At 37.4% G+C, this 230,686-nt stretch carries 199 protein-coding genes, 2 tRNA genes, 3 rRNA genes and 10 pseudogenes (1 of these 214 cut by a window edge); 101 read left to right on the top strand and 113 right to left on the bottom strand.

Features of this window, described 5'->3' with window-relative positions; translation table 11 throughout:
- The 3 genes from pruA to IPP61_01690 form a co-directional block, all read right to left on the bottom strand.
- A protein-coding gene (gene pruA / locus IPP61_01700; GenBank protein MBL0323885.1) for an L-glutamate gamma-semialdehyde dehydrogenase crosses the window boundary here: on the bottom strand, positions 1-641 show its beginning. It extends 985 nt beyond the left edge of the window; only the first 641 of its 1,626 coding nucleotides appear in the window; the start codon lies at positions 639-641; the stop codon falls past the left edge of the window.
- Between the two features lie 258 nt (positions 642-899).
- On the bottom strand, positions 900-1,295 hold the full coding sequence (locus tag IPP61_01695) for a DUF393 domain-containing protein (protein MBL0323884.1): 396 nt from the start codon (positions 1,293-1,295) through the stop codon (positions 900-902).
- Complete coding sequence (locus IPP61_01690; protein ID MBL0323883.1) at positions 1,296-1,736, bottom strand: hypothetical protein; 441 nt, start codon at positions 1,734-1,736, stop codon at positions 1,296-1,298.
- 109 nt (positions 1,737-1,845) lie between these two features.
- On the opposite strand from IPP61_01690, the gene IPP61_01685 reads away from it, so the two are divergent.
- Together IPP61_01685 and argE are read left to right on the top strand one after the other, a co-directional pair.
- On the top strand, positions 1,846-3,237 hold the full coding sequence (locus IPP61_01685) for a YfcC family protein (protein MBL0323882.1): 1,392 nt from the start codon (positions 1,846-1,848) through the stop codon (positions 3,235-3,237).
- An 11-nt stretch (positions 3,238-3,248) separates the two neighbouring features.
- Complete coding sequence (gene argE, locus IPP61_01680; protein MBL0323881.1) at positions 3,249-4,409, top strand: acetylornithine deacetylase; 1,161 nt, start codon at positions 3,249-3,251, stop codon at positions 4,407-4,409.
- 44 nt (positions 4,410-4,453) lie between these two features.
- Here the strand turns inward: argE and IPP61_01675 are convergent.
- The 6 genes and pseudogenes from IPP61_01675 to IPP61_01650 form a co-directional block, all read right to left on the bottom strand.
- Positions 4,454-7,846, bottom strand: a pseudogene (locus IPP61_01675) (HEAT repeat domain-containing protein).
- 117 nt (positions 7,847-7,963) lie between these two features.
- Positions 7,964-10,878, bottom strand: a pseudogene (gene secDF / locus IPP61_01670) (protein translocase subunit SecDF).
- An 87-nt stretch (positions 10,879-10,965) separates the two neighbouring features.
- The gene (locus tag IPP61_01665; protein ID MBL0323880.1) at positions 10,966-11,310 is read right to left on the bottom strand and encodes a hypothetical protein; all 345 of its coding nucleotides are present in this window, start codon (positions 11,308-11,310) and stop codon (positions 10,966-10,968) included.
- 61 nt (positions 11,311-11,371) lie between these two features.
- Positions 11,372-11,896, bottom strand: a complete 525-nt coding sequence (locus IPP61_01660; protein ID MBL0323879.1) for a hypothetical protein — start codon at positions 11,894-11,896, stop codon at positions 11,372-11,374.
- A gap of 12 nt (positions 11,897-11,908) precedes the next feature.
- Entirely contained in the window at positions 11,909-13,105 is a 1,197-nt protein-coding gene (locus IPP61_01655) for an S-adenosylmethionine:tRNA ribosyltransferase-isomerase (protein MBL0323878.1), read from the bottom strand.
- Positions 13,106-13,606: a hypothetical protein gene (locus IPP61_01650; protein MBL0323877.1), complete on the bottom strand. Its 501-nt coding sequence runs from the start codon at positions 13,604-13,606 to the stop codon at positions 13,106-13,108.
- 190 nt (positions 13,607-13,796) lie between these two features.
- Between IPP61_01650 and IPP61_01645 the strand changes: the two genes are divergently transcribed.
- A complete protein-coding gene (locus IPP61_01645; protein ID MBL0323876.1) occupies positions 13,797-14,345 on the top strand; it encodes a cob(I)yrinic acid a,c-diamide adenosyltransferase in 549 nt (182 codons plus the stop codon).
- A gap of 1 nt (position 14,346) precedes the next feature.
- Here IPP61_01645 and IPP61_01640 read toward each other — a convergent pair whose 3' ends face one another.
- On the bottom strand, positions 14,347-14,994 hold the full coding sequence (locus IPP61_01640; protein MBL0323875.1) for a carbohydrate-binding family 9-like protein: 648 nt from the start codon (positions 14,992-14,994) through the stop codon (positions 14,347-14,349).
- 313 nt (positions 14,995-15,307) lie between these two features.
- Positions 15,308-15,940, bottom strand: coding sequence for a hypothetical protein (locus IPP61_01635; protein ID MBL0323874.1), 633 nt, complete (start codon positions 15,938-15,940; stop codon positions 15,308-15,310).
- A 236-nt stretch (positions 15,941-16,176) separates the two neighbouring features.
- Between IPP61_01635 and IPP61_01630 the strand changes: the two genes are divergently transcribed.
- The 5 genes from IPP61_01630 (at position 16,177) to IPP61_01610 (ending at position 20,533) form a co-directional block, all read left to right on the top strand.
- Positions 16,177-16,758 carry a sigma-70 family RNA polymerase sigma factor gene (locus IPP61_01630; protein ID MBL0323873.1) on the top strand — a complete coding sequence of 194 codons (582 nt, stop codon included), beginning with the start codon at positions 16,177-16,179 and terminating at the stop codon, positions 16,756-16,758.
- Complete coding sequence (locus tag IPP61_01625; protein MBL0323872.1) at positions 16,748-18,103, top strand: hypothetical protein; 1,356 nt, start codon at positions 16,748-16,750, stop codon at positions 18,101-18,103. The genes IPP61_01630 and IPP61_01625 overlap by 11 nt, the downstream gene beginning before the upstream one ends.
- A 144-nt stretch (positions 18,104-18,247) precedes the next feature.
- Positions 18,248-18,895, top strand: coding sequence for a PorT family protein (locus IPP61_01620; GenBank protein ID MBL0323871.1), 648 nt, complete (start codon positions 18,248-18,250; stop codon positions 18,893-18,895).
- A gap of 4 nt (positions 18,896-18,899) precedes the next feature.
- Positions 18,900-20,213, top strand: coding sequence for a tyrosine--tRNA ligase (locus IPP61_01615; protein MBL0323870.1), 1,314 nt, complete (start codon positions 18,900-18,902; stop codon positions 20,211-20,213).
- Positions 20,214-20,356: 143 nt separating this feature from the next.
- Positions 20,357-20,533 (top strand): MarR family transcriptional regulator, encoded by a 177-nt coding sequence (locus tag IPP61_01610; protein MBL0323869.1) that lies wholly within the window; start codon positions 20,357-20,359, stop codon positions 20,531-20,533.
- A 1-nt stretch (position 20,534) separates the two neighbouring features.
- On the opposite strand, the gene IPP61_01605 is transcribed toward IPP61_01610, so the two are convergent.
- The 7 genes from IPP61_01605 to IPP61_01575 form a co-directional block, all read right to left on the bottom strand.
- Entirely contained in the window at positions 20,535-21,326 is a 792-nt protein-coding gene (locus IPP61_01605; protein MBL0323868.1) for an AAA family ATPase, read from the bottom strand.
- 1 nt (position 21,327) lies between these two features.
- On the bottom strand, positions 21,328-23,256 hold the full coding sequence (locus tag IPP61_01600) for a 1-deoxy-D-xylulose-5-phosphate synthase (GenBank protein ID MBL0323867.1): 1,929 nt from the start codon (positions 23,254-23,256) through the stop codon (positions 21,328-21,330).
- A gap of 63 nt (positions 23,257-23,319) precedes the next feature.
- Complete coding sequence (locus tag IPP61_01595; protein ID MBL0323866.1) at positions 23,320-24,228, bottom strand: rhomboid family intramembrane serine protease; 909 nt, start codon at positions 24,226-24,228, stop codon at positions 23,320-23,322.
- Positions 24,229-24,261: 33 nt separating this feature from the next.
- The gene (locus tag IPP61_01590) at positions 24,262-24,921 is read right to left on the bottom strand and encodes a rhomboid family intramembrane serine protease (protein ID MBL0323865.1); all 660 of its coding nucleotides are present in this window, start codon (positions 24,919-24,921) and stop codon (positions 24,262-24,264) included.
- Positions 24,922-24,969: 48 nt separating this feature from the next.
- Positions 24,970-26,799: a DNA mismatch repair endonuclease MutL gene (gene mutL, locus IPP61_01585; protein ID MBL0323864.1), complete on the bottom strand. Its 1,830-nt coding sequence runs from the start codon at positions 26,797-26,799 to the stop codon at positions 24,970-24,972.
- Positions 26,800-26,915: 116 nt separating this feature from the next.
- Positions 26,916-27,377, bottom strand: a complete 462-nt coding sequence (locus tag IPP61_01580) for a hypothetical protein (GenBank protein MBL0323863.1) — start codon at positions 27,375-27,377, stop codon at positions 26,916-26,918.
- A 76-nt stretch (positions 27,378-27,453) separates the two neighbouring features.
- Positions 27,454-28,809, bottom strand: a complete 1,356-nt coding sequence (locus IPP61_01575; GenBank protein MBL0323862.1) for an outer membrane protein assembly factor — start codon at positions 28,807-28,809, stop codon at positions 27,454-27,456.
- Positions 28,810-29,025: 216 nt separating this feature from the next.
- Here IPP61_01575 and IPP61_01570 point away from each other — a divergent pair, with 216 nt between their 5' ends.
- Both IPP61_01570 and IPP61_01565 read left to right on the top strand, forming a co-directional pair.
- Positions 29,026-30,363, top strand: a complete 1,338-nt coding sequence (locus IPP61_01570) for an MFS transporter (GenBank protein ID MBL0323861.1) — start codon at positions 29,026-29,028, stop codon at positions 30,361-30,363.
- A gap of 75 nt (positions 30,364-30,438) precedes the next feature.
- Positions 30,439-31,023, top strand: coding sequence for a Uma2 family endonuclease (locus IPP61_01565; GenBank protein MBL0323860.1), 585 nt, complete (start codon positions 30,439-30,441; stop codon positions 31,021-31,023).
- Positions 31,024-31,116: 93 nt separating this feature from the next.
- On the opposite strand, the gene sppA is transcribed toward IPP61_01565, so the two are convergent.
- Positions 31,117-32,883 (bottom strand): signal peptide peptidase SppA, encoded by a 1,767-nt coding sequence (sppA, locus tag IPP61_01560; GenBank protein MBL0323859.1) that lies wholly within the window; start codon positions 32,881-32,883, stop codon positions 31,117-31,119.
- A gap of 188 nt (positions 32,884-33,071) precedes the next feature.
- Here sppA and IPP61_01555 point away from each other — a divergent pair, with 188 nt between their 5' ends.
- Entirely contained in the window at positions 33,072-33,581 is a 510-nt protein-coding gene (locus tag IPP61_01555) for a DUF1905 domain-containing protein (protein MBL0323858.1), read from the top strand.
- A gap of 76 nt (positions 33,582-33,657) precedes the next feature.
- Here IPP61_01555 and IPP61_01550 read toward each other — a convergent pair whose 3' ends face one another.
- Positions 33,658-34,116 carry a RecX family transcriptional regulator gene (locus IPP61_01550; protein MBL0323857.1) on the bottom strand — a complete coding sequence of 153 codons (459 nt, stop codon included), beginning with the start codon at positions 34,114-34,116 and terminating at the stop codon, positions 33,658-33,660.
- A 93-nt stretch (positions 34,117-34,209) separates the two neighbouring features.
- Between IPP61_01550 and IPP61_01545 the strand changes: the two genes are divergently transcribed.
- From IPP61_01545 to IPP61_01535, 3 genes are all read left to right on the top strand, one after another.
- Positions 34,210-34,959: an SDR family oxidoreductase gene (locus IPP61_01545; GenBank protein MBL0323856.1), complete on the top strand. Its 750-nt coding sequence runs from the start codon at positions 34,210-34,212 to the stop codon at positions 34,957-34,959.
- Positions 34,960-35,033: 74 nt separating this feature from the next.
- Positions 35,034-35,282 (top strand): hypothetical protein, encoded by a 249-nt coding sequence (locus tag IPP61_01540; GenBank protein ID MBL0323855.1) that lies wholly within the window; start codon positions 35,034-35,036, stop codon positions 35,280-35,282.
- The gene (locus IPP61_01535; GenBank protein ID MBL0323854.1) at positions 35,279-35,692 is read left to right on the top strand and encodes a PIN domain-containing protein; all 414 of its coding nucleotides are present in this window, start codon (positions 35,279-35,281) and stop codon (positions 35,690-35,692) included. Before IPP61_01540 ends, IPP61_01535 begins: the two co-directional genes overlap by 4 nt.
- 11 nt (positions 35,693-35,703) lie before the next feature.
- Here IPP61_01535 and IPP61_01530 read toward each other — a convergent pair.
- Positions 35,704-36,767 (bottom strand): annotated as a pseudogene (locus tag IPP61_01530) (M20 family metallo-hydrolase).
- 132 nt (positions 36,768-36,899) lie between these two features.
- On the opposite strand from IPP61_01530, the gene IPP61_01525 reads away from it, so the two are divergent.
- Positions 36,900-37,286 carry a hypothetical protein gene (locus IPP61_01525; GenBank protein MBL0323853.1) on the top strand — a complete coding sequence of 129 codons (387 nt, stop codon included), beginning with the start codon at positions 36,900-36,902 and terminating at the stop codon, positions 37,284-37,286.
- A gap of 128 nt (positions 37,287-37,414) precedes the next feature.
- Here the strand turns inward: IPP61_01525 and IPP61_01520 are convergent, their stop codons facing one another.
- The 4 genes from IPP61_01520 to IPP61_01505 form a co-directional block, all read right to left on the bottom strand.
- Positions 37,415-38,041 carry a hemolysin III family protein gene (locus IPP61_01520; GenBank protein ID MBL0323852.1) on the bottom strand — a complete coding sequence of 209 codons (627 nt, stop codon included), beginning with the start codon at positions 38,039-38,041 and terminating at the stop codon, positions 37,415-37,417.
- Position 38,042: 1 nt separating this feature from the next.
- Positions 38,043-38,825, bottom strand: a complete 783-nt coding sequence (argB, locus tag IPP61_01515) for an acetylglutamate kinase (protein ID MBL0323851.1) — start codon at positions 38,823-38,825, stop codon at positions 38,043-38,045.
- 45 nt (positions 38,826-38,870) lie between these two features.
- Positions 38,871-40,247, bottom strand: coding sequence for a hypothetical protein (locus tag IPP61_01510; GenBank protein MBL0323850.1), 1,377 nt, complete (start codon positions 40,245-40,247; stop codon positions 38,871-38,873).
- An 80-nt stretch (positions 40,248-40,327) separates the two neighbouring features.
- Entirely contained in the window at positions 40,328-41,374 is a 1,047-nt protein-coding gene (locus tag IPP61_01505) for a hypothetical protein (protein MBL0323849.1), read from the bottom strand.
- Between the two features lie 417 nt (positions 41,375-41,791).
- On the opposite strand from IPP61_01505, the gene IPP61_01500 reads away from it, so the two are divergent.
- Positions 41,792-42,556: an alpha/beta fold hydrolase gene (locus IPP61_01500; GenBank protein MBL0323848.1), complete on the top strand. Its 765-nt coding sequence runs from the start codon at positions 41,792-41,794 to the stop codon at positions 42,554-42,556.
- A gap of 4 nt (positions 42,557-42,560) precedes the next feature.
- Entirely contained in the window at positions 42,561-42,980 is a 420-nt protein-coding gene (locus IPP61_01495; GenBank protein MBL0323847.1) for a YjbQ family protein, read from the top strand.
- A gap of 6 nt (positions 42,981-42,986) precedes the next feature.
- Here the strand turns inward: IPP61_01495 and IPP61_01490 are convergent, their stop codons facing one another.
- Positions 42,987-45,152 carry a penicillin acylase family protein gene (locus tag IPP61_01490; protein MBL0323846.1) on the bottom strand — a complete coding sequence of 722 codons (2,166 nt, stop codon included), beginning with the start codon at positions 45,150-45,152 and terminating at the stop codon, positions 42,987-42,989.
- 110 nt (positions 45,153-45,262) lie between these two features.
- The gene (locus tag IPP61_01485) at positions 45,263-45,976 is read right to left on the bottom strand and encodes a tryptophan-rich sensory protein (GenBank protein MBL0323845.1); all 714 of its coding nucleotides are present in this window, start codon (positions 45,974-45,976) and stop codon (positions 45,263-45,265) included.
- 295 nt (positions 45,977-46,271) lie between these two features.
- On the opposite strand from IPP61_01485, the gene IPP61_01480 reads away from it, so the two are divergent.
- The 7 genes and pseudogenes from IPP61_01480 to IPP61_01450 all read left to right on the top strand — a co-directional run bounded on the left by IPP61_01480 (position 46,272) and on the right by IPP61_01450 (position 52,745).
- Entirely contained in the window at positions 46,272-46,757 is a 486-nt protein-coding gene (locus IPP61_01480; GenBank protein MBL0323844.1) for a DinB family protein, read from the top strand.
- 187 nt (positions 46,758-46,944) lie between these two features.
- Positions 46,945-47,796, top strand: coding sequence for a hypothetical protein (locus IPP61_01475; GenBank protein MBL0323843.1), 852 nt, complete (start codon positions 46,945-46,947; stop codon positions 47,794-47,796).
- Between the two features lie 20 nt (positions 47,797-47,816).
- On the top strand, positions 47,817-48,212 hold the full coding sequence (locus IPP61_01470; GenBank protein MBL0323842.1) for a malate:quinone oxidoreductase: 396 nt from the start codon (positions 47,817-47,819) through the stop codon (positions 48,210-48,212).
- Positions 48,213-48,267: 55 nt separating this feature from the next.
- Positions 48,268-48,477, top strand: coding sequence for an alginate lyase family protein (locus IPP61_01465; protein ID MBL0323841.1), 210 nt, complete (start codon positions 48,268-48,270; stop codon positions 48,475-48,477).
- Positions 48,478-49,064: 587 nt separating this feature from the next.
- Complete coding sequence (locus tag IPP61_01460; GenBank protein MBL0323840.1) at positions 49,065-50,261, top strand: hypothetical protein; 1,197 nt, start codon at positions 49,065-49,067, stop codon at positions 50,259-50,261.
- A gap of 306 nt (positions 50,262-50,567) precedes the next feature.
- Positions 50,568-51,892, top strand: a pseudogene (locus tag IPP61_01455) (proprotein convertase P-domain-containing protein).
- A 142-nt stretch (positions 51,893-52,034) separates the two neighbouring features.
- On the top strand, positions 52,035-52,745 hold the full coding sequence (locus IPP61_01450; GenBank protein ID MBL0323839.1) for a hypothetical protein: 711 nt from the start codon (positions 52,035-52,037) through the stop codon (positions 52,743-52,745).
- On the opposite strand, the gene IPP61_01445 is transcribed toward IPP61_01450, so the two are convergent.
- Complete coding sequence (locus tag IPP61_01445; GenBank protein ID MBL0323838.1) at positions 52,644-53,987, bottom strand: penicillin acylase family protein; 1,344 nt, start codon at positions 53,985-53,987, stop codon at positions 52,644-52,646. The genes IPP61_01450 and IPP61_01445 overlap by 102 nt on opposite strands.
- A 110-nt stretch (positions 53,988-54,097) precedes the next feature.
- Complete coding sequence (locus tag IPP61_01440) at positions 54,098-54,811, bottom strand: tryptophan-rich sensory protein (protein MBL0323837.1); 714 nt, start codon at positions 54,809-54,811, stop codon at positions 54,098-54,100.
- A gap of 295 nt (positions 54,812-55,106) precedes the next feature.
- On the opposite strand from IPP61_01440, the gene IPP61_01435 reads away from it, so the two are divergent.
- From IPP61_01435 to IPP61_01370, 14 genes and pseudogenes are all read left to right on the top strand, one after another.
- Positions 55,107-55,592 (top strand): DinB family protein, encoded by a 486-nt coding sequence (locus tag IPP61_01435; GenBank protein ID MBL0323836.1) that lies wholly within the window; start codon positions 55,107-55,109, stop codon positions 55,590-55,592.
- Between the two features lie 47 nt (positions 55,593-55,639).
- Positions 55,640-57,127 (top strand): malate dehydrogenase (quinone), encoded by a 1,488-nt coding sequence (gene mqo, locus IPP61_01430; GenBank protein ID MBL0323835.1) that lies wholly within the window; start codon positions 55,640-55,642, stop codon positions 57,125-57,127.
- A 55-nt stretch (positions 57,128-57,182) separates the two neighbouring features.
- Positions 57,183-57,392, top strand: coding sequence for an alginate lyase family protein (locus IPP61_01425; protein MBL0323834.1), 210 nt, complete (start codon positions 57,183-57,185; stop codon positions 57,390-57,392).
- A gap of 452 nt (positions 57,393-57,844) precedes the next feature.
- Positions 57,845-57,964 (top strand): lasso RiPP family leader peptide-containing protein, encoded by a 120-nt coding sequence (locus IPP61_01420; protein MBL0323833.1) that lies wholly within the window; start codon positions 57,845-57,847, stop codon positions 57,962-57,964.
- 13 nt (positions 57,965-57,977) lie between these two features.
- Positions 57,978-59,321: a hypothetical protein gene (locus IPP61_01415; GenBank protein ID MBL0323832.1), complete on the top strand. Its 1,344-nt coding sequence runs from the start codon at positions 57,978-57,980 to the stop codon at positions 59,319-59,321.
- Positions 59,322-59,482: 161 nt separating this feature from the next.
- A pseudogene (locus IPP61_01410) lies at positions 59,483-60,806 on the top strand (proprotein convertase P-domain-containing protein).
- Positions 60,807-60,948: 142 nt separating this feature from the next.
- Positions 60,949-61,122 carry a hypothetical protein gene (locus IPP61_01405; GenBank protein ID MBL0323831.1) on the top strand — a complete coding sequence of 58 codons (174 nt, stop codon included), beginning with the start codon at positions 60,949-60,951 and terminating at the stop codon, positions 61,120-61,122.
- A complete protein-coding gene (locus IPP61_01400) occupies positions 61,119-61,979 on the top strand; it encodes a hypothetical protein (GenBank protein MBL0323830.1) in 861 nt (286 codons plus the stop codon). Before IPP61_01405 ends, IPP61_01400 begins: the two co-directional genes overlap by 4 nt.
- 1,236 nt (positions 61,980-63,215) lie before the next feature.
- A 16S ribosomal RNA gene (locus tag IPP61_01395) occupies positions 63,216-64,717 on the top strand.
- Positions 64,718-64,860: 143 nt separating this feature from the next.
- Positions 64,861-64,934 (top strand) — tRNA-Ile (locus tag IPP61_01390).
- Between the two features lie 170 nt (positions 64,935-65,104).
- Positions 65,105-67,917: ribosomal RNA gene (locus tag IPP61_01385) — 23S ribosomal RNA — on the top strand.
- A 270-nt stretch (positions 67,918-68,187) separates the two neighbouring features.
- Positions 68,188-68,299, top strand: a 5S ribosomal RNA gene (rrf, locus tag IPP61_01380).
- The 16S, 23S and 5S rRNA genes sit together here with 1 tRNA gene alongside, the layout of an rRNA operon.
- A 220-nt stretch (positions 68,300-68,519) precedes the next feature.
- Complete coding sequence (locus IPP61_01375) at positions 68,520-68,864, top strand: transposase (protein MBL0323829.1); 345 nt, start codon at positions 68,520-68,522, stop codon at positions 68,862-68,864.
- Positions 68,865-68,871: 7 nt separating this feature from the next.
- The gene (locus IPP61_01370; GenBank protein ID MBL0323828.1) at positions 68,872-69,840 is read left to right on the top strand and encodes a transposase; all 969 of its coding nucleotides are present in this window, start codon (positions 68,872-68,874) and stop codon (positions 69,838-69,840) included.
- Between the two features lie 143 nt (positions 69,841-69,983).
- On the opposite strand, the gene IPP61_01365 is transcribed toward IPP61_01370, so the two are convergent.
- The 15 genes from IPP61_01365 to IPP61_01295 all read right to left on the bottom strand — a co-directional run bounded on the left by IPP61_01365 (position 69,984) and on the right by IPP61_01295 (position 84,000).
- Positions 69,984-71,912, bottom strand: a complete 1,929-nt coding sequence (locus tag IPP61_01365) for a hypothetical protein (GenBank protein ID MBL0323827.1) — start codon at positions 71,910-71,912, stop codon at positions 69,984-69,986.
- Between the two features lie 289 nt (positions 71,913-72,201).
- Complete coding sequence (locus tag IPP61_01360; GenBank protein MBL0323826.1) at positions 72,202-72,732, bottom strand: hypothetical protein; 531 nt, start codon at positions 72,730-72,732, stop codon at positions 72,202-72,204.
- Positions 72,695-72,964, bottom strand: a complete 270-nt coding sequence (locus IPP61_01355; GenBank protein ID MBL0323825.1) for a hypothetical protein — start codon at positions 72,962-72,964, stop codon at positions 72,695-72,697. The genes IPP61_01360 and IPP61_01355 overlap by 38 nt, the downstream gene beginning before the upstream one ends.
- Positions 72,965-72,974: 10 nt before the next feature.
- The gene (locus IPP61_01350) at positions 72,975-73,493 is read right to left on the bottom strand and encodes a hypothetical protein (protein MBL0323824.1); all 519 of its coding nucleotides are present in this window, start codon (positions 73,491-73,493) and stop codon (positions 72,975-72,977) included.
- Positions 73,494-73,640: 147 nt separating this feature from the next.
- Complete coding sequence (locus tag IPP61_01345) at positions 73,641-74,204, bottom strand: transposase (GenBank protein MBL0323823.1); 564 nt, start codon at positions 74,202-74,204, stop codon at positions 73,641-73,643.
- A gap of 272 nt (positions 74,205-74,476) precedes the next feature.
- Positions 74,477-74,878, bottom strand: a complete 402-nt coding sequence (locus IPP61_01340; protein MBL0323822.1) for a hypothetical protein — start codon at positions 74,876-74,878, stop codon at positions 74,477-74,479.
- On the bottom strand, positions 74,862-76,268 hold the full coding sequence (locus IPP61_01335) for a hypothetical protein (protein MBL0323821.1): 1,407 nt from the start codon (positions 76,266-76,268) through the stop codon (positions 74,862-74,864). The genes IPP61_01340 and IPP61_01335 overlap by 17 nt, the downstream gene beginning before the upstream one ends.
- Positions 76,240-76,749 carry a hypothetical protein gene (locus tag IPP61_01330; protein MBL0323820.1) on the bottom strand — a complete coding sequence of 170 codons (510 nt, stop codon included), beginning with the start codon at positions 76,747-76,749 and terminating at the stop codon, positions 76,240-76,242. The genes IPP61_01335 and IPP61_01330 overlap by 29 nt, the downstream gene beginning before the upstream one ends.
- Positions 76,750-77,112: 363 nt before the next feature.
- Entirely contained in the window at positions 77,113-77,946 is an 834-nt protein-coding gene (locus IPP61_01325) for a hypothetical protein (protein ID MBL0323819.1), read from the bottom strand.
- Positions 77,947-78,001: 55 nt separating this feature from the next.
- A complete protein-coding gene (locus IPP61_01320; GenBank protein MBL0323818.1) occupies positions 78,002-78,664 on the bottom strand; it encodes a DUF2306 domain-containing protein in 663 nt (220 codons plus the stop codon).
- An 18-nt stretch (positions 78,665-78,682) separates the two neighbouring features.
- A complete protein-coding gene (proB, locus tag IPP61_01315) occupies positions 78,683-79,717 on the bottom strand; it encodes a glutamate 5-kinase (GenBank protein MBL0323817.1) in 1,035 nt (344 codons plus the stop codon).
- Between the two features lie 10 nt (positions 79,718-79,727).
- Positions 79,728-80,294, bottom strand: coding sequence for a hypothetical protein (locus IPP61_01310; GenBank protein ID MBL0323816.1), 567 nt, complete (start codon positions 80,292-80,294; stop codon positions 79,728-79,730).
- 1 nt (position 80,295) lies between these two features.
- A complete protein-coding gene (locus IPP61_01305) occupies positions 80,296-81,384 on the bottom strand; it encodes an NADH-quinone oxidoreductase subunit H (protein ID MBL0323815.1) in 1,089 nt (362 codons plus the stop codon).
- 2 nt (positions 81,385-81,386) lie between these two features.
- Entirely contained in the window at positions 81,387-82,829 is a 1,443-nt protein-coding gene (gene asnS, locus IPP61_01300) for an asparagine--tRNA ligase (GenBank protein MBL0323814.1), read from the bottom strand.
- 139 nt (positions 82,830-82,968) lie between these two features.
- Complete coding sequence (locus tag IPP61_01295) at positions 82,969-84,000, bottom strand: DUF4056 domain-containing protein (GenBank protein MBL0323813.1); 1,032 nt, start codon at positions 83,998-84,000, stop codon at positions 82,969-82,971.
- Between the two features lie 122 nt (positions 84,001-84,122).
- On the opposite strand from IPP61_01295, the gene IPP61_01290 reads away from it, so the two are divergent.
- Positions 84,123-85,079 carry a threonine/serine dehydratase gene (locus IPP61_01290; GenBank protein MBL0323812.1) on the top strand — a complete coding sequence of 319 codons (957 nt, stop codon included), beginning with the start codon at positions 84,123-84,125 and terminating at the stop codon, positions 85,077-85,079.
- 8 nt (positions 85,080-85,087) lie between these two features.
- Positions 85,088-85,318, top strand: a complete 231-nt coding sequence (locus IPP61_01285; protein MBL0323811.1) for a hypothetical protein — start codon at positions 85,088-85,090, stop codon at positions 85,316-85,318.
- A gap of 54 nt (positions 85,319-85,372) precedes the next feature.
- On the opposite strand, the gene IPP61_01280 is transcribed toward IPP61_01285, so the two are convergent.
- From IPP61_01280 to IPP61_01255, 6 genes are all read right to left on the bottom strand, one after another.
- A complete protein-coding gene (locus IPP61_01280; protein ID MBL0323810.1) occupies positions 85,373-85,579 on the bottom strand; it encodes a PspC domain-containing protein in 207 nt (68 codons plus the stop codon).
- Between the two features lie 239 nt (positions 85,580-85,818).
- Positions 85,819-86,196 (bottom strand): hypothetical protein, encoded by a 378-nt coding sequence (locus IPP61_01275; GenBank protein MBL0323809.1) that lies wholly within the window; start codon positions 86,194-86,196, stop codon positions 85,819-85,821.
- A gap of 71 nt (positions 86,197-86,267) precedes the next feature.
- Positions 86,268-88,685, bottom strand: coding sequence for an endonuclease MutS2 (locus IPP61_01270; protein MBL0323808.1), 2,418 nt, complete (start codon positions 88,683-88,685; stop codon positions 86,268-86,270).
- A gap of 105 nt (positions 88,686-88,790) precedes the next feature.
- Positions 88,791-89,111, bottom strand: coding sequence for a heavy metal-binding domain-containing protein (locus IPP61_01265; protein ID MBL0323807.1), 321 nt, complete (start codon positions 89,109-89,111; stop codon positions 88,791-88,793).
- Between the two features lie 102 nt (positions 89,112-89,213).
- Positions 89,214-90,122 (bottom strand): DUF58 domain-containing protein, encoded by a 909-nt coding sequence (locus tag IPP61_01260; protein MBL0323806.1) that lies wholly within the window; start codon positions 90,120-90,122, stop codon positions 89,214-89,216.
- Positions 90,122-90,640, bottom strand: a complete 519-nt coding sequence (locus IPP61_01255; protein ID MBL0323805.1) for a septal ring lytic transglycosylase RlpA family protein — start codon at positions 90,638-90,640, stop codon at positions 90,122-90,124. Before IPP61_01255 ends, IPP61_01260 begins: the two co-directional genes overlap by 1 nt.
- A gap of 200 nt (positions 90,641-90,840) precedes the next feature.
- Here IPP61_01255 and IPP61_01250 point away from each other — a divergent pair, with 200 nt between their 5' ends.
- On the top strand, positions 90,841-91,185 hold the full coding sequence (locus tag IPP61_01250; GenBank protein ID MBL0323804.1) for a DUF3276 family protein: 345 nt from the start codon (positions 90,841-90,843) through the stop codon (positions 91,183-91,185).
- Here the strand turns inward: IPP61_01250 and IPP61_01245 are convergent.
- The 7 genes and pseudogenes from IPP61_01245 to IPP61_01215 form a co-directional block, all read right to left on the bottom strand.
- Entirely contained in the window at positions 91,175-91,825 is a 651-nt protein-coding gene (locus IPP61_01245; GenBank protein ID MBL0323803.1) for an oxidoreductase, read from the bottom strand. The two genes, IPP61_01250 and IPP61_01245, sit on opposite strands and share 11 nt — an antisense overlap.
- Before the next feature lie 5 nt (positions 91,826-91,830).
- A pseudogene (locus IPP61_01240) lies at positions 91,831-93,353 on the bottom strand (GH3 auxin-responsive promoter family protein).
- 101 nt (positions 93,354-93,454) lie between these two features.
- Positions 93,455-95,524, bottom strand: a complete 2,070-nt coding sequence (locus IPP61_01235) for a TonB-dependent receptor plug domain-containing protein (GenBank protein ID MBL0323802.1) — start codon at positions 95,522-95,524, stop codon at positions 93,455-93,457.
- Positions 95,500-96,147 (bottom strand): gluconate 2-dehydrogenase subunit 3 family protein, encoded by a 648-nt coding sequence (locus IPP61_01230; protein ID MBL0323801.1) that lies wholly within the window; start codon positions 96,145-96,147, stop codon positions 95,500-95,502. The genes IPP61_01235 and IPP61_01230 overlap by 25 nt, the downstream gene beginning before the upstream one ends.
- A 72-nt stretch (positions 96,148-96,219) precedes the next feature.
- Complete coding sequence (locus IPP61_01225; protein ID MBL0323800.1) at positions 96,220-97,959, bottom strand: GMC family oxidoreductase; 1,740 nt, start codon at positions 97,957-97,959, stop codon at positions 96,220-96,222.
- A gap of 188 nt (positions 97,960-98,147) precedes the next feature.
- Positions 98,148-98,315 (bottom strand): hypothetical protein, encoded by a 168-nt coding sequence (locus IPP61_01220; protein MBL0323799.1) that lies wholly within the window; start codon positions 98,313-98,315, stop codon positions 98,148-98,150.
- 283 nt (positions 98,316-98,598) lie between these two features.
- Complete coding sequence (locus IPP61_01215) at positions 98,599-99,048, bottom strand: hypothetical protein (GenBank protein ID MBL0323798.1); 450 nt, start codon at positions 99,046-99,048, stop codon at positions 98,599-98,601.
- A 343-nt stretch (positions 99,049-99,391) separates the two neighbouring features.
- Here IPP61_01215 and IPP61_01210 point away from each other — a divergent pair, with 343 nt between their 5' ends.
- Together IPP61_01210 and IPP61_01205 are read left to right on the top strand one after the other, a co-directional pair.
- Positions 99,392-99,694, top strand: a complete 303-nt coding sequence (locus IPP61_01210) for a hypothetical protein (protein MBL0323797.1) — start codon at positions 99,392-99,394, stop codon at positions 99,692-99,694.
- 38 nt (positions 99,695-99,732) lie between these two features.
- Positions 99,733-100,425: a hypothetical protein gene (locus IPP61_01205; GenBank protein MBL0323796.1), complete on the top strand. Its 693-nt coding sequence runs from the start codon at positions 99,733-99,735 to the stop codon at positions 100,423-100,425.
- A gap of 61 nt (positions 100,426-100,486) precedes the next feature.
- Here the strand turns inward: IPP61_01205 and katG are convergent, their stop codons facing one another.
- Positions 100,487-102,715 (bottom strand): catalase/peroxidase HPI, encoded by a 2,229-nt coding sequence (katG, locus tag IPP61_01200; GenBank protein MBL0323795.1) that lies wholly within the window; start codon positions 102,713-102,715, stop codon positions 100,487-100,489.
- 421 nt (positions 102,716-103,136) lie between these two features.
- Here katG and IPP61_01195 point away from each other — a divergent pair, with 421 nt between their 5' ends.
- From IPP61_01195 to IPP61_01170, 6 genes are all read left to right on the top strand, one after another.
- Positions 103,137-104,084, top strand: a complete 948-nt coding sequence (locus IPP61_01195; protein ID MBL0323794.1) for a glycoside hydrolase — start codon at positions 103,137-103,139, stop codon at positions 104,082-104,084.
- Between the two features lie 108 nt (positions 104,085-104,192).
- Positions 104,193-105,794, top strand: a complete 1,602-nt coding sequence (locus IPP61_01190; GenBank protein MBL0323793.1) for a histidine kinase — start codon at positions 104,193-104,195, stop codon at positions 105,792-105,794.
- A gap of 506 nt (positions 105,795-106,300) precedes the next feature.
- Positions 106,301-106,990 (top strand): response regulator transcription factor, encoded by a 690-nt coding sequence (locus IPP61_01185; GenBank protein ID MBL0323792.1) that lies wholly within the window; start codon positions 106,301-106,303, stop codon positions 106,988-106,990.
- 192 nt (positions 106,991-107,182) lie between these two features.
- Positions 107,183-107,491 carry a helix-turn-helix domain-containing protein gene (locus tag IPP61_01180; GenBank protein ID MBL0323791.1) on the top strand — a complete coding sequence of 103 codons (309 nt, stop codon included), beginning with the start codon at positions 107,183-107,185 and terminating at the stop codon, positions 107,489-107,491.
- A 139-nt stretch (positions 107,492-107,630) separates the two neighbouring features.
- Positions 107,631-108,389, top strand: a complete 759-nt coding sequence (locus IPP61_01175) for a DDE-type integrase/transposase/recombinase (GenBank protein ID MBL0323790.1) — start codon at positions 107,631-107,633, stop codon at positions 108,387-108,389.
- Between the two features lie 52 nt (positions 108,390-108,441).
- A complete protein-coding gene (locus tag IPP61_01170; protein MBL0323789.1) occupies positions 108,442-109,269 on the top strand; it encodes a hypothetical protein in 828 nt (275 codons plus the stop codon).
- A 50-nt stretch (positions 109,270-109,319) separates the two neighbouring features.
- Here IPP61_01170 and IPP61_01165 read toward each other — a convergent pair whose 3' ends face one another.
- The 9 genes from IPP61_01165 to IPP61_01125 all read right to left on the bottom strand — a co-directional run bounded on the left by IPP61_01165 (position 109,320) and on the right by IPP61_01125 (position 115,334).
- A complete protein-coding gene (locus tag IPP61_01165) occupies positions 109,320-111,449 on the bottom strand; it encodes a S9 family peptidase (GenBank protein MBL0323788.1) in 2,130 nt (709 codons plus the stop codon).
- A gap of 152 nt (positions 111,450-111,601) precedes the next feature.
- Complete coding sequence (locus tag IPP61_01160; GenBank protein ID MBL0323787.1) at positions 111,602-112,186, bottom strand: TIGR00730 family Rossman fold protein; 585 nt, start codon at positions 112,184-112,186, stop codon at positions 111,602-111,604.
- 105 nt (positions 112,187-112,291) lie between these two features.
- Positions 112,292-112,720, bottom strand: a complete 429-nt coding sequence (locus IPP61_01155; GenBank protein MBL0323786.1) for an Hsp20/alpha crystallin family protein — start codon at positions 112,718-112,720, stop codon at positions 112,292-112,294.
- Between the two features lie 106 nt (positions 112,721-112,826).
- Positions 112,827-113,009 (bottom strand): hypothetical protein, encoded by a 183-nt coding sequence (locus IPP61_01150; protein MBL0323785.1) that lies wholly within the window; start codon positions 113,007-113,009, stop codon positions 112,827-112,829.
- Positions 113,010-113,026: 17 nt separating this feature from the next.
- Positions 113,027-113,254, bottom strand: coding sequence for a hypothetical protein (locus IPP61_01145; protein ID MBL0323784.1), 228 nt, complete (start codon positions 113,252-113,254; stop codon positions 113,027-113,029).
- A gap of 159 nt (positions 113,255-113,413) precedes the next feature.
- Positions 113,414-113,734, bottom strand: coding sequence for a hypothetical protein (locus tag IPP61_01140; protein MBL0323783.1), 321 nt, complete (start codon positions 113,732-113,734; stop codon positions 113,414-113,416).
- Positions 113,735-113,736: 2 nt separating this feature from the next.
- Positions 113,737-114,288: an RNA polymerase sigma factor gene (locus tag IPP61_01135; protein ID MBL0323782.1), complete on the bottom strand. Its 552-nt coding sequence runs from the start codon at positions 114,286-114,288 to the stop codon at positions 113,737-113,739.
- Between the two features lie 287 nt (positions 114,289-114,575).
- Complete coding sequence (locus tag IPP61_01130; GenBank protein ID MBL0323781.1) at positions 114,576-114,734, bottom strand: lmo0937 family membrane protein; 159 nt, start codon at positions 114,732-114,734, stop codon at positions 114,576-114,578.
- Positions 114,735-114,824: 90 nt separating this feature from the next.
- Entirely contained in the window at positions 114,825-115,334 is a 510-nt protein-coding gene (locus tag IPP61_01125) for a hypothetical protein (GenBank protein MBL0323780.1), read from the bottom strand.
- A gap of 415 nt (positions 115,335-115,749) precedes the next feature.
- On the opposite strand from IPP61_01125, the gene IPP61_01120 reads away from it, so the two are divergent.
- The 5 genes from IPP61_01120 (at position 115,750) to IPP61_01100 (ending at position 121,582) form a co-directional block, all read left to right on the top strand.
- Positions 115,750-116,337 (top strand): hypothetical protein, encoded by a 588-nt coding sequence (locus tag IPP61_01120; GenBank protein ID MBL0323779.1) that lies wholly within the window; start codon positions 115,750-115,752, stop codon positions 116,335-116,337.
- A 240-nt stretch (positions 116,338-116,577) separates the two neighbouring features.
- Positions 116,578-117,453, top strand: coding sequence for a cupin-like domain-containing protein (locus IPP61_01115; GenBank protein MBL0323778.1), 876 nt, complete (start codon positions 116,578-116,580; stop codon positions 117,451-117,453).
- A gap of 51 nt (positions 117,454-117,504) precedes the next feature.
- On the top strand, positions 117,505-118,071 hold the full coding sequence (locus tag IPP61_01110) for an NAD(P)H-dependent oxidoreductase (protein MBL0323777.1): 567 nt from the start codon (positions 117,505-117,507) through the stop codon (positions 118,069-118,071).
- Between the two features lie 83 nt (positions 118,072-118,154).
- On the top strand, positions 118,155-118,340 hold the full coding sequence (locus tag IPP61_01105; GenBank protein MBL0323776.1) for a hypothetical protein: 186 nt from the start codon (positions 118,155-118,157) through the stop codon (positions 118,338-118,340).
- Between the two features lie 521 nt (positions 118,341-118,861).
- Positions 118,862-121,582, top strand: coding sequence for a CHAT domain-containing protein (locus IPP61_01100; GenBank protein MBL0323775.1), 2,721 nt, complete (start codon positions 118,862-118,864; stop codon positions 121,580-121,582).
- Here the strand turns inward: IPP61_01100 and IPP61_01095 are convergent.
- Both IPP61_01095 and IPP61_01090 read right to left on the bottom strand, forming a co-directional pair.
- Entirely contained in the window at positions 121,565-122,188 is a 624-nt protein-coding gene (locus tag IPP61_01095) for a hypothetical protein (protein ID MBL0323774.1), read from the bottom strand. The genes IPP61_01100 and IPP61_01095 overlap by 18 nt on opposite strands.
- Positions 122,185-122,760, bottom strand: coding sequence for a sigma-70 family RNA polymerase sigma factor (locus IPP61_01090; protein MBL0323773.1), 576 nt, complete (start codon positions 122,758-122,760; stop codon positions 122,185-122,187). Before IPP61_01090 ends, IPP61_01095 begins: the two co-directional genes overlap by 4 nt.
- Before the next feature lie 473 nt (positions 122,761-123,233).
- Between IPP61_01090 and IPP61_01085 the strand changes: the two genes are divergently transcribed.
- Entirely contained in the window at positions 123,234-123,539 is a 306-nt protein-coding gene (locus IPP61_01085) for a LytTR family transcriptional regulator (protein ID MBL0323772.1), read from the top strand.
- A gap of 55 nt (positions 123,540-123,594) precedes the next feature.
- On the opposite strand, the gene IPP61_01080 is transcribed toward IPP61_01085, so the two are convergent.
- Positions 123,595-123,666: transfer RNA gene (locus IPP61_01080), tRNA-Arg, on the bottom strand.
- Positions 123,667-123,790: 124 nt separating this feature from the next.
- Between IPP61_01080 and IPP61_01075 the strand changes: the two genes are divergently transcribed.
- Positions 123,791-124,234, top strand: coding sequence for a hypothetical protein (locus IPP61_01075; GenBank protein MBL0323771.1), 444 nt, complete (start codon positions 123,791-123,793; stop codon positions 124,232-124,234).
- 55 nt (positions 124,235-124,289) lie between these two features.
- Here IPP61_01075 and IPP61_01070 read toward each other — a convergent pair whose 3' ends face one another.
- Entirely contained in the window at positions 124,290-124,805 is a 516-nt protein-coding gene (locus IPP61_01070) for an acyl-CoA thioesterase (protein MBL0323770.1), read from the bottom strand.
- 124 nt (positions 124,806-124,929) lie between these two features.
- On the opposite strand from IPP61_01070, the gene IPP61_01065 reads away from it, so the two are divergent.
- The 6 genes from IPP61_01065 (at position 124,930) to IPP61_01040 (ending at position 130,748) form a co-directional block, all read left to right on the top strand.
- On the top strand, positions 124,930-125,613 hold the full coding sequence (locus tag IPP61_01065; GenBank protein MBL0323769.1) for a DUF1361 domain-containing protein: 684 nt from the start codon (positions 124,930-124,932) through the stop codon (positions 125,611-125,613).
- Entirely contained in the window at positions 125,582-125,944 is a 363-nt protein-coding gene (locus tag IPP61_01060; GenBank protein ID MBL0323768.1) for a diacylglycerol kinase family protein, read from the top strand. Before IPP61_01065 ends, IPP61_01060 begins: the two co-directional genes overlap by 32 nt.
- A complete protein-coding gene (locus IPP61_01055; protein MBL0323767.1) occupies positions 125,941-126,570 on the top strand; it encodes a hypothetical protein in 630 nt (209 codons plus the stop codon). Before IPP61_01060 ends, IPP61_01055 begins: the two co-directional genes overlap by 4 nt.
- On the top strand, positions 126,567-126,857 hold the full coding sequence (locus IPP61_01050) for a transcriptional regulator (GenBank protein ID MBL0323766.1): 291 nt from the start codon (positions 126,567-126,569) through the stop codon (positions 126,855-126,857). The genes IPP61_01055 and IPP61_01050 overlap by 4 nt, the downstream gene beginning before the upstream one ends.
- A 73-nt stretch (positions 126,858-126,930) precedes the next feature.
- The gene (locus tag IPP61_01045) at positions 126,931-128,103 is read left to right on the top strand and encodes a phosphoribosylformylglycinamidine cyclo-ligase (protein ID MBL0323765.1); all 1,173 of its coding nucleotides are present in this window, start codon (positions 126,931-126,933) and stop codon (positions 128,101-128,103) included.
- Positions 128,104-128,246: 143 nt separating this feature from the next.
- Entirely contained in the window at positions 128,247-130,748 is a 2,502-nt protein-coding gene (locus IPP61_01040) for a glycoside hydrolase (protein MBL0323764.1), read from the top strand.
- Positions 130,749-130,797: 49 nt separating this feature from the next.
- On the opposite strand, the pseudogene IPP61_01035 reads toward IPP61_01040, so the two are convergent.
- Positions 130,798-131,643: pseudogene (locus IPP61_01035) on the bottom strand (sigma-54-dependent Fis family transcriptional regulator).
- A 260-nt stretch (positions 131,644-131,903) separates the two neighbouring features.
- On the opposite strand from IPP61_01035, the pseudogene IPP61_01030 reads away from it, so the two are divergent.
- A pseudogene (locus IPP61_01030) lies at positions 131,904-133,263 on the top strand (IS110 family transposase).
- Between the two features lie 32 nt (positions 133,264-133,295).
- On the opposite strand, the pseudogene IPP61_01025 reads toward IPP61_01030, so the two are convergent.
- A pseudogene (locus IPP61_01025) lies at positions 133,296-133,619 on the bottom strand (response regulator).
- A gap of 575 nt (positions 133,620-134,194) precedes the next feature.
- On the opposite strand from IPP61_01025, the gene IPP61_01020 reads away from it, so the two are divergent.
- The 6 genes from IPP61_01020 to holB all read left to right on the top strand — a co-directional run bounded on the left by IPP61_01020 (position 134,195) and on the right by holB (position 141,844).
- Complete coding sequence (locus IPP61_01020; protein ID MBL0323763.1) at positions 134,195-134,992, top strand: hypothetical protein; 798 nt, start codon at positions 134,195-134,197, stop codon at positions 134,990-134,992.
- 234 nt (positions 134,993-135,226) lie between these two features.
- Positions 135,227-136,564 (top strand): DUF937 domain-containing protein, encoded by a 1,338-nt coding sequence (locus tag IPP61_01015; GenBank protein MBL0323762.1) that lies wholly within the window; start codon positions 135,227-135,229, stop codon positions 136,562-136,564.
- 39 nt (positions 136,565-136,603) lie between these two features.
- Positions 136,604-137,746 (top strand): aminotransferase class I/II-fold pyridoxal phosphate-dependent enzyme, encoded by a 1,143-nt coding sequence (locus tag IPP61_01010; protein MBL0323761.1) that lies wholly within the window; start codon positions 136,604-136,606, stop codon positions 137,744-137,746.
- Between the two features lie 166 nt (positions 137,747-137,912).
- Positions 137,913-139,496, top strand: coding sequence for a S8 family peptidase (locus IPP61_01005; GenBank protein ID MBL0323760.1), 1,584 nt, complete (start codon positions 137,913-137,915; stop codon positions 139,494-139,496).
- Positions 139,497-139,560: 64 nt separating this feature from the next.
- Positions 139,561-140,739, top strand: coding sequence for a glucose-1-phosphate thymidylyltransferase (locus IPP61_01000; GenBank protein ID MBL0323759.1), 1,179 nt, complete (start codon positions 139,561-139,563; stop codon positions 140,737-140,739).
- 4 nt (positions 140,740-140,743) lie between these two features.
- Positions 140,744-141,844: a DNA polymerase III subunit delta' gene (holB, locus tag IPP61_00995; protein MBL0323758.1), complete on the top strand. Its 1,101-nt coding sequence runs from the start codon at positions 140,744-140,746 to the stop codon at positions 141,842-141,844.
- A gap of 58 nt (positions 141,845-141,902) precedes the next feature.
- On the opposite strand, the gene IPP61_00990 is transcribed toward holB, so the two are convergent.
- From IPP61_00990 to IPP61_00950, 9 genes are all read right to left on the bottom strand, one after another.
- The gene (locus IPP61_00990) at positions 141,903-142,481 is read right to left on the bottom strand and encodes an OmpH family outer membrane protein (GenBank protein MBL0323757.1); all 579 of its coding nucleotides are present in this window, start codon (positions 142,479-142,481) and stop codon (positions 141,903-141,905) included.
- A 28-nt stretch (positions 142,482-142,509) separates the two neighbouring features.
- Positions 142,510-143,028, bottom strand: a complete 519-nt coding sequence (locus IPP61_00985; protein ID MBL0323756.1) for an OmpH family outer membrane protein — start codon at positions 143,026-143,028, stop codon at positions 142,510-142,512.
- A gap of 119 nt (positions 143,029-143,147) precedes the next feature.
- Positions 143,148-145,754, bottom strand: coding sequence for an outer membrane protein assembly factor BamA (bamA, locus tag IPP61_00980; GenBank protein MBL0323755.1), 2,607 nt, complete (start codon positions 145,752-145,754; stop codon positions 143,148-143,150).
- Entirely contained in the window at positions 145,751-146,503 is a 753-nt protein-coding gene (locus IPP61_00975) for an isoprenyl transferase (protein MBL0323754.1), read from the bottom strand. Before IPP61_00975 ends, bamA begins: the two co-directional genes overlap by 4 nt.
- 112 nt (positions 146,504-146,615) lie before the next feature.
- Entirely contained in the window at positions 146,616-147,365 is a 750-nt protein-coding gene (locus IPP61_00970) for a hypothetical protein (protein ID MBL0323753.1), read from the bottom strand.
- An 84-nt stretch (positions 147,366-147,449) separates the two neighbouring features.
- Entirely contained in the window at positions 147,450-148,505 is a 1,056-nt protein-coding gene (locus IPP61_00965) for a hypothetical protein (GenBank protein ID MBL0323752.1), read from the bottom strand.
- 66 nt (positions 148,506-148,571) lie between these two features.
- Positions 148,572-149,459: an NAD kinase gene (locus IPP61_00960; GenBank protein MBL0323751.1), complete on the bottom strand. Its 888-nt coding sequence runs from the start codon at positions 149,457-149,459 to the stop codon at positions 148,572-148,574.
- 67 nt (positions 149,460-149,526) lie between these two features.
- Positions 149,527-150,180, bottom strand: a complete 654-nt coding sequence (locus IPP61_00955; protein ID MBL0323750.1) for a CBS domain-containing protein — start codon at positions 150,178-150,180, stop codon at positions 149,527-149,529.
- 193 nt (positions 150,181-150,373) lie between these two features.
- Positions 150,374-151,108: a 1-acyl-sn-glycerol-3-phosphate acyltransferase gene (locus IPP61_00950; GenBank protein ID MBL0323749.1), complete on the bottom strand. Its 735-nt coding sequence runs from the start codon at positions 151,106-151,108 to the stop codon at positions 150,374-150,376.
- Between the two features lie 130 nt (positions 151,109-151,238).
- Between IPP61_00950 and IPP61_00945 the strand changes: the two genes are divergently transcribed.
- The 3 genes from IPP61_00945 (at position 151,239) to IPP61_00935 (ending at position 153,779) form a co-directional block, all read left to right on the top strand.
- Positions 151,239-152,222 carry an acyl-ACP desaturase gene (locus IPP61_00945; protein ID MBL0323748.1) on the top strand — a complete coding sequence of 328 codons (984 nt, stop codon included), beginning with the start codon at positions 151,239-151,241 and terminating at the stop codon, positions 152,220-152,222.
- A gap of 79 nt (positions 152,223-152,301) precedes the next feature.
- Positions 152,302-153,411 (top strand): hypothetical protein, encoded by a 1,110-nt coding sequence (locus IPP61_00940; GenBank protein ID MBL0323747.1) that lies wholly within the window; start codon positions 152,302-152,304, stop codon positions 153,409-153,411.
- On the top strand, positions 153,408-153,779 hold the full coding sequence (locus IPP61_00935) for a VanZ family protein (protein MBL0323746.1): 372 nt from the start codon (positions 153,408-153,410) through the stop codon (positions 153,777-153,779). Before IPP61_00940 ends, IPP61_00935 begins: the two co-directional genes overlap by 4 nt.
- 67 nt (positions 153,780-153,846) lie before the next feature.
- On the opposite strand, the gene aspS is transcribed toward IPP61_00935, so the two are convergent.
- The 3 genes from aspS to IPP61_00920 form a co-directional block, all read right to left on the bottom strand.
- A complete protein-coding gene (gene aspS, locus IPP61_00930) occupies positions 153,847-155,595 on the bottom strand; it encodes an aspartate--tRNA ligase (protein MBL0323745.1) in 1,749 nt (582 codons plus the stop codon).
- 67 nt (positions 155,596-155,662) lie between these two features.
- Positions 155,663-155,890 carry a PspC domain-containing protein gene (locus tag IPP61_00925; GenBank protein MBL0323744.1) on the bottom strand — a complete coding sequence of 76 codons (228 nt, stop codon included), beginning with the start codon at positions 155,888-155,890 and terminating at the stop codon, positions 155,663-155,665.
- A gap of 156 nt (positions 155,891-156,046) precedes the next feature.
- Positions 156,047-156,460, bottom strand: a complete 414-nt coding sequence (locus tag IPP61_00920) for a hypothetical protein (protein MBL0323743.1) — start codon at positions 156,458-156,460, stop codon at positions 156,047-156,049.
- A 214-nt stretch (positions 156,461-156,674) separates the two neighbouring features.
- Here IPP61_00920 and IPP61_00915 point away from each other — a divergent pair, with 214 nt between their 5' ends.
- From IPP61_00915 to IPP61_00880, 8 genes and pseudogenes are all read left to right on the top strand, one after another.
- The gene (locus tag IPP61_00915) at positions 156,675-157,391 is read left to right on the top strand and encodes a pirin family protein (protein ID MBL0323742.1); all 717 of its coding nucleotides are present in this window, start codon (positions 156,675-156,677) and stop codon (positions 157,389-157,391) included.
- Between the two features lie 78 nt (positions 157,392-157,469).
- Positions 157,470-158,261: a pirin family protein gene (locus IPP61_00910; GenBank protein ID MBL0323741.1), complete on the top strand. Its 792-nt coding sequence runs from the start codon at positions 157,470-157,472 to the stop codon at positions 158,259-158,261.
- A gap of 182 nt (positions 158,262-158,443) precedes the next feature.
- A complete protein-coding gene (locus IPP61_00905) occupies positions 158,444-160,069 on the top strand; it encodes an amidohydrolase (GenBank protein MBL0323740.1) in 1,626 nt (541 codons plus the stop codon).
- A gap of 104 nt (positions 160,070-160,173) precedes the next feature.
- Positions 160,174-160,998: a trypsin-like peptidase domain-containing protein gene (locus IPP61_00900; protein ID MBL0323739.1), complete on the top strand. Its 825-nt coding sequence runs from the start codon at positions 160,174-160,176 to the stop codon at positions 160,996-160,998.
- Positions 160,999-161,153: 155 nt separating this feature from the next.
- Positions 161,154-162,413 (top strand): HAMP domain-containing histidine kinase, encoded by a 1,260-nt coding sequence (locus IPP61_00895; GenBank protein ID MBL0323738.1) that lies wholly within the window; start codon positions 161,154-161,156, stop codon positions 162,411-162,413.
- A 5-nt stretch (positions 162,414-162,418) separates the two neighbouring features.
- A pseudogene (locus tag IPP61_00890) lies at positions 162,419-163,098 on the top strand (response regulator transcription factor).
- A 127-nt stretch (positions 163,099-163,225) separates the two neighbouring features.
- A complete protein-coding gene (locus tag IPP61_00885) occupies positions 163,226-163,870 on the top strand; it encodes a DUF4395 domain-containing protein (protein ID MBL0323737.1) in 645 nt (214 codons plus the stop codon).
- Positions 163,871-163,919: 49 nt separating this feature from the next.
- Positions 163,920-165,149 carry a serine hydrolase gene (locus IPP61_00880; protein MBL0323736.1) on the top strand — a complete coding sequence of 410 codons (1,230 nt, stop codon included), beginning with the start codon at positions 163,920-163,922 and terminating at the stop codon, positions 165,147-165,149.
- Between the two features lie 112 nt (positions 165,150-165,261).
- On the opposite strand, the gene htpG is transcribed toward IPP61_00880, so the two are convergent.
- Positions 165,262-167,064, bottom strand: a complete 1,803-nt coding sequence (gene htpG / locus IPP61_00875; protein MBL0323735.1) for a molecular chaperone HtpG — start codon at positions 167,062-167,064, stop codon at positions 165,262-165,264.
- Positions 167,065-167,405: 341 nt separating this feature from the next.
- On the opposite strand from htpG, the gene raiA reads away from it, so the two are divergent.
- A complete protein-coding gene (gene raiA / locus IPP61_00870) occupies positions 167,406-167,765 on the top strand; it encodes a ribosome-associated translation inhibitor RaiA (protein MBL0323734.1) in 360 nt (119 codons plus the stop codon).
- Positions 167,766-167,783: 18 nt separating this feature from the next.
- Here raiA and tsaB read toward each other — a convergent pair whose 3' ends face one another.
- Entirely contained in the window at positions 167,784-168,464 is a 681-nt protein-coding gene (gene tsaB / locus IPP61_00865; protein ID MBL0323733.1) for a tRNA (adenosine(37)-N6)-threonylcarbamoyltransferase complex dimerization subunit type 1 TsaB, read from the bottom strand.
- Positions 168,465-170,126, bottom strand: coding sequence for a S41 family peptidase (locus IPP61_00860; protein MBL0323732.1), 1,662 nt, complete (start codon positions 170,124-170,126; stop codon positions 168,465-168,467).
- Between the two features lie 66 nt (positions 170,127-170,192).
- Between IPP61_00860 and IPP61_00855 the strand changes: the two genes are divergently transcribed.
- Positions 170,193-170,567: a hypothetical protein gene (locus IPP61_00855; GenBank protein MBL0323731.1), complete on the top strand. Its 375-nt coding sequence runs from the start codon at positions 170,193-170,195 to the stop codon at positions 170,565-170,567.
- Here IPP61_00855 and rnpA read toward each other — a convergent pair.
- On the bottom strand, positions 170,521-170,931 hold the full coding sequence (gene rnpA / locus IPP61_00850; GenBank protein MBL0323730.1) for a ribonuclease P protein component: 411 nt from the start codon (positions 170,929-170,931) through the stop codon (positions 170,521-170,523). The two genes, IPP61_00855 and rnpA, sit on opposite strands and share 47 nt — an antisense overlap.
- A gap of 65 nt (positions 170,932-170,996) precedes the next feature.
- Entirely contained in the window at positions 170,997-171,152 is a 156-nt protein-coding gene (gene rpmH / locus IPP61_00845) for a 50S ribosomal protein L34 (protein MBL0323729.1), read from the bottom strand.
- Between the two features lie 86 nt (positions 171,153-171,238).
- Here rpmH and IPP61_00840 point away from each other — a divergent pair, with 86 nt between their 5' ends.
- The 4 genes from IPP61_00840 (at position 171,239) to glmS (ending at position 177,237) form a co-directional block, all read left to right on the top strand.
- Complete coding sequence (locus IPP61_00840; protein MBL0323728.1) at positions 171,239-172,654, top strand: M61 family metallopeptidase; 1,416 nt, start codon at positions 171,239-171,241, stop codon at positions 172,652-172,654.
- 223 nt (positions 172,655-172,877) lie between these two features.
- A complete protein-coding gene (locus IPP61_00835; GenBank protein ID MBL0323727.1) occupies positions 172,878-173,687 on the top strand; it encodes a glycogen/starch synthase in 810 nt (269 codons plus the stop codon).
- 7 nt (positions 173,688-173,694) lie between these two features.
- Positions 173,695-175,035, top strand: coding sequence for a DUF4270 family protein (locus IPP61_00830; protein MBL0323726.1), 1,341 nt, complete (start codon positions 173,695-173,697; stop codon positions 175,033-175,035).
- Between the two features lie 363 nt (positions 175,036-175,398).
- The gene (gene glmS / locus IPP61_00825; protein ID MBL0323725.1) at positions 175,399-177,237 is read left to right on the top strand and encodes a glutamine--fructose-6-phosphate transaminase (isomerizing); all 1,839 of its coding nucleotides are present in this window, start codon (positions 175,399-175,401) and stop codon (positions 177,235-177,237) included.
- A 48-nt stretch (positions 177,238-177,285) separates the two neighbouring features.
- On the opposite strand, the gene IPP61_00820 is transcribed toward glmS, so the two are convergent.
- Positions 177,286-177,903: a M23 family metallopeptidase gene (locus tag IPP61_00820; protein ID MBL0323724.1), complete on the bottom strand. Its 618-nt coding sequence runs from the start codon at positions 177,901-177,903 to the stop codon at positions 177,286-177,288.
- A gap of 69 nt (positions 177,904-177,972) precedes the next feature.
- Here IPP61_00820 and IPP61_00815 point away from each other — a divergent pair, with 69 nt between their 5' ends.
- Complete coding sequence (locus IPP61_00815) at positions 177,973-178,809, top strand: pantoate--beta-alanine ligase (protein ID MBL0323723.1); 837 nt, start codon at positions 177,973-177,975, stop codon at positions 178,807-178,809.
- A 102-nt stretch (positions 178,810-178,911) separates the two neighbouring features.
- Positions 178,912-179,250 carry a bacillithiol system redox-active protein YtxJ gene (gene ytxJ / locus IPP61_00810; protein MBL0323722.1) on the top strand — a complete coding sequence of 113 codons (339 nt, stop codon included), beginning with the start codon at positions 178,912-178,914 and terminating at the stop codon, positions 179,248-179,250.
- Here ytxJ and IPP61_00805 read toward each other — a convergent pair.
- On the bottom strand, positions 179,247-179,870 hold the full coding sequence (locus IPP61_00805; protein ID MBL0323721.1) for a 4'-phosphopantetheinyl transferase superfamily protein: 624 nt from the start codon (positions 179,868-179,870) through the stop codon (positions 179,247-179,249). The two genes, ytxJ and IPP61_00805, sit on opposite strands and share 4 nt — an antisense overlap.
- A gap of 47 nt (positions 179,871-179,917) precedes the next feature.
- Here IPP61_00805 and IPP61_00800 point away from each other — a divergent pair, with 47 nt between their 5' ends.
- The 7 genes from IPP61_00800 (at position 179,918) to IPP61_00770 (ending at position 186,283) form a co-directional block, all read left to right on the top strand.
- The gene (locus IPP61_00800; protein ID MBL0323720.1) at positions 179,918-180,310 is read left to right on the top strand and encodes a hypothetical protein; all 393 of its coding nucleotides are present in this window, start codon (positions 179,918-179,920) and stop codon (positions 180,308-180,310) included.
- A 38-nt stretch (positions 180,311-180,348) separates the two neighbouring features.
- Entirely contained in the window at positions 180,349-180,822 is a 474-nt protein-coding gene (locus IPP61_00795; protein ID MBL0323719.1) for a hypothetical protein, read from the top strand.
- 134 nt (positions 180,823-180,956) lie between these two features.
- Positions 180,957-182,180 carry a DivIVA domain-containing protein gene (locus IPP61_00790; GenBank protein MBL0323718.1) on the top strand — a complete coding sequence of 408 codons (1,224 nt, stop codon included), beginning with the start codon at positions 180,957-180,959 and terminating at the stop codon, positions 182,178-182,180.
- A 5-nt stretch (positions 182,181-182,185) separates the two neighbouring features.
- Positions 182,186-182,542, top strand: coding sequence for a dihydroneopterin aldolase (folB, locus tag IPP61_00785; protein ID MBL0323717.1), 357 nt, complete (start codon positions 182,186-182,188; stop codon positions 182,540-182,542).
- A 90-nt stretch (positions 182,543-182,632) separates the two neighbouring features.
- Entirely contained in the window at positions 182,633-183,739 is a 1,107-nt protein-coding gene (locus tag IPP61_00780) for an MFS transporter (protein MBL0323716.1), read from the top strand.
- Between the two features lie 216 nt (positions 183,740-183,955).
- On the top strand, positions 183,956-184,837 hold the full coding sequence (folD, locus tag IPP61_00775) for a bifunctional methylenetetrahydrofolate dehydrogenase/methenyltetrahydrofolate cyclohydrolase FolD (GenBank protein MBL0323715.1): 882 nt from the start codon (positions 183,956-183,958) through the stop codon (positions 184,835-184,837).
- Between the two features lie 21 nt (positions 184,838-184,858).
- Entirely contained in the window at positions 184,859-186,283 is a 1,425-nt protein-coding gene (locus tag IPP61_00770) for an alanine:cation symporter family protein (protein ID MBL0323714.1), read from the top strand.
- Positions 186,284-186,337: 54 nt separating this feature from the next.
- Here IPP61_00770 and IPP61_00765 read toward each other — a convergent pair whose 3' ends face one another.
- Both IPP61_00765 and IPP61_00760 read right to left on the bottom strand, forming a co-directional pair.
- Positions 186,338-187,903, bottom strand: a complete 1,566-nt coding sequence (locus IPP61_00765; protein MBL0323713.1) for a hypothetical protein — start codon at positions 187,901-187,903, stop codon at positions 186,338-186,340.
- A 44-nt stretch (positions 187,904-187,947) separates the two neighbouring features.
- A complete protein-coding gene (locus IPP61_00760; GenBank protein MBL0323712.1) occupies positions 187,948-189,381 on the bottom strand; it encodes a TonB-dependent receptor in 1,434 nt (477 codons plus the stop codon).
- Between the two features lie 225 nt (positions 189,382-189,606).
- Between IPP61_00760 and IPP61_00755 the strand changes: the two genes are divergently transcribed.
- Positions 189,607-193,074, top strand: a complete 3,468-nt coding sequence (locus IPP61_00755) for a M4 family metallopeptidase (protein ID MBL0323711.1) — start codon at positions 189,607-189,609, stop codon at positions 193,072-193,074.
- An 84-nt stretch (positions 193,075-193,158) separates the two neighbouring features.
- Here IPP61_00755 and IPP61_00750 read toward each other — a convergent pair whose 3' ends face one another.
- The 12 genes from IPP61_00750 to IPP61_00695 form a co-directional block, all read right to left on the bottom strand.
- Positions 193,159-193,752, bottom strand: a complete 594-nt coding sequence (locus IPP61_00750) for an HD domain-containing protein (GenBank protein MBL0323710.1) — start codon at positions 193,750-193,752, stop codon at positions 193,159-193,161.
- 281 nt (positions 193,753-194,033) lie between these two features.
- Positions 194,034-194,375: a protein tyrosine phosphatase gene (locus tag IPP61_00745; protein ID MBL0323709.1), complete on the bottom strand. Its 342-nt coding sequence runs from the start codon at positions 194,373-194,375 to the stop codon at positions 194,034-194,036.
- A 238-nt stretch (positions 194,376-194,613) separates the two neighbouring features.
- Positions 194,614-197,145 carry a glycoside hydrolase family 9 protein gene (locus tag IPP61_00740; protein MBL0323708.1) on the bottom strand — a complete coding sequence of 844 codons (2,532 nt, stop codon included), beginning with the start codon at positions 197,143-197,145 and terminating at the stop codon, positions 194,614-194,616.
- A 357-nt stretch (positions 197,146-197,502) separates the two neighbouring features.
- Positions 197,503-198,246, bottom strand: coding sequence for a hypothetical protein (locus tag IPP61_00735; GenBank protein ID MBL0323707.1), 744 nt, complete (start codon positions 198,244-198,246; stop codon positions 197,503-197,505).
- A gap of 42 nt (positions 198,247-198,288) precedes the next feature.
- Positions 198,289-198,591 carry a type II toxin-antitoxin system VapC family toxin gene (locus IPP61_00730; GenBank protein MBL0323706.1) on the bottom strand — a complete coding sequence of 101 codons (303 nt, stop codon included), beginning with the start codon at positions 198,589-198,591 and terminating at the stop codon, positions 198,289-198,291.
- A gap of 79 nt (positions 198,592-198,670) precedes the next feature.
- Positions 198,671-198,874 carry a DUF2281 domain-containing protein gene (locus IPP61_00725; protein MBL0323705.1) on the bottom strand — a complete coding sequence of 68 codons (204 nt, stop codon included), beginning with the start codon at positions 198,872-198,874 and terminating at the stop codon, positions 198,671-198,673.
- Between the two features lie 158 nt (positions 198,875-199,032).
- Positions 199,033-200,382: a hypothetical protein gene (locus IPP61_00720; protein MBL0323704.1), complete on the bottom strand. Its 1,350-nt coding sequence runs from the start codon at positions 200,380-200,382 to the stop codon at positions 199,033-199,035.
- 291 nt (positions 200,383-200,673) lie between these two features.
- Complete coding sequence (locus IPP61_00715; GenBank protein ID MBL0323703.1) at positions 200,674-201,771, bottom strand: TlpA family protein disulfide reductase; 1,098 nt, start codon at positions 201,769-201,771, stop codon at positions 200,674-200,676.
- Positions 201,772-202,229: 458 nt separating this feature from the next.
- Positions 202,230-202,658 carry a GNAT family N-acetyltransferase gene (locus IPP61_00710; protein MBL0323702.1) on the bottom strand — a complete coding sequence of 143 codons (429 nt, stop codon included), beginning with the start codon at positions 202,656-202,658 and terminating at the stop codon, positions 202,230-202,232.
- A gap of 2 nt (positions 202,659-202,660) precedes the next feature.
- The gene (locus IPP61_00705; GenBank protein MBL0323701.1) at positions 202,661-204,415 is read right to left on the bottom strand and encodes a DUF885 domain-containing protein; all 1,755 of its coding nucleotides are present in this window, start codon (positions 204,413-204,415) and stop codon (positions 202,661-202,663) included.
- 230 nt (positions 204,416-204,645) lie between these two features.
- Positions 204,646-205,089 (bottom strand): nuclear transport factor 2 family protein, encoded by a 444-nt coding sequence (locus tag IPP61_00700; GenBank protein MBL0323700.1) that lies wholly within the window; start codon positions 205,087-205,089, stop codon positions 204,646-204,648.
- Between the two features lie 70 nt (positions 205,090-205,159).
- The gene (locus IPP61_00695; protein MBL0323699.1) at positions 205,160-205,891 is read right to left on the bottom strand and encodes a DUF2490 domain-containing protein; all 732 of its coding nucleotides are present in this window, start codon (positions 205,889-205,891) and stop codon (positions 205,160-205,162) included.
- Between the two features lie 115 nt (positions 205,892-206,006).
- On the opposite strand from IPP61_00695, the gene IPP61_00690 reads away from it, so the two are divergent.
- Positions 206,007-206,612 carry a Crp/Fnr family transcriptional regulator gene (locus IPP61_00690; protein MBL0323698.1) on the top strand — a complete coding sequence of 202 codons (606 nt, stop codon included), beginning with the start codon at positions 206,007-206,009 and terminating at the stop codon, positions 206,610-206,612.
- Between the two features lie 156 nt (positions 206,613-206,768).
- Positions 206,769-206,972 carry a DUF2892 domain-containing protein gene (locus tag IPP61_00685; GenBank protein MBL0323697.1) on the top strand — a complete coding sequence of 68 codons (204 nt, stop codon included), beginning with the start codon at positions 206,769-206,771 and terminating at the stop codon, positions 206,970-206,972.
- Between the two features lie 48 nt (positions 206,973-207,020).
- On the opposite strand, the gene IPP61_00680 is transcribed toward IPP61_00685, so the two are convergent.
- The gene (locus IPP61_00680) at positions 207,021-208,691 is read right to left on the bottom strand and encodes a formate--tetrahydrofolate ligase (protein ID MBL0323696.1); all 1,671 of its coding nucleotides are present in this window, start codon (positions 208,689-208,691) and stop codon (positions 207,021-207,023) included.
- A gap of 354 nt (positions 208,692-209,045) precedes the next feature.
- Here IPP61_00680 and IPP61_00675 point away from each other — a divergent pair, with 354 nt between their 5' ends.
- Positions 209,046-209,510, top strand: a complete 465-nt coding sequence (locus IPP61_00675; protein MBL0323695.1) for a type II toxin-antitoxin system VapC family toxin — start codon at positions 209,046-209,048, stop codon at positions 209,508-209,510.
- The gene (locus IPP61_00670) at positions 209,497-209,649 is read left to right on the top strand and encodes a hypothetical protein (protein ID MBL0323694.1); all 153 of its coding nucleotides are present in this window, start codon (positions 209,497-209,499) and stop codon (positions 209,647-209,649) included. Before IPP61_00675 ends, IPP61_00670 begins: the two co-directional genes overlap by 14 nt.
- 93 nt (positions 209,650-209,742) lie before the next feature.
- Here IPP61_00670 and IPP61_00665 read toward each other — a convergent pair whose 3' ends face one another.
- Positions 209,743-211,869, bottom strand: coding sequence for a S46 family peptidase (locus IPP61_00665; GenBank protein ID MBL0323693.1), 2,127 nt, complete (start codon positions 211,867-211,869; stop codon positions 209,743-209,745).
- Positions 211,870-212,228: 359 nt separating this feature from the next.
- Between IPP61_00665 and IPP61_00660 the strand changes: the two genes are divergently transcribed.
- Positions 212,229-213,128 (top strand): hypothetical protein, encoded by a 900-nt coding sequence (locus IPP61_00660; protein ID MBL0323692.1) that lies wholly within the window; start codon positions 212,229-212,231, stop codon positions 213,126-213,128.
- 82 nt (positions 213,129-213,210) lie between these two features.
- On the opposite strand, the gene IPP61_00655 is transcribed toward IPP61_00660, so the two are convergent.
- The 5 genes from IPP61_00655 to IPP61_00635 form a co-directional block, all read right to left on the bottom strand.
- On the bottom strand, positions 213,211-220,971 hold the full coding sequence (locus IPP61_00655) for a hypothetical protein (protein MBL0323691.1): 7,761 nt from the start codon (positions 220,969-220,971) through the stop codon (positions 213,211-213,213).
- Positions 220,972-225,981: 5,010 nt separating this feature from the next.
- Entirely contained in the window at positions 225,982-227,451 is a 1,470-nt protein-coding gene (locus tag IPP61_00650) for a hypothetical protein (protein ID MBL0323690.1), read from the bottom strand.
- Between the two features lie 97 nt (positions 227,452-227,548).
- Positions 227,549-227,695 (bottom strand): hypothetical protein, encoded by a 147-nt coding sequence (locus tag IPP61_00645; protein MBL0323689.1) that lies wholly within the window; start codon positions 227,693-227,695, stop codon positions 227,549-227,551.
- A 146-nt stretch (positions 227,696-227,841) separates the two neighbouring features.
- A complete protein-coding gene (locus IPP61_00640) occupies positions 227,842-229,224 on the bottom strand; it encodes an MATE family efflux transporter (GenBank protein ID MBL0323688.1) in 1,383 nt (460 codons plus the stop codon).
- Positions 229,225-229,752: 528 nt separating this feature from the next.
- Positions 229,753-230,550 carry a PKD domain-containing protein gene (locus IPP61_00635; protein ID MBL0323687.1) on the bottom strand — a complete coding sequence of 266 codons (798 nt, stop codon included), beginning with the start codon at positions 230,548-230,550 and terminating at the stop codon, positions 229,753-229,755.
- Between the last annotated feature and the right edge of the window lie 136 nt (positions 230,551-230,686).

The following is a 230,686-nucleotide window of genomic DNA, read 5'->3' as shown; positions in this document are numbered from 1 at the left end:
GCAGGCTTCCAAACCACAACATTGCCCATCAAAGCAGCACTTGAGGGTAAATTGCCGGCGATGGCCGTGAAATTGAACGGAGTTAAAGCAAAAACAAAACCTTCCAAAGGGCGATATTCCATTTTATTCCAAACGCCTTTTGAAGACTGTGGCTGCTCATGCATGATTTCCTCATAAAAAGCTACATTAAATCTCAAAAAGTCAATAAGTTCACAAGCCGAGTCTATTTCAGCTTGAAAAGCATTTTTTGATTGGCCCAACATGGTTGCTGCATTGATTTTTGCTCTGTAAGGTCCCGCCAATAAATCAGCGGCTTTCAGGAATATTGCAGCCCTCTCATTCCAAGGGAGAATTGACCATGCTTTTCTGGCATCCAGAGCAGCGTTTATTGCCGCGTTTACATGGCTGGCATCACCTTCTGACGCATAACCCAGAATATGTTTGTGGTCATGTGGAGGTGAAAGTTTCGTTTTTTTATCGGTAAAAACCTTTTCAGAACCAATATACATCGGTACTTCCAAAGTTATTGACCTCAGTTCTTCAATAGCTTTTTGTAATGATTTTTTTTCGGGACTACCCGGAGCATAATTTAAAACCGGCTCGTTTTGTGGTAGCGGTACATTATAAATTGCATTATGCATTTTTTACTTGCTTTTTATTGATGAAATATGCTGCAAGTTCGGTAAAATCAAGCGAATGGACAAAAATGAAATCAAATAAAATAAAAGTGGAAAGCAAGGGAATTCAATTTTAAAAAAATAGTTTTCATGACTATAATTTCATTAAAATTAGTTTCAATGACATTAGTAAAATTAAATTAGATTTATTCACCAAAATGAAAATTTTAATGGTTGGTTAAATCAGCTAAATGAACAGAGTGAATTTTATAGTATTTGGATTTAGGATAAGAATAACCATTTAAGTTTATCGGCAGGGAGGGGGCATTCCTCTTTCTTACCAAAAATAATGTATCTGTTTTTTGCGATGAAATCATAGATGCCATCATTGATTTTTTTAGGTAAAAATTTAAAAGGAATTAGGAAATTTATTCGGCTCAATTGTCTGGTAATTCTAAAAACTGCTTCTGATTTTTGATATATTATATTGTCTACAAGAAGAATTATTGTATCTGGATTAGTCGTGTCTATTCCGAATGGTTCAAGAGTGTGTTTTGCAAATTCAGATTGAAGAGAAGAAAAACGAAAATGGCGTTTGCGATCTAGTTTGATAATGAACCTCACGGTGCCATTACATAGATTACAAACGCCATCAAAAAATATGACCGGATGGTTCATTTAAAAACTAAAAAGTTTATCGAAAGGTAATCTGCTTAAAATCAAGACTAAAGCCAGTCCGTAAAAAATAAATGACACCTTAAATTTACGGCCATTACCTAAAGCCTTTTTCGATTTAGCATTTCCAATTGTAGCCAATACAACAGCTATGATATTGGTAAAAGGATGTTCTATGATTGCTTTTCTGGCGGCACTGTCTTTCATGGCACTACCCATATCTGAAAATGCATGCTGAGCAACTGGAGAAACTACCAACAAAATCAATCCCAACAATAACATGGAGTGAGTGGCTATAAGTGCAAATGAATTGATTTTACGGTGCTTATCTTCAAATGCTTTTTCCGAATTTGAGCCTAAAATGCCATTGAGAGTAGCCCATGCAAGCAAAATCAAGGCAATAAATGCAACATAATGATGAAGAGTTAGAATTAATGAGTACATAATTTGGGGTTTAAATTTTAAATATTCTCTTTTATAACATTCCAACCAATGCTTTTGGTTTTAATTTGCAACAAAATAAACATCAACCAACCAAATAATCTAAGTATTAATGAATAAAAAATGGTACGAGTACATTCCGCATCCGGTGGTGATGCTCTTCGGAATGATAGTCTTGGGGTATATTCTTACGCTTTTGGTGCCTTCAGGTGAGTTTGAGAGGCTTATGGTTGATGGGAAAGGGAAAGTGATACCGGGTACTTTTCATGAGGTGGAAAAACCTCAGTTAAATCCCACTGCTATTTTTTATGCCATGCCTCAGGGGTTCAAAGCGGCAATTGAAGTGATTTATATTATCATTTCGAGTGGTATCATGTTTGGGTTCATGAATGCAAGCGGAGCTGTTGAAAATGCTGTGGGGACATTTGTGAGGAAGCTTGGTCATAATCGCCAAACATTACTTATTGTTTTGATGACTTTTATATATGGCATGTTGGGCGTTTTTATTGGTTATGAAAACAATATCGCAATGATACCCATTGCAACTGTGCTTAGTCTCGCCATAGGTGGTGATTTGGTTTTAGCCACAGGAATCGCAATCGGTGGGGTTACTGTAGGTTTTGGTTTGTCTCCATTTAACCCTTATACCGTAGGTACCGCTCACAAAATAGCCGAGTTGCCGCTTTTTTCAGGTGCAGTTTTACGGTCTGTACTTTGCTTTTTAGGATTGAGCATTATGGCCTGGTATAATGTAAGATATTTCAACAAAACGATAGAAAATCCTTCGAAAAGCTTGGCTTACGGTATCAAAACAGACGGAATCAGCCTCTCCAAACCAATTTCAGATTTCAAAATGAAATCCAAAGATTATTGGATAGTGGCTTTATTTTTTGTGATGCTATCGGTAATGATTTTTGGGGTTTTTGAATTGAAATGGTATCTCAACGAAATCTCCGGTCTGTTCCTGATGTTCTCTTTGGTTTTGGTTTTCTTTTTGCAAAAAAATAATATCGAAATTGGCGAATTGATCCTCGATTCCGTTTCAAAAGTTACGCCCGGGGCATTTATGGTTGGTTTTGCGGCTACAATTCGCATCATTCTTGAGCAAGGAAAAGTGAGCGACACCATCACCAATGCCCTGGCAGAATTGCTTCAGGGTTTACCCACCTATCTTTCTGCTTTAGGAATGGTCGCTACCCAAAGTTTCATGAATTTTGTAATTCCAAGTGGCTCGGGCCAGGCTTTGGCTACTTTACCAATTCTGATACCTTTAGGCGAGATGCTTCATTTGACCAAGCAAACTGTGGTATTGGCATTCCAGGTAGCTGACGGAGTTTCTAATCTTATCAATCCCACCTTTGGCGGTCTTATTGCCATGATTGCCCTGTGCAGAGTGCCTTTTGAGCGGTGGCTTCGATTTATTGCCCCGGTGGTAGGGATTCTTCTGGTTTTGGTCATTATTTTTGTCTGGATTTCGGTGTATATTCATTATGGTCCGGCCTAATTTTTTTATTTATGTTATTAGAAAAAACAAAAGAAATCCTCAGTAATCTGGTGAGTTTTGAGGTATTGGGAAGTCAGAGCAATTTAAGTATTGCCGATTTTATTGGTGATTATTTGAAAAGCAAAGGGGTTGATTTTCAATTTGTTGAAAACGAAGAAAAAGATAAAAAACTCATTCATTGCCGCATCGGACCGGCAATAGATGGCGGCGTGATACTTTCAGCACATACTGACGTAGTACCGGTAAAAGGCCAGGACTGGCACACCGAACCATTTGTTTTGACCGAAAAAGACGGAAAGCTTTATGCCCGTGGTTCTTGTGACATGAAAGGTTTTATTGCTTGTTGCCTGGCGAGTATAGAGACTTTTCAAAAGGCAAATTTGCAAAAACCCATCTACTTTGCTTTTTCTTACGATGAAGAAGTAGGCTGCCTTCAAGGCTACAATATGGCCCTGGCGGTTAAGGATTTTTATAAAGAAAGACCAAAATTTGCAATCATTGGTGAGGCTACCATGATGAGTCCTGTGGTTGGACAAAAAGGTATTTGTGTATTAAAAACCACCGTTCATGGCTCGGCAGGGCACAGTAGTCGTATCAAACAGGAGGTGAGTGCCATACATGTGGCGGCTAAACTGGTAGTTTGGCTCGAAAACAAAATGAACGAGCTGGTAGAGCGTGGCGAAACCGACGACCGGTTTACACCCAACCATACCTCTATTCATGTAGGACAGTTTAATGGCGGCATTGCTCCCAATGTCATATCGGATAAATGTACTTTTTATTGGGATATCAGGATAATCCCCAAAAGCAGTCTGGAAAATATCCTCAATGAATTTGATGCTTATTGCAAGGAATTGGAGAAAGAATTGCAGACTCGTTTTGCCGGTGCAAAAATTATTACTTCAGAAGACCACCCACCAGTGCCGCCACTAGATACCCCGGAACATCTTGACATAGTACCCCTAATTCAGAAAATATCCGGGAACACCGAATTAAAAACTGTTGCCTATGCTGCTGAGGCTGGACAATTTGCACTTGCAGGCTTTGAGTCAGTGATTTGTGGCCCGGGAGATATCGCCCAGGCACACCGGGCCAACGAGTTTTTGTCCATCGACCAAATGCAAAAATGTTTGGAAATGATGGAAAAACTGGCGGGAGAGATGGGCAAATAAGGCTGTTTAAACAAAAAAGGCGACTTCTTTGAGCCGCCTTTTAATTATTTCAAACTACTTAAAAACTCCACCAAATCCCGTATTTCACGTTTTGAAAGGATATCGCCCATCGGTGGCATACTGGAAGGTACATTTTCTCTTTTCGCTATTCTCGCGGTTTGTACTTTTGTAGGTTCGGCATCAGAAGTAGCAATAACGAGTTCATTATCAGTTTCTGACATCAATGTACCCATCACTTCGTTGCCATCTTTAAGGGTGACAATTACTTGTCCAAAGCCTGGTTAAATTCGGGCACTTGGGTTAATTAATGCTTCCAACAAAGTTTCTCTTTTGAGTTTTGAACCAATTTTATCCAAAGCAGGTCCAACCGCACCACCTGTTCCAGGCTCTATGGCATGGCACCTAACACATTGGGCAGTAGAATTTGAATTGAATATCCGGCGACCTTCCCAGGCATTTCCCCCCAATAGAGATACTTTGAATTCTTCAAACCAGTTGTCTTCTTTTTTTGTGGCATTGAGTTTCGAAATCAATTTTTCTGAGTTTGAATTTTTTACAGCCTCTGTCAGATCAAGTAATAGTTCCTGATTTAGATTTCCTGCTGCATGTTGTTCAATCAAAGTTTCAAGAATTTTTTCAGTTTTATTGAAAGATATTTTTGACAAAACACCCAGAAGTCTTTGTTTTTCTCTTAATGAGCCTTTTTCAAAAATAGGCTTTACAATTTCATTGAATGTGTTTACATCGGATTGGATATTATCAAGTGCCCCGATAGCCGCAGCTCTTACATCAGATTTTTCATCCTGAAGTCCTTTTTTTACCAAATCTTCCAATTTGCCGTATTTTAAGTTGTTTAAGCTTTCAATTACAGCAATTTTAACTTTTGGATCTGGTGTATTATCAAATAATTGAGCCAGTTTTTCCGAAAATTCAACCATTTTCAAATTACTTAAAAGCGAGGCCACAGCAATTTTGGTTTCGGGATTATCGGAAGAAAGATAAATGTCAACATGCGGTTTTAAGATTGATTTAACCCACTCCAAATCTCTTTTAACCACTCCACGATATCTCCCATCAACACGGTCAAGTGGTGAGGGTTCAGCCCAGGTACCAAGTGCAGCGATGGCTTCGGCACGCATTTCATCACTGATATCATTTCTTTTTGAAAAAGCGATCAATGCTTCAAGTGACTTTTGATCCCCAAGCCTCAAGGCGACGTTGATAACCCTACGCATCAAAGGTTCTCCTTTAAAAGTCGGATGTTTTAATATTTCTACCAAAGCTTCAAACGCTCCCGGAATCGAAAGGTCATCGTTAATAGCCCTGGCTGCCTCGGTCACGATGTATTCATCAGAATCTTTAAGGAAAGCGACAATTTTTGGACTTCTCAATTTTCTTAATACCAAAACACCTGCAGTTCTTAAAGCTTTGCTTGTACTGCTCGCGAGAGCGGCAGCATCATCTTCTGCACCAATTCTTGAAAGAGCCAAAACAGCCGAATGACGCAGGTATAAATCCTCGTCATTATTTTCTTCCAACATTTTTATCAGACCTTTTACTGCTTCTTTCGATTCTATCCTTCCTAAAGCTTCAGCTGCATAAAACTTAATTCTCTGATTTTCATTTCTAAGCTGACCAATAAGTTTTGAGGCCGAAGGAACATATTTTACATCTCCGAGGGTTTTTGCTGCCTGAGCCACCAGTTCTTCATCATTTGAATCCAGAACAGGCATCAAATTTTCAGCAATTGCTTTATCATTTCGGGCCAACATCCCAATTCCCCATATTGCATGCACTTTGGCCAATTGATTTTTAGACTCATTCAGAGTTTTTTTGAAAATGGCCAACCCTCTAGCTCCCCGATTTACCAGTTCAAACTGTGCCTTTTGCCTCACACGCATATCATCGTAAGTGAGCAAATCAAAAAGCATCAAATCGGTCTGTAAAGGATATTTTAACTGTAGATAGGATTGTGTTTTTTGTCTTTCAATACTTAAATCCTCATTACTTACGTCTAATTTCCAAACTCTACCACGATTTTTTGTATCCCAGCCGTTTAGCCAATCGGCAACATAAAGTGCTCCGTCAGGGCCAAATTTAATACCGGTAGGTAAGATTCCACTTACTACATCTTTTTCTCCATCCAATATAAATGAAGCACCCTTGTTTTTTAACCCAAAAGACCAAATGTGAGAAGAGGAAGGACTACCCACAAATTCAACTAAAAAGAATTTATTTAGCCAATCCTTACCCAATGCAGTTCCAGGATTGTATTGCATACCGGTCGGACCATTGTGATAGTTCATGATTGGAGGCAAAATATAGGCCGCCTGCCCCTCCCAGCGAGGCACAGAAAGTTTTTCGTCCATCCAAACTTTATATTTGTTGTTTTTTGGATCGGTATATTTTCCGTATTGCCAGTTACATCTCCAGCCTGCATCCAAACCTTCGACTACATGCATAAGTCTTTCACTTTCGCCAGGATGGTCACCGTCATTATCAGAAGTTATAATATTGCCATAATGATCAAATACAAATTCATGAGTGTTTCGTAAACCATGTGCAAAAACCTCAAAATCAGTACCATCAGGGTTACTTCTCACGATTACTCCTTCATTGGGGTATTCATGCTTTTTCCCATCGACCGAGGTAAGGTTGGCTCCAATATCACCAATTCCCCAATAAATTCTACCATCGGGGCCTTCAATTGCTCCACTCATTCCATGCCCCCCGAAGCCGATATGAACCGCATAGCCGTGGCTAATGGATGTTTTTTTATCCATAAATCCGTCACCATTTGTGTCCTGTATTCTCCACATGTCAGGTCCTGTGGCTACAAACATATCTTTTTCTCTCACCAACAAAGCACCCGCAATATCTGTGTTCTCCTCATTGGGACCCAGCCAAATTCTGCTTGACTTATCAGCTAGTCCATCGCCATTTTGGTCTTCCAATTTCCATATTTCATCTTGTTCTACTGTCAAATCCTTCCAGTCGTGGCTTCCATCCAGGTTGAGATCTTCCAACCAATTGTTGGTCTCGCTTTTTTCAGGTGCAAAATACTCCCTTAAAAATTTCCTTCGGTCTTCTGAGGTTTGCCATGAAATAGTGGAAGGAACCCAGTGCTGAAAACCTCTGATGTCAAATTCAGAATGTTTTTGACGGTTGGTTCTGGTCAAATAAACTACCCCATTAACATCCACATCCAGGGCAATTGGGTCAGGAGCCAGGCTGTCAGAAGCCCAAAGGCTCATTTTTAGTCCATCTGCCAGTTTTGCAGGTACTTTATCTCTTACTTCGCGAGCATAAGCCAATGGATCAGGTTGATTTTCATGAAAAATCAGAATTTCATTTTTTTTCGAAGTTTTTACACATGATACTACCAGAAGAAAGGTAAAAGCCGCAAAGGCCAACCTTGAGATTAGATTTATTCTCATTTATTTAGGGTTGATATTCCTGACAAAAATATAGTTTTTGTTTGCTTTTTAATAAAATAATATAAAAAAAAGACCGGAATTACTTCCGGTCTTTACTGAAATATCGAATCAAAAAATTTATACTGCCGGTTTTGCTGAATAAGCTTCTCCCTCTTTTTCTAATCTGTTTTGCATAGCATCAACCACAATTGGTGCTGCAATAAACAATGAAGAGTAAGTACCTACAATTACCCCGATAAACATCGCAAAGATAAATCCTCTGATACTTTCTCCACCAAAAATCAATAATATCAACAACACAATCAAAGTTGCCACACCGGTTACGGCAGTACGACTTAGAGTACTGTTAAGAGCATTGTTAATGGTGGTTTCGATGGGTTCTTTATGAGAGCCTTTTTCACGAAGATACTCTCTGATACGGTCAAATACTACCACGGTATCATTCATAGAATAACCCATCAAAGTCAATACCGCACCCACAAAAGCCTGGTCGATATCTAATGAGAATGGAAGGATACCATTGAAAATCGAGAAAATACCCAAAATTATCAACACATCATGGAAAAGAGCCACAACCGCACCAAAACCAAATGCCACGCTTCTAAATCTAATATAAATGTAAATAAAAGTGATAATCAAAGAGTAAAGAATCGCTTTCAATGATGACCAAATAGTATCATTGGCAATGGTTGGACCTACTTTTGATGAACCAACAATTTTTCCTTTATTTTCGGTCATTCCAGCCAAAACATCAGAAAGTTTGGTTCTGATTTCAGATTCAACTTCAGGAGCAACATTATCTATTTTATAAGCAGAAGTGATTTTTACTTTGTCAAATCCACCATAAGTTTTTACTTCAACAGCAGCACCTTCAAATACTTTCTGAGCAGCTTCTCTTACTTTTTCAGTATTCACAGTTTTTCAAATTTGGCCTCATAAGTTCTACCTCCTTTGAAGTCAACACCTAATCCAAAGCCTTTGATGCCAATTGAAACAGCACCTGCGATTATGATTGCAACCGAAATTCCATAAAATACTTTTCTTTTCTTAACAAAATCAATATGAGTATCATTGAAAAGTTTTTCAGTCCAGGCAGTTCTGAAATTAATAGTTTTGCCTTTTTTAACGAAATAATCAAAAATCAATCTTGCTACAAAAACCGCACTAAACAATGAAGTGAAAATACCAATTAAAAGTGTAGTTGCAAATCCTTTTACCAAACCTGTACCGAAGATAAATAAGATGACACCGGTTATTAAGGTAGTTACATTGGAGTCAATGATTGACGGCATGGCGTTTTTGAAACCTTCTGATATTGAAACCATGAAGCTTTTTCCTGCCGCCATTTCTTCTTTTACTCTTTCAAATATTAGTACGTTGGCATCAACAGACATACCAACCGAAAGTACTAAACCTGCTATACCCGGAAGGGTCATAGTAGCACCAAAAGATGCCATAACACCTAAAACAAGTACCAAGTTAACCAAAAGGGCTACGTTTGCCACCCATCCGGCTTTGCTATAATAAACGAGTACAAAAATCAAAACAGCCAATAAACCGACCAAAGCTGAAGATACCCCGGCTCTGAAAGCTTCAGAACCAACAGATGCACCAACCTCTGCTTCTTCAATAATATTGGTTGGGGCAGGTAACTTACCCGCTTTCAGTACGTTGGCAAGGTCAAGTGCCTGCTCTACGCTGAATCCACCTGATATGCTCGAATTTCCACCAGAAATCTCCTGATTTACATTGGGAGCTGAATAAACATAATTATCAAGAATAATTGCAACTTGTTTGCCAACATTGGCACCGGTCAGTGCTTTCCATTTTCTGGCACCAAGAGCGTTCATTTGCATTGAAACATCTGGTTTTCCGGTCATTTGATCGTAATCTTGTTTCGCATTAGTGATTACGTCACCTTCCAATGGAGCATTTCCATGGTCTTTGATGGCATATACTGACACAATTTCTTCCTTTGAAGTTGTATTTTCAACCGGACTAACATCATATAAAAATGTAAGATTTGCCGGGAAAATTCCCTGAGCTTCTGGTCTTTGTAATACTTCATTTAACCTTGCCGTATCTTTTGTCCTTACTGCCAGTCCACCAGTTGGTGATCCAACAAAAATATTGGCAAGTCCTGATTGAAGAGCCGAAGAGTCATTTTTAGGTGTAGTTTTTAGAGCCGAAGCCAATGTGCTTTTTGTGGTATCACCTGCCACCTTTATGCTTGATTTCCTGGCTTTTTCTTCCAGATCAATTTTAGTCAACAATGCTGAGAAAGCTTCAAACGAAGGGTTTAACTCAGTAGGGCTATATACCTCACAAAACTCCAATTTTGCAGCTCCCGAAAGCAATTTTCTTACACGCTCTGGGTTATCAACGCCTGGTAATTCTACCTGAATACGGTTTGTACCCGGAATCTTTGAAAGGTTAGGGTTAGCCACACCAAATTTATCAACACGGGTCTGGATTACTTTGAATGAACGGTCAAAGGCACCGTCTATTTCTTCTTTTACATATCTTAATACCTCACTGTCAGATGATTGTATATTTAAAATATCTCTGTTTGAAGTATTTACAAAAATGGTTGCCAGTTTGGTATCAGGTGCCAATTTTTTAAATTCCTGAGCAAAAAGTTCCGAATAATGCTTGCTACTGGTTACAGCTGCTTTATCAGCATTGGCAAGAGCCTGGGTTACCCTGGGGTCGCGAGACGCATTGGCAAGTGCCTTAACTACACCCGTTGGTGATACTTCCAGAATCACATGCATACCACCCTGAAGGTCAAGACCTAAACCTAACTCTTGTTTTGATAGATTTTCAAGAGTAGAACCCAGAAATACAGGTTGTTTCCACAATGAATCCAGATATCTTTGTTTTTTTGATGGGTCAATTTTTCCATCTTTTCCTGTGGCGTAAGCCGCAGCATCTTTTCTGATGTCGTTTACTTTCCAGGTACGAACCAGATAGTACAAACTCAATAACACAAACGCTATCAGCAGTGCTATTATACCTCCTTTGTTTTTCATAAAAAATTAATAATAAGTCCTTTGCGAGTAAAGGTTTTTTTGGTTTAAAAAGAATTTTGTATTAAAAAAATAGAAACCCCGAAGAACTCAAGGGGCATTGGTGACTATAATGTGCTCAAAAAGAACATCAAAATATGCAAAAAGAAATTGTCTGAAAGAATGTGTAAACCGAATAGTTATTTTCTCAAATCCAAAAAGTATAGCTTCCGGAAACTTAAGATCGAAATGTTGAAAATGAAAATGATGGGATGGAACAACCGACTCCGGATTTATTTGTTGTAAAATCGTTTCCTTTTGATTGTCTTTCTTTTCAGTAGATTTGGTTTCTTTCTGAATTTTTTGCGGCAAAGCGGCCGATACAAAATGTGCCGAGAACACACTCAGTAGCAGCAATATACCTGCGATTTTATTTATCAGAAGATTTTTTCTCATATTCAGGGCACGAAGTTACGCTTTGTTTATCGAAAAAATCAAGAAATATGCCAAAAAAGTATTATTTCTGACTTGATTTTTCAGAATTGTGGTCTTTTATGAGCTTACTTTTATTTATGAATGCCAGAACCAGATGTTTTTTGCACTTTGAAAAAATCATAGTTTTTTCGGGAATTGGAAAACTAAAAACAAAGGTGCTGTCATCGATTTTCTGAAGATTATTGCCTGTAGCTTGTTGGGTTTCATAACTATATTGGTAAGCTTCAACCAATTGATTGACCAATTTATTCTTATGTGAAAATTTTCCGCTACCAAAACTCACCAGATTTACTAATGAGCCTTCCACCGAATATTCATCCTGACATTCCAGGTTAGGATTTTTTGTAAAAAATTCAGCAATTTTTTCACCTTCTTCGTTTCCCCATTCCACTATACTGGTGTCAGAAATCCGCTTGATTTTATACTCTTCCATTTTAGCTTTTACTTCAGTGGTATCAACTCTTTTTACGTTGCCACAAGATGAAATAAAAAGTATTGAGAATAAATAAAATACTGATTTTGATAAATATGTAATAATGTTTTTCATAAAAGTAATAATCTAAGGTATTAAAAAACTACTGTCTCCAAAACTCAAAAATCTATAATTGTTTTCAAGGGCTTCATTATAAATTTCTTTCCATTTTTCTTCTCCTACCAAAGCCGCTACCAGCAAAAGAAGCGTTGAGCCAGGCTGGTGAAAATTTGTAATCAGGGCATTGCAAATACGGAATTTATATCCGGGGAATATCATGATTTCTGTACTTCCCATCAGTTGTTTTGAATCTGTTTTTTCTAAATAATTCAAAATCGCCCTTAGAGCTTGTATTACAGTGATTTCCGGATGATTTTGGTAAGGAAAAAGTTTTTCAATAAAAAAATTGGCATTTTCATTTCCCAATAATTTTACCCCAAACCAATATAAACTTTCTAATGACCGCATGGAAGTGGTGCCTACCGGTATAACAAACTCATGATTTTTTAATAAGTTTTCTACGAAATCTTTCGAAAATACCATCTGCTCTTCATGCATGGGGTGTTCCAAAGCATTTTCAGACTTAACTGGCATAAATGTACCGGCTCCCACATGAAGTGTAAGGTAGCTTAAACTAATATCTTTTTTTATTAAAGATTTAAGAATATCATCACTAAAATGCAGACCAGCAGTTGGAGCTGCAACGGCACCCTTTTCTTTGGAATAAACCGTTTGGTAGTCTTCCAGGTCTTCCTCTTCGGCTTCACGATTGAGATATGGCGGGAGTGGAATGTTACCAAAATATTCAATGATTTCACTAAAAACAGCTTCTGATGACCACTCAAAACGCACCAAATTGGATTCCTTATTTGCGAGAGTTGCCTTTAAAGTCAAAGAAACTCCGTTATTTATAATATCAAGCGAAAGAGTTTCGTGTTCTTTCCATTTTTTTTTATTTCCAATTACACATTCCCATTCGCAGGAATGGCGGGCCTCCATCGAAATGGCCACCAGTGGACTTGGTAGTACAGGATGTAAAATAAAAACCTCGATTATCGCACCGGTTTGACGTTTGAAAAATAGCCGGGCTGGAATTACTTTGGTGTTGTTAAAAACCAAATGAGAATTTTTGGGTAAAACTTCAGTAATGTCTTTAAAAACCTGATGAGTTATTTTTCCCGAATTAAATACCAAAAGTTTGGAGCTATCTCTCGGTTCTGCCGGATGCTTAGCAATCTTTTCATCGGGCAAAGGATAGCTGTAATCGGCAATTCTTACTTCCATTTAGTCTTCCTGTGGGGGATTTGTAAATAAAAGTCTGACAGGTAACCAGAAAATAATGATTAGCAATAAGGCTGCACCTCCAATTATAAACCAATTGTAATTAAAATCAAGTCTTTGACTTTGGTCTGAATTGATATTGTTGATTCCTAAAACTACAAATATCAAAAACGTGTTAATAATGGCCAGGAAGGCATTGAACCAGGTGCTGATAAGGTTTTTGGTTGCTTCGGGATGATTGGCCCACGCACTTTCAGGGTTTAATGCCTTGAAATTGAGTTTAATCAACGAATTCCTCAATAAACTTACCAAAAAGTTAACAAAAAATATTAATCCGGCAGTCCAGTAAAAAAACTGTTGCTGGCTGATAAAACCGACGGGATTACCCTTGGAATCGAAATTTATAGCAATACTTTCGGGTAAATTGGCATAACAAAATAGCACAACTACGGTTAACAATAAAAAAGAACCTATTTTCCAAAACCTGAAAAATATATTAATCATAATAAAATGTATAATATTTGTAAAAAGTTTGAATCTAGATCTCTATAAATATTTTCCATGGTTCGAAAACTTAAATAATTGGAAAGGATTTTTTAGAAATCTTGAAAATAAATCTGGTACAAAACCAAACATAAAAAACTAACACAAAGGTAGGGTAGAAGGTTGAGGATAAACGTAATTATTTTTAAAAATGTCGAAAATTTATACTAAAACAGGGGATAAGGGCACAACTTCTTTAGTTGGAGGAACTCGCCTTGACAAGGACCACATTAAAATTGAAGCCTATGGAACCGTAGATGAGCTTAACTCCTGGATGGGGGTAATTGCTGATTTTGAAGAAAATAAAGACAGGAAAAATGTTCTGAAGGAAATTCAGGATCGTCTTTTTACTATTGGTGCTGACCTGGCCTCTGAGCCGGAGTTTAAAAAGAAAACATTGCCGATTTTGTATGAATCCGATGTAGAGTTGCTGGAAAAACAAATGGATGAAATGAATGATGCCATGTCACCCATCCGGCATTTTATTTTACCGGGTGGCCATCAGTTGGTTTCGTTTACGCATGTGGCAAGGACTGTTTGCCGCCGGGCCGAAAGAAAAGTAATAAGCCTTTCGAAAATTGAAGAAACAAATCCAAAAATTGTTATTTATCTCAACCGTCTTTCAGATTTTCTTTTCGTTTTATCAAGAAAAATCACCTCTGAACTCGGTATTGAGGAAGTGAAATGGACTCCTCGTTGAGTTATTTTACTGTCATCAAACCAAATCTCTTTGGACGATGAAATGCAGCATTTTGCCCGGACAAGGTAGGGCTCCAGCACACAAAATCACAAGTGGTTTCATCACAAATCCAGTCTGGGTTTTCGTGTTGAGTATTTGACCTGATTCTGTAAAAATTGATTCGGTAGTTTTCGTTTATTTCTTTGCCAATGAGCTTCCAGGGTATTTGCAGGGTGCCACTCCAACTGTTTTCAGTTTTTTGGACGGCGTGCAGAATTTTGGCTTCCTCCGGATCTACCATTTTGTTGAGTGTTTGAGTTTCAGAGCCCAAAGTCGGATTGTCAATCCAGCCAATCCACAGTGCATTGTTGGGGTTTATCTCTACTTCCAGGTATTTTTTCGGATCAGCTTCACCTTCACTGATAAACACTTCAAATACTTCCTGATTATAAAGCGGTGCATTGTGAATTTGCATTATATTTTGATTTACAAAATCATCGCCTTTACACTCAAACTTAATATTGAAGTAATCTTCTGAATACCAAACCTCTACCTCTGTTTTGAAATCCGAAATGCGACCATCTGTAGCGTACTTGAAATGAGGTTGGACTTGGGTAGTTTTTTTTTGTTTTTTTTCTAAATTAAATTTGTACTCCTCAGTTGAAATCATAGTATTTTTATTTCTTCTCAAACTATTCCTGGAATCATTAATTCCAAAGTTTGGCAAAATTAACACTATTATCAAGTTGAAAATTAAAAATTTTGTCATTAAAGTAAGAATCAGAGGCAAATATTAATTGAAACGTCGCCGAATTTCAAATATAAGTGTTTCCCTTTTTTAATTTCTTCTTTTGATATTTCAAAAATCCCATGTTCGAAAGAATTGTTTTCTAAGGCAATTCCGTTAGATGAAGAAATTTTTAATTTTTTCATTTTATTTAAAAAAGCCCCCGTGATTTTGAATTACCGGGGGCTTTTTTTTTTTATCTATGACCTTTCCCTTTTCCCTTTCCTTTTCCTCCTTTATTTGTAAATGCTGTTTCTCCTGTAAATGCAAGAGTGGCATCAAATCCTAAAAGGATATGAGTTCCATCGGCTTTTTTAATCAAAACTCCGTATTTCCCATCTGTAGTCAGGTGTGCTGCTCTGACTTCCGAACCTGCATAATTGGCGGTAATATAACCTGTAATACTTGCAGGTAAACTAGCCAAATCTATTTTCACACCGTTAAGACCTTTTCCTTTTCCTGTATGTTCAGAAAGGAAGTTCCCATTTGAATCAAACAAAAGCCCTCTGTGAGTACTGTCAGTTAAGGTAATTCTCACGGCATATTTACCTGAATCTGATACAGCTGCTTTGTCAATAGTAGAACCAGCGTAATTGGTAGTTATATATGAGGTTACGCTGGCAGGAAGTGCACTAATCTCGATTTCAGTAAGATTGTGTTTTCCATGTTTGTGCCCATTTCCATTGGTTGAACTATCGGCAGTAGCAAAAAACAAGAAATCCATGTAAGCAGAGTCGTCGTCAGCAGGATCAACAGTCGATTGGTCGCAGGAGCTTAATCCCAATGTAGCACCAAGTAAAATCAAGAACAAAAATTTTAAATTTTTCATAAAAGAAATATGTTAGTTTAAAAATTAAAAATGAAGGATTTTCCAACATAGATAAATCTCACGGCATAAGCATTTGATATTATTTTCCCTGAAAGGTTTAACTATTAACTATTACGAATGGAATTATTTTTGTGTTGCCTCAGTAGAAAAAAATATATCAGGCAACGAAAACTAATTGGCTTAACGTATAATAATATTGTAAAGAATAATTCCAGGAAACATTAAAATAAAACCTTGTGATTTTTAGAAAGAGCAAAACTTTTGACCTGATAAAGGTTTTGGAAGGGTGCAAAGCTGGGCAGGGCTCTGCTCAAAAGCAACTCTTCGAAAACTATTATGGGCTGGCCAAAAGGATATGTTTGCGGTATGCAGGCTCTTCTGACGAGGTGGACGAAATGGTGAACGATGGCTTTTTGAAAGTTTTTTCAAAAATCAGTTTTTACGATTCCTCACAATCATTTGATGCGTGGTTTCGTACGGTGGTAGTCAGAACTTGTATTGATTATTATCGAAAAAATAGCCCAAAGGTAACCTTAGTCGATATTTCGACTGGTCCCCAAATTGAGTCAGACGACCATCTGATTGAGAAACTTTCAGCAGAAGAGATTCTCGAACTCGTACAAAAGCTGCCGCCTTCGTATCGAACGGTATTCTCTTTGTTTGCTGTGGAGGGGTATTCGCATGCCGAAATCGCCGAAATGCTCCATATCAATGAGGGTACTTCCCGGTCAAATCTGGCAAAAGCCAGAATGAAATTACAGGAATGGGTAAAACAATATTTAGACGAAAACGTAAATCAAGATAATCATGTCAGATAATTTTTTTGACGATAACATCCGCAAAAAGCTGGAAACTATACAACCCGAGTATAGTGAAGCTGCCTGGAAGCGACTGCGAAGCTCGCTGCCGGTTCCCTGGTATATAAGTTTATTCAGGGACTTTGGAGGCTGGATTTTTGGTGGAATCGCCTCGGTGGCTTTTCTAACCACATTTTTCAATAATCAATCAATCAAAAAAGAAAACCAATTACTAAATGAAAAAATCTCTACTATAGAAAGTCAGTCACTCAACACTGTAAGTTTAAGGGACACAGTTTTTGTCAATAGACAAGACACGGTGTACTTGACCAAATATTTGACCCAAACAAAAATCAAATATGTGACAGTAGATGGAAACAGAGAGGTGGATTTTGAACAGAATCAGGTAGCAGATTTTCAGGGAAATAAAACAGCCAAAGAAACAAGTAAAAAATCTTTGAATAGCACCCGGTCAGTTGATAAAAATACGGAGACTCAAAACAATGTAATTAGTGGAAAAACCGCATATGATAATTTGGATGTTAAAATTCCATTGGTAATTCCGGAAAGTATAAAAAATGAAACTTCTGTCGCTGAAAATCAGGTACTTCCTAAAATGGTTTTACCTCCTGCTGAAGAAAATACATTGAAGGAGCCTAAAAAAATGGAAAATGACAATTCCGTGCCGCTTCTTGACGAACTAACTGTAGCTGACAATAAAAGACCTAAAGAAGAGAAAAAGGGAAGCAAGCTATCTGATTTTCTGAAAAATCTTAATCCTCGTTTCGGTGTAACCGCCGATTACATGGGTAGAAGTGCCAACAGCATGGGCCCGGTCGTTGAGTTCTTTCTGGGAGAAAGGTTTTCATTGGGAACAGGTCTGTTAATTACCGGGAAGAATGAATTGAAATTTGGATTACCGAGGGATTTTAATATGGATACTGGTAAAAAATTTGAAGACAGGTACGGGCAGTTTTTCGGAGAGAGGCCGGTAAAAATTGAAGATATCAAAATTGAGACACAGAGTATCAAACTGCCATTGTATTTTAATTATTATGTGCCGTTTAAATACAATCTTGACTTTGTGCTAACGACAGGCACCAAACTCAATCTTTCGACAATCGAAAATGTTAGCTATATGGGTAGCAATAACTACGGTAATAATTACATCGAGAGATTTGAAAATGAGTATAAACCGAGGGTTTTCAATAATTTACTGTATGGGATGGGTATTCAATATCGCAAAGCACGATTCGCAGGACAATTGATACCATATTTTGAGTTTCCATTTAGTCAGGGTAACGCCCTTTCACCTCCTAAAAAATTCGGAATCAATGCCTCGCTCAGGTTTAGTTTAAAGAAATAATTACCAATTTTTTTCAGAAAAAGTCCTGTCGGAATCAAATTCGGCAGGATTTTTAATAAATCCTCTTCTCTAGCCTTATTTTTTGCTAAATTTGCAGACTTTTTAGGCTTTTGAATACGTTTTCAAAAACAAAACAAAGAAATAATGTCAAAAAAATCCTTCATTCTGATAGGTCTTATTTTTATCGCAACACTGAGTCAGGCTCAGATCAAACCTCGTTTTTTTGAATTTGGGCCGAAAGCTGGGATAAATGTTACCGGCTTGGCAACCCTAGATACCATTAGTTTTGACAAAAAAATAGCATTCAACTATCAGGCGGGCGTTTTTACAAGGTTTAATATGGGTAAATTCAGTCTTCAGCCCGAATTTATTTTTCAAACCAAAGGTGGAGCCACTACCGCTGACAATATTAGCTCGAAATATGCCTACAAATATCTTTCCACACCGGTATTGCTGGGTTTTACGCCTTTAAAGGGAATTTATTTGGAATCAGGAATGGAATACTCATGGTCACTAAATACCAAATCACAAAAAGGTACTGCCAATATATATGGACCCGATGTGAAAAATGATAAAAGCTGGGTTGCAGGTGCTAGAATAAATATGCTGGATGCATTTTCACTTTTTAGCCTAAACCTCAGATATACTCACGGCCTTAAAAACCAAATGCCAGATTCAAAAAATAAAGTAACTCCATTGGACTTTAGAAACAGGGCAGTGCAAGTATCAATTACCTACACATTTTCCGAATATTGGAAATGGAAACGCAAATACGGAGTTAAGAAAAAATAATAAAATGAGTTTTATTGAAGAATTAAAGTGGCGTGGAATGCTCCATCAGACCATGCCCGGTACCGAAGAGCAACTTGAAAAAGAAATGACTTCGGCCTATATTGGTTTTGATCCCACGGCAAAATCACTGCACATTGGTAATCTGGCCACAATCATGCTTTTGGTGCATTTTCAACGGGCCGGTCACAAACCTTACGCCCTTGTAGGTGGTGCTACGGGCATGGTGGGCGACCCTTCAGGGAAATCGGCTGAAAGGCAGTTTCTGGATGAGAAAGTTTTGAGAGAAAATCAGGAAGGGATAAGGATTCAATTAGAAAAATTTCTTGAATTTGGTGACAAACCCAACGCCGCGGTTATGGTCAATAACTACGACTGGTTCAAAGAGATGGGCTTTTTGCAGTTTTTGAGAGAAGTAGGTAAGTATTTGACGGTGAACTATATGAGCTCCAAAGACTCAGTAAAAAACCGCATCACGACCGGGATTTCATATACCGAATTTACTTATCAGCTTTTACAGGGTTACGATTTTTATCATTTATACAAAAATCACGGCATCAGACTGCAAATGGGCGGCTCTGATCAGTGGGGAAATATTACAACTGGTACCGAGCTTATCAGACGCAAAGAAAACAACGACGGCTCAGATGCCGACGGTGAGGTTGAATACTCAGCTTATGCTCTTACTACACCTTTGGTGACTAAAGCCGACGGAACAAAATTTGGCAAGTCAGAAGGTGGAAATGTGTGGCTGGATCCTGACCTGACCAGTCCTTACGAATTCTATCAGTTCTGGATTAATCAGGCAGACGATGACTGTAAAAGGTTGATAAGAGTCTTTACTTTACTTTCAAAAGAAGAAATCGAAAAACTCGAAGCCGAACATGCCGGGGCACCCCATTTGAGGATTGTCCAAAAAGCCATCGCCAAAGACGTCACCACCCGTGTACATGGTGCCGATCAATATGATTTGGCAGTGAAGGCATCTGAAGTTTTATACGGAAAGGCTACATTGGAAACCCTCCAAAGCCTCGATGAAGCTACTTTCAAGAAAATCTTTGACGGTGTGCCGCAAACCACTATTTCTAAAGCTGATTTTGAAGTTGCAGGTGGAATTCTCGATATCTTATCTTCAAGCACCAATAATGAGATTTATTCGTCTAAAGGCGAAGCCAGAAGGGCACTTCAAGGAAATGCCATCAGTATCAATAAAGTAAAAATTACGGATGAAAAAATGCCCCTTGCTGATATTACGCTTTTGAATGGTAAGTTTATATTAGTAGGTAAAGGAAAGAAAAATCATATTGTGGAGGTGATTTGAACTAATTATTTATAAGAATAATAAGAATGCCCTGCCAAAAGCAGGGCATTTTCATTTTATAATAAACCAATTTTCAAAAGAGCTCTGCCGGATGTCATATTTTGGTAAATGCCGAATTTATATTTTCGTAAAAAAATAAAATTATGGATACCAAAGAAGTAGTATTTGAAACGCTGAGAAAATCTTCTGAACCCCTAAAATGTGGCCAAATAGCTGATGTGACAGGTATCGACAAAGCCATTGTTGACAAAGCCATAAAAGCACTACGAAAAGAAGAGAAAGTGGTTTCTCCCAAAAATTGCTTTTACGCTGCTGTATAGTTTACAATTCTCTCAAAAAAGCCTCCGGATTATCTAAAAATTGTCGGGTGATTTGATAATGTGCCGTTTCTCGCCAGGAAATTTCTGAAATATTACCCTCTTCAATGTTCAAAATTTGAGCTCCGGGTATGGCCATGATGATAGGGCTATGGGTGGCGATTATAAACTGGCTGTCGTTTTCTCTGATTTTTTGCATGATGAGCGAAATCAATGAAAGCTGTCTTTGTGGAGAAAGAGCGGCCTCGGGCTCATCCATGATATAAAGTCCTTTACCGGTAATTCTGCCCAGAAAAAACTTCAAAAAGCCTTCTCCATGGCTCATGGCATCCAGGTTTTCGCCATAGCGGTCAATTAATGCCTGCCTTTCTGCTTTTATATATTTTGTGGCCAAATTAAGGTCGCCACCAGTCCAGGTTTCTTCTATTTCTCTGATCTCCAGACTTAAACCTTCGATTTTTTGCTGAATATTTTTTACAAAGCCAATAAAATCTTCTGCTCTCGAGAAAAAACCCGAAGTCGATTTTTGACCATACCTTATCGAAAGCATATTTCCCAATCTCCTTGCCGGTTCCATTAGCGGGTCATCAGAAATATCCAAACCACCGGCTACAGGCACACTTGTGGCATAGGCAAGAGCCTCCAGCAGTGTAGATTTACCTGCACCGTTCTCTCCCACCAAAAAAGTGATATTGCTCTTTAGTTTTACCGTTTCGAGGTTTTTTACCAGGGGTAAATTAAAAGGAAAAGCCTCAGAATCGGGGAGATTTCTGAGGCCAAAACTTTCTATTGTCATTTTATTTCAATGCTTCTATTTCGAAAAAACTCTCCGCAGCTCTGGCTATTCCGCTGGCATCAAAGCCACATTCGGCCCACAGTTGAGGTTGCTCTCCATGTTCTACAATTCTGTCCGGAATTCCGAGCCGTTTTACATTAGCTGCATAATTGTTCTCACTCATAAACTCTAGTATTGCTGATCCAATTCCACCTTGAACACACCCGTCTTCAACAACAATCACTTTATCAAACTTTCCGAATACTTCATGAAGCATTTCTTCATCGAGTGGTTTTGCAAAACGCATATCATAGTGAGCCACACTTAAGCTATTATCCAGTTTATTTATGGCTTTTTTAGCTTCATTTCCAATAGGACCGAAAGTCAATATTGCAAGGTCATCTCCATCTTTCAATTTTTGCCCTTTACCAATCTCAATTTTTGAAAATGGCAATTTCCAGTCAGGCATCACGCCTTCACCTCTCGGGTATCTTATCGTAAAGGCTTGTTTTCCTTGTTGCACATCGTCTGACTGGGCCAAAAACATCAGGTTTCTTAGTTCTTCTTCATCAAGAGGAGATGCAATAATCATATTTGGAATACACCTCATAAAGGCAATATCATAGGCACCGTGATGAGTAGGGCCATCAGCCCCGGCAAATCCTGCACGGTCGAGGCAGAACACCACAGGTAAACATTGCAAACAAACGTCATGTACTACCTGATCATAAGCCCGCTGCATAAATGAGCTGTAAATGTTGCAAAATACAGTTAGTCCCTGAGTCGCCATACCGGCAGAAAGTGTAACCGCATGTTGCTCGGCAATACCCACGTCAAAAGCCCTGTCAGGCATGGCTTTCATCATGATATTTAGAGAAGATCCAGAGGGCATTGCAGGGGTAATTCCCACAATCTTCTCATTTTTTTCGGCCAGTTCAACTATCGTATGACCAAATACATCCTGAAACTTGGGAGGCATAGGTCTGGTATAATTCTTCTTTTTGATTTCGCCGGTTACTTTGTCAAATAGTCCCGGAGCGTGCCATTTGGTTTGGTCTTCTTCAGCCGGGCCATAACCTTTGCCTTTTACTGTAAGACAATGTAAGATTTTTGGACCCGGAATATTTTTCAGGTCATTGAGCACTTCAACCAGGTGATCCACATCATGGCCATCGATTGGGCCGAAATATCGCAAGTTAAGTGCTTCGAAGAAATTACTCTGACTTATCAAAGTGCTTTTCATGGCAGCATCAACTTTAGCCACAATTTCGCGGGCACTTTTACCGAATTTACTCATTTTTCCAAGTAAATTCCAAACTTCTTCTTTTACCTTGTTGTAGGTTTTTGAAGTGGTAATGTCAGTCAAATATTCTTTCAATGCCCCTACATTGGGGTCAATGGCCATACAGTTGTCATTAAGAATAATCAGCAAGTTGGCATCTTTTACCGAGCCTGCGTGGTTCATACCTTCGAAAGCCAAGCCCGCAGTTAGGGCACCATCTCCAATTACAGCGATATGCTGGCGGGAAAGATTACCATTGTGCAAAGAGCCCATCGCCATGCCCAGTGCAGCAGATATTGAGGTTGAGGAGTGTCCTACTCCAAAAGCATCGTATTCGCTTTCCTTTCTTTTCGGAAAACCCGAAATACCACCATAAAGCCTGTTGGTTTCAAAACGATCTTTCCTTCCGGTCAGGATCTTGTGACCATAAGCCTGATGACCTACGTCCCAAACCAACTGATCGTCGGGTGTATTGAAAACATAATGTAAAGCAACAGAAAGCTCTACAACTCCCAAACTGGCTCCAAAATGCCCGCCATGAACCGATACCATATCAATGATATACTGTCGCACCTCTTCTGAAAGCTGATGTAATTGTTCTTTTTTTAGTTTTTTTAGATCTGATGGGAAATCTATTTTTTCTAAAAGAGGGCCCTGGGTAATTAACATGACGATTGTTTTATCTTCTGATAACTAATTCTGATTTAAATTGTTTATCAGTATTAAAAATGTTTAATCTTTTTTCTGACTAGCTCTGAAAAGCCTGTCTTTTTCAGTTATGGTCAAGCTTTCGTAACCTCCTGACTTATTTATTTTATCTAACAAATAATCAATTTCTTCCTGATCAGGGTAATAATTCTGGTCATCATAAATCTGAGACCTTTGATATTCTCCCACAGGTGACTTACTATAAGTTCGTGATATTTTTTTATCGGGTTTTTGTTTGCCCATTCCTTCCATTTTCAAAATTAAACTTTCCAATGGTTGTGTAAAATTCAGGCCGGTTCTTAGAAATTTTACATAAAAATAGCCGAAAGATGCAGCTCCTAAGTGAAGAATTCCGGTTCGGTAATCTACCAAAAGAGAAATTATCAGAAATGCTATAGCAATGTGTTTTAATTTGATAAAAAATCTAAAAAACATCATTTCATATAGAGGCAACAAGCCCACTGCAGCAAATAGAACCGCATAGATTCCTGCCGATGCACCAAAGAGGTAAGGTGCTGGTTTGAAAGGTCTTATAATTTGTAAACCATAAGCAGAAATTGTATAAAGAACCGCACCTGCTATTGCTCCAGACACAAATACCAGTAATACTTTCCTTCCACCCAAAAAATCAGTAAGAATATGACCAAACCAAAATAAAGCCAAACTATTGAAAATCAGTTCAATGATATTGGAATTGGTAAACGGAAAAATAAGGATTGTCCAGGGGTGACGGAGAAAATCAACAATACTTGTACTCAGAAAGAAGTTTTTGTTAAGAAAATCAGAGTAAATTTTGTGGTCAGGCAAAAACTTAAAACTAAATGTGAGAAGCCAATGAAGGACAAATACAATAGAAAAAATCAGGATCATTTGTACGACCTGATTGTTTTGCTTTCTAAATGCATTTTTTAAATCATCAAATATCCCACCCATTGTTTTTTCAGATTGATATTTAAGAGTACGAAATTAGTAATAATTTCGTTTAGTGAAACCAAAAAACTTTAATAAAATTAAACCTGTAATCAAGCCGCCCAAATGGGCAAAATGAGCAATTCCAGTTTGAAAACCCGCTGCTCCTTGCACCAGCTCATATATTCCGTACATAGCAACAAAATATTTGGCCTTTATTGGGAACGGAAAAAACAACAACATCATTTCGACATTAGGGAAAATAAAAGCAAAAGCCATCAGTATTCCGAATATTGCCCCGGAAGCACCCACCATCGGAATTACCGCCTCCCGATAAAAAGCTTCAGAGTCAACTGCCATATTTGACATGTCATAAATATTCAATCCGGTGTTGAGTAAAGCCGCTCCAATTCCTGTAATTAAATAATAGATTATGAATTTCTTAGACCCCATATAGGTTTCGAGGGCAGGACCAAATATAAACAAACCAAACATATTACTGAACAAATGGCCTATGCTGCCATGCATAAACATATAGGTCAAAAACTGCCAAGGTTTGAAAGCGGGATTGATTAATTCGCTGGTATTTGGCAAAATCGGATTAAAAAATGCAAAATATTGGACAAAAAAATCACGGGAATAAAACTGTGCGAAAAAATATACTGCAATATTTATTATCAATAGTTTTTTGACATTTGGCGTCAATTGGTCAAACATATTATTTGAATTTTATTTTTGTTATAACAAACTTACCATCAAAATGGGTCAATTCAGTAACAAAGAGGCAAGTTTTTCTAAAGTAAGAATGCTCATTACTTGCATTCCATCAGGACTTACCGAAGGCATGGCTGTTTCAAAAAGCTGATTAATCAAACCTCCGATTTCTTCTTTTGATAGTGCTTTATGCATTTTAGAAGCATTTCTTTTGGCTAAAGTTTTAGCCAAAGCCTCTTTTTTATCTGTTTTTTGATTGTTTTCGTTGATTTTGTATTGCTCTATCAAGCTTTTGAAAAGCTCGGCTTCATCTTCTTCCAAAAACTGCGAAGGCACCCCATTGATGATGTAGGTATTTTGCCCAAATTCTTCCACATTAAACCCTATATTCCTGATCATATCGATGATTTCAAAACTAAGGGCATAGTCTATTGCTGACAAAGAGACAGTTTTAGGGAATAATATCTGCTGAGAAATACCTTTTTGCTGCGAAATTTCTTTTAAATATTTTTCATAAAATATCCTTTCATAGGCACTTTGCTGATTAATCAACAATATTCCGCTTTTTATCTGGCTAATTATAAATCTGTTGTGAATCTGAATTGCATTTACTTCGGCTTCTTTGCCGAGATTTACCGAATCCTCAATTTGGTTTATTTTACTGCTGAAAAGTACAGGTTGAGTTTCAGGGTCCCGACTATCTCCAAATCCTTCAAATAGCTTTTGCCAGTTTTCCTGATTGGGCTTTTCGTTTTGCCTGGTATCTCTACCGAAATTTTCAAAAGTACTAAGGTTGGAATCTGACCTGAAATCGTTTCTGGGCGACTGACTCCAGGGATTCAGGGCAAGATTTCCCAAATTTATATTTGCCTCAAAATCAATGCTTGGAGTAAGGTTGTAAACCCCGATAGCTTGCTTTACCGCCGATCTCAAAATGGCATAAATTGCTTTCTCGTCATCAAATTTTATCTCAGTTTTAGTGGGATGAATGTTGATGTCGATATGGCTTGGATCAATCTCAAGAAACAGGGCGTAAAAAGGGTGCGTTCCTTCACTAATAGTCGCTTCAAAAGCACTTGTTACGGCGTGATTGAGGTAAGAACTTTTTATGAATCTTTTATTTACAAAAAAATACTGGTCGCCCCGGTTTTTTTTGGCACTGGGCGGTTTACCAACGTAGCCCGATATCTTCAAATAAGGTGTATCTGCCTGGCATTGAGCCAGTTGGTCCCGATAGCTTTTGTCGAGTACGTCGGTTATTCTTTTGTTAAGTTTATTGGCCGAAAGGTTAAAAATCTCGGTGTCATTATGGAATAATTTAAATGAAACATCAGGATGAGCCAGAGCCATCCTCTGAAATTCTTCCAAGATATGCTTCATTTCCACCGGGTTGCTTTTCAGGAAGTTGCGACGGGCAGGTACATTGAAAAACAGGTTTTTGATTAGTAAATTGGTGCCTTTCGGACTCTGACCAAATTCCTGAGCTTTAATATCTGAACCTTCGATTTTGATTATGGTTGCCAGTTCGTCTTCCTCTCTTCGGGTTTTGAGTTCTACCTGGGCTACAGCCGCAATTGATGCTAAAGCTTCTCCCCTAAAACCCATGGTGCGAATATTAAACAAATCGGCCGACTCTCTGATTTTAGAGGTGGCGTGCCGCTCAAAACTCATACGGGCGTCAGTCGGCGACATCCCCATTCCATCGTCGATGACCTGAATCAGGGCCTTTCCGGCGTCTTTTACAATAAGTTGAATATTTTGGGCACCGGCATCAATGGAGTTTTCCAGAAGTTCCTTTACTACAGAAGCCGGCCGTTGAACTACTTCACCGGCTGCAATCTGGTTGGCAATAGAATCTGATAAAAGACGGATTACATCCATTGGGAAAAATTAAAAAAATCGAACCGCAAAATTGGTGATTTTTATTAGGATTTCCCAGAAGTGAGCTACCTTATAGCGGTAAATTATTTAGCAAAAATCTTGACAAATAGTTCTGTTTAGCACTCAATTGTGATAACTATGCCATTGTCAAGGGTATGAGACCGGTTTTTTAAAGAAACCGTGTGCAATCTGTCGTGATGCCAATAAAGCCCATCTCCTTCTATTACCGGAATTCCGAATTTTTCTGTAAACTGTGTTTTCATTTCATTTAAGAGCAGTTCGGAATCAGCCTGATGATTGAGATAAACATTGACTTTTATGGAGTCAAGTTTTTGATTTTTTCCAAAATACGAGATATCAATAAGTTCAAAATCATCATTTGTGCAGCTGAAAGTCATGAAATCTTCTCCTTCATCAAGAAGTTTCATTTTTTCGATTTTTCGGATGGCCTCAAAATCCTGACCTATTGTCACTCCTCTAAAATCTCCATCATTAGTGCCGATAATTTTATCGCACCATTGCGACATTTTAGATTTTTTCTTTGGATTGGTGTCTTTTTGTTGGTTAAGGGAATTCAATTTTTACTTTTTGTTATAGTTCAATGCCAAATTTACAAAAAATTAATAAATTAAAAAATAATAGTTTATGATATTTTCAAAATTCTCTGAAAATTCCGAAAAACAGCTTTTTTTCTCCCATTTGATTAATAGAATAATAAGTGCGGGCGGTAGTATTGTACCAGGTTACGTAGTCAATTCCCAAGCCGCCACCTTTCAGCAATTTGTTGGCCAAAAGTGTGTTTGAAAACTCAGGATAGTAATTTTTGACAAACCCCAGATCGTAATAAATATTTGGATATATGGCGATTGGTAAAGTTTTGAATTGTGCCATTCGGGTAAATTTTGCCAGACTCATTTCGGTTTTGACCAATTGAAACCTTATTGTATTTTTGAAGATTCCGTAATGCTGACCGTCAACTACATATAGCTCATAGCCCCTCACAAGATTATTTTCATAACCAAGCCCGCGAAGTGTGGAGTAAAGTTGCTTTTTGGGGTTGCTGATCTTTCCTCTCAGGTTTGTTTCGAAGAAAAATCTTTTGGTTAATGGTTTGAAAAATGAAACAGAAGCAAATAAATTGGCTTGAAAATAACCTGATTTTACCCATGTGCCCGAAAGTTGAGAAAAATATAGGAGTCCTTTGAGAGGATATTGCCGGTTATCTCTCAAGTCGAAACGATAGTCATAAGCAAAGCTCCAAAATGATTGTCGCAAATTGTTTTCTCCAAAATATCGGGGATTAAGTTTGGAAAGCGTATCAGAAATCTTACTGTTGCTATATGCTATGCTGAAAGAATGAAAGTGGTAAAGGGCATTTCTTAATCTGAGTTCGAAAAAACCTCCCGTGCGTTCCCGCATTCGGTTTTCGGTATTGAAAAAATCAAGCTTATCGTTCCATGTGCGATAGGCTATAGTTCTTTGTGTAGAATAAAAAACACCTGTTCTGATTCCAATCCTTTTCCGTTTGTCAATATATGGTTTACTGTAGGAAATTTCAAAATATGGAATAAAACCACCCATGGCCCTCAGTTTCAGCTGGTCGTTTCCGCCGGTAAGGTTAAAATGTTTGGCATTGATACCGTAGGTAAGCCGGTTGAGGTCACGGCCGCGTTCATACCACCATTCGTTAAAAGAGCGGTCAGCTAGTAATACTTCTGGTAATGCAATCAGATACCAGCGTTCATTTACCAAAATATAGACATCAAGAATTTTATTTTCAACTCTATATCTAATGTCGATATTTAAAAAAAGGTTGGTATTGGATAGATTTTGGCGGCTTCTGTCTATTTGTTCAGTTATTTTGGAAATATCAAGAGAATCACCCGGCTGAAAACTCATTTCACGAAGTATAATAGAGCTATATGTCCTTTTATTTCCTTCGATTTTTATGGTATTTACAAAACATTTCTCCTGAGCCAATGCATCGAAACTCTGACCAAAAACTATCAAAAAAGAAAAGATATGTAAAGAAATATTTTGTTGAAAAAATGATTACCCCGATTGCTCATGATGCAATAATAAGGCTTTTTGCCAAAACCGTCAGCTAAATACCATTAAATTCTGTTCGGAAAATTTATTTTAAGTGATAATTGACAATTAAGTTTCAGTCTGTTTTTATAATGTCATTTTTTTAATTTCTTTTGTAAAAATACTTATAATGAACCTATGAATAATTTACCCAAACCACGGCTGTCTTTTGCCAGTATTATCAACATGAATGTCGGTTTTTTCGGCATTCAGTACAGTTTTGGCTTACAGCAAAGTGCCGTAAACCCTATTTATGACATGTTGGGGGCTTCGCCCGACGAAATACCAATTCTTAATCTCGCAGGTCCGGTTACCGGATTGTTGATTCAGCCGATTATCGGGGCATTGAGCGATAAAACGTGGAGCCCAAAATGGGGGAGGAGAAAACCGTATTTTTTTATAGGAGCCATCATGTGTAGTCTGGCCTTATTGGCTTATCCTTTTAGTAGTGCATTGTGGATGGCAGCCGGCTTACTCTGGATTTTGGATGCGGGAAACAATACAGCTATGGAGCCTTACCGGGCGTTTATTGCCGATACTTTGAATTCTGATCAACAGCCAACGGGCTTTCAGGCTCAGAGTTTTTTCACTGGTTTCGGTCAAACTTTAGCTAATATTTCCCTATTTATTTTTCCAATGATTTTTATTGGGAAAACTGGTTCCTTGCCCAACTGGGTGTATGCTTCGTTTTTTATTGGAGCAGTATTTTCAATAGGGTCAATTTGGTGGAGTATGCGTACTACAAAGGAAATTCCGCCCACCGAAGAAGAATTGCGAAAAATGAAATCGGAGCCACTTAATCTGGTTTCACCTTTTACCGATGTATTTTCGGCGATTGTGGATATGCCAAAAGTGATGTGGCAACTGGCTTTGGTTTATTTGTTTCAATGGTATGCTTTGTTTTGTTACTGGCAAAATAGCTCAAAAAGTGTCGCCCTTTCGGTTTGGAATGCGACTCCGGCATCTGATCCCGGTTTATATGAAAAAGCCGTCAGCTGGACCGGCCTTGTCAATGGCTGGTACAATATCGTAACGTTTTTGTCAGCGTTTGCTTTGGTATATTTTGCAAAAAGGATAGGACCCAAATATGTTCATTTTCTTTGTTTGGTGCTTGCGGGAGTAGGATTTTTGTTTTTTCCGAATATTCATAATCAAAATTTGCTATTTGTGGCCATCACAGGTTTCGGGATAGGCTGGGCGAGTATGATGGGAATTCCGTATTTGATGGTGGTGAGCCAAATACCCAAAGAACGTTATGGTGTTTATATGGGCCTTATTAATATGATGATTGTGATTCCGATGATACTACAGACCCTTTCTTTTGGAGCAATTTTAAAGAATTTTCTCGGTAACGACCCCAGAAATGCAATAACTTTTGCCGGAACATTGTTGCTTTTGGCTGCTTTAGCCACTTTATTGATAAAAACTACAAAAGTAAGTGACGATGAAGTAATGTTGCAAGGTAGTGGGCATTGATTATTTTTTGTGCATAAATAGCTATATTTACATTAATTTTTTGCGTGGAAGTATTTTTCAATAATTCATATTGATATGGAAATTACAAGTTTAAGTCAGTTGGATTTAAGCAAAACGTATTCTTATGCTGATTATTTTTCGTGGAAATTTCAGGAAAGAGTTGAATTGTTGCGTGGGAAAATCATGAAAATGTCTCCTGCTCCAAGCAGACAACACCAACGTATTTCTTCTAAATTGGGGTTTTCTATTCAAAAATCCCTTGAATTATCTTCTTGTCAGGTCTTTTACGCACCATTTGATGTAAGACTGGAAAGTGTGAAAGATGATAAATTGGCGAAAACGGTTGTTCAACCTGATATCTGTGTTATTTGTGATTTGACTAAACTCGATGACCGTGGATGCTCTGGTGCACCGGAACTAATTGTGGAGATACTATCACCTGGTAATACGGCGAAAGAAATGAAACATAAATTTAAACTTTATGAGGAGGCTGGTGTTGAGGAATATTGGATTGTTGACCCCACTGAAAAAATTGTATGGCAATATCATCTTGAAAACGGGATTTTTACCAACCATAGACCGCTTATCGAAGAAGATGTTTTGCACTCTTTGGTTTTGAAAGGATTTTCGATTGAGTTAAGTGCGGTTTTTAGTGATTGATAATAAAATCTATGAATTGATATTTTTTAAGAGATTCCCAAATAAGAAAGCCCGAATTTAATTCCGGGCTTTCTTTTTGAAAAAAAAGTTCAATTATTTAATTTCCAATGAATACGGAAGTCTTGCCTGAAGTTTTTCCATGCGTTGAAGGCTTTTTATTTCTTCGGCATAAGGAGCCAGAGCACCCAGATACTCTCTGATTTTAGCATCTTCCTGAGATTTGCCAAATTTGTTCATAATCTGCTCAAATTCTGACTTCGGATATGGATAGAACTTAACCTGATAGTCATCTCCTTTAATTTTCGCTTTTTTGGCAGCTACTTTTATGGCATCATCTATACCTCCCAAAATATCCACCAAACCATTTTTCTTGGCTTGTTCACCTGTCCATACACGACCGCTGGCAATAGCTTTCAATTTTTCAATCGACATGTGTCTTCCGGCTGCGGCTTTTGAGGTGAATTTTTCATAACCACGATTTACTGAGTTTTGAATCATCATTTTTTCAGCATCTGACATCTCTCTTGTCAAAGCCGGAGAATCGGCAAATTCATGAGTTTTTACACCATCAAAAGTAATTCCCAGTTTGTTGTTCATCAATTCTTTGGCATTGAAAAGCATCCCAAAGATCCCAATGGAGCCTGTAATTGTAGTTGGCTGAGCCACGATGGTATCGCAACCCATTGCCATATAATACCCACCTGAGGCAGCCACGTTGCCCATTGAAGCAATAACAGGCTTAACTTTTTTGGTCAATTCTATCTCTCTCCACATGATATCAGAGGCCAATGCACTTCCACCTGGTGAGTTGATTCTCAATACTATAGCTTTTATTTTTTTGTCTTTTCTGGCTTTTCTCAATTCTTTAATAAAAGCTTCCGATGTAATCACATCATTTTCATCATCCCCGCTCATGATATCACCTTCAGCTACAATCACCGCAATTCTGTTGTCACGTGAACCTTCTTTAACATATTTTTTGGCATTTTTATAACTACCAAGTTTAGTATAAACGGGCTTTTCGTCTTTTTTCAAGCCAAGAGCTTTCGCAATCGCTGCTTCGTATTCGTCTTCATAACCCACATCGGTAAGGATTTTATATTTCACAGCATCATTAGGTTCCTGAATAAGAGCTTTATTCAAAATATTGTCCACTTCGGATCTCGAAATACCCCTTGCAGCAGCGATATTGTCATATACATGATTGGCGATTGAGTTTAAGTATTCCTGAACCTGCATTTTGTTTTCGGGACTCATGTCGGTTCTGATGAAAGGCTCCACGGCACTTTTGAATTCTCCCACACGGAAAATCACAGGCTTTACTCCAATTTTTTCAAATAATCCTTTCATGAATGAAATCTCGGTATCCAGACCATTGAATTCTATTCCACCAGCTGGATTAATGAAACTTTTTGTGGCAACTGTTGAGAGATACACGGCCTTTTCGGTCATAATTTCGGCATATGTATATATAAACTTGCCTGATTTTTTGAAGTCAATCAATGCATTCCGAATTTCCGCCAATTCGGCATAACCTACCATCGGAGTTTCGAGTTTTATACTGATTCCTTTGATATTGGGATCAAGTTTTGCGTTTTCTATTGCCTCTTTCAATTCGTGCAACGATGTTTTCTTTTCGCCATTAGAAAAAATATCCTGAAAAGGGTCTTCTTTGATTGCTTTCTCAGTGATTTGGGTATTTAAATCTAACTTCAATACTGAGTTTGCCTTTACTTCAAAAGCATCATCACTACCGCTGGAAAGCATAGAACCTATACCTATGAAAACGATAAACATCAATGCCGAAAATAGGAATATCCCGACTATGGTTGCCAAAACATATTTAAGAAATTGCCTCATTTATTTTTTTAATTTATTTTTTTACAAAATTATACAACAAATGTATTTCAATGATACATTAATCCAAAGCCTAAAATTATTCAATGGGGAATATTTATTTTAAGTGGCAGATTTCGAGGGGTGGGCATATTTTTTTATTTTTACCGTCAGGTACTTGATTTTTGAGATTTTACACCCAATAAAGGCCAATGGTAGCGTTTGAGGCTGAAATAAAGAGATTTGATAAAAACGGAGAAAAAACCGGCTGGTATTACATTGATTTACCTTTTGACTTAGCCCAAAAAATCAAACCCGGAATCAAAACGGCCTATCGGGTCAAGGGGAATTTGGGTCCATATGCCATCAGACAAGTGGCACTTGTACCAATCGGAGAGGGTAATTTCATAATTGCTCTTAATTCTGAAATGCGAAAAAATATCAAAAAGCAATTGGGAGATAAGATTCCGGTAAGCTTGGAAGCAGAAACTGAAGAAATGCCACTTTCAGATGATTTACTAGCTTCGCTCGAGCTTGAGCCCGAGGCACTTGAAAAATTTAATTCTTTTCCAAAAAGCCATCAGCGGTATTATTCCAACTGGGTCGATTCCGCAAAAACTTTCGAAACCAAATCAAAACGCATCCATATGTGTATTTATGGGCTGATTCATAATATGGACTATGGGCAAATGATCAGGCATTTTAAGAAGGAAAGTCTGTGAGAGGAGAGTGATGAGTAGCGAGTAACGGGTTGCGAGGACTAAGCAATTAAAGTTTAAATTTTACTTGCAATAATTTTCAAAGTTTCAACTTTTTTCTGATACTATCATTAATCAATTCAGGTTCAAAGCCTTTGCTGGTGAGGTATCTAAAAACTTTATTTGATTTTTCAAATTGATTTTCCAGCAATCCTAATTCAGCCATTTTTTTATCTATCAAAAAATCGATTTTTTCCAGATATTCTTGATCGGTAATCTCTGCCAAACCCGATTTTATGCAGTAGGTACTGATTCTGCGAGCTTTTAGTTCAAAATTAATCTTCAGTTTGCCCCAATTTTTCACTCTGAATTTTCCACCTGCAAAAGCTTTTGCGTATCGTTCCTCATTCAGGTAGTTTTCGGAAATTAGCCAGGAAATAATTTCCTCGGCTTCGTCACCCAAAACCTTCCATTCTGAAAGTTTTTTTCTTACTTCCTGATGTGTACGTTCCTGATAAACACAGTAGTTAGCAGCTTTTTTTAAGATTGCGGTGTCCAAAATTTGGTAAATTTTTTTTCAAATATCCATCAAAATCAATAAACTTTTTGATTTGATGCTGAAAAATCCAATCTTTACTAAAAACTTACCCCGATGAATAAAGCAGCCATCGTAACGGGTGCCGGTCAGGGAATCGGTCTCGCCATTTGTAAACTATTTGCAAAAAACGGTATTCAGGTTATTCTGAACGACATCGATGTGGACTTGTGCAAAACCGCCGCCGGCGAGGTAAATGCACTAGTTCCAAAAAGCTGTATTCCTGTTTTTGGCGACTGCTCTATGCCTGAATTCAATGATTTTTTGGTCGAAAAAGCCATAGAAAACTTTGGTCAACTTGATATTTTGGTAGCCAATGCAGGCATTACCAGGTTCGGTGAATTCCTTGATTTTTCTGTCGATGATTTTGAAAATGTGATAAATCTTAATCTGAAAGGTAGTTTTTTTCTTACCCAGACAGCCGCCAAAAGAATGATAGCCCAGGGCAATGGCGGGAGCATTTTGTATATGTCTAGTGTGGTGGGTGTGCAGGCTCATAAAAACCTGGCGGCGTATGCCATGACCAAGGCTGCCCTCAATATGTTGGCCAAAAACCTTGTGGTGGAGCTTGCTCCGCACCGTATCACTGTCAATACCGTAGCTCCCGGAGCAACTTTGACAGAAAGAACCCTTTCAGATCCTGAATACATGAAAGTTTGGTCTGAAATTACGCCTATCGGTTCCCCTGCAACAGTAGATGACATCGCTCAGGCAGTTTATTTCCTCACCTCAGACGCCGCTAAACACATTACAGGCCAAACTTTGATCGTGGACGGTGGCTGGACAAGCGTAAGTGTGCAGCCGTGAAAGAAGAAATTATTGTTTATATTTTGAAATTACGTGTAAAATATTTAAAATTGCACGTGTAATTATTGAATAATATGGATACCAAACTCACTTTAGTTGCAGATAAAGATATAATCGAGAAAGCAAAAGTTTATGCCAAAGAGCAAAAAACAAGTTTGTCAAATTTGGTTGAAAAATATCTCAGTTCATTAGTTTTAAAGAATAGCGAGGAAGATTTTGAATCATCGCCACTAATAAAAAGTTTAACTGGAGTTATTAGTTCTGGTTCTGCTGATAATTATAAGAATGATTACAGAGACTTTTTAACAGAGAAATACAAGTGAAAAAAGTCTTTTTGGATACAAATATTGTTTTGGATTTGCTAGAGAAAAGGTTACCATTCTATATCAATGCTTCCAAAATATTTTATTTAGCAGAAAAAAAGCAAATTACAATTTCGGTTTCTTCATTAACTTTTGCTAACCTAAACTATATTTTATCAAAGAAAACTTCCATAAATGAGGCTCGTCAAATTTTAAGGAAATTGAGAATGCTAATTGATGTTATTTCATTATCTGAAAAAGTTATTGATCTGGCTTTGAATGATTTAGATTTTAAGGATTTTGAGGATGCTTTGCAATTTTATTCGGCAATGGAATCAAAGCAAAACGTAATAATTACAAGAAATCAAAGAGATTTTCCTAAAATTGACATTCCAATAATGAATCCGGAAGAATATTTAGCTTCAATTTGATTATTGAGCCTTTACAGTACCATCCCTTCCAACAACCCCACGTACCCCTCAATTCCTTTTTTGATTTCTTCTACATAAATATATTCATCGGCAGTATGTGAGCGGGCGGAGTCTCCCGGGCCGATTTTGATACTTGTGAATGGCATCAGAGCCTGGTCAGATAGGGTAGGAGAGCCATAAGGTTTCATGCCTAATTCCAGTCCCCGTTTTACAATTGGGTGATCAGTCGAAATGCCTGAAGGTCTGAGTCTTATGCTGCGTGGCACTACTTCACATTTTGTATTTTTTGGATAATTGCCAGGATTTCTTCCAGTGTATAGGCAACGGTAGCTCTTACATCCACCACAAAAGTACACACATCAGGTACCACATTGTGCTGGGTACCGGCGTTGATTTGGGTTACACTCATTTTTATGGGGCCAAGTGTAGCCGATGTTTTCGGGAAATTGAAACTACGGAACCATTCAACGTCATTCATGGCTTCATAAATCGCATTTTTACCTTCTTCCCTGGCGGCATGTCCTGCCACACCTTTAGCAGTACAATCCAGCACCATCAGACCTTTTTCGGCGATGGCCATATCCATAAGTGTGGGTTCTCCAACAATAGCCAGGTCAATTTTGGGTAAATCAGTCAGCAATAATTCTACACCATTTTTTCCGGAAATTTCTTCTTCTGCCGAAGCAGCAAAAATAAGATTGAAGGGCAGATTTTCTTTTTCATAAAAAAATAAAAAAGTAGCCAAAAGGCTTACCAGAGACCCTCCGGCATCATTACTCCCCAGTCCGAATAGCTTTCCGTCAATGATTTCGGCTTTAAAAGGATCCTGCGTATATCCGGCATTAGGTTTTACGGTATCGTGGTGAGAGTTGAGTAAAATGGTGGGTTTTTCAGGAGAAAAATATTTATTTTTTGCCCAGATATTATTTTCAATGGTTTGATAGTCAATGCTTTTTTCTTTAAAAATATTCTCAAAAATAGCCAAAGTGCCCTGCTCTTCACGACTAAATGATGGCGTTTCAATGAGTTTTTTCAATACATCAATTGCAAAATCGCTGAGCTCAGACAGGTTCATTTTCTGAATAGTTTTTTACAAAAATAAATTCATCGTACATTACAACCTATTATATTGGAAAAGAATCTTAAAAGAAAGCTATTTTTAAAAGTTTCGGTTTGAATTATTGAAATTGCTATTAATATTTAGAAAATGAAAAACATTGTAGTTGTATTGGCATTGTTGATGTTTGGATGTGAATCAGAAACACCTCAACCAGCTTTAGTGGGAACCTGGAAATGGGTGATTACTCAGGGTGGAATAGCAGGATTGACCATAAAACCTGATGAAAGTAATCAGAAAAAGCTCGTTTTTGATAAAGACGGAAACATGACTTTTGTAGTAAACGGAAAAAATACCCAAACCATAAAATATGAAGCAAAAACCGGGAAATCCATCACTTCAACTGAGCAGGTGCCTCTTATTGTTTTTCCAGGTGAAGAAAGCATGAACTGGTCTTATAGCATTGATGGTGATAGTTTATATCTTTTTGAAGAAGTATATGATGGCTTTGGGCACACCTATGTTCGCGAGAAGTAGGGTGTAATGTGCTAATTAAAAATGTGCTAATGTGTTAATTAATAATGGGTTAATTTGGATAAGTCAATAAATTTATATAACCGAGTGGCTGTTTGAAAAATCCCGCTAATGCCTTTTTGTTGCAATGATCAAAAAGTAAAATACACCGCAAACCAGTGCATGATGGCGGAGGCCAGAACAAATAGATGCCAAATGAAGTGATTGGCAGGTATTTTTTTGTTTTGGTAAAAAATCACACCTACGATATAACAAACCCCGCCGGCAATTAGCCAAATAATAGATTTTTCGGGCATAGCTTTCCAGAAACCACTTCCCAAAAAGAACACCATACAGCCGATTCCGATATAAATGAGGCTGCTTAAAAGCCGATATTTTCCTGTCAAAAAGACTTTTTTGATCACGCCTGCCGCAATAATAATCCATTGAATGGTAAGAAACCAGGTGGCAGTTGTGGAATCGGTATATTTAACTACAAATGGCAAATACGTTCCACCAATCAGAAAAAATATGCTGATATGGTCAAATATTCGCAAGGTTCGTTTAGCCGTAGGTTCGAAAAATCCATGATAAAGGGTGGAGAAAGTAAACATCTGCATCATGCTGAATCCATAAAATGCCACTGCAAACATCAATTGCTCAGAACCCGAAGGTGCGGTTTTAGCAACCAGAATCATTGTTCCAATCAACGAAAACAAGATTCCGAATCCATGAGAAAGGGCATTGGCCAGTTCTGACCTTATTTCTGATTTATTCATTTTACTTCAAAATTGCAGTTCCGGCATTTCCATTTTTTACTGCTTCAACCAACTGCTCCGCCTGACAAATCGTTACTTTTTTTACGCCCTTTTCAAGAGCATCAAAGGCATTATCTAATTTAGGAATCATCCCAGCGAATATAGCTCCGGAGGCCTTCAGTTCCTCGTAATATTCAGGTTTTATTTCCGAAATCACCGAATCATCATCTTCTGCATCAAGCAAAACCCATTTTTTCTCAAAACAATACACCAGATTTACTTCAAAATCCTTACTCATGCCCACAGCAATAGCCGAAGCTTGGGTGTCGGCATTGGTATTGAGCATATTTCCATCTATATCATAGGTGAGAGGAGCAAATACAGGAGAAACATTATTTTCCAAAAGATGGGATATGAATTCTGCATTTACTTTTTCAATATCCCCCACAAAACCATAATCAATATTTTTTACAGGTCTTTTTTTTGCCAAAATCGCACCTCCATCAGCCCCGCTTAGGCCAATAGCATTGCAGTTTTTGGATTGAAGAGCTGCAACAATCTGTTTGTTGACTAATCCGCCATAAACCATTGTAACCACTTCAAGCATAGGTTTATCTGTGATTCTCCTTCCTCCAACCATTTGGGTTTCTATCCCTAATTTTTCGGCGATTTTTGTAGCTATTTTTCCGCCGCCATGAATCAGGATTTTATTTCCTGGCAATGAAGAAAAATCACGGAGGAAATTGTCCAGTTTTTGTGGATCATCGATTACATTTCCTCCGATTTTTATAACATTTAAGAGCATTCCTTATCTTTTTTGCAAAAATGCACCTTTTCAAAAAATATCCTTCTAATTTTCGTTAAAACTATCCGAAATCGCCTTCCTCAGAGCTTGATGTGGCCTTAGTCCATTGCTTCTATAGGTTCTGGGATTCTTTTCCGTAATCTCATCACGACGGTATTTAAGACGTTCCAGCATGTTTTTACGGTATTCTTCCAGTTCTTCTGCCGATAGATTTTGTCTGTTCTGATTTCCGGTATCATAGCCTTCATTATAGTTGCTAACCCGTGCCGACTCAATTGCAAACTTTATTTTTTCATTTACTTCAGTCAAGTCTGTACTGAGTACTGATTTTTTGGTTTCCAGTTCTTTTAGGTCCGGTAAAAGTTCAAGCTTTTGATTCATGAATTCCAACTGCGACTGCACTTTGAATAGTGGTTTTCTCACTTCAGTGAGTTTTTTGATACGACGTCTGATTATCCGTTTGGATCGGCTAATCGCCGGGTTGTATTGAAACCACCTTTTCCAATATATCTGTAAACTCGGGAACGCAATTCCCAAACTGATGGCACCCGCAATGGCAAAAAGCACCCCACTCAATACAAAAGAAAGTAATGCCCAGGGGCTGTTGACCAGTTTCTGGTTGAGTTGGTCATATTCTTTGAGTTTGAGCTCGATTTTGGCGTTCAATGCCGAGTTGTCAGGAATCGGTGCATTAGCAGTAGCAATAAGTGGAGTTGCCTCTAGTTGCATACTTTTGATTTCCCGGTTGAGGGCCTCTTTAAGTCTGTCTGTTTTATAAGCCTCATATCTAAACCACCCCAAAATGGCCAGAGTACTAATCGAGATTACCACAAGGGCAGTCTGGAAAATATTATGCATTTTTTTGGTGGCCGGACTAAAATTGGTCAGATAAGGCTGCTCTACGAGTCTTTCATAGGCCGGTTTCATCAAAATCGAAACCCCAGCCAGACCACAAGCAAAGGCCCAGGCTTCTGTGGTATTTCTGATATTGAGAGCATAAGCTACGATTTCATGCGAAATAATCAGGTCGCCCAAAATAAACGTGATTCCTGCAACCAGATAAATCAAACCCGCCAGGAATGGATACGGAGTCTTTTCCTGATCTTTTTTGGCGTGGAGATCCGTAATCCGATTTTTATGTTGCTCGATTTCATCTTCCAGGTGCTGAGCAAGATGACTTTGCTCCGAAAACTCCGGATTGGCTGTTTGTTTCTGATTAAGAATATCAATTTTTTCGGTTTTGGTCTGCAAAATCAAATCCTCATGAGTTTTGATTTCGTTTTCCAACCGGGATTTGTTTTCTAGCAGCCAGTCCAGATTAACTTCGCTGGAAACAAACCCTTCATAATTGCTTTTTTCTATATCGTCGAGGCCATTTTCTATGCCTTTTTCAAAATCCCCGTTATTATTTTCTAATTTCATTTTTAATAGCTTTTAGCAATCAGCTTTTTAAATTTTTATTAATCCTCAATCAATAATCCATACTCGTCAAACCCTAATCGTCAACCTCCAATAATTTTCTTCAGCTGATTTCCACTGAGTTTATTTTTGTAATTTTTGGCAAGTTTATACTCACTGAGAAATATATTTTCAATCGCTTGTTGATCGGCTTTGATACGGTCAAGTTCTGATTCCATTTTGTTGAGCTCAGGAATAATCTTCCATTTTTCAACTCTCAGTTTTTCAATTTCGGTTTCAAGATGCTCAGTTTCCTCTTTCCAGTCAGATTCTATTTTATTGAGGTCACGATTTATGTTTTGGTTAAAAATAAAATTTCTCCATTCGCTTTTGATTTTTGTGAGATTTCCCAAAAACAATTTTCCCGAAACCAGGAAGCCTAAAAATGTAAAAACAAAATATGCAACCGACTGAAAAGGAGATACATATGGAATGGTGAAAGCCAAAACAAAAAGCGAAGCGGCCAGAGGCATTCCAAATTCTTCCACCACTTTTTTCCATGTAAGGCGGTCTTCATTATGGATCACAGATGACAAACCATAAAGATTGAACATACCGGTAAGGAAAACTCCCCATGCAATGAATTGATGGTTGGTTTCAAAACCTTTGCTGAGGGCATGGTCAATTATGAAATAATTTCCTGCAGCCATACCGATGGACAAAATCAAGCCGAACGTCACTCTTAAAATGTTTTCTTCGGCTTTTTCTGAGGTTAAAACTTTCTCAGCTTTTTGCTTGAGATTTTCGAGTTGCAAATGTTTTTTCTCGATTTGCAGATTCAGCTCGCCGATTTTCTCATTGAGTTCTTCTTTTTTTTGCAAAAATTCAGAGCTTATTTTTGTAAAAAACGACGAAATTACCTGTAGTTTTTCGTCAGGCTGGGTATCAGATAATCCAAAAATTACCCCTTCGTCTTTCAGGGCTTCTTCGTTGGCCAACCAATGCGGAAAGTTAACCTCTGCGATGGGTTCTTGTGAAAGTTTAGGCATTTCTTCAGGGAGGATTTCTTGGGAGAAAACTGTGTCAGTCTCCGAGATTTCTTCTTTATTTTCTTTCGAAAAAAATGCCCGTAATTTATTTAGTATAGTCATTTTTAACTCGCTTTTTATTCTTAATAAAAATTATAACCATAAAGGTGCCCATAAAAGTATATACGAGGCGAACTATTTGTGATGAATGGCTTTTGCGTAGACTTTTTCTTGAAAAAAATCTTAAATAAACTTAGTTATATTACAAATTTTCCTAGGTTAATGTATTGAGGATAAGCTAAAGTATTTTTTTTCGTGAGATAATAAGTGAGTATTGAGTAGCAAGTATAAAGCAGCAAGTATTCAGTACAATGTAACGAGTAGTAGTGAAACAAGTAATGAGCATTTACCATTTAGCATTCACCATTCAGCATTAACCATTAATAACAAGGGTAGTTCAAAAAAGTATTTTTTCAATGATTTAACCCATTTCTAAGCCTTTCCCTTTAAATTTGTAACGAATCAAAAAAACTGAAAGACATGGAGCTTTTTTTTAGGAAAATAGGAGAGGGAAAACCATTGGTGGTATTGCATGGCGTATTTGGGTCGTCTGATAATTTATATACAGTCTCAAAAAACATTGCAGACTTAGGCTATGCCGTTTACACCCTCGACGCCCGAAATCACGGGCAATCTCCTTGGTCTGACGTATTTGATTATGATGTGATGGCAGCAGATTTGAATGACTTTTTGAATCAGCACGATATTCAAAATCCCGTAATTTTAGGGCATTCAATGGGCGGGAAAACCGTTATGAACTTCGCCGCCAAGTACGATAACTTCGAAAAGATTATTGTTGTAGACATAGCCCCGAGGTTTTATCCAACCCACCACAATCACATTTTAGCAGGACTTGCTGCCATTAAACTCGACGAACTTAAAAGTAGAAAAGACGCGGATGATATTTTTTCTCAATATGTTTCTGACTTTGGCGAGCGACAATTTATCCTCAAAAACTTATATAGAACAGACGATAATAAATTTGCTTGGCGAATAAATATTCCGGTAATAAGCAAAGAGATATATAAAATTGGAGAAGAAATTACATTCGACAGAATATCTCAAAAACCAGCCATGATCATGCGAGGGAGCGATTCGGGCTATGTGAAAGAAGATGATTTTGAACAATTCAAACAGAGTTTTCCAAATGCCGAACTTGTCACCATTGAAGGTGCTAACCATTGGGTGCATGCCTTGAAACCAGCGGAATTTGTAAGCAATGTGGTGAGATTTATAAAAGCGTAATTTTATGAGTTTTCACCAAAAAGAAATCAGACTGCCAGCCTACCGAAGAGGGTTTCATATTGTCACCGACACCATAGTGGGGCACTTGCCTGAGCTGAAAACTATTGAGGTAGGTTTTCTTCAAGTTTTTATTAAACATACTTCGGCAAGTTTAACAATAAACGAAAACTGCGACCCCACTGTAAGAGGCGATTTTGAGCGGCATTTTAATTTGCTTTTTCCTGAAGATGCACCGCACTACCAGCACGACTATGAAGGTTCAGATGATATGCCTGCTCATTTAAAATCTTCTACTTTGGGCTGCCAAGTGATGATTCCAATCACAAAAGGAAGATTAAATCTCGGCACTTGGCAAGGAATATATCTGTGTGAACACCGCAACCACGACTCGGGCAGAACGCTGGTGCTCACACTGATGAGTTGAGGCTCATTATTGCCCCGGATTGTATTTTCTAACTGCGTTTTTCTCTATGTCTTCTGGGTAAAAAAGTACATCTTTAAACTGCCCATTTACAAACATTTCGGCTTGGTCGTTGAAGTTTTTTGAGTTTACATCTCCACTCACACCACCTGCCAATAGTGACTTCGCTTTTATTCTTTCCCCAAATTCTACTGCACAAACGAAACTGTTTCCGCTATAGCCGTAGCGTTTTTTTGAGCCATTTACTGTCCTGCTATTAAATGATGGCAAACAACCCCACAGTGCCGACGCATTTTTCATAGCAAGGCTAGGTTGGCTATCGTCGTTTTCAGTTGGGATATTGTTATTTAATCGCTGAAATCTGTTGACTTCGCCCCAGGTTACGCCCCATGTTCCAAAGTTTTTCTTCAAGGTGTTAATTACATCTCTCATAGCGGCTATCAGCTCTTCGGGTGAGGCGTTGGCTATAAAATACTTGGTGCTTTCCACTTGGTCCATTTCGCCTTGGTCTACATATATTTTACGGATACTGGGGTTTAATCTTTGTGCCCATTCTATAGCCAATAGTGCCTCTATGGAGTTTTCGTCAACCCGATAATCCCAATCCTTAAACATGTCTCTGATGGGCATAATCTCTAGATCTACTTTGTCTTTGGTTTTTTCTACAAAACCCGGAATCAGTACCTCAAAAGCAGGTAAAAAGTTATCGTAACCAAGTTTTATAAGCTCATCTAGGTTTATGCTGTCCACTTTGCTTAGCAATCTTGTGGCATTAACTCCTCTAAAGTTTTCGCCATCTGGAGCCATATAAGAGGGGTAGTTGGTTTTGATTGGACTATTGTTTCCAGCAGAAGTAAAAGGTGTGGAGTTACAGTTTTGTATCCACCCGTTTTCGGGGTTGTAAACGTGCACGGTTTCCGAAACCTCGTGTAGGCCTTTATATTCGGTCTCTTTTATGCTTCCATCTACGGGTTTCGACCAATTGAGTTTAAAGTCTCTAATCGGCATATAGTTTCCGTGCCAATAAGCGATATTTCCTTTATTGTCTGCAAAAACGGTGTTGTTTGAGGTATTCGCCTTTAAATCCATGGCTGCCATGTAGTCTTGCATGCCCGTGGCTTTGGTTCTAATCCAGCTTTGTTCTAGACTTTTGGCCGCCCTGTTGTATGATTTCAAACTTACCCAATTGTCGCCTTCTATGGCCATTATTGGGCCATGGTGGGTGGTATATTCTTCGAAGTTTTTAACTTTTATTTTATCATTTTCCAAATATTTTATTTGTATTTCCTCTGTTTTTATGGGTTTAAGCGTGTTTTCGTAATGGTAATAAAGTTTATTTTTTCGAGTGGTAACTTTCTCTAAATAAGTATCTGCCACATCGGCATTTGATGAGGTGTGCATCCATCCACAGTAGGGGTTAAAGCCTTGGTAGATAAAGAATTGCCCCCAAGTTACGGCTCCATATGCATTAAGCCCTTCGCCACTTTTTACGTGTACTTCAGGCCTAAAATAAAACGTAGTATGTGGGTTTATGTATAACATTGCGTAACCGCTTTTGCTGAGTTTTGGTGCTATCGCAAAGCCATTTGAGCCAGTTTGTTCGTAGTCTTCATTTAATTTATTAACTGCACCCACCTTGCTTTCTCCAGCATAAAATGCCTTTAAGTCGCCAATACTTAAGTCGGCGGTGCTGATGGCTCCGATGCTCCCGTCTGTCCATAGTAAAGGGTACCAAGGCTCAAATCTCGTTAAAAGCTTTGGAGTAGTTTCAGGATGTGTATATAAGTAATAATTCATGCCGGCTGCAAAAGAATCGAGGAGTTTTTTCATCCAAGGTTGGGCATTTTTGTAGTCTGCTTTGGCATCGCTCTCTTTTATCAAAATACGAATTTGAAGGTCGTCGTAGAGTTTGCTTTTTCCATATATTTCTGAGAGTCTTCCTAGTTTTTCGAGGTAGTTGAGCTCTATTCTATTGAAATCATCTTCGCATTGGGCATACATTAGGCCAAATACGGCATCGGCGTCGGTAACACCCTCTATGTGTGGAATACCCCAGTTATCACGGGTGATAGTTACGTTTTGAGTTTGTTCTTTCCATTTTTCAACTTCGTTTTTAGAGAATTTTTGGGAGAAACCCACAAACGTAATTAGGACTAAAAGAATGGTCTTACACATAGATCAGAGTTTTAAAGGATGAAATGTAGCTTGAATTTAGAGCAAAAAAGTCAGTTGCCCAAACCTAAAGTTTTATACAAGCCACATTTCATTTATACTGATATCAAAATCTACACGTTTAGCCTTTTATTTTTTAAGTGAAGAAATACGCCTACCAACACAAAAGCTCCCCCTAATAATATGCCGATGGTGATAATTGGATATTGTTCTAAAGCCGCACTTCTTTTGATATAAATACCCAAAAATGCCCACAAAATAGCGGCTGCAATAAACGAGTTGTTCAGTTGGGTGATTGCAAATGCACCAATGGCTCCGCCGATGGCTATCATAATAAACGTCCAGTTTGCTTCTGACAGAAAACCTCCGTGCCAGTCTGAACCAATCAAAAGTGCCGTTACGTTGGCAATTGTTGCCACGCAAATCCATCCTAAATATACACCAAAGGCCGCTTTTGAGAGCGTATCGGAGGTTTTGGAGTCTTGATTTATCAATATTAATGAACCGAGAATCACTAACATAATGACAAGCGAAAGCCAAAGTATTTCGTAATGCCAAGCAAATATCCAGCTCGCATTTGCGAAAAAGTTGATAATTATCCATTTACTAACTTCTTTCTTTTTTATCCAAACATTTACCACAAAAGCCAACAATAGTAAATATATAACACCCCAAATAGAGAAAGTTAGTCCTGCCGGAACAAAGAGATTGGGGTATTGGTCTGAAAGTTCGCCTGTGTTTTTGCCATTTAGCGGCAGGCCGTTTGCCAAGCCATTACAGCCTAACATGACTATGTATGCGATGCTTAATAAAATTCTCTTTCCCATTAGTTTTATGGTTTTAAGGTTTGACAATATACAAGTATACTTATTTGATTATGGTTTTGTTGTAAAAGGCATTATTTTAATTTTAAAGAAGTCTATGCAAGTTTAAAATCTATAAGGCATAAACTTAAATTAGCTTTTTAGATGTTTTTTGGAGAAAATACTTAAACCGATCGTGCCCTTTTTTAAGGTTCATTATATTTCAAAAACTATTTTTTTTGAAATAAATACTCCCGGATATTCTGATTTTTGAAGTTCAAAGTTTTAACTTGTTGGTTTAAAAAACCAAAGTAATTGTATGCAAGAAGTCGCTAATCATTTGTTAGAAATAATCGAAAAGTTTTTGCCCGTTTTAGAGAAAATAAGTGATAAAGAAGCTTCTATAAAGCCTCTGCCCAATAAATGGTCTAAAAAAGAATTGATTGGACATTTGATAGATTCCGCATGCAATAACCAGCAGAAGATTGTGCGAACAATCAACAATCCGAATCTCCAAATGGTAGGATATATGCAAGATGAGTGGGTTTATGTGCAAAATTATAACAAAGCCAAATGGGTCGACTTGTTGAGCCTTTGGGCGTTTTATAACAAGCACATCGCCCATGTGATTGCAAACGTCAATCCCTTATATCTCAACCACGAAATGAGTATCGAAGGTTCGTCGCCTTTTAAGTTGAGCTTCATCATGCAAGATTACCCCGAGCACCTAAAACACCATTTGAAACAAATATTGCCTGATGTTTTAGGCTTAGAAAATACCTTTAATAACGTATATGGAGCCTGATTTATGGCGAAATTCAATTCTTTCTAATTTTAATCAATAATCCAAATATGTTCGAAAATAAAGTCTACTTAAAAGCCGATTGAACATTTATAGGTAAAAGATAACGGAAGTGGAACAAATGGCAATTGTGTGGTTTATCAACCTCAAGAAGACAGATTTTTTGGGATAGTTTTCGGTAAAAGAAACGATGAGAATACAGTCGAGTGTCAAAGTGCATATCAATAAGCTTACTTTAATTATCATATTGTTGTTGCATTACGGTAATGTTTTTGCCCAAGAATTGATTCGAGTTCAAGGTAAAATTATTAGTTCTGTTGGTATGGGAATTCCCTTTGCCTCTGTTTCAACAAAGAGCAAGTATGGGTGCATAGCCAATGAAAAGGGTGAATTTATCATTCAGGTCGGTTTGAACGACAGCTTGTATTTTAGTTCGGTGGGATATGTGCACAGCAGTAAAAGTGTGAGTGAAATTACGAAGAACAACAACACTATTGTACTTGATAGCATAGCATATAATTTGGGAGAGCTTATCGTGACAAATGCACCGATGGTAATTCTAAACTCACTAAAAAAACGAATCATCAGGCATAGCTACAGGATGACCAGTAATTTTTGGCACGGCACCGTTTACTTGAATGAAACCTTGAAAAACAGACAATTGATTGCCGTTCGCTTTAAAGCCGGTTTTCGTGGTAGCCCTCCTTTGGCCCTTAGGTTGGGGGTATTTAGTTTGGATGAAAGGGGCTTCCCGAAAGAGAACCTGTTGAAAAAAGAGGTCATCATTCCTACTTCAAACAAGTACGAATGGAAAAGCGTGGATCTGGAAAACCAAGACTTACTTATCAATCAGGATAAATTGTGTGTGGCTTTAGAACTCATCAATCCAAGCACGGGAAATTTAATCTTGAATGAAAAATACAGTCCCCTAATCGGGACAATTGAGTCCAAAAATCAATATCCGATTTTTATTACCAATAAACTTAATAAATGGGTAAAACTCGGCAAGAGTTGCCCTTATTTTGAGCTTACAATTCGTTAGTCAAACTCACCAAATACCTCATAGACCAAGTTAGACTTTCGTTTGAAGACCGCATGGATGCTCTCAGGGAGTATTTTCCGGAGGCGAAAAACCATGACTGGGAAATAAAAGTGGCCGGACAGCGTGTGCAAGTTATTAAAAAAGATGATGAGCAAGTAGGTATTTTAGGTTTCGGAACGGAGGTTGTTCACTGTGCTGATGGTTCTTTGGCTGCACTTTTGGGTGCTTCGCCGGGTGCGTCTACAGCGGTTTCTATTATGCTCGATGTGCTAGAAAAATGTTTTCCAGAATATCACAGCAAAGAATGGCAAGATATCCTAACCCAAATGATTCCTTACAGAGCCAAAGATTTAATGGCTGTTCCAGAAAATGTATCAAAAGCCAGAGCTATCTCTCAGGTTTTGTTTGAAAATTAATGTGAAGCGTATTTATTGGATTATATATTTCATAAAATACTTAAATTATTTTTAAATAATCCCAAAGACTCATTTGTTAGATATCAGGAAAGAAAGTTTAGAAACACAACCTCAACCAAATGAATTGGCAAGAACCGCATCCTGGAATTACGCAAACATGAACCTGCTTGGCTTTATGACCATCGCCAGATTGGCCGAAAACCTAGGTGTAGACTTATGGAACTACCAAACAGAAAACGATAAGGGCATTAATAATATTGAATAATTGTATTTTTTAAGTTTTCGGTGAAACTATTGATTTTGAACCATTAAAAATTTCGTTTTTTTTTAATTTTATTTTGTAAGAATAATTTAGTGTGATTGTTTTGGATAAAATTCCTTTTTTTGGAAAATGAGTAATTTTTATTTTTTGTGTTCTGTTTGAACTTTAAGTAGAAATAGCAAAAAAAATGTAAAATTATCCAAAGGATGTGTTTTTTTTCTAATTACCTAATAATTAAGATATTATAAAATATTTTTTTCTTTTTGAATTAATATGTACTAAAAAAATTTTTTTTTGTTAATTTAAATTGTTTAACTTTGGCATAAATATTAGGCTCCCCAAATTAAATTATTTGCAATAATACAATAGATTTCATTGTGACATTTTAATTTTTGATTGTCTTAGTATCAACATAAAGTAAATATCAGGATTTAGAAAGCACTTAAATTTATCAAAATATGAAAAAACAAAAAAGAACATATGAAAAACCGAAACTTAAAAAATAGGTTCGGTTAACAATTTGACACTAAAAACAGGCTCTTTGTCTGACTTTGGAGGAAATAAGTATACACCATAAAATATCACATAAAATGAAAAAAATATTACTCATATTCGGAATATTACTAATACTTAGTGAAAATTCATTTGGTCAATGTACTTCTTGTACCTATACATATAGCGGAACAGGTTCTACTAGTTTTAACGTAAATTCAGGTCAGACTTTGTGTATTACTTCAAATTTGACAAATCCTACTATCAATGGTGGCAATGGTACAATTTGCGTAGCTACGGGTGTTACCTTACAGTGGGACGGCCTAAGTGCCAATTCAGGTTGGACTATAAACAATTATGGAACAATTAATACATCCTTAAATGGGGGGCTAGGAACTTTAAGGTTGAATAATAAATCAGGAGGAACATTTAATTTCACTACTACCAACTTCATAAACTTCACTCAGAATAGCGGCCAAACTATGCTTTTAAGTAATGAAGCAGGTGGAACTTTAAATGCTTTAAATACTCCTTTGTTTTATATTGGAAATAATGCCACTGTTACTAATTACGGTAACATGTATGTTTCAAAGATGGAAAATGGGGAAGGCCAAGTTAATAACTATTCATATTTAAAAGTTAATACCGAATATTATAACCACGGAGGGCTAATTAACAATGGTCTAATAGAGGTAAATAACCTTAAAGTAACGGATAAACAACTTCCCATGACAAATAATAAATTCATTATTGTTAAAACTGGAGGTGCTGATATCGCCGGTAATTTGGTTAATAATGGCAGTATCGATATACAAGGGGGAAACTTAAACATATCAAAAGAAATTTCTGGTACCAATGGTTGGATACATGTAGCCGCTGGAACTTCCACCATTCAATGTGGTGGTAAGTATTTCGGAACAAATCTTAAATTTTGTGATGTAAATACTGCAGGAAATGGTCCTGATTCTCAGTGTGCTAACGCGGGGACTTATAATGCCACTGTTGATTGTTTTTACACCGCTAATTCTGCATTTCCTATAAAAGTGCAAAGTTTTAAAGCTGAAAATCAGAAAGATAAGGTTAAGTTATCGTGGTTTACCTCTGATGCTTTGGATTTTGAAAGTTTTGAAGTTCAAAAATCCTTTGATGCCAAAAGCTTTGAGACCATAGAAAGTGTAAATTATGATGCCGATAAAGCTGCTTATTCTACTTTTGATCTAAATCCAAAGTATGGCGTAAACTATTACAGATTAAAACTTCTTAGTAAAAACAATATCGTAGATTACTCAAAATAGTATCTGAAAGCTTTAATGAATTCAATGAATTTGTTGAAATCGTAAATCCTATTCAAAACAGAACGATTAGTGTAAAAACCAATATTGAGAATCCAACTGTGGTGTTAAGAGACATTATCGGTAGAGAGGTTTTTTATGTATATAAGCAAACTTCAAATGGCTTTGAATTAACAGTCCAAAGAACTTCTCCTACATTATTGGTTTTAAAAATAGGAGGTTTGTATGAATCATTTTCAAAAAGGCTGATTTTTAAATAGTATATTTGTCTGAAAATCTCTAATTTAGATTTTCAGACAAACTTTTTTTATGAAACTATTTGTATTTCTTTTTTTCTTCTTGCCATTTTGCTCGTTTTCTCAAGTGATTTTTTCACAAGGTGGTGCTATCACTGATTTCAATGGTATCGTCAGAACCGACACTTTTAGAGTACAAGTAAATAATGTAAAAGAAAACTTAAGCCCAACATTCGGCCTGTCAAAAGTCTGCATCAATATTTATCACGAAAAAATTTCCGATCTAAAAATAGAAATTCTTGCTCCAGATGGCACCAGAGTATGGCTAACAAATAGAAACGGCGACGAAAGTGCTACTCTTTATTTTAATACTTGTTTTGCTTCAAATGGGTTCTCAGGCTTTGTTCATCAAGGTAAATATCCTTTTACAGGAGAATATATTCCAGATGGCAGATTAGAATTTATAAATAACGGACAAAACCCAAATGGCGAATGGAAAATCCTGATTGCCGATCTTAGAGAAGGGAACACCGGAAGTTTAAATTATTTCTCTTTACAGTTCGAAAAAGACCCTAATCCAAACTCTGCACAATCGGGATGCAGTGAAACCAACCCAGCAGCCTGCAAATGCCCAGACGGCACTTTTGATTGTGTATTATTACCTGATTTGGCTATTTTAGAAAGATTTACTCAAAGTCAAATAAAAGAATATGCCTTTGATGACAAAGAATATCCGGGTCAATTGCGATTTGCCGCCACCATTGCCAACATTGGTTCAGGTCCGATAGAAGTAAGTGGAAATAATCAATGGTTTTGCGGCGATCAAAAAGTGGAAGGTTCAATAGTTTGCCCTAATGGAGAATATTCAAGACAAAAGTTAACGCAAAAAGTTTATGAGTTACACAATCAAAAAATAACTAGCACTTTAGTAGAAGCAGGTTCAAATTATTATGATTCAAAACCAGGGCATAATCACTTCCATGTAGACTCATGGGTAGAATTTAGGCTGCTAAAAAAGACGTTTTTCAATAAACGCAAAATCATTTGTGAAGGTACAAAAGTAAGTTATTGCTTGTTTGATAATGGTATTTGTAACGGTGTAGACAGTCTTTGCAAAGTCCAAGGGCAAGTGTATACTTCTCAAAATCTATTAAACTATGGCTTCGGCAGCTTCGCCGATTGTAAGTCTGGCAATCAAGGTATCAGTGTTGGAGGTTATGATACCTACGGTATGCTCTATGAAGGGCAATATTTAGATTTGCCAAAAACCTTAAAAACGAGATGTACACATTGGAAATAGAAATAGATCCAGAAAAAAAATATAAAGAAAGCAACAGGAAAAACAATACCTATTCTCAAGAAGTGACCATTTCGAAACAAAATAGAAATGGACATTAAGGTCTCCACAGTGAAATTTCAATGTATAGAAGCATAATTCTCTTTTAATAATTCATTTTTTTTAAAACTCTTCAATCTTTTTCTTTTTCAAAAGCGTAGATGTTTCAAGTTAAAAAATTGACAAACATTAATTCGCTAAAAAATGAAAAAACACGCAAGACTATTTTTCCTAGCCGCCACAGCATTGGCATTTTCAGCATGTGAAAAAACCGATTCCATGGAATCCATGGTTACCCCTTCCCAGTCAGTGGTATTATATGCTACTAATAATTCCAACGGCGATATTTCTGCATATGATCTAAAAAGCTCAAATATGATGACCACCACATTTGCCACCAGTTCTACTGCTGCAGACGGTGTCTATTTTGATGGAAGTACAGGCACACTCCTTCAAGTTTCTCGTTCATCTAAGGGTATTGAAGGTTTTAAAGTTACATCTTCAGTTAATTTAGGTGGCATTTTAAACGTAGCCTTAGATATTGACGGATCAAAAGACATGGAAAGTCCAAGAGAAATGGCCGTTAGTGGAAACTTCTATGTAGTTGCAGACAATGCTGATGTAGACAAAAACACCGCTACGCCAGACGGAAGGCTATTTATTTACCAAAGAAATGGAAATAGTTTTTCTTTAAGAAATGTAATCACAACAGATATTAAGCTTTGGGGTATCACATTTATAGGCAATGACCTTTATGCAGTAGCAGATGCTGACAATAAACTTGGGGTTTACACCAACTTCTTAAGTAATACCTCAAATATGACGTTGACTACATCTAAAAAAGTAGCGATTGAAGGAATAGTTAGAACGGTTTTCTGGGTTGTAAACGTGCACGGTTTCCGAAACCTCGTGTAGGCCTTTATATTCGGTCTCTTTTGTGCTTCCATCTACGGGTTTCGACCAATTGAGTTTAAAGTCTCTAATCGGCATATAGTTTCCGTGCCAATAAGCGATATTTCCTTTATTGTCTGCAAATACGGTGTTGTTTGAGGTATTCGCCTTTAAATCCATGGCTGCCATGTAATCATGCATGCCTTTGGCTTTGGTTCTAATCCAGCTTTGTTCTAGACTTTTGGCCGCCCTGTTGTATGATTTCAAACTTATCCAATTGTCGCCTTTAATGGCCATTATTGGGCCATGATGGGTGGTATATTCTTTGAAGTTTTTAACTTTTAATTTATCATTTTCCAAATATTTTATCTGTATTTCCTCTGTTTTTATGGGTTTAAACGTGTTTTCGTACTGGTAATAAAGTTTATTTTTACGAGTGGTAACTTTCTCTAAATAAGTATCTGCCACATCGGCATTTGAGGAAGTGTGCATCCATCCACAATAGGGGTTAAAGCCTTGGTAAATAAAGAATTGCCCCCAAGTTACGGCTCCGTATGCGTTAAGCCCTTCGCCACTTTTTACGTGCACTTCAGGCCTAAAATAAAAAGTAGTATGTGGGTTTATATATAACATTGCGTAGCCGCTTTTGCTGAGTTTTGGTGCTATTGCAAAACCATTTGAGCCTGTTTGTTCGTAGTCTTCATTTAATTTTTTAACTGCACCTACTTTGCTTTCTCCAGCATAAAATGCCTTTAAGTCGCCAACACTCAAGTCGGCGGTGCTGATGGCTCCGATGCTCCCGTCTGTCCATAGTAAAGGGTACCAAGGCTCAAATCTCGTTAAAAGCTTTGGGGTAGTTTCAGGATGTGTATATAAGTAATAATTCATGCCGGCTGCAAAAGAATCGAGGAGTTTTTTCATCCAAGGTTGTGCATTTTTGTAGTCTGCTTTGGCATCGCTCTCTTTTATCAAAATACGAATTTGAAGGTCGTCGTAGAGTTTGCTTTCTCCATATATTTCTGAGAGTCTTCCCAGTTTTTCGAGGTAATTGAGCTCTATTCTTTTGAAGTCATCTTCGCATTGGGCATACATAAGGCCAAATACGGCATCGGCGTCAGTAACACCCTCTATGTGTGGAATACCCCAGTTATCGCGGGTGATAGTGACGTTTTGAGCTTGTTCTTTCCATTTTTCAACTTCGTTTTTAGAGAACTTTTGGGAGAAACCCACAAACGAAATCAGGACTAAAAGAATGGTCTTATACATAGATTAGAGTTTTAAAGGATGAAATGTAGCTTGAATTTAGAGCAAAAAAGTCAGTTGCCCAAACCTAAAGTTTTATACAAGCCACATTTCATATATGCTGATATCAAAATCTACACGTTTAGTCTTTTATTTTTTAAATGAAGAAATACGCCTACCAACACAAAAGCTCCTCCTAATAATATGCCGATGGTAATAATTGGATATTGTTCTAATGCCGCACTTCTTTTGATATAAATACCCAAAAATGCCCACAAAAAAGCGGCTGCAATAAACGAGTTTTTAAGTTGGGTGATTGCAAATGCCCCAATGGCTCCACCGATGGCTATCATAATAAACGTCCAGTTTGCTTCTGACATAAAACCTCCGTGCCAGTCTGAACCAACCAAAAGTGCCGTTACGTTGGCAATTGTGGCCACGCAAATCCATCCTAAATATACACCAAAGGCTGCTTTTGAGAGCGTGTCAGAGGTTTTGTTTTCTTGATTTATCAATATTAATGAACCGAGAATCACTAACATAATGACAAGCGAGAGCCAAAGTATTTCATAATGCCAAGCAAATATCCAGCTCGCATTTGCGAAAAAGTTGATAATTATCCATTTACTAACTTCTTTCTTTTTTATCCAAACATTTACCACAAAAGCCAACAATAGTAAATATATAACGCCCCAAATAGAGAAAGTTAATCCTGCCGGAACAAAGAGATTGGGGTATTGATCTGAAAGTTCGCCTGTGTTTTTGCCATTTAGCGGCAGGCCGTTTGCCAAGCCGTTGCAGCCCAACATGACTATATATGCTATGCTTAATAAGATTCTATTTCCCATTAGTTTTAAGGTTTTTAGGTTTGACAATATACAAGTATACTTATTTGGTTGTGGTTTTGTTGTAAAAGGCATTATTTTAATTTTAGAGAAGTCTATGCAAATTTAAAATCGATAACGCATAACCTTAAATTAGCTTTTAAGATGTTTTTTGGAGAAAATACTTAAACCGATCGTGCTATTTTTTAAGGTTCAATATATATCAAAAACTATTTTTTTTGAGATAAATACTTGCGGGCATTCTGTTTTTTGAAGTTCAAAGTTTTAACTTGTTGGTTTAAAAAACCAAAGTAATTGTATGCAAGAAGTGGCTACTCATTTGTTAGATATAATCGAAAAGTTTTTGCCCGTTTTAGGAAAAATAAGTGATGAAGAAGCTTCTATAAAGCCTCTGCCCAATAAATGGTCTAAAAAAGAATTGATTGGGCATTTGATAGATTCCGCATGCAATAACCAGCAAAAGATTGTGCGAACAATCAATAATCCGAATCTCCAAATGGTAGGATATATGCAAGATGAGTGGGTTTTTGTGCAAAATTATAACAAAGCCAAATGGGGTGATTTGCTGAGCCTTTGGGCGTTTTATAACAAGCACATCGCCCACGTGATTGCAAATGTTAATTCCTTATATCTCAACCACGAAGTGAGTATCGAAGGATCGTCGCCTTTTAAGTTGAGCTTCATCATGCGAGATTACCCCGAGCACCTAAAACACCATTTGAAACAGATATTGCCTGATGTTTTAGGCTTAGAATATACCTTTAATAACGTATATGGAGCCTGATTTATGGCGAAAATCAATTCTTTCTAATTTTAATCAAAAAACTAAATATGTTCGAAAATAAAGTCCACATAAAAGCCGACTATACACTTATAGGTGCGGGTATCATGAGTGCCACTTTGGCTAGTATTTTAGCTCGTTTAGAACCCAAAAAAAGCATCTTGATTCTCGAAAGAATGGATGTGGTGGCTGCCGAAAGCTCATCGGCCTGGAACAACGCCGGTACTGGGCATGCAGCTCTTTGTGAATTAAACTATACACCTGAAAATGAAGACGGTAGCCTAGATATTTCGAAGGCTTTAAAAATCAATGCTCAGTTTAAAGAATCAAAACAATATTGGTCCTATTTGATAAAGAATGCATGCATTGACCACCCTTCAGACTTTCTCAGCCCTATCCCTCACATGAGTTTTGTGTCGGGTGCTGACGATGTGGCTTTTCTTCGAAAAAGGTTTGAAACCATGCAAGCTCATCCGTTTTTTAGTAACATGCAATTTGCCACAGATCACGAGCAGCTTAAGGCCTGGATTCCCCTAATAAGTGAAGGAAGAAACCAAAACGAGCCGGTAGCCGCAACACGCATAGATAATGGAACCGATGTGAATTTCGGAGCATTAACGGCTGGTCTAATTGATTTTGTGAAAAATCAGAAAAACACCACCCTAAAACTCGGCGTAGAAGTAAATGATATAGAAAGAAAAGACAACAGGCTGTGGGAAATTGAGGCAAAAGACGATGTTCATCATGAAAAACTGATCATAGAATCTAATTTTGTTTTTATAGGTGCTGGCGGTGGTACTTTGTCTTTGCTCGAAAAATCGGATATCCACGAGGCCGAAGGTTACGGCGGTTTCCCTGTGAGTGGGCAGTGGTTGGTTTGTAAAAATCAGGAAGTAATAGAGCAGCATTTTGCAAAAGTGTATGGCAAAGCCAAGGTGGGAGCACCGCCGATGTCTGTACCGCACCTCGACACCCGGAGAATAAACGGTGAGCGGGCCTTGTTTTTTGGGCCTTTCGCTGGTTTTTCTACTAAATTCCTTAAAAACGGCTCTTACCTCGACCTTATAAAAAGTATAGAAATAGACAATGTGTTTCCAATGTTGGCTGCGGGTTGGCATAACATGAAACTCACCAAATACCTCATAGACCAAGTTAGACTTTCGTTTGAAGACCGCATGGATGCTCTCAGGGAGTATTTTCCGGAGGCGAAAAACCATGACTGGGAAATAAAAGTGGCCGGACAGCGTGTGCAAGTTATTAAAAAAGATGATGAGCAAGTAGGTATTTTAGGTTTCGGAACGGAGGTTGTTCACTGTGCTGATGGTTCTTTGGCTGCACTTTTGGGTGCTTCGCCAGGTGCGTCTACAGCGGTTTCTATTATGCTCGATGTGCTAGAAAAATGTTTTCCAGAATATCACAGCAAAGAATGGCAAGATATCCTAACCCAAATGATTCCTTACAGAGCCAAAGATTTAATGGCTGTTCCAGAAAATGTATCAAAAGCCAGAGCTATCTCTCAGGTTTTGTTTGAAAATTAATGTGAAGCGTATTTATTGGATTATATATTTCATAAAATACTTAAATTATTTTTAAATAATCCCAAAGACTCATTTGTTAGATATCAGGAAAGAAAGTTTAGAAACACAACCTCAACCAAATGAATTGGCAAGAACCGCATCCTGGAATTACGCAAACATGAACCTGCTTGGCTTTATGACCATCGCCAGATTGGCCGAAAACCTAGGTGTAGACTTATGGAACTACCAAACAGAAAACGATAAGGGCATTAATAATATTGAATAATTGTATTTTTTAAGTTTTCGGTGAAACTATTGATTTTGAACCATTAAAAATTTCGTTTTTTTTAATTTTATTTTGTAAGAATAATTTAGTGTGATTGTTTTGGATAAAATTCCTTTTTTTGGAAAATGAGTAATTTTTATTTTTTGTGTTCTGTTTGAACTTTAAGTAGAAATAGCAAAAAAATGTAAAATTATCCAAAGGATGTGTTTTTTTCTAATTACCTAATAATTAAGATATTATAAAATATTTTTTTCTTTTTGAATTAATATGTACTAAAAAAATTTTTTTTTGTTAATTTAAATTGTTTAACTTTGGCATAAATATTAGGCTCCCCAAATTAAATTATTTGCAATAATACAATAGATTTCATTGTGACATTTTAATTTTTGATTGTCTTAGTATCAACATAAAGTAAATATCAGGATTTAGAAAGCACTTAAATTTATCAAAATATGAAAAAACAAAAAAGAACATATGAAAAACCGAAACTTAAAAAAATAGGTTCGGTTAACAATTTGACACTAAAAACAGGCTCTTTGTCTGACTTTGGAGGAAATAAGTATACACCATAAAATATCACATAAAATGAAAAAAATATTACTCATATTCGGAATATTACTAATACTTAGTGAAAATTCATTTGGTCAATGTACTTCTTGTACCTATACATATAGCGGAACAGGTTCTACTAGTTTTAACGTAAATTCAGGTCAGACTTTGTGTATTACTTCAAATTTGACAAATCCTACTATCAATGGTGGCAATGGTACAATTTGCGTAGCTACGGGTGTTACCTTACAGTGGGACGGCCTAAGTGCCAATTCAGGTTGGACTATAAACAATTATGGAACAATTAATACATCCTTAAATGGGGGGCTAGGAACTTTAAGGTTGAATAATAAATCAGGAGGAACATTTAATTTCACTACTACCAACTTCATAAACTTCACTCAGAATAGCGGCCAAACTATGCTTTTAAGTAATGAAGCAGGTGGAACTTTAAATGCTTTAAATACTCCTTTGTTTTATATTGGAAATAATGCCACTGTTACTAATTACGGTAACATGTATGTTTCAAAGATGGAAAATGGGGAAGGCCAAGTTAATAACTATTCATATTTAAAAGTTAATACCGAATATTATAACCACGGAGGGCTAATTAACAATGGTCTAATAGAGGTAAATAACCTTAAAGTAACGGATAAACAACTTCCCATGACAAATAATAAATTCATTATTGTTAAAACTGGAGGTGCTGATATCGCCGGTAATTTGGTTAATAATGGCAGTATCGATATACAAGGGGGAAACTTAAACATATCAAAAGAAATTTCTGGTACCAATGGTTGGATACATGTAGCCGCTGGAACTTCCACCATTCAATGTGGTGGTAAGTATTTCGGAACAAATCTTAAATTTTGTGATGTAAATACTGCAGGAAATGGTCCTGATTCTCAGTGTGCTAACGCGGGGACTTATAATGCCACTGTTGATTGTTTTTACACCGCTAATTCTGCATTTCCTATAAAAGTGCAAAGTTTTAAAGCTGAAAATCAGAAAGATAAGGTTAAGTTATCGTGGTTTACCTCTGATGCTTTGGATTTTGAAAGTTTTGAAGTTCAAAATCCTTTGATGCCAAAAAGCTTTGAGACCATAGAAAGTGTAAATTATGATGCCGATAAAGCTGCTTATTCTACTTTTGATCTAAATCCAAAGTATGGCGTAAACTATTACAGATTAAAACTTCTTAGTAAAAACAATATCGTAGATTACTCAAAAATAGTATCTGAAAGCTTTAATGAATTCAATGAATTTGTTGAAATCGTAAATCCTATTCAAAACAGAACGATTAGTGTAAAAACCAATATTGAGAATCCAACTGTGGTGTTAAGAGACATTATCGGTAGAGAGGTTTTTTTATGTATATAAGCAAACTTCAAATGGCTTTGAATTAACAGTCCAAAGAACTTCTCCTACATTATTGGTTTTAAAAATAGGAGGTTTGTATGAATCATTTTCAAAAAGGCTGATTTTTAAATAGTATATTTGTCTGAAAATCTCTAATTTAGATTTTCAGACAAACTTTTTTTATGAAACTATTTGTATTTCTTTTTTTCTTCTTGCCATTTTGCTCGTTTTCTCAAGTGATTTTTTCACAAGGTGGTGCTATCACTGATTTCAATGGTATCGTCAGAACCGACACTTTTAGAGTACAAGTAAATAATGTAAAAGAAAACTTAAGCCCAACATTCGGCCTGTCAAAAGTCTGCATCAATATTTATCACGAAAAAATTTCCGATCTAAAAATAGAAATTCTTGCTCCAGATGGCACCAGAGTATGGCTAACAAATAGAAACGGCGACGAAAGTGCTACTCTTTATTTTAATACTTGTTTTGCTTCAAATGGGTTCTCAGGCTTTGTTCATCAAGGTAAATATCCTTTTACAGGAGAATATATTCCAGATGGCAGATTAGAATTTATAAATAACGGACAAAACCCAAATGGCGAATGGAAAATCCTGATTGCCGATCTTAGAGAAGGGAACACCGGAAGTTTAAATTATTTCTCTTTACAGTTCGAAAAAGACCCTAATCCAAACTCTGCACAATCGGGATGCAGTGAAACCAACCCAGCAGCCTGCAAATGCCCAGACGGCACTTTTGATTGTGTATTATTACCTGATTTGGCTATTTTAGAAAGATTTACTCAAAGTCAAATAAAAGAATATGCCTTTGATGACAAAGAATATCCGTCAATTGCGATTTGCCGCCACCATTGCCAACATTGGTTCAGGTCCGATAGAAGTAAGTGGAAATAATCAATGGTTTTGCGGCGATCAAAAAGTGGAAGGTTCAATAGTTTGCCCTAATGGAGAATATTCAAGACAAAAGTTAACGCAAAAAGTTTATGAGTTACACAATCAAAAAATAACTAGCACTTTAGTAGAAGCAGGTTCAAATTATTATGATTCAAAACCAGGGCATAATCACTTCCATGTAGACTCATGGGTAGAATTTAGGCTGCTAAAAAAGACGTTTTTCAATAAACGCAAAATCATTTGTGAAGGTACAAAAGTAAGTTATTGCTTGTTTGATAATGGTATTTGTAACGGTGTAGACAGTCTTTGCAAAGTCCAAGGGCAAGTGTATACTTCTCAAAATCTATTAAACTATGGCTTCGGCAGCTTCGCCGATTGTAAGTCTGGCAATCAAGGTATCAGTGTTGGAGGTTATGATACCTACGGTATGCTCTATGAAGGGCAATATTTAGATTTGCCCAAAAACCTTAAAAACGGGGTGTACACATTGGAAATAGAAATAGATCCAGAAAAAAAATATAAAGAAAGCAACAGGAAAAACAATACCTATTCTCAAGAAGTGACCATTTCGAAACAAAATAGAAATGGACATTAAGGTCTCCACAGTGAAATTTCAATGTATAGAAGCATAATTCTCTTTTAATAATTCATTTTTTTTAAAACTCTTCAATCTTTTTCTTTTTCAAAAGCGTAGATGTTTCAAGTTAAAAAATTGACAAACATTAATTCGCTAAAAAATGAAAAAACACGCAAGACTATTTTTCCTAGCCGCCACAGCATTGGCATTTTCAGCATGTGAAAAAACCGATTCCATGGAATCCATGGTTACCCCTTCCCAGTCAGTGGTATTATATGCTACTAATAATTCCAACGGCGATATTTCTGCATATGATCTAAAAGCTCAAATATGATGACCACCACATTTGCCACCAGTTCTACTGCTGCAGACGGTGTCTATTTTGATGGAAGTACAGGCACACTCCTTCAAGTTTCTCGTTCATCTAAGGGTATTGAAGGTTTTAAAGTTACATCTTCAGTTAATTTAGGTGGCATTTTAAACGTAGCCTTAGATATTGACGGATCAAAAGACATGGAAAGTCCAAGAGAAATGGCCGTTAGTGGAAACTTCTATGTAGTTGCAGACAATGCTGATGTAGACAAAAACACCGCTACGCCAGACGGAAGGCTATTTATTTACCAAAGAAATGGAAATAGTTTTTCTTTAAGAAATGTAATCACAACAGATATTAAGCTTTGGGGTATCACATTTATAGGCAATGACCTTTATGCAGTAGCAGATGCTGACAATAAACTTGGGGTTTACACCAACTTCTTAAGTAATACCTCAAATATGACGTTGACTACATCTAAAAAAGTAGCGATTGAAGGAATAGTTAGAACGCATGGTCTAGATTATGACGCGAGCACAGACACAATGGTGTTAACCGATATAGGTGACGCCACAAATACCCAATCAGACGGAGGCTTTCAGGTTATCACAGGTTTTAAATCAAAATTCAATTCAGTTTCAAATAGTGGAACAATAGCCGCAAAAGATATGATTAGAGTAAGTGGCCCTATGTCTAACTTGGGCAATCCTGTAGATGTAGCTTACGATGGTGAAACCAAAACAGTCTATATAGCTGAAGCCGGAAACAGCGGAGGTCGAATTTTGTCATACACAAACATTACAGCCAATGGCGACATGGCCCCCAAAATGAACCAAAGTCTTGCCGCTGCTTCATCTGTTTATTTATATAAGAAATAAATCCCCTAAATCATACATGGTTTTTAAGGCAGACTTTTGGGTCTGTCTTTTTTGTTTTCAGATTAGTTACCTTTTAAAGAATTATTGATTGTATAAATACAGTATATAAAGATAGACCTTATATATATGTAGGAGTTTAAGAGATGCAATGAAAATACTAACCTATATATCGAATCTGCCTTACCTATATATATCAGGTTTTTAGTAAAATGTGTTGGAACCATATTTTTTTTGTCCTAATAATTATTAATTAATGAGTATTCTTTAAAGATTTACATATATAGGATTTACTTTAAAAGAGGAATATTAATTCCAGCCTTATTTAAAAGAGGGTTTAAGGATAGATAAGATAGATAAGATGTTTTCCATTTATGAAAAAGAGAATTTAATAATAAGTTTATAGAATTAAGGAAACCGAAACCATCTAGATACTCTAAATTTTCAAAAGTCGCGTTTACCCTTTTGTATATGAAGTGTTATTAGTAGTGGATTAAATACATCTTTAGTTAAATTTTCAAAAGGGGAAATTAGAAGGCTTTTAGTTTAGGTAAAATCTTAAACATAAAGCTGGATTTCCCTTAAAACTTTAAGGAGTTTTTACTTATTAGAGATTTTTGATTTAAAACGGGCTCTTTGTTTTAGATAGAATTTGACTTTATGTTAAAAAACGGAGGCGAATAAGTTTACGATTATAATTATTTTGATAGTGAGCGAAGGTATTTTTAAAAATAATTCAATTTAGTTATATAAAAAAAGCAAGCCCAAAAATGTAGTAGAATGCTATTTTGGATTAAAAATGCAAGAATTACCCAAAAATGGGCGATTTAAAGAATAGGATTAAATAAAGAAGGTTTATAGAGATACGAAGTATTTAAAAATGTAAGTAATTGGGGTTAAGTAAGTTTAATAAACGGGGTAAAAAAGATATGCAAGTATAATTTGGAAATGCGGAAAAGTAAGTGGTATCTTTGCACTCCCAAAACGGCAGAGGCTAATGAGTTAAAGCAAAAAGAGGGAAATAAAGTTCATAATAATTCTTAAATTTTTTTCTCTTAAAATTTGGAAAGTAAAAAAAGGTTATTACCTTTGCACCCCGGTTGAAAGAGAGGGAAAAAATAGGGAGCTAATAGATAGCACGAGTTCACGATATAAAGTGGAATAAAGTTCATTAACTTGTTGGGGATAGGATAAGAAAACGATTGAAAAAAAGTTGGGATCTTTTCGTAATAAGAAATTACTATGGAGAGTTTGATCCTGGCTCAGGATGAACGCTAGCGGCAGGCTTAATACATGCAAGTCGAGGGGTCAGCAATGACACCGGCGGACGGGTGCGTAACGCGTATGCAACCTACCTACATCAGGGGATAGCCCTAGGAAACTGGGATTAACACCGCATAATATTATTAATGGCATCATTGATAATTGAAATATTTATAGGAAGTAGATGGGCATGCGTAAGATTAGCTAGTTGGTAAGGTAACGGCTTACCAAGGCTACGATCTTTAGGGGCTCTGAGAGGAGTATCCCCCACACTGGCACTGAGATACGGGCCAGACTCCTACGGGAGGCAGCAGTAGGGAATATTGGGCAATGGAGGCAACTCTGACCCAGCCATGCCGCGTGCAGGAAGACGGCCCTCTGGGTTGTAAACTGCTTTTGAATGGGAAGAATGTGTGGCTTGCGAGCTATAATGACGGTACCATTAGAATAAGCCACGGCTAACTACGTGCCAGCAGCCGCGGTAATACGTAGGTGGCGAGCGTTATCCGGATTTATTGGGTTTAAAGGGTGCGTAGGCGGCTTAATAAGTCGGTGGTAAAAGGTAGCAGCTTAACTGTTTTACATGCCATCGATACTGTTGAGCTTGAGTTATTTGGAGGCAGCTAGAATTTCCGGTGTAGCGGTGAAATGCATAGATACCGGAAGGAATACCGATTGCGAAGGCAGGTTGCTACGAATATACTGACGCTGATGCACGAAAGCGTGGGGATCAAACAGGATTAGATACCCTGGTAGTCCACGCAGTAAACGATGATTACTAGATGTTGGTAGCGATATCAGTGTCCAAGGGAAACCGATAAGTAATCCACCTGGGGAGTACGCCGGCAACGGTGAAACTCAAAGGAATTGACGGGGTCCGCACAAGCGGTGGAGCATGTGGTTTAATTCGATGATACGCGAGGAACCTTACCTGGGCTAGAATGTGAGCGAATGATTCAGAGATGGATCAGTCAGCAATGACGCGAAACAAGGTGCTGCATGGCCGTCGTCAGTTCGTGCCGTGAGGTGTTGGGTTAAGTCCCGCAACGAACGCAACCCCTATAGACTGTTGCCAGCACGTAAAGGTGGGGACTCAGTCGAGACTGCCTACGCAAGTAGAGAGGAAGGAGGGGACGACGTCAGGTCATCATGGCCCTTACGCCCAGGGCGACACACGTGCTACAATGGCAGGTACAGAGTGCAGCGAGCTTGTAAGAGTAAGCGAATCACAAAAAGCCTGTCACAGTTCGGATTGGGGTCTGCAACTCGACCCTATGAAGCTGGAATCGCTAGTAATCGCATATCAGCCATGATGCGGTGAATACGTTCCCGGACCTTGTACACACCGCCCGTCAAGCCATGGGAGTTGGGTAGACCTGAAGCGGAAGGTAAAAGACTTCGTTAGGGTAGAACCAGTGACTGGGGCTAAGTCGTAACAAGGTAGCCGTACCGGAAGGTGTGGCTGGAACACCTCCTTTTAGAGATATTCTGATAAAATCAGAAGAAACATAAACAAGGAAAGACGACAAACAACAATTGTGAGTAAGATTTTATCCCCACCGACAAGTTAACCAAAGACTCGGAGGCGAGCCAATCATTTGAGAAGCTTACTTCTGATAGCGGGCTTGTAGCTCAGGTGGTTAGAGCGTTACACTGATAATGTAAAGGTCCCTGGTTCGAGTCCAGGCAGGCCCACAAATTTAAGAATAATTAGTAATTAATAATGTGCTAATTATGAAGTCGAAAAATAGAGAGAGGTATAGATAACGGACATATACCACAAAGGTGAAAGCAGGAAGTGTAAAGCTGATAGCGATAAGCCGTAAGAGTACATTGACATGATGGGAAAGACTGAGAAGAAAAAGAGAGAGCAAGAGAAGGGCGTACGGGGGATGCCTAGGGTCTCAGAGGCGAAGAAGGACGTGATAAGCTGCGAAAAGCTACGGGGAGGAGCACATATCTGTTAATCCGTAGATATCCGAATGGGGCAACCCTCCAGGCTGAAGGCCTGGAACCGCACGATAAGTGTGGAGCGAACGTGGGGAACTGAAACATCTAAGTACCCATAGGAGAAGAAAACAACAGTGATTCCGAGAGTAGTGGCGAGCGAAATCGGATTAGCCCAAACCGGAATTGTTACGGCAATTTCGGGGTTATAGGACTGCATTTAGGAAAGTTTTTAAATTTGAATGACATGGGAAGGTCAGCCACAGAGTGTGATAGCCACGTAAGAGTAAATGAAACTGGACGAGCAGTATCCTGAGTAGGGGGAACCAGAGGAATTCCCTTTGAATTCGGCAGTACCATCTGCCAAGGCTAAATACTCCTGAGACACCGATAGTGAACAAGTACTGTGAAGGAAAGGTGAAAAGCACGGGGAGTACCCGGGTGAAAAGAACCTGAAACCGTACGCCTACAAGCGGTCGGAGCCATGCGATATGGTGACGGCGTGCCTTTTGCATAATGATCCTACGAGTTACGGTCACCGGCGAGGTTAACTTTTTAAGGAAGGGAGCCGAAGCGAAAGCGAGTCTGAAAAGGGCGTTAAGTTGGTGGCTGTAGACGCGAAACCTAGTGATCTACCCATGGTCAGGTTGAAGGTTGGGTAAGACCAACTGGAGGACCGCACCGGTATACGTTGAAAAGTGTTCGGATGAACTGTGGGTAGGGGTGAAAGGCTAATCAAACTGGGAAATAGCTCGTACTCCCCGAAATGTATTTAGGTACAGCGTGGAGGTAAGTATTATTGAGGTAGAGCTACCGATTGGATGCGGGGGAGTCACATCCTACCAAATTCAGACGAACTCCGAATGCGATAATATATACTCTGCAGTGAGGGCTCGGGTGCTAAGGTCAGAGTCCGAGAGGGAAAGAACCCAGAACTACAGCTAAGGTCTCCAAATCTATACTAAGTTGAACAAAGGAAGTCTGACTGCCGAGACAGCCAGGATGTTTGCTTGGAAGCAGCAATCATTTAAAGAGTGCGTAACAGCTCACTGGTCGAGCGGGGCGGGCATCGATAATAAGCGGGCATAAAGTATAGTACCGAAGCTTAGTCAAGACGTAAGTCTTGGGTAGGGAGCATTCTAATTACGGTGAAGGTGATCTTTGAGGGTCATTGGAGTGATTAGAAAAGCAAATGTAGGAATAAGTAGCGATAATGAATGTGAGAACCATTCACACCGAAAGACTAAGGATTCCTCCGCTATGTCAATCAACGGAGGGTAAGTCGGATCCTAAGGATAATGCGAGAGCAGAAGCCGATGGGAAACAGGTTAAGAATCCTGTACCAGTGTATATTACGAAGCGGGGACGGACGCTGGAGCTTAATACGAACCGACGGAAATGTTCGTTGAGAGGAGTCTTCGGACGAATCGAATTAGGGGATAGAGTTCCAAGAAAAGCCGATAAGTTATGGATATACAGTGACCGTACCGTAAACCGACACAGGTAGTCGAGGCGAGAAGCCTAAGGTGCTCGAGTGAATCACGGCTAAGGAACTAGGCAAATTAACCCTGTAACTTCGGGATAAAGGGAACCATCAGCAATGGTGGTCGCAGAGAAATGGCCCAGGCGACTGTTTAACAAAAACACATGGCTATGCGAAGATTAATGTCGACGTATATGGCCTGACACCTGCCCGGTGCCGGAAGGTTAAGAGGGGATGTCATCGCAAGAGAAGCATTGAATCGAAGCCCCGGTAAACGGCGGCCGTAACTATAACGGTCCTAAGGTAGCGAAATTCCTTGTCGGGTAAGTTCCGACCTGCACGAATGGTGTAACGATCTGGGCACTGTCTCAGCCGTGAGCTCGGCGAAATTGTAGTGACGGTGAAGATGCCGTCTACCCGCCACGGGACGGAAAGACCCCGTGAACCTTTACTATAGCTTAGCGTTGTGACTGGGTATCTGATGTGTAGGATAGGTGGGAGACTGAGATGCGGCGTCGCCAGGCGTCGTTTAGTCAACGTTGAAATACCACCCTTTGGATATTTGGTTTCTAACCCTGGAATGGGGACACCGCTTGGTGGGTAGTTTGACTGGGGTGGTCGCCTCCAAAAGAGTAACGGAGGCTTTCAAAGGTTCCCTCAGCACGCTTGGTAACCGTGCGATGAGTGCAATAGCAAAGGGAGCTTGACTGCGAGACAAACAAGTCGAACAGGTACGAAAGTAGGATATAGTGATCCGGTGGTTCTGCATGGAAGGGCCATCGCTCAAAGGATAAAAGGTACTCCGGGGATAACAGGCTGATCTCCCCCAAGAGCTCATATCGACGGGGAGGTTTGGCACCTCGATGTCGGCTCGTCACATCCTGGGGCTGGAGAAGGTCCCAAGGGTTCGGCTGTTCGCCGATTAAAGTGGCACGCGAGCTGGGTTCAGAACGTCGTGAGACAGTTCGGTCCCTATCTGTGGTGGGCGTAGGAAGTTTGAGGGGTTCTGATTTTAGTACGAGAGGACCGAATTGGACATACCGCTGGTGTATCTGTTGTCTTGCCAAGGGCACGGCAGAGTAGCTAAGTATGGATGGGATAAACGCTGAAAGCATCTAAGTGTGAAACCCGCCTCAAGATGAGACTTCCCTAGAGGAACGTTGGAGATTACGACGTAGATAGGCTACAGGTGAAAGTGCGGTAACGTATGCAGCCGAGTAGTACTAATGAACCGACTGAGCTCTTTATATTTTTAAAAAAAACTTATTCTTCACAGTCTTTCCTTATCACAATGTTATATGAGTTGCGAGTAATGAGTTACGAGTAGCGATTAAAGACATAAATGTCAAAAAGAAAACAAAACGCCGGAGCCGACAGCAAAAGCTGAAAGCAAGAGCCATAAAGAGATAAAGCAAAATCGGGAGATTAAAGCTTAAGGACCTTCATGGTGTCAATAAGGAGGGGCCGTCCTCTTCACACAAACCCCCGGCCACCCAACACCTCTTCACAATTCGACCATAAAAGATTAATAGGGCGGGTGAACACCTCTTCCCATTTCGAACAGAGCAGTTAAGCCCCGCACCGCCGATGGTACTTGGATCAAACCCGGGAGAGTAGGTAGATGCCAGTTAATTATTCAAAAACCTCAGCAGTAATGTTGGGGTTTTTGTGTTTTAGGGAGTTGATAGAAGATCTGAAAAATTACGGATCAATCAAAAAAGTTGGGGGGATAAAGAAAACTTATTTATTTTGGGTTCTAAATAATAGAAATTGAACCAAGACTTAGGATCAATCAAAAAAGTTGGGGGGATAAAGAAAACTTATTTATTTTGGGTTCTAAATAATAGAAATTGAACCAAGACTTAATCCAATTACTTCTACCAGAAGGCTTATTTGAATACTTTGAAGTAGTTAAAGTAGAAAAATTAGAAAGTTCTTTCAATATCCATATTGCAGAACGAAATCTAATTCCTAAAGAATTCGAAGGTCAAAAACTTGAATCCAAAGGGTACTTTGAAGAAGAATCTGTGAGGGATTTTCCACTTCGTGGCAAGGCTTGTTTTTTGAAAATTAAGCGACGCAAATGGCTCAATCATGACACAGGAAAAATAGTTTACAGAAACTGGGATTTAGTTGCTTCAGGAACGCGAATGACATCAGAATTTGCGGCTTTTTTAAAAGGAGCTTTTAGATAACACACCTATTAGTTGCAAAATAATAGGTGAATTGTTTCAATTAGACGGTAAACGCCTACAAGAGCAATATGCTGCCCACCTGAGTGGATACACAACTTGGGTTCAACGAGAACATGCTCAACAGTGGATACTTTTTCCCGAAAATATTGGCGAATATTTATCATTAGACGAGACCTGTCTTTCAAATGGTGATTTGTATACTATACTTACAAACAAAGCGGCAAAGGGCAAAAAGGGAGCTTTAATTGCTATGGTGAAAGGTACTGTAAGTGATACGGTCATTGAGGTTTTGTACAAAATCCCAGAGTCCAAGAGGAAGAAAGTAAAAGAAGTAACATTGGATTTAGCCCCAACTATGGAACGAATCGCAAAGAGAAGTTTTCCAAAAGCTAAACTGGTATCTGATAGATTTCATATCCAAAAACTAGCTAATGATGCAGTACAAGAAATCAGAATCAAACATCGTTGGGCGGCAATAGAACAAGAAAATAAAGAAATAGAATATGCTAAAGAATTAAAGAAAAGATACGTTCCCGATGTTTTGGAAAACGGCGATACCTTAAAGCAACTATTAATCAGAAGCCGATTTCTTTTGCATCAAAGAGAAAATAAATGGTCTGCTTCTCAAGTACACAGGTCTGAGGTTTTATTTAGACTATATCCCGATTTAAAACAGGCCTACGACCTCAGCATAGAACTATCCAATATTTTCCATCAGTCAAAAAATAGACTAATAGCATTTAAAAAGTTAGCCTTATGGTATAATTCAGTAGAGAAGTTTGAGGAGAAAACATTCAATACCATCGCCAGAACTATTCAGAACAACTATGAATACATCCTTAACTACTTCGATAATAGAAGTACAAATGCTTCAGCAGAGTCTTTCAATGCAAAAGTAAAAGCACTAAGAAGCCAATTTAGGGGTGTAAGGGATATTAGCTTTTTCTTATTCAGATTACAAAAAATATATGCGTAATCCCCCCCCAACTTTTTGGGTTGATCCCAAATTAGTAAGCTAAATCTCAGTCGAAAGACTGAGGGGGATGAGTTATTAAGTTGATCAGTTTTTACTTATTACTGAAATTATTGCGATTAATATTCTTGACCACCTGAATTATTTTAAAACCCAACCTTTACAGCTTGTAACATGACACCCCTTGGAAACTGTGGACCGTTTTTTCTTAGTTCAAAGGGTCTTTCGGGAACTCTCAGGAATGTATCAATTTCACGAGTACCGGTATTTACCCAAATACTTTCAACAAACGGAAGATTGTATCCCCCTTTCCAATTCAGATTTATCCTTTTAACTTCAGGACTTTTGGTATTGATGAAATAAAGAGCAGTCGTATATCCCACCGGATCACTCTCAATCTGCATAACCCGCTTTTTTACCTCAAAATCAGATGAGACACCGTTAATGGCAGCATTTGCAACTTTGTCCAGAAACTTATTTCCGGTTTTTAGCTGTTCCTGAGGAAGTTTTTCAAGATTTATACTCAATTCAGGGGTCTTTTTTGCTACCAAATTGTAGGTATCAGAAAAGTCTCTTTCCAGGAGGCTGTATTTTTGTAGTGTCAATGCCGAATTATCCTTTGGTTCTTTGGCTATTAACACCACCCTGCCGTCTCCAATATTAAGTACTCTAAAATCCAGTCCCTGCGATGGCATATTGGGGGGCATAAGGGTATTAGCATTAAAATATGCAGTTATTTTTCCATCGGCTCCCAACTGGGTAAATCCATATCCTTTAAGGGCACCTCCTGGAGCTCCCATTCCATAGTCAGCACCATAGAGCAGGCTATTACCATCGGGCAAGCTGATCACATAAGAATCCTCATGACTTCCGCCCGACTCCGCTTTCCCTTCGGCTGTGTAAACTTTGAGTGTCTTTTCATGAGACCGTTCCCATTGGGTTTTGTATTTCAAGCCATCTTTGTTAATTTTCAGATAATGAAGCTGAAACTTCAATCCTTTTCTGAGATTCAGTTTTAAAATTGTCTCCTGATCATTGACCATTATTTTTACCCCGTCAAACATAAAGTCTTCTACATCCATTTGGAAATCATGCCGATAAACCAGTTTTCCTGCAAGGTCAAACCTTAGTAGCGTATATTTATTGCCTTTTTTGCGGTCGGTGGCGGCATTGCCCACCAATATTGCAAAGCCATCACGCTCAAGAGCAGCATTAAAGCCAAAGACCTCTTTTGTGGTTTGTTTTCGGGCTTCAGTATAAGACAAAATACCAAAATCCTCAGGAATACTCAATTTTTCCATCTGTGTTTCTTTCAGAGTACTGTCTATCCTGATGGTGGTAATTACTCCTTTTTCTACAGGTTTAAGATATACCACGGCATAGTCTTCTGTCTGGAAACTCACAGGGATCTTACTATCCACTTGCATGGTCTTTTTCTGGCTTGAAGTTTTGCGGCTTGCATCCTCTGAATAGCGGCCATTGTAGGGCTCAAACACTGCGGGTTGTTTAAAAAACTCCACTTCCTTTACATTGGGTCTGTAAAACACCGCCACGGTTTTATTAAGCCCTGTGAAGTTTAATGCCTGAGGCTGGGCGGTAAGCAGCCTGGCATAGTCGCCTGCTGTTTCGTCTTCGCTTAGTATTTTTTTTGTAGCGGTTGATACCCCACCTCTTATGCTGGTGATCTCCCAATGTTTGTAGCCAAATGGCTGCACCAAAGTACGGGTAAGGCTGAATATTTTCTCTTTTTCTACCCTTAGACCTATTGGACTGTAGGAGATTTGGGCCAAGCCCGGCAATGATTGTTTCGTGGAAACAAGTCCTTTGGGAGCGGTAACTTTATCAATGGTAAGATAACCCCAGTATTGCTTAAACACATTGACCTGATAGCCATCGGAGGTGGGCAAAATAGAGGAAACAAAGCCCTTTGTTTGGAGCTGCCCCTGACCGCGTGCCAGCTCATCTTCATTAATAGTGAAGAGGGCAAGGGAGTCAACTCTTTTGAGCTCCTGAGCCATGGAAGCTGTGCCAAGAAAAAAAACAAAAAGCGATGTAAAGTATAATTTTAGGTTCATAATTTATTGTGGTTGTAAAATCTTGTTTTTGTCTTTTTTTTTAAAAATTAGTTAATTTTGTTGTAGTAATTTTTCTGATTCATTTTTTTCTTCAAGCTTACTTTAATGTCAATCTGAGAAATAATATTTGGCACTTACTCTCTCTATATTTTTTTTCCTCAAAAGCCTTTTTATTGCTTGAATTGGGCGATATGTGAGGTTTGTTTGATCATTTGTTTAATTTTATTTTCCAATATGGCACTTAGTACAATTTCAATACTTACGTTAACATTTTAAAAATTTATTTATGCTATTTAGTTTGATTTAAAGGCTGAAATTTCCTTAATCTAATTGTGGGTATTTTATTCAATTCTAACATCGAATCTTTTGGTTTTAAAATTATTAAACTATCGGAAATGCTTTTAACATCGTAAACCAAATCCCTAATATTTAATTCTTTATTTTTCAAACGCCAACCTTTAATTTTGAACTCTAAATCATTTTTAAAGCCATCTTTCTTTAATTTGCTTTTTATAATTTTTTGGTCATTTGGGCAAAGTATTCCATTTTCATTTATACCACAAAATTCAAAATCTTTATTTTGTGAAAAGTGCCATAGCATAATTTTAGACGAATCTATTTGATCTCCTTTAGTATAGATATAATCTGTCCTATTATATTTAATTGATAGAAATTGTCCTGGTTCAATTTCCTCATACCAAAAGCTATTGTTTAATAAATAATCATAATTCTGAAAATTATTACATGACACAAATAATAAGCAATTTGTGACAAAAATTAAACTATTTAACCCTGTAATAATAAGTTTTCGTTTTCTCATCAATATCTTTTTCTATTTTTAATTTAAAATCTTTTTGTAAAGTTTTGTTAATTTCTTCTAGCAATAAAGGCAATTTATTTAATCGTGTAAAAGGTTCTTCATTTTCTGAATTTTTTAAATATTCAGCAATGCGATATATACTTTCAATTTTCCAATAATCTGGAGTTTTTTTTATTGAATTATGTTTGACTTGGAGGAAACATACATATGCATGAACCAAGTTACTTGACATAATTAAATTTCTATAAATCCAAATGTATTCTGCTCACAATTATTTTATTTGTATCAATTTGATTAAGATTAGTTTCATAATTGTTAAAAAAAATCCCGTATCTAACATTTTTGCTCAATATTTTTTTTACCTGAACTATTTGCAATTCTACTTTTAAATTCTCTTTTAAATCAATATCAATAAAACCACCCTCAAAAGACATCTTAAAAATTTTCGATCCTCCGAAATCTTCAATAGAAATTTTTCTAAAAGCAACAGGTATGTTTTTATTAAGTACTTTAATGCCTTGTACTTGAGTATGACTAAAATCGTTCGTTTTTTGAAAATATATTGAATCAATTTTTAAATACTGGTGTAAATCGGTAAAAGAAACAAATACTTTACTTATCTCGAATTTCTGATTTGGATTTGCATCCTCAATCACAATTTTATATATGAAGAATATGATTAGAATGAAAGCACTTGCCGTCAAAGTATATAAAATTCTATTAATATTCATATTCTTTAGTAAAATCAAAATTACCTTCATTTTTAAATTTATTAATCCATTTTCGTCTATAATTCGGGTTATTAATTAATCTCCTGTGAATCAAATTACTTACATTCCACAAAATTCCCCCCCCCGCTGCCGCACGATTGCATCGTGTGGTTTCTACTACCTCTACTTTCATATTCACTATTCAAAATATTCAAAAACACAAATATTGTCTAACATCCCTTTTCTACCACCATAATCCACGGTACTGGTATATTTATAATCCTGTGGTTCAAATACTATTCCTTCTTCCACCGGATTATTGTGGATATAAGTAATCTTTTGCTGAATGACTTTAGGCGTCCAAAGCTCAATTGGTTTGTTATCATGCCTCCAAAACTGATAATTCTTTACATTGCTAGATTTAATTCCAGCCTCTTCAAATTGCTTTAAAAGAAAATCTTTTCTGCTTTCTCGAGGGTTTTCTTTGATGGCTTTAATAATTTCTTTACTCGTAAATCTTTTGAAATCACCAAGTAATAATTCAGGTTTTGTACCTTCTATACTCCTAAAAACCAAATGAACATGAGAGCTCATAATACACCATGCAAATATCTCCATACCTTTATTTTCTTGACAGTATTTAAGGCTTTTTATAAGTATTTCTTTATACTCATTTCTTATAAATACATTCAGCCAATTAACCACTGCAAAACTTACGAAGTAAAGGCCATGCTCATTATGAAATTTGTAGTTTCTACTCATTTTTTAAACTCTTGGTTTATTCCTTTTTTACCGTTGCTTTAGCATTTCAGCTAGCCACACGATGCAATCGTGCGGTAGCGGTGGAAAGAATGAGGTAGCTGGGTAAAAACATTCGCACTTAAAATTTTTTCATCATAGTTCTAATCTATTACTTATCCTTATACGTAATTTTGTATCTTCATTAATTTTTAGCTTTTTTATTTTCTTTCCCCTTCAACTCAAAAGAAATTTGTCTAAAAATAAATTTATTTATAATTTCAATTTGTTTATTTTCAGTCAATTGAAAAAAACACAGTATCAATATGATAGAATATTTGGCCAATTTTATTATTTATTGGATTAAAATGTAAGGTTTGAATTACTTTAGTTCCTAATTTCTGAGAGGAACAATTTTTTATGGGTATTACCATTGTTAGAGTGGCCTCGTTTCCCCACTTAACATCTGTAAATCGCATTTCAATACTATCGAAACAAATACTCGGATCATTTGAATAAAATGCTAGGCTATCAAAAGATAATCTTTCAGCGAGAGGGTTAAAAGTAATACTAACTTTACTTATTTTCAATATTTCTTTTGAGTCACATCCATTTATACCAAAAAAGGCTAAACTTAAAATAAAGCTAATTGAAGCTAATAACCCCATTTTTTTATACTTTTTATCTTGAGAAGTCATAACCTTGTTTTTTAAAGTGGTTAATCCAATAATTGTATTTAGAACTGTTATTGAAATCTTTTTTAAGTCTATGAATTAGGTTTCTTAGGTTAGCCTGAATAATTTCAACCCTATAACGGACTGTACAAAGTATATAGCCGGTTAAATTTATTTGCTGATCATAAACTTTTATATGTTTTTCAATACCTTCAATTGTTTTATCTTTATGACTATCAAATCCAGCTAAATGCAAATATTCATGATAAATTATACTTTTAATATTACTTATATAGCTAGGTAAAGTACCAATCTGCCCAAATTGGGTTATATAAATAACGAGCATTTTTTTATCAACAATTGCCCACCAATCACTTTCATCTGTATTCTCGACATAAGAATTAGGGTGAAAATTGAAGGCAGCTAATCCTCCTACTTGGAAAGAAAACTTTCCATGGTAAAGTTTTGATCTATCCAGATGAAGATCATCAAAATACTTTAAACATATTTTGTTTAACCCTTCGAGTTTAGATTCCGTATTTATTTCCCAATCTGTAATTAATATAAACTTACCAATCTCAGTTTTTATAATTATTCTAGGGTAAACTCCCCCATTTGATGTATTGACATAGTTCCCATTTTCATCAAACACATCTCCAAAATATGGGTTTAGACCTGAATTCTCAGCTTTGTTATCAAGATTATCCAAGTCGGCAGTTACAGTAGTTACATCGCAAGATTGGGTAGAGGAATTAGCAGAAATTCTACTTCCGGCTGGAATATCAGGATCGCCTACCAAACACACCATTCCGGTAATAGCCCGGTCATAAGCTGCTAACTGTTCGGTCTTGTATTCCTGGGTAAAATCTCCGGTATTAATATCGGCCTTGGCATTTCTTAATTCGGTTACTTTTTGTCTTAATAAAGCCGCATTTTCGGTGGCATTAGCCAATAAATCTTTGATTTCTGTGAGTAAACTATTAAGCCTGTCAAGTACCATACCTACATCGGCTACACTACTCCAACTTGGATCATATTCTGTTATAACAGTACCATAGTACAATTGGTAGCATTGGTTAATCTTTATCCCCTCAAACTTCACTGAGATGGGTATCTGTATAGCCAGGTTATTGCTCAATTTTAAGAAATTAAATATCAGCTTACCCTTGCCTTTCCAGCCGGCTGCCGGGGAGCCGCTCTCCATGTCTGTCACCACCACGGTGTAGTCAGAGGTGGTAAACTCATCGCCTACGGCGAGGTTTTGCAGGTCGGTCTGGTTGGCATCAATAGCACTGCCTCCTGCGGTACCACAGGCGAAGTTATCACCCACCACGGTACACGGCTGTGCAAATATGTCGATGCTTAGTGGGCAAGTTATGGAGTTTTTACTGGCTATCACCTGGTAGTGACCCATTTTTTGGTGGTAACACGGTACTTTTTGTTACATCGGGTCTTCCACCAGGTTTGAATTGGGTCCATGTGTAATCCATGGTTTTTATCACTTTACCGTCGAGAGTTTGTACCTCAAGCACCAGCGGTTCATAAGTATCTTTGGTGCCCGGTTTACGGGTGAGTTTATTGGTTTCAATATTGGTAACGGGGTTATAAGATTTTATATATAGGTTCTCACAAGCACTTATGTCAAGTGAGGTCTTCACATCAATAGCACAGGACCCAAAGGTCACTTTGCAGGTATATTCACCGGCATAAGCTTCAGTTACACCAGCCACCTGCAGCACCCTGGAGGTAAGGTTAGTAAATGTAGCTCCGGCTGGTACTGTCCAGAGATAGGTATAATAGCGAAAATATACAAAATTATTTCTCTTAGTTTGGCCGAAAAGTAAATTGTAGTTAATTGTTGAATTTGTGGAATATTTGTTCATTTTAAGTAGCATTTATTTGGTGGTTTTTGATTCTATATGAAAAGATTATTATTGTGGCATTATTTGTATTTAGTGATAAAAAGTATTTGTTATGATTTATTTAGGACAGTTGATTGCGTTACTAAATCAAGTATTTATACAAAAAGTATATTATTTGTTGTTAAAGGTAAAATGTAATTCTAAAATTTTAATTATCTGAGGCGATTTTTTTTAATTACGATCAACGAATTTTTCCCGGCCAGGGATAGCAACGGAAAGCCCGCAGTGCGGCAGGGGTGTGCGGGAGTCGGACTTGTAGTGAATAGCCCGGCCACGCTTTTGGCGTGGGGCCGCCAAAATTATACTTTTACATCTATTCTAAAGACTAATTTTAGGTTACATTACAGGCTTCTTTGCCCACCATTCGTCATTTTCCCAGAAATTGTCCCAACCGAGGTGAAGGTATTTTTTATTGATTTCTATGTCTCGCTCTCCGAAACTAAAGTCTTTCAGGATATTGTTGGCAAACATGAAGAAATCGCGGCCAAATACATATGGTTTTTCGAGTTTGCCGGCATAGATTTTCCAGGTACCTTCTGATTTGAAACCACCACCTTGTACGGCAGTATTTGGACTGTAATACCAATAATCCAAAGTTTTGGTACTGTCTATAGAGAAATCCATGAGGAAAGTGCCAGAAAAAGCTCCTGCATGTTTATCGAGGCTATCTTCTTTCATCGTAAGTTTTCCTCTTATTTCATAAGTATTTACCGGTGTTTGATACACTTCCTTATAATTAATTAATGGATCTACAAATTCAAAAACGGAGTCAATTACAATCATTCCTTTAAAGTCATCTATATTCCCCTTGAAGTTTGTCATGCCGATTAAGTAATATTTCTTGCTGTCGAGACTATCTTTCCATGCTTTTTTGAAATATATCTGAATGCGATAATTGTCTTTACCAAAGAACCCATTGAAGTTGTTGGAATATTCTCCAAATTCATCGGTATTCACCAGCAGTTTTGACAAATCCACTTCATTCAGGATTTTTTTATCTTTCAGGATAGTAAATTTTGGTAGGGAATCATTGGGTACATTAGCGACTCTAAGCGTATCGACGGCCTCTTTATGTGTAGTAACTGCACCTTGCTTGTCTTTAGGTTTAAAACAAGAAAAAGATAGGATGGAAATTAAGATAAATACGAAAGTCTTGAAAACGGTTTTCATGTTGGCTATAAAAGGGTTATTTTGATTCCAAATTTTTGATGAAATATACTAAGGTTTATTTGCTCTTTGATATTTTCAGGAAATTTAGGAAAAATTTATCAATTCCAAGCATCAGTAAGATTTCAACAATAAGAATATTTCCTACCCATGAGAGCCAAACTACGGAAAGGTAGGTTTCGATAGGTGCAGTTCCCAGATATTTTATCATCAAAAAACTCTCTCCTCTCAAGCTAAACGCTGCCCAGGTAACCGCTAAACTACGGATCATCCACCGCAAATGAAGATTTATTTCATTTTTTCGGATGAAAAACCAAGCTTTTAAAGTAAATATTGCCCAAATAGTACTTTGCAAAAAAAATGCGATTTTGGCTGAAAGACCGCCATTGGCAAAAAATGAAAGACCCATTCCTGATGGTGCAGCAATAAATACCAATAGCAACACATAAAGTTTTCCCAGAAGTCGATGAAAATTTAGTTTTCTGAAAAATATTGGTAAAAGAATAAGAAATCCTAAAACCCAAACAAAAAGGCTACTGATGATATGAAGGTAAAATGAAAATTGGAAGAGGGGCGTTTCTACAGTTTTTATTGTTTTTGTGCCCAAAAAACCATGTCTCAGGTCAAATCCCAGATAGGGAAATGTATTGGAGGCCATAATCCAGGCAAAAATGGCCGGTACCAGAAGGAAAATTAGATAAAGAACATTTTTTAATTTCAAATTCAGGCTATTTTCTTTTTACAAAACTACCAAATCGTCAACATGAACAAGAATAGTATTGGGAGTTTTTAACTCTGATTTTAGTTTTTCTGCTGAAAGACGAGCAGTTCCCACCGCGATGGTATTTTGTTCATTATCAATAATTTCAACAATTTCACCCACCTGAAAATCGCCTTCAAATTCCAAAATTCCCACACTCAAAAGGCTTTTTTTAGAATGGATTGCCGCTACCGCACCCTTGTCAATGGTAATTTTCCCTACTGTCATCCCGCCGCTTGCCATCCATTTGTTTCGGGCGGAGATTCTGCTTTTTTCGGGTAAAAAACTGGTGCCTGATTTTTGTTGAAGTGCATTGATGATACCATCGGGTTGTTTCATGCCAAAAATGCTGACTTTTATGCCCATTTTGGTGGCCAGATGCGTAAAAGTAAGTTTGGAAGCCATTCCTCCAAGACCCAACGAACTTTTTGATTTATTAACCAGACCCATGGTTTCGGTATCGATTTTTTCGACTACATCCACGATTTTCCCTGAGCCGTCTAAAAGTCCTCCACTGACGGTACACAACAATAAATGAGTCGCACCAAAACCTCCCGCTATAAGAGTTGCGAGTTCGTCATTGTCCGAAAACTTGAGCTCACGGTTGCTTACTACGTCGTTTTCGTTGGCGATAGGAATGATATTATTTTTCCAGAGCTCTTCATAGGTAGCTTTGAGCTGTAGAAATTGTTCGCGTTTGGCGAAATGCTGCCTTTCCAGTAAACTTTGGGCTACCACGATGCCATATTTACTGAATTCTGCGTCATACATTTTCAGCAACAACGGATTTCCAATGGCAGCGGCAGCTTTTCGTTGATTGATATTGCCTTCATATTTTTTGATAAACTGCTTTCCTGCCCCTACCGCACCCGAAGAAACTATGACGATTCGAAAGTTTTTATGTAAAATACTGATCTGCCGGGCAATTTCAGACAATATATCCTGATCAGGGGTACCGTCGGCTTTTGTAATGGAAGCAGTTCCAAATTTTATGACTAATAATTCTCTTTTCATTTCTGAATTTTCATTCTTCGATATTTGTCGGTAAACTTACCTTTTGCTTTGGAGTTTTGTTTTTAAGGTTTTCCAAAAATTCCAAAGATTCATTTATAGGATCAAAAAATTCAATTTTGTAATCTTCATGAATCTTTTGATATTTATTAAGCATGGAAGAGACTTTTCTTCTGATAAAAATCGTCAGCTTCTCGGTATCACTTCGGAATTCGTTTTCAAAAGCATCCTGATGGTATTTGCACGTGATGTACGCAGCTCTTACACTCAGCCTAACCTCACCGATTTTGTCACCGGTTATTTTATGGTGATGACTGATTTTGGAAAATATTTCCCTCAGTCTTAACAATACAGTTTTATTGCTTTGCCCTCGCCTTTTATATAAATATTCATCAATATATTCATAGATTTCGGATTCCCTCAGTTTCAGATCAATTTCAGGGTGTTCCAGTAGTTTGAAGTGAAGTTGTTCAGTCAGAATTTTGTCTTTTCTGATGAGTCTCAATAATAGTTTGTTCCGCTCTTTGACAGGAAGGTTGAGAATAGCATCTTCCAGCTCGTTATCGATGATTTTTGACATATCACAAAACCATTAAAACTCTCCAAAAAGACGCAATTACAACTATAATAAGTGCGATAGGTGTTAGAACCTTCCAGCACAGATAAATTAACTGGTCGATTCTTAACCTTGGAAATGTCCATCGAACCCACATTTGCACCAACATTCCAAAATATGCCTTAGCAATTAGCCAAAAAGCTCCCCAAAGATGAATACTGAGACTTCCGGGGGTACCGGTAGTAAAGTCGGCAAGTTTCAGAGGGCCGATATTGGGCAAAGGAGTATTCCATCCACCAAAAAATAGAATTGCAGCCAAAAATGCCATCAGGAGCATCATGCCGTATTCTGCCAGGAATAATATTGCCCAGCGAAAACCTGAATATTCAGTATGAAAACCTGCGATTAGTTCTGATTCTGCTTCCGGTAAGTCAAAAGGTGCACGGTTAGCCTCTGCCAACCCTGCAATAAAGAATATGATAAATGCAATGAATAATACAGGACTGCGGAAAATATTCCAGGTTAGAAAACCGCCCCATTGGGTAGTTTCTATTCCTAATTTTTTTATTCCAAAAAGATAATTTGGGCTTTCAGAAAAAATTCCCTGCTGAAAACTCATCTCCTGCAAATTGAGCGTAGAAGTAGTAATCACAACTGCTAAAACCGATAAGCCTAAAGGGATTTCATAGGAAATGATTTGAGCGATTGAACGCATGGAGCCTAAAAGTGAATACTTATTGTTTGAAGCCCAACCCGCCATTAAAATACCGACAATATCTAGTGAAACTACGCCCATCAATAAAAAAATACCGGTTTGTAATCCTGAGCCTTGCAAAACCGGGTTAACAGGTAATAAGGCATAGCCTGTAAAAATGGCTCCAAAAATGACGTACGGGGCCAATTTAAATAGTTTTTTATCAGCAGTAGCCGGTATTATATCTTCTTTTTGGAAAAGTTTCATTAAGTCGGCGATAAGCTGCAGTAGCCCCCACTTACCAACTTCCATTGGCCCCAATCTATCCTGAATAAATGCAGAAAGCTTACGCTCGAGGTAAACGCTGATAATAACGTTTGCCCCAACTATGGCTACAAATATCAGGATAGGTAAATACATGCTTAGAATTCAGCGTTTTTAGGTGTACGAGGGAATGGAATCACATCGCGGATATTGCCCAAACCGGTTACAAACTGAACCAATCGCTCAAAACCTAAACCAAATCCTGAATGGGGAGCGGAACCGAATTTGCGGGTTTCCAGATACCACCACAGGTTTTCGGGGTCTATGCCCACTTCGTTGATTCTATCAATAAGTTTTTCGTAATTATCTTCTCTTTGTGAGCCACCAATGATTTCTCCAATTCCCGGGAACAATACATCCATTGCTCTAACTGTTTGTCCCGGAGTGTCACCTGATTCATCATTTTGCTTCATATAAAAAGCTTTGATGGCTTTAGGGTAATTGATCAAAATCACAGGTTTTTTGAAATGTTTTTCTACCAAATAACGCTCATGTTCTGATTGCAAATCAATTCCCCATGAAACTTCATATTGAAATTGCTTTTTCTGGGCTGGTTTTGATTTTCTTAAAATTTCTACTGCTTCGGTGTAGGTCAGCCTTTCAAAGTCATTATTTACAACAAAATTCAGTTTTTCAATCAAAGAAAGATCTGAACGTTCATTCTGAGGTTTTGCTTTTTCTTCATCCAAAAGTCTGGTTTGCAAAAACTCGAGATCATCTTTGCAGTTTTCCAAAGCATAGTTGATTACGTATTTTACAAAATCTTCAGCCAATTTCATGTTGTCTTCCAACTCAAAAAATGCTACTTCAGGCTCAATCATCCAGAATTCTGCCAGGTGACGTGTGGTATTGGAGTTTTCGGCTCTGAACGTAGGGCCAAAAGTATAAATTTTAGAAAGTGCCATAGCACCTAGCTCGCCTTCAAGCTGTCCGCTTACTGTAAGTGAGGTTTCTCTGCCAAAAAAATCTTGCGAAAAGTCCACATTCCCATTTTCATCTTTTGGTGCTTTGTTGGCTTCAAAAGTGCTCACTCTGAACATCTCACCGGCACCCTCGGCATCAGATGCGGTAATAATTGGTGTATTGAGATAGAAAAATCCCTGTTCGTTGTAAAATTTATGTACAGCAAAAGCCAAAGCATGTCTAACCCTGAAAACAGCTCCGAAGGTATTGGTTCTAAAACGGAGGTGGGCTTTTTCTCTTAAAAACTCAAGACTATGTTTTTTAGGTTGAATTGGGTAAGTTTCATCAGCAATACCATAAATTACCAAAGATTCAACAATTATTTCAGATTCTTGACCGGCACCTGCCGATGGGGTGAGTTTTCCTGTGACGCCAATACAAGCCCCTGTAGTTACTTTTTTTAGTGTTTCTTCATCCGAATTATTTACATCAACTACCGCCTGAATATTCTTGATGGTAGAGCCGTCATTGATATTGATAAAAGCAATGTTTGCCTGACCTCTTTTGGTTCTTACCCAGCCTTTGGCTGTGATAGTTTGATTTTCGGGTTTTAGTTGAAGAATTTCCTTAATCTGCATTTTTCTGATATATTTTTCTGAAAAAAAATTTCCGCAAAATTAAGGATTTAAGCCCAAAAATGTTTGAAAAGGGCGTATTTATGAAAAAGAAAATTAATAAAACAGCTTGCTTCAGGTTTAAGGAAACTGTTTTCCCTCTTTATCGCAAATCTTTGTGCTTTTCTTTGGCTTCTGCCTGCTCTTTTGCAAATTCAATCAATGCCGGGAAGTCAAGCTGAGAAATCATTTTCTCCTGATTTTCAAGTGCTTTTTTTACTGGAATCTTGAAATTGGTCTTGATATTTAATCTGTAGAACTTATTCAAATCTTCCCCTGAAACTGTTTTTTCGGGTACACAAACTTCGTTGTCAGCCCCGATAGAGGCCTGAATGTCATCAATTAATAGCGGATAAATGCATCCATAAATATCGTAAACCCTTTTTATCAGTACTTTACGGCTAGGATATTTTGCTTTTCCAGACCACCAAAGGTCTTTTACTGCGTTCATGGCTTCATAATTTTTCTCCAATGTTTCAACTACTTCAAGTCCGTTAAGTAATTCGGTAACATTTTCAGTCATGGCAATTTCATATTCTTTTTCACTTGCCAGTGCTTTCATGCCCAATTGTACACCTGTCAGATTAGAATAAGCATCTTCCACCGAAAAACTAGAATATCTTTCTGGTACTAGTGGGATGTAAGAAGCTCCATACCAGGTAGATACCTCATGCCAAACCGAGAGGTCATAGGCGATTTTACCTGCCAAATGAATGTAATCCTGTTCCTGAAAATTTGAAGGGACATCGATTTTGAGTACTTTTTGCCCACCTTCATTTCCAAGTTTCAGAGTAATTGGCGAGGGCTCCGATTTCATTAAAACATACATATAAGCGGTAATGTCGGCGATATCACGCAAGTGCCCCATATCAATAAACCCGCCTTTTTTTGTATAAACTATTCCGTTATTTTCATGTTTACTGCCCATAAACTTGTGCTCACCTATTTTTTCTCCCGAAGTTATGTCAGAGACTTTAATAAAAGTTAGTCCGGCAAGAGGTACTTCGGCACCGAAACCACAGCAGGTTCTTATTATTCTTGGTGGTGGATTTTTTATATTGGAAATATGGGGCGGTTTGGCAAAACTTGAAGTAAAAAATACTGTAATTAAAAGCCAAATCTGAAGTAATTTCATTTGATGGGTGTTTATTCCTTTTGTTGTTTTTGTTGCAAAATTACAATTATAACGTGGTTTTTGGCTCAGAAATTCCCTTTTTTAATCATATCAGTTTAACTTTGGAGATTAATAATTATTGTATGCTTAGTCAGATTCCTTCCAAACTTGATATTGTAACCAGTCATTTGCGTATAAAAGACTATGTCAAAAAAACACCCATATTGTTTTCGGAGGAAATTAATGACGAAACCGGAGCTGAAGTGATTTTTAAATGCGAAAATCTTCAGAAAATAGGTGCTTTTAAGGCTCGTGGCGGAATTAATGCCGCTTTGAGTATGAGCGGGGAAGATTTACAAAAAGGACTTTGCACACATTCGTCAGGAAATCACGCTCAGGCCATTGCTTTGGCTGCAAAGCTGTTAGGAACCAAAGCTTATATTGTGATGCCCCACACAGCACCAAAGCCTAAAATCAATGGTGTTAAAAAACTGGGTGCTGAAATTATTTTCTGCGAACCTACCCTTCAGGCTCGTGAGGACGGAGTTGAAAAAGTTATAGAAAAAACTGGGGCAGTTTTTATACATCCATTTGATAATTATGATGTTATCGCTGGACAAGCCACTGCGGCCAAGGAAATTTTGGAAGAAAATACAGATCTCGATTATATTTTTGCACCCGTTGGTGGGGGTGGACTTTTGAGTGGAACCGCACTTTCGGCAAAATATTTTGGAAAAAAAACCAAAGTAATTGGCTGTGAGCCCGAAGGTGCAGCAGATGCTATTTTGTCTTTTAAATCGGGAAAAGTTGAAAAGGCACCCTATGTAAAAACCATTGCAGACGGACTTTTGACCAATCTCAGTGAAAAAACGCTGGAAATTATCAGAAATGGAGTAGAAGATATTTTGACGGTGAGTGATGAAGAGATCTTGGCCGCTATGAAAATCATGATGGATAGTCTGAAAATCATTGTAGAGCCTTCCTCAGCAGTGCCATTGGCGGTTTTGATAAAAAATAAAGAGCGGTTTGCCGGTAAAAAGATTGCTATTATTATTTCGGGCGGAAATGTAGATTTGGAAAGTTTTGGATTGAAAATTTAGTTTTAATTATGGATACAAATAAAATAATCAGGATTTTAAGAAATGCGGTTATTTACTTAATCGTGGTAATGTTAGTCAGTTTTGTACTCGATGTCGGATTTAGTAAACTGGGTTCGGAACCCATCATGAAGACACTCTCTGATTGGTTGGTATCGGTTTTTAAAATCACCAAATTGGGTGTATGGATTGTTGTAGTATTGATTTTTGCATATTTTCGGGAAAGGCAAGGCAAAAATTAAACAAAAAAAAAGCTCAGGAAATATTCCCGAGCTTTTTTGATACCCCTAAATTTACTAAACCACTTGTATGAAGTTCTCTTGTTTTTGAGGCATCACTGCCCAAAAAATCAAATACCCAATAACTACAGGTGCTGGTGTGAAAAATAAACCGACGGTGATTACTCTCAGAACAGTTACGTCCACATCAAAGTATTCTGCCATACCGGTCAATACACCACCTAACATCGAATTTTGTCCCTTTATTCTAAATAGCTTTTTCATTTTCTTGTTTGTTTTTGTTTGATGATTCAAAATTAATACACAACAAGGTACTGTGTTATACAAAGTACATGAATGGAAGAAAATGTTGAGGAATGGATAAAAAGCATGACGTGACTGAATTTTTACTGATTTGATTTCCTTTTTCCAATTTTATGAAATAGAAAATTAATAGTTAAAAACGATGGACAGAGCTATAAGAATTGTCGTGTTAATAGTTGATATATAGAAGATTATAAATATCAAACAAGTTGCATTTTAGCCACTTTTGGATCAACTATGGCCACATCGTGTTCAAAATCAAGTTTTATCCGCCATTTTTGCATAGTTGCGGCTCCAATTATTACTTCCTCACTAAGTCCCGGAATTACAAGAAATTCATCGGATAAAAGGATGTCGTCCATATAAAAATCTAATCTGACCGCATGGGTAACTTCAATAAAGTGACCCTCAGAAGCAGTACCAATCATTCTTGTTCTCCCCAGATGTGTCGGTGTTTCAATGTCTGTTACATAATCAGAATTGATACAGGATAAATTTGCACCAGAGTCGTATAATGCATAAAGGTGCTTTTCTCCTTTTGAGCCAGCAAATAATAACGGTTGCTTTATTATTGACATCTTAGTTTTTTATTTTTACAAATATAATTGTTTTAAATGCCATATATACAATTACTTACTGCTATTTATTACTACTTCATATCCACAATAGTAACTCCCTGCCCACCCCGGTCGGCGTGTTCGTCGTACATTTTTTTGATGGATTTATACTGTTTCAGGTGGTTTCTGATGAGGTTTCTCAAAATACCGTCGCCTTTGCCGTGTACAATTCTAAGCTGCGGATAACCCAGAAAAATGGCATCGTCCATGAGCATGTCCACTTCGAGCAGGGCTTCTTCGCCCCGTTTTCCCCTCACATCCAGATTAAAGCTAAACTGCTGCATTTTTTCGTTCATATTGATTCCCTGCAGATTCTCCCTTGGTTTTTCTTTATGAACGGCTTTGAATTCTTTTTTTGAGACCCGTTCCAGCCGGTTTAATTTGATATTGGATTTCAATTCTCCCAACGACACCTCGGCGTCTTTTCCATTCAGACTTACCACCTGGCCAAAAGTTTCCTGGCCGGCAATTTTTACAAAATCTCCTATTTCTATCGCCCCTGAAGCTTTTTCAAATGTAGTTTTTGGAGCCGGAGCCGGTTTTTCAGGCTTAAGCGTTAATTTTTCAAATACCTCCAGCTCTTTTCTGATTTCTTTAGTTTTCTCTTTTTCAGCTTTATTTTCCTTTATTTCCCTAATGGTATTTTCAATCTTTTTGTTGGCATCTTTCAGCAGTTGTTTGGCATTTTCTTTTGCATCATTTAGCAGGCGTTTTTTATCATTTTCAAGGAAATTTTTCAGGCTGTTATATTGCTCAATTTTGGTTTTTAGTTCTTTACTTTCCAGTTGCAACATTTGATTTTGTTCCGAAAATACCTTCTTTTCTATTTCAAGTTCTTTCAGAAGTTTCTCAAAATTAACCTGTTGCTTGCCCAGTTTTTTCTTGGCATTGTTGATAATCCAATGCGGAAGACCCATTTTTTGAGCAACTTCCAATGCAAATGAGCTTCCCGGTTGGCCCATTTCGAGCTCATACAGCGGCTCCAGGTGCTCGGCATCAAACTTCATGGCTCCGTTTTTCAGACCCTCATTTTTATCAGCAAATATTTTGAGGTTGGTGTAATGTGTATTGACTACTCCAAATGCTTTCGATTTCAAAAGTTGCTCCAAAATGGATTCGGCAATAGCTCCTCCAAGTGTGGGCTCGGTGCCTGTACCAAATTCATCAATGAGAAACAGTGTTTTTGCATCAGAATTTTTCAGAAATTCACGCATGTTTGACAGGTGCGAACTATAGGTACTGAGGTCATTTTCAATACTTTGCTCATCGCCAATATCTATAAAAAGATTGCTGAAAATCCCCATTTTGGAATCTGGCGAAACCGTAACCAGCAGGCCGCATTGCAGCATATACTGCAAAAGGCCGATGGTTTTGAGCATCACCGATTTACCACCGGCATTTGGGCCCGAAACCACCAATATTCTCTGATCAGTATCAAGGCTCACTCTCAGCGGAATCACCGGTTTTTTGGCTTTCTGATGGCTTAGAAACAGTAAAGGATGTACTGCTTGAGACCAATCCAGGGCGGTTTCGCTTACCAAAAGCGGACTTGTGGCATTGATTTTCTGTGCTACCCGGGCTTTTGCCCTGATAAAATCCATCAAACCCAAAAACTGATAAGATTTCTGCATTTCGGGGATGTCAGCTCGCATGTCTTCCGTCAATTGCTCCAAAATCCTTATAATTTCCCGTCTTTCCCTTATTTCCAGATCTCTGATTTCGTTGTTGGTTTCCAGTACTTCGCCGGGTTCCACAAATGCGATTTGTCCCGAGGAAGTCTCATCATGCACAAATCCCGAAAGTTTTCTTTTGTGCTCAGCTAAAAGCGGTAATACCAATCTGCCGTTTCTGACCGCTATGGTCATGTCTTCGCCAATCCACCCTGAATTTTTGGCGGTGCGATAAATTCTTTCCAGGGCACGTTTTACATTATTTTGCTCAACTGTTAGCTTTCTTCTTATATCCAAAAGCTCCCTGGAGGCATTGTCTTTAACTTTTCCTCGTTCGTCAATTGTGCCGTTGATTCTGCTGATGAGGTCTGCCCAGCCGTCTTTTTTGTTTTCGGGAGTAGCAACCAAAGCAAGTTTCTTGAGTTGTGGATATTGTTCTTCATTTTTATTTTTGAAAAAGACCAATATCTGCTGAATAGTTACCAAAGAAAGTTTGATGTCAAAAAACTCTTCCTCATCTAAAAAGGTCCCCGGAATGGCCGCCCGCTGCAGGTAAGGAATAACATCAAGATAATTTTGGTTAGGAAAATTGTTTTCGAGCTGTAAAATCAACCTGAACTCGGCGGTTTGATCAATCATTTTTTTGATCTGATCAAATTTATCCGAAAACCTGATTTTTTCGATAAATGATCTGCCCAAAGAACTTACACACTCTTCTCCGAGCAAAGTTTTGATTTTGTCGAAACCGAGTTTTTGTTCAATATTTTGAGGGTAGAGCATTTAATTCGAATTATTTTTTTTGCAAAATTACAACCAAAGGACCATTAAAAAGAAAAGCCCGGAGGGAAATTCCGGGCTCAAATTTGATTTCAGCTTATTTTTGACTTAATTCAGGGTCACTGCTGTGCCTGAAGCTGTCACCATGAGCATACCACCGCCTTTACCAACGGTTTCATAGTCCAGGTCAATGCCCACAATGGCATCGGCACCAAACTGACGAGCCCTTTCAATCATTTCTCTGATGGCTATATCTTTTCCTTCGCGAACCACACTTTCGTAAGAGCTTGATCTTCCGCCTATTACATCACGGATGCCAGCCATAAAATCTTTAAATATATTGGCTCCAATGATTGTTTCGCCGGTAACTATCGCTTTGTATTCTCTGATGGTACGTCCCTCTATATTTGGGGTGGTTGTCAATAACATTTTTATTATAAGTTTTTAATTTTTTGTAAATCAACAAAAGATTTATTTCAAATAAATATTTTTTTTAAAACAGGAATAAAACAAGGATGTTCGGTAAGATATTTATTTCATTTTGCTTCTTTTGGTCAAAAAAGCATTCAAAATGTGTTCAAAACCTTCATTTATATCCACTTCTGTGAAGTCTATTTTATATTGACCGCATTTGATTTTGAGATCATGGCTGAAGTTTTCGATGACTTCGATATATTTTTCTTTGACTTGCTGAGGTTGAAGTTTTAATTTTTCGCCAGTTTCCAAATCAATAAATTCGTAAGGTCGCTCATCAAATGCAAAGTCTTTTTCTGTTTTTTTGTCTGTTACATGAAAAAGTAAAACTTCATGCATATTGTGCTTGAGATGCTGAAGTGCCGAAAATATCTTTTCCATGTCTTCGATATTTTCAAACATATCACTAAAAATCACTACCAAAGAACGTTTATGGATTTTGTCAGCAATGGCATGAAGTGTTTCAATTACGGATGTTTTTTGTAGTTTTTGTTTTCTGTTCAACACATTTTCCAATTCAAAAAACACTTTATGGATGTGTGAGCTTGTCGATTTGCATTCGGTGTGGATTTCAATCTGGTCAGAAAAAGTAAGCAAACTCACTGCATCACGCTGGCGTTGAAGCATGTTAGCAAGCGTACCTGCAGCTAAAACCGAAAAAGCCAGTTTGCCATGATTAGCTACCGGATAGTACATTGAAGACGACACGTCGAGCAAAATATGACAGCGAAGGTTAGTTTCTTCTTCGTATTTTTTAATAAAAAGTTTATCAGTTTTTCCAAAAACCTTCCAATCTATATGGCGGGTGCTTTCTCCATTATTATAGAGGCGATGTTCGGCAAATTCGACCGAAAAACCATGAAAAGGGGACTTGTGTAAACCTGTGATAAAGCCTTCAACCAGTTGTTTGGCCAGAAAATCCAAATTGCCGTATTCTCTTATTTTTGACAGGTCTAACTTCTGCATTATTTTTTCTGCTTATTTGCTTGGTCTTTTACTAACTGCAAATTTAAGTCGTTTGAGCTGTCTTTAGAATAAATATCATTGAAATTACTTTCGGTGGCACCTTCTCTGGCTAGCATTATTTCTCCATTTTTACCTACAACTTTTGCATTTACCCTAATTACGCCTTTCTGGATCATTCCGATCTCCTTTGCTGCGGCAAAAGATAAATCCACAATACGACCTTTGCTGAAAGGGCCTCTGTCGTTTACCCTCACAATCACCCATTTTCCGGTTTTCGGGTTTTCAACCTCCAGCATGGTTCCAAATGGCAAATATCGATGTGCACAAGTATATTCTTTGTTGTTAAGTCTCTCTCCGCTGGCTGTTTTTCTTCCTGAAAATTTCAGACTGTAATATGAAGCGGTGCCTTTGTATTCTTTACCTATATCGACTTTTTGTGCAAAAGATGAAAAACAATTTAAGCAGACAAATGATGCAAAAATCAGAATTTTTATAGTAAGGTTTTTAAAGTAGTACATTCTGCAAAACAATTATATTTTTGAAAATATGGAACTTATTATTGAGAAATGTTTTACTAAGGTAACATGAAAATGCAATTTTTTATAAGTTTTTTACAAAAAATGACGAAAAATAGCTAATAAATATGACGTAATATTTTTTTTATGACTTAATAAAAAACTATTTTTGAGTTTAGAATAAACCCATAAATAATAGAGTAGTGGAAAGAGAAGAGCAAGAAAAGATTTTTTCGAAGAGAATCAGAGCAGGAAAACGTACTTATTTTTTTGATGTGAGAGCAACCCGCTCCAGCGACTATTATTTGACTGTTACCGAAAGCCGCCGTTTCCAAAAAGAGGGGGAGTTTGTATTTGAAAAAAGTAAATTATTTATTTATAAGGAAGATTTTGACAAAGTCCTTGAAGCTTTACAGGAAACTATTGATCACATCAAAACCGAATTGATGCCACATGTTGACTTTTCACAGTTTAATGTTCCGGAAGAAAATACCGAAAAGCCGGATAAATCCGGAATAGATGACCTAGATACAGAACTTAAGTGGTAGTCAGCAGCTGAATCTGGTCTGATTCAAAAATATTTATCCCTTTTTTGCCGGATAATAATGTTTTCAACATAGCATTGGCTACTGTGTTTACATGTATTCCTCTATATTTTTTGGGTATAATCGGATTGAAAAAAGTCATTAAAACGGCACTTATTTTTTCTCCAAGCCTAAATTCTTTCCTGTCTCCAAGAAGTAAAGAAGGTCTGAAAATAGCTACATTTGGAATTCCGGAATCGGAAATAGCTTTTTCTATTTTGCCTTTTACTTTGCTATAAAAAATACCCGAATTGATATTTGCACCCATAGAGGATACCAGCAGGTAATTATTGACACCTGCTTTTTTGGCTTTTAAGGCCATATTTAATGGATACTCAAAATCAACTTTTTCAAATGCAGCTTTGCTTCCGGCTTTTTTGATGGTAGTACCCAAACAACAGAATATTGCCCCGGCATCTTTAAATATCTCTGAAGGAAGATTTTCAAAATCAACGACTTCTTCCACAATTTTGGCGGAAGTGTTCCCAAGCGGACGTCTGGTCAGCGAAATTATTTTTGTGATTTTGGGTTCAGCTACAAGAACCCTAAGAAGTTCGGAGCCCACAAGGCCACTTCCTCCGGCAACGATTACTTTCATGGTTATTTTTTTTAATTCAGGTTAAAGGTCTGAATAATGTCGTCGATAAATTCTCTGGTATTACTTAAGCGTGGTACTTTGTTTTGACCACCTAATTTGCCACGTTTTTCCATCCATTGGTAGAATGTACCGTGTTTTACATAGTGCACTTTTGGAATGGTCAACGCGATATCATTCTGCCGTTTGGCATCATAATCTGAATTGACCTCTTTTAGTTTTTTATCCAGATTTTGAGTGAACGCTTCACAGTTTGTCGGAATTTCGGAACACTCAATCACCCATTGATGGCCACCTTTTGAGTCGGCATCCATAAAAATCGGGCCTGCTGTATAATCCAGAACGTCGATTCCGGCGATTTGAGAGGCATAAGCTATGGCCTGGTCGGCGTTTTCCACCATCAATTCTTCTCCAAAAGCATTGATAAAATGCTTTGTCCGACCCGTAATTTTTATTCTGAAAGGATATTTTGAAGTGAATTTTATGGTATCTCCGATTTTATACCGCCACAAGCCGCCGTTGGTCGATATTACCATCGCATAACTTTTTTCAAGTTCTACTTCATCGAGCGTAAGAGCTTTAGGATATTCATTATCCCACTCTTCCATAGGTAAAAACTCATAAAAAACACCATAATCAAGCATTAGGAGCATCTGGTCTTTCAATGCAAAATCATCTTGTATGGCAAAGAAACCCTCAGAAGCGTTGTAGGTTTCAAGATATTTTACCTGATCAGAAGGGAAGAGTTTTTCTGAAAAAAGATTACGATAGGGGGTAAAAGATACTGCACCATGAAAGAAAGCCTCAAAGTTAGGCCAAATTTCAAGTGCATTTTTTGCACCCATTTTTTCAATTATGCTTTCTATTAAAACCACAGTCCATGTGGGAACTCCCGCAATACTGGTTACATTTTCGGTCGAACAGAGTTCTACCATTTTTGCCATTTTTTCTTCCCATTTGTCTAAAAGAGCAATTTCAGGAGGAGGAATACGGAACATTTCGGCCCACGAAGGCATATTTCGGGTGATAATGGCCGAAATATCGCCAACCAGTGCGTCGGTATGAAAAGGATTGGCATGCAATGAGCCACCTATAGAAATACTTTTTCCCTCAAAAAGCTGAGAATCAGGTCTGTTTTCAAAATATAGCGTCAATAAATCTTTTCCTCCCCGGTAGTTACATTCTTCAAGAGACTCGTCAGATACCGGGATAAATTTGCTTCGGGAATTGGTGGTGCCTGAAGATTTTGAAAACCATTTGATTTCGGAAGGCCAAAGTATATTTTTTCTCCCCTCATTATTCTTTCAATCCAGGGGTAGTGATCTTCATAGGTTACTACCGGCACCCTTTCCTGAAATTCTTTGATGGAAGTAATAGAATTGAAATTATGCTTAAGCCCAAACTCAGTAAATCTGGCCCTTTCGATGAGGCTAAAAAAGACTTCGCTTTGAGTTTCGATAGGGAATTTTTTAAATTCTTCGATTCTCAATTTACGTCTTTTTATAAAGAAACTTATGACTTCGTTTACCAGGCTCAAAGTTTAAGGTTTTTAGTGTTAGAGTATATTGGGTAAAGTTTTTCGAACTTCAAATATCGTTATTTTGACTGAAAATACAAAAAATCAAAAGGCTAATCCTCTCAATTAAACCGTCTGCTGATACTCAGGCCCAAATTGTAGTTTCGGGGTGGGGATGGATTGAAATATCTGTTTCCCACGGCATTAAAGTCATATCCGGCTGAATATTTCTCGTTGAAAATGTTTTCAATTCCTCCATAAATTTTCACCGAAATTTTTGAAAATGATTTTTCATACCCGATTCTGGAATTTCCCAAATGTAAAGGAGTAGAAAAAACTGAATTCAAATCATTTAGAGGAATTTTTGACAAATAGTAATAATCAAATTTTATGAAAATGCCTGGAATAAAATCCAGATCCAATCCGGAGTAAATATTGGTTTTTGCCACCCCGGGAATGGCTTTGCCTGATAAATCCTGGGTTTCGGAGATGTTTTCAAGATATTTAAAATCAAAAAGAGTAAGGCTGGATTTTAACTGTAAGTTTTTGACAAATAGTTTATTATCAGGTTTTATGATAGAAAAAGTATTCGAAAATTCGAGTCCTTGCTGGCCTATTTTTCCGGTATTGACAAAATATTCATTTCCGGCTTCGGTGAGTTTTCTAACCAGACCATTTTTGATTATTTGGTCAAAAAGGCTCAATTCAAAATTCCAGATTGCGGTATTGGAAAAATGCTTGATGCCGATTTCTTTATTGAGACCATTTTCTGCCAAAAGACCATTGTAAACGGCTGAATTCTGAATACTTGAAACTACTTCCAGCCCGGTTGGTGCCGAAAAACCTCCGGCAAGCGTAGCAAAAACGGAATAAGATTCACCAAAACTCTTCAATAAGGAAATTCTCGGAGCTACCGGCAGTTTGGGGTTTTCCAAAATAACATTTGAGGTCTGGGTAGCGGTTGTTTTTTGATAATTGTATTTTTGCTGGTTAAGGCTCAATCCTCCCGAAACCATAAAATCTAAAGGCAATTGATACTCAAACTGAAAATAGGTGCTGTTTTGCAGCGACTTAATTTTGTCGGTATAGTTGTATTTCCCTTTCACACCGCCAATGTTTTCATTCATTTCAAAGCTTGACCGGGTGCTCATAATTTCATCACCCAGCCATAATCTTAACGGGATTTCGGTAAATGTTTTTGTCAAAGTAATCCTTCCCCCCAAAGAATGCTCATTTCGGTCTTCAAAACTGGTAATGAACGGGTTTTGTAGATGATTGATAGAAAACGAAATGGCTGATTTTAGGGTAAATCCATTTCCGAAATTATACTGATCAGCAATACCGGCAAAGCCTATTTTTTGCAAAATACCTGCTTTCTGGGCCTCTGCTCCCGGCAATGTAGCCGTGGCTGGTCGGGCTGCTTTGGGGTTTTGGTCTTTTTGTGCAAGTGTGAGCCCACCCGGTGTGCGATATTCAAGGTCAGATAAGTAAGCGAATGTTGATACCTGATGCTTGGGATTTAAGAAAAATGTATTGGAAAAATTCAGACTCAGCCGATTCATGGCCGAATTGGTCCTGTAACCATCATACTTACTGTAATTTAGGCCAAGGAAAGTATTGGTTTTTTTAGAGCCTGATTCAAAGCTAAGATTTTGATTGTAAAGACCATAGCTGCCAAAGTTACTCGCTATATTTATTCTTTTTCCGGCAGCTGCATCTTTGGTACTGAGACTTATCACACCGCCAATTCCTGCTCCGTAAATACTTCCTGAAGGACCTTTTAGAATTTCCACCGACCCAATATTGTTAAAATCAATCTGATTGAAATAGGTGATGCCGTTTCCATCAGTGATTGGGATGTCGTTGTAGTAAACTTTTACGTTTCTCACATTGAAAGGAGAACGCAAAGAGCTGCCTCTCAGAGCGATACGATAACTTCCTGGGGAGCGTTCCTCGATTCTTACCCCAGCCTGGGTATTTAGCAAAACCACAGGACCGGCATTGTCAAATCGCTGAATATCTTTGAGTTTCAGGGTTGAAACCGACGAAGGCGTTTTTACCACCGAAACATTGGAATCATAACCCTTTACCACCAGCTCTTTGAGGTTTTTGGTGCTGTCGGTTTGAGCAAAAACGAAAAAAGGTGCAGCCAAAAGACCGCTAAAAATTACTTTTCTAAATGCGTTTCCCATTCTTTGTAACTTAGACTATATTTTTCCAACACCTCATCCGGTACACCATCCCATTGATTTGGGGTGTTGCCTTTATAGTCAAGATCTTTTATTCCGATTTCGGAAGTAAAAAAGCCGGTTGCCGTAAGGTTTCTCATCAAATTAAAAAAGCTAACTCCCTGACTATGTTCGGGTTTTGCTTTTTTAGGATAAGCGATCTGATCCACGATTTTGAGTCTGTCGGTCGGGCTTAAGTCCTTGAATTTTTTGCCCAATTGCTTTTTTGATTCTGTATCGAGCCACATAAGTCCACCACGCATCGGAGTTTGGTGTTGAGGCAAATCTTTGACGATAAACTCAATAAAAGCCGGAACCCCCGCCTGTGATGCACTCCCGGAGCGGCCATCAGCCGGAATGATGATATCACTCAAAATAGTGATGGTGGCTATTTCGTGAGCATTGAAAAACTTTTTGGCATTAAGTGCTTTGTCATGCTCAATTTCATGGGGTTGACGGCCATTTGCAACCTCTGTTGCAGGGCCAGCCGTAGTTGTTTTGGGCTTGGTTTGGGCCATGCTTTCACCCGAAATTGCCACTCCGGCAGCTCCAAGACCTATATTTTTGATTAAATCTCTTCTTTTCATGTTTTGACCTCACCCCCTGACCCCCTCTCCTGAGGAGATGGGGAAAAGAGGCTTTTTAATGTTAAAATTATTTCAAAGATTTTTGGCTTTTACTTCTTTCAAAATATAATCAGAAGTACGCATCGCCAACGCCAGGATGGTCCAGGTTGGGTTTTTGTCGGCTTGCGACACAAACGAACCTCCATCAACCACAAAAACATTTTTGGCGTCGTGGGCCTGAGAATATTTGTTCAGTGCCGACTTCGTAGGGTCATTGCCCATCCTTACCGTGCCTACTTCATGAATTATTCTTCCCGGAGCAGCCAGGCCATAATTGGTATCGGCATCGGGCTTAGAGCCACTGGCAATACCACCTAATGCATCAATAATCTGCTCGAAGGTATCCTGCATGTGTTTGGCCTGCTTGATTTCATAATCGCTCCATTTATAGTGGAATCTCAACACTGGAATACCGTATTTATCCACCACATTCGGGTCGATTTCGCAGTAATTGTCTTCTCTCGCAATGGCTTCGCCACGACCTGCCATGCCAATATTGGCTCCATAAAAGAAACGGTAATCGTCTTTGAGCGAAGCTCCGTATCCACCGGCTTCTTTCACTTTTCCGTCACGACCGGGATATTTTCCGTTGAGGCTTTCCATCCCGAAGCCAAACCCATAGCCCGGCATTCCCATTCCACCACCGTATTCGATGTGGTACCCTCGCGGAAAATCAAGTTTGGAGTTGTCTAGCCACCAGGGCGAATACACGTGCATACCGCCCACACCGTCTTCATTATATCTTTTCCTGTTGGTCAGATGCGGAATAAATGCACTGCGGCTGGCACCTGTGGAGTCATGCAAGTATTTGCCGACCACTCCTGAGGAATTGGCCAGGCCACCTGAATGTAGGCTGGACTTAGAATTAAGCAAAAGTCTGGCAGACTCACAGGCCGAGGCAGCCAAAATCACGATTTTACCTTTCACTGTTTTTTCCTGAAGCGTGATTTTGTCCACATAGGAAACCCCTGTTGCCAATCCTGCGGCATCGGTCAATACCTCTCTGGCCATGGCGTTGTTGATCAGCGTAAGGTTGCCGGTTTTTAAGGCCGGTTTTACCAAAACTGACGAGGAACTGAAATCGGCATAGGCCATACAGCCCCGGTTACATTGCCCGCAGTAAAAACACTGCCCGCGGCCGTTGATGGGTTGGGTGAGCATCGACATCCTGGAAGGGATGGTCAATACGCCCGTTTTTTTGTTGGCTTGCAGGAGCATCAATTCATGCAAACGAGGCTTGGGCGGAGGCAGAAAAATGCTGTCGGGGTCATTGGGGAGGTTTTCCTTGGTCCCAAAAACACCCACCAGTTTGTCCACCTCATCATAATATGGGGCTACGTCGTCGTAGCTGATAGGCCAGTCGTCGCCGAGGCCATCAATGCTTTTTCTTTTAAAATCTTTAGGGCCAAATCTGAGGGAAATCCTGCCCCAGTGGTTGGTGCGGCCGCCCAACATACGTGAGCGAAACCAGTCAAACTCGGTTCCGTTTTTGCGGGTGTAAGGCTCACCTTCAATCTCCCAGCCACCCCAGGCGGCGTCAAAGTCACCAAAAGCACGCAAAGTGCCCGCACCCCGACGGGGAGACTCGAAGGGGTATTTGAGTTGGGTAATGTATTTTGAATCGCCCGGATCGTAGTAACCACCCGCCTCGAGCAGACATACCTTTGCCCCGGCCTTGGTCAGCTGATAGGCAGCCATACCGCCACCGGCACCTGAGCCCACGATGATCACATCAAAAACCTGGGATTGTTCTTTAAGTTCGAAATTGTACATAGGGTTTGAATAGAATTACTCTCTAAAAGTAAGGGTAATTTTTGTATTGCAAAAATCAAATTTTGAAATGCAGTTTTTGGGTAGGTGAACAGGTGGAAAATGTAGAGGTGGGGGTATGGGAAATTTAGTTGGAAAGTAAATCAATTAGCATTTTTGCCATTCTTTCAAAAGGTTTTGTGGTGACAAAACTATAACTCATTCAACAAATCTTTTGCTGATTTAAGATTTTTTTTACCCTCTTCGTATAATTTGACATCATTAAATGCTTCGCTCAAGTCAGAAATTAATTCACTTTTTTGTTTATCTCTAACTTCTTTAATGACATTGATATAATCCAGACTTTTTACCAATTCCATAAAGAACGGCTATCTGTTTTCCCTTACATCCAGAATTACTTTCATAAAACCAATATTTTATGTAAAAATAAGAAAACGTTTAATATAATTTCAATTCAAATTTTGAAATGCAGTTTTTGGGTAGGTGATCGGGTGGAAAATGTAGAGGTGGGGGATTGTGAGAGTGTTTTTGAGGATTTCAAGTCCTTAGCCGAAAGCAATCGGTACTAGCTTCGGGATTATCCTGCGGAACATTTCAAAGAGTCGCTAAGAAATTGTCCTTCATCGTAGAAAGAGAACCTGATTATTGCTTTTCAATTTCAAAATTTCCAGAAAACTCCTTCTCCTGGTTTAAATAGTTTTTAAATATTCCATTGAAATTGCCTACAAACGTATTTCCTTCAACTTTTAATTCAATGTTTCCTTCATTTTTTATCACATATCGCCTATTAGGATGATATTCGATATGCCCTTCTTGAATAATAAACTTTCCTGAACCTTTATTATTTTGAAATTTTAAGTATAAAACGCCTAAACTATCTGATTGGTGGCTAAAATAATATTCAAGCTCGGTTACATCAGCTAAAACAAATTTTCCTTCATTCTTAATCGAACAACGATAAGTTTTCATATCATAAATTGCAACTTGATTAATGCCACATTTAAATAATTGAGGTTGTGGTATTGCTGTTTTATCACTTTCATTGGACTTACACGAAAAAAGGAAAATAATCAATAAAATGGTAATCCTCATAATTTTAGTTGTATTTCCCCGGACCAATAATATTATTGTTTGGGATTTTTTTTATATTTTAATATTAGGCATATACAAAGTGATTTGCATTGGAATTAAGGCAGTGTTGTGGCCACAATAACTTATACCCTGCCGAATTTGAGAGCCAAGAAGAAAAGAAGCTTAGAAAAAGCTCGATCCAATTGTCTCTTAACAAATCAGCTCACTAAGTTCTGAAAAATGTAATTGAAAAGCAAAAGAATTATTGAGTGTTTTAAGAATCTTAACGATTTGGTTTAGGATTGTTCTACAGAACATCACCAAGAGCTATTTTTTTTTGTAATTTTGAATAAAATCCCTCAAGATGATTACAACATACTTATTAGGTGCAGGAGCCAGTGCAAATGCCTTACCTGTAGTAAAGCAATTTTCAAATTCTATTACTGAAACAATTGAATTTCTGAAAGTTAAATTTGATAATGATGAAATAGTTTCAAAAGAATCCTTAGTTAACTCTTATGGTGTTGAAATAACTCTTAGAAGTATTCATTTTGAGTTATTGGATAGGTTAAGATTGTTTCTAGAAGATTGCTCAAATGGGTTTACAATAGATGAATTAGCTAAGTCTTATTTCTTTAAAAAGATGAAGAAAAATATTCAATTCTAAAATTTAACCTTTCAATTTTTCTTTCGATTAGACAAATTTTGTCAAAATCTGATTATCGATATTTTTCATTTATTTCTCAAATTTCAAATAGCCAGAATATAATTCCTGAAGGAATTAAGATTGTAAGTTGGAATTATGATAGACAATTTGAAATTATCGAAAGTAGGTTTTTACCTGAAAATAAAGAATTAAATTCTTTAAATAGATTAAGTCACAGGTCTAAGATTTCAAACAATTATGTTGATGTTAGAGTCTTTAATAATTTATATAAACTTAATGGTTCTAATGGTTTTATTTTAGACAAAAAACAAATTGACTTTTTGGATTTGTGCAAAAGAGGTCTTAATTCTATTTCTTATATAGAGTTTCTAAAAACCTATTTTGAGATTAAGCAAAAAATAGAAGAAAAAGATCCAAAAATTAAAAATACTTTATCATTTGCATGGGAAGACTCAGAAAATTATGTACGATTTTACAAAGATGTTTGGAATGAAATCAGTAAAACTGAAAAATTAGTGGTTATAGGTTACTCTTTCCCAAATTTCAATAGTGAAATTGACCTAGAGTTTTTCACGAAAATGCAGTTGTTAAAGAAAATTTATATACAAACCCTTGATGAAATAGGAGTTTCGAGAAAAATTAAATATATTCTTTCAAAATTAAACATTAAAGTTGATTTAGAAATATTTAGTAATTGTGATAATTTTTTAACTCCCGCAGAACTTGACTAAAAACAAAAACAAGCCCGACATCCTTCCAGATACCGGGCTGCGTGTTTTAAAATAAATCCAATCAATTAAGGTCAAATCTGTCCAGATTCATGACCTTGGTCCAGGCGGCTACGAAGTCATTTACAAATTTTGCTTCGGCATCGGCACTGCCATATACTTCAGCGATAGCACGTAACTCGGAATTTGAGCCAAATATTAAGTCCACACGTGTTCCCGTAAATTTCACTTCTCCGGTCTTGCGGCTTCTGCCCACAAACTCATCCTGGTCGGCAGTGGTGCCTTTCCAGCTTATGCTCAGGTCGAGGAGGTTTTTGAAGAAATCATTGCTCAGCGTACCCGGTTTTTCAGTAAATACCCCATGTGCCGAGCCATCAAAATTGGTACCCAAGACTCTTAATCCACCCAATAGTACGGTCATTTCGGGAGCGGTGAGGGTGAGCAACTGAGCTTTGTCGATCAGCAATTCCTCGGCGGTTACTTTGTATTTGGTTTTCAGATAATTCCTGAATCCGTCGGCGATGGGCTCCAATACCGCAAATGACTCGACGTCGGTTTGTTCCTGCGTGGCATCGGTGCGGCCTGCTGTGAATGGAACTTTCACCTCATGACCTGCCAATTTTGCGGCTTGCTCTACTCCGGCATTACCGGCCAACACGATGAGGTCAGCGATGGAAACGCTTTTGCCGTCAGCCTGAGCTGCGTTAAATTCATTTTGAATGGCTTCCAGTTGCGTCAAAACTTTTGCCAGCTGAGCAGGGTTGTTTACCGCCCAATTTCTTTGAGGCTCCAGACGTAAACGGGCACCGTTGGCACCGCCACGCTTGTCAGAGCCACGGAAAGTCGAAGCTGAAGCCCAGGCGGTAGAAACCAGTTCGCCAACTGTTAATCCTGAAGCCAGGATTTTTGCTTTCAAAGCGGCCTCATCAGTGGCATCGATAAGTTTATGATTTACTGCCGGAACCGGATCTTGCCAAATCAAATCTTCCGCCGGCACTTCAGGGCCCAGATATCTGGCTTTTGGACCCATGTCTCTGTGGGTAAGTTTAAACCAGGCTTTGGCAAATGCGTCGGCAAATGCATCTGGATTTTCGAAGAAATGACGTGAAATAACCTCATAAACAGGGTCAAAACGCAAGGCCAAATCCGTGGTAAGCATTACAGGAGTATTCTTTTTGCCTGCAATATGGGCATCGGGTACGGTATTGGCTCCCATGCCATGTTTTGGTATCCACTGGTGTGCTCCGGCAGGGCTTTTGGTCAGTTCCCACTCATAACCAAAAAGATTCCAGAAGAAATTGTTGCTCCATTGGGTAGGAGTGGTAGTCCAGGCACCTTCCAATCCACTGGTGATGGTGTGAGCTCCGTGTCCGCTTTCATAACTGTTTCTCCAACCGAGGCTTTGCTCTTCCATAGTGGCGGCGGCAGGCTCTCTGGATACATATTTTGATGGGTCGGCGGCACCGTGAGTTTTACCAAAAGTATGTCCACCGGCTATCAGGGCTACGGTTTCTTCGTCGTTCATGGCCATTCTGCCGAAGGTCTCTCTGATGTCACGGGCGGCTGCGATTGGGTCAGGATTTCCGTTGGGTCCTTCTGGATTTACGTAGATTAAGCCCATCTGAACTGCTCCGAGTGGGTTTTCCAGTTCACGGTCGTCGGAATATCGTTTGTCTCCCAGCCATTCGGTTTCGGCTCCCCAATACACATCTTCTTCCGGTTGCCAAACGTCCTCACGACCACCGGCAAATCCAAAAGTCTTGAAACCCATAGACTCCAGGGCACAGTTTCCGGCCAGAATCATGAGGTCGGCCCAGGAGATTTTCCTGCCGTATTTTTGTTTTACTGGCCAAAGCAAAAGTCTTGCTTTGTCGAGGTTGGCGTTGTCAGGCCAGCTGTTGAGCGGGGCAAAACGCTGTGAACCCGAGCCTGCACCACCACGACCGTCGGCAATCCTGTAGGTACCCGCACTATGCCAAGCCATACGGATAAAAAACGGACCGTAATGTCCCCAATCCGCCGGCCACCAGTCCTGGGAGTCGGTCATGAGAGCAAAAAGGTCGTTTTTTACCGCCTGGAGGTCGAGGCTTTTAAATTCCCCGGCATAATCAAACGATGGGTCCATTGGATTGGTCAGGTCTGAGTTCTGACGCAATATGTTTAGTTTGAGCTGGTTGGGCCACCAATCATGGTTGGAGGTGCCTCCACCGGCTACAAAGTTTATTTTTTCACTGTGAAACGGGCATTTTCCGGCTCCGTTTGATTGATGATGGGGGTGTTCTGATGAGTTCATAATTTTTTATTTTCTTGATTGAAATTTATAAGTGCAAAAACTTTAAATCGTATTAAGATTTATTTCGGACAAAAGTAAAGGGACTAAAATTATTAATCAAATTGATATTTTTTATGGAGATATAGATATGGTTTATATAGTGTTTTTTATTTTTTATTTGATGGCCCGAGAAATGTTAAGTATTTATTAAGATATTGATAATTAGTTTTTTATATTTTTTGTTATACGTTTTTGTGGGAAGATGAAAGTGAAATAATGATTGCTAAAGATTTTTATGTGTGAGTTTGATATGTCTTCTGTGAAATTCTGTGAGCTAAATTATCAGGTGTAAATAGTTAATAAAAAGCCAGATTCAGGATTAATAAAAAATACATTTCAATTTACAGAAAATTAACTGAAATTTATACAAAAAAACGATTAGATGAAGATTCTAAAATTGACGATGTTGCTGTTGCTTCCATTTCTGGCTCAATCTCAAAAAGACTTTAAAGTTGTGGCTTATTGCACGCATGGAACTGACGTTTCAAGTATTCCTTTTCAATATATTACTCACCTCAATTATTCGTTCGCAATTCCTGCCAAATTGGGGGACACCCTAAACCCAATTCGGGATAAAGATTATGTAAATAAGTTGGTAAAAACTGCTCACGAGAAGGGCAAAAAAGTGTTTTTGTCGATTGGCGGCTGGGCAATAGGCGATGGACTGGGCGATGACACGAGATTTCATAAAATGTCAGAAACCCCACAAGGCAGAAAAAACTTTATAGAAAGTACGATGAAGACGGTCACGGCATTTGATTTTGATGGGGTGGATCTGGACTGGGAGTATCCCGACCCTGACCACCGCTCGGCCGATGATTATGTTTTGCTGTGCAAAGACCTTTACAATCAATTGCATAAGCAGGGAAAACAACTTACCGCGGCGGTGGTTTCTGCCGGAAAGCAGGCTTATGGCATAAAGGAAGAAGTGTACCCATACATGGACTGGCTCAATCTGATGGTCTATGACGGCGACTATGGCCCAGAGGAAATCAGACACCATTCACCCTATTCGATGGCTATGGAATGTGTTGATTTTTGGCTCAATACACGCCATTTGCCAGCTGGTAAGGCTGTTTTAGGGTTACCATTTTATGCCAAAAAAGGTCATGGTAATTATGGCTTTACCTACAAACAGCTCCTGAAAGAAGGTGCCAGCTCCTTTGATGACTATTGGAACGGACATTATTACAATGGCACATTTACTATTAAAAATAAAACAAAACTTGCTCTTGAGAAGAAACTCGCCGGAGTGATGATATGGGAAATTAGCTGCGATGCAAGTGGGGAAAATTCACTTTTTAAAGCGATAAATGAGTGTTTAAGGTAAAAACACCGATTTAGGTTCAATTTCATCCCATTTTCTCAGGCATTCAAAACATTTTTAATTTCCGCTTTTTGGGCTGCAGTAGTTTTGGATTAAAATTATGAAAAAGCTATGCAAAAATTATTAAAAGATCAGAGATACGAAGCCTTCCTGGTGCTGGGATGTTTTGTGATTTATGTGGTCAAAAGGTTGTTTCAGGAAGCCCATGCCTTTGATGAATTTATATATCACCTTCGCAGCTTACCGCCAGTCAGTCGCGATATGGCCGGAGTTTGGAAAGGACTGACCGATTATTCACATCTCATGAATGCTGTCATGCCCATTGTCGCCGGGGCGGGCTTGTTTTATTCCGCTTGGAGTGTCTTTCACTTCAGATTTGCTCCGAAATTCTGGGCCAGGGATTATTCGGTTGTTACTTTTTTGTTGTTTGCAGCATCTGTTTTGTTCGTTTTTTCTTCGGTTTGGGCTTACAGTTCCTTGAAATTGGAATATCGCGAAATAAACAATATCTACACCGATGCTCAGGGGAAAATGGTTCAAAAAGTAGTCGGTTCGCTGGTTTATTCCAATTTCCGAAAACTCTTTTTGGTAACCGACACGGTGGCATTACTGGTTTTATTGTGTCTCTACGAGGCATTGGCACAAGGATTTTATTTTGTAAAAGCCAGGTTAAAAGAAGAAGACAACAATCAGGTTATAGGGTATGCACTTGAGGCGGCAATAAGTGTTTTTTTGGTGATTGTGGCCGTGGCAGGTAATATTCCCCAAAAAGACTATTGGAGTGGTCCTGTAAGAGAAATGACGATTTTGGGATTAACCGGAGTTGTTGTTTACTTTCTTCAGGGATATTTCTTTAACCGGTGCCTTCCCTATGTTTATGATTTGAATTCAGAAAAATTCAGGAAAAATATGCTGGGTTTTCTAGTCAATGCTATCGCCGGAGCCACATTGGTTCATGCATTTCAGTTGCTGATTTGGTCCATTTACAATCGTTCTTATTTTGAAATAGACTTCTATTATTTGTTTTTGATATTCGGCCTGGTGGTTTTGGCTTCGGTGGGTGTTGCATTTTTGAGAAAGGCACTATTAAAAGAAAAAATCTTTCTAAAGACTGAAATCAGTAATAAATCGGCAGAGCTTTCCAGTCTTCGCTCGCAGATAAACCCACATTTCCTGTTTAACGCCCTCAATACGCTTTACTCGGTGGCACTGAAGGAAAATGCATCAAAAACCTCAGACGGAATACAAAAATTGGGAGATATGATGCGGTTTATGCTTCAGGAAAACCATCAGGATCGCATTCCGCTGTCCAAAGAAATCGATTATCTCAATAATTTTATAGAGATTCAAAGGATGCGGATTGATGAGAGCAAGGATATAAAAATTGAGGTAAATGTCCAGGCCTCTGACAGGGAGATATATTTGGCACCAATGCTCCTCAATCCTTTCGTAGAAAATGCATTCAAACATGGCCTTAGTTTTTTGTCGCCCTCATGGATATTTATAACTCTTACTCATGATGACCACAATCTCTATTTTAAAGTGCATAATAGCCTGCATTCAAAGACAGAAGAAATGGAAAACGCTGAAAGCCATGGGATAGGTTTGGAGAATGTAAAAAAACGACTGGAATTGATTTATCCCAATCGCCATAAGCTGGAAATTCAGCAAACCGCTCTGGATTTTTTTGTGAATTTGGTACTGGAGGTGTGAAGTTGATTAAAGTTTTCTTAAGAGAATTTTAACAAGAATTCTACTAATTATTTACTCAAAAAAGGAAACGAAAATGGATAGTTTTATAAAAAATAACATGGTTAAACTTCTTTAAATTAAGCTTTTGAGGTGAGAAATTATAGATTATTTACTTTGTGTGCCTTGCCAGTCGGGCTTACTTTTTTTTTAAAAAAAAGTAACAAAAAAAACACTTTCTGTGCAATGATCCTCTGGAAAATTTCTTTTAGCACTGACTGTTGCTGAAAAATAAAAGTCAAGAAATTTTCCAACGGACTGCACAGAAAATATTAGGAACCATTTATATTTATTTAAAATAATTATTATGATTTAGGTTTGTTCAAAAATAGTTTTTCTTCTTTGATTTATCATTTAACCTTAATGTCATAAAATGTCAAATTTGTATTTTTCTTAAAGTTTTGAAAAGGTAATCTTGAAACATTTTTTTGTAATTAAATTGATTCAAAACTTATTCAGTTGTTTTATTCATGATAAAAGCAATCGCCATCGACGATGAACCATACGCTCTGGAAGTAGTGAAAATGCTTTCAGAAAAGGTGCCTTTTGTTAGTCTGGAAGCAACATTTACCAATTGCTTTGATGCGATTCCTTACATTCAGGAGCACAAAATCGATTTGTTATTTCTTGACATCAACATGCCGGACATTAGCGGAATAGAGTTTGTCAATACCCTGCCCAAATGCCCCATGGTGATTTTTACGACGGCGTATTCAGAATATGCGGTAAAAGGCTTTGAGCTTGACGCCATTGATTACCTTTTGAAACCGTTTTCATTGGCAAGATTCACCAAAGCCTGTAATAAGGCATTTGATATCAAAAAGAACTTTTCAAACCAGAAAGAACCGGATTTTATTTTTCTAAAAACGGGATATCAGGAGGAAAAAGTAAGGCTTGATGAGATTTATTATGTAGAGGCCGAGGGAAATTATATGACCTATTGGATAGGTAAAAATAAAAAGTTATTGGTCCGGCAAACCATTTCAGAAGTATTAGAAATGCTTCCCACTGAACAATTTTCCAGAATTCATCGGTCTTATATTGTGGCTAATTTAAAGATTGAAAAATTCTCGAGAAATTCGGTTTGGATTCTTGAAAATGAAATTCCGGTTGGAAATACATTTGAACCGGTTTTGAAAAATATTAGAAATACATTTTAACTTTTTGAAGGATATACCTTAATTTTAAATTCTTAAAAATTAAATCCTAAATGAAAAATCCCAAACTATTAAATAGTTTACTCTTTAGGATTTGATTGGTATATATTTTGAGAGAAATTTACTTATAAATACCCTAATAGGTCGATAAAAACTTGGACACAAAACTAAGTTAACAATTAATTAGATTTGTGTATGTCAAAACATCAAAAAACATGGTCATCAGATGAGAAGGAGAAAATAGTTCTTCATTCTATCCAGCATGGCGTTAGTAAAACATCAAGGGAGTTTGGGGTTTCAACAGTGAGTATTTACAGTTGGAAAGAGAAGCTTGAGCAACTGGGCAAAAATGGTTTGCAATCGGGAGCAATGACCGACTCTGAACGAGAACTTAAATTATTGCGTCGTGAAAACGAAGCTCTGAAAAGGATTGTGGCCGAGAAAGAATTAGCCATTCAGATTAAAGATTCCCTTTTAAAAAAAAGCCAGTCAATAAAGAAATGAAGATCATGGTTGTTGATGAATTTCTGGAGCAAGGCAAACCAAAAACATAGTATTAAAACATGTTGGACTGTCGAGAAGTAGCTATTATTACACTTCTACCGGCACAAAAGCGAAAAAAGCATCTAGAGTTGTTTATGATATAGACGACAACCGACATGATTTAGACTATGTTTTAAAAGAAGTTAAGACACTTTTAGAAGGTGAGTTTGTTGATTATGGCTATTATAAAACTTATCGCTATTTAAACCAGGAAAAGGGTTTAAAGATTGGTGCATATAGAACCTATAATCTTATGAAGGAGCATAATTTATTGAAGTTTCAACGTAATAAGACCAAAAGAACAAGCAGAAATTGGGTAAAAGAACTCGTGCCAAATGTACAAAGTGAATTTAGTTTCCTGGAATTTGATATTAAGTATGTTTATGTACAAGGAACTCATTCAAATGCACAAGTATTGACTATTTTAGATGTTTATTCAAGGTGGCAACTGGCTCAATATATCGCAAATTCTATTAAATCCGAAGACGTAATAAATCTCTTTGAACAGGTTTTTCAGACCTATCCTATGCCAAAACAATTCATCGTCAGAAATGATAATGGATCGCAATTTGAAGCAACAATCGTTCAGGAATATTTAAGAAAAAAGGGTGTAAATCAGGAATTTACCAAGCCTGCTACCCCCGAGCAAAACGCACATATTGAGGCGTATCACTCTATAATGGAAAGTGCTGTATGTCAAAGACTTGAGTTTGAAAATTTAGAAGATTTCAAACAAATAATGACAAGGTGGAAGAAATTTTATAACTTCGAGAGAATTCATGGTGGATTAGGATACAAGTCACCTAAAAAATTCCTGGAATCAATAGGTGTCAAAATTGACCCAAAATGGGTAATGTAAATTAATTATCGTGTCCAAGTAATTGCGTTTAAGACAATACTACATTTTTAATATGCAAAATCCTATCATAATTTTTATCGCCATTATTTCCTCTATTTTTTTTGTTTCTTGTAACACTAATGAAGAAATATCAGACAAACCCGCATGTTTATTGCTCACCGCAAATAATTCAAACTATGGGAGCACCTACAATTACGTTTATGATGAAAAAAATAGATTAATATCTTTTTTAGTTAGTTATAAAGATTGCTCTCTGAAATACACTTTAGAATATAGTGGTTTAAATGAAGTTAAACTTGATTATGAAGGGGATTGTCAAGGAATAATTAAGGGTTATTTTCCCGCCATATTTGAGTTAAATAAAGATGGAAAACCAGTTAAAATAAAAATTGATAATGCTGCTAGCGATACAAAAATTGAATCAGAATTAATCTATGCAGGTAATCAGCTAAAAAGGTTTCACACTGACTTTTTTGTAAACAAAAAGTTTAACCGGATGACAGAATTTGAAATTGAATATGCTGGAAAAAATGTATCTAAAGTAACAAAAAAGGCTACAAAAACTGAGGATGCAGTGGTCTTCGAGGGTTTGAAGTATGATGAAATGAAGGAGTATGAACCATTAGACAAAAAAATTATTTCGTTACATTCTAAAATATATACGAATGGTACAGGATTTGATTTTTTAAGCGAAAACAACCCTTTGGAATATATAGTTAGATATGGAGTAGCAGACGAGCCAATAACTTACAAATTCAAATATACTTATAATGAAAAAGGATATCCATTAAGTACAAGTACAAACATGGATTTCAAAGGCTCCGGATTGGTTAAAGATTATTATAGTCCACCCACAATATTTGAATATTTATGTAAATAGTTTTTAGAAAAAATCAAAAATCCCTCACCAAGAATGATGAGGGATTTTTGTTATTTTCCAATATATCTCTGAAAAAACTCATGGATTCTCAAAATGCGGTCGATGCGTTGCCGCACATTTCCTGAGCGTGAAAGCTCATGGGTAGCACCCTGATAACGCACATATTCAACATCCCGGCCAAGATATTTAAGGCTTTTATACATCATCTCTGACTGTATCACCCCGGTACGCAGGTCATTATCACCGTGTTTAATCAAAAATGGCGTCGTGATTTTATCAACATAAGTATAAGGAGAGTTTTCCCTGATTTTGGTCACCGATTCATCTTCCCAGGGTAAACCGAAATAATTGGGAGTGAGTCGCCAGGCGTTGCCTTCGCCCATAAATGTGCTGAGGTCATACACGCCTCTTTGAGCAAAAGCCGCTTTGAAGCGATGGTCATGAGCGATGATCCATGCCGTGAGGTAGCCTGCGTATGAACCACCCGTGATCACTTGTCTGGAAGTATCCACCCAACTTTGAGCTGCTGCGATATCTGTGGCTTTAAGGGCGTCTTCCTGTGGGCCTTTGCCCCAGTCGCGGTAGTTGGACACCATGAAATTTTTTCCATAACCGCCCGAACCCCTTTGGTTGGGATAAACCACACCATAGCCCTGAGCCGTAAAATATTGGAATTCATGCCACATCGATGCCTCTCCCGGTCCCCACATTGCGGTGGGTCCACCGTGCAGCTGTAACACCAAAGGATATTTTTTGCCCGCCTCCATATCGACCGGTTTCATTATCCAAAATTCAATTTCCTGTTTTGCAGAATTTTTGAATGTTCTTTTTTCGGGGAAACTCAGTTTTTTATTTTTCACCCAGCCGTTCAGGTCAGAAACTTGGGATATCTTTGAGAAGTCAGCGTTTGCCAAATAAATTTCGTTGGGATTTACTACCTCATGTTTTACATAAATCCATTCGCCTGTTTCCAGTAGGTTGAGTGAAGCTATCGCTGATTCAAAATCTGTTATTCGGGTAATTTTTTCGGAAGCTAAATCCATTTTGAAAACAGGGGTGCCGCCATTGGACTGAGCCGTGAAAAACAAAGTTTTTTCGTCTTTACTCCAAACAAAATTCCCCGGAATCCGGTCAAATTTTATGGTTTTGAAGCCTGAGCCATCGCTGTTAAATATGCAGAACTGGCCATAACTCAATACACCCGCATCTGCGATGACCGAAACGATTTTTTTGCCGGAAGGCGAGATGCTAAAGCCTCTGAATGCCTTGTTTTTTTGCTCTAAAACTGTTTTTTGGGATAAATCAACAAGATTGATCTGTATAATTTTGTTTTCCTGTTCTCTGTCCGGGTGTTCGTCATTATTTAGTGCCGTTATCGCCAGAATGCTTTTACCATCTGCGGAATATTGTGCTGAATTGTAAGAGGAAAATCCCGAAACCAGTGCCCGGGGCTTTGCATTTTCCTGAACCTCAATTTCATAAATATGATTGAAATTGATATCTCCGTTTAACCCCGATTCGCCTTGAAAATTGAGTCGATTAAATACTCTTGTCTTTTTGTCTTCGGCGTTTTTGTTAAGATAGGCTCTGATTTCTTCCAGCGAGCCGTCGGGATTGGGCTTTACTTTATCGTTTAGAATATAAATATCTTTTTCGAAGCCGGGTTTTTCCAATGAAAATCCGGGTAAGGTTTTGTTGGGGTTTAGGGTTGAATCATTGGCAAGCTCTTCGAGCTTAAAACTGATCGAAAATAAAATTTTGCTTCCATCAGGGCTAAAAGTAGGAGAGGATGCACCGTATTTCATATTAGTCAATTGCCAGGGTTCTCCACCTTCCAGTGGAAGTATGAAAATCTGCGATTTTTCTTTGACTTTTCTCACGAAAGCTACCTTCTTGCCATCGGGTGAAAGTTCGGCCTGGGCTGCACCTTCTTTGCCTCTGGTAAGTGCCGATACCGATTTTTTGTCCTCAGATAAAAGGAAAATATTGTTTACATAATCATATTCCAGAGGTTTTTCGTCTGATTTTTCGATGGTTTGAAGACTGTAAATCACCTTGTTTTTCGCAGCCGAAATAGAAGTTACAGTTTTTATCAAGGTCAGGTCTGTTGCTTTAATTTTTTCCGATTGGGAAAATGCAACCAGCGGAACCAGTAAGATTAGGGTAATTAGTTTTTTCATTGAAATCGATTGATGAATGATTAGGTTAACGATTTACTATTAATTCGATTTTTGATTTACGATTTACTGATAAGAGAGTTTCTGATTAAAAAAATAATTCACTTGGTTCTTTCAATATTACATTTTTTGAAAGAAAATCCTCTCCGAATTTTTCAAATTTTCGCATTATCAAGCCATTTGGGATGATACTCGGCTTTGTAGTTCTGCATTTTTTCAATGAGCGTTTCGATATCACTTTCGACAATCAGTAATTTTCGGTTTTCGGGTTTCAGAAAACCTTCTTCCATCATATTATCGAGCTGAGCAATTAATGGATCATAAAAATTATTGATATTCAGAATGCCAACCGGCTTAGAGTGAAGGCCAAGCTGACCCCATGTGAGAATCTCAAAGAGCTCGTCCATGCTGCCAAAACCTCCGGGCAGGGTGATTACCCCATCGCATTTTTCTTCCATCAGGGCTTTGCGTTGATGCATGGTCTCGACGGTTATCATTTCCTGTATATCCGGATTACCGACTTCAAGTCTATCCAAAAAAGTAGGAATGATGCCCAGCACACGGCCGCCATTTTTCAAAACCGCATTGGAAACCACGCCCATAAGGCCCACTTTCCCACCGCCATATACCAGCTGGATTTGATTTTTGCCCAGATATTCCCCTAGTTTTTCTGCGGTTTCGGTATAGATAGGTTTGTTTCCGGCATTGGCTCCGCAGTACACCAATATTGATTTTAGCATTCGAAGTTTTTTTGTGCAATTTAGTTTATCGTTTGGATTCTCTTTTCATTTCATATAAGTATTTTAACCAAAAAAGCCGCCTCCTTTCAGAAGCGGCTTTTAGTTTTACTGAACCTCTATTTGAGTTTCTTCTTTTTGGGCTGCCGGCGTTTTCGGAAGTGTGATTAGCAAAACACCATTTTCTACTTTGGCCGAAATCTGCTCGGTGTCAATCAATCCATTGAGCAGCAGTCTTCTCTCAAAGTTTTTAATCGGAAATTCCTGAATCACAAACGGTGTAGGCTCAATGTTTTCTTTGCTGCCACTGATATGCAGCACATCGTCCACTAATGTCACTTTTATTTCTTCGCGGCTAAATCCTGTGGCGAAAAGACTCACGGTGAAATCTTTGTCGCTTTCGCTTACATTTAGCGGAACATTATATTTTGGACGCACTTTCCCAAATCTGGGTTCCATAAATTTTGGCATATTGCCGTAAAACTGTTTTCTAAAAGCAGGATGATTGAATCCTGCGTAATTGCAATGATGAAACATAATCTTTTTTGAATTTAAACCTTACCCCGGCCCTCTCGAGATGAGAGTGAGGATATGGTGGTTTGTAAAATATTTATTGATTAAAATTCTATTTTCTGATTGATTATCAGAGATTTTTATTGGATTTTTCTTCCAATGTCTTTTTGGCGTCCTGATGCTCACATCCGTGCTCATATCGGTGATGTCCACGCCAGTGACCATGTCGGTGACCAACAAAATGGACCAAACTTCCCACAGTCAGGGCCGCGGTGATAAATGTGATAAAGAAACTGATTCTACGCTTTTTCATAATTTGTTTTTTAAGAATTAAAATATTTCTATGGTGCGTTTTTGAGAATAACCCACATATGGATCCACCGTGATTGGCCTCATATACATGGCTTGCTGGTAAGCTCTGAATCTCCTCATTTTACTGAAAAATATAGCACTGCCAATCATAAAAAATACGATCATAGGCAGAATAAAGAATGGCAAAAAGAATATTCCTAAACCCAGGAATACTCCCATCGTAACTGATCTGAAAAATGTTCTCATTTTATTTATTTTGTCTTATATTATTGAAGACGCAGATGCCCGGAAATTACTTTAAAGATTTCTAAAAAAAATATAAATAATTCAATATCAAATATTTACAAATAAAAAAAGGCCATCCAGATGTCTGAAAGGCCTTTTTGGTTTACAGAAAAGCTATTGCTATTTATTACATCTTTCTTTCCATTGTTGCTTAAACCTCTCCCTTTCTTCAGGGGTCATTTGCATCATTTTATCTCTGAAAACAGCATTCATTTTTTCTTTGCGTTGGTTCCAGCCGCCACCTCTGAAATGAAAACCACCGAACAGTATCCGGCCTAAAACCAAAAGCCCCATGGCTTCAAAATAACCTATGGCTCTTAGCTGGAAAATACCAGGAATGAGTTGGTTCCACAAAACCATTACCACGCCACTCAGAGCTGCAAATCCGGAGAGGAAAATCATGCCCATAAAAAGTACTCGTTTGAATCGGTTATTTTTCATTTTTAAAAATTTAATTCTTCGTATAAATAGTAAAGTTTTTTTCTTAGGTGTTTTACCGCATAGCCTTTTCGGCTGATTATAGTTTTCAGGTTTTCACCGGTTTGGTCGGCAATCTCCTGCAAAGTGAGGTCTTCAAATTCATTCAAAATAAATACCTGTCTCTGATTTTCAGGTAATTCGTCGAGTGCGATCATTAATTCTTTCCAGAATTCCTCTTTAAAATAACTCAGTTCAGGATTTTGGGTGTCATCCAAAAGAAGGATTTCTTTGAAAAACATATCACCCTCGTCATCCACTTCGGTATAGTCTTCCAGTGATTCTGCGGTTTTCCGGCGATATTTATCGGTCACTTTATTTCGTGCCACCTGATAAAGCCATGCTCCCACATTTTCAAGTTCCTCAATATTGGTCAGGCTGCTCAGCTGATACCACACATCCTGCATGATGTCTTCGGCATCCTCTGTGGACCGCACTTTTCCCCGCACAAAACCAAATAGCTTCTTGCCAAACTGCTGAAAGGCAGTGGAGATACTATTGGTTTTTTTCTGAGTCATATTCGAAGATAATTCATGCTCCATAATATAGGAGACGAATGGGAGGGAATTTTACTTTAAAAATGAAGAGATTTTTTATGGTTGATTTTAGTTCCGATCTAAATTTCTTCAATTTTAAGTCTAAAGTATGTTCATTATGAGGAGATTAGTTTTTTCAGATTTACAAATTGGGGTATTTTTCAGCTTACTATAATAACCTTATTTCTTTATAATGAAAAAAAACACATTTTTTGAATGTGCTTTTTGATGTTAGAAAATGTTTTGAAAATTCGAATTCAATCAAAGTGTCATTTTATTATTTTTCTTCCTGAAATTATCCTTAGCAAAATAGAAATAATAGCGATGACAAGTAAAACATGAATGATGCCACCTGCTCCATAAGCGTAGAATCCAACAGCCCAAAACAGGACTAAAATAATTGCGATAAGGTAAAGTAAATTGCTCATGATAAAATTTTTAGAAGTTAAAAAAAATAAAAATTGTGCTTTTCCAGGAACGTTATTCAACCCAATTCATAGATAAAAACTAAATGGAGTTTACTGTCTTCGACCTTTGTTTTTATTGGTTTTTTTTGCCGGAATATTTTTTTTCTGTGGGCGATGTTCTCTTGCCCAATTGGCGTGTTCAGGGTGGTTTCGATTTTCATAATATCGGGTATCCCTGCTATTACGAATATTGATTTGAGTATGCGAATTACCTTTGTAGGTCGCATATTTAGTGCGGTACATGGAGGCATTCCTGTATGGTCTATCTTCATTAATAACTACCTTATATCCGTTATAAAGATTGTAGTTACGATACTGATAGGGCAAATATCTGGAAAACGTCCATCTGCCATTTTTTACATATACATATTGATGTTTGGGTACATTATAAAAAACGTCAATGTCCGGCAAATAATAATAATTGACGTAATCATTGCCTTCCGGGCCCCAGATGGGTTGCGTAGTAAAGTTAAAATTTACCCCAACTCTGACTTGTGCTTTTGTTGTAATTGGCACCAATCCAAGAATTGAAAATGCGAAAACAAAAATTAATTTTTTCATGTTTTTCTATTTGTTTGATTTGAAAATCAGCATTTTATCTAAATGTTTTTTTGATTTAAAATAAAAAATTACTCAGCAAAGGTGAGAAACATGCAGGTTTTAGTGTTACACATAAAAATGTAATTTTTGTAACATTCACACTTTATTTTCAGCTTGGCTTGTTGAGATACAATTTTGAATTTGACATGAAAAAATTGATTGATTCAGATTTGTTTTTGGAAGCATTAAAATATTGTTTTCTTGCATTTTCATTTTGGGAAATAAAAATATTGAACATAAAAAAGCATAGCTTTTTCCATTGAAATAAGTCCCTTATGATTTAGTAAATGTGTGAATTTCACAAATCAATCTTAAAAATGTATAAGGTTTTATAGAATGCGATGATCCACCTTTGTTGCTCAATAAAAATATAAATATGAAAAAGTTAATGCTCTGTATGTTCGCTTCATTTTTTATTATAGCTTCAGCAATGGCTCAAAGCAAAGAAAAAGCTTATTATAGAAAAGAAATCGCCCGATTAGATAAGCAGGAAGCCATGCTTAACAAACAAAAACTAGAAAACAAAAAAGCCTTGAGGAAACTTCTGGGAAGTGAAGTTAGCCAACGCTCGAAAGATCAGTTTGCGGCTGATTTTGGTCAAACCACAGATGTGCAATGGGAAATTGCCCCAAGAATGGATGAAGGTACATTTACAAAAGATGGGGTGGTAACTACTGCCTATTACAACACCGACAACAAGTTAATTGGCACTACTTGTGTCAAATCATTTATGGATTTGCCAATGAAAGCACAAAATGAAATCAATGATAATTACAAAAGCTACACAGTCGGCGACGTGATTATGTTTGACGGAATGGATAATGTCAGTAGCTATGTAACGCTTTATAATCAAGATTTTACAAACTCAGATAATTATTTTGTAGAATTAAGGAAAGACAACAAAAAGCTGGTGATGGAAGTAAACATGGCTGGTGATGTTGCATTTTTTACAAGGTTAAGGTAGTATTATTTTAGCTCAGAGAATCCTTCAGAAAATTAAATCTGAAGGATTTTTTTATTTCAAAACACTAAAAAAACAATCATCGCTCCGGTTTTCAACAAATACTTTTTGGTTTTCATAATGTGGCAATTATGTAAATCTCTCCCACAATTCTGTAAAGGATGAGCAACTAAAACCTCCCATTTTTGTAAATGCTGGAAAGAAGGGTTCTTTCCTTTTTACTTATCCTCAATAAAAAATACCATGGATTTATCTTTAAAAATAGATGTGATAGATTTTTTGGGAAAGAAAGATTTCAATGATAAATATTTTTTTCCTCAAAAACCGGTAGTAATAAAAGGCCTGACGGAGTATGAGATTGCAGGAAAAAAGTGGTCACTGAAATATTTTAAAGACACCATGGGCGATGTAGAAGTGGGGGTTTTTGATAATAAAAACAAAAAAAGTGCAGGTTCGGCACTCACTTCACCTGATTTGAAAATGAAACTATCTGATTTTATTTCGACACTGGAATCTAATCCCAAAACCGATTTGAGGATATTTCTGTTTGATTTTTATAAACACAACCCACTGCTTCGCCGCGAATTTCCCTGTCCGAAAATATTTAGCGGAGTGATGGATAAAATGGGTTATCTATTTTTTGGAGGAAAAGATACCACCGTCAGGATACATTATGATATTGATATGTCAAACGTGCTTTTGACGCATTTTGGTGGCCGTAAAAAGGTAGTTTTGGTTGGTCCAGAATATTCTGATTTGCTTTATTGTTTGCCTCTGAACACATATTCGCTCATAAACCTGGGAAATATCGACTACCAAAAATATCCTGCACTGGCACATGTAAAAGGTTATGAATGTGTACTTGAACATGGGGATTCTATTTTTATGCCGAGCGGTTATTGGCATTATATCACTTACTTAGACAATAGTTTTTCGGTGAGTTATAGAAAAATAGCCCCGGATTTTAGCAAGAAAGTAAAAGGTCTGGTCAATGTTTCTATCAAAATGCCTTTGGATAAATTGATTGGAAAAACCTTTGGCAAAAGTTGGCTAATCAGGAAAGAACAGATTGCAAATCAGCGTGCAGAAAAAGCTGTGTTGAGAATGCAAAAAGCGTAGGGTTTAATTTTTTTTATATAAATAATTAATAATCTGTATTTTAAGATTTTCATGTTTAATATTTCTATTATTTCTTCCAGTATCAGAACTGACCGCAAGAGCCATCGGGTTGTATTATTTTTTCAAAATTTTCTAGAGAAAAATAAACTTGCAAAAACTGAAATCCTGGATTTGAAGGAATACAACTTCCCGATTTTTACTGAAGTTTTGAAAAAGCAAAAAAATCAGGCTAAAAATGCTCTTGAATTTTCACAAAAAATCAAATCCTCAGATGGAATCATCATCGTGACACCCGAATACAATGGCGGTATTCCGGCAAGTTTAAAAAATGCGATTGATCTTTTGTATGAAGAATGGCGACATAAGCCTGTAGGTATTGCGACGGTTTCTGCGGGTCCATTTGGAGGTTCTCAAGTACTGATGGCATTGCAATTTACTCTTTGGAAAATGAAAGCCTGGACCAAAACAGAGCAGTTTTCGGTGCCAAATATCGAAAAAAGTTATTCGGAAACCGGAGAACCTCTCGACAAAGAAATAAGTGAAAAACTAGCGGATGTTTTTATAAAAGAGCTATTATGGTGTATCAAAGCTGACAAATCAAAGTCGCTCAAAGTGTGAATTTTGAAAATCATTAAAATAATTTTGTAAAACTTTTGACTTAAAATCTGTCCAATTTTACATCAAATAAAAATTTTAAAATTATGCCATTAATTAATCTTTTACTTGTAATCGTCGTAGTTGGATTTCTGCTTTGGTTGGTCAATACTTACATTCCAATGGACGACAAAATCAAGAAGATTCTGAATATTATTGTTGTGATTGCGGTCATTATTTGGATATTGAAAATTCTTGGACTTTTCAATACCTTAATGAATTATCGGGTGTAATATGAACAATATCTTCAGAGGATTAATATCAGGATATGGTGCCAAAAAATTGGGTGGAGGCTGCTTCGGTACCATCATTGTTTTTATTATAATTTGGGTAATATTGGGGCAGTGCAGTTAAAAAAATAACTCCATATGATTTTTCTGGAAACAATAATCAAATTATTGATCTTTTCCCCCAAACCTTCTTCCATTTTGTAAAGTTTCCATATCCTTTTTGCTTAAAAACACCTAATGCTCCCTTCAGAATTTCATAAAATTTAATTAGGAAGACATTTGTTTAATGCACTGAATAGTAATCTCTTATTTAGGTTTTCTGTTTTCGTTATTAGAAATTTTCCAATCAAAAGATTTAATCTTATTGGTTAAAAATCAAATACATAATTCAACAATTTTGTATCTACTCTTTTTATAGACTAAAAACCGAATAGTTTGTCATTTATTTATAATTGATTAATATTAGAACTTTTTGAAAAAGGGACTAAAAAATAGCTTTGTAACCATTATCAATTTTAGATTTAGTGAGCCACTTTAAACTAATTTTATTTTTACTTTTCAGTGTTAATCTATACTCGCAGAGTTACATTGAATATTGGAAAAAGGGTAACAAAATTGCATCCATAGACGCTCCAAAAGGTTTAAGAAACTATGAAAAAGCCTTGATTGAAGCACATAAATCTGGTGATTGGATCTGGGAGAATATCATTAGAGCCGATTTATGTGGCTCATATTTTAATATCAACGATTTTGATAAGGCACTATCTGTTTGCCAGGATGGGCTTAGCCTAATGAAAAACAAGCATATCAGGAATGATTCAGTTACTTTCAGGCTAATTAGTGCCTCAGCACCCTGTTATCATAAACTATATCGATTCGACCAAGCTGCCTCAAGCTTTGAGACTGCCGCACAAATCCTGCGTTTAAATCCTGAGGTTTCGAAACAAACCCCATTATTTGTTACCTACTATTATATCAATTATGCATATTTTTTGATTGAACTATTTGACCTTGAAAAAGCCAGGGTGATGTTGTCAAATGCAGCCAGGATTGCGAAAGGTCTTAAAAATCCTATACATTATGCCAGAGCTAACAGCCTTTTATCAAATATTTATGCTTTCTCCGGAGAGTATGAAAAAGGGATAATGGAAAATCAGGAATTGCTGGAACTTTTTAAAAAAAGCAAATTTGTAAACCCTACAGAAAAGGCCAAAGTTTATTATATGTTGGGATATTTTTATACCAGGTTATCCCAAGATACAAAAGCCATTGAGCATTTTAACCTGGCCAAGGATTCTGGCAAGAATCTGAATGACATTTTTAAATATTATGAGATGTCGGAAATTGATAAATGCGAAAATTATCTTAACCTTGGCAAAGTAGAAAATGTAAAAAAAATCCTCAAATCTTTTCCTGATAAAACCGGTAACATTGAGGTTGACTATTATAAAGCAATGGCTTGGGGGGCATATTTTTACCAAATCAAAGATTTTAATAAGTCATTGGAAAGTTATAAAGATGCCTTTAATGTATTGTTTCCCGGGGATAATCTGGAAAAATTCAATGTCGAAAATATTAAACCTCACAGACTTAAACTTTTTGAGATTCTTAATAAAATAGGAGGGGTTTATCAACAAAAATATATTCTTGAAAAAGCTGCAAGAGACCTTTATTTGGCTTACAATTTTAAAGTTAAGTCCATAAAGTTGGGCAAGCAAATAAGACAATTTCAGGAAAATATGGATTCTAAAGTTTTATTTACCCATAAATATCATGACGTATATAAAGATGTGGTTAAACTGGGTTTTAATTTAGTTTACGAAAATCCGAAAAATAGAGATCTGGTTAATGAAGTTTTTGACTATGCTGAAGAAGCAAAATCTGTGGTTTTAACTGACCCACTTTTATTGAAAAGCACAAAAAGAAATCAAAAATCCGACAGTTTAATGATAAAAATTCAAGCCAATCAAGCTTATTTAAGTTATTTGAAGTCGTTGAATGATAAGTCTTTAGCTGATGAAATAATAAAATATGAAACAAAAGTGCAGGATTTGTGGGCACAGTTTTCAAAAATCAATAAATCACTTTCAGATAGAATTTTGAATCAAAGCGAGAAAGTTGAGATTCCTGAAAATGCAATCTATGTAAATTATATTCTGATGGGGGAGGAGTTGTATGTTTTTTGCAAAAACAGTCGCCACACCTGGATGAAAAAGCTATTGATTAACAGCAAAATTTTTGATAAAAATCTTGAAGAGCTTAGGACCCAGCTCACGAGTGTTCCCTCGCCTTATGAGGGTTTTACAGCCATCAAATCTTCTGAATATTTATTTGAAATATTAATAAATAGGGTTATCCCTAAATGGGAAAGTTATGAGAAATTAATGCTCAATCCGGACAACAAATTCTTCGACATAAGTTTTGATATTTTAAAAAATGGCAAAACAGGTAAATATTTAATAGAAAATGTGGCTATTTCATATACCTCGAGTTTACAATTAAATAAGCAAAGGTCCTCAGAGTTCAACTGGTCCGGTAAAAAATGGGTTGCCTTATTTCCTTTTGCTTTTAAATCAGAAGATTTGATTTCAGGATTGAAGCCCTTGAGATTTAGTACTGCTGAAATAAAAGGAATCAAGTCTGAAAACTTTTACAATTATCAGGCATCAAAATCTTTATTTACTGATAAACTTCAGAATAACTCATCAAGTCCTTTAATAATTGCCACTCATGCTTCCATTGGTGAAAATAATGATCCCTATTTGTTTTTTAATTCAAAAAGACCTTCTGATACCCGACTATTTGCCAGTGAAATCAGAAATTTTGATATTAAGACCCCTCTTGTGGTATTGAGTGCCTGTGCAACTCATCAGGGTAAAACTTATCATGGACTTGGTGCAAGATCGTTTGCTGCTGCCATAAGCTGGGCCGGTTGTCCTTCGGTAGCTGCCACCTTATGGGAAGTTGACGATGAAAGTATGAGTATTCTTACTTCATTATTTTATAAAAATCTTCTTGGCGGCATGCCCAAAGATCAGGCTCTCAGAAATGCCAAACTTTCTTACTTGCAAACTTCAGTGGGAAAAGCCCGGGACTTGCCTTTCTATTGGGCACATTTCCAGATTATAGGCAGCACAGAGCCTATTGTTTCGCCATTGGAAATCTATCTTCCTTATTTGCTTGCCTTTTTTGTTGGCCTGAATCTATTATGGATTTTCAGGAAAAGACTATTTTTTAAGCCATAATTGAAATCTTAATTTCAAAAGGTCAATTTCTTTAATTTCATATTTTGGATTTGGATTCTTTCTTATTTTTTCCAACATGTTTTCACATTCTTTGGTTTGATTATTTAGAAGATAGGCCACACAAAGATGCCATTCAATTGCTTCAGTTAATTGGTTTCTCAAATTGGGCGTCTCAAGAGCCATTTGATATAATTTTATGGCTGTCTCAAAATCTCCTGCAAAATAATTTGCCTTACCATCAATAAAATTGAGATAGGCTTCTTTTTGAGGATTTACTTTTTCATTAGGATCATTTTCAGACCTTAGGGTGTTTTCGGCCACCACTACGTCGGTAAAATAGTTTTTGTCAAATATTAAAAATGAGCTTATTCCTAGAAAAAGAGCAATTCCTGCAGCGATGCTGATTCTTTGGAAACTTACCCTAAACTTCCTCTTGTTTTTATTTAAAACTTTCAGTGCATCTTCAGACCACTGAAACAACCTGAGGTTCCTTTGAAGTGTTGCCAGATTGTTTACTTCCTCGGTTTCTTCATCGATTTCAGAAGGCTTTTTCCCTTGAAGCAATTCCGAAATAATTCTTTCGTCCTGTTCAATATTCTCTTTCATATTCCTTTTGTGTTTAAGCAGCTTATCAGCATTTTTTTTAGTTTAAAATATTTCTGTTTTGCGTTGTTGTAGGTTTTTAAATTATATTTTTCAACCAGGTCAATTAACTTTTTACCTTTCAATATTTTTTCTTTAAGTAATTCTCTATCAATGGGTTTGAGTTGCAGTAGGCAGTGTTCCAGTGCTGTCAACAATTCCTTGAGCTGCAAATAGCTTTCCGGGGTGTTTGTATCTATCAGTGAATTATTTGTGGAGTCAATTTCAACACCATTTTTGTCTTTGAGTTCGCGATTATAGTATTTTATTAAAACCCCTTTTAATATTTTATGAAAGTAAGTATAAAGTTCAATCCCGGGTAATTTTTGATAAGCACCTGATTGTATGGCTCTGATCATCATGTGGGCGGCCTCAATCCAGATGTCATCGGCAAAGTCTCTCAGCCCATTTTTTATTATCCAGTTTTTAGACTTTGCTTCATAGGTTTTAATAAACAACTCCACTCCTTTTTCTCTGTCCCTGCCGATAGGAGAGTTTACCAATTCCAATATTTTCAGTTCAGTTTTTTCGGACATAGAGGATTTTATTTGTCTTGTCAAAAGTAAACATTGGGCTTCCTGTTTAGAAATTATATTATTAGAATCTTCTTGTTTGTTGGAATTAGATTAAAATTCCATTTCAAATCTGAAATAATTATTGATAGGGATCGAATTTTAAGTTTCATTAATAAAACAAATCACCATTTAGGATGCTTCTATTTCTTAATTCCATTTTTTTTAAAAAAGTTAGTAACCTTTTTGAAAAATTAGTTATTAAAAATGAAAAAAGGATATGAAGTTATGTCAATTACAGAGTAATAAGAAATTCCAGTCATATGAGTTTTTGTATTATTCTCTTGTTTCTGTCAGCATATTTCTTTCACTTTTTTTAATTTTTAAAGGATTGGCTGATCCCTTTGGGGAGCTACAGATCTTCGGCGGAACACTTTCCCTTCTACTGTTTCCATTATTATTCAAAATTTTATTCACATTTCTTTTTAAACAAATTGATGATGATAAATCTTAACGCTAAAACCAGAATTAACCCTGATGAGGTATTATGGCTGGAAGGGTACGTCAATTATTCAAAGGTTTATCTGGTTGATCAAAGTACCGTTTTTGTTGCAGTAACTCTCAAAAAGGTGATGGAAAAGTTGGACGAAAACCAGTTTCTCAGAATTCACCGCTCGCAGGTAATTAACCTTCAATACCTGCATAATTTTGAGGTTACTGCGGAGGGTGTATTAATCAATGATGCCTTTCTGCCCATTTCCCGCCGCCGGAGGATTTTGGTGAGGGAGAGATTGGGGAAATGAGGGTAAGTTTTTTCCGTAAAATAAATAAGACTGGCATTTCTGCCAGTCTTATTTGTAGCCCCAGAGGGAATCGAACCCCCACCAGAGGTACCGGAAACCGCCGTTCTATCCATTAAACTATGGAGCCTTCGAAATTTTTCGAATTGCAAATTTAATTTTTTTTCTCCCGCTTTTTAAACCTTTCCCAAAAAATACTATCCAAATACCAAAATTAATTCTTAAAACAATTTTCAATTTAAACCAGTTAAGTCATGAAAACTAATTTAAAAACTCTTTTCGCCATCACTATTTTTTGTTTGTTAGGAGCAATTACTTTCGCTCAAAATCCACATGCCAGAAGGCTGGCCAAAGACAAGCGTGAAGATCGCAGAGACCATCGCGAAGATGTGAGAGATCGCAAAGAAGACAAAATGGACCGCTTGGAAGACAAACGTGATCGTGCCGAAGACAGACGCGACAAAGCCGAGGACATCAGAGATAAAAGAGAAGATGCCTGGGATGCCAAACACAATGGCGGTCGGAAAGATAAACTCGAAGACATAAGAGATGCCAAAGAGGATATCAGAGACAAAAATGAGGATAAACGAGACCACAAAGAGGATGTTTTGGACAGAAAAGAAAATCGCAGAGACCGCAAGGAAGACGTAAAAGATAGAAAAGAAGACAGGAAAGATAGTAGAAGAGGAACTTACTGAAAAGTATCCAAAACTAAGGAAATGTCAGATTGAGCAATTCGATCTGACATTTTTTTTAAGAATAAAACAAGTTTTTAAGTTCGCTTGCTTCCTGGGGATTCAACCGCCCCGCCAAAACCAACCTCAATTGCCTGCGTCTCAGGGCGTGGTCAAAAAGCTCTTTTTCTCTTTCAGTTTCGGGAATGGCCTCGGCGATTTCGATGGGTCTGCCACTTTGGTCCACCGCCACAAATGTCAGGAACGCCTGATTGGTTTTGGTTTTTGTTCCGGCAGGTATATTTTCAGAATAAACTTCCACTATCGCTTCCATTGAAGTATTAAAAGCCCTGGTGATTTTTGCCTCAAGTGTAATCACATTTCCAAGCGGAATAGGATTTTCAAATGATACATTATCAACCGATGCGGTCACTACAATACGATTGGAATGTTTTTGTGCAGCAATAGCAGCGGCAACATCCATCATTCGCATCAGGTTACCGCCATACAGATTTCCAAGTGTATTGGTATCGTTGGGCATCACCATTTCGGTCATTATGGTTGTCGATTCTTTTACAAATTTTGCAGCAGGCATCTTTCTTTTTTTGTACAAAGGTAGAAAAAGCCCATTTCAATTGACCAATATTTTAAAAAATACTCCAATTATGTTTGGTTTATTAAAAAAATAATCATTTACTTTGTATCAAAAAGTACTTTTAATGAAAAAAATATTTTCTCTTTCTTCACAAACTATCTCTGCATTGATGTTGATCGTCCTATGTTTGATCATGTGGGTGTTCAGAATTAAACTTACCGGAGAGACGAAAGGCTTTTTTCTTGCCTGGAACTTGTTTTTAGCTTTTTTGCCACTTGGATTTATTTTGCTTGCCAGAAAAATCCACCGAATTTTTGGTTTTGCCGATTTTGCTGCCAAATTTTCGATTTACTTTTTCATGTTGCTCTGGCTTTTATTTTTCCCCAATTCCCCCTACATTATTACTGACCTTATTCATTTGGGGCATCTACCTAAAGAGTTGCTCTGGTTTGACTCTTTGGGAATATATTTAACTGCAACGACTGGTTTGGTGGTCGGTTTGTATTCTGTTGATATATTCAGAGTACTTTCAAAAAAACTTTTCGGAAAAACCACCTCTGTTATACTCACGCTGATGTCACTTTTTTTAAGTGCATTTGGGGTTTATCTGGGTAGATACATCAGATTAAATAGTTGGGATCTTTTTACAAACCCTTTGGAACTTTTAAAGGTTGTTTCAGGTCAACTTTTTGAACCTCTTGCCATCAAGATGACCGTAGTGTTCGGATTAATGTTGGTGGGAGTTTACTTTTCTTTCAATCAATTTTTGAATAATTATGCAAATCAGGAAAATGATCCGAAGCTTTAAATTTGCTTTTCAGGGTTTGAAAATGCTTTTTTTAAAAGAAAATAATGCAAAATTTCACCTTCTGGCGGCTATTTTGGTAATTATTACCGGACTGTATTTCAAAGTTTCTGCTAATGAGTGGATTTTCCTTATTTTTGCAATAGGATTGGTATTTGGTTCCGAAGCTTTTAACACAGCTATCGAAAAACTTTGTGATAAAATTTCGCCCCAAAAAGATCCGGTGATCGGACACATAAAAGATTTAGCTGCTGCCGGGGTATTATTTTTTGCTATTTCTGCAGCTATGGTAGGTTTGATTATCTTTTTACCCAAAATTTTAGAACGCTTATGAACGAGCATCTTGATAATCTTCGTGAAATCCGAAATCTAATGGAGAGGTCTTCAAAATTCCTTTCCCTGAGTGGCCTTTCCGGTGTTTTTGCGGGTTTAGTGGCTTTGATTGGAGCTGGCAGAGTATATTTTAAAAAGGTTGAGCTCACCTCAAGCTACAATGTTACAGGTATATTTTCAGCAAAAAATATGGCCGAACCCGGTGAATTTAAAACTTTTTTAATCCAAACAGCCATAATTACCTTTCTGGCAGCATTGTTTTTTGGTATTTATTTTACAGTAAGAAAAGCTTCAAAAAATGGCGATAAGCTATGGAATCCATTGTCAAAAAAATTGGTTGCAAGCTTAGTGATTCCACTATTTGCAGGTGCAGTTTTTGCTATTGTGCTTATTCAGCAGCTCAATTATACCCTGGCCGCGTCTTCCACATTGGTTTTTTATGGTTTGGCATTGCTTGGTGCTTCGCATTTTACGGTCAGAGATGTTTATTTCCTGGGTTTATTTGAAGTTATTTTAGGAATATTGAGCATAGCTTTTGTGGGTTATTCTTTACTTTTCTGGGCTTTGGGCTTCGGAGTTCTGCATATCGTTTATGGTTTGTTGATGTACCTAAAATATGACAAATGATACTGGAGCGATTTAATAAAACCTTTGAGAGTAAAGCCCGCCTGGGCATTATGTCGGTATTGATGGTTAACGACAGTGTTAATTTCAATGCCCTCAAAGATTTGCTGCAGTTGACCGACGGTAACCTGGCCACACACTTGAAATCACTAGAAGACGCAGGATATATTTCTGTAACCAAAGAATTTATCGGGCGAAAACCCAACACACTTTATGCGGCTACAATAGATGGCAAAAAGGCTTTTGAAGATCATCTTAATGTTTTGGAACAGCTCATAAAAGGCTCCTGAGATTTTATTTCTATTTTACCGAAATTCAAAAATTAGAATTCGTAAATTTGCCTCACAATATTGATTCTATTTCATGTCAGATCGTTACATGCAGCGGGGCGTTTCGGCCTCAAAAGAAGATGTTCATAAGGCTATAGAAAAGCTGGATAAAGGATTGTATCCAAAGGCTTTTTGCAAAATTTCTCCCGATATTCTGGGAGGCGATGATTCCTATTGTAATATCATGCATGCCGATGGGGCAGGTACTAAAACCTCTCTGGCGTATTTGTATTGGAAAGAAACCGGCGATGTTTCAGTTTGGAAAGGCATCGCTCAGGACAGCATCATCATGAACACCGACGACCTGCTTTGTGTGGGTGCTACCGGCCCTATTTTGATGTCTTCGTCGATTGACCGAAACAAAAACAAGATTCCCGGTGAGGTGATTGCCGAAATCATCAATGGCAGTGAGGAAGTTTTGGAGATGCTCCGTAAAAATGGCGTTGAAATCTACAGCACTGGTGGTGAGACCGCCGATGTGGGTGATTTGGTAAAAACCATTACGGTAAATACCACCGTGATTGCCCGTATGAAACGTGCTGAGGTGATTGATAACGCCAACATCAAACCCGGTAACGTGATCGTGGGTCTTGCCTCATACGGAAAAGCTACTTACGAAACCGAATACAACGGAGGCATGGGAAGCAATGGGCTGACTTCTGCCCGGCACGATGTTTTGGATAATATTTATTCAGAAAAATACCCTGAAAGTTTTGATCAGGATATACATAGCTCACTGGTTTATAGCGGCTCCAAACTTTTGACCGACAAAATAAAAATTGAAGATGACCTCGTGGTCAATGTGGGCAAACTCATATTGTCACCCACTCGCACTTATGCCCCGGTGGTTAAGGCTCTTTTGGAAAAACTAAAAGGTAAAATCGACGGCATGGTACATTGTAGCGGAGGTGCCCAGACCAAAGTGCTGCATTTTGTTGAAAATGTACATGTTATCAAAGATAATTTATTCCCGATTCCGCCACTTTTCAAATTGATACAGGAGCAATCGGGTACTTCGTGGGCCGAAATGTACAAGGTATTTAACATGGGTCACCGGCTGGAAGTGTATCTTTCTCCTGAAGATGCCCAAGCCGTAATAGAAATCTCCGAAAGTTTCGGAATCCCGGCTCAGATTGTGGGTAGGGTAGAGGCTTCAGATTCCAAAAGACTCACGATAACGAGTGAATTTGGGGTTTTTGAGTATTGAGAAAGCTTGAAAGCTTTGCCTTTTTTTTATTGCAAAATATTTCTGCAAAAATTTTATTGCAAAAAGTATTTCATTTTTCCCATGACACCAAAGCACAGTAAATCCTAAAATTCTGGCTAATTTTAAACTTTCAACCTTTAAAAATGAGAGTTTTAAGATTTGTCATTCTGTTATTTTTATTTAGCAATAAGCTCTTTGCACAAAATACTGCCAAACCCTGGGCTTACTGGTGGTGGCCGGGAAGTGCTGTCAATAAGCCTGACCTGCGGGCCAATCTCCAGAAATATGCCGAGGCAGGTTTTGGAGGCCTGCATATTATTCCGATTTATGGCGTAAGAGGAGAAGAGGGGAATTTTATCAATTTCCTGAGCCCCAAATGGCTCGAAATGGTAGATTTTACTGTAAGAGAAGCCGAGAAACTTGGTTTGGGAATCGACATGACCCTGGGGACAGGCTGGCCTTTTGGTGGGCCTGATGTAAATCACAAAAATGCAGCCAAAACATTCGAGCTTGTTTATGATGCTGATAATCAACCTTCTTTAAAATCAAAAAATACCAAACAGCAGGTAAAACGTGCCGCTCCGGGCGGGGAAGGATTGGTACTTGATCATTTTGATAAAGAAAATGTGGTGCAATATCTGTCAAAATTTGACAGTGTATTTTCGAAAAATCATATTGGAATCCGGGCATTTTATAATGACTCGTATGAAGTTTATGGGGCAGACTGGACTGAGCATTTTTTTGAAAAATTTATAAATAGAAGAGGTTATAGCCTTGAGCCATATCTCAGTATTTTTGAAAACAAAAAAGAGTATTCTGAGGCTGAAAAACAAATTTATTCTGATTATCAACTTACTATTTCAGAACTTCTTTTAGAAGAATTCACAAATCCGTTCAATGATTTTGCAAAAAAACATGGTAAAATCACCCGAAATGAATCCCACGGTTCGCCCGGAAATGTGCTGGACTTGTACGCAGTAAATAATATCCCCGAAACCGAATTTTTTGGATCAAAACCATTTGATATTCCCCTTTTCCGTCAGGATTCCGAATATAGGGAAAGTCAGTTTGGCCAACCCAACAAATGGGTACTAAAGTTGGCTTCGTCACCGGCTAATATTTATCAGAAAAAACTTATCAGTTCCGAGACAGCCACCTGGTTGGGTAATCATTTCAAAGTGAGCCTCTCACAGATAAAACCCATTATCGATGAGTCATTTTTGGGAGGTGTCAACCATATTTTTTATCACGGAGCACCATATTCGCCGATGGCTGAACCATGGCCGGGTTGGCTGTTTTACGCCTCTACCAACTTTAATTTCAATTCGCATTTCTGGAATGAGTTGCCTTTGCTCAATAAATACATCGAAAATTGTCAGTTTTTGTTACAAAATAGCAAGCATGACAACGAAATTTTGGTGTATTTCCCAGTTCAGGATATTTGGCATAAACCCAAAAAGGGCGTTTATACCATGGATGTGCATAATATTGAAAAGAACGGAATTTTTAATGAGAAATACCGAAGTCTTTTATCTCAATTAGAAATATCGGGATACGCTTTTGATTTTGTTTCTGATAAACAAATATTGGCTTTATCAGAGGGGAAACTTGGTGAATTTGGATACAAAGCCATTGTGATTCCTGAAATAGAATACTTGCCACTTGAAACGCTTTTATCCTTAAAAATTCTTCAAAAAAATGGCATTAAAGTTTTATTTGAGAAAAGGTTGCCTCAAAAAACTACCGGTTTCCTGAATTTTGAAGTAAATCAAAAAAGATTTTCAATAGAAAAAATGTCTTTCACTAGTTCAAGAACCGATAATATCATTAGAGCTTTAAATACTTTTAATCTAAAAAAGGAAATTATGCCTCAGCTGGGTCTTGAATATTTACGAAAAAAACTTCCTTCAGGCACAATCTATTTTGTTGCTAATCAAGGAAAAAAATTTTCAGAAGGCGATTTAATTTTTGATACAAAATATAAAAATGCTCTTATTCTGGTTCCGGCAAAAGGGAAAAATTTCGAATCGATACCATTTTCCAATAAAACACTTAGATTAAAGCTGCTGTCAGGTCAAAGTTGTTTTATTTTTCTGACCAATGAAGTTAGGCCTGCGATTCAAAATTACGAGTTGAATAATTTTATAAATAAAATACAACTTTCTAATAACTGGCAATTTAAATTTTCCGAAGGTTGGCCTTCGATTTCCCAAGAATTCAACATGGATTCCTTGAAATCCTGGACTCAGATTCCAGATTCTATGGCACAATATTTTGATGGATATGGCGAATATTCCAATAATTTTTCTGTACCGGCTCATTATATTGGTCAAAAAGCAATGATTGAACTGGGTGATGTGCGTGAAACTGCAGAAGTCTGGATCAATGGACAAAATCTTGGGACCATCTGGTGCTTACCTTTTGTTTTAGATATTCCAACTGGCATTTTGAAAAAAGAAAACGATATCAAAATCAAAGTCAGAAATCTATCCGCCAATCATATAAGGTACCTCGACCAACAAAAAGTACCCTGGAAGAAATTTTATGATATTAACATGGTGGATATTCAATATAAGCCTTTTGATGCATCGGGCTGGGATCCCGTTCCCTCTGGTTTACTTGGTCCGGTTTCAATCAAATATTAAACAAAAAAGCCCCAATTCGGGGCTTTTTAAGAATATTATTTCTAAAAGATTACAAACCTAATCCGGCGTAAAGTTTCACTTCATCTACACTTATCACCTGGTCACACATGATCACCAAACGCTCCACCACGTTACGTAGTTCACGCACGTTTCCGGTCCATGGCAGATTTTTCATGTATTCCATGGCTTCCGGTGAGAATGATTTCATCTGGTCACCGTATTCATCAGCTACATCGCTCAAAAACTTCTCAGCCAACAGTGGAATGTCATCTTTTCTTTCTGCCAATGGTGGCACATATATCGGAATTACGTTCAATCTGTGGTATAAGTCTTCCCGGAAGTTACCCTCCGCGATTTCTTTTTTCAAATCTTTGTTTGTAGCAGCAATGATACGTACGTTGATTTTTATTTCTTTTTCACCACCAACACGTGTTATTTTACTTTCCTGAAGGGCACGAAGCACTTTTGCCTGAGCAGAAAGACTCATGTCGCCAATTTCATCAAGGAAAAGCGTACCATTGTCGGCTTGTTCAAACTTCCCGATGCGTTGCTTTATGGCAGAGGTAAAAGCACCTTTTTCATGTCCAAAAAGCTCACTTTCAATCAGTTCTGAAGGTATAGCAGCACAGTTTACTTCAATCAGCGGTCTTTTCAAACGATTGCTTTTTTCGTGTATCTGCTTGGCAACCATCTCCTTACCTGATCCGTTAGGTCCGGTTACAAGAATCCTGGCCTCAGTGGGAGCCACTCTATCGATGGTCTCTTTTACTTTATTGATCAAAGGCGAGTCGCCCACAATCTCATTTAACTTATAAACACGCTTTTTGAGCGTTTTTATTACTTCTATGTCGTTTGATTTCTCGATGGCATTTCGCACCGTTACCAGTAATCCAGAATATAAGCCCCGCCCATTAACTTAGTAAGCTAACGGGGAAGCACTTATCAACCAATTCCTTAAATTTGAATACTCATTGCAAGGCCGATTTTAAAACTGTTGCTCCCGATTACTATCGGGAAGCACGAGTGCAATCCTGGTTGGAGTGTGTGTCATAACTTAAGTGGCGGTCACGCCCAAAGCGTGAACCCCGTTCAGAATATTTTTATTCCTAAAGAGCACTCTCAATGAGTATTTTATTAATTAAAATCTCAAATTTTATGGATCAAAAAGTTGAATCACTTTCCATGGAAATTGTTAATCCTTATGCGGCAGGGATTGACATAGGTAGTAGAAGTCATTGGGTTTCAATTGGGCAAAAGAGAAAGACATCCGTGAGTTTGGTGTCTTTAATGAAGACCTAAAAGCTATAGCCCACTGGCTAGCTGAGAACAAAATTTCCACAGTGGCTATGGAAAGTACAGGCACTTATTGGCAAGCACTTTATGCTGTTCTTTTGGCTCATGGTTTTCAGGTAATCCTTTGCAATGGTAAGTTTACAAAAAACATCAAAGGTCGTAAAACTGACATTCAAGATTGTGCCTGGATTCAAAAACTACATTCAATTGGCCTATTATCTGGTAGTTTTCTGCCTGATGAAGCTACTGAGCAATTAAGGACCTACTGCCGTCACAGAGCAAATCTTTTGGATATGGCCGCCAGTACTCAGAAAAGATGCAAAAATATCTGAGATTGTTAAACTTAAGGCTTGACGTAGTGGTAAATGACATTTGCGGCCTTACTGGATTGGCAATTATTGAGGCTATTTGCAAAGGCGAAACAAAACCTGAAAAACTGGCCGAACTCAGACACGGAAACTGTAGAAAATCAGAAGCCGAGATAGCTAAAGCTTTAGAAACCAATGGGAGAATGGATTATTTATTTGCCCTACAACAAGAGCTTGATATGTATAAAATCATTCAAACAAAAATAACAGCTTGCGATACAGAAATAGAAAAAATGCTGAGTAAGATAATAGATCAAGACGACAATAAAAGGCAACATTATATTGATAAAAAATCGCATAAAAGAATCAATAAAAACACACCAAAAAATATAGATTTAAACATCGTCGGTTACCAATATTTTGAAGGAGTGGACCTGATGGAAATCGAAGGTTTTTCTCATGGAACAATCCTGCATTTAATCAGCGAAGTGGGTTTAGAGGGCATAAAAAGTTTCAAACCGCCAAACAGTTTGCCAGCTGGCTACGGCTAGCTCCAAACAATAAAAAACTGGTGGCAAAATAATTTCGAGCAAAGTACCAAAAGGAAGTAATCGCTTAAAAATTGCTCTAAGAAATGCCGCCAATGCCATAGGGAATCTGAAAGACTCCACTCCACTAAGAGATTTCTTCCAAAGAATAAACTTCAAAAGGGAAGAGTGTCAGCTATTAGTGCAACTGCTCGAAAATTGGCAGTAATAGTTTGGAATATGGTAACAAAAGGAACCAGATATATTAACCCCGAAGGTTATTTATTCTTAGATCAAAAAAGAAAACTTGGCTTGGTCAAAAGAATCCAAAAACAAATTGATAAATTTGGACTGACTAATGAGGAAATACAATTGGCAACTAATTGATTATCAGTGTGAATAAAAAACGTTAGTCAGAACCTGTTAAGATCAGGTGGCTTGGTGATAAAATCAAACGCTCCTCTTTTGGTAGCTTCTACGGCATTTTCAACATTACCAAAAGCTGAAACCATAACAAATTGAGTGATAACGCCTTCTTCTTTAGCTTTGAGTAGCACATCCAGGCCGTCCATTTTGGGCATTTTGATATCACAAAGTGCCACATCATATAGGCTGTTCATTACCATATCAAGGCCTTCTTGCCCGTCTTTGGCTTCGTCTACATCATAGCCTTCATACTCCAAAATGTCTCTAAGGGCATCCCGGATAGTTTTCTCATCGTCTATTACTAATATTTTGGCCATTCTTTACGAGTAGAAAAGTTCGTTTCCTAGAGTTTATTTTAAATATTCTGCAATTTACCCAAAAACTTTCAATATGGTGATTAATAAAAATAAAAAAGTGTTTAGTAATTGCTAATTTCTAAGCCAAATTATTAGGGTTGTTAATAATAACAGTTTATTAAGCTATTATTTTTCAATAGGTTGTGAATGGTTTAATCTAACAGGCATTGGAATATAAAACAAGTTCGAATCCAAAGGGTAAGCAAAATTCAATTTTTTTATCGAAAGATTTTTTATGAAAAAATGCAAAAGATTTATCAATGAAAACCATTTGGCATGGAAATTGACAATCTACTACTAACAGGATTTTTAGTTAAGACTTTCCAAAAATTGAACGCTTTCCCATAAAGAGGCTCCTATCGTTTTATGAAATTTTTTAATTATTTTTATAAAATTTAAAATGCTTATATACAGGCATTTGTATCTTATTTTTGCTGCTTATTCTTCTTGATATTCCCTCCAGGATACTCAAACGGTACGGTTTTTGTGTATTTCAAAGCAATACGTTATTGAGTGTATTTATAAAAATTAAGAAAGTGAAATTTTCAAAGCTATTAATATTGGCCGTAGTCGTTTTTTCCTCATTGAATTATTCATGTAAGAAAAAAGACGCAACACCCATCAGCAATTCCAAGTGTCCCTTGATGTCGGTGGATGGACCCAAAGGAAATATCAGAAATTACGAGTGGTTAGGAAATAAATTGATTAGGGTTTTTAGTCGTGATTCAATTCCAACAATTGTGATTTTCAAATATAATTCAAAAAATCTGGCTGAATCAATGGAAATAACCACCGAAAATTCAACAGAAAAGTATTTGGTAAAATTTGAATATGGAGCTAACAATATTATTACAAAAAGCAATGTGTCAATCAACGGTTTCAAATTTATGACCAACGAATTCTCATACAATGAAAATAACCGACTTGGGGCTGTAGTAACTACCGTTGAAATGTTTGGTAAAAAAGTTTCCGGAAAAACTAGATTGGAATATATTAACAACAATGTGTCAAAAGTATTCTCTTCAATCGATAATGACATGGAGCAGCTTGCATTTGTTGGAGAAAAATTCGATAACAAAAAACAATTCCTTCCTGAAGTTTATAAAACTGCTGCCTTAGGATTTGTCGGAATAGCCAACAATTTCTTCTCTTATTTCGGTGAGAATAATATGATTATCGGAAAAGTTTATGACGAAAAAGGAAAAATAAGCGAGCAAATAAATATTGATTATCTATATGATAGCAATGGGTTGCCAACCCAATCGGAGACAGTGTCAACGAGAAATGGCAAAAAAGCGACCGAAACACTTAGTTATGTGTTTGGTTGTAAATAGCCTTGGCTTAAGTGCAATTAACTAATAATCCTAGTGGTATCAAGAAATCCCCGACTTTCGGGGATTTTCTTTTTTTATGTCTGTAATTATTTCTTCCTCTAATTCGTTTTATTCAAAATATCATTTTGGATGCTATGGGCATGGTTTTTGTTTTTTAAACTACCAGACACAAAATATAAGTTTTTGACTCATTAATATTAGCCTAAAAGCGTTATTTCAATAAATTATTACAAAATGGATTTTGTAAATGACATAAAGAATTCTGTATCCTCAGCTGCCATCGAAAACTTTTCTCAGTTTTTCGGAGAAAAATCTTCTGATGTTAACTCAGGTTTACAGCTCAGTCTCAAGGCATTTATGGCCGGTTTGCTTAAGTTTTCGGCTACCGACCAGGATGTGAAAGGAATTCTTGGTATCCTTAATGACGGAGGGCATACCGGAGAGATTTTCAAAAACCTTGAAAACTTCTCTTCTAATAATGAAAAAACTCAATTGTTAATCACAATTGGAAATAATATCGTAAATCATTTTTTGAAAAACTCTGCCAATGATGTGGTGGAAAAGATTTCGAAAATTGCCGAAGTTAGAAAAACCAGTGCTTCTTCTCTTTTGAGTCTGGCTGCTCCATTGGTTCTTGGTTATATCGGGAAAAAAGTAAAAGATAATAGCCTGGATGTTTCGGGTTTAAAAAAATGGTTTTCAGATATTTCAGATTCTGTTTATCAGTCCCTTCCACCTGCAATCAGTAATATTTTTCCGGTAAAAAAAGCATCAGTTAAAACAAATTATGCTACTCAACCAATTGTTGAAAAAGTAACACCAGTAAGAGAAAGCAGAAGCATTGAAAAACCCATTAAGAAAAAATCTAGTATCAATTGGGGCATAATCATACCATGGTTGATTTTAGGGATTGTAGGTCTGTTTGCTTTGGGTTATTGGTTCAAAAACCGGATTAATCAAAAAGAAAATGCTGGTATTTCTCCGGTATTCAAAGAAAAAGAAGTTGAATTGAAGCCAGAAGATTTTTTGCCTGATTCTACAGTAGCAAATTTACCTCCTGAAGTAAATAAAGTTGAGCCCATTGACAATAAAGAAAAAAATGCAATGCCTGCAGAGCCTAAGCCTGCAGTTGTGGTTCCTCAAAAACCGGAAGCTAAAAATGCAGTCAATGCGGCTAATCTAGAGAAAAATAATACTGTGCCTACTGTTGTTAAAAAGAAGGAAACTGTTATCGCACCGGTAAAAAATGAGATAAATGATTCTCCAAAGCCACAAGCGGCATTTTCAGTGCCTTCAGGATATAATAGTCTAGCGGCCAATACTTTCGGAAATGGTAGTGCAGAGGTGAAAAATTCATCGGATATAAAGAAAATTGCATCGCAATTGGCAAATTCCAATAAATCAATTCAGATCACCTCTCTCACAGGGGGCAATTCAACTTTAAGTGAAGACAGGGCGTATGCCTTCCGTGAAGCTTTGATTGAGCTTGGTGTTGATGAAAGTCAGATCATAATAAAAGGTAAAAGCAAAGGTTCAAATTCTACAGGAATTGCTTTTAAAATAAATAATTGATGGGTTTTTATCCTAAATTTGTTTTTTTTAAAAAATCAGATGCCGGAAAAATTAAACCTGGAAACCATTCTTGTGAACGGGATTCCGATTGAAATTGAATCAGAACCTGTAGTTTCTCCCCTTGTTTTAAGTACCACCTTTGAACGCGGCTCAGATGGTAATTTTGTTGCAGGTGGTGATATATACTCGCGAGCTTCAAATCCAAATAGAAGACAACTGGAAAAAAAACTGGCAGCCATAGAGCATGCCAGGCAAGCTTTGGCATTTTCATCGGGACAGGCTGCTACTTATGCGGTTTTTCAAGCCCTTCCTGCGGGTTCGCATGTGATAATTCCCGATGATATATATTACGGTACCCGCTCAGCCCTTAAATTACTCGGCACCAATACAAGTATTACTTATTCTGAGATAAATATGTCTGATATTGAAGGAGTTAATTCTTCAATATTGCCCGAAACAAGATTGATTTGGGTGGAGTCTCCATCTAATCCCAAACTCAAAATCACTGATATTAATGCTATCTTAAAACTTGCACAAAAACATGAAAATGTAATTGTTGCCTGTGACAACACCTGGGCAACTTCATATTTTACCCAACCTCTTGATTTAGGATGCGACCTGGTAATGCATTCTACGACCAAATATTTTGGTGGACATTCTGATATATTAGGTGGTGCATTGATGTGGAAAGAAGAAAAAAACGAAGTGTTTTTCGCAAGAATTAAAGATTATCAAATAACTGGCGGCTGCGTGCCTTCACCTTTTGATTGCTGGTTGCTTAATCGTAGTCTGGCTACATTTCACCTAAGAATGCCACGACACGCGGAAAATGCAATGAAATTGGCTGAATATCTGGAAAAACACCCAAAAATTTCGCAGGTATATTATCCGGGATTAAAGTCAAATGATGGACATGAAGTGGCGAAAAATCAGATGCAAAATGGTTTTGGAGGGATGCTTTCAATTTTGATTGAAGGAGACGAAGAAAACTGCAAAGCCGTAGCTGCGAGACTTAAAGTATTTAAAAATGCCACAAGCCTGGGTGGAGTAGAAAGTCTGGTCGATCATCGCCGAACATATGAGGGGAAAGACTCTGTTTTGCCCGAAAATCTTCTCAGGGTATCAGTAGGAATAGAAAATTTACAGGATTTAATTGCAGATTTTAAACAAGCACTTGGCTGATTTTTAAGTAAAAAATATTATTTTTGTCTTCCGCTTTTTTCGAATAATCAATAATTTGATTTCAAATATTCAGTTTTCTAAAAATTTTGGAAAACCGGACAATTTTTAATTTGATTTTTGTCAAATCCGTAGAAAAGGGTTTTATTTCAAAACTTAAATATTCAAAATGAAAAAAATACTCATTCTTGTTTTTATTCCCTTCTTTTCTTTTTCACAAGAATTAAAAACTAAATTTAATTGGCACAATCTTGACCTCAAAGAAGATGGAATACGTGGAATGAGTACCGAAAAGGCTTACAGAGAATTACTTAAAGATCGAAAATCTAAAACTGTAATTGTAGCGGTAATTGATTCGGGAATTGATATTGAACACGAAGATTTGAAAAATAATATATGGGTTAATCCCGGTGAAATCGCAGGCAATGGAATTGATGATGATAAAAATGGATTTGTAGATGATATAAATGGATGGGATTTCATCGGAGCCAAAGATGGTCGCGATATCAATCAGGAACAACTTGAAAGCGTGAGGATTTTGATAAAACTTCAGAATTATTTTGGAGAAAATCCAAAAAAGAAATTTATCAAAAAAAACAAAGCTGATTATGAATTATTGCAAAGCTTGAAAAGGAAAATTGAAGATGAAAAAAATGAAGCCCAGCAATATTTGCCTTTATATCAGGGTATGCTCGACAGGGTAACAAAAGCGGAAGAAGTTTTGAAAAAAATCACAGGGAAAGAAGATCTGACCAAAGAGGATGTTTTAAAAATTAATGAAGCTGAAGTTGAAAGGTCAGTAAGAGCGGCAAAGCAAGCCTGGTTAAATATGCTTGCAATGGGTGCCACTAAAGCCGATTTGGTGGATGGTGTAAATCACTTCAAAGAGCAACTGGAATACAACCTGAATACAGACTTTAATCCCAGAGAAATAATAGGAGATAACACCTCAGAGTTGGGTTTTGGGTCATACGGAAACAATGAAGTTATGGGGCCAGATGCCATGCACGGTACACATGTGGCTGGAATTATTGCCGCTGACCGTACCAACGAAAAAGGGGTAAAAGGGGTGGCTGATAACGTAAAAATAATGGTGATAAGGTGCGTACCCAATGGCGACGAGCGGGATAAAGATGTAGCCAACGCAATCAAATATGCTGTAGATAATGGGGCACAGGTAATCAATATGAGTTTTGGAAAGGCATATTCTCCGGATAAAAAATGGGTGGATGATGCTGCAAAATATGCAGAATCAAAAGGAGTATTACTTGTGTCGGCAGCTGGAAATGAAAATGAAAATGTGGATGTCGACAAACATTTCCCCAACAGAATAATGCTCAATGGCTCTGAAATTAAAAATTGGATTGTTGTAGGTGCCTCTAATTTTGTTGAAGGAGCCGATTTACCTGCTGATTTTAGTAACTTTGGAAAAAAGGGCGTAGATGTGTTTTCGCCGGGGGTAGCTATTTACTCAACAGTTCCGGGTTCTAAATACGAAGAAAAACAAGGCACTAGTATGGCTTCACCCGCTGTTACCGGTCTTTCGGCACTCTTAAAGTCCTACTTCCCTAGCTTAGATGCTGCTCAAATCAAATCTATTATTCTTAATTCAGTAGAAAAAATTAGTGGTACTGAGGTAAATATACCAGGGGGCAAAGAGAAAGCTACATTTTCTGAATTATGTAATACGGGCGGAATCGTGAATACCTTTAATGCTGTAAAAATGGCAATTGAAATAAGCGGAAAACAGTAATCCTGCATTTGCTTTATTCCAATCAAATATTTGGGTATTTTTGCGTTTGAAAAAATCTTTTCGAATGAACATAATACTTTTCGATAATCCTGTTTTCAGAGAAAAACTTAAGCCTTTGACTTTAACAAGGCCCGTGGGTAATCTTAGGGTAGGAATCCATACAATTAATAAAAAATGGGAGGCGTATTTGCCCAATGCCAACGTTTCATATTTAACGGAGGCTTATCTTGATCATAAATATGTAGCAGATTTCCATGAAACTAATATTTATATTGATGCTTCATATTTGCCTGATGAAGCCTTGGTTGGAATTATAGAAAAAGTATCAATAAACGAAGGTTTATATTATCAAAATTCTCTGATTGCCTTTAAAACAAGCCTTAAACTTAATTTTGGTTTTGAATATCTGCCCGAAAAATGTGCCGAATACAAAGATAATATAGATGTAATTAATAGTTTACCATCTCTTTTCCTTAATAATGCCCATCAAATCAAGCTCGATTTTGAGAAAATTGTGAAAGGCAGGAAATCAGCAGAAATTACCGATCCTTTTACTGCGGTGTATAATACCGAAAATATATTTATTGAAGAAGGAGTATCAATTAAAGCCGCAATACTTAATGCTGAAAACGGACCAATTTATATTGGGAAAAACAGTATTATTCAGGAAGGTAGTTTATTGATTGGGCCGGTAGCAATAGGTGAGAACTCCATGGTTGCTTTTGGGGCAAAAATAAGACCTAATACCACCTTGGGGCCTGTATGTAGAGTAGGAGGGGAGGTTGGAAATAGTATTTTTCATGCTTTTACAAACAAAGCCCACGACGGATTTTTAGGAAATTCCTATATCGGGGAGTGGTGCAATCTGGGAGCCAATACCAACAATTCCAATCTGAAAAATGATTATAAATCAGTAAAACTGTATGACTATTCAGTTGATGACCTGGTGGATTCAGGAGAAATTTTCTGCGGTACATTTATGGGTGATTATTCCAAAGCTGGTATAAGCACTATGTTTAATACCGGCACTGTAGTTGGAGTGTCAGTAAATGTTTATGGTGCAGGTTTTCAGGAGAAATTTATTGATTCTTTTACCTGGGGAGGGAAAACAGAAGGGTATGTGAAGTATCGGTTCGAAAAAGCCCTGGAGGTAATCAATGACACCATGTCACGTAGGAATCTTCATTTAACAGACGAAGACGAAAGGATTTTAAAGCACATTTCCAATCATAATAAACTTTGAGTCGATGAGGTTTTCTCAGATACCCGGATTAAAAGAAACCAAAGAACAGCTCATCAATGCCGTAAATACCAATCATGTAGCACATGCCTTGCTGTTTGACGGTGCCTCTGGAAGTGCAGCCTTGCCTATGGCCCTGGCATTTTCGGCATATGTCAATTGTAAGAACCCTTCAGCTGAGGATTCATGCGGAGAATGTGCATCATGCAAAAAAATAGATAAAATTGCTCATCCGGATTTCATTTTTGCATACCCTACTGCAGGGGGCAAAAAAGTACTTTCTGAAAATTTCATTAAGCAATGGCGGGAATTTGTTGAAGAAAACCCTTTTGCTGGTTTGTCTGACTGGTTGGAATATATTGAAATCAAACAAGGAAACATTCCGGTTGAAGAATCAAGACAAATCATTCAAAATCTCAGCCTCAAGTCTTATGAAGGGGGGTATAAAATAGTACTTATTTGGATAGTGGAAGCCATGGGGCAGTCAGCTGCAAACGCTCTGCTCAAAATTTTGGAAGAACCACCGGAGAAAACCTTGTTTCTGCTGGTTACCAATGATTCCAACCGGCTACTAACTACCATTATTTCGCGTACTCAGCGTATTGCAATCAGGAATCTACATGAAACCGAAATGATAGATTTTCTCACTCAATCGAGAGGATTAAGTCATGAAAGAGCCGCACAAGTGGCATTTCTTTCTGAAGGAAATATTAATAAAGCATTTGAAATATTAAGTCAGAAAGATCAAAATGAAAAAGATTGGTTTGCCAATTGGATGCGATATTGTTATGCTTTCGATTTGACAAAATTAATTCCACTGGCCGATGAATTTGACGCATTGACCAAAGAAAGTCAGAAAAGTTTGCTTGATTATGGTTTAAAAATAATCAGGGAAATTTACTTGGAATGTGTTGGTGCTCAGAGCCTTATCAAGCTTGAAGGGGAGGAGTTGGTATTTGTCCGGAAATTTTCGAGAGTCTTTAAATTTGAAAATTTGGATAAGATCACCCAAGCTATTTCTGAATCACAGATGTTGATTGAACGGAACGTCAGAGCAAAAATCATGTTTCTTGACTTATCACTCTCAATATCAAGATTGATAAAATAAAAAAAAGCCTCCGGGATTTCTCCGGGAGGCAATATTTCAAACAAAATCTTTTCAGTTCTTATTTTTTAGGTGCCGGTGCAGCAGTAGCCGGAGCAGCAGTTTTTGGATCTTCAGGGGCAGCTACACCCAATTTTTTAAATACAAGAGTTGTAATATTTTCAGACTCAGGTGCAACCAAAATCACTGGCGTAGTTCCATATCCGGCATCAGAATTCAATACATAAGTGTATCCATTTTCTTTGGCCACGGCATCAATTGCAGTTTGGATTTTTTCCATAACCGGTGCAATTAATTCTTGTTGCTTACGAGAAAGAGCTGCTTCTGCATTTTGTTGCAATTCCTGAAGCTCATTTTGCTTGTTTTGAAGCGTTTTTTCTTTATCAGCTCTGATTACCGCAGACATTGTAGCTGCATTTTTTTGATAATCGTCCAATAATTTTTGAGCATCAGCAAGTTTTTCCTGATAGAGTTTGTCATACTGAGCTTTTTCAGTCGACAACTTGGTCGAAATTTCTTTCGAATCAGGCATGTTCTGCAATATATATTCGATATTGGTATATCCTAATTTAAAAGTTTGGGCATTGATACTTAAACTTCCTAACAAAGCTAAAGCAATTACAAACAGTTTGATTTTCATTTTTGTATTGTTAAAAAAATTAATTGGTTTACTTTTTCAAATTTAACCCCATGTCTTCGATAATGAAATCGGTATAATCATGACGGGGGTCGGCATAAAACATGGTCAAATCTGACGCTTTGTCAAAGATAAAACTTAGTTTATACTTTTTGGCAATTTTTTCAGACGATTTATAAATATCTTCCAAAATTGGCTTTAAAATTTCTTTTTTCTTTTGAAATAACTGACCATTTATTCCGAAAACGTTGTTGTTAAGAACTTTAAGCTCATCTTCTTTCTTATCAATTATTTCAAGTCTTTCTTTCTTCATATCAGGAGTAAGTAATATTTCTTCCTGCTGATATTTTTGTTTCATTTTTTCAAGTTCCTCGTTTTTTGACTGAATATCTTTGGTCCACTTTTCAGTCAATTGATTGAGGCTTTCTGACGCTTTTTTGTATTCAGGCATTTTGTTCATGATATATTCGGTGTCGATATATCCAAATTTCTGGGCCTGAGTCCCCAAGCTGAGCAAAACCAAAAATAGAAAAAATACCTTGTTTCTCATTTCTGTTTTCTTTCTAAATATTTGTTTTTTATTTAATGGTTTTTACTTGAACTATAGACGAGCCAAACTCTAAAAAGTTGTGGACAGGCTATACAATTAACAAGCAATTAACAATTGACTTATCTGATTTGCTGACCAATACTAAAAGTAAATCCTTTCAAACCTTTATTTTGCAAGCCTGGAATCGGATCAAATCCGTAACCATAATCAATTCCTAAAAGACCAAATGCCGCCATGAATATCCTGGCACCTATACCTGCTGACCTCCGCAATTTAAACGGATTGTAATCTTTATAACTTCCCCAGCTATTACCCGCCTCGGCAAATGCCAATGCAAAAATAGTGGCCTGAGGATTGAGAGAAACCGGATACCTCAGTTCCAAGGCATATTTGCTATAAATTATTCCACCGGTACGTGAATACACGTTGGCGTTTTGAGTCGAAAGTTTTTCATTGTAGGTTGATTCGTAAACAACTCCTTCATCATAGCCTCTCATCCCAATCAATTCTACACCAATACTATTAGAGTTTTGAAGTCCCATTCCTGCACCACCTATTACAAATCTACCAAACGGACTATATCCTTTTGACTGGTTGTATTTACCCAAGAAACCCATGTTACCTTTTGCATGAAGTACAAACTTGCCCACCAATGGGGCATACCAGTCTGCATCAAACATCCATTTATGACCTTCAATCCAAAGTTTTTCACCCGTCTGTTTTCCAAACGCTGAGTAAGGTGGATTAAACGAGGCATTTAGTGATATATTAGAGCCACTGGTTGTAAATTGAGGATTGTTAAGTGTATATCTTGATAGGTTCAATCCTAAAGTAATATCATGAGCCTGACCATTCTGGAAGTTGCTCAATAATATACTGTTTGATACATCATAATATTGATAAGAAAGAACCGAACTCAAAGAGAAATTTCGGTCAGGCCAGTTAAGTCGTTTACCGTAGGTGATTGATCCACCAGTATTTCTAAAGAATCCTTGGTAAAGTGAAGAATTGTAAACGTTTCCATAATAACTGCCATAGTTGGAACCAGAGTAATAATCCTGCATTCTTTTGGCTATTTTGCTATAATCCTGCACAGAGTGGAAAATACTCACAGAGAATGAATTAGGCTTTTTGCCACCCAACCATGGTTCTGTAAATGAAATTGAGTAATTCTGAAAACCTCCATTGGCCTGAACTCTTATAGCAAAACGCTGTCCGTCACCTTTTGGAAGCGGTTTGTATTCTTTTAGGTCAAATATTTTCCTGATTGCAAAATTGTTAAATACTATACCAAAAGTACCAATAATACCCTGTATCCCGCTCCAACCTCCTGATAGCTCAATGTTATCATTCGATTTTTCTTCAACATTGTACTCTATATTAACTGTTCCATCACTTTGTGGAATTGGTTTAGGATCAATTTTTTGAGGATCAAAATATCCCAATTTCGACAACACCTGTACAGTTTCAACTAAATCTGTTTTCGAAAACTTCTGGCCAGGTTTGGTCAAAATCTCTCTAAACACTACATGGTCACTGGTTTTTGTATTACCATTTAGAATTATCTTGCTTATTGTTGCCTGTTTTCCTTCATTGATTCTCATTTCAATGTCAATAGAATCGCCATCAATAGCTACTTCTACAGGTTGGCAGCTAAAATATAGGTAGCCGTCATCCATGTAATAAGAACTGATATCAGCACCCGGTTTTCCGTTAATTTTTTTCTCGAGTTCTTCAGGATTGTACACTTCGCCTTTTTTTACATCCAGAATCAAACTCAAAGTATCTGAATTTCGGAGATAATTCCCCGACCAGCTTACATTTCTATAATAAAATCGTTTTCCTTCAGTTACATTTAAGACGATATTGATACTTCTGTCGTCGAATTTGAACATAGAATCTTTGGTTATCTGGGCATTACGATATCCGTTTTTGTTGAGAAAAGCAACGAGTTTCTCTTTATCCTCTTTAAATTTCTTTTCTACAAATTTTGATGGAGTAAAAATCCTTAATGGTGCTCTTTCTTTTGTGCCTTTCATTTTTGATAAGAGCTTCCATTCTGGCATTTCTTCGATACCATTGAGCTGTATATCATTAATTTTAACTTTTTTCTTTTTTGCTATATTGAATACAAGGGCGGCATTGTTGGCACGGAGAGTATCAGTTATTTGCTGTGCTTGCACGGTACAATTGTAAAATCCTTTATCAAGATAATGTTTTTTGATTAACCCCTGAAGGTTTTTTACCATAGCTTCAGTGATAACTTTACCTTTATAAGTTTTAATTTTTTCCTCAACTGTTTCCTGTTCACTTTTCCTGATTCCCTTCAAAACAATCTTGCTTAATCGGGGTCTTTCTTTAAGGTTTAAGTCCAAAAAAACTGTTTTGCCTTCGATTTTTGTGATGTCAATTGAGATATCTTCCAATATTCCCTGGTCCATCAATCTTTTGATTGCGGTAGAAATTTTCTCACCTGGTATAGTCACTACGTCATTCACATTAAGACCTGAAACCGAAATTAAGGTATTAGGATCAAGAAATTTAACACCCGAAACTGTTATTCCTCCGATAATGTATTCTTTTGGTGCCAAATAATCCACCGGGTTTTCAACAGCTACCACCGGTTTATTTCGATTGCCACCAACTCCAATAAATTGAGAAAAAGCCTTGTGGTTGCTTAATGTTAGTAATCCAATTATTAAAAATAGTCTGATAGGGTTAATCATTTATTCTGTTTTTCTTTAATCTGTTCTCCGGTTTTTCCGAATCTTCTTTCTCTGTTTTGAAAACTTAACACTGCCTCGAAAAGATGTTGTTTTCTGAAATCGGGCCAAAAAATGTCGTCTAAAAATAATAGTTCTGCATAAGCTGACTGCCAAAGGAGGTAGTTGCTGATACGGTGATCACCACCAGTTCTTATCAATAAATCTACTTCCGGGTCAGGAAATGTCGAAAGGTAATTTCCAAACATACCCTCATTTATATCTTCTATAGTAAGTTTTTGGTCTTTTACCTCACTTACAATACTTTTTACTGCCTGAATTATATCCCATTTTCCGCTGTAACTAAGGGCCAAAGACAACACTAGTCCTGTATTATTTTTAGTATCCTCTATTCCCTTCAGCATACTTTCCCTTGCGTTTTTGGGGAGCTGTGTCAAATCACCTATACACTTGAGTTTTACATTGCTTTTATGGAGTTCAGGTACCTCATCAGTAATAGTTTTTACCAAAAGGTTCATGATGCCATCCACTTCAGCTTTGGGTCTGCTCCAGTTTTCAGTCGAAAAAGTATAAAGTGTCAAATAACCAACTCCCAACTCTCCACAGGCCTTAACAGTATCTCTTACTGCTGTAATTCCATGGTGATGACCGAAAATACGCATAGCACCTCTGCTTTTTGCCCATCTGCCGTTACCATCCATAATAACGGCAATATGTTTGGGTAAATTGTTTTTGTCTATTGATTCAATCAAAATTATCTTTCAAAAAGGAGTGCAAAAATACAAAATTTTAAGGCTTAAAGAAATTAATAAAACAAAATCCTAAAATATTGTTTTTTTGATTGTTATAAAAAGAAGAATTGGACTATCGGCCAGGCGGACAATGGACTTTATAAAACAAATAACTTACAGAAAAAGAGACGTAAAAGTATTTGTCTTTTTGAGGTGTATTGGCATGTGTTAAAACCCCTGAGGTGCCGGGGAGAATTTTGAAAAATGAAGGATCCGGACCTACCACAACATCAGCATAAGAGTCGAAGCTGTCTGTATTATCAGTTTTTCCCATATGTAATAAAGCTCTTGTGCTGAATTCTGCTCCGAAATTCCACTTTCCCCTTACGATAGTTTTATAACCTATTCCAAAAGGTAGGAAATAATTTACATTTACATTACTGAAATCTGTTGGAGGGTTTGTGCCAACCGGGCTGTAATATCTGCCACGAATAATATCGTAGCTACCTAAACCAACGAATAAATATGGTGTGAATTTTTTTTCATACCGGCCATTATGTGTTCTGAAATTCAAAAAGTTATATTCGATTTGAGCATGGTAATCCCACACATCATTAAAAAATTTAAACCCTCGAGCTTTTAATAATACATCTCCTGATTTTTTATCATTTCCTGTGATACGCCCAATAAATGCATTGGCTTTAAATGAAATAGCTTTTGTGAAATTATATCTGCCAAATACATTGGCTCCAATAGAAGGATTAAAAATACGGAAAGTGGGTTGAAGATCACCTTTATAATAAGTTGGTCCTATTCCAGCACCAACTTCAATTTTTTGTGCAAAAATCAAATAAGGGAATAATACAATTGTGAGAAAACTCAAACACGATTTTTTTGTCATACCCATTCAAACGAACTGCAAAGTTCCGATATTTTATTTGAAATTAAAAATAGGGTAAAACTCAGATCATCTGATCACAGGGCATTTGATGTTGTTGCTTAATACATAACTAATTGTAAATTGAGTCAATACATAACTGTCTAGTCTTTTTGACCCCCTCAAGCTGGAAGTAGGATATATGTTTTCAGAATTAAGGCTTGGGGAAGTTCCTGAACTGGTAACCATTCCTTTAATTGTAGCCGCATTTAAAAACTGTGAAATTCTGTTTGCACCGGAAGCGGCATGAAAATCCTCATTAGCTCTGTAACTCATCAATGGAGCGTTAAGTCCAAAATTCGCCTCCAACAAGTCAAAGTCAGGGTAAACAGTATTTCCTACATCATCAAGATAGTCTGTTGGAGTATATCGAAACCCGGCCTCTGCTGAAAAGTCCCAGCTTTTGCCCACTTTGACTCTGAAACCCACAGATACAGGTGCAACTATTTGGACTAAAGAGTATTTTTTTATTGTGGATCCCGGCAAATTCTGACCTGAAGTATTGTAACCATAAAGAGCAACCCAATCTTTCCTTTCATCTTTGGTTGAGTAAGTTTGAGTAGCAGATGTCCTCAAAATTGCTTTTGGATTATGTCCATAAAACCCCAAACCGGCTGAAACAAAAGGCATGAACGTATTTCGTCCTTTTGGACCTTTGTTGTATTGAGGAAGAAGGTTATAAATACCCGAAACCGTAAATTCTTTCAGGTCATTTCTGAAATGTAGGTTTCTTATGGCCTGAGAAGCTAGTTTTTCAATATTACGATTTGAGAAAGTATAGTCATCTCCATATATCCTGGCGTAAGTAAATGATGCTCTGGCAGCTAATTTTTCAGAAAGATATCTGGTGTAATTTATGGTTCCGTTCCACCTGACATTGGTGTAAAGGCCATAATATGCATAGGTGTAAGGTGCCAAATCGCCAAAATAATGGGAAGAGCCACCACCAATACCCACGGTGGAATATTGATTTACGATTTTTTTTCTACTAAAAATGCCATCTTTTTTCTGACCGAAAGATTGAATAATAATCAGTCCACAAAAGATAATGGTAAGGCTGAATGCTTTTTTTACAGAAATAATCATTTTTACTCTCCTAGTTTTCTCAATTTGGTAGGAAACGAAAATTCCTACTATTTTATTGAATATTTTTTAAACTCTGTTTCTAATATCCTCGCCCCATCTAAGCTTTTTTCTCAAAGTGGAGAGGAAATCGTTACCCTTTATTTTTACCAGTTTGGCTTTAAATTTTTCAAGACTTATTACAATCTCACCAATTTCGTCACCTACGATTTTAGCTCTGGAGTCCATCGAAAGTAAAAAATTCTTACTCCGGCTTTCGACACTGAAAGTAATCTGACTCTTGCTGGATACAATAATGGGTCTCACAAATAAATTGTGCGGGCATATTGGCGTAATTACGAAATTATCAGACTGCGGAACCATCAATGGTCCTCCGCAACTCAGATTATATCCGGTAGAACCCGTAGGGGTTGCTACCATTATGCCGTCTGCCCAATAGCTATTCAAAAACTCTCCATCCACATAGGTATTTATTACTATCATGGAGGAAGTATCGGTTTTTGCTATGGCTATTTCGTTGAGTGCAAAATTCATGCCTGATTCAAATATCTCAGTATCGGCACGGGCATTAATCATGATGCGTTCATCGATGGAATAATCTTTCTGTAATATTTTATCGATGGTTTCTTTAATATGCTGCGGCTGGATATCAGTCAAAAAGCCCAGACGTCCAAAATTGATTCCCAATACCGGGATCTCGTATTTGGCAACCAACCAAAGTGTTTCTAAAAAAGATCCGTCACCTCCCAGGCTTAATGCCATATCATAATCACTGATTTCGGAGGAAAGATTAAATATCCTGGACTGTTTAAACTGAATTTGGTTTTCAATCAAAATCTCAGCGAAAGATTCAGATACGCTATATTCTATATGATGAGCTTCAATTTCATTGAAAATTTCCTGAATCGATTGAGATGATTCATTTTTAAAAACACGTCCGTGTATTAGAAATTTCATTTTAGTAATATTAAAAAAAGAAGGGATAAGTTTTTGACAGAAAAAATGACTCAGGTTTTACCCAAAATCAAATACTCAGATATTTCATGAGTAAATCGTAACGGTCTTTTTCCAGATTTGTTACAGGTTCAGAAGCATAATATGAGCTTACTTCGTATCCGTGTCTTTCTAAGGAGCTTACTATCGGGCTTATCTGAGACACATCTATTTTAAGTGTAATCAGCAGATTATTAAACATATCATGACTCAAAAACATGCTCATGATTTTCCCGGATTCCTGCTCAATTATTCTGGAAATGTCAGACAATTGGTAATCGCCTTCATTGGTTTTTATTTCTATTAATCCGCCGTTTTCGGAGAGCACCATTTTGTCAACCAAGGTCTGAAATGCTGTCTTTCGCTCAATTATACCTTTAAATTCACCTTTGCCCTGAACCGGAAGAAACTCAATGTTATCATTACGAAATGACTTAATAATTTCCACAAGTGGAAAATTTTCATCTATTTCGATATTGTAGTCAATCGGTTCAATTTCCTCAAGGAGGGTATCAAAATCATAATTGAGCAGGTGATCTTCAGTAAATATACCAAGGTATTGTTTATTATTGACCAAAGGCAATTGAGAATACTTAAAGTCAGCCATAAGTTGTAAGGCTCTGTCCACATTGTCAGAAGGCCTTAAAACCGGGATGTCTGTACTTAACAAATCTTTGGCAACCATTCTTTAAGCTGTTTTTAGCCTGTAAATATATTTCAGATTATATTTTTAGGAAATTTAGAGTATAAGTTTAAATTTCCTACTAAATCAATGTTTTATAATTTCTTTCAAAAATCATACTGAAATTAACTTGCTTTTATATAAAAAATATATTTCGCTGAATTTTTTTTCAAAAATTAATCAATTTGGACTTGTTTTATTGTCCCAAAAATTCCTTAATCGCATTTTCAGCCTCTCTTGTAATTTCTTCAGGTGTTTTACCTTTTTTATCAATCGGATCGAGAGTTGTCCATGACATGTGTACAAAACTTCTTAACGGAAAAATACCGGTAGGATTGAATTTTCCCGTATTTTTTATTGCAATAGGTACAATTTCGGCATTAGGAATTTTTTTAATCAGAGTGGCTACACCACCTACTGCAAATGGCTTCAACTTACCTGTTCTGGAACGCGTACCTTCAGGGAAAATCACCGCCGAAAACTTTTTTTCTTTAACATAAGTGGCAAATCTGATAATTTCCGCAATTGCCTGCTTTGGGTCATTGCGGTCAATCAAGGCGGCTTTACCTGCTCTAAGATTATATGAAATACCCGGAATTCCTTTAGAAAGTTCTTTTTTTGAAATAAATAAGGGTGTTTGTTTTCTCAAAAACCAAATGATTCCCGGAATATCAAACATACTTTGGTGATTGGCTATAAATATTTTTGAAGTGCCCTCACTCAATTTTTGGCTTTCCTTGAAGCTTACCCCTGATCCTGTAAAATACCATCCGTAAACTATCAGGAAGTTCATCCACTCTACAGTTTTCTGATGTGCTTTTTGCCCAAAAATATTATATGCAAAAGCTTGAATTCCATGAAAAATAACAAGAATTAGCCCAAACCAGACCACATAAATAACACTTAAGATGTAGTCTAAAACTCTTTTCATTCTATAGCTTTTTTTTGCAAAGTTACGATTTTTCCTGTAAGTTCTGTGCGAAATTATACCCAAAAAGACGATACCGGTTAGGTAGTGCGTGTTATTTGGTTTATTTTTGTTTTATAAATATTGATTGTTGATGGAATTGCTAAAAACAAGAATCGAGGTGATGAACCACATCGGGAAGGAAGTGGACACCCTGATTGAAGAATTTTTAAACCCGATTGAATCAAATTGGCAGCCTTCTGATTTCCTTCCTGATGCTTCCCGCGAAGATTTTGTTAATGAAGTTAAACTCTTGCAGGAAGCCTGCAGTGAACTTCCATATGATTACATTGCTGTATTAGTTGGAGATACCATTACTGAAGAGGCCCTTCCTACATATGAGTCCTGGCTCATGAATATGGTTGGAGTCAATCAGGTGGCTCAAAAAGATACAAGCTGGGTTAAATGGAACAGGTGGTGGACAGCAGAAGAAAATCGTCACGGAGATTTGCTGAACAAGTATTTATATCTCTCTGGAAGGGTAAATATGCGTGAAATGGAGGTTTCTACGCAGTGGTTGATTGCCGACGGATTTGATATAGGCACTGACTCTGACCCTTACCGGAATTTTGTTTATACTTCTTTTCAGGAATTGGCAACCAATATCTCGCATAGAAGAACAGCAACCCTGGCCAAGAAATATGGTAATCCGCATTTATCCAAAATATGTGGAGTGATAGCAGCCGATGAGATGCGTCATGCTAAGGCATACAAAACTTTTATTTCGAAAATATTTGAGGTTGATCCAAGTGAAATGATGCTGGCTTTTGAAGATATGATGAAGAAAAAAATTGTGATGCCGGCACATTTTCTGAGAGAAACCGGAGAAAAAATCGGTTCAGTTTTTTCTCATTTCTCTGATTCTGCCCAAAGGTTGGGGGTTTATACTACGCTTGATTATATTCAGATATTGGAAGATTTGATTTTGGATTGGAAAATTGAAAAATTAACAGACTTAAATGGAGCAGCAGAAAAGGCACGTGATTATGTTGTGGCTTTACCTGACCGTCTCAAGCGAATTGCCGACAGAACCAAAATTCCTGAAATTGAATATGAGTTTAGCTGGATTACCAGATAATCAAAATATTGGTCAATTTGGCTTAAAATTTGTCAAATAATTGTTAAAAGATTAGTTTTAGGGCAATTATACAATTAGAATGAGGGTATTGTTTACGGTCTTAGTTGTAATTCTATGTACAGGCAATCTTTTTGGGCAAGTTTCAAACTGGAAAAAAGATACTACTCAGATTTATAATAACGATGACTCGACCGTTATTTGGCGGTACGGTGGAGTTGCAATATCCCATGCATTTAATTCTCCCTATAACAGTAAATTAATGGTTACCGATAAATATCGCACTATAAATAATCGTGGTATTTATGTGAGTGTAAACGAACCACTTGGTGTAAATGATACTACAACTGTTGGTCTTGCAACCGATACTCAGGAAGCCCATAATGTATTCGTGGCCAATCATTATGCCAATTTCAAACCCAATACCAATTTTACTGATGTACATACAAGTACAGCTGAGTTTAATTTTTTCAGAGGAATTAGTGACTCTGTAGGATTTCGTGACGGTGGTACATTGGCCAAAACTGCAGTAGTTAAGCTCTCAGGAACATTTGGAAATAGTGGAAGGGCCTACCGCAATACGGAATTTGACATGCTTAACCTTAGGTTTTTTACAGACCAAAGTGCGGGTAATCCGGCGATTATTGACAATTTTTATGGAATAAGATTCGAAGATTTCAGAGGGGTAAACACCTCGATGATTACCAAAGGTTGGGGGATTTTTATTAAACCAACTATTTTAAATAATTTTTTTGGAGGAAAAGTTGGTATTGGTACCCAGGATGTTACTCATGCTTTGACAATCGATGCGGTTTCTAATCCTTTAAAGGTAAAAGGTCTGGCCACGTCGTCCTCACCTTCTAGTATTATGGTAGTTAATGCTGCTGGTGAAGTAAGCAAAAGTAATCTGGCAGATCAGGTACGAAGTTTTCAGGTTACAGTTGCAGATGCAACCTTGATTGATACCATAGAAATATATATTCATAAAGGGGGTAATGCAAATTATATACTTCCGGCACCAGGTACACGTACCGGTAAAACCTGGAGTATCTCAAATGTAGGTAGTGGGTCTATTACCCTTAATGTACCTTTTTTTGATGGAAACGAAACCCGAAATACAATTATCAATAAAGCTGGAGCAAATAAATTCGTTTTGTTTTCCGATGGTACAGATTACATTTCTATAAAATGATTAAAAAGTTTATTTCTTTTCTTGAAAATAATATTTCAGCATCTTTAATAATTACAATTTTTATTGGAATTCTTTGTTTTATTCCTTCTAAACAGATTCCCACAACAGGTACTGATGATAAAACTGCTCATTTCCTGGCATTTGGGACAATGGCTTTTTTATGGTTATTGTATCTGAAAAACTACTTCAAAGTATTTGGTGGACTTTTTGTTTATGCAATTTTTATAGAAATAGTACAAAAAAACCTTCCACTTGATTTTCACAGGGGTTTCGAATATGCCGACATCCTTGCTGATACGCTGGGTATTGTTTTGGGATTGATAATTGTATATTTCTTTAAAAAATATGTTTTGAAATTTTTTCGGTAAATATTTTAGAATTTGACATAAAAAAAGAGGACAAAATTGTCCTCTTTTTCTTTTAAATATATTGTTTTTAGATTTTCACAGCAATACTTAACTCCTTGAGCTGCAAGTCGGAGATACTTGATGGTGAGTCAATCATCACGTCACGTCCACTGTTGTTTTTAGGGAAAGCTATAAAATCTCTGATTGATTCTGCCCCGCCAAACAATGAAACCAATCGGTCAAATCCAAATGCCAAACCGGCATGCGGAGGTGCTCCGAACTCAAAGGCATCCATCAGGAATCCAAACTGTTTTTTGGCTTCTTCATCAGTAAATCCAAGTATCTCAAACATTCTCTTTTGTAATGGTCTCTGGAAAATCCTTACTGACCCTCCTCCTACTTCGGTTCCGTTTATAACCATGTCATAGGCATTGGCTCTTACTTTACCAAGATCTGTATCCAGCAATGGAATATCTTCAGGCTTTGGAGATGTAAACGGATGGTGCATTGCAAACCAACGGTTTTCTTCTTCACCAAATTCTAAAAGCGGAAAATCTACAACCCAAAGGACCTTGTAATCAAAAGGATTTCTAAGCCCCAATCTGCTACCCATTTCTAATCTGAGTTCATTGAGTTGTTTTCTGGCTTTATCTGCTTTTCCTGATAAAACCAAAATCAAATCACCAGGTTTTGCCTCGAAAGCAGTCGCTATAGCTTTCAAGTCATCTTCACTATAAAATTTATCAACTGAAGATTTTAAAGTTCCATCGGAGTTATAGCGAATATAAACTAAGCCTTTAGCACCGATTTGTGGTCTTTTTATCCAATCAGTCAATTCATCTACCTGCTTACGGGTGTATTCAGCACATCCGCCGGCATTTATTCCTACAACTAATTCAGCATCGTCAAATATCTGAAAACCTTTTCCTTGTACCATGTGATTCAATTCCACAAATTTCATTTCAAACCGGGTGTCTGGTTTGTCAGAGCCATAATACTTCATGGCATCGGCGTAGGTCATTCTAGGGACCTCCTGTAAGTCGATATTTTTTACAGTTTTGAATAGGTGTCTTACCAGACCTTCAAACATATTAAGCACATCCTCTTGCTCCACAAAAGACATTTCACAGTCAATCTGAGTGAATTCCGGCTGTCGGTCAGCACGCAGATCCTCATCTCTGAAGCATTTGACGATCTGATAGTAGCGGTCAAACCCTGAAACCATCAACAATTGTTTGAAAGTTTGTGGAGACTGTGGTAAAGCATAGAATTCGCCGGGATTCATCCGGCTGGGAACCACAAAATCACGGGCACCTTCAGGGGTTGATTTGATTAAAACTGGGGTTTCAACTTCAATAAAATCATGCGAATCCATGTAGATTCGGGTTTGTTGAGCTACTTTGTGTCTTAAAAGGAGGTTTTGTCTGACTGAATTTCTTCTTAAATCCAGATAACGATACTTCAATCTGAGCTCATCACCACCGTCGGTATCATCTTCAATCAAAAATGGAGGAAGTTTGGCAGGGTTTAATATTTCCAGACTTTCAACCCTAAGTTCAATTTCTCCGGTTTCGATTTTATCATTTTTAGAAAGTCTTTCTATTACAATTCCTTTAGCTTTGATTACAAATTCCCGACCTAAAGCACGGGCTGCTTCAAGAATTTCAGGGGAAGTTTTACCTTCTTCAAAGATTAACTGGGTTATTCCATATCTATCACGAAGATCTATCCAAATCATGCCTCCCTTGTCACGGATACGTTGTACCCATCCGCACAATTCGGCATTTTGGTTAAGATTTTCAATCCTTAGCTCTCCACAAGTATGTGTTCTCAACATAAATTTCTTAAAATTAGGCTGCAAAATTAAGAAAATGTTCGGCTCGATTGATGTTTATTTAAAAAGTTTATTGGGCTGGAGGCTGAGAATTTGGGTTTTGAATGCCAGGCTCTTTCGGAATAATCAATGCTAAAATAAAATACACGACTACTAAAGAGCCAAAACTAAAAAAAGTAATAAGAGCAAACGCTACCCTAACTATTGTTGAATCAATCTCGAAATATTTACCTAAGCCACCGCAAATTCCCAAAAACATAGCTTCAGCTCCATGTGTTCTGTATAATTTTTTTTCCATGGTTTTTTTTGAATAAGTAATTTAACGCAATATACTAAAATTCAGAAATTGACAATTAGATTTTTAATAATTGATTTACAAATTAGTATAGGTTTTTACCAAAAAAAATGGCCCCTCAAATTTTATTGGGAGCCATGAAACTGATTTTTAAAATAATTAAAACCATCCAAATGGGTTCCATAGACCGCCCATTCCCCATAAAACGGTTGCTATTAAGCAACCCCAAACTGCTGATTTTACCTGGTCTTTGTCATTGTCGGTAATGAAATAAACCAATAATAACCCAACCACTCCAAGGCAACATCCCCACCAAAAGCTACCAACAATCGGCATATCTCCTTCTAAATTGATGGTACTCAATGTCGATTCTTCAATCGCAATGCCAGAGAGCAACTCGCTTTTTTCAGACTTTAAAACCTCCATTGTGGTTCCTGGATGACTGTTAATATAACTTTCAAGTTTATTAAGATTGTCAAAGTTTAAGTCGTTTTCAGAATAAGAGAATTCATCATTTGACCATGCAAAAACAGTTACCAAAATAAACAAGATGCTGAGAATTACTTTTTTCATTTTTTTCATTTTTTAGGTTTAATTTACAGATGATTTATTTGGGTCAATCGTTGCTTTTATTTTTTAAAAATTTCAAAGTTTTCTAATAACTAACTGAATCCAATCAATGCCACAATAATATTTAAATGAATTTTAATGGAAAAATTTTTTTCAAAAAAATTATTGAACTATTTATTTAATTTAAATGTAATAACATTAAATACAAAAGTATAATATGAAAACAAGACTAATAAAATCAGAAGATAGGGGATTTGCCAATCATGGTTGGTTGAAATCGTTTCATACATTTAGCTTTGCCAATTTTTACAACCCAGATCAGGTAAACTTTGGAGCCCTAAGAGTTGTAAATGACGACTTTGTGGCTCCAGGGATGGGCTTTGGTAAGCATCCGCACGACAACATGGAGATTGTTTCGATTCCTCTTGAAGGGGCCCTTGAGCACGGTGACAGCATGGGAAATACCACTGTAATCAGGAATGGAGAAATTCAAATTATGTCAGCCGGTACTGGTGTGACTCACTCGGAGAAAAATCAAAGCGGTAAGGAGCCGGTTAAGTTTTTGCAGATTTGGGTTTTTCCCGATAAAAAAGGTTTGACACCATCGTATGATCAGAATTTTTTTGATGTTTCTGAGAGAAAAAATAAATGGCAGACCATTGTTTCACCAGTTGGAAGTAATGAAACAGGTGTTAAAATCAATCAAAGCTCATGGTTTTCTATGCTTGAATTAGAAGCCGGAAAAACTATTGATTATCGAATTAAAAAAGAGGGTAATGGCCTCTGGTTTTTTGTTTTGGAAGGAAAAGTAAGTCTTGGAGATATAAAATTGAACACAAGAGATAGTTTGGGTGTTTGGGAAACAAATGAGGTTTCGATTTCCGGGGATGAAAATGCATCCCTTCTTCTTATCGAAGTACCAATGACTTTTTGATTTTAACATAAAAATATCATGTTACGAAAAATAAAAAGAATAAGCTCGACTACAGCACAAAGAGTGGGGGAGCATAAAATGTACCAGCCACTTCCTGATGTCGGGGTTGACCAAATTAGCCCATTTTTGCTTTTGCATCATCATGGTCCTCATGTTTTTGAGCCTTATAATCAGGGGCTTCCATTTGGGCCACATCCACATCGGGGTTTCGAAACGCTTACCTTTATTTTCGAAGGGGAAATCGAGCATGCCGACAGCCAGGGATTTAAGAGTGTAATAAAAGATGGAGGGGTGCAGTGGATGACCGCCGGAAGAGGAATTGTCCATTCTGAAAATCTTTCTGCCAATCAACGTGAAAACGGCGGTCCGATGGAGATAATTCAACTATGGATGAATCTGCCGGCAGCTCAAAAAATGACAGCCGCAAATTATCAGGGCTTTCAGAAAAGTGACATCCCGTTAGTAATTACCGATGAGGGGAAAGTGGAAGTGTCGGTAATTTCCGGTGATTTTCAGGGTCAAAAAGGAGTGGCAAATTCTATAACCGGTCTGGAGTTTTTAAATATCAAAATTGCAAAAGATGGAAAATTAAATCTCAGTGTTCCTATCGAAAAAAATATACTTTTATATGTGCTTGATGGAGAAGTGAAAGTAAATTCAAAGTTGGTCATAGGTACCCAACTCGTGCAATTTGAAGGCGAAGGAGAAAGTATTGAATTGCTTGCTGATGCCGATACCCGATTGATTTTTGGCACCGGAACTCCCATCAATGAACCCATGGTGGCTCAGGGGCCGTTTGTGATGAACACCACCACCGAGATTATGCAGGCCATGCGGGACTACCAGATGGGAAAAATGGGAATTATGTAATAGTTTGTTTTTTTTAAAATTGAAACTTAAACATTTGAGTGAAGGCTTTTACCAGCCCGATTTCGAAACAGTTTAAGTTTTCTTTTTTTATTCTGCCTAAACACCATATTTTGCATTAGAATAAGATTCGGAAGGCATTTGATGTATCCATCGATTATGTTTTCTATAAATTTTTAAAAAATATGAAAAAAACTTTTTTACTAATATTGCTTTTGAGTGTTGGTTCCTTCGCCCAAAAACGCCCTGTTGATTTAATGATAAGCAATGCGAAAGTTTACACAGTCAATGCGGCTTTTAAAATTGAAACAGCATTTGTGGTCGATAAAGGGAGAATTGTTGAGGTTTCATCATTAAGCAATTTGCAAAAAAAGTTTTCCCCAAAAAAAACAATTGATTTAGGAGGAAAGGCGGTCTTCCCTGGATTTTATGATCCACATTCTCATTTTATTGGTTTTGGTGAAATGCTCTCGCAATGTGATTTGGTGGGAGCTGAATCTTTTGAAGAGATTTTAGAAAGACTAAAAGAATTTAGAATCAAAAATCCGGACAACGAATGGATAATTGGTCGTGGCTGGGACCAGAACGATTGGAAAATTAAAGAATTTCCCAATAACGAAGCTCTGGATGCGATTTTTCCGGATATACCAGTGATGCTGACAAGAATAGATGGTCATGCACTTTTGGCCAATTCAAAAGCTTTACAATTAGCCAAAATTTCTCCAGCATCCAAAGTGCCTGGCGGGGCAGTGGAGGTTCTGGATGGTCAGCTAACTGGGATTTTGATTGACAATGCCATGGGTTTGCTCAAAAGGGTGATGCCAGGCGAGACAGAAGCTCAAATGCGAAAAATGATATTGGAAGCTCAAAAAGAATGCTTTAAAGTGGGTCTAACAACCGTTTCTGAAGCAGGAGCGAGCCAGGAAGATATAGAGTTATTGATGAAAATGCACAACGAAGGCTCCCTCAAAATCCGGGATTACGTGATGGTGTCAGTTGGTTTGAGAAATTTGGATTATTTCACCAAAAGAGGTATTATAAAAACAGACCGTATCAATGTGCGGTCATTTAAAATCTATGGTGATGGGGCATTGGGCTCTAGAGGTGCCTGCCTGTTGAAACCTTACAGTGATGACCCCGGTAATTCAGGATTTTTACTAACTTCAAAAAACGAGATGGATAAGTTTTTTGAGCAAATATATAAATCTGACTATCAGGCAAATACTCACTGTATCGGCGATTCTGCCAATCGATTGGTATTGGATCTTTATGGGAAATATTTAAAACAAAAAAATAATCGTCGCTGGCGAATCGAGCACTGCCAGGTAGTTAACCCATCAGATGTGCCTAAATTTTCCAAATTTTCCATTATTCCTTCGGTGCAGGCTACTCATGCTACTTCTGACATGTATTGGGCGGGGAAACGGCTCGGTGCGGAAAGGGAAAAACATGCGTATGCATTCAATGATTTGATGAAGCAAAATGGTGTTTTGGCAAATGGGAGCGATTTTCCTGTTGAGTACATTAATCCCCTTTTTAGTTTTCATGCCGCAGTAGCCCGTCAGGATGCTAAAAATTGGCCTGAAGGAGGATTCCAAAACGAAAACGCCATTTCAAGAAAAGAAGCTTTGAAAGCCATGACACTCTGGAGTGCTTATGCCAATTTCGAAGAAAAAGAAAGAGGAAGTATAGAACAGGGTAAAATGGCTGATTTTGTGGTACTTGAAGAAGATATTATGACCATAGAGTTGTCCAAAATCAGGTCAGTAAAAGTGCTTCAAACCTGGGTTGGTGGAGAGAGGGTTTATTGATGATTCTATAAGAAAATTATCTTTGAATCAGAATCTTTAGAAAAAAATAATTTAAAAAAAAAACTAAATGTACGCCGGAAGCCATAAGTTAAAAGCTCAAAAATATGTTTTCAGATGCCTATAAACTAGCCTCAAAATATACTTTTCCCGTTTTAATTTCATCAAAATTGATGGACGGAACCTTGGAAAGTGGTGTGGGGGCTTTTGTAATTATTAACGAGGAAGGCTGGTTTATGACGGCAGCCCATGTATTGAGTGGCATGTTGGCCCATCAACAACATGTGGTTCAATATCAGGAATTTATCAAACAGAAAACGAATACTTCAGTTAGTCCAAATCCAAAATGGATTCTCCAACATTCGGTTTGGTTTGGAGCCGACCACCACAAAGTCAATAGTTTTCATATTTTACAAGATAATGATCTGGCCATAGGGAAAATCGAAAATTATAACCCTGATTTTGTAAAACAATACCCAAAATTTATCAACTCATCGCGTATCAGTCCGGGTACGTCATTGTGTAAGCTTGGCTTTCCTTTTTATGATGTAAAAGTAAGTTACAATGAAAACATGCGGAGCTTTATATACGATCAGTCCATTTTTCCGATTCCGATGTTTCCAATCGACGGTATCATGACCAGAAACATAATTTCGGGTAAAAGTCAGGATGGAATATTTGAGTTTAAGTGGCTGGAAACCAGTTCTCCGGGTTTACGAGGCCAAAGCGGCGGACCAACTTTTGACAAAGATGGAAATATTTGGGCTTTGCAATCTCAAACCCGCCACTTACCTCTGGGTTTTTCTCCCAAAATAAAAAAAGATGAGATTGAAATAGAAGAAAATCAATTCCTGAATGTGGGTTGGGGTGTTCATGTCGAAACCATTTTGAAATTTTTGGATTTCCACAAAGTGAAATATTATTCTGCTTAAGGAGTTTTTATATACTTTTTATTATCAGATTCCGGATAATTAGGTTAAGAATTCATTTAAAATGACGGATTTAGAAAATTCAATATTAAAAAATCTTAAAAAAGAGTATTATATTTGTACAAAACAACCAAAGCTAAGCTAAACCCTAGTAAAAATTGAGCAGAAGTACCATACGTTTAGTAATTATTCTGGGAGTTATTGCAATTACAGGAATTCTCGCCATTCAGATTTATTGGGTCAAAAGAGCATTTGATCTGAAAAGTCAGCAATTTAACCAGACCGTAATGGTATCGCTTCGCAATGTTGCCAATCAGATATCAGCTTCCTATAAACTTTCAAATTTTGAAAATCCGGTAGATCAGGTTAGTTCTGACTATTATGTTGTAAATCTCAGGGTTCCGTTGGGACAGGAAATATTGGAGCATTTGCTCAAAGAGGAATTCAGGAAGAATAATATTAACGCAGAATTTGAATATGGAATTTATAACTGCGACACAGATAAAATCGTTTTTGGTGGGCATATCAACAAAAATTATGAGATTGAGGAAGTTAACCATGCTGCCACAATGCCCAAATCGGACCAATTTCTCAATTATTTTGCAGTAAAATTCCCCAACCAGGATAGCTATATCACAGGCAAGCTCGACTTTTGGATGATTTCATCGATCATCACAATGGTGGTCATGGCCTTTTTTGCATATTCTATGTTTGTTATTTTGAAACAAAAAAGGCTGAGTGAAGTACAACGTGATTTTATCAATAACATGACCCATGAGTTTCAGACACCCATTTCTACTATAAAAATCGCAACGGATGTGCTGAGTCAGGGGAAAATTTTGGATCAGCCCGAAAGACTTCAAAGATATGTTCAGATAATAAAACAGGAGAATAACCGGCTGAAAAACCAGGTGGAGGCAGTACTGGCAACCGCTCGAATCGGCCGTGGCCAGATGGAACTGGATATTAAAATGCAGGAAATTCACGAAATAGTTGCCGAGGTATCCGATAGCCTGAAAGCCGAATTAGAAGAGAATTTCCAGTTGCAATTGCAGGCAACAAAAACTACTATTTTTGCCGACAGAATGCACCTTATGAATGTAATCAGAAATCTGATCGACAATGCGAAAAAGTATTCGCCCAAGCCACCTTTTATTACGATTGGAACCCGAAATGAGACCAATGCTTTAGTGGTTTGGATCGAAGACAAAGGTATTGGGATTCCAAAAGAACACCTGGCTAAGATTTACAACAAATTTTATCGTGTGCCAACCGGTAACCTGCATAATGTTAAGGGTTTTGGTTTGGGATTAAATTATGTAAAAGAAATTATTAATCTTCATAAATGGAAAATTGAAGTGTCAAGTGAAGTAGGGGTTGGCACCAAATTTGAAATTATCATACCTCAACCAGACTAAGAACAATGGCAAAAATATTATATGTAGAAGATGACCCCAATCTGGGATTTGTAACCAAAGACAGCCTGGAGGAAGAAGGTTTTGAGATTTTACATTTTCATGACGGTAAAGAGGCATGGAAAACTTTTAAAAAGGAGAAATTTGATTTGTGCCTTCTTGATGTAAACCTGCCTGAACTCGATGGATTTTCATTGGCCGAAAAAATAAGAACCCAGAATTCACAGATTCCAATCATATTTCTAACTGCTAAAAACCTGCAGGAGGACAAAATTACCGGACTTAAAATTGGCGGGGATGATTACATTACCAAGCCTTTCAGTATAGAAGAACTGGTACTTAGAATAAGAGTGTTTTTAAAAAGAAATGCTGTTTCTGATTCAACAGCCACCACCGACCAGTTTTCTTGTGGTGAATATGATTTTAGTTTTTCACAGCAAACCATTGTCAGAAATGGTGATATTCAGAAACTTACTCATCGTGAAGCGGAAGTTTTGAAGTTTTTGTTGGAAAGAAAAAACCAAATTGCCAAACGCGAAGATATTCTTACCGCCATTTGGGGTCGTGACGATTACTTTTTGGGCAGAAGTATGGATGTTTTCGTGACTCGCATTAGAAAAATGCTATCAGGAGATCCAAAATTAAGATCGAAAATATTCACGGTGTTGGTTTTAAGCTTAATTGCTGATTTTTACCTTTATTTTTTTTGTCAAATTGCCATTTCTCCCTGCCATCAGGAAATTTTTCCATTGATGTACTTTTCTGTGAATCAAAACTTTACCTGACCTTTTTTTGTAGAAAAAATCAAATATTATATGAAACAATTTGGCGAGACTGTTGCGGGATATGACATTCCGGTATTGAATGAAAGAGAAATCCGTGGAGCTGCGGGAATCTTGTTTCTCTTACTGATAACTTCCTTCTGGAAAATTATCTTTGGAGGCGATTTTATCATGATAAAGTACTTTATTCCGGCATTTATGACCGATATGGCCATCCGGATTTTTATCAGTCCCAAATACTCACCTTCTTTGGTAATCGCCCGTTTTTTGGTTAGAAATCAGACGCCACTTTATGTAGGTGCAGCACAGAAAAAATTTGCATGGTATATTGGTTTTGGTTTATCTGCAGCTATGTTTATTCATATTGACATTCTTAATGCTTATGGTCCGGTTACCGGTCTTACATGTCTTATTTGTATGATTTTCATGTTTTCAGAGTTAGCATTTAATTATTGTATCGGATGCAAAATCTATGGCTTGTTTTACAAAGGACAGGCAAGATATTGTCCGGGAGAAATCTGTGAACTCAAAGACCGTCAGGAAATTCAGAAAACCAATGCTTCTCAATGGATTGCTGTCGTATTATTTTTAGCGGCACTTATTGTAATTGGTTATTTCTCAAAGGATTATTTAAGCATTAAACCTCAGGAACTAATGGAAGTAATAAAAAACTGGTGATTATTCCTGAAATAAGGTATTTTTGGATTTCAGAAAATAAACCTGCCTCATGAAATTTTTCATTCTTTTTTTATTGTCACTTGGCTTTTCGGCATTTGCACAAAATATTTCTGTTGATAATCTCGACAAAGAAGTGAGTGCAGCTATTCTCCAAAATATTGAAAAAAGCAATATTCCCGGGGCAGTTGTTTGCATAAAAAAGGGAGAAAAGGTTTTGCTGAAAAAAGCTTATGGCTATGCAAAATTGAAAGATTTTGACGAATCCATTTCTGAAAATCCCGAGCCTATGACAGTCAATCATTTGTTTGACATCGCTTCGCTTACTAAAGTGGTCGGAACTACCACTGCCATCATGAAACTCCATGACCAGGGTAAATTAAACGTAGGGGATCCTGTGGCGAAATACGTGAGCGGTTTTTCTGAAGGTGATAAAAAATTGATTACTGTAAGGCATCTTTTGACCCACACTTCGGGGATGTACGATTGGTATCCTTTATATTATTTTTCCAATAAAAGACTGGAAACCATCAATTTTATCAAAAACCTTCCGTTGAAATACCCGGTTGGGGCTGAAAGGCATTATTCTGACCTGGGTTTTACAATTTTAGGTGAAATCATTGAAAAAGTTTCGGGGAAAACATTGGATAAATATCTCAAATCTGAGGTTTTTGAGCCATTGAAAATGAATAATACGGGTTTTAATCCCGATAAAACCAAATATTTATTTGCTGCCACTTCACCGGGAAATCCATATGAAAAACGCATGGTTGAAGATGCTTCTTTAGGTTTTAAGGTGGAAGGACTGGATCCCAAATCCTGGAATGGCTGGCGACAATATTTGATAAAAGGCGAAGTAAATGATGGAAACGCCTGGTATGCCGGTGAGGGTATTTCTGGTGCTGCAGGCCTTTTTTCGGATATTCAGGATATTCAGAAGCTGGTAGATATGCTTAAGAATAAGGGCAAAGCGGGTAAAAAGCGTTTTATTTCCGAAAAAACTGTAAATCTTTTCACTACTCAGGATATTTTCAAAAATGGCCTTGGCTGGATGATGGACCCCCAAAATGCTTTCATGCGTAAAGCTCCCAAGGGTACTTTTGGGCATACAGGCTTTACCGGTACCAGCATAGCAGTTGTTCCGGAAGAAAATTTGTCAGTGGTTTTGTTGATAAACAGACAAAACATGGGACTTCAACCCACAAAAGATTATTTCAACGTAAATCCAATCAGAGAGGCAGTATTTAATGCAGCTTTGAAATGGAGTAAGTCTGGAAATTAGTCTTTGCGTTCTCTTTTAGAATAATAGTCTGGTGCTAAAAAAGCCATAATCTTCAAATGAGTTTATGGCTTTTTAAGTAAATAATATCTGAAAACTATTAAATATTAAGATTTTATGCAAGGCTTTGCACACTTCTCTCAATAAATTTGGTGAGCTCGCTGCCGTTCAACATACCTTGAGAAAGTAGTGCCAGATCAACCAGCTGCTTAGCCAGACCGTTTTCGTCGCCTTCTTTGGCTATTTTTCCAATCAGCGGATGATTGCCGTTTACTACCAGGTTATACATTACCGGCATATTTCCAAACATACCCGACTGACCGTTGAGTTTGCTCATATCGGTGTATCTACGCATAAATTCAGGCATCACAATACTTACAGGCAGCTCGTCGGTAGGAAGAGCCTCTATCTGCACAATGTTGTTTCCAACGTGTGTTTTAAAAGTTTCTTCCACTTTCTTTTTCTCATCTTCCGAAAGCACTACTTCAGATTTCAAACCTTTGTCAATCAGTTTGTCAAAAGTATCAGCATCAACACGCTTAAACTGAAACTTCTCGATTTTGGCTTCGATTGCATTGATAAAATGGGCATCCAGCACGTCATCAAAAACCAATACATCAAACTCGCGTTTTTTAGCTCCGGCAATAAAGGCATCTTGTTTGCTGATGTCGTTGGCGTAGAGAGCTACCGCATTACCGTCTTTGTCTTTTTGGTTGATTTCAAGTTTTTCTTTGTACTCGTCAATAGTAAAGTATTGATTTTCAGTATTCTTGAATAGGATAAAATCTTTTGCTCTGTCATAAAACTTATCGTCGGCAATGACACCATATTTCACAAACATACCGATAGATTCCCATTTTTCTTCAAATGCCTTGCGGTCATCTTTGAAAAGGTCTGCCAGCTTGTCGGCTACTTTTTTAGTAATATGAGAATTAATCCGTTTTACATTTCCATCAGCCTGTAGGTAACTTCTAGAAACATTCAAAGGAATATCCGGCGAGTCGATAACCCCATGTAGCAGCTGCAAAAACTCAGGAACAACGTCTTTTACATCATCGGTAATAAATACCTGACGGCTGTAAAGCTGGATTTTCTCTCGGTTAAGTTGAAAGTCGTTTTTGATTTTAGGGAAATATAAAACACCGGTAAGATTAAACGGATAGTCCACATTGAGGTGAATCCAGAATAGTGGATCTTCAGAGTAAGGATAAAGTTCTTTATAAAATGCCAGATAATCCTCGTCTTTTAGTTCCGATGGTTGTTTTACCCAAATAGGAGAAGGATTATTGATGACTTTCTCTTTAAATTCTATTTCAACCGGTAGGAATTTTCCGTATTTGGTCAAAATCTGCTCTACTTTTGATTCTTCCAAAAACTCCTCATTGTCTTCACTGATATGCAAAATAATATCAGTACCCCTTTCAGTTTTGTCTGAATCACTGATTTCATATTCGGTCGAACCATCGCTTCTCCATTTGGCTGCGGGTGCATCCTGATACGACTTTGTGAAGATTTCAACTTCTTTGGCGACCATGAATGCCGAGTAAAATCCTAAGCCAAATTGTCCGATTATCTGACTTTTATCGGTTTCTGAGTTGTATTTTTCTACAAATTCCTTTGCTCCGGAATAGGCTATCTGGTTGATATATTTTTTGATTTCATCGGCGGTCATTCCTATACCTTTGTCCGAAATCGTGATAGTTTTAGCGTCTTTATCAACCGAAACTTTGATTTTGGTATCACCCAATTCACCCTCATATTGGCCTAATGATGATAATTTTTTGATTTTTTGGGTGGCATCAACGGCATTTGAAACCAACTCACGCAAAAATATTTCGTGGTCAGAATAAAGAAATTTTTTAATGATCGGAAAGATGTTTTCGGTGTTAATCGAAATTGTACCTTTTTCAGCTACCATAATTTTTCAGTTTGATTTAATGTTAATGCAGATTCATTAACAAAGGCTGTTCCAAAGGGGGAAATTGTGACATTTTGTCAGAGTACAGAATTGTTTTTTATTAATAAATTTTCAATTTTTTCAACAATTTAAATCAAAAAATATTTTTAAGTTGACATAAGAAATTGTTAAATCTTGATTGTAAGGTATTAAAGGTTTTTAGTAATACCACTGGTCAAAAACATTCAAAATTTTAACAAAAACTTCTTGCATTCTTGTTTTATTTTCCATACTTTCAACATACCAATTGATTGGTTACAGAATTAAAAAATCAATGTGTTCAACTTAAAATTTTAGTAATTATGAAAGTTCAAGTAAATGCAGTAAAATTTAGTGCTGACAATTCTTTAGTAGATTTTATCCAAAAAAAATTAAACAAATTAGACACATTTTATGACAAAATAATCAGTTCAGAAGTTTTTTTAAGATTAGATAAAGGCGAAAAATTAAATACCCATAAAAAGTTAATAGAAGTAAAGTTAAATATGCCCGGCAGCTCGATTTTTGTGAAAGAAGAAGGTGACACATTTGAAGCAGCTACCGATTTGGCCATGGAAACACTCACCAGGAAGGTTAAACAATTTAAAGAAAAAGCTAAAGAAATCGGCCGGGATACTCCACAAGAGGCGGTAGTAGAAGAGGTCGAAGAAGAACATATCTAAAATATAAAGCCCTGAATTTCAGGGCTTTTTTGTTTTAAACATATACTCTTTCAGATAATAAGGCTCAAATTCCTCAAGAGATTCGAATTCGCCTGAAGTATATTTTTGAAAACATAGCTTTCCTGAGTATTTTGCCGAAGGGAAAAACGTATTTTCAATAAACCTTGCGTTGGGATGATTAATAACCCCGATGCATTTTTTACTGCCTTCCCCTATAAATGTCACAATATTCTTGTCAAGTATATCTTTAAAGCTTTCCTCTTCAATTATTTCGGCAGTGGTCTCTATGACTTGCCGGCCATTTTTGTCGAAAAAACCACAATACACTTCCATTCGCCTGGCATCTATCATAGGGCAAAAAAGATCAGTATCATCTTTTATATCAGCTATTTGTGAAACTAAGCCCGTCAGTGTATTGTATGACAGTAAAGGCTTGTCCAGAGCAAAAGCGAGACCTTTTGCAGTACTCACCGCTATTCTCAAACCTGTATAGCTTCCCGGCCCTTTGGCTACAGCGATGGCATCAAGTTGGGCAAAAGCCACTCGTCCCATTTCCAGCACGTGGTCAATCATTGTCGTAAGATATTCGGCAGATGATCTCTCGGTTCGGGATTCGCTTGAGGCAAGTAAACTTTCATTTTCAAAAACTGCCACTGAGCACCCATTGGTGGAGGCATCGATACTTAAAATATTTGCCATTTATTTTCCGGCTAAAATTGATTTATATTTTTCTGGGTTCTTGAATAACCTCAATGCCTCCTGTATGTCTTCGTCTTTTTCGAAAGAAACAAATTTCATTGCTTTCTGATAATAAAATCTTCCCAAAATCTCCATTTCAAGTTGTTCTTTTATCTGACTCATGTCTTTTTGGAGTTGGGCATTGGCTTGAGCATCAACTATCTTTTTAATTTCTGAGAGATTGGTTTTTATTTTATCAAAATCCCCGGAAGTCTGAGTGCTTTTCTGTAATAATTCTAATTGTTTTTGTTCAGAAGTCTGATATTTTAATTTGCTGGTTTTTAGCCAGTTTTCAAATGCTGTCACCTCCTGGTCAGTAAGGCTGAAGTTCTCTTTAGGTTTTTTGTCGATATGTTCAAAATAGTATTTTGTGGCGTAATCAAACAGTATTTTTTGTTTTTGCATCTCCGCCAGCAGTTCGCTTTTGATATTTTTTCGGGTTTCAATATCCGGGTCAATTCCGGCTCCATCCCATACTTTCCGACCATTTTTTGTTGCGAAAGCTACCCTTAGCGAATCCGGTAACTTGGCAAAGGTTCCATCCGGATTCCGGTGGCCGTAGTCAATTGCCTGAATGCATCGTCCTGATGGAATGTAATATTTTGAGGTGGTTACCTTCATTTTTGTACCAAAAGTCAGGTCTTTGGTAATCTGCACCAAACCTTTGCCATAAGATCTTTGCCCAATCAGTACCGCTCTGTCATAGTCCTGAAGAGTACCACTTACGATTTCGGAAGCCGATGCACTACGTCCATTGATCAGAACTACGATGGGCATATCAGTATCAAGAGGTTGAGCCTGAGTAGCGTATTTTGCATTCCACTCTTTTACTTTTCCACGAGTTTCTACTACCAGTTTGCCTTTTGGTAAATAAAAATTGCAAATTTCAACTGCCATTTGAAGTAGTCCGCCGGGATTTCCACGTAAATCCAAAACCAAACTTTTCATGCCCTTATCTTTAAGCTCGATGGTGGCATTTTTTATTTCTTTGGCTGCGGTTTGGCTAAAATCTGTCAATTGAATATAGCCCACATCTTCTTTGATCATTCCATAATGAGGTACATTCGGAGTTTTTATTACATCCCGACTAACGGTGATTTCCATGGGCTTGTTTTGCCCAAAACGAGTCAATTGTAATTTTACACTTGTGCCCGTCTGGCCTTTAAGTAGCCGGCCAAATTCTGCCTCAGATCGGTTGGTTATATCTACGCCATTGATTTTTAGTATTTTATCGCCAATTTTTAGGCCTGATTTGTCAGCTGGAGAATTTTCATAAAGCATCACAATAAGATGATTACCTTCAAAATGCTCAATCGTAGCACCAATTCCATTATATGCGGCTACATTCATCGTAAAATAATCTTCGATTTCGTCTTCAGGATAAAAAACCGTGTAAGGGTCTAGTTCTTTCAACATGGCCTGAATCCCAATCCGCATGGCTTTGGTTGGATTAATTTCATCCACATAAGAAGCGTTGAGCTCTTTGTAAAGTGTCGCAAAAACGTCCAGATTTTTGGCAATTTCAAATAATCGGTCGTCGGTTTTGTAAGCCGAAAACGCAATTCCTGAGATTAGAAATACTATAAAAAGAACCTTTGTATATGTTTTACGGAGAAAATTCATTCAGCTTGATTTTTTATTTAGAAACGCAAATTATAGTCCAAACTTATTTTTTATAGGAAAAACAAAATGAAAACGCCTTTAATTTTTCCTAATTTTGCCCAAATTAATATCAATATTTTGCCGAAAATAAGTTTCTTTCAAAATTTTTTCATTGCCTTGCTCGCGGCAATTTTTCTGATTTACATTATCCATATCTCAATAAGCTTGTATATCCCATTGTTTTTTATGGTTTTGTTTTCATTCTGGTTTGGTTTAACGGCTCATAAAAAAGGGTGGGTGTTTACTTTTTTGCAGTTAATGATTGTCATCGCAGGATATTGGGCTTTAGTAGGTTTAGGTTTGACGGCCAAAATGCCTGATCAGGCTATTTTTGTTTCACATATTTCATTTTTCCCTATTCTTTTTCCGGGATTGGTTGTGTCTTTGATTTATCGTTTTTGATTTTTTTCAGACAATTTCGCATTGCGATTTCAATTTTTTCGAAAGTCAGAATTTCCGAGGCGACATATATGAATGCTATGTTCAGTGGTTTTTCGAAAACAACTTTATTTAATCGATAGGCTTCTCTCAACCTTCTTTTGATCAGATTTCGGTCGACAGCTCTTTTAAATTTTCTTTTTGGAACCGAAACCATCACTTTAGGTAAATTGATTTCAGTATCATCTTCCTGATTTTGTTCAAAAAAATACACCACTTTGATTGGATACACCAAAAAAGAAGCATTGGAAGGTGTATTTCGGTCAAATAACGCCGATATTACCTTCGTACTTTTTATTTTTTCATCCTTGCCAAATGTATTTTTCACTTTGCACTAAATAAAAAAAGCCGCATAAGCGGCTAATATCTTAATAATCTGACGATTACTCAATATTATTTATGAGTTTTTTCGTCAGATACTGAAAGTTTCCATCTGCCTCTGGCTCTACGTGCTCTCAAAACCCTTTTTCCGCCTGGTGTTGACATACGCTCACGGAATCCATGCTTGTTGGCACGCTTTCTATTCGATGGTTGGAATGTACGCTTCATTATCTTTTTATATTAAATTTGTTCCTCGATTCAAATTCGGACTGCAAAGGTAGCAGTTTTTTTTAAATTTCAAAAATCCTTTTAGAATGATTACTTATTTTTTTTCTTTTTCTAAAGATAAACAATTGATCCACATCAAAATCAGTATTGAAAAGGGAAGTAAATCTGAGGTTTTTTTTGAAATTCCTGCCTGGAGACCCGGCAGATATCAGTTGCAAAATTTTGCAAAAAATATAATTGATTTCAATGCCTTAACTGATTCCGGGCAAAAACTTAACTGGAAAAAGACCGGTAGAAACACCTGGAAGGTTCTGAATCCCGCAAAAGAAAAATACCAGGTACATTACAGTTACTTTGCCAACGAATTTAATGCCGGTGGCTCGTTTTTAAGTCAAAATTTAGTGTATTTCAATCCGGTTAATCTTACTTTGTTCCGGATTGAAGATATAAATAAACCGTTTAGCGTTTTTATCGATAAGAATGAAAATGAAATAATTGCCTGTTCATTAAATGCTAAAGAGGAGGTTGGCAGGTTGTTTTTATCACCCACAAATTATTACGAATGGTTTGATTCGCCTGTGATTATGTCACCAGGCCTTTTTCATGAGCAATTTTGCGTAGGTGAAACAGACTTTAATTTTTGGTTTTATGGCGAAACCGAAATTTTTCTTCCTTTTTTGGTTCAGGATTTAAAGAAAATTGCCGAATACCAAATCCAACTTTTCGGAGAATTCCCCGAACCTTCCTATCATTTTTACCTATTAGTGCCCAATCAAACTTATTATCATGGTGTTGAGCATGCCGCCAATACGGTGATGGTTCTTGGGCATGAAGGTGTTTTGCCACAGTCTTATTATTATGACTTATTGGGATTGGCTTCTCATGAGCTTTTTCATGCCTGGAATATCGCCAAAATTCGTCCGGCCGAGCTTCTACCTTATGATTTTACAAGGGAAAACTATTTCGAAACCTGTTTTGTGGCTGAAGGTTTTACAACCTATTACGGAGACAGGATATTACTGGAATCAGGAGTAATTGACTATTCTCAATATCTTCACGAGCTCGAAACCACTCTGAAAAGACATTTTGATGAGGCCGACAATGCCTGTCAATCCCTTTTAGAGAGTAGTTTTGATTTATGGGTCGATGGTTACGAAAAAGGTACTCCCAAAAAGAAAGTTAGTGTATATAATAAAGGTGCTATAGCAGCTATGGTTTTGGATATCAGTATCAGAAGAAATACTTCAGAAAAGCGTAGCCTCGACGATGTAATGCGTGAGTTATGGAGACTTTTTGGCAAAAAAAAGAAAAAAGGCTACACTTACAATGACATCAAATCTATAGCAGAAAAAGTGAATGGGGGGAGTTTGGAAGAATTCTTTATGTACTTCATTGAAAGTGCTGAACCAATTTTTGATAAGACCAATGGATTTCTTTCTTATTGGAGTCTGAAAATGGAGTATATCGATGAAACAGGTTCTATCAGACTTATTCAAATTTGACCTAATAACTATCTGATTATCTAAAAATAAGCTCCTGATATTTGAAAACCGGAGTAAAAAACCGGGTTATTTAGTAAGTCAAAAAAAATGAAAAATGCTTCTAAATGCCCAAATAAGCCTTGTTTTGGACTATTTTGGATTCCTTTGTTTGATAAACTTGCATATTTATCATTTTTTTTTTAGTATCTTTGCACCCAAATTCAAGTTTTTTAATAGTTAATATATGAGTAAACTGCGTATTTTATACATATCTTCAGAAATCGATCCTTTCCTTGAAATATCTGAGATAGCCACTTTGTTAAGGAAGCTGCCACAGGAAATGCAGGAGAGAGGTATGGAGATCAGGATATTAATACCCAGATTTGGGCTTATAAATGAAAGAAAACACAGGCTGCATGAGGTAGTGAGACTTTCAGGTATCAATATTTCGATAGGTGAAGAGGAAAAACCTTTGATTATTAAAGTTGCATCTATTCCTTCTGCAAAACTTCAGGTTTACTTTCTTGACAATGAAGATTATTTCCACAGAAAAACCGTATTTTCTGATAAAAATGGGAATTTTTATGATGACAACGATGAGCGTGCAATATTTTTCTGCAAAGGGGCGTTAGAAACTGTGAAGAAGTTGGGATGGGCTCCTGATATTGTACATTGTACCGACTGGATGACAGCCCTGGTGCCATTATATCTGAAAACAACCTATAAAAACGATCCGATTTTTAAGAATACAAAAACTATCTTTTCGGTTTATAACAATGTCTTTGATCACAAATTCTCTGAAGACATGTTTCCAAAAGTTAAGATGATGGACGTAACAGATGAAAACCTTGCCAATCTGCGATCGCAGGATTTTTTAGGTTTTATCAAAATTGGATGTGAATACTCAGATGTAGTCGTAAAAGCCAACCCTTCACTTAGTGATACTATCAAAAATGCACTTAATGAAACTGCCGGCAAACAAATTGACTCTTTTATTGACGACGAAAATGCCACCGAAACATTCTTTAACCTTTATACCGAGCTGGCCGACTAATATTTTTATGAAAAAAACTTTCGTGCTCTTCCACAAACTGGTATTGCTGGTTTTTGCTTTAGGGCTATTTTCGTGTGAAAATCCCATAGGTATTGGTCTTGATTTGACCGAAACAAATGGTCAGTCTGTTTATACCGATACCCTAAGTCTTGATGTTTCTACCGTTTTGGCTGACTCTACTTATAATGGTAATGGGGCTTTTGTAATGGCTGGTAATCTCAGAGATCCTTATACCGGTACCATAAATTCAGTTGCATATCTTCAGCCTACTATTGCTTATTATTCATCCTCGACTGTAATTGATACTTTTAAAGTTTCATCTTCAGCAATTGCAGATTCATTGGTTTTGAGATTGGTAAATACGGGTTTGATGTTTGGAGATACTTTAAGTAAATCTTCATTTGGATTATACCGTTTGAAATCTTCGATGGAATCCGTCAAACATTATAATGGAAGCGACAGGTTGGAAATTGAAAATGAACCTCTGGCAAAATTTAAGTTGAGTTCAGCTACTTTTAAAACAGATAAATATGACTCTTTGGTGGCTTATTCGATAAAACTGCCAATTGCTATGGCCAGGGAACTACTTGCACTTGGGGTTACCGGGTATAATGATAACACTAAATTTAATGCTGATTTTAAAGGATTTGCGATCAAACCCGAATCTGATGCTAAAGCAGTTTATACTTTTAATACTGGTCCTCTTGGTAATTCAACTTCTTATCTGGGATTACATTTTCATTTTGAAGGTGATACCGCTTCTACTGTTGAATATTTTGATTTTAATGGTGCCAGACATTCAGGCGTGATAGCTAACAGAGCCGGAACTTCACTTTCGGTACTAAACAATACCAACAATGAAGTGTCAAATGTCGAAACCGGAGGGTTTTCATATGCTCAAGCCGGAACAGGTTTAAGTACAAAAATAGGTTTTAAAAATCTTTCGAAAATTTCGAAAAATCTTAAGATTGAAAAAGCAACTTTAGAGTTAAACATTGACAATGGCTCTGCTACAAAAGATTTTCCGAGGATTTTTAATTATGTATTGGCCGAAGCCGGAGATCGAAATCAGCAAACCAGAAATAGTAGTAATCTTCCAAATTATTTGATTAATAATACCTTATCCACAGTTGGATTTCTTTATGGTTTGGTTGATACAACTAACACACTTAATATTGATATTACTCATTTTTTACAAAATAAAATTAATAAAGGATTGGATATAGGGTCTATTTTGATTTTACCTGCAATGGTCTCATCTACAGAAGGCTACGGAATTTTAACCAATGATCACCTAAGAAGGTCTGTTTTCAGAAAACCTAAGTTGAAACTTTATTACAGTAAATAAAAAATAATACTTCATATATAAAATGGGAAAGGTTTCAATCTTTCCCATTTTTTTTCTATTATTTTCCTTAAATTGGAGAAGGTTGTAAATTTAATATTGAAAAAATACAATTATTATTTTACCGCAAAATCAATTTTTTTTTAAAAAATAACAAGCTTTTAGGATTGTGTATATATCTAAAAACCAATATAAATAATTGAATTATAGGTATTTATGATAGTTTCTAAATTTGAAATAAAATATATTAATAATTTGATTCTTTTCTTAAAAATATTTAAAAATTCTACTTAGTCGCTTTGTTTTTTAATTATATATTTTTGCAGGAAATATGATTTGTTTTAACACTCTACAAAGTAAAAATTTATGTGTGGAATAGTTGCTTATGTGGGTTCGAGAGAAGCCGCTCCACTTATTGTAAAAGGTTTAAAAAGATTAGAATATAGGGGATATGATAGTTCAGGAATTGCAGTAATTACAAATGAAGAGCTGTCTGTATTTAAGAAAAAAGGGAAAGTTAAAGATCTTGAGGGTGTCTTAGCCAATCAAAAAAATCTCGGAAATATTGGAATTGGCCATACAAGATGGGCAACACATGGAGAGCCTAACGACACCAATGCCCACCCTCATAAATCAAACAGCGGTAAGCTTGCGATTATTCACAATGGAATCATCGAAAACTATGCTTCTTTGAAGCAAATGCTCATCAATAAAGGCTACGATTTCAAAAGCCAGACTGATACAGAGGTTTTGGTAAATTTTATCGAGGAAATTCAAAAAACCAAAAATTGTGAATTGCCCGATGCGGTTAGATATGCCCTCAAAGATGTAGTAGGTGCCTATGCCATAGTGGTTTTGGATAAAGATAATCCTGGACAACTGGTAGCTGCTCGGAAAGGCAGCCCATTGGTGATTGGGGTTGGTCATGAGGAATACTTCTTTGCTTCTGACGCCACACCGATTATTGAATACACCAAAGAAGTAGTTTATCTCGATGACCTCGAAATTGCTATTGTAAATCAGGAAGGTTTGACTATTAAAAACCTCCAGAACGAAGAACAAGATCCTGAAATTCAAACAGTAGAGCTTGAACTTGAAGCTATTGAAAAAGGTGGATTTGATCATTTTATGCTCAAAGAAATTTTTGAACAACCCAAATCTATCGCTGATTGTTTGAGAGGAAGAGTAAATGCCGAAGATGCTTTGATTCAATTGGGCGGCCTGAGAAACCATATAGGCAAATTGGCAAAAGCTAAAAGAATAGTTTTTGTTGCTTGTGGCACTTCATGGCATGCGGGACTGGTTGGCGAATATTTATTTGAAGAACTGGCCAGAATCAACGTAGAGGTAGAGTATGCCTCAGAGTTTAGATATCGTAATCCCATCATTAAAGAAGGTGATTTTGTAATAGCAATATCTCAATCAGGTGAGACTGCCGATACACTCGCTGCTCTGGAAATGGCCAAAAGCAAAGGTGCGGTCATTCTGGGTGTTTGTAATGTGGTAGGTTCTTCTATTTCACGCATAACCGAAGCAGGTGTTTATACCCATGCCGGCCCTGAAATCGGGGTGGCTAGTACCAAAGCGTTTACTGCACAGGTTACAGTATTGACCATGATGGCCATCGCCACAGCTCATGCCAAAGGCACTTTGAGTGATGAAACTTATCGCCAGTTGTTAATCGAGATGGCAGCAATTCCTGAAAAAGTAGAGAAAATTCTGGAAAAATCTGAAGAAATAAAAGATATATCAAAACTTTTCACATTTGCTTCAAATTTCATTTTTCTTGGCCGCGGATTAAATTTTCCGGTTGCCCTTGAAGGTGCTTTGAAACTTAAGGAAATTTCATATATTCATGCAGAAGGTTATCCTGCCGCTGAGATGAAACATGGCCCTATCGCCCTGATTGACGAAGATATGCCTGTAGTATTTATTGCTATCAAAGACAGCAGTTATGAAAAAGTAGTATCAAATATTCAGGAGGTAAAAGCCAGAAAGGGACGTGTAATTGCGATTGTTTCTGAAGGCGACAAAGACGTGAAAGGAATGGTTGATTTTGCAATTGAAGTGCCTAAAACCCATGAGATTTTGCAGCCGTTGCTTACTGTGATACCATTGCAATTGTTGTCTTACTATATTGCTGTATTGAGAGGCAGAAACGTTGACCAGCCAAGGAATTTAGCTAAGTCGGTGACAGTAGAATAATATTTTGAATTGAGGCTCTTGGTTTTATAAATCCGGAGCCTCTTTTTTTTACCAGTTTTTCTGGAAATTCATGAACAGAAAATCAAAAGGATCAAAATATTCCCCGTTTTTCTTGAGGGTATAATGAAGATGTGGCCCGGTTACTTTGCCGGTTTGTCCTACTTTTCCAATTGTCTGTCCTTTTTTTACATTCTGTCCTTTTTTTACAGAAATCTTACTTAAGTGGCCATAAATGGATTCAAAACCATATTTGTGGCTTATTTTTATGTAGTTACCAAGGTCTTCCTTAAAGCCGGTTTCAATCACTTTGCCGTTTCCACTGGCAACCGCAATTTCACCGTTCACACCTTTGAGATCAATTCCTCTGTGAAACTTCAGGATTTTATGAATTGGATGCAGGCGTGCACCGTAAAATGAGTTCACAGAAATCTCTCTTGCCAAGGGATTACCTCCGGGAATATTATCGATAAAAAAATAATTGAATGAGTCGTTGTGAATGAAACTTACCACTTCATTTTGGTCTGTAATCGGACTCAGTTCTGTTTCCCAATAGTCTTCAATGTCCAGATCAGCATCAGTAGGAATAGTTTTTTTTACCTCATACTGAGCGAAGGCCGAAAAACTTAGTAATAGAATAAATAAAACTTTTTTGAACATTATTTTCATTGAAAAATCTCACAAAAATACAAAAAATAGGGCGAAATTGCCAGCAGAAACGTATTAACCTCAAAATTCATGAGAATCTTTAACACCATTCTTGAGACGCAACAATTCATAAAAAGTCAATCTGGATCTCAAATAGGCTTTGTACCAACCATGGGTGCATTGCATGCCGGCCATATAGAGTTGGTAAAAAGATCTGTTAAAGAAAATGACTTTACAGTTTGTAGCGTATTTGTTAATCCTACCCAATTTAACAATCCCGAAGACCTGAAAAAATATCCCAGAACACTGGAAGAAGATTGTAAAATGCTCGAAGATGCCGGCTGTGACCTGGTTTTTGCACCCTCAGCAGAAGAAATGTATCCTGCTTTACCAAAAATTAAACTGGATTTTGGCGATTTGGAAACCAAACTGGAAGGCGAATTCCGTCCGGGACATTTCAATGGAGTGGGAATAGTGGTGAGCAAGTTATTTCATATCGTAAAACCAACCAAGGCTTATTTTGGGCAAAAAGATTTGCAACAATGTGCGGTAGTAAATCGTATGGTTAAAGATCTGAGTTTTGATTTGGAATTAATTATTTGTGATACAGTCAGAGAAGAATCAGGATTGGCGATGTCGTCACGTAATAGAAGGCTCTCGGAAAACGGAAAGGCTCGGGCAGCATTTTTATATCAGTCACTAAAAATGGGTGAAAAACTTCTCAGGGAAGATTTGCCGGTTTCCGAAGTGAAGAAAAAGATTTCAAAGGAGTTTTCCGAAAAATCGTATTTTACGCCTGAATATTACGAAATCGTTGATTTTGAAACTTTAAATTCAATCGATAGCTATGAGCCTCATAAGAAAACTGCGATAGTTTTGGCTGTTTTTTTAGAAGAGGTCAGGCTCATTGATAACCTGGTTTTCTGAACTAAAAACCATTTGTAGAAGTTAAAAATGTAAAGAGAATGGTTGGAAGTTTTTTTCGGCTTTTCACTTTTTCAAAAATTAAATTTTAAAAAAGAAAGATTAATGAACTGGAATATTTTAAACGAAATAACTCAGCTAGACGAAATATCAGAAGAATCAAAAACACAGCCAGTAGCGATTTTTAAACACAGTATCCGCTGTCCGATTAGTTCTACTGCCAAAGACCGTTTTGAGAGAGCCTGGAGCAAAGTAACAGACCATAAAAACCTGAAAGTATATTATCTGGATCTGATAAATCTGAGGCAAATTTCTAATCACGTAGCAACTAAATTTGGTGTGCAACATGAATCACCGCAGATTATTGTCCTGAAAAATGGTGAAGTGATTTATGATGAATCACATTATGGAATTAATCTGGAGGAAATTCTGGAAAAAATTTAATGGGCAATTACGGTTAGGTATTGTCCCAATGGGAAAAAAATAATTTTGTGCCTGGCTTCATAGTCGGGCATTTTTATTTCTCCAAATAGTTTTCCATCTTCCCAATCTAAAAACAGATTTTCTCTGAAATCTACTTTTCGTTTGCCATATAGCTTATAAAGAGCCTCTTTGGCCGACCAATACAAAGTTGCTTTTTCAATTTCATTGTCGATAAATGCTACTTCAATTGGGCTAAAAAGTCTGGGCACGATTTTTAAAAGTTGAGTACGAGGTTTCTCGATATCAATTCCAATCGCTGAGTTTTTTTTCATAATCACTCCGATGTAATTTATCGTATGCGAAATTGACATTTCAAATTCCGAATTTTTCAGGAATGGTTTGCCATTTTCGTCTTTTATTATGCCTTCAAAACTGATATTTTCTATTTCACAAAGTTTTTTTATGGCCAATCTGCCTGCCAGAAATTCGATTTGTTTTTGAAGATGAGAAATTTCTGAATATGTCTCTTTATCATCAGAGCTCAATTGGCTTACAGACAGGAGTTCATCTAAAGATTCGGTCAATTCCCAAATCAGAAAGTGAATTTCATTCTCAATTTCTTTGTTAAAAAGTAATGGCATGTTTTAATTTGAAAATGCTTTTTCAGGAATAAAAATAATTTAATATTTTGGAATTCAACATCAAAAAACTCCAAACATTTATTGGACACAAAAGTAGTGTTTACGGTCTTGCAAATGGTGAAAATTCAGATGTTTTTTACTCTGTGGCAGGTGATGGCTATGTAGTGAGGTGGGATATTAATAATCCAGATGAGGGCTACCCAGTGGTAAAGCTGAATAATAATGCTTACACTTTAAACTACTTTGCTGCTAAAAACCTGCTAATAGTGCCTGATAATCAGGTTGGAGTGCATTGGGTGGATGTGGAATCCAGGCAAATTGTTCATACAAATCATCTGCCTGGGGTCTCAGTTTTTGACATAAAGACTTTTGATGAAAACGTGTTTTTTCTGATAATAAAAGCAACTTTCACCAAGTCTCCACCAAGGACTTTTCTATAAAAACTCATCCGGCTTATTCTGATAAAAGTGCAAGATCAATGGCGATTTTACCCATAAGTCAGGAGATTGCCGTTGCATATTCTGATTTTTCAATACGGATTTTTGATTTGAATAATTTGAAATTAAAAAAAATCCTTTCGGGGCACGAAAATTCAGTTTTTTCATTAATTTTTTTAGAAGATAAAAAACTACTGGTTTCTGCCGGAAGAGATGCCAAAATCATTGTTTGGGATACAGAAAACGATTTTGAAAAAATAGAAAAAATTCCGGCTCATATTTATGCTATAAACCACCTTGAAGTGCTACAGGAGGTCGGTTTAATAGCATCCTGCAGTATGGATAAAACGATCAAACTCTGGGATATAAACGATTTTAAACTCAAAAAAGTAATTGACAAAGGCCGGCATGCCTCACATAATAGCTCAATTAACCGAATATTATGGAACTCTGAAAGCCAACAATTGCTCTCTGCCAGTGACGACCGGAACATTTCGCTGTGGAATTTATTTTAATATATTTTCATTTTTTTGTTATTTTGTGAAAAATAAACAATCAGGCTTTCGTTTATAGTTATTGAAAGCTGATTTTTTTGTAAATTGGCAATGTGTCAGGTCTATTAACAGTGGGATTTCCTAAACAAACAAAAATGAAAATTACATCATTAGAAATTAAGCAGCACGAGTTCGAAAAATCATTCAGAGGTTATAATATTGAAGAGGTAAATCATTTTCTTTCCAATATATCGCAGGAATGGGAAAGGATGCTTAATGAGCTCAAAATGCTGAAAATGCAGCTGGAGATTTCGGAAAAGGAAGCTTCAAAGCTACGTGAAGTAGAGATGACTCTGATTAAAACCCTGCGTACTGCCGAAGATACAAGTAGCCGGATTACCGACACGGCCAATCAGGAAGCTAATCGAAAAATACAGGATGCTGAACAAAAAGTGGGAGCCATACTGGCAGATGCTGAAAATACAGCACAAACACTAATAGAAGAAGCTCAGCAAAAAGCATTTGAAATTCAGAATTCGGCTAAATTGGAATTTTCATCTTTGGAAAAACAATTTTCGGGACTTGAGATGCAAAAAGCCGATTTACTTAATCAATTGAAGCAAATAGCATTTGACGCTACGCAGATTGTTGCCCAAAATCAAATAGCACCTTTAGAAAAAGCCGTAATTGAAACTGAAAAAGAGGAGATAGTAAAAGCAGAACCCACCGAACTTGTTGTTGAGCCTTTATTCGAAACTTCAGTTGAACCCGAAACAATTGAAGATCTGCCCGCACCTGATGCCCAGTTGGAAGAAGAAACAATCACAGAGGAGGAAGAGGAAGAAAACCATGGTCTGAGTTTTTCATCAGCCGTAAATGATATTTCTTTAGAAACAAGCGACGATAAAACCAATCTTGAAATAATTGAAGGTATCGGTCCAAAAATAAAAGAACTGCTCAATAAAGCTCATATTATTTCTTTCCGTGATCTAGTTAATACCCCATTGTACAGAATTAGAGATATTTTGGATGCCGGTGGACCACAGTTTGCCTCCCACGACCCGGGCACATGGATTGAGCAAGCCGAACTTGCCAATAAAGGTGAATGGGAAAAGCTGGAAGAGTTAAAAAGTTACCTGATAGCAGGCAGAGCCCCTCAGGAGAAACCTAAAGAAGAAGCAGAATATAAGCCTTCGCAGTCAGAGTCGGGCAATACCGAAGAAATGCTGGATAAAGTCAACAAAGTGAAAGCTGCTATAAGAAAAGCAATGACCGAAAAAGGGGAAAAAGCTGAAGGTTCATCTAAAGAAATGAAATCGGCAGCTGACTATATTGCTGAAAAAAAACAAACGGGTTCGTTTTTTGACAATCTCAACTAATATTCATGGACCAGATAGCCCTCGAAGGCATGGAGTTTTTTGCTTATCACGGGCATTTTGATGAAGAGCAAAAAATTGGAAACAAATACTCAATTGATCTTTATCTTGATACCAATCTGAAATTGCCGGCAAGCTCTGATAAATTGAAAGATACAATCGATTACGGCATTATTTACCAAAAAGTAAGTAGTGTGATGGCTCAAAAGCACCGGCTTCTCGAGCATGTTGCTTATGATATTATTGAATCTCTCAAAGTTGAATTTGCCAACGTAAATAAGATCAGAGTTGTGGTTTCAAAGTTTAATCCGCCCATCGGAGGAGTATGCAATAAGGCCAAAGTAACGATAGAAGAAAGTTTCTAAAAATATATTTTGAATTCCAAAGAGCCGGTTTTTACTCTTCAGTTTTGGTTATTAAGCACTAGCAGTTTTTTGTTTTTTGCTTCTTTTAATATGCTCATTCCTGAGTTGCCATCTTATCTCGAAAAAATGGGAGGAGGCGAATTCAAAGGCTTGATTATTGCACTTTTTACGCTTACCGCCGGACTCTCCAGGCCTTTTAGTGGTAAACTTACCGATAAGATTGGGAGAATTCCTGTAATGGCTTTTGGTTCATTGGTGTGTTTTGTGGCCGGATTTATATATCCGATTACCACCACTGTGCTCCCATTTTTACTTTTGCGATTGGTTCATGGATTTTCAACCGGTTTTAAACCTACCGGCACTGCCGCCTATATTGCTGATATTGTGCCAGTAAACCGCAGGGGTGAAACTCTCGGTATGCATGGTCTTATTGGAAGTCTGGGGATGGCTTTTGGTCCTGCATTGGGTGGATGGGTGGTTCAGTATTTTGATATCAATGTACTTTTTTACTTGTCATCCTTACTTTCTTTTCTTTCAATTGCCATTTTGCTTAATATGAAAGAAACTCTTCCCAAAACCAGAAAAGAAAAATTCAGTATCTCACATTTGGCCTTGAATCGAAGTGAAATCTTTGATTTTAGTGTTTTTCCGGTAGTTGTTGTTGTGTTTTTTACTTCTTTTGCCTATGGCACAATCGTGACGCTCGTGCCTGATTTGAGCCAGAGTATCGGTGTGGCCAACAAAGGATTCTATTTTTTGATTTTCACAATTTCATCAATTGCAATTCGGTTTCTAGCCGGAAAGTGGTCTGACAAAGTCGGCCGGGTGCAGATTCTAAAACTTGGAGCTTTGATTTTGGTTATTGCCATGCTTGTGATTTCATTTTCAAAAAATATTTACATTTTTAGTATTTCTGCTGTTTTGTTTGGTATCGGAATGGGCATTGTTTCACCCATCACACAAGCGTGGACAATCGATTTGTGTGAAGACAAAAACAGAGGGAAGGCCGTAGCTACCATGTATATTGCTTTGGAAGCGGGAATTGGATTTGGAGCATTATTGCCTACATTTATTTATCAAAATAATATTCAAAATATAAGTTATACGTTTCTGTTCTCAACTTTTATCACTTCTCTGGCACTGATTTATCTGGTTTTTGTTTACAAAAAAACAAAATCCGGTCCCAAACTTTTTTGAGCCAAAGTGTATCATGTCATCATTTTTTTCTTTCTACAGTTTTTTTCTTTTTACAAAAACCAAATATTTTATTCAGTAATCAGAAAATTAGATTTTCAAAAATATTCATAATTACTTTTTATAGAATAAGCTGATTTTATGGCAAAATGCCTGTCTTTCCAAGCAATTCTGACAAGTTTTTAAACGGTTATTTTTATCTTTGTAAAAAATACCTTTATGGAACTTATAGATGGAAAGTTAATTTCTGCACAAGTAAAAGCCGAACTACAGGCTGAGGTTGAAAAAATTGCAGAAAGTGGTGGTAAAATTCCCCATTTAGCGGCAGTTTTGGTGGGAGACAATGGTGCGAGTGAGACTTATGTTGCAAGTAAAATCAAATCATGCGAGCAGATTGGATTTAAATCTACTTTGGTTAGGAGAGATTCTTCAACCACAGAAGCTGAAGTGTTGGAAATCATCAGTCAGTTAAACAATGACCCTGATGTGGACGGTTTTATCGTACAATTGCCACTTCCCGACCATATCAATGTTGATCATGTGATTGAAGCCATTGACCCTAAAAAAGATGTGGATGGTTTTCACCCTATCAATATCGGAAGGATGGCCAAAGGACTTCCGGCTTACATTTCAGCTACGCCTTTCGGTGTTTTGGAATTGTTGAAACGATACAATATCGAAACTTCCGGAAAACACTGTGTGGTGGTAGGTCGTAGTCAGATCGTGGGCTTACCCATGAGCATTTTGATGCAGAGAAATACTTATCCAGGCAATTGCACGGTTACATTGGCACATAGCAAAACCCAAAATCTGAAAGAAGTGTGTAAAAGTGCTGATATTTTGGTGGCAGCTTTGGGTAAACCCGAATTTATCACCGCTGATATGGTAAAAGATGGAGCTGTGGTGATTGATGTAGGCCTTACCAGAGTGGTTGATACAAGTAAAAAAAGCGGGTTTGCATTGAAAGGTGATGTAAAATTTGATGAAGTTTCGCCAAAAACCAGCTATATTACGCCCGTGCCGGGTGGGGTAGGGCTTATGACTGTTGCAGCTTTGATGTACAATACCCTTTTGGCTTCAAAAAGTGAAATTTATAAATAAACTATAACCCTTCAATAAACTATGGAATCATTCGTAAACACCCTAAACAGTTATATCTGGAGTAATGCTTTGATTGTACTCTGTTTAGCCGCCGGAATTTATTTTTCTATCCGGACCAAATTCTTACAAGTAAGGTACATTAAAGAAATGGTAAAGCTCCTTTTCGGAGGACAATCTTCTGAAAAAGGGGTATCTTCCTTTCAGGCTTTTGCCATTGCTATCTCAGGTAGAGTAGGTACAGGAAATATCGCTGGTGTGGCCACAGCCATCGCCATGGGCGGACCCGGTGCGGTTTTCTGGATGTGGGCCATAGCTTTTTTAGGTGCTGCTTCGGCTTTTATTGAAGCTGCCCTGGGTCAGGTTTATAAAGAGGTAATCGGTGGTCAATATCGTGGTGGTCCTGCTTATTATATCGAAAAAGGTCTGGGAATAAAATGGTATGCTGTTTTATTTGCCGTTGCCACAATTTTTGCTACGGCCTTATTCTTGCCGGGTGTACAAAGCAACAGCATCGCAGGTGGTGTTTTCAATGCATTTGGTGTGCCGGTAATTTATACTGGTATTTTAGTTTGTGTTTTGTTAGCACTAATTATTTTTGGTGGGGTTAAACGCATCGGGAAAGTTGCCGAAATCGTTGTTCCATTTATGGCCGGTGGCTATATTTTGATGGCCTTGATTGTAATTGCCTATAATTTCAGAGAAATCCCCGAAGTTTTTGGACTGATATTTCGTTCGGCTTTTGCTGCTGAGCCAGCTTTTGCAGGTGTATTTGGTATGGCAGTAGCCTGGGGTGTAAAAAGAGGGATATATTCCAACGAAGCTGGTCAGGGAACAGCTCCACATCCGGCTGCAGCAGCAGAAACCAGCCATCCTGCCAAGCAAGGACTTGTACAGGCATTTTCGGTGTATGTTGATACTCTTTTTGTATGTACCGCCACTGCCCTTATGATTCTGTTCACAGATAGTTATAATGTCAATAATCCTTCAGGAGGTTTTTTAGTGGAGTATCTTCCCGGTGTTGAAACTGGTTCTGCATTTACTCAAAATGCAGTAAATACCATATTTCCTAGTTTAGGTGGTGCGTTTGTTTCTATTGCTCTGTTTTTCTTTGCTTTTACCACTATAATGGCTTATTACTATATCGCTGAAACCAATTTGAGTTATTTGATAGATAAATTTGGTGGAAACAGATGGTTGATTCAAGGCTTAAGAGCGATGATAATTGGAGCAACTTTTTATGGCTCTGTGAAAACAGCAACCCTTGCCTGGACATTGGGCGATATTGGCGTAGGACTAATGGCCTGGCTAAATATAATTGCCATATTTTTACTTTCAGAGAAAGGACTTGCTGTTTTCAAAGATTACGAAAAACAACTAAAAGCCGGTAAAGATCCGGTATTTAAAGCCAAAGACATCGGCATCAATAATGCCGAATGTTGGGATTGAAATATTAAGAGATTTTGAAAATATTAGATGCGGCTTAAGGGTCGCATCTTTTTTTTACCAGGCAATAAAATCCTTAAATGTCTTTTTGATTTTTTCCTCAGAAGGTTTTTGTTTTGATTCCCAGGTGGCATTTAACTCTAAAGCTACCAGACCTTTCAGGCTCATGGCCGACATAAAATCATCCACTTTTTTGAGATAATCCTGACTTCTTCTTGACGATTTTAAAGAATAATCTCTCGAAAAAATATCTCCTTTGGTCTGAATTTCATTTTTCTTTTCAATCACATAATTAAGCCTGTCTATCAGGTCTTTCATTGATTTGCCGATAACCTCGGTGGCTTCCAGTGTACCAATTGTCAAAACAGTGGTGCCGCCTACAGTGGATATCAGACGTTGGGTGTCGGGTTTATCTTTTGCAAATATGGAGGACAAGCCGGTAGTCGCTCCCAGAGACGCATTCAATACTGAGCGGTGTTTTTTGCCTTTTCTGGCTTTATTATAGGCTTTTTTAAGTTCTTCTTCTTTTTCTTTTAATTGTTCAAGCAGCTCCCAGGCCCGGGTAAGAGTTCCATAGTACAATCCGTAATTTTTGAGGTCGAGTTCTGCTTCATTTACAGTGTTTTTTACATTGAAATTCAACCTTTTAACCTCTCTTTTTTGTGATTTATCTATAACATAAAAATCAATATAAAAGCCCAGGGTATCATGTGGGTCCTGAACAAAATCATAGCCCGGCATCCAGATAAATTCATATTGATTGTTAGTGTTTTTTATGAGGGTGCTTTTTGGAAAATTGGGCTTGTTGGTCAGGAAGTCAAATTCCATAATATCTTCTTCCCCATTGGGGTCGGTCAGATAAAATCTAACATTCACATTCTCATTTTCTCTGATCTGAAAATATTCCTTTTTAGGCACAATCGTAATGATCGGAGGTAAATCCTGTTGGGTGGCTTCAATTTTTATTTTTCCTTTTGTAAAAGTCTTTGAAGGCTGATCCTGCACCATAAATTCCACAAAAAACGGATTGGTTTTGAGCGATTTAAATTGAATGAGTGAGGGCGACCAGCTTATTTCTCCTTTAGAATTCAGATTGAGACCTTCCGGAAAGGTTTCCAGTATAGGAATGAAAACTATTGGGTCATTGTCATCATCGTGAACAATGTCAGGCGAAATCGTATAGTTGTTATTTGTATTGTACTGAATAAAAAATACCGGTAGCTCACCCACCACCGGAGGTCGGTTTTTATGAAACACTTTCAGATCAAAACTATAGTTTTTTACGTCACTTTGATTACAACTTTTTGTGACTAAAATCTGAAAAACCTTTTCCTTTTCAATTCTATCCACCATATGGTAAGGTGGAATCCAGCTAAATTGCCCCAGAGAATCAATTTCCATTCCTGCCACTTTTCCCTGTATAATCCTAAAATTTTTGGTTTTACACAAACTATCCTCAGCACCCGAAATAACGAAGTTTATCATTTCGCTTTCAAAAGCCTGGAAGTTTGATTTTGATATGTCTGTAGAAACTGAAAGTTGACCCGAAACAATCGACGGAATCAAATAACTTATTATAAATGAAAGCTTTATTAATTTTTTTATAAGCATTTTAAGCTTTATTCTGTTTGTTGAAAAATCTAAATTAGAAATGAAATGTACATGCTTTATTTGTTTTCCGGAATCACTACACACGGAAACCCAAACAAACAACGGTCTTTAATCATTTTAACCACCTCAGTAGGAACGTTTTCTTCCCAACCAAGTTCCCCTTTTTGTATTAAATCCAGCATATTATCGGTCTGAATATTCAGGTTTGCCTGATTATAATGAAAAATATCCTCAATTTTATTATTGGCAATCAGGTATCTGAATAAGTCAAACAAGTGGGTAGGAGGGTTAAACCTCATACAATTCATGATTATTCCGTTACGTAAGGTTGGATACACAAATAATTTAACCTTCTGACTGAATAACGTGGCAAAGCCTTCCAAAATTTCACCAGGCAAGCCTTTATAATTTTCTTCCTGAAATATATATTCCAAATTGGGGTAACCAATCACCAAACCAATTTTTAATCTTGTGATTTTAGATAAATCGGCCACCAGTTTATAATATTCCACATAATTGGTTATCATTACAGTTTGACCAAGGGAACACAAAATATCCACTCTGTCCAGAAAATCTTTATCGTCAATTTCTTGCTGACCTTCTTTCAGTGAGTGCAGGGTGAGTTCTGACAAAACTATAAGTTTTGATTCGTCCACATCGGGTTCCTGGATAAACTGCCGAACCCCGTTTTCGAGCATATCAATGTGCACGTTGATAATAGGCCTGAAACGACCCCTCAAAACGAAAATGTGTTTTTTATAAAGGGTATCAGAGGGCTGAAGGATTTTTCCATCAGGACCAAAAAGTGCCAGGTCACAGAAACCATTTTTCACAAGACGAAGACTCATCAACCGGCCATCGACATTTTTGAAACTAGGCCCTTCAAACCTGATCATGTCGATCTGAATTCGCCCCGGAGACAAATTGTCTCGAAGAGACTCCAGTAAAATTTCGGGGTTTTCATGATAGTAAATACATCCATAGATTAGATTTACGCCTAAAATCCCGATGGCATGTTGCTGAAGGAGCGTGTCATTGTCGAGCATTTTTACGTGAACTATCACATCATGAAACTCACCTTGAGGCTCAATCTGGAACCGGCACCCAATCCAGCCATGCGGTTGGTTGGTTTTATGGTAATTCAATGCAACCACCGTATTGGCGAAAGAGAAAAAGGTAGTTTCGCTGCCCCGCTGCTCGTCAAGTCTTTCTATCAGGAGGTTGTACTCATGATTGAGCATGCTCATCAGGCGTTCTTCACACACATATCTCTTGTCGGAAATAGTTCCGTAAATAGCATCTGAAAAGGTCATGTCATAGGCAGACATCGACTTGGCCACCGTACCCGATGCTCCACCTGCTTTAAAAAATGCCCCTGCCACATCCTGTCCGGCACCAATTTCAGCAAATGTGCCATAAATCTGCTTGTCGAGGTTTAACTTTAGGGCTTTTTGGTTTGTACCAAGACCTAAATCATGAAAAATTGACATTCTTTTAGTTTCTTTATGAAGGTTTGACACTTGCAAAAATATAATATTTTTTGTACTTTATTGAGTATATTAGCCCAAAAATGTGCTTTTTGTTGTATTTTAATGATATGAATGGATTATCATTCAGGAATATATTATATTTAGAGCAAGATTATTGATATTTTTAAACTATAAAAAATTCAATAAATATTAACTATTTAGAATTTTCAGAAAAACTTGAAACTAATGAAAAAAAATCTACTATTATTCATTTTGCTGTTTTCGGGGCTAAATATTTTGGCACAAAGCGGTTTTGAAAAAAAGAAAAAAACAAGCTCTGGAGAAAAAGTTTCCGGTGATTTTCAGGTAATCAGCGGAAAAAGTTCTAACAAAAAAGGCATAACAGGCCTTTCAGTTTCCACTCAGGATATTTCCAAAAAAATAATCAGAGATGAAGACTCAGATGCGGTTATTTACCTTAGCAATAAGTCTTTTTCGCGTGGAATGAAAAAAGCCAGGAAAAGTTTTGCCGAGTCTGGAAATGAGTTTTTTAAGGCACATAAAGGCGATTTGAAAATTGAAAATCCGGCTATGGAATTTCTGAAAATTGACGAAAATACTGATGAAATAGGGAGAAATCACCTGAAATACCAGCAAAAATTCAAAGGCGTAAATATTTATGGTGGCGAGTCGATGATTCACTCCAATGAACTGGGCTATGCCGAATTTTTGACAGGAAAAGTATATCCAACCCCCAAAATAAACACAATCGCCCAGATTGATGCAAAATCGGCCATAGCGGCTTGTTATCAGGATCTTGGAAAAACAACCATCATTCAAAACAAAGGCCTGGTGGGAGGATTGCTAAAAACTGAAACCGAGCTGTCAGAGTTGGTGATTATTCCGGAAGGTGGAAAAGAATTTTTGGCTTATCATATCACTGTAAGGCCCAATATGCTGGAGCGTTGGGTGTATTTTATTGACGCTAATACCGGCAAAGTACTTGACAAATACAACCATACCTGCTCGTTAGATGGAGTGGTAAATGCCTCAGCAAAAGACCTTAATGGCGTAACTCAGACTTTTAAAGCCGTACAAGTTGGTGGTGTAAACTACATGATTGACGCCACCAAGTCAATGTATAAAAACGCTCAATCCAATCTTCCCAATGAACCCGTAGGTTCTATTTGGACCATAAACGCCCAAAACTCTAAAGTAGATGCCGATGAATTAAATCTTGCTCACGTTACCTCCAATTCGGCTACCAGCTGGAATTCCACGGCGGTTTCGGCACATATCAATGCATCAAAATGCTATGATTATTTTTTGGCAAAATTTGGAAGAAATTCATTGAATGGCAACGGTGGAAATATTATTTCGGTAATCAATATCGCCGATGAAGACGGTAAAGGCATGGATAATGCCTACTGGAACGGACAGTTTATGGGTTACGGCAATGGGCGTGATGCGTTCAAACCTTTGGCGGGAGCCCTTGACGTAGCCGGCCATGAAATGACCCACGGTGTAGTAGAAAATACTGCAAAATTGGAGTACCGCAATCAGTCAGGAGCTTTAAATGAATCATTTGCTGATATTTTTGGTGCCTTGATTGATACCAAAAACTGGACGATGGGCGAAGACGTGGTCATAAAATCACAGTTTCCTTCAGGTGCATTGAGATCTCTGGAAAATCCCAATCAGGGTGGCAAAAATGACCCGGGATACCAGCCAAAAACCATGTCGCAGTATGAGTATTTGAAAGACACCCCAAGCGAAGACAATGGTGGTGTACATGTCAACAGTGGAATTCCTAATCATGCATTTTATAAATTTGCCACTGCAGCCGGCATGAGTCGCGATAAAGCTGAAAAAGTATATTATCGGGCCTTAACCAATTATCTGACACGTACTTCGAAATTTACTGACTTAAGAATCGCAGTTTTACAGGCTACTAAAGATTTGTATGGTCAGGCTAGTGAATACAATGCCGCAGCAGCTGCATTTGACGCCGTAGGTATCACAGACCCCAATGCTTCGGGAGGCAGTGGTGGCACTGGTGGAGGTTCGGGTAGTTCCGGTAACGGACAGTCAACCATTCCGGTTAACCCCGGAACAGAGCAGATTGTGGTTGTGGACCCTAATGATGGAAGCATTTATACTTCAGACATTGAAGGTAAAAATATTGTAGAAATAGTTAATAAAATTGGCTCTCAAGGTAAGCCCAGCATTACTGATGACGGTTCGTTTGTGTATTTTGTGGGTACAGACAAACACATATACCGTAAAAGTTTAACATCCACTGCTGCAGTTAAGAAATTGAGCGAAACCGCCAGCTGGCGTAATGTGGCGATATCAAAAGACGGGAAATTGTTGGCAGCACTGTCAAGTACATTGGAACCGGTGATATATGTGTATGATTTGGTAAATAACAAAAATGCTAAATTTGAATTATATAACCCTACTTATTCTCAAGGAGTTAGTTCGGGTGAAATTCAATATGCTGATGGTCTGGAATGGGATTATTCGGGTGAATATCTTGTATATGATGCCTTTAATGAGGCCAAAAGTAATTTCAAAACCATAGAGTTCTGGGATGTGGGTATTCTGAATGCCTGGGATGCAATTGGGAAAACTTTTGGTGATGGAACCATCGAAAAATTGTTTACCAACCTTGAAGAAGGCGATAACATCGGTAATCCGGCTCTTGCCAAAACCAATACGGGTATCATGGCATTTGACTATTTTGTCGAAGATGATGATTTGTATTATATCCTGACCGTTGACTTTGGAAAATCAGGCGATAATATCGGAGCCGTTGAAAATAATAATATCGGATATCCGGATTTTAACAAGTCAGATAAAATGTTGATATTTAATGCTTATGATGGTGAAACCGAAGTAGTTAGTACTGTAAATCTTGATACAGACAAAATAACTCCCACCTCAGAGGCGGAAGTCAGATTTACTGATGCCAAATGGGGTATCTGGTTTGCATCAGGCACACGTGCTCTGCCTACCAAAGAAGCCCAGACAATCACCATCGCAGCCATACCTGACAAACAGCCCAAAGCCAGTTTTGATATTTCTGCCTCGGCGTCGTCAAATTTGGGCTTAATTTACACTGTGGTAAAGGGTGATGCCAATATTTCAGGCAAACGTGTTACGTTGGGGAGCACTCCGGGCAAAGTTACCATAAAGGCTATTCAGGACGGAACCACCAAATATGCCCCGGCTACTGCGGAAGCTAGTTTTTGTATTCTTCCTCCGGCACCAAAACTCACTGATAATGGACAAACCGTGGTAGCATCGGGCGGAACATTGTATCAATTTTATGTCAATAATAATCCTATTGGAGGACAAACCAGTACTGCCTCATTGAAGAAAGACTTTGGAGGTACCTATACCGTGAAAACAATAACTTCGGATGGTTGTGTGAGTGCGTCCTCTAATGCCCTTAATATAGTAGCACTGGCGACTGAGCCTCAGCAGGAACTGTCGGTAATGATATCGCCTAACCCAACTTTCGAAAGGGTAAGAATTGATATACCTGTTGGTGAGACTTTGAAGAAAATTGATGTGATGGATAGCAAAGGCATAAAAGTGAAAACTGCCGTTACCAATTTGGTGAGCGTTTCAGACCTGTCAACCGGACAATATATGTTTAAAGTCGAAACTGACAAAACATCCAGAACGGTGAAAATTATAAAGAATTGATTTATAAATTTTTAAAACACATAGCCGTCGGTTTATACTGACGGCTTTTTTTGTGTTCTTTGAGAAAAGTTTTCCTTTATCAATTTATTTTTTTATCAAAATACCATTCTCTACACTTTCGTTGAGCAGGTTTTCGGCAAAATGCCAGATGGAGGATGAGCCTTCATTTATCACTTTTTTCTTATCATAAACTTTTTGGTAATCCACGTTATATTCTGCCCAGGTGCCGCCATTGTTGGAAGTATTTTGGAGCAAAGGTTCCAGACGATCCATGGATTTGGCAAACTTTGCTTCGGCGGTCTGCCCTTCTTCAAATTCCTGCCAGATTTCGATGAGTTCTTTGGCCTGATCGGCAGGTAAAAGCCCGAAAATGCGTTTGGCGGCTTCCAGCTCTTCTTCGGTGTTGGTGTGGTTTTTCTGAGTATCATAAATGAATGTATCGCCGGCATCAATCTCCACAATGTCATGGATCAGCACCATTTTAACCACTTTCAATATGTCGATGGCCGCATTGGAATGCCCGGCGAGGATAATCGCCATCATGGCCAGGTGCCAGCTGTGCTCGGCATCGTTTTCGTGACGATCACTGTTAAATAGCCGCGTTCTCCGCTGAATGTATTTGATTTTGTCGATCTCCCTGATGAAGTCAATTTGTTTTAACAGATTAAGATCTTGCATTGCTTTTCCCTATTTTGCTGAGGGCAAAATTATGGATTTTGAGGGGATTTGGGAAAATTTAATGTGGTTTGTAGAGGAAATATGTTTGGAGGCAATTTTTGGAAATAAAAAAGACCTAAAACTATTGGATATTATAGGATGCAAAAAAGGTATTATCTATTATTCAATTTCTTATGATATCCAACCAAGGATTTGAGGATTGAAAATTCTTTTCTATTTAGCTTTTGGATGTCCTGTTAGAACATACCTAAGTGCATGGATACTGTTTTAAATAAGCTTCTCTATCTCCACTTTTTGATGACATTGTCTAAATATGAAGAAACTGATGTATTAATAATTTCGATTAATTCGCTATCCATATATTGATATTCATCTGGTATATCTAATACAATAATATTTTTATCTCTTGCAACCATCGCAAAATTTTCATGCATTCTTTGTTTATGTTTCTTTTCCATAGCGAAAATGATGTCTGCCCATTCGATTAATTTTGCAGATACTTTAATACGAGCTGAGGGTTCAGTACCGGCTGATTTAACATTAAAATCCTGACTGTCTTTAAATATAGTCTCAGCGGTTTTACTTCTCCATTTATTTCTGCTACAGATAAATAATAGGTTCATAGTTTTTCTTTAATGATGAAAAATGTTAATTGCTATGTAAAGTTGAGAATTTGAATTACAAATATTGAATTTATTACTGTCTTTGTCGGTAAAATTTTCTATTTTTTATTGGGTTTTAATCTGATAATTTTTTACCTCAAATCATTATTTCGAATAGCAATTCCTTGAGCCTTAAACAAAAAAAATGAACTGACTCTCGCCAATTCATTTTTTAGATGCTTTTTGTAACCAATCCGAATTATTTGATAAGGTTTTTGAAGGCTGAGCCAAAAATTACGTAGCTGGTATTGCCGGCGATGGTGCCTTCGTTTTGTCCCCAAAGGAAAGGCCAGTCGTCATAATTCTCAAAGTGATCAGGTTTTCTGAACAATATCCCCGGGGCCACATTGCCCGGTATAAACGAGAAATCAGCACGGTTGTTACCATAAAATACCGCTTTCGGGCGTGCCGCACCCACCGCAGCTACCAACGAATAGTTGTGATAAGGATGGCAGCCAAACAAAAAGTTGGACACCTTAAAGGCATGATTGGCATCGATGATATCAGGGAAATATTTGCTCGCAAAACACAGCGTAGTACCGTAATTGAGCAAAGCACCGCCACCCGCCCAGTTGCCAAGGCCGATAGGCACCCCATAAGGATTGTCTTTTTCCAGCCCAAGGACGTACTCTTTGTATTTAAGCATATAAGGACGGAGTTTTTCTTTATAGGCGGCGTCCATGTGCGGGATGGCATTGAGGGCCGTCAAAATCGTGAAATTGACATTTCGGTCAAGAGCAGGCCATAAAAGCTCCTGAAATTTATTGACATATTGCTGCTCGCCGGTAGAAATATACAGCTGCAGGTTAGTCGAGATGTCGGCAAACTTGCTCCAGCGGCTGAGGCTGTCCTGGGGCCTTTTGGCGAGCAGGTCGTTGGCTTCAATCAACAGTCTTTTTGACTGCACCAAAGCTCTGGCCGAGAGGTCGTCGTTGTAGCCTTTCAAAACCCGGCTCACCGATGCAAACATGGTGGCGGCATTGAGGTCGAGACCGGGATTTCGGCTTGTAAATGCCCACATGTCATCTTTTACACCGCTTGAGCGGCCATCTGCGGCTTTTTCAAACGGCCCAAGATTGGGATTATAAGGCAGGCCGTCGGTAAGTGAGGCCGCATCGCCCAGGTGATGGTAATTGTCAAGCACCGAGTTGGACAGTGTCTGAGACATGTGCCCGATGATTTCGGCTTGTGCAACGAGGTTCAGTGCCCCATGCTCGATAAACTGCAGCATGTCAGGCGTACCATCTGGCCTGTGGAGGTCAACGTAGCGTTGTTTTTGGTCCACGAAAGTCTGGTCACGCATGGGCTTGAAATACTCCCAGGTATGTACAAAATTCTGCACCACACTGATATTGGAGCCGGTTTCGATGTCAAAGTCACCTGCATCAAAATATCCGCCGACGTTTAGGCCCGGGATAAGCTCCAGCGGCTTGTATTTGGTGTCGGTGGTAGGCCCCTGGTCGTGGAGGTCAAAGTGGTCGGTATTGGGTGGGGCCTGCAGATAGCCTTCTTTGAAAGGTTCGCCATGCCATACCCGGTAGGCTTCGTTTACGGTCATGTGATTCATGTGAATCGGAATCCAGACGTCGCTGGTGGCGTCAGTGATTTTCTCATAAACGTCGCTCTGAATGATGAAGTTATTGGTCTTATTATCACCATATTGGATATAATAAATACCCGGCGTTTTCACTGCTGTGAAATCAAATTTCACATAATGGTATTTGTAATAGTTACCCCAGGAAACCACTTTTCCGCTAAAAGCCACTTTGGCGTTGCCATCTTCGCCCACTTTATACAAGGAAGCAGTGGGTTGAGGCTTATCTTTTTTGTCGAGCTCTATAACCGCCACTTTGGGTTGGGCTGGGGAGTAGCCCACCTGCGAAAATCCGATGTTTGGCTTTCTCAACCAGCCATTTATGGCATTAGGCTCAATGGTCCAGGTCAATACTTTGCCTGTTTTACCGACAGGCAACACACTTCTGACCACAAACCAGCCGTTTTGTGCCAACACGCGGCCATCAAATAACTTAAGATCGGCATCGGCGGAGGTGATTTTAACCATACGCTCTGGATCGTCAGGAGCCAGCAAAAGGCTACGGCCTGTTTCGAGCGGGAGCGGGTCGATGTATTTGCCTGTACCACGGTCGTCAGCGGTGATATAGCCTTTAAACTGCTTCGGCTTTTCACTGTTGGGGCGGGTAATGGTGCTGCTCACGACATAGCGGGGGAAGCGGTTGTAACGGCCGTCAACCAGATAGGCTTTTCCCCAATATTGTGAGGGCAGAAACTCAACGTTGAATCCGGCACTGCCTTCGAGGGCTTTGGGGATGGGTTTGTCTAGATAAACCGAAATTTCGACGCCTTTGCCTTTTGCCGTAACCACCACTCTGGATTCAAAATCATAATCTTTGTACCGGAGATTTGAGGCGATGCTTTTTGTGGCTTTGTCCACTTTTCGGTTGTAGATTTCAGGCACAAGGTCCCATTGCTCGGGAGTATTGGAGAGTCTGACGGCCCCGCCCTGCATGGTTCTGACTCCGTGATGAATCATTTCGATGCCGGCGTTTTTTTCGTCGTTAAAGCCTCCGTTAAACAAGTTATTGTAAACCAGTACATTGACTCCCTGCGTCTCGAAATACTCGAGATTGTTGAGTTTTAATTCCTGAGCGGAAGAAAAACGGGAGACCTCCAGTATCATAAATAATACTGAAAAAAGTGTTTGTTTTTTCATGTTGAATAAATGAGTAAATTTTTTTGGTTGAAATAAATGTACCATTAAAATGCCATTTGGGTATGTTTTAGATCTGCAAATGCCAATCTAATGGATTAACAAAAATAGTGATTAATAAGGCAAAGTGGGCTATGGAATGTCTCCATATTTATGTTTTATAGATGCTGAATTGAGGGGTTTGAATATTTTTAATTTTTTTTCAAGAAAAAGGGTAACAAAAATTCTTTCCCTCACATTATGATGAAAACTTTCATAATATTTAGCCTGTTATTTTTCAGCTAAATGATGCTAATTTGTAATATTATATCCGAAATAAATCTTATATAATTAATTGTTAATCAGTGGTTAAGTATTTCCTCAAAGTGCCAGCATATCTTTCAGGAAGGTCAGGTCTGAAAAGGTTTCGGCATCAAGATTTTCGGTTTGGGTCAAGGTCTTGCTAATTTTTTCTGAGAAACGGGCTTTTGTTTGTTTGTCGTTGAGCCATTTTTCAATATTAGCATTTGTTTCTGGCTTATTAAAGGCATTTTTTAAGTTGATAGCATTTTGCTCGCCGTATTCGCAATCGTACAATACCAGATCTTTATAGTGCAAAACGCTTTCAGGGCTTTCAGCATCTTCCCAGGACTCCAAAATAGGTTTCAGATCAAAATTGGCCGATGAAAACATCACCAGATAAGTAGATATGCCCTCACCGTCGGGTGAATAAGGGTAAAAGCTCAGGCATTTTTCAAAATACAATTTGGAAAAATTGGACAAAATCTGCTTTTCTTCTGCAGTCCATTGGTCTTGTTTATGCAATTCCAAACGATGAAAAACGGTTTCTGTAGCAGCGTCCGGCACTTCAAAGTTGGTCATAAGTTCCAACACGCGGGGCAGGAAGTGCTTCATTTCCCATAATTCCCGCTCGGAATAACTTCTCGCCGACTCAAAATAACCGCTTCTTAGCTGTTGGGCGGTGATTTCTTTAAGAGGTGTATTGACCAAGACGGCCTCGTCGCTATCGCTTATGCAGCACCTTTTGCATAAATCCAATGTGGAGCCAATGGTATACTTTTCAAAGAGTTTATAGGCTTGCTGTATCAGTTCCTCTAAGGTCATATGTTGGGTTTTCGGGCTGTTTTTTGCTAAAAGTATAAAATTTCACCAAATAGATTTTACTTGATATTTTCTGATGGTCTCATCTTTTGTAATGAGTATCAGATCGTCTGATTTAGCTTGAGCAATTAGTAATCTGTCAAAAGGGTCACGGTGTATAAATTCCAGTTTAGAAACTTCAAGGGCATGCTTAAAAGTTATTGGCAAAATTTCAAATCCGTTTTCATCAATTAATTTCATAAAACTTTTCAAGCCTTCCTTGAATTGAAATTTTCCAAGGCTAATTTTAATTGCGATTTCCCAAATAGAAGCAATGCTGACAATTTTGATATTTGAAGAATCTTCAATAGCTTTTTTGCTTCATTTGATAAAAATTTATCGCCATTTAAAAACCAAATTAAAGCATGTGTGTCAAGCAAGATATCCATTAAATATATTCTTTAAAGTCTGAAAGTGGTTCATCAAAGTCAGGAGAAGTATAGATTTGACCTTTGGCTGAACCAAATTTTGGACTCTTTTTCTTGATTATTTTTTTTCTTTTGGTTAGCAGAAAATCAATATAATCACTCACTTCTGCCTTTAAATCAGCGGGTAAGGTATCAAGTTTTGTCAATAATTGAGTCTGTTCCATTTTGAAATCGTTTATACAAATATACAAAAAAAATGAAAAATTAATTCTTAGGATGATTTATGAAATTTGCCCTTAATATTTCCTCGAATTGAAATGTTTAAGTTAAATTTTCAGCTACATATAATGTTCAAATTTTGCCTTTCTTGAATCTCTAATACCTATTTCCCCTTGTTACTATACCAAAACGGAATAGCCACATATTCATCATAGACTTTTTTGGGTAAACTGTCTGTTTTTAAGGTTTTTATGTGAAGGGTATTCCTTCCAATTTTACAGTTTTCGGTGTTAAGATAGGCTTTAATTCCTTTGCCCCGGGCATTGGTTTCAAATAAAAACTCCGGAGAATTAAGAGTGGAATCGTTTATAGAAATTTGAAAATAAGTTCCGAGACACTCCAATCTTGCCGCATCCCGCAGAGGTCTTTTCTGAGAGTTTCTGAGGTTGTCGGACAATGTGGGTTCTTTATATATTTTGGCTAAATTTTCATCCAGAATTTTGGTATAATTGATAAAAAGCTTCAAAAAAGGCTCCTCAATCACATCAGACTGGATACTGGCCACAGGAGTATCGTCATTTTCGGTTCTCAGATTGTCATAAAAATTAGTTTCGAGCTTATGATTTGCTGACCCGGAAGAGTAATAATTTCGTGATTCAAGAATAGGAATGCCTGCGTGCTCCAGCAGTTTGGAGCTATAAATACCGATTGCTACTGCGAAAAAAGTAAACCCGATAATCAAAACCGTCCTGAAATATTTTTTATGGGGCATATTTGACCCAAAAGTGAAATTGATGAATTGAATGGGCTTGTACATGCCCATGTATAAGAACGTACTTTTTTCAATCGTTGCTTTGTAGAGTTTCCCCAGGATGGGTTTACTTCGGTATTTTTCTTTTGAGCCTATCGCCATTATGACCATTGAAAACGCCCAGATGAGAGCAAATAATATCAAAAATATTATTTTGGTTTTTTCATATACCACCGGAAGATAAGTTTTGAAGCCAATTGTAGCCACAAAACCAAGCAAATACAGCACGGCCATCATGATGCTAAACAATACCAACACAAAGGCGATGGAGAAAATCTGACTGCAAAGTTTGTCGAGCTTTACAATATAGCTATCCAAAGTGCCGAACTTTTGTTTGTACATTTCGGCCATATCTTTTGTGGTATTTGGGATATTGTCAAAGTTGATGCCTTGCGGGAATACCGCCCTGAGGCCGACCAAAGCAATCCAAAACGCCCGGATAATAAAGTGAATAATAAACGTAAAAATCAATAAATAGGCGGAAGATTTACCAAAGCTGTAGGCCAACGTGGGAAATACCTGGCTGGAAATATCACTGCTTATCTGGTAGTTTTCATAAAAGCTGCTTATGGCTTTGTCGGCAATTTCCGGCAGAAAAGAGGTAGAAAAAATCGCTGCACCTGAAACCACCAGTTCGAGGTTCCAGCTTTGATTTGACAGCTCTTGTATCCAAATACTTTTTTCGTGGGGAGTGTTTTCCATCAATAAGTTTAGGTTTTGGGCAAAGATAAAAACTTTGTTGATTTTTTTAAGGAATTATAGCTTTACCCCAAATTTTTTGCAGATCAACTAGATGAAAAATGCTCATAAAGTCATGAAATATATGATTGATTTGCATTTTACCATAGAAAATTTTTGGAACTTAAAAAATTCAATTGCTTGATTTTTTAGGTTCCTTGTTGGAGCATGTTTTTGAAAGGATTTTTCAGGTGGTTAAACCCATTTTCCTAAATCGATGCCTTTAAAAGTAGAGTAAAAATTTAATAAATAAACTCAGTTACCTTCACCAAATGCCTGTAAATATTTTTCTATTTCGGCTTTGATTGCCTCGAGTTCACCGTATTTTTTAATTAAAATAGTACCTTCATTATTTACTAAAATATGAAATGGATAACCGGAAGCATTCAGTTTTTTAACGAATTCATCATTTCGGTCAAAATAATTCTTCCAGGATATGTTGTTGTCTTTCAGTATTTTATTGGCTTTTGCTATTCTTTCAGTCTGTGATTCATCAGTTACAGAAATAAAATTAACGCCTAGTTTGCTATAATTTTCATGCATTTTTACCAGTTCCGGCATTCCCTCAATACAAGGTTTGCAGGTAGTGGCCCAATAATCGATAAATGTGAGTTTATAAGGTGCAAAATCTGATTTTCTTAGGTGATTATCTTTGTCAAATGTGATGTCAGGGAAAGTTGTAATTTTTAGTTTATTCAGAATTTCTATCAGTTTTTTATAAGGTTCACTTTTTTTGATTGCCGGAGAAAATAGTCTGAGATTTTCAAGATAAACATTGGAATAGCCATAAAAATTTAAATCATTAACAATCTCCCAAAACGCCACATAAGAGTTGGGTTTTTTAATAATATAGGCTTTCAAGTCCTTGTGTTTTGAGGTTATTTTAGGATCCATCTCATTTTGAAATGGTCTTAGTCCTTCGGTATATTTTCCATATTTTTCAATAAATGTCTTATATTCTTCATTGATCGCTGAAACAGAAACCATCGAAAATTTCATGTCGGGGTTAATTTTGATTTTCAAACTTCCTTTTTCGAGAAAAAGTGGCTGGGATGGGCCACGCATTGACATAAAATAGATGGGTTGAGGATAGGAAACTTGTCCCTCAAGCAGATTTTCATCTTTAAAAAACATCATAAGCCCATTGGCATCTCCAAACGATTTTGTACCGGAATTGGACTTTAGACCATAAGAATAAAGTGTCTCCAGATTAAACCTGCTCATTGGATAAGACAAATAAACTGAGTCGTTTTTCAGGTCTGGAGCATCAATTTTGACAGAGAAATTGGTTTGTGCCTGAATGTGCGTTAGAACTAAAACCGAAAAGAAAAGGGAAATAATAATGTGTTTCATAGTTTGGGAAATTTAAGTTTAAAAAATTTATAAATCAGCGGATATAACAAACACTGAATTTTTCAGGAATATATAGTCGGTTTGCATTTTAGGTGGAAAATGTTGCTTGACCACAGTGGATGCTTTCTATAACTAAAAACTAAGTTATAGCTAAAAGTATTAATATCCAAGCTTTTGAAGGTAAAAGTTTTTGGTTGGTGGTCGTTTGTGTGATGTTAATTATTTGGGAAGAATGTGATTTTCGCACCCAATTTGATTTTAGATTAATGGAGCGGTTTTTTTTACTCTTATTAATGATAAATTTTATATTATAAGATTCACCCATATTGTATAAACTACATCAACACCAAAAATCAAACTCCTAAGTCGATATTTTTAAAATTGTAAAGCCGCCCAAATTGGCTTTTGAAATAATCTGTTTTTTTAATAGTTAGAAATTTATCATAAAAATAAAAACATCATTCCACCATCATCACAAACTTATAATGCTGCCTCATAAACCCCAGCCGCATATAAAATTCATGGGCACGGGTGCGTTTGAAGTTGGAGCTCAGCTCTATCTGGTCCACTTCTTTTTTCTTACAGTAGTTTTTGGCAAATTCTATCAGTTTTTCACCGATTTTTTGATTGCGATAGGTGGCAGTTACCACCAGTTCCTGTATCTCGCAGATGGTTTTGGCATGGTGCAGGTGGTCAGAGAAAACCATGCTGAGGAGTGCCAGAGGGGTTTTCTCGTCCCAAACCAAAAAATAATGGTGGGTTTCGAGCAGGAGATTTTTCTTAAAAACCCGCTCAAAATCCACCTCGTTGAGTACAGTCTCCTCCAGCTCGTCAACCAGCAGCTTTACTGCCGGCAGGTCTTCGTGTTGAGCTCTTCTGATGGTCATCGTTATTTTATTTTAGCCCATGCGTCAAGTTTTTCTTCCAATATGCTCAGTGGCAGGCAGCCGTGTTTCAACACTTCGTCGTGAAATGCCGCCAGACTAAACTTATCACCCATTTCGGTCATATATTTTCCTCTCAACTCCCTGAGTTTCATCGCACCAATCTTATAAGAAAGTGCCTGCCCAGGGTAGGCCATGTAGCGTTCTATTTCGGCAGTGGCACCTTCGACCGATATGGCCTCGTTTTCGAGCATGTATTGCAAGGCCTGCTCGCGTGTCCAGCCTTTTGTGTGAATTCCGGTATCTACTACTAACCTTATGGCCCGATGTATCTCATCACCCAGAGCACCCAGATATTGATAAGGGTCGGTAAATAGTCCGAGGTCTTTGCCCAGCGATTCGCAATACAAAGCCCAGCCTTCGCCATAAGCACCATACCAGCCAAACCGCAGGAATTTCGGAATCTTGAGGTTTTCCTGTTGCAATGATACCTGATAGTGGTGTCCCGGAATTGCCTCATGCAAAAACAGCGACTCCATGCCGGAGGTTACGTTAAATTTGGTGGCGTCGGGAATCGGCACATAAAAAATACCCGGTCTGCTGCCGTCAGCGGTACCCTGAATGTACTCGGCACTGGCCGAAGCCTCTCTGAATGCCTCAGTACGTCGAATCTCAAATTTGGTTTTAGGAGTGAGGTTAAACATTTTTTTGAGGTTGGGCTCCATTTTGGTCTGGATATTTTTGAAAGCCGCCAACACCTCTTCCGGGGTCTTGTAAGGCATCAGTTTTGGGTCGTTTCTTACCGATGCCAGAAATGCGTTGAGATCTCCTTTAAACCCGACCTGCACCCTTATTTTTTCCATTTCTTTCCTGATACGGTTTACCTCCGAGAGTCCAATCTGCATGATTTCATCTGTTGACTTCAGGCTGGTGGTCCAGTAATAGGTAAGAAATTTATAATGATGAATCCCGTTTTTGATAGATAAAATTCCGCTCGAACCCCTTGCTTTGGGCAAATAGGAGTTTTGAAGGTAATCGGCCAATTTTTTGTAAGTCGGCTTTACTTTGGTTTCGATGGCGGTGGTATATTTATCAGTTATGGCAGTTTTTTGGGTAGCGTCCATACTGGCAGGGATTTTTTTCACCGGTCCATAAAACAAGTGTGCTGTAGGCTCTCCCATGGCCAGTTCCCGCATCTGAGGGATCATTTTTTTGACCAAAGCCGCCGGAAATACATTTTCGGCTTTTATGCCTTTGTCGAAATTTGCGATGGCAGTGTCAGCCCAAATCACAAACTTATCAAATCTTTTGAGCCAGTTGTCGTAGTCCTGAGCAGTTTTGAATGGTTGAGCCGATTCGCCGCTTCCGTATTGGGCGATGGTCAATGGCAAACCGACAAACTGATTAAAAGGCTGTAAATGAGTAGGGTAATTGAGTGCCTCGGCTTCAGTAGTGAGGTTGAATTTCAGAGCGTTGTAATATATTTTTTCGTCGTCGTTGAGCCCATTGGGGTCAAATTTGTCAAGACGGTCGTTGTAGGTCTGATAAAAATTAAGCAGGTTTCGGCGATACTCTTCCGAGATGTCGATGGGAAGCTGGTCGTTAAAGCGATTGTCGCCCTGTGAAGTGGCTTCTAATGGGAAAAACGACAATCTTTCTTCGTAATAATCTTCGAATAATTTGTTGAGTTCTTTGTTTTCTGATGGCTTACAGGAAAACATGGCAAGTCCGACAAGAGCGGAAAGCAATAATTTTTTCATTTATAGGAAAACTTTTTTTTGTAAAAATAAAAATAAATTTTGGGCTGATAATCAAAGTATTGAAGAAAAGTGCGGGTTTTTGGTGATTTTAGCGTGTAAAAATCAATAATATGGGTTTTTTATTTAATTTTTTTTAAAAATGGACTACAAAACTTAAGTAAAAGAGTCTTGTTTGTCTCAAAAGATTAGAAAGAAAAGTATTTTCTATAAAGTAATAATCTTCTAATAAATCACTTGATACGGCTATCCGTGATTCCCAGGATTTTCCAGGTGCCATCGATTTTTCCTAAAATAAAGATATTAGTTCCTTTGTGGGAAAGTTTTTGATTGAGATAAAACTCATAAGGAGTAAAAGCGGTAGAAACTAGTTCATCGTTTTGGACTTTTATATCGAGCAATCTCTCCTCAAATTTGACAGTTTCGGGAATTGAAATTACCGATTTCAGAAAACCCTGAAATTCCTCATTTTTTACAGAAGTGCTCTTGTCGGCCTTGATATAAACTGATTTTAAAATTAAATCTTTGTCACATACTGACTTGATTTTCAATGTATCGCGGGCGTGCATGCCTTCGAAAAAGGTTTTGACCGTGGCTGAAATTGCCTCGGTAGCAGATTGGGCTTTCAGGTTAAAGGCTGTTACAAAAAATGCGAAAATCAGTAATGCTTTTTTCATAGAAAAGATAATTTTCCATAAAAATAGATGAAAAACCACAGCAAACAAACTTTTGGAGAGCCTGAGAATTCTATTTTTTTCTCAGATCAAAAACTCTCGAATAAATAAACATGGCTGTGTGGGCATCGGTGAGCTGAGTGTTTACCGGCGATTTTTTAAGCATATTCAAATACCCCAGTTGATAAGTATTTTTACCTGAAATTATTCCAAAACCGACAGAAATACGATTTTGATTAAGCCTTATTTTATTCACAACATTTTTACCAAATTCGTAAAAAAGATCCTCAGAGCCGTAGATATACAAACTGTTTTTATTTCGAAATTTATATAAAGTGTGCCTGATTTGGAAAGTATATCTTGTGCGAGTGTTATAGACAAAACCATCGACAAGCATATTATTGGCGATATTTTCTCTGAAACGGCCTTCAACTCTCAATCCATTGTTAAATGTATTTTTTCCGGCTTCTACAGAATACCAGATTAGAGCCCATGGGCGGTGCTCATTGCGTTGCAATTTCAGGTTTTCAGGATTTTGAAGCCACAAATGGGCGTAACCTGCACTGATATTTAGTTTTGATTTTTTATTCGAAATAAGGGAATAGTTTCCTCCGCCACGAATGATAAAAAAGCTTTCCGGCACAAAATGGGCATCAGCCGAAATGGCAAATTTGTTGGTGAGTTTTGTTTGTGTCGAGGTTCCCAGCCAAATCTGATTTTGATAGATAATGTCGTCCTGAGCTAGTACCGAAATTCCTGATAACAGAAAAAAAAGTAAGGTTAATTTTAATGGTTTTTGTTGCAATTTGTTGGCCTGAGTGGCTGATTTCTGATTCCAAAATTAAAACTTCATGCAAGGTAGTGTTCTGCAAAATGCATTTTTGTGACTATTTTCACAGAAAAATTATATTAATCAATCAATGGTGCATATTCCGGGGATTTCGGCTGAGCTTTTAAGTGAAATTAAAGATAGGGCAATAGAAAAAACTGTACCTGAAAATACGGTAATTTTGAAGGAGGGACAATATATAAAAGTGATTCCCCTGGTGCTGGAAGGGCTTTTGAAAGTCTATACGCAGTATCAGGAAAAGGAACTGCTTCTGTATTACATTCAACCCAACGAAAGCTGTGTGATGTCATTTAGTTCGGGCCTGAAAAATGAGCCGAGTAAGATATATGCCATGACGGAGGAAGAGACCCGTATGCTGCTTTTGCCGGTGGATGATGTAATGCGTTGGACCAAAAATTTCCCCGATTTCAATAGTTTGTTTTTCAGTCAGTTTAATCTTCGCTATTCTGACTTGCTCGAAACCATCAATCAGCTCCTTTTTGATAAAATGGACAAACGCCTTCTCGACTATCTGCAGCAAAAAGTAAAAATGACTCAGAAAAACCCTCTCAAAATATCTCACCGGCAAATTGCTGCCGAACTGGGCACCGCCCGGGAGGTGATTAGTCGCGTGATGAAAAAGCTGGAAACTGATGGCAGAGTGAGACAAATTGGGAATTCGGTGGAGGTGATTTGAGATTTTTTTAAAATTATATTATTTTAAAGTGTTGAAATATAGGTATTTATAAAATTTTTAAAAATATTTTTTTGAGTAGTGACTCAGGTTACTGCATAGGTTTTTTTTATGCTGTTGTTTTGTATCATAATTATTAAACCAAAATTTATTGATATTATGAAAGCAAACATGGGTTCTTTGGATCGTATTCTCAGAGTGGTATTGGCAGTAGTATTTGCAGCTTTGTATTTTACAGGAGTTGTTGAAGGTACTTTAGGTATCGTATTGGTGGTTGCAGCCGTAATTTTTGCCCTTACCAGCTTAATCAGTTTTTGTCCGCTTTATCCTATATTTGGTATCAGCACCAAAGGAGACAAATAAGATTTTCAAATGTCCGGAATTGTTGAATTTCAATTCCGGACATTTTTATTAACTCAATCCTACAATTTTCCCTGATTCATCAATGTCCATACTTTCAGCAGCAGGGATATTGGGTAAACCCGGCATACGCATGATTTCTCCCAAAATCGGAATCACAAAACCGGCACCGGCAGCATATTCAAACTCCCTGATGGTAATAATAAAATCTTTAGGTCTGCCGATTTTCCGTTCGTCATCTGACAGGCTTTTGGGAGTTTTAGCCATACAAACCGGGAGTTTTCCAAAACCCAGTTCGTCGATTTGTTTCAGTTGCATTTTAGCTTTCACTGAATAGGCCACGTCGTCAGCACCATAAATTTTGGTGGCAATGGTTTTGATTTTTTCTTCGAAAGGAAGATCTAAATCATATAGAGGCGAAAAACTACTTTCATTTTTGGAAACGAGATTTCTGACCTCTTCGGCTATTTCCACCATACCCGTACCTCCTTCGGCAAATCCCGTACTTTCAATGGCTTTAATGTCATATTTTGCACAGAAATCTACCACAATTGCTATTTCTTCAGCAGTGTCTGTCGGAAATCTGTTGATGGCTACTATGGCTTTCATGCCAAAATGCCGCATGTTTTCGAGATGCTTGCCCAAGTTTTCACAGCCTTTCAGTACTTTCGCAGCAGATGGTTGGTCTAAGTTTGCTTTTTTTGCCCCTCCATGGTGTCGCATGGCTCTGATAGTAGTCACCATAACCACGGCTATTGGCTTTAGTCCGGATGTACGGCATTTGATGTCAAAAAACTTTTCAGCACCCAGGTCGGCACCAAAACCTGCCTCAGTTACCACATAATCGGCCAGCGACAATCCCATTTTAGTTGCAAGAATTGAGTTGGTACCCTGGGCAATGCTCGCAAATGGTCCCCCATGAAGTATGGCAGGGTTGCCTTCCAAAGTTTGTACGAGGTTGGGTTTTATGGCATCTTTAAGCAAGATGGTCATCGCACCTACAGCATTGAGGTCACGGGCAAAAACTGGTGTTCCGGCGTAGGTTTGACCAATAAAAATATTTCCCAGTCGCTGTTTAAGGTCATCGAGACTTTGGCTCATACACAAAATTGCCATGATTTCTGAGGCCGGAGTGATATTAAATCCATCTTCCCGCACCATTCCGTTTTGGTTACCACCTAGTCCGATTACAGTATGTCTGAGTGCTCTGTCGTTGAGGTCAATGACTCTTTTCCAGGTTATGCTTCTTGGGTCTATTTGCAGGGAACGTTTATTGTTTTGGAGGTTGTGGTCAATCAATGCAGCCAAAAGATTGTTGGCTTTTTCTATGGCTGAAAAATCACCGGTAAAATGGAGATTGATGTCTTCCATGGGTATCACCTGGGCATATCCCCCGCCGGCAGCACCTCCTTTTAATCCAAATACCGGTCCTAAGGATGGTTCACGTAAAATGGCTATTGCTTTTTCTCCGATTTTATTCAGTCCATCTACCAAACCTACTGTCATGGTGGTTTTTCCTTCTCCAGCAGGGGTAGGAGTGACGGCCGTGACAAGAATCAGATGGTTTTTGGATATTTTATTCTGATCAATGAGCTTCAATGGAAGTTTTGCTTTGTATTTACCGTAATATTCCAGGTCGTCGTTGGAGATGTTGAGTGAAGCTGCTATTTCTTTTATGTGTTTTATAGGAGCATTTTGAGCAATTTCGATGTCTGACAGCATATTGTATTTTTCTTCAAAACTGAACAGAAAAATACTTTTATTCTATGATAATTGTCAAGACAAGTAATGGGATTAGTGATAAAAAATATTAGAATGTGTCAATTAATTTCAAAGTAAACTTATTAATTAGAATAGGTTTTAGCTAAAAAAATATTTTGATTTCTATAAATTTGGCTATAGGAGGATTAATGGATGATGTTTTTTAATACCTTGCTATAGCGGTTGGGAATAAGAAAACGCTCAAATTGTAAAATGGAATTACCTGAATAATATTACTTTAAATCGCTTTGGCTAATATATTAATATTCTTTGAAAATTGAATTGTATATTTGAATTGTAAAAATTGATATAAAATTGAAACAAAGAATTTATATTGATACTTCTGTTTTTGGAGGTTATTTTGATGAGGAGTTTTCAGAACATACAATACCTTTGTTTGAGAAAATTCATAAAGGGGATTTTATTTTACTTTATTCAAATATCACTCAGGATGAAATTGAAAATGCCCCGGAAAAAGTTAAAAAACTAGTAAAAAGTATAAAATCTGAATATACTGAATTTATAGAAACAACAAATGAAGCAATCGAGTTAGCTTCAGAATACATTTCAGAAAAAGTCGTTGGAAAGACAAGTTTTGCAGACTGTTTACACATAGCATTAGCTACATTAAATAAAGCAGATTTTTTGATAAGTTGGAACTTTAAACATATAGTTAATATTCAAAGAATAAGTGGGTACAATTCGATAAATTTAAAAAATGGTTTAAATCAACTGGAAATACGTTCCCCAAGGGAATTTGGAGATTATGAAGACAATTGAAAAAACATTTGATTCTGTAAAATTTATGCGTCAGCAAAGAGATTTGTTGAGTAAAAAATTATCTATGATGTCAACACAAGAAATACTGGATTATTTTAAAAAAAAGAGTGTTGAAAATAATGTAAAACCTTGTTCATAAGATTTTTACACAAAAAGCCATTTTATCCTTCAAAATCTCATTTACAAACTATTTTTAAGAGAGTAAAGGATAAAATGGCTTAGAAATTGAAACCTATTTCACCAACTTCATTTCATCAATCAGCCAGGTGGCTTTTCCGATTTTTTCAATGATAAAAAGTACATAGCGGGTGTCCACCATAATATTGCGACAAATTTCGGGGTCATAATTGAGGTCTGACATGGTGCCTTCCCACTGTCTGTCAAAATTTAAACCCACCAGATTTCCCCTCGCGTCTATCGCAGGGCTACCTGAGTTTCCACCTGTGGTGTGGTTGGTTGCAGTGAAAGCTACCGGAACTCTGCCTGTTTGGTCGGCATATTGGCCAAAATCTTTGTTTTTGTATATTTCAAGCAATTCGGCTGGAACATCAAATTCATAATCGCCGGGTTTGTATTTTTCCATTACACCGTCTAGGTAAGTTTGGTAATGATAACTTACTCCATCCCGCACGTTGGAGCCTTTTACCCTTCCATAAGTCACCCTAAGTGTGGAATTGGCATCAGGAAAATATTTTTTCTGAGTGTCAGTTTTCATTTGTTCAGCCATAAATCTTTTTTGTACCAGATCAATTTGTCCCTGGAGGGCATCATTGGTGCTGCCAGATTTTTCGGTGTAGAGAGATTTCATATTTCTGAAAAGTACCACCACAGGGTTAGACTTCATGGAAGCAACATTTTCCTTACTAAAGGTTTCGTCTTTGAGGGAGTTTACAAAATCAGAATTCGAAAGAAATGAGCTGTTTTTTTGTAACCATTCGTAACATTTTTGTTCATCAGAAAGAATTTTAAGCTCTTCAGGAAGTAAATCGGCAGATACTTTTTTGGAATACATCGTGAGGAGTTTTGCACTCAATTTCAAATCCAAAGCCGCATCATAATCTTTATAAAAAGCTTTGAGGGCATTTGCTACTCGCTTGCTGTTGTTAGCATCCAGTTTTGAGGCATCGGCCAAATCTATTGCGGCAGCGTAAAAATTAGCAACCCGCAGTATTTCAGCACCCCGGCTGATTTCATCAAAATAGGCTTTGTGAAGGGCATGTGGAGCTTGTTTTTGGTACAAATCTTCCAACTCGGCAATGGTCTTTGCAATGGCTGGATTTTTTGAAATCAAAAATTGCTCATAGTCTTTCCGTTTTTTTACGGCATTTGACCGTTCCAGACCTTGATTTTCCCCAATCCATTTTTTCCAATAATTGGCCAAAGAGGCGTATTTTGAGGCGTATTTTATTTTTATGGCTTCCTCCGAACGCATTTTTTCATCCCAGTTTTTCAGAATCAAATCCCTAACCTCGATACGGGCGGGGTTGGTCTCTTTTAAGGTTTTTTCTAAAGCAATGGCAGGAAGATACTCGTTGGTGCGTCCCGGAAAGCCATAAACAAAAGTAAAATCGTTTTCTTTGATGCCTTTGATGGAAACCGGAAGGAAATGTTTTGGCTTATAAGGCACGTTTTCGCCAGAATATTCGGCCGGTTCATTGTTTTTATTGGCATAAATCCTGAAAATAGAAAAATCACCGGTATGACGCGGCCACACCCAATTGTCGGTATCAGAGCCAAATTTCCCGATAGATTCCGGCGGGGTTCCTACGAGTCTTATGTCTTTAAATATCAGTTTTTTGTATAAATAATATTTATTGCCGGCATACATAGGTTTTATTTCCAGCTCTTCAAATTTTCCTTTGGGAGTATTTTTCAGGACTTCGTCCATTCTTTCTTTCAGGGTTTTTCCTAACTCAGCAGCCGTCATGTTTTCGGTGCCTGACAGAATTTTTGGTGTGATATCAATGATGTCGGTAATAAATGCAACATTGGCACCGGGGTTGGGCAATTCCTCACTATAATTTTTAGCCCAAAATCCATTTTTTAAATAATTATGATCAACACTGGAGTGGCTCTGAATCATGCTGTAGCCGCAATGGTGATTGGTCAAAAGCAAGCCATTGGGTGATATGATTTCTGAGGTACAGCCACCGTTAAATTGTGGTACGGCATCTTCGATACTGGGTTTCAGTGGGTCAAAAATGTCTTTGGCCGACACCTTCATGCCCATGGCTTTCATTTCCGTTTCGTTGATTTCGGTAGGTATCCACATACCACCTGATTGTTGAGCCTGAGCCGAAAAGCTAAAAGCAATTATTGCCAGTCCGGTAATTTTCTTTATAATCCTGTCTTTATTCATTATAAATGATATATAAATATTTGAATATTAGTTTGTTAAAATATTTCGCAAAAGTGCATAGTGCAATTTTACTTAAAAATAAATGTAAAATTGAGCAGGACATAATTTTTTACAAATTATCCTGAAGTTTTAATAGCAACCAACTTTTATTTGACTTAAAAAAAATTAGGATTTTGACCCGGAAAAAAATCTTTTTTTTTAACTATTTTTCACTACAAAATTTTAAAAGAAAATATTCTAAATTGTTTTGACTTAATATGTATAAACATTTAATAATGAATAAGTTTGGTGTTAAATTTTTCGAATAAAAAAGAACAAAAGTTTGATGACTTGATTAAATTTGAATAAAAATACTTTCTATGAAAAAACTATATTTATTAACTATCGCTTTATTGGTTTTTGCCAATGCAACCGGCCAAAAACTAAAACCATATATTCTTGCGGGTTCGTCTGCTTCATCGATTGATGTGGTGGAAAAAACTGTTCTTGAAAAGCTAAAAGCCAACGGATTTAGGGTGGAAGGTGCCTACAAACCTGTCTCGGGAAAAGACCGGGTGGTGATTGCCGTTAGTAATGATGATTTGGCAGCAGCTGTAAAAAAAATCGGTGGATTTAAAGGTTTTGCTCTCGCCCTGAGAGTGGCTTTGACTGCCGAAAACGGAAAAGTGTTGGTAAGTTATACCAATCCTGCTTATTGGGGTAGGGCCTATTTTACCGAAAACTGGGAGTCAGTTGCGGCAAATTATGAACGGTTTTCTGCTAAAATGAAAACTGCACTTTCGGAGTTTGACGATGAAGCCATTAAAGATTTTGGCTCAAAAAAAGGAATTGATGTGGTTGAGCTCAAAAAATATCATTACATGGCCGGAATGCCGTACTTCAAAGACAACGTCAAAATCAAAGAATTTGCGAGCTTTGAAGAGGCGATTAGTACGATTGAGGCAAATTTAAAATCAGGAGTAAAAGACGTTAGGAAGGTTTATGATGTGAAACTTAATGGCGAAAAAATGGTGCTTTATGGATTTGCCCTCAGTGGTGCAGACGGAGAGCGGTTATTTATGCCGAAAATTGACCTTTCAAGCCCTAAACACACTGCATTTTTGCCTTATGAAATGCTTGTAGTGGGCAATAAAGTGTATATGTTGCACGGCAGATTTAGGATTGCCTTGTCGTTTCCGGATCTTACAATGAGCCAGTTTATGAAGATTGTTTCCACGCCGGGTTATATCGAAGATAAACTTACAGAAGTTTGTAAATAAACGAGGAATGTGGCCAAAACCGAAATTGTTTTTGGCCACTTTTTTCTACCGAAAAACTTTTTTTTCTGAAACCTAAATAACATCATCTCACTATAACTTTCTGACTACAAGCTTCTCCATTAATATTTTTTGCAAAGATAAAATAAGTGCCGGTATGCAATGGATTTTTGAATTCTATCCGGAAATGGTCGTTTTTGTCAAGAATTTTATCAATTTCGATAATTTGACCATTTAAATCATTAAATATTAGTGTGCTTTTGTCTAATTGGTTGAAATACAGATTGATAAATCCCTGATTGGTGGTCGGATTGTCAAAAACTACACATTTGGCATTTACTTCAAGGAAGTCTAATTCGATTTTGTTTAGGGTAATTTTCAATCCATTTTCAAAAATATAGACCAATTGGTATTGATTCTTTCCTGTAAATGGCCGCAGGTCGATCGCCAATGGTTTGTCGATCATCCAATCAGCCCAATTTTTGTCATCATTACTTTTTTGTATGATTAGCTTTCCTTTTTCAGGGAAATTCCTGACCGAAATCTGTGGGTTTCCATTTTTATCTCTCTGGCCTTCAATCACCGGAAGTATGATATTGTTGCCATAAAAACCATATTCTCCTGTTGAAATAGTGGTAAACTCCAGGTATTTAAATTCTTGAATATCAGTATTTTTGAACTTAGTGTTTCCCAGGATTTTGTATTGACTTTCGTTGGGATTATTTCTGGATTCGCAGTCAGTATTGGACCCGGAGTAATTGACAACCCAAACACTATCAAGGTTTTTGACCGGAAAATTCAGGATTTCGGTTTCTGAAAAATAAGTTCTGATTTTTATAGGTTTAGAAAATGGCCGGGAAGTTTTTAAATTAAAATATTTGGGTAATAAAGGGCTATCTTTTAAAATTGAAATCAAATTTTGCGAGCTTAATCTAAAATCAAAACTTACCAAGCCCAAATTTTGCCCTGTTGGATGAATTGCTGTCAGTATTTTTCCATTTTTTTCATAGAAATAATTCCAGTCATTGGGGTTTAAATTAGACTGCTGAACTGCAAGGCAAGTATCCATTTTACTTTTTCCCTGATAACAAGGTACAAAAACGAATTCAACTTTAATTGGTTTTGAAAAACAAACATTTTTACCCAGAATGCGGGCAAAAAATAATTGGTTTTCGGTGTGAGAATCTAAGTTTAAGGTGTTTTCAGTGAAAAAATCGCTTTCTGTATCAGAATACCAACGGGTGGTTTGATCCAATAATTGAAGTGATTTTTGAGGTTCGGAGAAATTGCAAAAAGAAACAATAGTGTCTTGAATAGCAAAGTTTGGGGCCTCTTTAACTAAGACTTTTGTTTTAAGAAAATCAGATTCGCAGCCTTTTTCAGTAGTATTTTTTATCAAAAATGACTTTTCTCCTGCATTTTCCAACATTTTTTGAGAAATATGTAAAGTATCTAAATCAAAATATTGATAACCGGGTGATAATTCTTTTACAATTTTATCCCATTTTTCAAACTGACATACTTCTGAAATATCCCAAACCGGATTTTCGGATTTCGGATTTACCTTGATTTTGAAATCAGAGGTGTTGCGAATACAGGTAGATGTACCTGAATTCTGGAAAGTTACCCTCAATCTGTAATTGCCGTTATTTTTTTGTTCCGGAATAAATTTCGAGGCCGAATCTGCCTCTATGAAAACGGTGGAATAAATACTCCCCGCTTTCAATTGCCATTCCACCGACTTTGTTTTTCCTGATATTTTGACCTTTGCCTTACTCAAATTAATCTCTGTATTTTCACAAATATTGATATCATCAATTTTTGAATTGAGTGAATTGATTTTTAGACTTACCTCATTGGTGGTCAATTCTTTCAGGTTTTCTTTAACCATACATCTGAAAACCGAGCCGTCAGTGTAGGGTTTTTCTCCGGCATTATCAATTTTCAGGTCTTTGTTATTTTCGCCTTCCAGATTTTCAAATTGACCGGAAACTTGATTTTTAATTTGCCATTGATAATTGGGCGAATTTTCCCCTTTTAATTTTACCGAAAATGTAACAGTATTTCCCTCACAATTAGTTTGGTTGGTGGGTTGCGTTGCGATTCCAAATGCTTCAACAATCTCTGAAACAATCAAAAGTCTGTCTGATTCACAACCAAAGGAATTAGTTTGACTCACATAATAATCATGTTTTCCGACTTTAGAATATTCAGGATTTTGAGTTGTGAAAGCTTTGCCTGTTCGGCTGGTGTACCATTTCAGATTTTCGCCTTCGGCTTTGAATACGAGCGGGCTCCCTTCTTCCTGAGTATTTGGGGTAATATTTATTGGAGGATTGGGTTGGGGATGTACTGTTATCGGTACTTTCACACGTTTGCTTTCGCAGCCGTAATCATTCACAAGGCTACACCATAAAGCCTGCTCTCCGGGTGTTTCGGTGCCGATACTGGGTTGTTTTTTGTATGTAAAACCATTTTCTGAAGTTGTGAACCAAAGCACATCGAGATCAGAATTATGGTTGATTTCGATGGGCTCTAATTTCTCGTTTTGACAAACTTGTGCTCGATTAACTTCAGGTTCGGTAGGGTAGGCACCGATTTTTAAAGTCATGAGGTCCGTAGTTTCAACACAAGTTCCTGTGGAGCTTGCAAATTTTAGTGCACACCGATATTGCCCGGCATTTTCGAAGTTAAGTGATGAAATTTGCAAATGGGTACCTTCCGAGCCTGAAATATTTGAATTATTATTCAAAGTATCCCATTCGGTTCCAGTGCCAGTTCTATATTGCCATTGTGTTGAAATTGGGTCGCCTAGAATCTGATGACTGTTTGCCAGGTTAAGATCAAATGTTTGGGTAAGACATTTTTCCTGATTATCTAAATTTCCAGTAAGTTTATTAACATTTAACAAAACCGAGTCACTCAAGATTTCAGAGAAAGAATCTTTAACCTTGCATAAATAAAGTGTTCCATCGGGATTCTCTGTGTTTCCTACATTGCTGATTTTGAGTTGATTGGTTGTTGATTTGTCTATATTTGGCAAATCGTCATTTAAGCTCGAAAATTGCAATTCACCAGGTCTTTTTCTAAACCATTCATAATTTAATATGCCTGAACCTGAGGCATTTACTGTAAAGTCTGAGGTGTTTCCATTGCAATTTAATTGGTTGAAAGGTTGGGAAATTATTGCTAATGCAGCGAAAATAGTTGACGAAATTTTCAATCTTGGGCTTTCACATTGGCCAATAGTTTGACTCACCCACATAGTATATTTGCCAGGAGAATTAAACCTAGGTGCGGTAAGACTGAAATTATGACTGGTAGAATCTGAAAACCATTTTAAGTTTTGTCCTATCGCTGAAAATTCTAAGGTTTGTGGAGCAAAAATTGAATCAGGAGTGACATTTATCGGTGCTAAAATCCCTGGCACCACATTGATATTGAAAGTTTTAAAAAGCGAATCACAGGTATTTTTGCAAGAGACCTTAACTGGTCCAGAACTTACCGGAGAAATCGTGATTGAAGTAGAAGTTTCACCTGTGCTCCATTTCAAAGAGGCATTACAGCCATTTGCAGACAATAAAATTGATGACCCGGCACAAGTGGTTGAATCAGAGAAATTGGTTTCAAGACTTAATTCTGGATGAAAAACAACTGAAACCGCTTCTGAAACGGCCAGATTGCAGGAAGAATTTTCACAATCGACTCTTGCCCTGAAATACCAGGTGGAATCGGAGCCCAAATTTTGATTAGGAATTTCTAATGAATCACCCAAAGCATAATTTTGCCAAAAAGCGGAACTGACAGAACCAGAAATTTTATTGATTTGCCACTGAACAGGGCAGTTTCCTTGTCCGCCGATTATTGTTTTTGAAAGTAAAACTGAATTTCCAAAACAGACTTCAGCCAAATCAGTAGAAACCGAAACCACCGGATCAGGTACGATATTGTAAGTGACTACATTAGAAAATACTGTTTGACAAGAATCAAAAACCATTCTTCGGAAACAAGTAGTTGTATTTAATGTGGAAGGGTTGAAAGTGAGACCATTTGCCCCCGAAATATTCACCCAGCTAGGTTCAGAAGTAGAGCAATTTTCTGCCATTTGCCATTGGATGGTACCGCCACTTGGAGAAGTTAAACTATTAATGGTCCCAGGATTAAATCCCGCACAATTGGTTTGAGTATAATCCTGAATGGTGCCAGCAATTATTTGAGGTAAAACGGTGATGTTAACTGTCTGACTTTCAGGTGAACTACAATCTTGTGAAATGCAGTGGGCAGATAGGCTAAAACTAGATTCGGCAGGCAATCTCAGATTGTTTCCTGTCATATTATTACTCCAAAGCACTTGCCCTTCACAGCCGGTTGCGTAAATTGATACGGTATCACCAAGGCAAAAACGAGTTTTGTTTACCGTAATATTTGGTGCTAAAATCCCTGGCACAACATTGATATTGAAAGTTATAGAAACTGAATCACAGGAATTTTTGCAGGAAACAGTTATAATTCTTGAATTTTGAGGCGAAAGCATAACTGTAGAAGAAGTCTCACCTGTGCTCCATTTCAAAGAGGCATTACAGCCACTTGCGGTTAATAAAATAGAAGAACCAGCACAAATGGTGGAATCAGAAAATTTGGTTTCAAGACTTAATTCTGGACGAAAAACAACCGGAACGGCCTCTGAAACGGCCAGATTGCAGGAAGAATTTTCACAATCGACTCTTGCACGGAAATACCAGGTGGAATCATTTCCCACATTTTGATTTGGAATTTCTAATGAATCACTTAAGGCATAATTTTGCCAAAAAGTTGAACTGGCAGAACCAGAAACTTTATTGATTTGCCACTGAACAGGGCAAGTTCCTTGTCCGCCGAGAATAGATTTTGAAAGTAAAACTGAATATCCATAACAGACTTCATTCAAATCGGCAGAAACCGAAACCACCGGATCAGGTACGATATTGTAAGTGACTACATTAGAAAACACTGTTTGGCAGGAATCAAACACCATCCTTCGGAAACAGGTGGTCGTATTTAAAGCTGAAGGGTTGAAACTGAGGCCATTTGCTCCGGAAATATTCACCCAGCTAGGTTCGGAAGCAGAGCAATTTTCTGCCATTTGCCACTGGATGGTTCCGCCTGTGGAATTGGTCAAACTATTTATGGTCGAAGGATTAAATCCCGCACAATTGGTTTGGGTATAATCCTGAATGGTGCCAGCAATTATTTGAGGTAAAACGGTTATGTTAACTATTTGACTTTCAGGTGAACTACAATCTTGTGAAACGCAGTGAGCTGATATGCTGAAACTCGATTCAGCCGACAATCTCAGATTATTTCCTGTCATATTATTACTCCAAACCACCTGTCCTTCACAGTCGGTTGCGGAAATTGAAATGGTATCTCCAAAGCAAAAACGAGTTTTGATTACAGAAATAATTGGTGCAGAAATCCCTGGCACTACATTGATATTGAAAGTTTTAGACACCGAATCACAGGAATTTTTGCAGGAAACATTTATAATTCTTGAATTTTCAGGCGAAAGCATAACTGAAGTAGAAGTCTCACCTGTGCTCCATTTCAAAGAAGCTTTACAGCCATTTGCGGTTAATAAAATAGATGACCCGGCACAGATGGTGGAATCAGAAAAATTGGTTTCAAGGCTTAATTCTGGATGAAAAACAACCGGAACAGCTTCTGAAACCGCCAGATTGCAGGAAGAATTTTCACAATCGACTCTTGCCCGGAAATACCAGGTGGAATCATTTCCCACATTTAGATTTGGAATTTCTAATGAATCACTTAAGGCATAATTTTGCCAAAAAGTTGAACTGGCAGAACCAGAAACTTTATTGATTTGCCACTGAACAGGACAGGTTCCTTGCCCGCCGATAATAGTTTTTGTCAGCAAAACTGAATTTCCAAAACAAACTTCAGCCAAATCAGCAGAAACTGAAACCACCGGATCAGGCACAATGTGAAATGTAACGACATTGGAAAATACTGTTTGACAAGAATCAAACACCATCCTTCGGAAACAGGTGGTCGTATTTAAAGCTGAAGGGTTGAAAGTGAGGCCATTTGCTCCGGAAATATTCACCCAGCTAGGTTCGGAAGCAGAGCAATTTTCTGCCATTTGCCATTGGATGGTTCCGCCACTGGGATTTACTAAACTATTTATTGTCGCAGGATTAAATCCCGCACAATTGGTTTGGGTATAATCCTGAATGGTGCCAGCAATTATTTGAGGTAATACGGTTATGTTAACTGTCTGACTTTCAGGTGAACTACATTCCTGTGAAACACAGTGAGCCGATATGCTAAAACTTGATTCGGCAGGCAATCTCAAATTATTTCCTGACAAATTATTACTCCAAAGCACCTGTCCTTCACAGTCGGTTGCGGAAATTGAAATGGTATCTCCAAGGCAAAAACGAGTTTTGTTTACTGTAATATTTGGTGCAGAAATCCCTGGCACCACATTGATATTGAAAGTTTTAGAAACTGAATCACAGGTATTTTTGCATGAGACCTTAACTGGTCCAGAACTTACCGGAGAAATTGTTATTGAAGAAGAAGTCTCACCTGTGCTCCATTTCAAAGAGGCATTACAGCCACTTGCGGTTAATAAAATTGATGACCCGGCACAGATGGTTGAATCAGAAAAATTGGTTTCAAGACTTAATTCTGGATGAAAAACAACCGGAACGGCCTCTGAAACCGCCAGATTGCAGGAAGAATTTTCACAATCGACTCTTGCCCTGAAATACCAGCTGGAATCGGAACCCAAATTATGATTTGGGATTTCAAGAGAATCTCCCAAAGCATAATTTTGCCAAAAAGCTGAACTGACAGAACCAGAAACTTTATTGATTTGCCATTGAACAGGGCAAGTTCCTTGACCACCGATAATAATTTTTGTCAGCAAAACTGAATTTCCAAAACAGACTTCAGCCAAATCAGATGAAACCGAGACCACCGGATCAGGCACAATGTGAAATGTAACGACATTGGAAAATACTGTTTGACAAGAATCAAACACCATCCTTCGGAAACAGGTGGTAGTATTTAAAGCTGAAGGGTTGAAAGTGAGACCATTTGCCCCTGAAATATTCACCCAGCTAGGTTCGGATGCAGAGCAATTTTCTGCCATTTGCCATTGTATGGTTCCGCCACTGGGATTTACTAAACTATTTATTGTCGAAGGATTAAATCCCGCACAATTGGTTTGGGTATAATCCTGAATGGTGCCAGCAATTATTTGAGGTAAAACGGTGATGTTAACTGTCTGACTTTCAGGTGAACTACAATCTTGTGAAGCACAGTGAGCTGATATGCTGAAACTCGATTCAGCCGACAATCTCAGATTATTTCCTGTCATATTATTACTCCAAACCACCTGTCCTTCACAGCCGGTTGCGGAAATTGAAATGGTATCTCCAAAGCAAAAACGAGTTTTGATTACAGAAATAATTGGTGCAGAAATCCCAGGCACTACATTGATATTGAAAGTTTTAGACACCGAATCACAGGAATTTTTGCAGGAAACATTTATAATTCTTGAATTTTCAGGCGAAAGCATAACTGAAGTAGAAGTCTCACCTGTGCTCCATTTCAAAGAAGCTTTACAGGCACTTGCGGTTAATAAAATAGATGACCCGGCACAGATGGTGGAATCAGAAAAATTGGTTTCAAGGCTTAATTCTGGATGAAAAACAACCGAACAGCTTCGAAACCGCCAGATTGCAGGAAGAATTTTCACAATCGACTCTTGCCCTGAAATACCAGCTGGAATCGGAACCCAAATTATGATTTGGGATTTCAAGAGAATCTCCCAAAGCATAATTTTGCCAAAAAGCTGAACTGACAGAACCAGAAACTTTATTGATTTGCCATTGAACAGGGCAAGTTCCTTGCCCGCCGATAATAATTTTTGTCAGCAAAACTGAATTTCCAAAACAGACTTCAGCCAAATCAGCAGAAACTGAAACCACCGGATCAGGCACAATGTGAAATGTAACGACATTGGAAAATACTGTTTGACAAGAATCAAACACCATCCTTCGGAAACAGGTGGTCGTATTTAAAGCTGAAGGGTTGAAAGTGAGGCCATTTGCTCCGGAAATATTCACCCAGCTAGGTTCGGAAGCAGAGCAATTTTCTGCCATTTGCCATTGGATGGTTCCGCCACTGGGATTTACTAAACTATTTATTGTCGCAGGATTAAATCCCGCACAATTGGTTTGGGTATAATCCTGAATGGTGCCAGCAATTATTTGAGGTAAAACGGTTATGTTAACTGTCTGACTTTCAGGTGAACTACAATCTTGTGAAATGCAGTGTGCCGATATATTGAAACTTGAATTGGCAGGCAATCTCAAATTATTGCCTGTCATATTATTATTCCAAACTACCTGTCCTTCACAGCCGGTTGCGGAAATTGAAATGGTATCTCCAAAGCAAAAACGAGTTTTGTTTACTGTAATATTTGGTGCAGAAATCCCTGGCACAACATTGATATTGAAAGTTTTAGAAAGCGAATCACAGGAATTTTTGCAGGAAACAGTTATAATTCTGGAATTTTCAGGCGAAAGCATAACTGTAGAAGAAGTTTCACCTGTGCTCCATTTCAAAGAAGCTTTACAGCCATTTGCGGTTAATATAATAGATGACCCGGCACAAATGGTTGAATCAGAAAAATTGGTTTCAAGACTTAATTTTGGATGAAAAACAACCAGAACGGCCTCTGAAACCGCCAGATTGCAGGAAGAATTTTCACAATCGACTCTTGCCCGGAAATACCAGGTGGAATCATTTCCCAAATTTTGATTTGGAATTTCAAGAGAATCTTCCAAGGCATAATTTTGCCAAAAAGTTGAACTGGCAGAACCAGAAACTTTATTGATTTGCCACTGAACAGGGCAGTTTCCTTGCCCGCCGATTATTGTTTTTGAAAGTAAAACTGAATTTCCAAAACAGACTTCAGCCAAATCAGTAGAAACCGAAACCACCGGATCAGGTACGATATTGTAAGTGACAACATTAGAAAATACTGTTTGACAAGAATCAAAAACCATCCTTCGGAAACAGGTGGTCGTATTTAAAGCTGAAGGGTTGAAAGTGAGGCTGTTAGCTCCGGAAATATTCTCCCAGTTTGGTTCGGATGCAGAGCAATTTTCTGCCATTTGCCACTGGATGGTTCCGCCACTGCGATCAGTTAAACTATTAATGGTGGCAGGATTAAATCCCGCACAATTGGATTGGGTATAATCCTGAATGGTGCCAGCAATTATTTGAGGTAAAACGGTGATGTTAACTGTCTGACTTTCAGGTGAACTACAATCTTGTGAAGCACAGTGAGCTGATATGCTGAAACTCGATTCAGCCGACAATCTCAGATTGTTTCCTGTCATATTATTACTCCAAACTACCTGTCCTTCACAGCCGTTTGCAGAAATTGAAATGGTATCTCCAAAGCAAAAACGAGTTTTGTTTACTGTAATATTTGGTGCAGAAATCCCTGGCACCACATTGATATTGAAAGTTTTAGAAACTGAATCACAGGTATTTTTGCATGAGACCTTAACTGGTCCAGAACTTACCGGAGAAATTGTTATTGAAGAAGAAGTCTCACCTGTGCTCCATTTCAAAGAGGCATTACAGGCACTTGCGGTTAATAAAATTGATGACCCGGCACAGATGGTTGAATCAGAAAAATTGGTTTCAAGAATTAATTCTGGATGAAAAACAACCGGAACGGCCTCTGAAACCGCCAGATTGCAGGAAGAATTTTCACAATCGACTCTCGCCCTGAAATACCAGATGGAATCATTTCCCACATTTAGATTTGGAATTTCTAATGAATCACTTAAGGCATAATTTTGCCAAAAAGTTGAACTGACAGAACCAGAAATTTTATTGATTTGCCACTGAACAGGACAGGTTACTTGCCCACCAATTACAGTTTTTGTTAGCAAAACTGAATTTCCAAAACAAACTTCATTCAAATCAGCAGAAACTGAAACCACCGGATCAGGCACAATGTGAAATGTAACGACATTGGAAAATACTGTTTGACAAGAATCAAACACCATCCTTCGGAAACAGGTGGTCGTATTTAAAGCTGAAGGGTTGAAAGTGAGGCCATTTGCTCCGGAAATATTCACCCAGCTAGGTTCGGAAGCAGAGCAATTTTCTGCCATTTGCCATTGGATGGTTCCGCCACTGGGATTTACTAAACTATTTATTGTCGCAGGATTAAATCCCGCACAATTGGTTTGGGTATAATCCTGAATGGTGCCAGCAATTATTTGAGGTAAAACGGTTATGTTAACTGTCTGACTTTCAGGTGAACTACAATCTTGTGAAATGCAGTGTGCCGATATATTGAAACTTGAATTGGCAGGCAATCTCAAATTATTGCCTGTCATATTATTATTCCAAACTACCTGTCCTTCACAGCCGGTTGCGGAAATTGAAATGGTATCTCCCAGGCAGTAATTTAGTTTTTCAGAATAAATTATTGGAGCTGTTTCTGCATTTTCTAAAACCGTAACTAAAAGACTATCAGAGCTATATGCAACACAGGAATTGTTTGTACAGCTTACAGCATATTTAGTAGAATGATTGGGTGAAACCAAAATTGAACTTAGAGTTTGGCCATTTGACCAAAGAATATTTCCAGTGCAATTGCTAACAGAAAGCATGGCACTATTTCCTGAACAAATATATAAATCATCACTTAATACAGGAATCTGTAAAGTATCTACGATTATTCTGAAACCGGTACTCGTTGTGGTATTTATCACACAAGAATTTCCGTTTCCGTTGTCAAAAGTAATTTTTGCCCGATAATAGCCTGCATGATTTCTTTGGATATTTTGGAAAACCAAAATACTGTCATTGGCATTGTTAATGCTATTCCATGGACCAGTCGTACCGCTTCTATTTTCCCATTGAAATGTACTGATATTTCCAACAATACTTATGTTTTGGAGGTCAATGACATTATTTGAATTCTCACAAAATGAGTTTGTTGAGTTTGTAGGACTGACCGAATTGACACTTAAAATGGCCTCATTGGAAACCATTTCACATATCCCATTTGATATTTTTACTCTGAAAACCGTGCCATGCGGATTTGTTGAATTTCCGATGTTGGAAAGATTCAAAACTGAACTATTTGCACCGGATATGATTGAAAAACTGGACTCTCCGGGTAATTTTTTCTCCCAAATAATTGAATTATAGTTATTTCCGGAGAAACTAATGGTAGCAGTATTGCCTTTGCATCTGGTAATATTTGCAGGCTGAGTACTAAATTCCGGACCCGAATTTATTTCAATAATCAAGGTAGTATCTACATTACAACCTTCCTTATCAGTAATTTTTAAATTGTAAATTCCAGGGGAAAGATTTTCAAAAATACCCAGATTATTGGTAATAGTATCATTTAGCTCGTATCTCAAAGGCAAAGCTATCGATTCGGCATTGATTTCAATTTTGCCATCATTCCTGCCTAAACAAGAAATATTGCTTACAACTATAGTGGCTCTGATATTTTGTTTTAAATCGACACTTATTTCTTTCCTTGGTGATTCACAAGTCTGACTTTCGGAGTTGGATTTTACATAAGAAACATAATATTTCTGATTTGTGGAAATGCTTTCGGTGGTCAGCGAACTTCCCTGATGATTTGAAATGGGAGAATTCTGACTTTCCCACCAATAATATTCGCCGTTTTGATATTCTGAATTTGCCATTAAATCAACTGAATTATTTTGACATACAGACACATCAGATGCAAGTGGAGAAGTATTTAATTCGGAGAATATGCTATTAATTTGAATGGAATCTGCAATTTCACAAAACCCTTTTTTCGCAATGATTTTAAAAATTCCTGAGGTATTTCCTTCAAAACTTCCTGCAAGGTTTTCGGAATTAAAAATACCGTTTTGATAAAATTTAAAAATTTCTGCAGTAATCGATTCTGGCTCTATTCTGCTTTCAATGTTTATTTTATTGTTGAAATTTCCAGCTGGACAGATAAAATTTTTATCAGAAAATACCTCAAGACCAAAACTAGGACTTACTTCCACTTCAAACGCTTTCAGAGGACTTTGACATTGATTTGTATCAGTCTGATTAACATAAAATGTTCTTGTACCGGATTGATTTATAACGATTTGTGGTGATGTCAAGATGTTTTGATGAGTGTCAAACCATCTCAAAGTGTGATTGGGTAATGCTCCTGCAGTTAAAGTTGCCGGGTTTTCATTTTGACAAAATCCCACTATTTCATCTATCATTGGTGTAACCGGAAGCGGAATAACCGTCAATAATACAGTGTCTGTAAATATACCATTTCCACAGTCTGAAGTAATTTTACATTTTATTTCTGCTTGATTTTGAGATATATCTGCTATTGGAATTTTGAGCCCGGACGAATCAGTTCCAACAGGATTGTTATTTATAAACCATTGATAATGGAGAATTCCTGAGCCTGTGGCTTCTACCGAAAAGGACGCATTCCCGTTTTCACATACCCGCACCGGACTTGGTTGCGTAACAATATGAGTAGGAGGGAGAACTTCAACAGAACCCAAAAATTTGGTTTCATTACCACAAAATCCTTCTACGTTAACCGCATAATTCCCTTCATGAGTTTCTCTCAAATCTTCTATTTTCAAATCCTGATTCGTTTCACCATTTATTGGTATTTCGTTTTTATACCATTGATAAAAATAGGGGCCATCTCCTTCATAGTTTACTGTAAAAGTATGTGATTCTCCCTCGCAAAGATTTGCGTTTGTTTCTGATGTAGAGATACTTATGGGAGTTTTAATTTCAATATTCAATATCGAAGTATCCGAAAAACAATATGGATTTTTGGTAAAAAATTGGAGGTTATAGTTGCCTGGAGGAATGTTTGCGGGCATAGAAATATTAAAAGGATTGGTAAAAATTTCTCCAATAATTTCCGTAAAATCAGGAATTGGTGAGCTGCCATTTTTAATGTATATTTTTTCAGGGTTATATTTTGTAGAATCAAAATCAAATCAAAATTTTCACTGTCAGGACATAATTCAAATAGATTTTGAAAATAGTTTTCCGGTATTTTTCTAACAACCGCATTGAGGATAGTTTTATGACTTTCACAACCTTTCAGGTCTTTTTGGCTAACATAAAATTCACGGGAATCAGCTATTTCAGGGCTATTAAATACCAATTGATTGCTAATAATCGGAGAAATAGTTGTGTCCTTATACCAAAAATAGGAACCCGGAACAGTTACAGAATAATTCACTTTTCCCGGGCCACACCGCTCGAGATCGGGTATAGCCGAAGGTTTTCCGGGACGTGGATTTATCACATAATTGGCTCTGGTTGCATCTTTAAAACAAGTGCTTTCAGTTACACTTCCGTCTGGGTTTTGGGTTTTTACCACAAAATTCACCCTAAATCGATAGCTGGTTTCGGTTGGTTTTATTCCGAATACTCTTAAAATGTCTCCTGTAGGATCCGAAAAGTGACTGGAAGGGGTAATGTTGGTATAGACCGATTCCGAACCAAACTTTTTCATCCAGTTTTGGCTAGAAACCTCCCCAATTTTTGTGGCGACAGAAAATGAAACCGTGTCACCTTCACAATATTGCCGGGTGGTGGTTGGGCTAACCACTGTGCTGAGTTGATTGGCAGTGAGTTTTCCTGAATTACTGTAATTTTCGCAGCCATTTTGATCTGTAACTTTTACAATAAATTCTTTTTCATGATGTACAGCTCCTACTGAATTGATGCTGAGGCCGTTTGTAGTTACTCCTGAAAATTCTCCACCATTAATGAGAGCAGTATATGAGGAACCATCTATTCGGTACCACTGGTAGGTTAGGGTGCCGTTACCTGTTGCTCCTGCATAAAATTTCACTGAGTTGCCGGTGCATTGAGCCAGGTTAGCTGGATGAAAGCTAAAATCAGGCCTTTGAGGGCTGATAGTCTGTGGACCGGAATCAAGAGTATCGGTCGAATTGTAAATTCTTACCCTGAATGCAAATGCATAATTGATACCATAAAATGTATAGCTGATAGCACCAGGGCTGGAATTTAACTCGCCACCGGAGCCGGGAAAATCTTCCCAGGAATTTTGGGAATTGAGCACCTGAACCACAAAACCGCTTGCATTTTGAGTTGTGGCAGTGATAGTCTGGTTTCCTCCATAGCACATTCCAGGGTTGATCTGTGTGGGAGGCTGGATAAAATTTACAGTTTGTGTAAAACCATAATATGTTGATAGTAAAACTACTAGTGTGATAAATATTCTTTTCATAGTTGCAGGTTAAAAAGTAAATATAAATAAAAACAAAAAAACCAGCAAATCTGCCGGCCTTTTTGTGTTTAACCCTAACCATTATGATAAGAATATTTTATTTTGCTCTAAGCTTCTTTTTTTTCTTTGCCAGTCTGGGTATTTCCATTTCCACCAAAACCATTACTCCCATTACCAAAACAGCAAAAGTTAATACAATGGGTAAAATCACCTGCACATAATCTCCAATACTTTTCTCATTCATATCTTTTTCTTTATGATTTTAGAGAGATGCAAATAAAATGCAAAAAAGCATCAGGGTGGTATTCCTGATGCTCTCAATTTATTATATGGTAAGGTTTTTTTATTATTTGGTCATTTCATTTTTGATTTTTGATTAAAAAGAGACGACTAAACCGATATCTTGTTCTTTTTCCAGCGACCGGTACTAAAATAGATTATTGCCATCACTGCCAAAATAGATTCTGCAATCACAATAGACCAAAATACGCCGGACTGTCCCCAATTGGCTGTTTTGGCCAGATAATATGCCAGAGGAATCTCAATTAACCAGAAACAAATGACATTTAACACAGTAGGAGTGATCGTGTCGCCCGAGCCATTGATGGCTTGTGCCATTACCATCCCGAAACCGAAGAATACATAACCTGCACAAAGGATTTTGAGGGCATTTACGCCTGTGTCAACTACGTTTTGGTTTGAATTAAAGGTCGAAACCAGGGGTTGAGCAAATATAAAGAAGAATATGGCAACGATACCCAAAAATACCATATTGAAAAATCCTGCCCGCCATGCGGAAGTGGAGGCCCTTTCCGGCTTACCTGCACCCAGGTTTTGCCCAACAAGTGTTGAGGCCGCATTGGCAAGACCCCAGGAGGGTAGAATCGTAAATACAATGATACGGATAGCAATGGTGTACCCTGCAACCACCTCTGAGCCAAAGTCGGAAAGAATCCTTATCAAAAACACCCAACTGGCCGACTGAATTATGAATTGTCCGGCTCCACCGGCTGATAGTTTCAAGATTTCGGTAATGATTCCAAAATCAAAATGCCATTTCTGGAAATTGAGTTTAAGCTGGTGTTTATTTGAAAACAGGAACCTGAATTGTAAAACCACTCCTGTAGTTCTGCCTATAAATGTTGCAATGGCAGCAGCTTCAACTCCCAGACCTATGACCGGAATCAAAATGAAATCGATGACGATATTTATAATGTTAGCCACTATCATCACATTCATGGCTTTGGAGGCATTTCCTGCACCACGAAGTGCACCTCCCAACGAAAACAGCAGGATAATAATCGGACTACTCAAAAACTGGATCTGGGTATAGCCGAGTCCATCTTTGATCAATTCCTCAGAGCCACCCATCAATCTGAGGATATCTTCGGAGAAAATAAAACCAAAAACCGCCAGTACTATTCCTATCAAACCCGAAATATTGATGATTTGCATCAAAGATTTTGAGGCACCTTCGGGGTTCTTTTCACCTATCTTGCGGGCGATGATGGCCGTAGCTGCCGTACTGATTCCCCAGGCCAGTGAATAGATGATGGTCAGCACCGACTCCGTAAGGCCGACGGTGGCCATACCGTTGACCCCCACGTATTTTGCCACAAAAAAAGCATCGGCCAGGGCAAAAAGTGACTCAAAAAGCATCTCAATCACCATCGGGATGGCCAAAAGTACCAGAGCCCGGTTTATCGAAATGCCCGTATAGTCAGTTGATTCGTCGCCTTTTAAGGCTTCAAGAATGAGTTTAAATATCTTCATATAATATATAAATCAGGAGTGAATCAAGGAAACCCAAAGGATTATAAAAAAGAGATTTCCCCGAAAATTATTAAAAAATGTACCGGAAGTATTGGGTGCCAATACCTCAAGGTTTGATTTGCAAGTGATTAGGAAATTTAGAAGAAACTAAAAATGGTATTCACTTATATTGCAGATTTCGGATAACTCATTATTTCCACATCAATTATTATTTTTTACAAAGGTAAAATCTGATTTTAATAAAAACAGAATTAAGAGGGGATAAATGTTGAAAATTGTATGTCATCTTTATCTTTGATAATAGAGTAAATAGGTATCTGTACTTTAATCTTCCCTTTTTTGATTTTGAAGAACCATGGATTCGCTTTGATATTTTATCGCTAATCCAACTTCCCCATCAAGTTCTGAAATAAGAATCGCACGGGCGACCCCGTTTAAATGAAATAAGAAATACTATTCGGATTAAAAATCCTATTAATCTAGCTTCGAGATTGTCCTGTGGAACATCTCGAAGAGCGAACCCGTCTTTTATTCTTGTTTTTTTACTTTTAGATTTTTAAAATTTCCATTAAACTTTAATTGGTCGTCAATAAACATTTCTAACGATCCACTAATGAACTCTTCTGTAACATTATAAATATTTAACTTAATTTTTTGCGGGGTAATAAATGTAAAAGCCCAAGGTATTTGTTTTTGGCTATCATAGTGAACTTCTATCCAAGCACTATTCGCTTCAAAAATTCTTTCTTTACTTTGTTTAGGAGAAAATTCATAAGTACCTACATCATTGATAATCAAACTGGTTACTAAAGAAAATTCATAGTTACTAAAGGAGGAATTTCTATCTTCTGCAAAAGTGTACCAGAAATTAAACTGTCTTCCAAGTTTGTGTTTACTTAAAATGACACTTCCATATTCAGAATACCTCGAGCAAAATTCCCCAAAATTTGTATTTAAGCCAAAAATATTACTGTCACAATTATACTTAAAGCTGTCTATTGGTACATTTCTGTTATTAATAGTTATCATTGAGTCTTTTTTATAAGCCTTTCCAGATTCATTTTTACCCAAAAGCTGAACAGCATATATTTTGTTTTCTAAGTAAGTGTGCACGGTGTCTTTTGAAAAACCATTTGGCGAAAAGTCTCCAAAAGACCATTCAAATGAGTTAAGATTTGTGGATTTATTTTTAAATTCAACTTTCCCATTTTCAGTTAAGTTATAAGAGAAGTCAATAGAAGGAAGGATATTAGGTTTGTCAGGGTTTCCTTTTTTACTACAACTAATTATTGCAAGAAGAACTAAAAGGTTTAATGAGTGTTTCATTAGATATTGTTAAATAGATATTTATTGTATTCCAACATACAGTGTACGTATGAAGTTTTACACGATTGTGTCTGATAATGAACTCAGAAGGTTGGTTTTTTATTAAAAATTATTAAATCAAAAATAAGAATAAATT

The sequence above is a fragment of the Cytophagaceae bacterium genome, assembly GCA_016722655.1.
GTDB lineage: Bacteria > Bacteroidota > Bacteroidia > Cytophagales > Spirosomataceae > Leadbetterella.
Note: the sequence above shows the minus strand (reverse complement) of the source record. Positions and strands in the feature narration are given on the sequence as shown.

Coding starts and splice junctions, on each gene's coding strand:
- IPP61_01160 (MBL0323787.1), bottom strand. CDS start 112,186: ATGCTAAAATCAATATTGGTGTACTGCGGAGCCAATGCCGGAAACAAA.
- IPP61_00905 (MBL0323740.1), top strand. CDS start 158,444: ATGAAAAAAACTTTTTTACTAATATTGCTTTTGAGTGTTGGTTCCTTC.
- IPP61_01070 (MBL0323770.1), bottom strand. CDS start 124,805: ATGCCTGCTGCAAAATTTGTAAAAGAATCGACAACCATAATGACCGAA.
- IPP61_01690 (MBL0323883.1), bottom strand. CDS start 1,736: ATGTACTCATTAATTCTAACTCTTCATCATTATGTTGCATTTATTGCC.
- asnS (MBL0323814.1), bottom strand. CDS start 82,829: ATGCAGATTAAGGAAATTCTTCAACTAAAACCCGAAAATCAAACTATC.
- IPP61_00670 (MBL0323694.1), top strand. CDS start 209,497: ATGAAGACAATTGAAAAAACATTTGATTCTGTAAAATTTATGCGTCAG.
- IPP61_00915 (MBL0323742.1), top strand. CDS start 156,675: ATGAAAACAAGACTAATAAAATCAGAAGATAGGGGATTTGCCAATCAT.
- IPP61_01435 (MBL0323836.1), top strand. CDS start 55,107: ATGCAAGAAGTGGCTACTCATTTGTTAGATATAATCGAAAAGTTTTTG.
- IPP61_01215 (MBL0323798.1), bottom strand. CDS start 99,048: ATGAGGATTACCATTTTATTGATTATTTTCCTTTTTTCGTGTAAGTCC.
- IPP61_00665 (MBL0323693.1), bottom strand. CDS start 211,869: ATGAATAAAGACAGGATTATAAAGAAAATTACCGGACTGGCAATAATT.
- IPP61_00680 (MBL0323696.1), bottom strand. CDS start 208,691: ATGCTGTCAGACATCGAAATTGCTCAAAATGCTCCTATAAAACACATA.
- IPP61_01120 (MBL0323779.1), top strand. CDS start 115,750: ATGAAAAAGTTAATGCTCTGTATGTTCGCTTCATTTTTTATTATAGCT.
- IPP61_01525 (MBL0323853.1), top strand. CDS start 36,900: ATGAAAAACATTGTAGTTGTATTGGCATTGTTGATGTTTGGATGTGAA.
- IPP61_01510 (MBL0323850.1), bottom strand. CDS start 40,247: ATGAAATTAGAAAATAATAACGGGGATTTTGAAAAAGGCATAGAAAAT.
- glmS (MBL0323725.1), top strand. CDS start 175,399: ATGTGTGGAATAGTTGCTTATGTGGGTTCGAGAGAAGCCGCTCCACTT.
- IPP61_00650 (MBL0323690.1), bottom strand. CDS start 227,451: ATGAAAAGAATATTTATCACACTAGTAGTTTTACTATCAACATATTAT.
- rpmH (MBL0323729.1), bottom strand. CDS start 171,152: ATGAAGCGTACATTCCAACCATCGAATAGAAAGCGTGCCAACAAGCAT.
- sppA (MBL0323859.1), bottom strand. CDS start 32,883: ATGAGGCAATTTCTTAAATATGTTTTGGCAACCATAGTCGGGATATTC.
- IPP61_00685 (MBL0323697.1), top strand. CDS start 206,769: ATGAAAGCAAACATGGGTTCTTTGGATCGTATTCTCAGAGTGGTATTG.
- IPP61_00945 (MBL0323748.1), top strand. CDS start 151,239: ATGGAATTGCTAAAAACAAGAATCGAGGTGATGAACCACATCGGGAAG.
- IPP61_00880 (MBL0323736.1), top strand. CDS start 163,920: ATGAAATTTTTCATTCTTTTTTTATTGTCACTTGGCTTTTCGGCATTT.
- IPP61_01195 (MBL0323794.1), top strand. CDS start 103,137: ATGAAGATTCTAAAATTGACGATGTTGCTGTTGCTTCCATTTCTGGCT.
- IPP61_01460 (MBL0323840.1), top strand. CDS start 49,065: ATGAAAAAAATATTACTCATATTCGGAATATTACTAATACTTAGTGAA.
- IPP61_00815 (MBL0323723.1), top strand. CDS start 177,973: ATGAGAATCTTTAACACCATTCTTGAGACGCAACAATTCATAAAAAGT.
- IPP61_01615 (MBL0323870.1), top strand. CDS start 18,900: ATGAGTTTTATTGAAGAATTAAAGTGGCGTGGAATGCTCCATCAGACC.
- IPP61_01040 (MBL0323764.1), top strand. CDS start 128,247: ATGAGAGTTTTAAGATTTGTCATTCTGTTATTTTTATTTAGCAATAAG.
- IPP61_01620 (MBL0323871.1), top strand. CDS start 18,248: ATGTCAAAAAAATCCTTCATTCTGATAGGTCTTATTTTTATCGCAACA.
- IPP61_00735 (MBL0323707.1), bottom strand. CDS start 198,246: ATGACCTTAGAGGAACTGATACAGCAAGCCTATAAACTCTTTGAAAAG.
- IPP61_01600 (MBL0323867.1), bottom strand. CDS start 23,256: ATGTTAATTACCCAGGGCCCTCTTTTAGAAAAAATAGATTTCCCATCA.
- IPP61_01275 (MBL0323809.1), bottom strand. CDS start 86,196: ATGTCAATAATAAAGCAACCGTTATTATTTGCTGGCTCAAAAGGAGAA.
- IPP61_01255 (MBL0323805.1), bottom strand. CDS start 90,640: ATGTACTACTTTAAAAACCTTACTATAAAAATTCTGATTTTTGCATCA.
- IPP61_00920 (MBL0323743.1), bottom strand. CDS start 156,460: ATGAAAAAAGTAATTCTCAGCATCTTGTTTATTTTGGTAACTGTTTTT.
- IPP61_01420 (MBL0323833.1), top strand. CDS start 57,845: ATGAAAAAACAAAAAAGAACATATGAAAAACCGAAACTTAAAAAAATA.
- tsaB (MBL0323733.1), bottom strand. CDS start 168,464: ATGGCAAATATTTTAAGTATCGATGCCTCCACCAATGGGTGCTCAGTG.
- IPP61_01490 (MBL0323846.1), bottom strand. CDS start 45,152: ATGTGTAAGACCATTCTTTTAGTCCTAATTACGTTTGTGGGTTTCTCC.
- IPP61_01220 (MBL0323799.1), bottom strand. CDS start 98,315: ATGGAATTGGTAAAAAGTCTGGATTATATCAATGTCATTAAAGAAGTT.
- IPP61_00760 (MBL0323712.1), bottom strand. CDS start 189,381: ATGTCAATTTTTCATGATTTAGGTCTTGGTACAAACCAAAAAGCCCTA.
- IPP61_00955 (MBL0323750.1), bottom strand. CDS start 150,180: ATGGTTGCCAAAGATTTGTTAAGTACAGACATCCCGGTTTTAAGGCCT.
- IPP61_00715 (MBL0323703.1), bottom strand. CDS start 201,771: ATGAAACACATTATTATTTCCCTTTTCTTTTCGGTTTTAGTTCTAACG.
- IPP61_00855 (MBL0323731.1), top strand. CDS start 170,193: ATGAAAACGCCTTTAATTTTTCCTAATTTTGCCCAAATTAATATCAAT.
- IPP61_01005 (MBL0323760.1), top strand. CDS start 137,913: ATGAAAAAAATACTCATTCTTGTTTTTATTCCCTTCTTTTCTTTTTCA.
- folB (MBL0323717.1), top strand. CDS start 182,186: ATGGACCAGATAGCCCTCGAAGGCATGGAGTTTTTTGCTTATCACGGG.
- IPP61_00705 (MBL0323701.1), bottom strand. CDS start 204,415: ATGAAAAAATTATTGCTTTCCGCTCTTGTCGGACTTGCCATGTTTTCC.
- IPP61_01180 (MBL0323791.1), top strand. CDS start 107,183: ATGTCAAAACATCAAAAAACATGGTCATCAGATGAGAAGGAGAAAATA.
- IPP61_01360 (MBL0323826.1), bottom strand. CDS start 72,732: ATGAGAAAACGAAAACTTATTATTACAGGGTTAAATAGTTTAATTTTT.
- IPP61_00790 (MBL0323718.1), top strand. CDS start 180,957: ATGAAAATTACATCATTAGAAATTAAGCAGCACGAGTTCGAAAAATCA.
- IPP61_01595 (MBL0323866.1), bottom strand. CDS start 24,228: ATGGGTGGGATATTTGATGATTTAAAAAATGCATTTAGAAAGCAAAAC.
- IPP61_01485 (MBL0323845.1), bottom strand. CDS start 45,976: ATGGGAAAGAGAATTTTATTAAGCATCGCATACATAGTCATGTTAGGC.
- raiA (MBL0323734.1), top strand. CDS start 167,406: ATGAAAGTTCAAGTAAATGCAGTAAAATTTAGTGCTGACAATTCTTTA.
- IPP61_01445 (MBL0323838.1), bottom strand. CDS start 53,987: ATGTATAAGACCATTCTTTTAGTCCTGATTTCGTTTGTGGGTTTCTCC.
- IPP61_01645 (MBL0323876.1), top strand. CDS start 13,797: ATGTCGAAAATTTATACTAAAACAGGGGATAAGGGCACAACTTCTTTA.
- IPP61_01655 (MBL0323878.1), bottom strand. CDS start 13,105: ATGGAAGTAAGAATTGCCGATTACAGCTATCCTTTGCCCGATGAAAAG.
- IPP61_01085 (MBL0323772.1), top strand. CDS start 123,234: ATGATGATAAATCTTAACGCTAAAACCAGAATTAACCCTGATGAGGTA.
- IPP61_01685 (MBL0323882.1), top strand. CDS start 1,846: ATGAATAAAAAATGGTACGAGTACATTCCGCATCCGGTGGTGATGCTC.
- IPP61_00860 (MBL0323732.1), bottom strand. CDS start 170,126: ATGAATTTTCTCCGTAAAACATATACAAAGGTTCTTTTTATAGTATTT.
- mqo (MBL0323835.1), top strand. CDS start 55,640: ATGTTCGAAAATAAAGTCCACATAAAAGCCGACTATACACTTATAGGT.
- IPP61_00700 (MBL0323700.1), bottom strand. CDS start 205,089: ATGAAAAAAGCATTACTGATTTTCGCATTTTTTGTAACAGCCTTTAAC.
- IPP61_01650 (MBL0323877.1), bottom strand. CDS start 13,606: ATGATTAATATATTTTTCAGGTTTTGGAAAATAGGTTCTTTTTTATTG.
- IPP61_01325 (MBL0323819.1), bottom strand. CDS start 77,946: ATGAAAACCGTTTTCAAGACTTTCGTATTTATCTTAATTTCCATCCTA.
- IPP61_00805 (MBL0323721.1), bottom strand. CDS start 179,870: ATGCCATTACTTTTTAACAAAGAAATTGAGAATGAAATTCACTTTCTG.
- IPP61_01130 (MBL0323781.1), bottom strand. CDS start 114,734: ATGAGCAATTTACTTTACCTTATCGCAATTATTTTAGTCCTGTTTTGG.
- IPP61_01330 (MBL0323820.1), bottom strand. CDS start 76,749: ATGCTACTTAAAATGAACAAATATTCCACAAATTCAACAATTAACTAC.
- IPP61_01415 (MBL0323832.1), top strand. CDS start 57,978: ATGAAAAAAATATTACTCATATTCGGAATATTACTAATACTTAGTGAA.
- IPP61_01335 (MBL0323821.1), bottom strand. CDS start 76,268: ATGGGTCACTACCAGGTGATAGCCAGTAAAAACTCCATAACTTGCCCA.
- IPP61_01140 (MBL0323783.1), bottom strand. CDS start 113,734: ATGAAAAATAACCGATTCAAACGAGTACTTTTTATGGGCATGATTTTC.
- aspS (MBL0323745.1), bottom strand. CDS start 155,595: ATGTTGAGAACACATACTTGTGGAGAGCTAAGGATTGAAAATCTTAAC.
- IPP61_00840 (MBL0323728.1), top strand. CDS start 171,239: ATGATTACTTATTTTTTTTCTTTTTCTAAAGATAAACAATTGATCCAC.
- IPP61_00935 (MBL0323746.1), top strand. CDS start 153,408: ATGATTAAAAAGTTTATTTCTTTTCTTGAAAATAATATTTCAGCATCT.
- IPP61_01400 (MBL0323830.1), top strand. CDS start 61,119: ATGATGACCACCACATTTGCCACCAGTTCTACTGCTGCAGACGGTGTC.
- IPP61_01190 (MBL0323793.1), top strand. CDS start 104,193: ATGCAAAAATTATTAAAAGATCAGAGATACGAAGCCTTCCTGGTGCTG.
- IPP61_00745 (MBL0323709.1), bottom strand. CDS start 194,375: ATGAACCTATTATTTATCTGTAGCAGAAATAAATGGAGAAGTAAAACC.
- IPP61_01170 (MBL0323789.1), top strand. CDS start 108,442: ATGCAAAATCCTATCATAATTTTTATCGCCATTATTTCCTCTATTTTT.
- IPP61_01495 (MBL0323847.1), top strand. CDS start 42,561: ATGAGTTTTCACCAAAAAGAAATCAGACTGCCAGCCTACCGAAGAGGG.
- IPP61_01145 (MBL0323784.1), bottom strand. CDS start 113,254: ATGAGAACATTTTTCAGATCAGTTACGATGGGAGTATTCCTGGGTTTA.
- IPP61_01225 (MBL0323800.1), bottom strand. CDS start 97,959: ATGTACAATTTCGAACTTAAAGAACAATCCCAGGTTTTTGATGTGATC.
- IPP61_01295 (MBL0323813.1), bottom strand. CDS start 84,000: ATGAAATTACTTCAGATTTGGCTTTTAATTACAGTATTTTTTACTTCA.
- IPP61_01090 (MBL0323773.1), bottom strand. CDS start 122,760: ATGTCCGAAAAAACTGAACTGAAAATATTGGAATTGGTAAACTCTCCT.
- IPP61_00795 (MBL0323719.1), top strand. CDS start 180,349: ATGGCGATTTTACCCATAAGTCAGGAGATTGCCGTTGCATATTCTGAT.
- IPP61_01015 (MBL0323762.1), top strand. CDS start 135,227: ATGGATTTTGTAAATGACATAAAGAATTCTGTATCCTCAGCTGCCATC.
- holB (MBL0323758.1), top strand. CDS start 140,744: ATGAGGTTTTCTCAGATACCCGGATTAAAAGAAACCAAAGAACAGCTC.
- IPP61_01355 (MBL0323825.1), bottom strand. CDS start 72,964: ATGTCAAGTAACTTGGTTCATGCATATGTATGTTTCCTCCAAGTCAAA.
- IPP61_01125 (MBL0323780.1), bottom strand. CDS start 115,334: ATGAAAAAATTAATTTTTGTTTTCGCATTTTCAATTCTTGGATTGGTG.
- folD (MBL0323715.1), top strand. CDS start 183,956: ATGGAACTTATAGATGGAAAGTTAATTTCTGCACAAGTAAAAGCCGAA.
- IPP61_01135 (MBL0323782.1), bottom strand. CDS start 114,288: ATGACTCAGAAAAAAACCAATAGTATCTCCACTGCCTTTCAGCAGTTT.
- IPP61_00755 (MBL0323711.1), top strand. CDS start 189,607: ATGAAAAAAAATCTACTATTATTCATTTTGCTGTTTTCGGGGCTAAAT.
- IPP61_01165 (MBL0323788.1), bottom strand. CDS start 111,449: ATGAAAAAACTAATTACCCTAATCTTACTGGTTCCGCTGGTTGCATTT.
- IPP61_01045 (MBL0323765.1), top strand. CDS start 126,931: ATGTCAGATCGTTACATGCAGCGGGGCGTTTCGGCCTCAAAAGAAGAT.
- IPP61_01185 (MBL0323792.1), top strand. CDS start 106,301: ATGATAAAAGCAATCGCCATCGACGATGAACCATACGCTCTGGAAGTA.
- IPP61_01290 (MBL0323812.1), top strand. CDS start 84,123: ATGCTTAGTCAGATTCCTTCCAAACTTGATATTGTAACCAGTCATTTG.
- IPP61_01635 (MBL0323874.1), bottom strand. CDS start 15,940: ATGAAAAATTTAAAATTTTTGTTCTTGATTTTACTTGGTGCTACATTG.
- IPP61_01570 (MBL0323861.1), top strand. CDS start 29,026: ATGAATAATTTACCCAAACCACGGCTGTCTTTTGCCAGTATTATCAAC.
- IPP61_01590 (MBL0323865.1), bottom strand. CDS start 24,921: ATGTTTGACCAATTGACGCCAAATGTCAAAAAACTATTGATAATAAAT.
- IPP61_01270 (MBL0323808.1), bottom strand. CDS start 88,685: ATGCTCTACCCTCAAAATATTGAACAAAAACTCGGTTTCGACAAAATC.
- IPP61_01000 (MBL0323759.1), top strand. CDS start 139,561: ATGAACATAATACTTTTCGATAATCCTGTTTTCAGAGAAAAACTTAAG.
- IPP61_01440 (MBL0323837.1), bottom strand. CDS start 54,811: ATGGGAAATAGAATCTTATTAAGCATAGCATATATAGTCATGTTGGGC.
- IPP61_00885 (MBL0323737.1), top strand. CDS start 163,226: ATGAAACAATTTGGCGAGACTGTTGCGGGATATGACATTCCGGTATTG.
- IPP61_01500 (MBL0323848.1), top strand. CDS start 41,792: ATGGAGCTTTTTTTTAGGAAAATAGGAGAGGGAAAACCATTGGTGGTA.
- IPP61_01305 (MBL0323815.1), bottom strand. CDS start 81,384: ATGTATTTACCTATCCTGATATTTGTAGCCATAGTTGGGGCAAACGTT.
- IPP61_01310 (MBL0323816.1), bottom strand. CDS start 80,294: ATGTCAAAAATCATCGATAACGAGCTGGAAGATGCTATTCTCAACCTT.
- IPP61_00720 (MBL0323704.1), bottom strand. CDS start 200,382: ATGGAAAACACTCCCCACGAAAAAAGTATTTGGATACAAGAGCTGTCA.
- argB (MBL0323851.1), bottom strand. CDS start 38,825: ATGCTCTTAAATGTTATAAAAATCGGAGGAAATGTAATCGATGATCCA.
- IPP61_00655 (MBL0323691.1), bottom strand. CDS start 220,971: ATGCTTTGGGAGATTCTCTTGAAATCCCAAATCATAATTTGGGTTCCG.
- IPP61_00740 (MBL0323708.1), bottom strand. CDS start 197,145: ATGAAAAAACAAACACTTTTTTCAGTATTATTTATGATACTGGAGGTC.
- IPP61_01110 (MBL0323777.1), top strand. CDS start 117,505: ATGTTTAATATTTCTATTATTTCTTCCAGTATCAGAACTGACCGCAAG.
- IPP61_00835 (MBL0323727.1), top strand. CDS start 172,878: ATGAGTAAACTGCGTATTTTATACATATCTTCAGAAATCGATCCTTTC.
- IPP61_01540 (MBL0323855.1), top strand. CDS start 35,034: ATGGATACCAAACTCACTTTAGTTGCAGATAAAGATATAATCGAGAAA.
- IPP61_01365 (MBL0323827.1), bottom strand. CDS start 71,912: ATGAACCTAAAATTATACTTTACATCGCTTTTTGTTTTTTTTCTTGGC.
- IPP61_00640 (MBL0323688.1), bottom strand. CDS start 229,224: ATGAAGATATTTAAACTCATTCTTGAAGCCTTAAAAGGCGACGAATCA.
- IPP61_00820 (MBL0323724.1), bottom strand. CDS start 177,903: ATGAAAATAATGTTCAAAAAAGTTTTATTTATTCTATTACTAAGTTTT.
- IPP61_00710 (MBL0323702.1), bottom strand. CDS start 202,658: ATGACCATCAGAAGAGCTCAACACGAAGACCTGCCGGCAGTAAAGCTG.
- IPP61_00770 (MBL0323714.1), top strand. CDS start 184,859: ATGGAATCATTCGTAAACACCCTAAACAGTTATATCTGGAGTAATGCT.
- IPP61_00985 (MBL0323756.1), bottom strand. CDS start 143,028: ATGAGAAACAAGGTATTTTTTCTATTTTTGGTTTTGCTCAGCTTGGGG.
- katG (MBL0323795.1), bottom strand. CDS start 102,715: ATGAACTCATCAGAACACCCCCATCATCAATCAAACGGAGCCGGAAAA.
- IPP61_01115 (MBL0323778.1), top strand. CDS start 116,578: ATGGATTTATCTTTAAAAATAGATGTGATAGATTTTTTGGGAAAGAAA.
- IPP61_01665 (MBL0323880.1), bottom strand. CDS start 11,310: ATGAGAAAAAATCTTCTGATAAATAAAATCGCAGGTATATTGCTGCTA.
- IPP61_01260 (MBL0323806.1), bottom strand. CDS start 90,122: ATGCAGAAGTTAGACCTGTCAAAAATAAGAGAATACGGCAATTTGGAT.
- IPP61_01060 (MBL0323768.1), top strand. CDS start 125,582: ATGCAAATCAGGAAAATGATCCGAAGCTTTAAATTTGCTTTTCAGGGT.
- IPP61_01640 (MBL0323875.1), bottom strand. CDS start 14,994: ATGATTTCAACTGAGGAGTACAAATTTAATTTAGAAAAAAAACAAAAA.
- argE (MBL0323881.1), top strand. CDS start 3,249: ATGTTATTAGAAAAAACAAAAGAAATCCTCAGTAATCTGGTGAGTTTT.
- IPP61_01210 (MBL0323797.1), top strand. CDS start 99,392: ATGATTACAACATACTTATTAGGTGCAGGAGCCAGTGCAAATGCCTTA.
- IPP61_01660 (MBL0323879.1), bottom strand. CDS start 11,896: ATGAAAAACATTATTACATATTTATCAAAATCAGTATTTTATTTATTC.
- IPP61_00780 (MBL0323716.1), top strand. CDS start 182,633: ATGCTCATTCCTGAGTTGCCATCTTATCTCGAAAAAATGGGAGGAGGC.
- IPP61_01265 (MBL0323807.1), bottom strand. CDS start 89,111: ATGTTATTGACAACCACCCCAAATATAGAGGGACGTACCATCAGAGAA.
- IPP61_00960 (MBL0323751.1), bottom strand. CDS start 149,459: ATGAAATTTCTAATACACGGACGTGTTTTTAAAAATGAATCATCTCAA.
- IPP61_01285 (MBL0323811.1), top strand. CDS start 85,088: ATGGATACAAATAAAATAATCAGGATTTTAAGAAATGCGGTTATTTAC.
- IPP61_00645 (MBL0323689.1), bottom strand. CDS start 227,695: ATGAATGAGAAAAGTATTGGAGATTATGTGCAGGTGATTTTACCCATT.
- IPP61_01075 (MBL0323771.1), top strand. CDS start 123,791: ATGAAAACTAATTTAAAAACTCTTTTCGCCATCACTATTTTTTGTTTG.
- IPP61_01555 (MBL0323858.1), top strand. CDS start 33,072: ATGGTAGCGTTTGAGGCTGAAATAAAGAGATTTGATAAAAACGGAGAA.
- IPP61_01095 (MBL0323774.1), bottom strand. CDS start 122,188: ATGAAAGAGAATATTGAACAGGACGAAAGAATTATTTCGGAATTGCTT.
- IPP61_01505 (MBL0323849.1), bottom strand. CDS start 41,374: ATGACTATACTAAATAAATTACGGGCATTTTTTTCGAAAGAAAATAAA.
- IPP61_01520 (MBL0323852.1), bottom strand. CDS start 38,041: ATGAATAAATCAGAAATAAGGTCAGAACTGGCCAATGCCCTTTCTCAT.
- IPP61_01340 (MBL0323822.1), bottom strand. CDS start 74,878: ATGACTTCTCAAGATAAAAAGTATAAAAAAATGGGGTTATTAGCTTCA.
- IPP61_00990 (MBL0323757.1), bottom strand. CDS start 142,481: ATGAAAATCAAACTGTTTGTAATTGCTTTAGCTTTGTTAGGAAGTTTA.
- IPP61_01280 (MBL0323810.1), bottom strand. CDS start 85,579: ATGAAAAAGCTATTTAGAATAAAGGGACAAAATTCGATGTTAGGTGGT.
- IPP61_01565 (MBL0323860.1), top strand. CDS start 30,439: ATGGAAATTACAAGTTTAAGTCAGTTGGATTTAAGCAAAACGTATTCT.
- IPP61_01345 (MBL0323823.1), bottom strand. CDS start 74,204: ATGAGTAGAAACTACAAATTTCATAATGAGCATGGCCTTTACTTCGTA.
- IPP61_01155 (MBL0323786.1), bottom strand. CDS start 112,720: ATGTTTCATCATTGCAATTACGCAGGATTCAATCATCCTGCTTTTAGA.
- IPP61_01610 (MBL0323869.1), top strand. CDS start 20,357: ATGGATACCAAAGAAGTAGTATTTGAAACGCTGAGAAAATCTTCTGAA.
- IPP61_00965 (MBL0323752.1), bottom strand. CDS start 148,505: ATGATTATTTCTGTAAAAAAAGCATTCAGCCTTACCATTATCTTTTGT.
- proB (MBL0323817.1), bottom strand. CDS start 79,717: ATGAAAAGAGAATTATTAGTCATAAAATTTGGAACTGCTTCCATTACA.
- IPP61_01235 (MBL0323802.1), bottom strand. CDS start 95,524: ATGGGAAACGCATTTAGAAAAGTAATTTTTAGCGGTCTTTTGGCTGCA.
- IPP61_00940 (MBL0323747.1), top strand. CDS start 152,302: ATGAGGGTATTGTTTACGGTCTTAGTTGTAATTCTATGTACAGGCAAT.
- IPP61_01150 (MBL0323785.1), bottom strand. CDS start 113,009: ATGAAAAAGCGTAGAATCAGTTTCTTTATCACATTTATCACCGCGGCC.
- bamA (MBL0323755.1), bottom strand. CDS start 145,754: ATGATTAACCCTATCAGACTATTTTTAATAATTGGATTACTAACATTA.
- IPP61_01055 (MBL0323767.1), top strand. CDS start 125,941: ATGAACGAGCATCTTGATAATCTTCGTGAAATCCGAAATCTAATGGAG.
- IPP61_01350 (MBL0323824.1), bottom strand. CDS start 73,493: ATGAAGGTAATTTTGATTTTACTAAAGAATATGAATATTAATAGAATT.
- ytxJ (MBL0323722.1), top strand. CDS start 178,912: ATGAACTGGAATATTTTAAACGAAATAACTCAGCTAGACGAAATATCA.
- IPP61_01405 (MBL0323831.1), top strand. CDS start 60,949: ATGAAAAAACACGCAAGACTATTTTTCCTAGCCGCCACAGCATTGGCA.
- IPP61_00925 (MBL0323744.1), bottom strand. CDS start 155,890: ATGGAAAAAAAATTATACAGAACACATGGAGCTGAAGCTATGTTTTTG.
- mutL (MBL0323864.1), bottom strand. CDS start 26,799: ATGGATGTAATCCGTCTTTTATCAGATTCTATTGCCAACCAGATTGCA.
- IPP61_01050 (MBL0323766.1), top strand. CDS start 126,567: ATGATACTGGAGCGATTTAATAAAACCTTTGAGAGTAAAGCCCGCCTG.
- IPP61_00690 (MBL0323698.1), top strand. CDS start 206,007: ATGGTGCATATTCCGGGGATTTCGGCTGAGCTTTTAAGTGAAATTAAA.
- IPP61_00660 (MBL0323692.1), top strand. CDS start 212,229: ATGAAAAAACTATATTTATTAACTATCGCTTTATTGGTTTTTGCCAAT.
- IPP61_01625 (MBL0323872.1), top strand. CDS start 16,748: ATGTCAGATAATTTTTTTGACGATAACATCCGCAAAAAGCTGGAAACT.
- IPP61_00950 (MBL0323749.1), bottom strand. CDS start 151,108: ATGAAAAGAGTTTTAGACTACATCTTAAGTGTTATTTATGTGGTCTGG.
- IPP61_01065 (MBL0323769.1), top strand. CDS start 124,930: ATGAAAAAAATATTTTCTCTTTCTTCACAAACTATCTCTGCATTGATG.
- IPP61_01545 (MBL0323856.1), top strand. CDS start 34,210: ATGAATAAAGCAGCCATCGTAACGGGTGCCGGTCAGGGAATCGGTCTC.
- htpG (MBL0323735.1), bottom strand. CDS start 167,064: ATGGTAGCTGAAAAAGGTACAATTTCGATTAACACCGAAAACATCTTT.
- IPP61_00635 (MBL0323687.1), bottom strand. CDS start 230,550: ATGAAACACTCATTAAACCTTTTAGTTCTTCTTGCAATAATTAGTTGT.
- IPP61_01695 (MBL0323884.1), bottom strand. CDS start 1,295: ATGAACCATCCGGTCATATTTTTTGATGGCGTTTGTAATCTATGTAAT.
- IPP61_01605 (MBL0323868.1), bottom strand. CDS start 21,326: ATGACAATAGAAAGTTTTGGCCTCAGAAATCTCCCCGATTCTGAGGCT.
- IPP61_01105 (MBL0323776.1), top strand. CDS start 118,155: ATGCCATTAATTAATCTTTTACTTGTAATCGTCGTAGTTGGATTTCTG.
- IPP61_00830 (MBL0323726.1), top strand. CDS start 173,695: ATGAAAAAAACTTTCGTGCTCTTCCACAAACTGGTATTGCTGGTTTTT.
- IPP61_01475 (MBL0323843.1), top strand. CDS start 46,945: ATGAGAATACAGTCGAGTGTCAAAGTGCATATCAATAAGCTTACTTTA.
- IPP61_01480 (MBL0323844.1), top strand. CDS start 46,272: ATGCAAGAAGTCGCTAATCATTTGTTAGAAATAATCGAAAAGTTTTTG.
- IPP61_00910 (MBL0323741.1), top strand. CDS start 157,470: ATGTACCAGCCACTTCCTGATGTCGGGGTTGACCAAATTAGCCCATTT.
- IPP61_01230 (MBL0323801.1), bottom strand. CDS start 96,147: ATGAAAAGAAGAGATTTAATCAAAAATATAGGTCTTGGAGCTGCCGGA.
- IPP61_01450 (MBL0323839.1), top strand. CDS start 52,035: ATGAAAAAACACGCAAGACTATTTTTCCTAGCCGCCACAGCATTGGCA.
- IPP61_00750 (MBL0323710.1), bottom strand. CDS start 193,752: ATGCAAGATCTTAATCTGTTAAAACAAATTGACTTCATCAGGGAGATC.
- IPP61_00900 (MBL0323739.1), top strand. CDS start 160,174: ATGTTTTCAGATGCCTATAAACTAGCCTCAAAATATACTTTTCCCGTT.
- IPP61_00725 (MBL0323705.1), bottom strand. CDS start 198,874: ATGGAACAGACTCAATTATTGACAAAACTTGATACCTTACCCGCTGAT.
- IPP61_01010 (MBL0323761.1), top strand. CDS start 136,604: ATGCCGGAAAAATTAAACCTGGAAACCATTCTTGTGAACGGGATTCCG.